201 protein-coding genes and 1 tRNA gene (1 of these 202 cut by a window edge) are annotated in these 230686 nt (G+C 64.9%); 80 read left to right on the top strand and 122 right to left on the bottom strand.

Annotated features, from left to right (window positions below; all coding sequences use genetic code 11):
- A protein-coding gene (gene asd / locus U5760_RS14110; protein WP_322012537.1) for an aspartate-semialdehyde dehydrogenase crosses the window boundary here: on the bottom strand, positions 1-971 show its 5' portion. The gene continues 151 nt to the left of window position 1, outside the view; only the first 971 of its 1122 coding nucleotides appear in the window; its start codon is at positions 969-971; the stop codon falls past the left edge of the window.
- 89 nt (positions 972-1060) lie between these two features.
- On the opposite strand from asd, the gene U5760_RS14105 reads away from it, so the two are divergent.
- The gene (locus U5760_RS14105; RefSeq protein WP_322012536.1) at positions 1061-1225 is read left to right on the top strand and encodes a hypothetical protein; all 165 of its coding nucleotides are present in this window, start codon (positions 1061-1063) and stop codon (positions 1223-1225) included.
- 80 nt (positions 1226-1305) lie between these two features.
- On the opposite strand, the gene leuB is transcribed toward U5760_RS14105, so the two are convergent.
- The 4 genes from leuB to leuC form a co-directional block, all read right to left on the bottom strand.
- Entirely contained in the window at positions 1306-2373 is a 1068-nt protein-coding gene (gene leuB, locus U5760_RS14100; RefSeq protein ID WP_322012535.1) for a 3-isopropylmalate dehydrogenase, read from the bottom strand.
- Positions 2374-2422: 49 nt separating this feature from the next.
- The gene (gene leuD, locus U5760_RS14095; protein WP_322012534.1) at positions 2423-3073 is read right to left on the bottom strand and encodes a 3-isopropylmalate dehydratase small subunit; all 651 of its coding nucleotides are present in this window, start codon (positions 3071-3073) and stop codon (positions 2423-2425) included.
- A 96-nt stretch (positions 3074-3169) separates the two neighbouring features.
- Positions 3170-3310 carry a hypothetical protein gene (locus tag U5760_RS14090; RefSeq protein ID WP_322012533.1) on the bottom strand — a complete coding sequence of 47 codons (141 nt, stop codon included), beginning with the start codon at positions 3308-3310 and terminating at the stop codon, positions 3170-3172.
- Between the two features lie 4 nt (positions 3311-3314).
- Positions 3315-4724 (bottom strand): 3-isopropylmalate dehydratase large subunit, encoded by a 1410-nt coding sequence (leuC, locus tag U5760_RS14085; protein WP_322012532.1) that lies wholly within the window; start codon positions 4722-4724, stop codon positions 3315-3317.
- Positions 4725-5447: 723 nt separating this feature from the next.
- On the opposite strand from leuC, the gene U5760_RS14080 reads away from it, so the two are divergent.
- Positions 5448-6038: an XRE family transcriptional regulator gene (locus U5760_RS14080; RefSeq protein WP_322012531.1), complete on the top strand. Its 591-nt coding sequence runs from the start codon at positions 5448-5450 to the stop codon at positions 6036-6038.
- A gap of 56 nt (positions 6039-6094) precedes the next feature.
- On the opposite strand, the gene U5760_RS14075 is transcribed toward U5760_RS14080, so the two are convergent.
- The 17 genes from U5760_RS14075 to U5760_RS13995 all read right to left on the bottom strand — a co-directional run bounded on the left by U5760_RS14075 (position 6095) and on the right by U5760_RS13995 (position 28898).
- Positions 6095-9262, bottom strand: a complete 3168-nt coding sequence (locus U5760_RS14075; RefSeq protein WP_322012530.1) for a multidrug efflux RND transporter permease subunit — start codon at positions 9260-9262, stop codon at positions 6095-6097.
- A gap of 21 nt (positions 9263-9283) precedes the next feature.
- Entirely contained in the window at positions 9284-9841 is a 558-nt protein-coding gene (locus U5760_RS14070; protein WP_322012529.1) for a GNAT family N-acetyltransferase, read from the bottom strand.
- Between the two features lie 5 nt (positions 9842-9846).
- The gene (locus U5760_RS14065) at positions 9847-10374 is read right to left on the bottom strand and encodes a GNAT family N-acetyltransferase (protein ID WP_322012528.1); all 528 of its coding nucleotides are present in this window, start codon (positions 10372-10374) and stop codon (positions 9847-9849) included.
- A 65-nt stretch (positions 10375-10439) separates the two neighbouring features.
- Positions 10440-11819: a TldD/PmbA family protein gene (locus tag U5760_RS14060; protein WP_322012527.1), complete on the bottom strand. Its 1380-nt coding sequence runs from the start codon at positions 11817-11819 to the stop codon at positions 10440-10442.
- Positions 11819-13255, bottom strand: coding sequence for a TldD/PmbA family protein (locus U5760_RS14055; RefSeq protein WP_322012525.1), 1437 nt, complete (start codon positions 13253-13255; stop codon positions 11819-11821). Before U5760_RS14055 ends, U5760_RS14060 begins: the two co-directional genes overlap by 1 nt.
- Positions 13252-14931 (bottom strand): dipeptide ABC transporter ATP-binding protein, encoded by a 1680-nt coding sequence (locus U5760_RS14050; RefSeq protein ID WP_322012523.1) that lies wholly within the window; start codon positions 14929-14931, stop codon positions 13252-13254. The genes U5760_RS14055 and U5760_RS14050 overlap by 4 nt, the downstream gene beginning before the upstream one ends.
- Entirely contained in the window at positions 14931-16046 is a 1116-nt protein-coding gene (locus U5760_RS14045; RefSeq protein WP_322012521.1) for an ABC transporter permease, read from the bottom strand. The genes U5760_RS14050 and U5760_RS14045 overlap by 1 nt, the downstream gene beginning before the upstream one ends.
- Complete coding sequence (locus tag U5760_RS14040) at positions 16000-17052, bottom strand: microcin C ABC transporter permease YejB (RefSeq protein WP_322012519.1); 1053 nt, start codon at positions 17050-17052, stop codon at positions 16000-16002. Before U5760_RS14040 ends, U5760_RS14045 begins: the two co-directional genes overlap by 47 nt.
- A 16-nt stretch (positions 17053-17068) precedes the next feature.
- The gene (locus U5760_RS14035) at positions 17069-18994 is read right to left on the bottom strand and encodes an extracellular solute-binding protein (protein WP_322012518.1); all 1926 of its coding nucleotides are present in this window, start codon (positions 18992-18994) and stop codon (positions 17069-17071) included.
- Positions 18995-19044: 50 nt separating this feature from the next.
- Positions 19045-20904 carry an extracellular solute-binding protein gene (locus U5760_RS14030; RefSeq protein ID WP_322012823.1) on the bottom strand — a complete coding sequence of 620 codons (1860 nt, stop codon included), beginning with the start codon at positions 20902-20904 and terminating at the stop codon, positions 19045-19047.
- A gap of 241 nt (positions 20905-21145) precedes the next feature.
- Complete coding sequence (locus tag U5760_RS14025) at positions 21146-23905, bottom strand: TonB-dependent receptor (protein ID WP_322012516.1); 2760 nt, start codon at positions 23903-23905, stop codon at positions 21146-21148.
- A gap of 413 nt (positions 23906-24318) precedes the next feature.
- The gene (locus tag U5760_RS14020; RefSeq protein ID WP_322012514.1) at positions 24319-24894 is read right to left on the bottom strand and encodes a helix-turn-helix domain-containing protein; all 576 of its coding nucleotides are present in this window, start codon (positions 24892-24894) and stop codon (positions 24319-24321) included.
- 229 nt (positions 24895-25123) lie between these two features.
- Positions 25124-26293: a tetratricopeptide repeat protein gene (locus U5760_RS14015; RefSeq protein WP_415914103.1), complete on the bottom strand. Its 1170-nt coding sequence runs from the start codon at positions 26291-26293 to the stop codon at positions 25124-25126.
- A 49-nt stretch (positions 26294-26342) separates the two neighbouring features.
- Complete coding sequence (locus U5760_RS14010; protein WP_322012511.1) at positions 26343-26771, bottom strand: biopolymer transporter ExbD; 429 nt, start codon at positions 26769-26771, stop codon at positions 26343-26345.
- 9 nt (positions 26772-26780) lie between these two features.
- Positions 26781-27206 carry a biopolymer transporter ExbD gene (locus U5760_RS14005; protein ID WP_322012509.1) on the bottom strand — a complete coding sequence of 142 codons (426 nt, stop codon included), beginning with the start codon at positions 27204-27206 and terminating at the stop codon, positions 26781-26783.
- Positions 27207-27220: 14 nt separating this feature from the next.
- A complete protein-coding gene (locus U5760_RS14000; RefSeq protein ID WP_322012508.1) occupies positions 27221-28132 on the bottom strand; it encodes a MotA/TolQ/ExbB proton channel family protein in 912 nt (303 codons plus the stop codon).
- Positions 28133-28199: 67 nt separating this feature from the next.
- Positions 28200-28898, bottom strand: coding sequence for an energy transducer TonB (locus U5760_RS13995; RefSeq protein ID WP_322012507.1), 699 nt, complete (start codon positions 28896-28898; stop codon positions 28200-28202).
- Between the two features lie 1020 nt (positions 28899-29918).
- Here U5760_RS13995 and U5760_RS13990 point away from each other — a divergent pair.
- From U5760_RS13990 to U5760_RS13975, 4 genes are all read left to right on the top strand, one after another.
- Positions 29919-30824: a MipA/OmpV family protein gene (locus U5760_RS13990; RefSeq protein WP_322012505.1), complete on the top strand. Its 906-nt coding sequence runs from the start codon at positions 29919-29921 to the stop codon at positions 30822-30824.
- Positions 30825-31018: 194 nt separating this feature from the next.
- Positions 31019-32002, top strand: coding sequence for a TerC family protein (locus U5760_RS13985; protein ID WP_322012504.1), 984 nt, complete (start codon positions 31019-31021; stop codon positions 32000-32002).
- Between the two features lie 190 nt (positions 32003-32192).
- Positions 32193-32450, top strand: a complete 258-nt coding sequence (locus tag U5760_RS13980) for a zf-TFIIB domain-containing protein (protein ID WP_322012503.1) — start codon at positions 32193-32195, stop codon at positions 32448-32450.
- 63 nt (positions 32451-32513) lie between these two features.
- On the top strand, positions 32514-32924 hold the full coding sequence (locus U5760_RS13975) for a TerB family tellurite resistance protein (protein ID WP_322012501.1): 411 nt from the start codon (positions 32514-32516) through the stop codon (positions 32922-32924).
- Positions 32925-33011: 87 nt separating this feature from the next.
- Here U5760_RS13975 and U5760_RS13970 read toward each other — a convergent pair whose 3' ends face one another.
- The 4 genes from U5760_RS13970 to U5760_RS13955 form a co-directional block, all read right to left on the bottom strand.
- Positions 33012-33668 carry a response regulator transcription factor gene (locus tag U5760_RS13970; protein ID WP_322012499.1) on the bottom strand — a complete coding sequence of 219 codons (657 nt, stop codon included), beginning with the start codon at positions 33666-33668 and terminating at the stop codon, positions 33012-33014.
- A 38-nt stretch (positions 33669-33706) separates the two neighbouring features.
- A complete protein-coding gene (locus U5760_RS13965) occupies positions 33707-35020 on the bottom strand; it encodes a HAMP domain-containing sensor histidine kinase (RefSeq protein WP_322012497.1) in 1314 nt (437 codons plus the stop codon).
- Between the two features lie 103 nt (positions 35021-35123).
- Positions 35124-35588 (bottom strand): hypothetical protein, encoded by a 465-nt coding sequence (locus U5760_RS13960; RefSeq protein WP_322012495.1) that lies wholly within the window; start codon positions 35586-35588, stop codon positions 35124-35126.
- A gap of 126 nt (positions 35589-35714) precedes the next feature.
- The gene (locus U5760_RS13955; protein WP_322012493.1) at positions 35715-36563 is read right to left on the bottom strand and encodes an alpha/beta hydrolase; all 849 of its coding nucleotides are present in this window, start codon (positions 36561-36563) and stop codon (positions 35715-35717) included.
- Positions 36564-36748: 185 nt separating this feature from the next.
- On the opposite strand from U5760_RS13955, the gene U5760_RS13950 reads away from it, so the two are divergent.
- Positions 36749-37213, top strand: a complete 465-nt coding sequence (locus tag U5760_RS13950) for a VOC family protein (protein ID WP_322012492.1) — start codon at positions 36749-36751, stop codon at positions 37211-37213.
- A 112-nt stretch (positions 37214-37325) separates the two neighbouring features.
- Here U5760_RS13950 and gltA read toward each other — a convergent pair whose 3' ends face one another.
- The 7 genes from gltA to U5760_RS13915 form a co-directional block, all read right to left on the bottom strand.
- Positions 37326-38627 carry a citrate synthase gene (gltA, locus tag U5760_RS13945; protein WP_322012490.1) on the bottom strand — a complete coding sequence of 434 codons (1302 nt, stop codon included), beginning with the start codon at positions 38625-38627 and terminating at the stop codon, positions 37326-37328.
- 104 nt (positions 38628-38731) lie between these two features.
- The gene (locus U5760_RS13940) at positions 38732-38998 is read right to left on the bottom strand and encodes a succinate dehydrogenase assembly factor 2 (RefSeq protein WP_042338036.1); all 267 of its coding nucleotides are present in this window, start codon (positions 38996-38998) and stop codon (positions 38732-38734) included.
- Between the two features lie 28 nt (positions 38999-39026).
- Entirely contained in the window at positions 39027-39728 is a 702-nt protein-coding gene (locus tag U5760_RS13935; RefSeq protein ID WP_028227097.1) for a succinate dehydrogenase iron-sulfur subunit, read from the bottom strand.
- A 28-nt stretch (positions 39729-39756) separates the two neighbouring features.
- A complete protein-coding gene (sdhA, locus tag U5760_RS13930; RefSeq protein ID WP_322012486.1) occupies positions 39757-41532 on the bottom strand; it encodes a succinate dehydrogenase flavoprotein subunit in 1776 nt (591 codons plus the stop codon).
- 4 nt (positions 41533-41536) lie between these two features.
- Positions 41537-41905, bottom strand: a complete 369-nt coding sequence (sdhD, locus tag U5760_RS13925) for a succinate dehydrogenase, hydrophobic membrane anchor protein (protein WP_028227095.1) — start codon at positions 41903-41905, stop codon at positions 41537-41539.
- 3 nt (positions 41906-41908) lie between these two features.
- Positions 41909-42325, bottom strand: a complete 417-nt coding sequence (gene sdhC / locus U5760_RS13920; RefSeq protein ID WP_322012485.1) for a succinate dehydrogenase, cytochrome b556 subunit — start codon at positions 42323-42325, stop codon at positions 41909-41911.
- Positions 42326-42493: 168 nt separating this feature from the next.
- Positions 42494-43285 carry a GntR family transcriptional regulator gene (locus U5760_RS13915; RefSeq protein ID WP_322012483.1) on the bottom strand — a complete coding sequence of 264 codons (792 nt, stop codon included), beginning with the start codon at positions 43283-43285 and terminating at the stop codon, positions 42494-42496.
- 590 nt (positions 43286-43875) lie between these two features.
- Here U5760_RS13915 and U5760_RS13910 point away from each other — a divergent pair.
- From U5760_RS13910 to acnA, 5 genes are all read left to right on the top strand, one after another.
- Entirely contained in the window at positions 43876-44859 is a 984-nt protein-coding gene (locus U5760_RS13910; RefSeq protein ID WP_322012481.1) for a malate dehydrogenase, read from the top strand.
- A gap of 253 nt (positions 44860-45112) precedes the next feature.
- Positions 45113-46153, top strand: a complete 1041-nt coding sequence (locus U5760_RS13905; protein WP_322012480.1) for an HpcH/HpaI aldolase/citrate lyase family protein — start codon at positions 45113-45115, stop codon at positions 46151-46153.
- A 109-nt stretch (positions 46154-46262) separates the two neighbouring features.
- Positions 46263-46811, top strand: a complete 549-nt coding sequence (locus U5760_RS13900) for a hypothetical protein (RefSeq protein ID WP_322012478.1) — start codon at positions 46263-46265, stop codon at positions 46809-46811.
- 42 nt (positions 46812-46853) lie between these two features.
- A complete protein-coding gene (locus tag U5760_RS13895) occupies positions 46854-48305 on the top strand; it encodes a bifunctional 2-methylcitrate dehydratase/aconitate hydratase (RefSeq protein ID WP_322012476.1) in 1452 nt (483 codons plus the stop codon).
- 113 nt (positions 48306-48418) lie between these two features.
- Complete coding sequence (acnA, locus tag U5760_RS13890; protein ID WP_322012475.1) at positions 48419-51136, top strand: aconitate hydratase AcnA; 2718 nt, start codon at positions 48419-48421, stop codon at positions 51134-51136.
- A gap of 352 nt (positions 51137-51488) precedes the next feature.
- Here acnA and U5760_RS13880 read toward each other — a convergent pair whose 3' ends face one another.
- Entirely contained in the window at positions 51489-52103 is a 615-nt protein-coding gene (locus U5760_RS13880; RefSeq protein ID WP_322012473.1) for a response regulator transcription factor, read from the bottom strand.
- A 214-nt stretch (positions 52104-52317) separates the two neighbouring features.
- Between U5760_RS13880 and U5760_RS13875 the strand changes: the two genes are divergently transcribed.
- The 6 genes from U5760_RS13875 (at position 52318) to U5760_RS13850 (ending at position 59246) form a co-directional block, all read left to right on the top strand.
- Positions 52318-53052, top strand: coding sequence for a TetR/AcrR family transcriptional regulator (locus U5760_RS13875; protein ID WP_322012472.1), 735 nt, complete (start codon positions 52318-52320; stop codon positions 53050-53052).
- The gene (locus U5760_RS13870; RefSeq protein ID WP_322012471.1) at positions 53049-54005 is read left to right on the top strand and encodes an HlyD family secretion protein; all 957 of its coding nucleotides are present in this window, start codon (positions 53049-53051) and stop codon (positions 54003-54005) included. The genes U5760_RS13875 and U5760_RS13870 overlap by 4 nt, the downstream gene beginning before the upstream one ends.
- Positions 54002-54988 (top strand): ABC transporter ATP-binding protein, encoded by a 987-nt coding sequence (locus U5760_RS13865; RefSeq protein ID WP_322012469.1) that lies wholly within the window; start codon positions 54002-54004, stop codon positions 54986-54988. The genes U5760_RS13870 and U5760_RS13865 overlap by 4 nt, the downstream gene beginning before the upstream one ends.
- Positions 54985-56127 carry an ABC transporter permease gene (locus U5760_RS13860; protein ID WP_415914101.1) on the top strand — a complete coding sequence of 381 codons (1143 nt, stop codon included), beginning with the start codon at positions 54985-54987 and terminating at the stop codon, positions 56125-56127. The genes U5760_RS13865 and U5760_RS13860 overlap by 4 nt, the downstream gene beginning before the upstream one ends.
- A gap of 11 nt (positions 56128-56138) precedes the next feature.
- Entirely contained in the window at positions 56139-57635 is a 1497-nt protein-coding gene (locus U5760_RS13855; protein ID WP_322012467.1) for an efflux transporter outer membrane subunit, read from the top strand.
- A gap of 135 nt (positions 57636-57770) precedes the next feature.
- Positions 57771-59246 carry an amidase gene (locus U5760_RS13850; protein WP_322012466.1) on the top strand — a complete coding sequence of 492 codons (1476 nt, stop codon included), beginning with the start codon at positions 57771-57773 and terminating at the stop codon, positions 59244-59246.
- Between the two features lie 39 nt (positions 59247-59285).
- Here the strand turns inward: U5760_RS13850 and U5760_RS13845 are convergent, their stop codons facing one another.
- Together U5760_RS13845 and U5760_RS13840 are read right to left on the bottom strand one after the other, a co-directional pair.
- Complete coding sequence (locus U5760_RS13845) at positions 59286-63110, bottom strand: DUF748 domain-containing protein (RefSeq protein ID WP_322012464.1); 3825 nt, start codon at positions 63108-63110, stop codon at positions 59286-59288.
- Between the two features lie 183 nt (positions 63111-63293).
- Entirely contained in the window at positions 63294-64754 is a 1461-nt protein-coding gene (locus U5760_RS13840) for a DUF1254 domain-containing protein (protein ID WP_322012463.1), read from the bottom strand.
- Between the two features lie 325 nt (positions 64755-65079).
- Here U5760_RS13840 and U5760_RS13835 point away from each other — a divergent pair, with 325 nt between their 5' ends.
- From U5760_RS13835 to U5760_RS13825, 3 genes are all read left to right on the top strand, one after another.
- A complete protein-coding gene (locus U5760_RS13835) occupies positions 65080-67605 on the top strand; it encodes a heavy metal translocating P-type ATPase (RefSeq protein ID WP_322012461.1) in 2526 nt (841 codons plus the stop codon).
- A gap of 144 nt (positions 67606-67749) precedes the next feature.
- Positions 67750-69765 (top strand): Cache 3/Cache 2 fusion domain-containing protein, encoded by a 2016-nt coding sequence (locus U5760_RS13830; RefSeq protein WP_322012460.1) that lies wholly within the window; start codon positions 67750-67752, stop codon positions 69763-69765.
- A 345-nt stretch (positions 69766-70110) separates the two neighbouring features.
- A complete protein-coding gene (locus U5760_RS13825; protein WP_322012459.1) occupies positions 70111-70602 on the top strand; it encodes a hypothetical protein in 492 nt (163 codons plus the stop codon).
- Positions 70603-71162: 560 nt separating this feature from the next.
- Here the strand turns inward: U5760_RS13825 and U5760_RS13820 are convergent.
- Complete coding sequence (locus U5760_RS13820) at positions 71163-73742, bottom strand: penicillin-binding protein 1A (RefSeq protein WP_322012457.1); 2580 nt, start codon at positions 73740-73742, stop codon at positions 71163-71165.
- Positions 73743-74080: 338 nt separating this feature from the next.
- Between U5760_RS13820 and U5760_RS13815 the strand changes: the two genes are divergently transcribed.
- Positions 74081-75229, top strand: a complete 1149-nt coding sequence (locus tag U5760_RS13815; protein WP_322012820.1) for a porin — start codon at positions 74081-74083, stop codon at positions 75227-75229.
- Positions 75230-75281: 52 nt separating this feature from the next.
- Here the strand turns inward: U5760_RS13815 and U5760_RS13810 are convergent, their stop codons facing one another.
- From U5760_RS13810 to U5760_RS13790, 5 genes are all read right to left on the bottom strand, one after another.
- A complete protein-coding gene (locus U5760_RS13810) occupies positions 75282-75581 on the bottom strand; it encodes a hypothetical protein (protein ID WP_322012455.1) in 300 nt (99 codons plus the stop codon).
- 105 nt (positions 75582-75686) lie between these two features.
- Positions 75687-76301: a flavin reductase family protein gene (locus U5760_RS13805; RefSeq protein WP_322012454.1), complete on the bottom strand. Its 615-nt coding sequence runs from the start codon at positions 76299-76301 to the stop codon at positions 75687-75689.
- Between the two features lie 352 nt (positions 76302-76653).
- The gene (locus U5760_RS13800; RefSeq protein ID WP_322012452.1) at positions 76654-76809 is read right to left on the bottom strand and encodes a hypothetical protein; all 156 of its coding nucleotides are present in this window, start codon (positions 76807-76809) and stop codon (positions 76654-76656) included.
- Positions 76810-76996: 187 nt separating this feature from the next.
- Positions 76997-77974, bottom strand: a complete 978-nt coding sequence (locus tag U5760_RS13795; RefSeq protein WP_322012451.1) for a hypothetical protein — start codon at positions 77972-77974, stop codon at positions 76997-76999.
- Positions 77975-78119: 145 nt separating this feature from the next.
- Positions 78120-78806, bottom strand: a complete 687-nt coding sequence (locus U5760_RS13790) for an MgtC/SapB family protein (protein ID WP_322012450.1) — start codon at positions 78804-78806, stop codon at positions 78120-78122.
- A 180-nt stretch (positions 78807-78986) separates the two neighbouring features.
- Here U5760_RS13790 and U5760_RS13785 point away from each other — a divergent pair, with 180 nt between their 5' ends.
- The gene (locus tag U5760_RS13785) at positions 78987-80096 is read left to right on the top strand and encodes an AGE family epimerase/isomerase (protein ID WP_322012449.1); all 1110 of its coding nucleotides are present in this window, start codon (positions 78987-78989) and stop codon (positions 80094-80096) included.
- A 34-nt stretch (positions 80097-80130) separates the two neighbouring features.
- Here the strand turns inward: U5760_RS13785 and U5760_RS13780 are convergent, their stop codons facing one another.
- Positions 80131-81753 carry a methyl-accepting chemotaxis protein gene (locus tag U5760_RS13780; protein ID WP_322012819.1) on the bottom strand — a complete coding sequence of 541 codons (1623 nt, stop codon included), beginning with the start codon at positions 81751-81753 and terminating at the stop codon, positions 80131-80133.
- 283 nt (positions 81754-82036) lie between these two features.
- Between U5760_RS13780 and U5760_RS13775 the strand changes: the two genes are divergently transcribed.
- Positions 82037-82480: a PaaI family thioesterase gene (locus U5760_RS13775; RefSeq protein WP_322012447.1), complete on the top strand. Its 444-nt coding sequence runs from the start codon at positions 82037-82039 to the stop codon at positions 82478-82480.
- 134 nt (positions 82481-82614) lie between these two features.
- Here the strand turns inward: U5760_RS13775 and U5760_RS13770 are convergent, their stop codons facing one another.
- The 9 genes from U5760_RS13770 to U5760_RS13730 all read right to left on the bottom strand — a co-directional run bounded on the left by U5760_RS13770 (position 82615) and on the right by U5760_RS13730 (position 91761).
- The gene (locus U5760_RS13770; protein ID WP_322012446.1) at positions 82615-83463 is read right to left on the bottom strand and encodes an ureidoglycolate lyase; all 849 of its coding nucleotides are present in this window, start codon (positions 83461-83463) and stop codon (positions 82615-82617) included.
- A 51-nt stretch (positions 83464-83514) separates the two neighbouring features.
- Complete coding sequence (locus U5760_RS13765; protein WP_322012445.1) at positions 83515-84258, bottom strand: SDR family oxidoreductase; 744 nt, start codon at positions 84256-84258, stop codon at positions 83515-83517.
- Positions 84259-84355: 97 nt separating this feature from the next.
- A complete protein-coding gene (locus tag U5760_RS13760) occupies positions 84356-85255 on the bottom strand; it encodes an amidohydrolase family protein (RefSeq protein ID WP_322012444.1) in 900 nt (299 codons plus the stop codon).
- A 1-nt stretch (position 85256) separates the two neighbouring features.
- Entirely contained in the window at positions 85257-86297 is a 1041-nt protein-coding gene (locus U5760_RS13755; protein ID WP_322012443.1) for an aldo/keto reductase, read from the bottom strand.
- A 55-nt stretch (positions 86298-86352) separates the two neighbouring features.
- Positions 86353-87651, bottom strand: coding sequence for a UxaA family hydrolase (locus U5760_RS13750; RefSeq protein ID WP_322012442.1), 1299 nt, complete (start codon positions 87649-87651; stop codon positions 86353-86355).
- 48 nt (positions 87652-87699) lie between these two features.
- Positions 87700-88026, bottom strand: coding sequence for a UxaA family hydrolase (locus U5760_RS13745; RefSeq protein ID WP_322012441.1), 327 nt, complete (start codon positions 88024-88026; stop codon positions 87700-87702).
- Positions 88027-88047: 21 nt separating this feature from the next.
- On the bottom strand, positions 88048-89106 hold the full coding sequence (locus U5760_RS13740; RefSeq protein WP_322012440.1) for an ABC transporter permease: 1059 nt from the start codon (positions 89104-89106) through the stop codon (positions 88048-88050).
- Complete coding sequence (locus U5760_RS13735; RefSeq protein ID WP_322012818.1) at positions 89096-90619, bottom strand: sugar ABC transporter ATP-binding protein; 1524 nt, start codon at positions 90617-90619, stop codon at positions 89096-89098. The genes U5760_RS13740 and U5760_RS13735 overlap by 11 nt, the downstream gene beginning before the upstream one ends.
- Positions 90620-90651: 32 nt before the next feature.
- Positions 90652-91761, bottom strand: a complete 1110-nt coding sequence (locus U5760_RS13730; RefSeq protein ID WP_322012439.1) for a sugar ABC transporter substrate-binding protein — start codon at positions 91759-91761, stop codon at positions 90652-90654.
- A 199-nt stretch (positions 91762-91960) separates the two neighbouring features.
- On the opposite strand from U5760_RS13730, the gene U5760_RS13725 reads away from it, so the two are divergent.
- Both U5760_RS13725 and U5760_RS13720 read left to right on the top strand, forming a co-directional pair.
- On the top strand, positions 91961-92788 hold the full coding sequence (locus U5760_RS13725; RefSeq protein WP_322012438.1) for an IclR family transcriptional regulator: 828 nt from the start codon (positions 91961-91963) through the stop codon (positions 92786-92788).
- Positions 92789-92975: 187 nt separating this feature from the next.
- Positions 92976-93518 carry a hypothetical protein gene (locus tag U5760_RS13720; RefSeq protein WP_322012437.1) on the top strand — a complete coding sequence of 181 codons (543 nt, stop codon included), beginning with the start codon at positions 92976-92978 and terminating at the stop codon, positions 93516-93518.
- Positions 93519-93578: 60 nt separating this feature from the next.
- Here U5760_RS13720 and U5760_RS13715 read toward each other — a convergent pair whose 3' ends face one another.
- Entirely contained in the window at positions 93579-95951 is a 2373-nt protein-coding gene (locus U5760_RS13715; protein ID WP_322012436.1) for a GNAT family N-acetyltransferase, read from the bottom strand.
- Between the two features lie 81 nt (positions 95952-96032).
- Here U5760_RS13715 and U5760_RS13710 point away from each other — a divergent pair, with 81 nt between their 5' ends.
- The gene (locus U5760_RS13710; RefSeq protein ID WP_322012434.1) at positions 96033-97229 is read left to right on the top strand and encodes a phospholipase D family protein; all 1197 of its coding nucleotides are present in this window, start codon (positions 96033-96035) and stop codon (positions 97227-97229) included.
- A gap of 33 nt (positions 97230-97262) precedes the next feature.
- Here the strand turns inward: U5760_RS13710 and U5760_RS13705 are convergent, their stop codons facing one another.
- The 3 genes from U5760_RS13705 to U5760_RS13695 all read right to left on the bottom strand — a co-directional run bounded on the left by U5760_RS13705 (position 97263) and on the right by U5760_RS13695 (position 99989).
- Positions 97263-98864 carry a peptide chain release factor 3 gene (locus tag U5760_RS13705; protein ID WP_322012432.1) on the bottom strand — a complete coding sequence of 534 codons (1602 nt, stop codon included), beginning with the start codon at positions 98862-98864 and terminating at the stop codon, positions 97263-97265.
- Positions 98865-99368: 504 nt separating this feature from the next.
- On the bottom strand, positions 99369-99659 hold the full coding sequence (locus tag U5760_RS13700) for an H-NS histone family protein (RefSeq protein WP_322012431.1): 291 nt from the start codon (positions 99657-99659) through the stop codon (positions 99369-99371).
- 102 nt (positions 99660-99761) lie between these two features.
- A complete protein-coding gene (locus U5760_RS13695) occupies positions 99762-99989 on the bottom strand; it encodes a hypothetical protein (RefSeq protein ID WP_322012430.1) in 228 nt (75 codons plus the stop codon).
- 544 nt (positions 99990-100533) lie between these two features.
- Between U5760_RS13695 and U5760_RS13690 the strand changes: the two genes are divergently transcribed.
- A complete protein-coding gene (locus U5760_RS13690) occupies positions 100534-101532 on the top strand; it encodes a helix-turn-helix transcriptional regulator (protein WP_322012429.1) in 999 nt (332 codons plus the stop codon).
- Positions 101533-101580: 48 nt separating this feature from the next.
- On the opposite strand, the gene U5760_RS13685 is transcribed toward U5760_RS13690, so the two are convergent.
- Positions 101581-101862 carry a hypothetical protein gene (locus U5760_RS13685; protein WP_322012428.1) on the bottom strand — a complete coding sequence of 94 codons (282 nt, stop codon included), beginning with the start codon at positions 101860-101862 and terminating at the stop codon, positions 101581-101583.
- 150 nt (positions 101863-102012) lie between these two features.
- Positions 102013-102624: a BON domain-containing protein gene (locus tag U5760_RS13680; protein WP_322012427.1), complete on the bottom strand. Its 612-nt coding sequence runs from the start codon at positions 102622-102624 to the stop codon at positions 102013-102015.
- 150 nt (positions 102625-102774) lie between these two features.
- Between U5760_RS13680 and U5760_RS13675 the strand changes: the two genes are divergently transcribed.
- Complete coding sequence (locus U5760_RS13675) at positions 102775-104175, top strand: GntP family permease (protein ID WP_322012426.1); 1401 nt, start codon at positions 102775-102777, stop codon at positions 104173-104175.
- Positions 104176-104315: 140 nt separating this feature from the next.
- Here U5760_RS13675 and U5760_RS13670 read toward each other — a convergent pair whose 3' ends face one another.
- Positions 104316-105218 carry a LysR family transcriptional regulator gene (locus U5760_RS13670; protein WP_322012425.1) on the bottom strand — a complete coding sequence of 301 codons (903 nt, stop codon included), beginning with the start codon at positions 105216-105218 and terminating at the stop codon, positions 104316-104318.
- Positions 105219-105291: 73 nt separating this feature from the next.
- Positions 105292-106086, bottom strand: coding sequence for a crotonase/enoyl-CoA hydratase family protein (locus U5760_RS13665; protein ID WP_322012423.1), 795 nt, complete (start codon positions 106084-106086; stop codon positions 105292-105294).
- A 155-nt stretch (positions 106087-106241) separates the two neighbouring features.
- On the opposite strand from U5760_RS13665, the gene U5760_RS13660 reads away from it, so the two are divergent.
- From U5760_RS13660 to U5760_RS13610, 11 genes are all read left to right on the top strand, one after another.
- On the top strand, positions 106242-107465 hold the full coding sequence (locus U5760_RS13660) for a CaiB/BaiF CoA-transferase family protein (protein ID WP_322012421.1): 1224 nt from the start codon (positions 106242-106244) through the stop codon (positions 107463-107465).
- A 46-nt stretch (positions 107466-107511) separates the two neighbouring features.
- Positions 107512-107979, top strand: a complete 468-nt coding sequence (locus U5760_RS13655; RefSeq protein ID WP_322012817.1) for a MaoC family dehydratase — start codon at positions 107512-107514, stop codon at positions 107977-107979.
- Between the two features lie 21 nt (positions 107980-108000).
- Positions 108001-108798: an enoyl-CoA hydratase/isomerase family protein gene (locus tag U5760_RS13650; protein ID WP_322012419.1), complete on the top strand. Its 798-nt coding sequence runs from the start codon at positions 108001-108003 to the stop codon at positions 108796-108798.
- Positions 108795-109199 (top strand): Zn-ribbon domain-containing OB-fold protein, encoded by a 405-nt coding sequence (locus U5760_RS13645; RefSeq protein WP_322012417.1) that lies wholly within the window; start codon positions 108795-108797, stop codon positions 109197-109199. Before U5760_RS13650 ends, U5760_RS13645 begins: the two co-directional genes overlap by 4 nt.
- On the top strand, positions 109196-110353 hold the full coding sequence (locus U5760_RS13640) for a thiolase (RefSeq protein ID WP_322012416.1): 1158 nt from the start codon (positions 109196-109198) through the stop codon (positions 110351-110353). The genes U5760_RS13645 and U5760_RS13640 overlap by 4 nt, the downstream gene beginning before the upstream one ends.
- A 17-nt stretch (positions 110354-110370) precedes the next feature.
- The gene (locus U5760_RS13635) at positions 110371-111147 is read left to right on the top strand and encodes an SDR family NAD(P)-dependent oxidoreductase (protein ID WP_322012815.1); all 777 of its coding nucleotides are present in this window, start codon (positions 110371-110373) and stop codon (positions 111145-111147) included.
- A gap of 2 nt (positions 111148-111149) precedes the next feature.
- Positions 111150-112307, top strand: coding sequence for an acyl-CoA dehydrogenase family protein (locus tag U5760_RS13630; RefSeq protein ID WP_322012415.1), 1158 nt, complete (start codon positions 111150-111152; stop codon positions 112305-112307).
- 24 nt (positions 112308-112331) lie between these two features.
- Positions 112332-113330 carry an acyl-CoA dehydrogenase family protein gene (locus tag U5760_RS13625; RefSeq protein ID WP_322012414.1) on the top strand — a complete coding sequence of 333 codons (999 nt, stop codon included), beginning with the start codon at positions 112332-112334 and terminating at the stop codon, positions 113328-113330.
- A gap of 681 nt (positions 113331-114011) precedes the next feature.
- A complete protein-coding gene (locus U5760_RS13620) occupies positions 114012-114710 on the top strand; it encodes a CerR family C-terminal domain-containing protein (RefSeq protein ID WP_322012412.1) in 699 nt (232 codons plus the stop codon).
- Between the two features lie 132 nt (positions 114711-114842).
- On the top strand, positions 114843-116165 hold the full coding sequence (locus tag U5760_RS13615) for an oxygenase MpaB family protein (protein ID WP_322012410.1): 1323 nt from the start codon (positions 114843-114845) through the stop codon (positions 116163-116165).
- A gap of 635 nt (positions 116166-116800) precedes the next feature.
- Positions 116801-117457 carry a GntR family transcriptional regulator gene (locus U5760_RS13610; protein ID WP_322012408.1) on the top strand — a complete coding sequence of 219 codons (657 nt, stop codon included), beginning with the start codon at positions 116801-116803 and terminating at the stop codon, positions 117455-117457.
- A 131-nt stretch (positions 117458-117588) separates the two neighbouring features.
- Here U5760_RS13610 and U5760_RS13605 read toward each other — a convergent pair whose 3' ends face one another.
- The 8 genes from U5760_RS13605 to U5760_RS13570 form a co-directional block, all read right to left on the bottom strand.
- On the bottom strand, positions 117589-118881 hold the full coding sequence (locus U5760_RS13605) for an aromatic ring-hydroxylating dioxygenase subunit alpha (RefSeq protein ID WP_322012406.1): 1293 nt from the start codon (positions 118879-118881) through the stop codon (positions 117589-117591).
- A gap of 21 nt (positions 118882-118902) precedes the next feature.
- On the bottom strand, positions 118903-119898 hold the full coding sequence (locus U5760_RS13600; protein ID WP_322012404.1) for a protocatechuate 3,4-dioxygenase: 996 nt from the start codon (positions 119896-119898) through the stop codon (positions 118903-118905).
- A gap of 35 nt (positions 119899-119933) precedes the next feature.
- Positions 119934-120917 (bottom strand): amidohydrolase family protein, encoded by a 984-nt coding sequence (locus U5760_RS13595; protein WP_322012403.1) that lies wholly within the window; start codon positions 120915-120917, stop codon positions 119934-119936.
- A gap of 50 nt (positions 120918-120967) precedes the next feature.
- On the bottom strand, positions 120968-121642 hold the full coding sequence (locus tag U5760_RS13590) for a 4-hydroxy-4-methyl-2-oxoglutarate aldolase (RefSeq protein ID WP_322012401.1): 675 nt from the start codon (positions 121640-121642) through the stop codon (positions 120968-120970).
- Positions 121639-122298 carry an RraA family protein gene (locus U5760_RS13585; protein WP_322012399.1) on the bottom strand — a complete coding sequence of 220 codons (660 nt, stop codon included), beginning with the start codon at positions 122296-122298 and terminating at the stop codon, positions 121639-121641. Before U5760_RS13585 ends, U5760_RS13590 begins: the two co-directional genes overlap by 4 nt.
- Before the next feature lie 32 nt (positions 122299-122330).
- Positions 122331-122990, bottom strand: coding sequence for an RraA family protein (locus U5760_RS13580; protein ID WP_322012398.1), 660 nt, complete (start codon positions 122988-122990; stop codon positions 122331-122333).
- Positions 122991-122992: 2 nt separating this feature from the next.
- Positions 122993-123304 carry a RidA family protein gene (locus U5760_RS13575; RefSeq protein ID WP_322012811.1) on the bottom strand — a complete coding sequence of 104 codons (312 nt, stop codon included), beginning with the start codon at positions 123302-123304 and terminating at the stop codon, positions 122993-122995.
- 314 nt (positions 123305-123618) lie between these two features.
- The gene (locus tag U5760_RS13570) at positions 123619-124617 is read right to left on the bottom strand and encodes a PDR/VanB family oxidoreductase (RefSeq protein WP_322012396.1); all 999 of its coding nucleotides are present in this window, start codon (positions 124615-124617) and stop codon (positions 123619-123621) included.
- A 390-nt stretch (positions 124618-125007) separates the two neighbouring features.
- Here U5760_RS13570 and U5760_RS13565 point away from each other — a divergent pair, with 390 nt between their 5' ends.
- The 3 genes from U5760_RS13565 to U5760_RS13555 all read left to right on the top strand — a co-directional run bounded on the left by U5760_RS13565 (position 125008) and on the right by U5760_RS13555 (position 128024).
- Positions 125008-126384: an MFS transporter gene (locus U5760_RS13565; protein WP_322012395.1), complete on the top strand. Its 1377-nt coding sequence runs from the start codon at positions 125008-125010 to the stop codon at positions 126382-126384.
- Positions 126385-126569: 185 nt separating this feature from the next.
- Positions 126570-127652, top strand: coding sequence for a porin (locus tag U5760_RS13560; protein ID WP_322012393.1), 1083 nt, complete (start codon positions 126570-126572; stop codon positions 127650-127652).
- A 42-nt stretch (positions 127653-127694) separates the two neighbouring features.
- On the top strand, positions 127695-128024 hold the full coding sequence (locus U5760_RS13555) for a DUF4148 domain-containing protein (protein WP_322012392.1): 330 nt from the start codon (positions 127695-127697) through the stop codon (positions 128022-128024).
- A 513-nt stretch (positions 128025-128537) separates the two neighbouring features.
- Here U5760_RS13555 and U5760_RS13550 read toward each other — a convergent pair.
- Complete coding sequence (locus U5760_RS13550; RefSeq protein WP_322012391.1) at positions 128538-129542, bottom strand: methyltransferase; 1005 nt, start codon at positions 129540-129542, stop codon at positions 128538-128540.
- 395 nt (positions 129543-129937) lie between these two features.
- Between U5760_RS13550 and U5760_RS13545 the strand changes: the two genes are divergently transcribed.
- Both U5760_RS13545 and U5760_RS13540 read left to right on the top strand, forming a co-directional pair.
- On the top strand, positions 129938-130798 hold the full coding sequence (locus U5760_RS13545; protein WP_322012389.1) for a LysR family transcriptional regulator: 861 nt from the start codon (positions 129938-129940) through the stop codon (positions 130796-130798).
- 276 nt (positions 130799-131074) lie between these two features.
- On the top strand, positions 131075-131467 hold the full coding sequence (locus tag U5760_RS13540; RefSeq protein WP_322012388.1) for a hypothetical protein: 393 nt from the start codon (positions 131075-131077) through the stop codon (positions 131465-131467).
- Positions 131468-131625: 158 nt separating this feature from the next.
- Here U5760_RS13540 and U5760_RS13535 read toward each other — a convergent pair whose 3' ends face one another.
- Positions 131626-133128 carry a carbohydrate porin gene (locus U5760_RS13535; RefSeq protein WP_322012387.1) on the bottom strand — a complete coding sequence of 501 codons (1503 nt, stop codon included), beginning with the start codon at positions 133126-133128 and terminating at the stop codon, positions 131626-131628.
- A gap of 105 nt (positions 133129-133233) precedes the next feature.
- Positions 133234-133593, bottom strand: a complete 360-nt coding sequence (locus U5760_RS13530; protein WP_322012386.1) for a hypothetical protein — start codon at positions 133591-133593, stop codon at positions 133234-133236.
- Positions 133594-134727: 1134 nt separating this feature from the next.
- Between U5760_RS13530 and U5760_RS13525 the strand changes: the two genes are divergently transcribed.
- The 4 genes from U5760_RS13525 (at position 134728) to U5760_RS13510 (ending at position 138064) form a co-directional block, all read left to right on the top strand.
- Entirely contained in the window at positions 134728-134871 is a 144-nt protein-coding gene (locus tag U5760_RS13525; protein WP_322012385.1) for a hypothetical protein, read from the top strand.
- Positions 134872-134998: 127 nt separating this feature from the next.
- Entirely contained in the window at positions 134999-136666 is a 1668-nt protein-coding gene (locus U5760_RS13520) for an NRAMP family divalent metal transporter (RefSeq protein ID WP_322012384.1), read from the top strand.
- Between the two features lie 136 nt (positions 136667-136802).
- Positions 136803-136879: transfer RNA gene (locus U5760_RS13515), tRNA-Val, on the top strand.
- Between the two features lie 225 nt (positions 136880-137104).
- Positions 137105-138064 carry a TauD/TfdA family dioxygenase gene (locus U5760_RS13510; RefSeq protein ID WP_322012383.1) on the top strand — a complete coding sequence of 320 codons (960 nt, stop codon included), beginning with the start codon at positions 137105-137107 and terminating at the stop codon, positions 138062-138064.
- A gap of 43 nt (positions 138065-138107) precedes the next feature.
- On the opposite strand, the gene U5760_RS13505 is transcribed toward U5760_RS13510, so the two are convergent.
- The 5 genes from U5760_RS13505 to U5760_RS13485 form a co-directional block, all read right to left on the bottom strand.
- Entirely contained in the window at positions 138108-139031 is a 924-nt protein-coding gene (locus tag U5760_RS13505; RefSeq protein ID WP_322012381.1) for an NAD(P)-dependent oxidoreductase, read from the bottom strand.
- A 17-nt stretch (positions 139032-139048) separates the two neighbouring features.
- On the bottom strand, positions 139049-140344 hold the full coding sequence (locus U5760_RS13500) for an MFS transporter (protein WP_322012380.1): 1296 nt from the start codon (positions 140342-140344) through the stop codon (positions 139049-139051).
- A gap of 115 nt (positions 140345-140459) precedes the next feature.
- The gene (locus U5760_RS13495) at positions 140460-142043 is read right to left on the bottom strand and encodes an aldehyde dehydrogenase (NADP(+)) (protein WP_322012378.1); all 1584 of its coding nucleotides are present in this window, start codon (positions 142041-142043) and stop codon (positions 140460-140462) included.
- Positions 142044-142973 carry a dihydrodipicolinate synthase family protein gene (locus U5760_RS13490; RefSeq protein WP_322012377.1) on the bottom strand — a complete coding sequence of 310 codons (930 nt, stop codon included), beginning with the start codon at positions 142971-142973 and terminating at the stop codon, positions 142044-142046.
- 122 nt (positions 142974-143095) lie between these two features.
- A complete protein-coding gene (locus tag U5760_RS13485; RefSeq protein ID WP_322012375.1) occupies positions 143096-144673 on the bottom strand; it encodes an altronate dehydratase family protein in 1578 nt (525 codons plus the stop codon).
- A 133-nt stretch (positions 144674-144806) separates the two neighbouring features.
- Here U5760_RS13485 and U5760_RS13480 point away from each other — a divergent pair, with 133 nt between their 5' ends.
- On the top strand, positions 144807-145742 hold the full coding sequence (locus U5760_RS13480) for a LysR family transcriptional regulator (protein WP_322012373.1): 936 nt from the start codon (positions 144807-144809) through the stop codon (positions 145740-145742).
- Between the two features lie 34 nt (positions 145743-145776).
- Here the strand turns inward: U5760_RS13480 and U5760_RS13475 are convergent, their stop codons facing one another.
- From U5760_RS13475 to U5760_RS13450, 6 genes are all read right to left on the bottom strand, one after another.
- Positions 145777-147372 (bottom strand): acyl-CoA synthetase, encoded by a 1596-nt coding sequence (locus U5760_RS13475; protein WP_322012371.1) that lies wholly within the window; start codon positions 147370-147372, stop codon positions 145777-145779.
- A 46-nt stretch (positions 147373-147418) separates the two neighbouring features.
- A complete protein-coding gene (locus U5760_RS13470) occupies positions 147419-148591 on the bottom strand; it encodes an acetyl-CoA acetyltransferase (RefSeq protein WP_322012369.1) in 1173 nt (390 codons plus the stop codon).
- Between the two features lie 69 nt (positions 148592-148660).
- Positions 148661-149464, bottom strand: coding sequence for an SDR family NAD(P)-dependent oxidoreductase (locus U5760_RS13465; protein ID WP_322012368.1), 804 nt, complete (start codon positions 149462-149464; stop codon positions 148661-148663).
- Between the two features lie 20 nt (positions 149465-149484).
- Entirely contained in the window at positions 149485-151320 is a 1836-nt protein-coding gene (locus tag U5760_RS13460; RefSeq protein WP_322012810.1) for a TRAP transporter large permease subunit, read from the bottom strand.
- Between the two features lie 87 nt (positions 151321-151407).
- Entirely contained in the window at positions 151408-152427 is a 1020-nt protein-coding gene (locus U5760_RS13455) for a TRAP transporter substrate-binding protein (RefSeq protein ID WP_322012367.1), read from the bottom strand.
- A gap of 119 nt (positions 152428-152546) precedes the next feature.
- A complete protein-coding gene (locus U5760_RS13450) occupies positions 152547-153683 on the bottom strand; it encodes a sigma-54 interaction domain-containing protein (RefSeq protein WP_322012365.1) in 1137 nt (378 codons plus the stop codon).
- A gap of 177 nt (positions 153684-153860) precedes the next feature.
- Between U5760_RS13450 and U5760_RS13445 the strand changes: the two genes are divergently transcribed.
- Genes U5760_RS13445 through U5760_RS13430 form a run of 4 tightly spaced genes read left to right on the top strand, consistent with a single transcriptional unit; the run spans position 153861 to position 155995 of the window.
- Positions 153861-154760: a LysR family transcriptional regulator gene (locus U5760_RS13445; protein WP_322012364.1), complete on the top strand. Its 900-nt coding sequence runs from the start codon at positions 153861-153863 to the stop codon at positions 154758-154760.
- Between the two features lie 28 nt (positions 154761-154788).
- Positions 154789-154914, top strand: coding sequence for a hypothetical protein (locus U5760_RS13440; protein ID WP_322012363.1), 126 nt, complete (start codon positions 154789-154791; stop codon positions 154912-154914).
- A gap of 41 nt (positions 154915-154955) precedes the next feature.
- A complete protein-coding gene (locus U5760_RS13435) occupies positions 154956-155558 on the top strand; it encodes a hypothetical protein (protein WP_322012362.1) in 603 nt (200 codons plus the stop codon).
- On the top strand, positions 155555-155995 hold the full coding sequence (locus U5760_RS13430) for a PPC domain-containing DNA-binding protein (protein WP_322012361.1): 441 nt from the start codon (positions 155555-155557) through the stop codon (positions 155993-155995). Before U5760_RS13435 ends, U5760_RS13430 begins: the two co-directional genes overlap by 4 nt.
- Before the next feature lie 79 nt (positions 155996-156074).
- On the opposite strand, the gene U5760_RS13425 is transcribed toward U5760_RS13430, so the two are convergent.
- The 10 genes from U5760_RS13425 to U5760_RS13380 form a co-directional block, all read right to left on the bottom strand.
- The gene (locus tag U5760_RS13425) at positions 156075-156971 is read right to left on the bottom strand and encodes a glutamate/aspartate ABC transporter substrate-binding protein (RefSeq protein WP_322012360.1); all 897 of its coding nucleotides are present in this window, start codon (positions 156969-156971) and stop codon (positions 156075-156077) included.
- A 43-nt stretch (positions 156972-157014) separates the two neighbouring features.
- Complete coding sequence (locus U5760_RS13420) at positions 157015-158262, bottom strand: D-amino acid dehydrogenase (RefSeq protein ID WP_322012358.1); 1248 nt, start codon at positions 158260-158262, stop codon at positions 157015-157017.
- A 138-nt stretch (positions 158263-158400) separates the two neighbouring features.
- Positions 158401-159987, bottom strand: coding sequence for a methyl-accepting chemotaxis protein (locus tag U5760_RS13415; protein WP_322012357.1), 1587 nt, complete (start codon positions 159985-159987; stop codon positions 158401-158403).
- Positions 159988-160212: 225 nt separating this feature from the next.
- A complete protein-coding gene (locus U5760_RS13410; protein WP_322012355.1) occupies positions 160213-160800 on the bottom strand; it encodes a YSC84-related protein in 588 nt (195 codons plus the stop codon).
- 84 nt (positions 160801-160884) lie between these two features.
- A complete protein-coding gene (locus U5760_RS13405; RefSeq protein WP_322012354.1) occupies positions 160885-161823 on the bottom strand; it encodes a DUF2950 domain-containing protein in 939 nt (312 codons plus the stop codon).
- 20 nt (positions 161824-161843) lie between these two features.
- The gene (locus U5760_RS13400; RefSeq protein ID WP_415914100.1) at positions 161844-163367 is read right to left on the bottom strand and encodes a DUF3300 domain-containing protein; all 1524 of its coding nucleotides are present in this window, start codon (positions 163365-163367) and stop codon (positions 161844-161846) included.
- Between the two features lie 129 nt (positions 163368-163496).
- Positions 163497-164843 carry a TAXI family TRAP transporter solute-binding subunit gene (locus U5760_RS13395; RefSeq protein WP_322012352.1) on the bottom strand — a complete coding sequence of 449 codons (1347 nt, stop codon included), beginning with the start codon at positions 164841-164843 and terminating at the stop codon, positions 163497-163499.
- Positions 164844-164975: 132 nt separating this feature from the next.
- Entirely contained in the window at positions 164976-165407 is a 432-nt protein-coding gene (locus U5760_RS13390; protein WP_322012350.1) for a MarR family winged helix-turn-helix transcriptional regulator, read from the bottom strand.
- A gap of 43 nt (positions 165408-165450) precedes the next feature.
- Positions 165451-166635: a thiolase family protein gene (locus tag U5760_RS13385; RefSeq protein ID WP_322012349.1), complete on the bottom strand. Its 1185-nt coding sequence runs from the start codon at positions 166633-166635 to the stop codon at positions 165451-165453.
- Positions 166636-166803: 168 nt separating this feature from the next.
- Complete coding sequence (locus U5760_RS13380; RefSeq protein ID WP_322012348.1) at positions 166804-167340, bottom strand: carboxymuconolactone decarboxylase family protein; 537 nt, start codon at positions 167338-167340, stop codon at positions 166804-166806.
- 147 nt (positions 167341-167487) lie between these two features.
- Between U5760_RS13380 and U5760_RS13375 the strand changes: the two genes are divergently transcribed.
- The gene (locus tag U5760_RS13375; RefSeq protein WP_322012346.1) at positions 167488-168420 is read left to right on the top strand and encodes an AraC family transcriptional regulator; all 933 of its coding nucleotides are present in this window, start codon (positions 167488-167490) and stop codon (positions 168418-168420) included.
- 46 nt (positions 168421-168466) lie between these two features.
- On the opposite strand, the gene U5760_RS13370 is transcribed toward U5760_RS13375, so the two are convergent.
- The 7 genes from U5760_RS13370 to U5760_RS13340 form a co-directional block, all read right to left on the bottom strand.
- The gene (locus U5760_RS13370; protein ID WP_415914102.1) at positions 168467-169885 is read right to left on the bottom strand and encodes an efflux transporter outer membrane subunit; all 1419 of its coding nucleotides are present in this window, start codon (positions 169883-169885) and stop codon (positions 168467-168469) included.
- Positions 169886-169948: 63 nt separating this feature from the next.
- Positions 169949-171484: a DHA2 family efflux MFS transporter permease subunit gene (locus tag U5760_RS13365; RefSeq protein ID WP_322012808.1), complete on the bottom strand. Its 1536-nt coding sequence runs from the start codon at positions 171482-171484 to the stop codon at positions 169949-169951.
- A gap of 119 nt (positions 171485-171603) precedes the next feature.
- Entirely contained in the window at positions 171604-172710 is a 1107-nt protein-coding gene (locus U5760_RS13360; protein ID WP_322012343.1) for an HlyD family secretion protein, read from the bottom strand.
- 94 nt (positions 172711-172804) lie between these two features.
- Positions 172805-173269: a MarR family winged helix-turn-helix transcriptional regulator gene (locus tag U5760_RS13355; RefSeq protein WP_322012342.1), complete on the bottom strand. Its 465-nt coding sequence runs from the start codon at positions 173267-173269 to the stop codon at positions 172805-172807.
- Positions 173270-173359: 90 nt separating this feature from the next.
- Positions 173360-174310: a LysR family transcriptional regulator gene (locus U5760_RS13350; protein WP_322012340.1), complete on the bottom strand. Its 951-nt coding sequence runs from the start codon at positions 174308-174310 to the stop codon at positions 173360-173362.
- A 76-nt stretch (positions 174311-174386) separates the two neighbouring features.
- Positions 174387-174713: an ArsR family transcriptional regulator gene (locus U5760_RS13345; RefSeq protein WP_322012339.1), complete on the bottom strand. Its 327-nt coding sequence runs from the start codon at positions 174711-174713 to the stop codon at positions 174387-174389.
- 11 nt (positions 174714-174724) lie between these two features.
- Positions 174725-176197, bottom strand: coding sequence for a PLP-dependent aminotransferase family protein (locus U5760_RS13340; protein ID WP_322012338.1), 1473 nt, complete (start codon positions 176195-176197; stop codon positions 174725-174727).
- A 188-nt stretch (positions 176198-176385) separates the two neighbouring features.
- Here U5760_RS13340 and U5760_RS13335 point away from each other — a divergent pair, with 188 nt between their 5' ends.
- Positions 176386-178737 (top strand): FdhF/YdeP family oxidoreductase, encoded by a 2352-nt coding sequence (locus tag U5760_RS13335; RefSeq protein ID WP_322012337.1) that lies wholly within the window; start codon positions 176386-176388, stop codon positions 178735-178737.
- 9 nt (positions 178738-178746) lie between these two features.
- Here U5760_RS13335 and U5760_RS13330 read toward each other — a convergent pair whose 3' ends face one another.
- The 6 genes from U5760_RS13330 to U5760_RS13305 all read right to left on the bottom strand — a co-directional run bounded on the left by U5760_RS13330 (position 178747) and on the right by U5760_RS13305 (position 185009).
- On the bottom strand, positions 178747-179703 hold the full coding sequence (locus tag U5760_RS13330) for an aminoglycoside phosphotransferase family protein (protein ID WP_322012336.1): 957 nt from the start codon (positions 179701-179703) through the stop codon (positions 178747-178749).
- A 182-nt stretch (positions 179704-179885) separates the two neighbouring features.
- Positions 179886-180251 carry a response regulator gene (locus U5760_RS13325; RefSeq protein ID WP_322012334.1) on the bottom strand — a complete coding sequence of 122 codons (366 nt, stop codon included), beginning with the start codon at positions 180249-180251 and terminating at the stop codon, positions 179886-179888.
- 40 nt (positions 180252-180291) lie between these two features.
- Positions 180292-181278: a chemotaxis protein CheX gene (locus tag U5760_RS13320; protein ID WP_322012333.1), complete on the bottom strand. Its 987-nt coding sequence runs from the start codon at positions 181276-181278 to the stop codon at positions 180292-180294.
- Positions 181279-181341: 63 nt separating this feature from the next.
- Complete coding sequence (locus U5760_RS13315; protein ID WP_322012331.1) at positions 181342-181875, bottom strand: hypothetical protein; 534 nt, start codon at positions 181873-181875, stop codon at positions 181342-181344.
- Entirely contained in the window at positions 181872-182618 is a 747-nt protein-coding gene (locus U5760_RS13310) for a methyl-accepting chemotaxis protein (protein ID WP_322012330.1), read from the bottom strand. Before U5760_RS13310 ends, U5760_RS13315 begins: the two co-directional genes overlap by 4 nt.
- Positions 182619-182636: 18 nt before the next feature.
- Positions 182637-185009 carry a HAMP domain-containing protein gene (locus tag U5760_RS13305; RefSeq protein ID WP_322012328.1) on the bottom strand — a complete coding sequence of 791 codons (2373 nt, stop codon included), beginning with the start codon at positions 185007-185009 and terminating at the stop codon, positions 182637-182639.
- A 266-nt stretch (positions 185010-185275) separates the two neighbouring features.
- On the opposite strand from U5760_RS13305, the gene U5760_RS13300 reads away from it, so the two are divergent.
- Positions 185276-186082: an AraC family transcriptional regulator gene (locus U5760_RS13300; protein WP_322012326.1), complete on the top strand. Its 807-nt coding sequence runs from the start codon at positions 185276-185278 to the stop codon at positions 186080-186082.
- Positions 186083-186098: 16 nt separating this feature from the next.
- On the opposite strand, the gene U5760_RS13295 is transcribed toward U5760_RS13300, so the two are convergent.
- Positions 186099-186686 carry a LysE family translocator gene (locus tag U5760_RS13295; RefSeq protein ID WP_322012325.1) on the bottom strand — a complete coding sequence of 196 codons (588 nt, stop codon included), beginning with the start codon at positions 186684-186686 and terminating at the stop codon, positions 186099-186101.
- Between the two features lie 201 nt (positions 186687-186887).
- Here U5760_RS13295 and cobF point away from each other — a divergent pair, with 201 nt between their 5' ends.
- A complete protein-coding gene (gene cobF / locus U5760_RS13290; protein WP_322012324.1) occupies positions 186888-187670 on the top strand; it encodes a precorrin-6A synthase (deacetylating) in 783 nt (260 codons plus the stop codon).
- A gap of 36 nt (positions 187671-187706) precedes the next feature.
- On the opposite strand, the gene U5760_RS13285 is transcribed toward cobF, so the two are convergent.
- From U5760_RS13285 to U5760_RS13275, 3 genes are all read right to left on the bottom strand, one after another.
- Positions 187707-188438, bottom strand: a complete 732-nt coding sequence (locus U5760_RS13285; protein WP_322012323.1) for a PepSY-associated TM helix domain-containing protein — start codon at positions 188436-188438, stop codon at positions 187707-187709.
- Entirely contained in the window at positions 188435-189118 is a 684-nt protein-coding gene (locus U5760_RS13280; protein WP_322012321.1) for a Fe2+-dependent dioxygenase, read from the bottom strand. Before U5760_RS13280 ends, U5760_RS13285 begins: the two co-directional genes overlap by 4 nt.
- A gap of 130 nt (positions 189119-189248) precedes the next feature.
- A complete protein-coding gene (locus tag U5760_RS13275) occupies positions 189249-191465 on the bottom strand; it encodes a TonB-dependent siderophore receptor (RefSeq protein WP_322012320.1) in 2217 nt (738 codons plus the stop codon).
- Between the two features lie 614 nt (positions 191466-192079).
- On the opposite strand from U5760_RS13275, the gene U5760_RS13270 reads away from it, so the two are divergent.
- From U5760_RS13270 to U5760_RS13245, 6 genes are all read left to right on the top strand, one after another.
- Positions 192080-193192 carry a porin gene (locus U5760_RS13270; protein WP_322012318.1) on the top strand — a complete coding sequence of 371 codons (1113 nt, stop codon included), beginning with the start codon at positions 192080-192082 and terminating at the stop codon, positions 193190-193192.
- Positions 193193-193548: 356 nt separating this feature from the next.
- On the top strand, positions 193549-195183 hold the full coding sequence (locus U5760_RS13265) for a methyl-accepting chemotaxis protein (protein ID WP_322012317.1): 1635 nt from the start codon (positions 193549-193551) through the stop codon (positions 195181-195183).
- Between the two features lie 491 nt (positions 195184-195674).
- Positions 195675-195920 (top strand): hypothetical protein, encoded by a 246-nt coding sequence (locus U5760_RS13260; RefSeq protein WP_028209887.1) that lies wholly within the window; start codon positions 195675-195677, stop codon positions 195918-195920.
- Positions 195921-196313: 393 nt separating this feature from the next.
- A complete protein-coding gene (locus U5760_RS13255) occupies positions 196314-197303 on the top strand; it encodes a DedA family protein/thiosulfate sulfurtransferase GlpE (protein WP_322012316.1) in 990 nt (329 codons plus the stop codon).
- 189 nt (positions 197304-197492) lie between these two features.
- Complete coding sequence (locus U5760_RS13250) at positions 197493-199214, top strand: FAD-dependent oxidoreductase (protein WP_322012314.1); 1722 nt, start codon at positions 197493-197495, stop codon at positions 199212-199214.
- A complete protein-coding gene (locus tag U5760_RS13245) occupies positions 199207-200478 on the top strand; it encodes a winged helix-turn-helix domain-containing protein (protein ID WP_322012313.1) in 1272 nt (423 codons plus the stop codon). The genes U5760_RS13250 and U5760_RS13245 overlap by 8 nt, the downstream gene beginning before the upstream one ends.
- Before the next feature lie 52 nt (positions 200479-200530).
- Here the strand turns inward: U5760_RS13245 and U5760_RS13240 are convergent, their stop codons facing one another.
- Positions 200531-200806, bottom strand: coding sequence for a hypothetical protein (locus tag U5760_RS13240; protein WP_322012311.1), 276 nt, complete (start codon positions 200804-200806; stop codon positions 200531-200533).
- Positions 200807-201396: 590 nt separating this feature from the next.
- On the opposite strand from U5760_RS13240, the gene U5760_RS13235 reads away from it, so the two are divergent.
- A complete protein-coding gene (locus U5760_RS13235) occupies positions 201397-202206 on the top strand; it encodes a class I SAM-dependent methyltransferase (RefSeq protein ID WP_322012310.1) in 810 nt (269 codons plus the stop codon).
- Positions 202207-202314: 108 nt separating this feature from the next.
- Positions 202315-202629, top strand: coding sequence for a thioredoxin family protein (locus U5760_RS13230; protein ID WP_322012309.1), 315 nt, complete (start codon positions 202315-202317; stop codon positions 202627-202629).
- 82 nt (positions 202630-202711) lie between these two features.
- Here U5760_RS13230 and hpaR read toward each other — a convergent pair whose 3' ends face one another.
- Positions 202712-203107: a homoprotocatechuate degradation operon regulator HpaR gene (gene hpaR, locus U5760_RS13225; RefSeq protein ID WP_322012807.1), complete on the bottom strand. Its 396-nt coding sequence runs from the start codon at positions 203105-203107 to the stop codon at positions 202712-202714.
- 195 nt (positions 203108-203302) lie between these two features.
- On the opposite strand from hpaR, the gene U5760_RS13220 reads away from it, so the two are divergent.
- The 7 genes from U5760_RS13220 to hpaI are packed head-to-tail and all read left to right on the top strand — an operon-like array spanning position 203303 to position 209220.
- Complete coding sequence (locus tag U5760_RS13220) at positions 203303-204082, top strand: fumarylacetoacetate hydrolase family protein (protein WP_322012308.1); 780 nt, start codon at positions 203303-203305, stop codon at positions 204080-204082.
- A complete protein-coding gene (locus U5760_RS13215) occupies positions 204079-204846 on the top strand; it encodes a fumarylacetoacetate hydrolase family protein (RefSeq protein WP_322012307.1) in 768 nt (255 codons plus the stop codon). The genes U5760_RS13220 and U5760_RS13215 overlap by 4 nt, the downstream gene beginning before the upstream one ends.
- Positions 204847-204853: 7 nt before the next feature.
- The gene (hpaE, locus tag U5760_RS13210; RefSeq protein ID WP_322012306.1) at positions 204854-206311 is read left to right on the top strand and encodes a 5-carboxymethyl-2-hydroxymuconate semialdehyde dehydrogenase; all 1458 of its coding nucleotides are present in this window, start codon (positions 204854-204856) and stop codon (positions 206309-206311) included.
- Positions 206311-207174 (top strand): 3,4-dihydroxyphenylacetate 2,3-dioxygenase, encoded by an 864-nt coding sequence (gene hpaD, locus U5760_RS13205; RefSeq protein ID WP_322012806.1) that lies wholly within the window; start codon positions 206311-206313, stop codon positions 207172-207174. Before hpaE ends, hpaD begins: the two co-directional genes overlap by 1 nt.
- An 18-nt stretch (positions 207175-207192) precedes the next feature.
- Positions 207193-207594 carry a 5-carboxymethyl-2-hydroxymuconate Delta-isomerase gene (locus tag U5760_RS13200; RefSeq protein WP_322012305.1) on the top strand — a complete coding sequence of 134 codons (402 nt, stop codon included), beginning with the start codon at positions 207193-207195 and terminating at the stop codon, positions 207592-207594.
- Between the two features lie 26 nt (positions 207595-207620).
- Positions 207621-208424 (top strand): 2-oxo-hept-4-ene-1,7-dioate hydratase, encoded by an 804-nt coding sequence (gene hpaH, locus U5760_RS13195; protein ID WP_322012304.1) that lies wholly within the window; start codon positions 207621-207623, stop codon positions 208422-208424.
- Positions 208425-208443: 19 nt separating this feature from the next.
- The gene (hpaI, locus tag U5760_RS13190) at positions 208444-209220 is read left to right on the top strand and encodes a 4-hydroxy-2-oxoheptanedioate aldolase (protein ID WP_322012303.1); all 777 of its coding nucleotides are present in this window, start codon (positions 208444-208446) and stop codon (positions 209218-209220) included.
- Between the two features lie 36 nt (positions 209221-209256).
- Here the strand turns inward: hpaI and U5760_RS13185 are convergent, their stop codons facing one another.
- Positions 209257-209700 (bottom strand): MarR family winged helix-turn-helix transcriptional regulator, encoded by a 444-nt coding sequence (locus U5760_RS13185; protein WP_322012301.1) that lies wholly within the window; start codon positions 209698-209700, stop codon positions 209257-209259.
- A gap of 181 nt (positions 209701-209881) precedes the next feature.
- Here U5760_RS13185 and U5760_RS13180 point away from each other — a divergent pair, with 181 nt between their 5' ends.
- Entirely contained in the window at positions 209882-210652 is a 771-nt protein-coding gene (locus tag U5760_RS13180; RefSeq protein ID WP_322012300.1) for a class II aldolase/adducin family protein, read from the top strand.
- Between the two features lie 3 nt (positions 210653-210655).
- Positions 210656-211663 carry a 2-dehydropantoate 2-reductase gene (locus tag U5760_RS13175; protein WP_322012299.1) on the top strand — a complete coding sequence of 336 codons (1008 nt, stop codon included), beginning with the start codon at positions 210656-210658 and terminating at the stop codon, positions 211661-211663.
- Positions 211664-211705: 42 nt separating this feature from the next.
- Here the strand turns inward: U5760_RS13175 and U5760_RS13170 are convergent, their stop codons facing one another.
- Complete coding sequence (locus tag U5760_RS13170; RefSeq protein ID WP_322012298.1) at positions 211706-212995, bottom strand: MFS transporter; 1290 nt, start codon at positions 212993-212995, stop codon at positions 211706-211708.
- 548 nt (positions 212996-213543) lie between these two features.
- Between U5760_RS13170 and U5760_RS13160 the strand changes: the two genes are divergently transcribed.
- Entirely contained in the window at positions 213544-216207 is a 2664-nt protein-coding gene (locus U5760_RS13160; RefSeq protein ID WP_322012296.1) for a mechanosensitive ion channel family protein, read from the top strand.
- 317 nt (positions 216208-216524) lie between these two features.
- Here the strand turns inward: U5760_RS13160 and U5760_RS13155 are convergent, their stop codons facing one another.
- The 5 genes from U5760_RS13155 to U5760_RS13135 all read right to left on the bottom strand — a co-directional run bounded on the left by U5760_RS13155 (position 216525) and on the right by U5760_RS13135 (position 221737).
- Positions 216525-217865: a nitrate/sulfonate/bicarbonate ABC transporter ATP-binding protein gene (locus U5760_RS13155; protein WP_322012295.1), complete on the bottom strand. Its 1341-nt coding sequence runs from the start codon at positions 217863-217865 to the stop codon at positions 216525-216527.
- A gap of 12 nt (positions 217866-217877) precedes the next feature.
- Positions 217878-219629 (bottom strand): ABC transporter permease subunit, encoded by a 1752-nt coding sequence (locus tag U5760_RS13150; protein ID WP_322012293.1) that lies wholly within the window; start codon positions 219627-219629, stop codon positions 217878-217880.
- 157 nt (positions 219630-219786) lie between these two features.
- Positions 219787-219966 (bottom strand): hypothetical protein, encoded by a 180-nt coding sequence (locus U5760_RS13145; protein WP_322012292.1) that lies wholly within the window; start codon positions 219964-219966, stop codon positions 219787-219789.
- A 713-nt stretch (positions 219967-220679) separates the two neighbouring features.
- On the bottom strand, positions 220680-221144 hold the full coding sequence (locus U5760_RS13140) for a hypothetical protein (protein WP_322012291.1): 465 nt from the start codon (positions 221142-221144) through the stop codon (positions 220680-220682).
- 131 nt (positions 221145-221275) lie between these two features.
- Entirely contained in the window at positions 221276-221737 is a 462-nt protein-coding gene (locus U5760_RS13135) for a zinc-finger-containing protein (protein ID WP_322012290.1), read from the bottom strand.
- A gap of 349 nt (positions 221738-222086) precedes the next feature.
- On the opposite strand from U5760_RS13135, the gene U5760_RS13130 reads away from it, so the two are divergent.
- Both U5760_RS13130 and U5760_RS13125 read left to right on the top strand, forming a co-directional pair.
- On the top strand, positions 222087-222530 hold the full coding sequence (locus U5760_RS13130; RefSeq protein ID WP_322012288.1) for a hypothetical protein: 444 nt from the start codon (positions 222087-222089) through the stop codon (positions 222528-222530).
- Positions 222531-222657: 127 nt separating this feature from the next.
- Positions 222658-223983: a DUF2325 domain-containing protein gene (locus tag U5760_RS13125; protein ID WP_322012287.1), complete on the top strand. Its 1326-nt coding sequence runs from the start codon at positions 222658-222660 to the stop codon at positions 223981-223983.
- Positions 223984-224021: 38 nt separating this feature from the next.
- On the opposite strand, the gene U5760_RS13120 is transcribed toward U5760_RS13125, so the two are convergent.
- Genes U5760_RS13120 through U5760_RS13110 form a run of 3 tightly spaced genes read right to left on the bottom strand, consistent with a single transcriptional unit; the run spans position 224022 to position 225606 of the window.
- Positions 224022-224477, bottom strand: coding sequence for a winged helix-turn-helix domain-containing protein (locus tag U5760_RS13120; protein WP_415914099.1), 456 nt, complete (start codon positions 224475-224477; stop codon positions 224022-224024).
- A 51-nt stretch (positions 224478-224528) separates the two neighbouring features.
- A complete protein-coding gene (locus tag U5760_RS13115; protein WP_322012285.1) occupies positions 224529-225152 on the bottom strand; it encodes a nitrogen fixation protein NifQ in 624 nt (207 codons plus the stop codon).
- 25 nt (positions 225153-225177) lie between these two features.
- The gene (locus U5760_RS13110; RefSeq protein ID WP_322012284.1) at positions 225178-225606 is read right to left on the bottom strand and encodes a TOBE domain-containing protein; all 429 of its coding nucleotides are present in this window, start codon (positions 225604-225606) and stop codon (positions 225178-225180) included.
- 196 nt (positions 225607-225802) lie between these two features.
- Between U5760_RS13110 and U5760_RS13105 the strand changes: the two genes are divergently transcribed.
- Together U5760_RS13105 and U5760_RS13100 are read left to right on the top strand one after the other, a co-directional pair.
- Complete coding sequence (locus U5760_RS13105) at positions 225803-226687, top strand: extracellular solute-binding protein (RefSeq protein WP_322012283.1); 885 nt, start codon at positions 225803-225805, stop codon at positions 226685-226687.
- Positions 226688-226705: 18 nt separating this feature from the next.
- Entirely contained in the window at positions 226706-228541 is a 1836-nt protein-coding gene (locus U5760_RS13100) for an ATP-binding cassette domain-containing protein (RefSeq protein ID WP_322012282.1), read from the top strand.
- A gap of 371 nt (positions 228542-228912) precedes the next feature.
- On the opposite strand, the gene U5760_RS13095 is transcribed toward U5760_RS13100, so the two are convergent.
- Positions 228913-229932, bottom strand: a complete 1020-nt coding sequence (locus U5760_RS13095; RefSeq protein ID WP_322012280.1) for a hypothetical protein — start codon at positions 229930-229932, stop codon at positions 228913-228915.
- Between the last annotated feature and the right edge of the window lie 754 nt (positions 229933-230686).

Here is a 230686-nt window from a genome sequence, read left to right as displayed (position 1 = left end):
TTAGCGGGCGACAGTTCGTGCATCGACACTTCGCGCTGGTTCGGCACCACCTTCACCCAGTCGTTGGCCGAAGCGAGGATGCCGTCGATCTCGTCGAGCGGCACGTCCTTCTTGAGCTTGATCGTGAGCGCCTGCGAATGGCAGCGCATCGCGCCGATGCGCACGCACAGGCCGTCGACCGGGATCGAGCCCGGCTGGCCCATGGCCGGCTTGCCGAGAATCTTGTTGGTTTCGGCGCCGCCCTTCCACTCTTCCTTCGACATGCCGTTGCCGAGATCCTTGTCGATCCACGGAATCAGCGAGCCCGCGAGCGGCACGCCGAAGTGCTGCGTCGGCATGGCTTCGCCGTTCATGGCGGCGAGCACCTTGCGGTCGATGTCGAGGATCGCGGACGAAGGATTGGCCAGATCGTCCTGCACCGCGCCGTTGAGCGTGCCCATCTGCGCGAGCAGTTCGCGCATGTTCTGCGCGCCGGCGCCCGAAGCGGCCTGATAGGTCATGGCCGTCATCCAGTCCACGAGGTTCTCGCGGAAGAGGCCGCCAAGCGCCATCAGCATCAGGCTCACCGTGCAGTTGCCGCCGATGAAGTCCTTCTGGCCCTTGACCAGCGCGTCCTTGATGACGTCCAGGTTGACCGGGTCGAGGATGATGACCGCATCGTCCTTCATGCGCAGCGCCGAAGCCGCGTCGATCCAGTAACCCTTCCAGCCTGCCGCGCGCAGCTTCGGATACACGTCGTTCGTGTAGTCGCCGCCCTGGCAGGTGATGATGATGTCGCACTTCTTGAGCTCGTCGACGCTGTTGGCGTCCTTGAGCCGGGTCTCGTTTTTGGCGAACGACGGCGCCGCGCCGCCTGCGTTGCTGGTGCTGAAAAACACCGGCTCGATCAGGTCGAAATCACGTTCTTCCTGCATGCGCTGCATCAGCACGCTGCCGACCATGCCGCGCCAACCTACGAGACCTACGTTCATGACTTACCCTTGAAATGGACACTTCCCCGCTTCACTCGCCCGGCGTGGCCGCGCGGGGAAGATGAGCGGGCACGACGAGCGATCAACGAATGGTGATCGTTTTGGTAATGGCTTTCGTCGTAATGGCGAGCGAAATCGCACGGGCCGTGCCGTGGAGTTTCGAAATAAAGGTGATCTGGGGGATCGTCGCCATCGGAACAATATACACGAAAACCGCTAATTCGCGCGGGGGAACCCGCAATCTGCGCTATTGACGACGCCTGTGCCGCACAACGCAGAAGCCATGCAAAGAAAAAAGGGCAGGCTCGAAAGCATGCCCTTTCCCGCTTCCTGATTACAGCGCCGCCAGCACCGCGTCGCCCATCGCCACCGTGCCCACCTGCTGGCCACCCGGCGTGAGGATGTCGCCCGTGCGGTAGCCCTGTTCGAGCACCTTCTTCACCGCGCGCTCGATGCGATCGGCCTGCTCGGCGCGATTGAGCGAATAGCGCAGCATCATTGCGGCCGAAAGGATCGTGGCGAGCGGATTCGCAATGCCCTTGCCGGCGATGTCCGGCGCCGAGCCGTGCGAAGGCTCGTACAAGCCCTTGTTGTGCTTGTCGAGCGAGGCCGAGGGCAGCATGCCGATCGAGCCCGTGAGCATGGCCGCTTCGTCCGAGAGAATGTCGCCGAACATGTTGCCCGTCACCACCACGTCGAACGCCTTCGGGGCCTTCACGAGCTGCATGGCCGCGTTATCGACGTACATGTGCGAGAGTTCGACGTCCGGATACTCCTTCGAAACATCGATCATGATGTCGCGCCAGAACTGCGACGTCTCCAGCACGTTGGCCTTGTCCACCGACGTGAGCTTCTTCTGGCGCTTCTGCGCCGCCTGGAAGGCCACATGGGCGATGCGGCGCACTTCGGGCTCCGCGTAGCGCATCGTGTCGAAGCCTTCGCGCGCGCCCTTGAAGAGGCCGTCCGGCGCTTCGCGCACGCCGCGCGGCTGGCCGAAGTAGATGTCGCCGTTCAGTTCGCGCACGATCAGGATGTCGAGGCCCGACACGATTTCGGGCTTGAGCGACGACGCCCCCGTCAGCTGCGGATAGCAGATCGCCGGACGGAAGTTCGCGAACAGCTCCAGATGCTTGCGCAGGCCGAGAATGGCCTGCTCGGGCCGCAGCGCGCGTTCGAGCGAGTCGTACTTCCAGTCGCCCACGGCGCCGAACAGGATCGCATCGGCCGACTTCGCCAGCGCGAGCGTGGCTTCGGGCAGCGGATGGCCGCTCGCCTCGTAGCCCGCGCCGCCCACGGGCGCCTCTTCCATCTCGAACTTTTCGCCCAGTGCGTTCAGCACCTTCACGGCTTCTTTCACGATCTCGGGACCGATGCCGTCGCCCGGCAGCACTGCAATCTTCATCCTGGGATTCCTCGCTTTGTTTCGTTGTACGTTGGATTCGGGCAAACGCTCAGAGCACGCGGTTGTTCAGCCACGGCTGACGCGCGAGCCGCTCGGCTTCGTACTGGCGGATCTTGTCGGCGTGACGCAGCGTGAGGCCGATGTCGTCGAAGCCGTTCAAGAGGCAGTAGCGGCGGAACGCGGCCACTTCGAACGGATATTCGGCGCTGCCGTCGGTCGTGCGCACGACCTGCTTGTCGAGATCGACGGTCAGCTGGAAGCCGTTGAACGCATACGTTTCGTTGAACAGATGATCCACCTGCTGCTCGGTGAGCACGATCGGCAAGAGGCCGTTCTTGAAGCAGTTGTTGTAGAAGATGTCGGCGAAGCTCGGCGCGATGATCGCGCGAAAGCCGTACTGCTGGAGCGCCCACGGCGCATGCTCGCGCGAGCTGCCGCAACCGAAGTTCTTGCGCGCGAGCAGGATCGAGGCGCCCTGATAGCGCGGCTGGTTCAGCACGAAGTCCGGGTTGAGCGGACGCTTCGAGTTGTCCTGGCCGGGTTCGCCGTGGTCGAGGTAGCGCCATTCGTCGAAGGCGTTCGGGCCGAAGCCGGTACGCTTGATCGACTTGAGAAACTGCTTCGGGATGATCGCGTCCGTATCGACGTTCTCGCGATCGAGCGGCGCCACGACGCCGGTATGTACGATGAATTTATCCATGGTCCGTGATCCTGAAGGATGCAGGGCGAGCCGGGCGCGCGAACGCCGCCCGGCCACACGCAATACAGCGACAACGCAACGAGACAGCGGGCGCGCTTACAGCGCGTGCTGCACGGAGCGCGCGGAGTCGCTGATGTCCTGGCCGAAACCGGCCACCGTGTTGCAGCCCGTTAGCGCGAGCAGCGCGCCGGCCAGCGAGAAGAGCGCCACACGACGCCAGAAAATCGTTACCTTCATACTCTTATCCCAGCTTGCGAATATCGACGAAATGACCTTCGATGGCCGCCGCCGCGGCCATGGCCGGGCTCACGAGGTGGGTGCGGCCACCCGCGCCCTGACGGCCTTCGAAGTTACGGTTCGAGGTGGAGGCGCAACGCTCGCCCGGCTCCAGCCGGTCGGCGTTCATCGCGAGACACATCGAGCAGCCGGGCTCGCGCCACTCGAAGCCCGCGTCGGTGAATACCTTGTCGAGCCCTTCGCGCTCGGCCTGCGCCTTCACGAGGCCCGAGCCCGGCACCACCATCGCGAGACGAATGTTCGACGCCACGCGACGGCCGAGCTTCTTCACGACGTAGGCGGCGGCGCGAATGTCCTCGATGCGCGCGTTCGTGCACGAACCGATGAAGATCTTGTCCGGCTTGATGGACTCGATCGGCATGTTCGGTTCGAGCGCCATGTATTGCAGCGCGCGTTCCATCGCATCGCGCTTGACCGGATCCTTTTCGCGCTCGGGATCGGGCACGCGGCCGTCGATCGACGTGACCATTTCCGGCGAGGTGCCCCACGTGACCTGCGGCACGATTTCGGCGGCATTCAGTTCGACCACGCGGTCGAAGTGCGCGTCTTCGTCGGAACGGAAGGTCTTCCAGTAGGCCACGGCCTGATCCCACTCCGCGCCCTGCGGCGAGAACGGGCGGTTCTTCAGGTACTCGACGGTCGTGTCGTCCACGGCGACCATGCCGGCGCGCGCGCCGGCTTCGATCGCCATGTTGCACACGGTCATGCGGCCTTCCATCGTGAGCGCGCGAATGGTCGAGCCGCCGAATTCCATGGCGTAGCCCGTGCCGCCCGCCGTACCGATCTTGCCGATGATGGCGAGCACGATGTCCTTCGCGGTGCAGCCGCGCGGCAACGGCCCTTCCACCTTCACGAGCAGGTTCTTGCTCTTTTTCTGCAGGAGCGTTTGCGTGGCGAGCACGTGCTCGACTTCCGAGGTGCCGATGCCGTGCGCGAGCGCGCCGAACGCGCCGTGCGTGGACGTATGCGAATCGCCGCACACGATGGTCATGCCCGGCAGCGTGGCGCCCTGCTCCGGACCGACGATGTGGACGATGCCCTGGCGCTGGTCGGCCATCTTGAACTGCGTGATGCCGAAGGCATCGCAGTTCGCGTCGAGCGTATCCACCTGCAGCTTCGAAACCGGATCGGCGATGCCGTGGCTGCGGTCGGTGGTGGGCACGTTATGGTCGGAGACCGCCAGGTTCGCACTGAGGCGCCAGACCGGGCGCTCGTGCAGCTTCAGGCCCTCGAAGGCCTGGGGGCTGGTGACTTCGTGCAGCAGTTGACGGTCGATGTAGAGGAGCGTCGTACCGTCTTCTTCCGTGTGGACCACATGGGAGTCCCACAGTTTGTCGTAGAGCGTCTTTGCCATGATATGCGGGGAATGAGTGACTGCCGGGCATTACGGTGTTCGCCGATTATGCCACGCGAGACCCGTCCCATGCAGAGCCCCGCAGAAAAAATCCATAAAAAACAGTGAGTTGGGTGGTAGTGGCAATACCTGTATCGGCGTTACCCGGCAGCGGGCGAGGCGGTGGCGAAAGCGCCGGCAACGCTTCCAGGAAGGTGCGCGAAGTATTTCACCTGGCTTGCGCGGGCCCGCGCGAGTCAGTCAGACTATTGAAACAAAGCAAGGTACGTTAAGCGAAACGTTTGCCACCGGTGAACAATCGGTAATCTTCAGGAATGGTGCGGATCCCGCAAACCCGGCGGCCTCCATTACGCTTCTATTACGCCCGGGAGCAGGTATTTACCGGTTATTTTTTAGACACGCAATTAATGCTATGCTCGCATCGTGCATGACTACGAGCCATGCACCACGCACGGCAGGTCAACGGGCCAAAACCCCCGACCAGCCGCGGTCAGATCCCCTCGTTCGCACACCCACATGGCGAGAACTAGAATTAAACTTTGGGGACTCCCTGCCATTTAAAATCGTAATCGGCTGATTTTCCGCCACATACCGGGAATTGCGTACTATCTGGTATCCGGGGATATAGCGGCCAGAAATTCGAATGGAACGCGCCATAACCACGCCATTCAGGCGGCGACGTTTCCGGCTCCCAGCGCATCTATCAGACAATTACGTTCCGTCATGGTTTCGAAAGCCGTCGAATCACAAAGCGTCGTTTCACAGAACGTCGTCTCCGTGGGCAGCAAAATCCGCGGGCTGCGTCAGCGGCAGGGCCGCACCCTCGACGACATCGCCACGGCGGCGCAGTTGTCCAAACCGTTTCTTTCGCAGGTGGAGCGCGATCTCGCGAGCCCCTCGATCACCTCGCTCGTGAGCATCGCCAAGGCGCTCGGCGTGCCAGTCAGCTATTTCGTGGATACACCCACCGAAGCCGGCTGCGTGTGCCGCGGTCAGGATCTCAAGTTCTTTGGCTTCGCCGACTCGACCGATCTCTACGCGCGCCTCACCAATCCCTCGGGCGGCCGCCAACTCGAAGCGATCCTCGTGCGCATGCCGCCCGGCGACGATCGTCCGAGCGAAGTCACCACCCATGCGGGCGAGGAATTCCTGCACGTTCTTTCGGGAGAGGTGACGCTCACGCTCGAAGGCAAGTCGTTCGTGCTCGGCGTGGGAGATAGTGCGCACTACGAATCGACGGTGCCGCACGCCTGGACCAATACGTCCGGCCAGGAAACCGTGCTCGTGTGGGTCGGCACGCCGCGCCTCTTCTAGGCGGGCGTCGGGCGTCGTGTCCGGCGCGGGATGCCCCGCGCCGTCCTCCTGCGCGCTCAGCGCAATTCCGTCTCGTTGTCTTCGATCGTTTCCGAAACGTGCGCCTCGCGGCCGCGCGGCGCCATGTCGTCAGCGCGCTTGCCGCGCACGCGTGACGCCACCGCGTAATAGAGCACCGGCGTAAACACGAGACCGAGCACCGTAGCGGCAATCACGCCGCCGAACACGCCCGTGCCGATCGAATGCCGGCTCTCCGCGCCGCCGCCCTGCGAGAGCACGAGCGGCAGCACGCCCAGCAGGAACGCCGCCGAGGTCATCACGATGGGCCGCAGACGCTCGGCGCTCGCCCCCACCACGGCCGCGCCGAGCGGGATGCCGCGCAGGCGGCGCGCGTTCGCGGCCTGCACGATCAGGATCGCGTTCTTCGCTGCGAGGCCGATCACGGTCACCATGCCCACCTTGAAATAGATGTCGTTGGGCAGCCCGCGCAGCAGCATCGCCGAGACCGCGCCGATCGCGCCGAGCGGTACGACCAGCAGCACCGAAAACGGCGTGATCCAGCTTTCGTAGAGCGCCGCCAGCACCATGAACACCGCGAGCAGCGAGAGACCGATAAGGAGCGGCGTCTGCCGCGCGGCTTCGGCTTCTTCGAACGCCGTGTCGGTCCATTCGCCCGAAACATCCACGGGCAGCGCGAGAGCGAGCCGCTCGATCTCCGCCATCGCCTCACCCGAACTATGACCGGACGCGGCGCGCCCCGTCACGTCGAGCGACGGATAGCCGTTGTAGCGGCTCAGAATCACGGGGCCGAGCGTCCAGCGCGTGGAGGCAATGGACGACATCGCCACCGTGCCGCCCGCCGTGTTCTGCACCGGCAGGTCGAGCAACTGGTTATAGTCCATGCGCGTGGGCGCGTCGGCTTCCACGATCACGCGGCGCATGCGTCCACCCGCCGGAAAGTCGTTCACGTAGTTCGAGCCGAACGTGCTGCCAAGCACGTCGGCAATATGATCGAACGGCACGCCGTACGCATAGGCCTTGCTGCGGTCGACGTCGAGCTCCACGCGCGGCGCGTCGGGCAGGTCTTCCGAGTGCACATTGGTCAATACGTGGCTCTTGCCCGCCAGATCGATCAGTTGATCGCGCGCGGCCTTGAGGCCATCCATGCCCACGCCGCCGCGGTCTTCGAGCCGGTACGTGAAGCCCTCCGAGTGCCCGATGCCAGGCACGGGCGGCGGCAGCTCCGCATCCACGTCGCCGTCGAGTATCGAGCCGAACTGGTCGTTGAGCGAATCGCGCAGCGTCTCGGCGTCTTCGCTGCGCTGGCTCCACGGTTTCAGCTCCACGAACGCCATGGCCACGTTCTGCCCGCTGCCCGAAAAGCTCCAGCCCACCACGCTCGTCACGTTGCCGACGGCCGGCTCCTTGCGCAGGATTGCCTCCACGCGCTTCACCACTTCGAACGTGCGCGCCTGGGTGGACCCGGCAGGCAGCTGGATCATCACCTGAAGCTGGCCTTCGTCTTCGGTCGGCAGGAAGCCTTGCGGCAATTTCCAGTAGAGCAGCGCGAGCCCTGCGCACAGCAGGGCATAGATCACGAGAATGCGCGGCGCCCGGCGCAGCATCGCCGCAACGAACGCGCGATAGCCGCGCGACGCGCGCGCGGCGTGACCCGCCACGCCGGCCATCGCGCCGGCCGGTTTCGCGCCATGCCGCATATGCTTCGGCATCCTCAGCAGATTCGCGCACAGTGCCGGCGTGAGCGAGAGGGCCATGAACGACGACACGAGCATCGAGGCGATCATCGCCACGGCGAACTGCCGGTAGATGCCGCCCACGTTCCCGGTAAAGAACAACATCGGCACGAACACGGCGGTCAGCACCGCCGTCACGCCGACAATGGCGCCGCCGATGCGCTTCATGGCCACGCGCGTGGCCTCGCGCGGCGGCAGGCCGCGTTCGTGCATCACGCGGTGCACGCTCTCCACCACCACGATCGCGTCGTCCACGAGTATGCCGATGGCGAGCACGAGCCCGAACATCGTGAACACGTTGATGGACATCCCGCCCGCGTACAACGCGACGAACGCACCCATCAGCGTGACGGGTATCACGACGGTCGGCACGAGCGTCGAGCGCAGATCGCGCAGGAACAGCCACATCACGGCGAACACCAGCACCACGGCTTCGAGCAGCGTGATGACGACTTCGCGGATCGCCACGCGCACGAAGTAGGCCGTATCGAAAGGCACTTCGATGGCGATGCCCGAGGGCAGATGCTTCGAGAGTTCGGCGAGGCGCGCGCGGATCGCGTTCGAGGTTTCGAGCGCATTGCCGCGCGGTCCGAGCTGAATGCCCACGGTGGCCGCCGGGCGGCCGTTCAGGCGCGAATAGAACGAATAGTCGTCGCGTCCGATCTCCACGCGCGCGATGTCGCGCAACCGCACGAGCGAGCCGTCCGTCTTCGCCTTCAGCACGATCTGCCCGAATTCCTCGGGCGTCTCCAGTTGCCCCTTCACGGCCACGGACTCGGTGGTCTGCTGGCCGTTCACGAATGGCGCATTGCCAAGCGTGCCCGCCGTGACCGGCGAGTTCTGCGCCGCGATGGCCGTGTTCACGTCGGCGGCCGTGAAGCCGTACTCGCGCAGCTTGATCGGATCGAGCCAGATGCGCATGGCCTCGTCGGCATCCCAGAGCTCGGCCGAACCCACGCCTGGCGCGCGCTTCAGGTCGCGCATGATGTAGCGGTTCAGATAGTCGCTCAGTTGCGCGGAGTCGCGCGTGCCGTCGGTGGACGTGAGCGCCACGAGCATCAGGAACGTATCGGCCGACTTCTCCACGTCGATGCCCTGCTGCACGACGGATTGCGGCAGACGCGCCTCCACCTGCTTGAGGCGGTTCTGCACGTCCACGAGCGCGATATCGGGATTCGTGTCCGGCGTGAACGTGACGTCGATTTCGAGGTTGCCGAGCGCGTCGCTGGTGGTCTCGTAGTAGAGCAGGCCTTCGGCACCGTCGAGGCTCTCCTCGATAATGCTCGCGACGTTGTTGTCGACCTCTTCCGCCGAAGCGCCCGGAAACTCCGTGGCAATCACGATGCGCGGCGGCGAGAGCCGCGGATACTGCGCAACCGGCAACATCGGAATGGCCAGCATGCCCGCCACCACCACGGCGAGCGCGACCACCCACGCAAAAACCGGTCTGTTGATGAAGAAAAAGGGCACGCGCGCGTCCGTCGGGTCAGGTTATGAGGATGAAGGTTCGGCGAAAGGCGGCGCGTCGGCGTAGCGCGCCATGTACAGCGTGTCGGCGAGTGCGCCGTTGCGGATCGAGCCTCCGCGCGCGCGGCCTTCCTCGACGAAGCCAAACTTGCGATAGAGCGCGATAGCGGGCGCGTTGTCGGCGAACACCTCGAGTTCGAGCCGGCGCAGGCCGAGCGAGCCATCCGCGTACTCGACGAGCGCGCCCATCAGCGCGCTGCCCACGCCGCGGCCCTGGAATGCGTCGTGAACGCAAATGCCGAGCCCTGCGCAATGCGAGCGCCGCGGCTGGCCGACCAGGAGGCTCGCATGGCCAACCACGCGGCTTTCGTACTCGGCGCAGATCACGATAGAGCCCTGCGAGCGGCCGTCGAACCACGCGCGCAGCGATTCGGGCGTGCGATAGCCGGTCGAAAGCGTGCCGAACCGCCCCCCTGGCATGTTCATGATTTCAGCCATGGCCTCGAAATCGGCCGGCTCGCTCGTGCGCACGCGAAGGGCGCCTGCCGGCAGGCGCTCGGGCGATGAGGTCGGGTCGTACATGGCGGTCACTCCGTGGCGAACGGCAAAGGGGCGATGAGGCGGGCCATCACGAACGAATCGACGAGCACACCTTCGCGCAACACCGAACCGCGAAAGTGCGCTTCGACTTCGAAGCCGCATTGGCGGTAGAGCGCGATCGCCGCTTCGTTATCCGTAAAGACGTGCAGTTCGAGGCGGCGCAGGCCGAGCCAGTTGTCGGCCAGATCGAGCACCTCGGTCATGAGGCGTTTGCCGATGCCGCGGCGCTGCCATGCGTCGTGCACGCTGATGGCGATCTGGCCCACGTGCGAGCGCCGCATTTTCTGCGGATACAGCCCGACCTGGCCGACCAGCGTTTCGCCTGCCCACGCGCCGATGGACACGGCGGGCGCCGCCAGTTTCTCAAGCGACTGGCGCGTCTCCGCAAGCGTCCTGTATGGGGTGTGCACATGCCCGCGCAGCACGGACGGGCCCTGCTGCAGCGCATGAAAAGCTTCGGCATCGCCCGGGCGCATGGCCCGCACGACGAGGCCCTCGGGTATCCTCGACTGCATCGTTCTTTTCCTTGTTGTTCGCGCCGTCGCGGGCCGGCCGGCAGGCCGTGAGGTGGGAGAACGCCTTAAAGCGTCAGTTCGAACTCCCTGACGAGCACGCCCGGCAGTTTCATGCCGCCCGTTGCGCGCTCGCCCCACGAGCTGTCGGAGAGGAGCAGTTCGGGCTGCGCGCCCACACGCTCCAGCTTCTCGCCCAGGAGGCTATACAGACTATCGTCGAAACGCATCGCGTCGACCGGCGCCACGATGCGTCCCTCTTCCACCCAGAACGTCGCGAAACGCGTCATGCCGGTCAGGCGGCAACTCATGCGGTCCGAGTAATTCACGTACCAGAGGTTGCCGACATAGAGACCCGTGCCGAGCGCCGCGAGCACATCCGCTTCGGCCAGATCGCCGCCCGCCATGGCGAGCGACGAAGGCGCCTCGTTCGCCGGCGCACCGTTGGGTGCAAGGCCGTACTCGCGCGCAGTGCGTGCGTTCGTCAGTTGCCCGGCGCTGCGCCCCTCGCGTAGCAGCGGCACGCTCTCGCGAAGATAGCCATCCTCATTGAATGCGGAAGCGATGCCGAGGTCGAGATCTTCCGTCAGTGTCACGCGCGGGTCAAGCGCCACCTCGCCGGCGTGCAGCCGGTACAGCGAACTCAGCGACGCGGCCTGCGCGCGGGCGGAAAAACCACTCCACGCGACCACGCCCAACAGGTCTTCGAGCGCAGCCGGCGCAAGCCATGCACGATAGCGGCCCGGGCCGAGCGCACGCGGCGCGAGCGCGAGCACCGGCAGTCGCGCTGCGGCTTCCTGCACCTTGCGGGCGAAAACGGCGTCGTCCCAGTTGTCGCCGGCGTAGGTGGTCTTGATCGCGCGGCCGCTCGGGTGATAGAGCGACCAGCTGAAGTTGAAACTCTCCACTTCGTACCAGCCGCGGCTGCCGCTCGTGGAGGCAAAGCCGCGCGCGAGCATGCCGCCCGCGTAGAAGCCCACGAAATCGAGCCCGTGTGCACACTCGGCCACCACATGCACGAGCGCATGCGGATCGCGCAGACGGCCCGTGCGGCGCGTGGAGCGCTGCCACGAGGTGGTGTCGTAAAGCAGGTGCGGATCGTCGGGCGCGTCGCGCAGGCCCGCGCGCAGCGTTTCCAGCGTCGCGCCTACGTGGCGCAGATCCTGGTCGGCGTCGCCGCAAATGTCGAGCGTGGAATAGGCCTGGCGCGCGCCGTCGATGAGGCGCAGCGTGAGGCGGCCCTGCGACACCTGGCCCGTCTGGCGCACCTTGCCGCCGTTGAAGCGAATAAAGTCCGACTGTTCGCCCGCAAACGACGTGAGCGCCGTTTCGCCCGGCTGCACCAGGCGGTCGATCGCGCCGGCGAGCGTCGTGAAATGGGTATGCCAGTCAACCCGCCAGTCGCCCCGCGCCGGCGCCTGAGCGCGTGTGAAGAGAGCGTCGTTCATCAGGCGCCTCCGAATACGTCGACGTTGCTGAATACGCACGCAGGCGAGGCGTGCCCCACGCGAATGATCTGCGCCGGTTCGCCCTTGCCGCACATGGGCGTGCCGAATACCTCGCGCGTGCCCGCGTCGCCCACGGCGGAGAGACTGCGCCAGAAGCTCGCGGAAATGCCGCGATAGTTAGGACGCTTGACGACCTGCGTGAGCTTGCCGTTTTCGATCAGCCGGCCATACTCGCAGCCGAACTGGAACTTGTTGCGATGGTCGTCGATCGACCAGGACGTATTCGTGGACATCAGGATGCCGTGCTCGATATTGGCGATCATCGCGTCGAGCGTCTGGCTGCCCGGTTCGACATTGAGGTTCGCCATGCGGTCGATGGGCGGACGGTTCCAGTTCGAGGCACGCGAATTCGCCACGCCGGCCAGGCCCGCGCGCTGCTGCGAAAGCGCCCCGCCCAGCGGCCGTTCCAGCACGCCATCGCGGATCAGGTATTGCTTCGTGGCCTCGCTGCCGTCGTCGTCCCAGGCATAGGTGGCGGCCTCTTCGCGCAGCGTGGGATCGAACGTCACGTTCAGCAGTTCGGAGCCGTACTGGTAGCTGCCGAACATCTCCGGCTTCACGAAGCTCCAGCCCGCGAAATTGCGTTCGTCGCCGAGGATGCGGTCCAGTTCGAGCGGATGGCCGATCGACTCGTGGATCTGCAGCATCATCTGGTCCGGCATCAGCAACAGGTCGCGCTTGCCCGAGGGGCAGTTGGGCGCGGCGAGCAGTTGCAGCGCTTCGTCGGCCACGCGCGCACCCGAGCCTTCGAAACCATAGCGCGCGAGAATTTCGAGGCCGCCCTGCGCGAGCGTGCCGTAGTTGCCGCCCAGCGTGCGCACCTGCGTGTCGCCGTTGGCGTGCGCCGCCACGCTCAGCTGCGGCATCAGGAAGCGAAAGCGCTGCTCGATGCGCACGCCGTCGCTCGTCAGGTAAAGCTGATCCGCCTGCGCGATGTGCATGCTGGCCACGCGCTCCACGATGCGCTCGTCGAGCTTCGCCGCCGCGCATTCGTGCGAGAGGCGTTCGAGCCATTCGCGGCGAGCGAGGAGCGGCGCATCGGCGTTCGGCGACGCATAGCGGCCGCTGCCCGATGGCCGTGCGATCTGGCGATGGTCGATCAGCGAGTAGGCCGCGCTCGCCTGCGCGCGCGCGGTGGCAATGTCGAGCGCGCGCTGCAGCCCCGCGGCGCTGAGGTCGGCCGTGGCCGCATAGCCCGCGCCGGCGCCGGCCCATGCGGTCAGCATCGCGCCGCGCTCGTGCACGGTGCGCAGCGGCTGCACGACGTCGTTGCGCACTTCGTGGTCGTCGATCTGTTCGTCCACCACGCGCAGCGACCAGAAGTCGGCACCGCTCCTGAGCGCCTGCGCGGCGCTTGCCCAGCGCTCGTCGATCATGCGAATTTCTCCTTGTCGATCGCAACTGGCGCTTTAGCGTCTACTGCGGCGCCATGCAGAGCCAGTTCGGCCGGCCCCTGCATCATCGAGGAAGCCAGCAGCGCCTGCGTATAGGGATGTGTAGGCGCTTGCAGCACGTCGAGCGTATCGCCCTGCTCGACGATGCGGCCCGCCTTCATCACGATCACGCGATGAGCCATGGCGCGCATCACGGCCAGGTCGTGCGTGATGAACAGATAGCTCAGCTTGTACTTCTTCTGCAGGTTCGTGAGCAATGCGAGAACCTGCTTCTGGATCGAGACGTCCAGCGCGCTCGTGGGTTCGTCGAGCACCATCAGTTCGGGCTCTACCGCGAGCGCACGCGCAATGGCGATACGCTGACGCTGGCCGCCCGAGAACTCGTGCGGATAGCGCAGCATCGACTCGGCCGGCAGCCCCACTTCTTCGAGCAGCGAGCCGATACGCGCCCGGCGCGCCGCCGCGTCGATCTCCGGCCGGTGCACCACGAGACCCTCGCCGATGATCTGCTCCACCGTCATGCGCGGCGAGAGCGAGCCGAACGGATCCTGGAACACCACCTGCATGCGCGAATACAGATCGCGCCGCGACTTCGGATTGCGCAGCGTGGAAAGCGGCAAGCCGTCGATCAGGATCTCGCCCTGTGCCGGCCGGTTCAGGCCGAGCACGGTGAACGCCAGCGTCGATTTGCCCGAGCCGGATTCGCCCACGATCCCGAGCGTCTCGCCCCGGCGCAGGCTCAGATCCGCTTCGTGCACGGCGCGGAACTTCGTGCCGCCGAAAAGCGAGCGCCAGCCCTTGCCCGCAGTGTGATAGTCCACCGCCACGCCCTTCACGTCCAGGATGCGGCGCGCGTCCGGCTCGACCGGATCCACCGCGCGCTTCGGCTCGCTGTCGAGCAGGCGCTGCGTGTAGGGATGCTGCGGGCTCGAGAACAGCGCTTCCGTGGTGTTGGTTTCCACGAGCACGCCCTTTTCCATCACCGCCACGCGCTGCGCAAAACGGCGCACGAGATTCAGGTCGTGCGTAATCAGCAGCACGGCCATGCCGCGATCGGCGGCTTCCTGCTCCTGCAGCTCGATCAGCAGATCGACGATCTGCTGGCGCACCGTCACGTCGAGCGCTGTCGTGGGCTCGTCGGCGAGCAGAAGACGCGGACGGCACGCGAGCGCCATCGCGATCATCGCGCGCTGGCGCTGGCCGCCCGAAAGCTGGTGCGGGAAGCTGTCGATACGCCGCTCCGGCTCGGGAATGCCCGTGCGCCGCAACAGTTCGATGCCGCGCGCCCGCGCTTCGTTGGGCCGCAGGCCCTCGTGCAGGCGCAGGCTTTCGGCGATCTGCTTGCCGATCGTGTAGAGCGGATTCAGGGCCGTCATCGGCTCCTGAAACACCATGGCGATGTCGGCACCGCGAATGCCGCGCATCTGCTGCTCGGTTTTCTGCAGCAGGTCTTCGCCGTCGAACAGCATGCGGCCCGAGAGCTTCGCGTGTTCGACGAGACGGAGAATGGAGAGCGCCGTCACGCTCTTGCCCGAGCCCGATTCGCCGACGAGCGCGACGCGCTCGCCGCGCTGCATCGAAAGACTCAGTTCCTGGACCGCCACCTTTTCGCCGAAGCGAACCGAGAAGCGGTCGATTTCCAGCAACGTGCTGCTCATTACTTGCCCCCTCCGAATGCCGAGCCCTTAGAGCGCGTGTCGAGCGCGTTGCGCAGCGCGTCGCCCATGAAGGTCAGCAGCAGCAGCGTAATGACGAGCGCCGCAAATGCCGAAATCGAAATCCACCATGCGTCGAGATTGTTCTTGCCCTCCTGCAGCAGCTCGCCGAGACTCGGCGTCGGCGGCGGCACGCCAAGCCCCAGGAAGTCGAGGCTCGTGAGCGAGAGAATCGCCGCGCTCATGCGGAACGGCAGGAAGGTGATCACCGGTGTCAGGCTATTGGGCAGGATGTGCCGCCACATGATCTGCCAGTTCGAGAGCCCCATCGTGCGCGCGGCCTTCACGTAATCGAGCGAACGGTTGCGCAGGAACTCGGCGCGCACGTAATCGGACAGCACGAGCCAGCCGAACATCGAAAGCAGGATGAAGAGCAGCCACAAGGTGGGCTCGAAGATCGAGGCGAAAATGATGAGCAGATACAGATCGGGCATGGAGGACCAGATCTCGATCAGCCGCTGCCCGATCAGGTCGGTGCGCCCGCCGTAGAAGCCCTGTATCGCTCCGGTGAGCACGCCCACCAGCACGCCGGAGACCGTCAGCGCCATCGCCATCAGCACCGAAAGCCGGAAGCCGTACAGCAGCCGGGAGAGCACGTCGCGCCCGAACTGGTCCGTGCCGAGCCAGTTGCTGGCCGACGGCGGCGCCGGGAAGGGCTGCGTCGCGAAGTAGTCGATCGTGTCGTAATGGAAGTGGTTCGGCGGGTAGATCGCAAAGTTGCTGCCCGCCGAAAGCCGCTCGCGGATATACGGATCGAGATAGTTCGTCTTCGCCGGGAAATCGCCCCCGAAGAGCGTTTCTGGGTACTCCTTCACGATCGGGAAGTAGTAGTGGCCGTCGTACCGCACCAGCAGCGGACGATCGTTGGCCAGCACTTCGCCGAGCAGGCTCACGACGAACAGCCCGGTGAAGATGATGAGGCTCCAGTAGCCGAGCCGCTGCGCCTTGAAGCGCAGCCACGTACGACGCCAGGGAGAGACCGAGGCCACCGGTGTCGTGGCCGCCGACGCCTCAGTGGTCCAGGCGGTTGAATTGGATGCGGGGGTCGACGAGGACATAGCAGACGTCAGCGATGAGTTTGGTGATAAGGCCGATCAGCGTGAACAGGAACAGCGATCCGAGCACGACGGGGTAATCGCGGCGGATCACCGAGTCGTAGGAAAGCTGACCCATGCCATCCAGCGAGAACAACGTTTCGATCAGCAGGTTGCCGTTCAGGAACGCGCCGACGAAGGCGGCGGGCAGGCCCGTCAGGAGCGGAATCGCGGCGTTGCGCAGCACGTGCTTCCACAGCACGTCGCGCTCGGGCGCGCCCTTCGCACGCGCGGTGAGCACGTACTGGCGGCCAATCTCTTCGAGAAAGGTGTTCTTGGTGAGAATCGTGACGATGGCGAAGTTGCCGACCACCGAAGCCGTCACCGGCAGCACGATGTGCCAGAGGTAATCCAGCACCTTGCCGATCGTGCTCAGGTCGTCGAAGTTATCGGACGTGAGGCCGCGCATCGGAAAGAGCTGCCAGAAGGTGCCGCCGCCGAACAGCATCAGCAGCAGCACGCCCAGCACGAAGCCCGGTATCGCGTAGCCCACCAGCACGAGGGCACTCGTGACGGTATCGAAGCGCGACCCGTTGCGCACCGCTTTGGCGATGCCTAGCGGCACCGCTATGACGTAGGTGAGCAACACCGTCCACAAGCCCAGCGTGATGGAGACGGGCAGCTTGGAGCGGATCACGTTCCAGACGCTGTCGTGCTGGTAGTACGACTGGCCGAGATCGAACGTGGCGTAGTTCTTGAGCATCAGGAAGTAACGCGTGAGCGGCGGCTTGTCGAAGCCGAACTGCTTCTTGATCTGCTCGATCTGCTGCGGGTCCACGCCCTGGCTGCCGTGATAGCCGCCGCCCCCGCTGCCGGTCTCGCCGCCGCGGCTCGCGCCGTGGCGCAACTGCGTCACCATCTGCTCCACCGGGCCGCCCGGCACGAACTGCGTGACGACGAAAGTCAGCGTGACGACGCCGATCAGTGTCGGCACCATCAGCATCAATCGTCTGAGTATGTAAGCGAACATGGGTGATCCTCGATGCTCAATGTGATGCGGAACTGGCTGCCGCGGCATTCGCGGCCTGTTGCTGGGGCGACTTCACATACCAGTAGTCGATGATCCAGTCCTCGTACTGGTAGGACATCGGCACGGTTTGCGGATGGCCCAGCGTCGTCTTGTAGCCGATGCGTGCGTTGGGCAGGTAGTACTCGGGCACGACCAGGTACTCGTTGATCAGCACGCGGTCGAGCGCATGCGTGGCCGTTTCCAGGTCGTCGAGCGTATTGGCCTTGAGCACGTCCTGAATCAGACCGTCCACGGCCTTCGACTTGATACCCGGATAGTTCTCCGAACCGACCTGATCCGCCGCCGCGCTGCCGAAGCGGCGCAGCAGTTCAGCGCCCGGAATCGTGACCGGCGAGTAGATATAGGTGGTCATGTCGTACTGGAAGTTGTCGAGACGCTTCTCGTAGAGCGCGCTGTCCACCTCGCGGAAGCTCGTCTGGATGCCCAGCAGCGAAAGCGCCTGCAGATACGGCAGACAGAGGCGGTCCATGCCCGGCTGATCGTCGAGAATCTCCACCGTGAACGGCGTGCCGTTCGCGTCGCGCAGCGCGCCGTCGCGGTAATGCCAGCCGGCCTGCGCGAGCAGGTCGCGCGCTTCGCGCAGGTTGGCGCGCAGCGAATTCGGCGGCACCGTGCTGGGCTGCTGGATCATCGGCCCGAACACGGCAGCCGGCAGATCCTTGCGATACGGTTCGAGCAAGGCCAGCTCCTTGTCGCTCGGCATGCCGGTTGCCTTGAACGGGCTCGCGTCGAAGTAGCTGTTCGTGCGCCGATACTGACCGTACAGCAGCATCCGGTTCATCCAGTCGTAGTCGAACCCGAGCGTGAGCGCCTTGCGCACGCGCGGATCCTGGAACTTGGGCTCGCGCAGATTGAAGAACAGGCCCTGCATCTGCGCGGGACCGTCCGGGAAAGCGGCCTTCGCCAGCATGCCGTTGCGGAAATTCTTGCCCACGTACTTGCGCGCCCACAGCATCGAATAGTATTCCATGCGGGCATCGACGTCGCCGGCCTTGAAGGCTTCCAGCGCCGTGTAATGATCCGTGTAAAGCTTGAATTCCACTTCGTTGAAGCGGAACATGCCGCGCCGCGAAGGCAGATTCGCCGCCCAGTAGTTCGGGTTGCGGCGGTAGGTCATCTGCTTGTCGTTCTTGCGCTGCTCGATCAGGTACGGGCCGCTCGCGATCGGCGGCACGTTCGAGATCTGGTCGAACGGCGGACGCGTGCCGTCGGCGCGCATGCCCCACTTCGGCGAGAACACCGGCAGGTCGCCGGCGATCAGCGGCGCGTCGCGTTCCTTGCGGCTGAAGTCGAAGCGGATCGTGAGACGGTCGACCACCGTCGCGGTCTTGATCACCGAGAACTGCGTGTTGAAGAGCGGCGAGGCCTGCGGACTTGCAAGCGTATCGAAGGAGTACTTGACATCGGCGGCCGTGATCGGGTCGCCGTTCGAGAAGCGTGCGGCCGGGTTGATATGGAACGTCGCCGAGCTCAGGTCGGGCGCCACTTCCACGTCGTCGGCAATCAGCGGGTATTCCGAAGCCAGTTCGTCCCAGCTGCGCTGCATCAGCGTGTCGAACATCAGGTTCTGGATGTCCGGTGCCGGCGCACCGCGCACGAGGAACGGATTGAGCGAGTCGTAGCTCTGCAGCTCGTTGTAGTTTTCGAAGTTCAGCTTGCCGACATCCGGCGCGTCCGGATTCGCGTAATCGAAATGCGTGAAATTGTCCGGATACTTCGGCTGGTCGTATTGGGCAATCGAGGGCCGCGCTTCCACCGGCGAAGCCAGTGCGCCGAACAGGCAGAACGCCGCCGCCGCAACGGCGGGAATAATGGCCGCCACGCGCAACTGCTGCCCCATTTCGCGGGCTGCGGGCACGAGGGACGGCAAGCGTCGCTTCATCAGATTCCTCATCGTTTCCTGTTTCTTCACTGAGCCGCTCGTTGTGCCGCTCATTGCGCCACACCCGCCGTTCGTGCGGCCGCGTCGGTCTGCACGCCCGCGGCACCGTGTGCGCGTGCGTCGTACCAGTAATCGATCAGCCAGTCCACGTCCTGGTAGGACGTGGGCACCACAGCCGGATGGCTGTAGCCGGTCTTGTAGCCCACACGCGTATTGGGCGCATAGTACTCCGGCACCATGTAGTACGAGTTGATCAGCACACGGTCGAGCGCGCGCGTGGCCGCTTCCAGATCGTCGAGCGTGCCCGCCTTGAGCACGTCCTGGATCAACCCGTCCACCGCCTTGGACTTGATGCCCGGATAGTTCTCCGAACCAACCTGCGACGCCGCCGCACTGCCGAAGCGGCGCACCAGTTCGGCGCCCGGAATGGTCACGGGCGGATAGAGATAGGTCGTCAGGTCGTAGTCGAAGTTGTCGATACGCTTCTGATAGAGCGCCGCATCGATCTCGCGGAACGTCGTGTGAATGCCGATCAGGTTGAGCGCCGACATATAAGGCAGATAGAGGCGATCCATGCCCGGCTCGTCGTCGAGAATCTCGACCGACATGGGCGTGCCGTTCGCGTCGCGCAGCGCGCCGTCGCGGTAGTGCCAGCCCGCCTGCTCCAGCAGATCGCGCGCTTCGCGCAGATTGGCGCGCAGCGAATTCGGCGGCAGCGTGGTGGGCTGCTGGATCATTGGCCCGAACACCGCAGCCGGCACGTCGGCGCGGTACGGTTCGAGCAGCGCCAGCTCCTTCGCGCTCGGCATGCCGGTCGCCGCAAAGGGACTCGCGTCGAAGTAGCTCTCGTTACGCCGGTACTGACCGTAGAACATCATGCGGTTCATCCAGTCGTAGTCGAACGCGAGTCCGAGGGCGCGGCGCACGCGCGGGTCCTGGAACATCGGCTTGCGCATGTTGATGACGAGCCCCTGCATCTGCGCCGGGCCATCGGGGAATTCGCCCTTCTTCAGCATGCCGTTGCGGAAGTTCTTGCCCACGTACTTGCGCGCCCACTGTGTCGCGCTGTATTCCACGTTCAGATCCACGTCGCCCGCCTTGAAGGCTTCGAGCGTGGTGTAGATATCGGCGTAAAGCAGGAACGTGATGCGGCTGAAGCGGAACATGCCGCGCCGCGAAGGCAGATTCGCCGCCCAGTAGTTCGGGTTGCGGCGGTAAATGATTTCCTTGTCGTTCTTGCGTTGCTCGATCAGGTATGGGCCGCTTGCGATGGGCGGCACATCGGAGATCTGGTCGAACGACGGACGCGTGCCGTCGGCGCGCATGCCCCACTTCGGCGAGAACACCGGCAGGTCGCCCGCAATCAGCGGTGCGTCGCGTTCGTTGCGATTGAAGTCGAAGCGCACCGTCATGCGATCGATCACCGTCGCGCTCTTCAACACCGAGAACTGCGAGTTGAACATCGGCGACGCCTGCTGGCTCTTCAGGATATCGAACGAATACTTGACGTCGGCGGCCGTGACGGGGTCGCCGTTCGAAAAGCGCGCAGCCGGATTGATATGGAAGGTCGCCGAACTCAGGTCGGGCGCCACTTCGACATCGTCGGCAATCAGCGGGTATTCGGAAGCCAGCTCGTCCCAGCTGCGCTGCATGAGCGTGTCGAACATCAGGTTCTGAATGTCCGGTGCCGGCGCGCCGCGCAGCAGAAAGGGATTGAGCGAGTCGTAGCTTTGCAGCTGGTTGTAGTTCGGAAACGTGAGGGTGCCGGTATTCGGCGCATCCGGATCCGCGTAGTCGAAATGCGTGAAGCCGGTCGGGTATTTGGGCTGGTCGTACTGGGCGATCGCCGGCGCCGCGTGGGCCGGCAGTGCAAGCGTCACGAGCGCCGCCACACCGGCGGCCATGCGCATGACCGCACGCCATTGCGCAATTACTTCAGCAAGCGCCTGTGAAGGCTGGAGCATCACTTGTAGCTTCATCGCTCTAACTCGGTGACGAGGCTTGTGGCCAAGGCACTTTTCTTCCCATCCAGTCGAAATACCGAACCGTCTGAATACGTCTTGAAGAAAATCCGTGGTTAAAAAAACCGCTCCGTCTTTCGGGACGAAAGGCCGGAGCGGTCTCGTTCATCAGGCTTTAAGCATCAAGCGATCAGAACTTGTAGGTAGCACCAGCTTGAAGGTAGCGCCCCATGTACGTGTACAGCGACTGGTCGTAGCCGGTCTGGTCGATCTGGCCGGTCCAGATCGGATCGTACGGCGGCGCCTTGTTAAAGATGTTGTTGATGCCGCCGTAGAGCGTCCAGTGCTTGAAGCCGGTGTAGGCGACGTTCAGGTTGAACACGCTATACGAAGCCGTCGAGTAGGCCAGACCCAATGCGTTGGAGTACGGGCCGGTGTACTGCCATTCCAGATCCGCATTCCACTTGTTGTGGTAGTTCCACGACAGATCCGTGTTGCCCTTCCAGCGCGGGAACGAACCGCCGAACGGCTGTGCCAGCGTCAGATCGTTACCGGCGCCGTCAACCGTCGAAGCAAGACCGCCGATGCCGTTCATCTTGAAGTGCCACACGTACGCCCAGTCGGCCGTGAACTTGAACGTACCGATACTCGTCGGCAGCGATTGCGCGAACGTCGCTTCGAAGCCGTCGGTGTCGAACGAGCCCAGGTTCTCGTACTGGTTGACCATGTACGCGATCGAGCCGTCCGCGTTGAGCACCGTGGCCGACGGGTCGAGCTGCGTGCCGATCGCGTTGTCGACGTGAATCTTGTACCAGTCGAAGCCGATGTCGGTCGTACGTGCCGGCGAAAGCTCGAAGCCGATGTTGTAGTTCTTCGTGCGCTCCGGCTCCAGATTCGGATTGCCCTTCGTGATGACGTTTTCGTCCTGGCCGTTCGGTCCGATCGGCATGATGCCGATATTCGACGAATTCGTATTCTCGAGGAATTCCGGTGCGCGGAAGCCGCGGCTATACGAAGCGTACGTCGTCAGCTGCTGGACCGGCTGGAAGCGCAGAGCGAAGCGCGGCGAGAACGCACCGCCGAAGTCGCTGTAGTGGTCATAGCGGCCCGACTGACTGAAGGTCAGCATCTTGCTGATCAGCGGAATGTCGACCTGGTAGTACACGGCCGCCACGTTACGCTCGCCGGACACTTCCTGCAGGTTCGGGTTGAAGGTCGTACCGTTGAGGTAGTTGCCGCCTTCCTCGATCAGCTCGCTCTCATGCAGGAACTGCGCACCGAGACCCGCGCCAACGTCGCCGGTCGGGAGGTGGAACAGGTTCGGCGTCGACAGCGTAGCGTCCAGCGCGTCGAGCTTCGAAATACCGAGGTTATCCGCGGTGGTCAGGACACCCTGCATCGCGGCCGGCGTCGCCGACGGATTCACGTAGTTGAGCGTGCCGTTATTCAGCGCGGCTTGCAGGGCGGCCGGGTTGATAATGCTGCCGTACGTGTTGCTCACCGTGCTCATGGAATGCGTGTAACCGACATTCCAGTCGAAGTCACGGCCGTAATCCGAGAACGTACCCTTCACGCCCGTCGCGGCACGCCAGAAGTTCGCGTCGGTGGTCGAGCTGTACGTGGTCGGCAAGAAACCGAACAGTTCCTGGTTGATACCCGTCGTGTTGTACGGATTGTTGCCGGGCACCGTGAACGTAACGGGGCTCACCGTCTTCGTAGCCGGGTTGTAACTCAGGCCGTTGTTGATGACGACGGGACCATCGTTGACCGTGGTCGTGTTGTTGCTTTCCCAGATGTCGGCGTATGCCTGGGTCTGGTCATTGATCTTGAAGTCGGCGTGGACCTTGGCGTTCAGGCGCTCGGTCATCGGCTCGATCGACACGTCTTCAGCCACGTTCTTCAGACACACGTTGCCGCCGGTGATCGCACCGTTGCTCTGCTGCGAGGCGATGATGCTGTTGCCGTACGGGACGGGGCTCGCACAGCCGAAGGGCGTGGCGACGCCCGTGGCCGGATTCAGCAGATAAGACGGCTGCTGGTTGCTGCCGCCAAAGGGCTTGTTGCTGAAGTCCTGATTCTCTGTCGTGTCGCGATCGGCCAGCGTGTAGCCGTTCGACTTGTAGTAGCTCGCCGTTGCGGTGACGTTAAAGCCATCCGACGTCAGGTTACCGAAGCCGCCGAGAATGCCGAACTTGGTCGTGCCCGCGCCGCCCTGGGTGGCACCGCCGTAGCTGCCATCGAGCTGCAGGCCCTGGAAGTTATGCTTCGTGATGATGTTGACCACGCCGCCGATTGCGTCCGAGCCGTACTGCGACACGGCGCCGGTCTTCACGACTTCGATGCGGTCGACGATGTTCAGCGGGAGGGTATTCAGGTCGAAGAACTGGTCGCTACCGTTGACCGCGAATGCGAACGGCGCGACACGTTGCCCGTCGACGAGCACCAGCGTGTACTTTTCGCTCAGGCCGCGCAGCGCGATGCCCGAACCGCCTGCGGCGAAGCTATCCGACGTCGACTCACCCCAGCTATTCGCCGAGTTGGCGGAGATCTGGCGCATGTAGTCGGATACGTCTTTCGCACCCGAGTCCTGAATCTGCTTCGAATTAATGACCTGAACCTGGTTGAACCCGGTCTTGTCAGCTTGACGGATCAGCGAACCCGTCACCTGGAACGCCTGCAGCTTCTTGACGTTCTTGTCGCCCGTCGCGGCGGCCGTGCCGGCATTCGCATTGCCGGTCGTGCTCGCAGCGGCACCCGTACCGCCCGTCGTGCCCGCCGCGCCCGTATCGGCCTGCGCCGTGGTGATCGCCGCAGGCGCCGCCGGTGCCGCCGCGCCGCCATTGGCGGCCGGCTGGCTTTGCGCGAACGCCGGTGCGGCTATGGCCGCGGACAAGGCTACTTCAGCCCAGATTATTCTTCGAATGGCTAGCGCCAGTACCCTTTGTTTCACTTTTTCCCCTTCTCACTCGTCAGTCACGCCCACTTCGGTTTATGCGAAGCAAGGTCTCGTGAACCCCGCTGCCAGATTTGACGACGCTGTCGCGCCGCGCCCTTTTTGCTGAGGTGGATCTGCCTCCGGCCGACCCATGCGCTGCGGAACGTCTTTCGTCCGTGCAACATCGACGACACGGTGCATCACACAAACATCTATTCGAATCGGACTACTAATTCACTGCACATTCTTACAGCCGGATTGCATCATCCCTCGAACCGACGTTTGCTTATACGTCTCCCGGACAGCCCCTGTTGAGCCTCGACTGCGCCTTTACGACCTTCCGCCCGGAATGCCTTACCTTACATTTTTATTTCGCACTACTGAACTACATCGCCCGGCACCTGCCCCCGGACCGTCCCCTGTACCGCTCAAAACAGCTTTGGCGTGCCGACCCAGACGAACACGCTTTCCTCGTCGGCCGTATTGACCCATTCGTGGGGCACCGACGATTCGTAGTGGGCTGTGTCACCCGCCTGCAACACGAATGTCGTACCTTCCAGCTTGAGCTGCACCTCGCCGCTCATGACGTACATGAACTCTTCCACGGCGGAAGTCGCGACTTCCGATGCCGCCTCGCCCGCGGGCATCCGTACGAGATGCGCCTCGAGCAGCCGGTTCGCCCCCGAGTTGGTGAGCCGGCCAAACTGGTTGGCCGATCCGGCGAAGCCAAAAAATTTCAGGTTCTCGCTCCGGGACACGGCCTGCGCTTTGTCCTGGTTTTCGACGAAGTACTGCACGGTGACGCCGAGCGCCCTGGCGATCCCCGAAAGCGTCGCGATCGAAGGGGTGGCGTGTCCCCGCTCCACCTGGGAAAGAAACGGCTTCGAAATCCCCGCCATCGTGGCCGTTTCCTGCAGAGTGCGCCGCAGCCGCTGGCGCAGCGCCCGAATCCTGCTTCCAATCGTTGCTGCTACAACTGCCTTGTTATCGAGTGGCGAAACCATAGCAAGCCAGAAACCACGCGTCAAAATTAGTTTGATGTTGCCAAATTGTTTTCCTCAAAGAAGACACACTGTTCCTCGCTTTCGCGCACCGGAACCCAATGTCTCTTGACGGAAATCCTGGGACCGGTTATTCGCACCCAGTCGATTTGGACTCCTTACTCTAGATTGTGGTCTACCACCCTGCCTCCGAAAGCGGCGGGCGGCCATGACTGGCGCCCGCGGCCTGGACTTACGACTTCGATGCCACCAGAATCCACAACTGGGCGAGATCCGCGCTGCCGTCGGTGCCCTTCACTGCCTTGAATGCCTGAACCGCGCGCGCCTTCTGTCCGGCGAAGTAGTACGCCTCGCCCAAACGCAGCTGTGCGAGATCCGGGTGAGCCAGACCGCCCTTCGCGATGAGCGCTTCCATGGTCGCGATGCCGTCCTTGGCCTGCCCCGCGAACACCTGGTTGAAGGCAGCGTCGAACGGTGCAATCGTGTTGCCGTTCTGGTCCGTGGTCGACTGCGCGCGCTTGTCTGCGAGCGCCTGGAGACGTTTCTCGCGATCGCTCTGCGCGTCGTGGCCCAGCACGCCCGAGGAGAAGCCCTGGTCGATCACCTGCTTGCCTTCGGCCGTCGAGCCGGCGACGATCGCAAGCTGCGTCATCTCCATGTAGTCGTCGGCGCTGGTCAGCGAACCGGTTGCGCGGCGCAGACGGTAGGTGTCCACGTCGAGCGCGCCGAGATAGCCCGGCTTGCTGCGAATCGAGTGCAGCAGGTCGTCCCAGTACGACTGCTTCGGGTGATACGCCACCAGCTTTTCGAGCGCGCCGCGATACGCAGTCTGATCGTTCGCGTGCTGCGCACAGGTGCCGAGCAACTGAAGCTGCGCTTCGTCCGGCGCGCGGCCGGCACGCACCTGCGAATCGACGCTGGCGTTCAGAAGACGCGTGGCGCTCGCATAGTCGCCCGACAGGTAGTACGACTCGACCAGCAGCGTCGCCATCTGCGAGTCCGTGCCGCCCGCCTTCTGATAGCGCTGCGCCACGCGGATCGCCTGGGCGTAATTCTTCTGCTGGAAGTAGATGCCGGCCAGCGCGGCCGTGGTCTGCTGTTCGTCGGCGCCCTTGAGCTGGCCGCTCGAGAGCAGGGACTCATAAGCCTGAGCCGCCACGCCGTTGTCGCCCGCCGCCATGGCCGCGGCACCGCGCATTTCCTCGACCATGTAGGTTTCGTACGGCGTCTTGTTCGGCACGGCCGCTGCCTGCGCGATCTTCGCGAGCGCGCCCTGGTAGTTGTGCGCGCGATACAGCGTCTGCGCGTCGTTCAGCGGCTTGGCCACGTCTGGACGCAGCGCGTCCGCCGCGTGTGCCGCCACGGGCAGCACGGCCAATGCCGAGAACCCGCTCACGGCCAGCGCGAGCGCGGCTTTCTTCAAACGATCAGGAAGGCTCACTCTCATTTCCTCACTGCATGTACTGCTCGTTGCCGATCAGACCGATCTTGGTTGCCCCTTCGCGCTGCGCGGCCGCCATCACCGCGGCCACGTCCTTGTAGGGCGCGAGCCGGTTCGGGCGCAGGTGAATCTCCGCCTGGTCCGGCTCGGCCGCGACCTGCGCGAACTTCTGTTCCAGCGTCGCGGTGTCCGGCACGACCGTACCGTTCCAGGTGGTGGTGCCGTCGAAGTCGATATCGATCTGCACCACCTCAGGCTGCACAGCCGGCGGCGGCGGATTGCCCACCGGCAGGTTCATCTTGACCGCGTGCATCTGGATCGGAATGGTGATGATCAGCATGATCAGCAGCACCAGCATCACGTCGATGAGCGGCGTGGTGTTGATGTCCACCATCACTTCCGGTTCGCTGCTCTTGCCGCCCGATACGTTCATCCCCATAACCGCCCCTTAACCGCCGCGCGCCGGCGGCTCCGTAATGAATGACACCTTCGCGATACCCGCGCGCTCGCAGTCCGTGATCACGCGGCCGATGGCCTCGTAACGCGTCTCCTGGTCGCCGCGGATATGCACTTCCGGCTGCGGCGACTGGACACCTGCTGCTTTCAGACGCTCCAGCAGCGTCGCTGCGTCGACATGCTTCTCGTACCAGAAGAAGTCGCCATCGCGGTTCACCGCGATCTCGATGCTCTTCGGCTGCGTCTGCAGCGGCATCACCGCCTGCTTCGGCAACTCCAGCGGCACCGTGTGCGTCACTACGGGAATCGTGATCAGGAAGATGATCAGCAACACCAGCATCACATCGACGAGCGGCGTGGTGTTGATGGACGAGATGACCTCGTCCTCGTCGCCTTCGCCTCCAACGCTCATGGCCATGGCGTGCCCCTTCTTCAGTCGGCCAGTGCGGCCGAGCGTGCGGTACTGCGAACCGTGCGCTTGCCGCCTGCCAGCACGACGGCGTGGAGTTGCGCGCCGAACGAACGCACGCGCTCCATCACGGCCTTGTTACGGCGCACGAGGAAGTTGTAGCCGAGCACGGCCGGCACGGCCACACCCAGACCGATGGCGGTCATGATGAGCGCTTCGCCCACCGGACCCGCGACCTTGTCGATCGAAGCCTGGCCGGCAATGCCGATGGCGGTCAGCGCGTGATAGATACCCCAGACCGTGCCGAACAGGCCGACGAACGGTGCGGTCGAGCCGACCGTGCCGAGGAACGCGAGGCCGTCTTGCAGGCGGTTCGACACGCTGGTGATCGAGCGGTCGACTTGTGCGTCGATCCACGTGTTGCGGTCCACGGCTTCGAGCAGTGCGTCGTCGTGATGTGCGCCGGCCTCGATCGCGGTTTCGGCGATGAAGCGGAACGGCGACGTCTCTTCGAGTTGCTTCGCGCCTTCGGCGAGCGTCGGCGCGCTCCAGATCTGCTCATCGGCGATCTTCGCGCGGCGGTTCGCACGGAACTGCTCGAAGAACTTCGTGATCATGATGTACCAGCTGCCCATCGACATGACGGCGAGCAGGCCCAGCACGAAGCGCGCGACGAAGTCGCCGTTCTTCCAGAGGGCGCCGAGGCCGTAGGGGTTCGTGACCGTTTCCGACGTGGCCGGTGCCGGCGGCGGCGCGGGCTGGTCGGCCGACGCTGCGGGCGCGGGGGCCGCAACTGCCGCAGTGGCAGGCGCCGAGGCGGCGGCGGTGGCGTCGCTAGCCTGCGCGTTGGCAAGCTGCGGTGCGACGAAAGTATCGACCGTGGCTACGGCGATCAACATGCTGGCCGCCAGTGCGGCGTAGGAACGCTTCTTCATGCCTGCTCCAATCCGTTGAACTACTAAAAACGTGAGTAATGACATCCGTGAGGTGAGACCCGCGTGCTCAGTTCAGCGTGAACGAGAACGGAACCTGCACACGCACCGGCTGACCCTGCGAAATGCAATTGAACTTCTTGACCGCGTTGAACGCCGCAGCGTCGAGGCTGTTGTCGTCGGCCGACTTGGCCACGCGCTCGTTCGTGATATGGCCTTGCGGGTCCACCACGAATTCGATGAGCACATCGCCCGTCACGTTGTTTTCCTGCGCATCCTTCGGATACGCGATCGAGCCGCGGATATCGTCGGAATTCGGACACACCACGCCGACTTCATGGCTGAGCGGCTTGGCTGCCGGCGCGGGCGGTGCGGGCGGAGCCGTCACGGGTGCGCTGACAACGGGCGCGGCCTGGTGCGTGATGGTCTGCTGGGGCGGCGCCTGTACCGGCACTTCCGGCGGCGGCACGAACGGCGGCGGCGGCGGCGCGAACTTCGGCGGCGGCAGCTGGACGACCGGCAGCGGCGGCGGAGGCGGCGGCTTCACCGGCTCGATGATCTTCGTTTCGATGGGATGCTGGATGACCTGCACGACCTTGTTCGCGAGGCCGTTGACCAGCGCATAGATGAGCACGACGTGCAGGACGATGACTGCCGCGATGCCGCCATAACGGCGAACGGGATTCTGCTGCTTGCGTCCGAATTCGCGCGGACGGCCGGGTACGCGCGGCCCACCGGACCCGGCTGGTACATCCACTTGCACTTTCATCACCACCTTCGCTCCCTTGGGCGCCGCGCGCCCTTTGCTTGACCGCAGCGAACCATTCGATGCATGGCGGTTCAGTTCCACGACCCCGCCAGACCACACTTTCAATCGGACTACGAAACGGATACGAAAGAGCTGCCGCGAAAATCCCGTTGACTTCTCAACCTTTTTCGACGCAGCTTGTTCACATCGTTCATATACTAAGTAGTACTAACCCTAAGTCATTAGGGTTTACACGAATTCAGCGATCTTCCGCTCCGTATCGCCCACCAAAACACCGTCTGTCACAATGCTCACATACGGGCGTGTTTCAGTTTCGTTTCAGCGACCGGAACGATAGCAAGACAAAAACCGACTTAGCAAACTTTTTTTGATGGGAGAATACGGTGTTTAGAGAGATAGCTCTAAATATCCGCCAACCCACGCCCCAAGGGGGTTCCAGACATGCACCAAAATGGTGTTATTGATGCACCGCCAAATAAAATTACAATTAACTAACTAAAATATTTCTAAATCCATTCTGTTTCGCTCTTAACAGCGCATTTGAAATCGCGGAGCCGGCGGGTGTCTTTTGCCAGTTCGCGGGTATTTAATCGCGCCGCCGCAAACCGGCTTTTTCACCTCGACATTCATTTAATTAGATTCGCCATCCTTATCTTTTAAGGGGCCTCCCCCTGATCAAAAAACGATCGAAAATCTCCTCCTGACAGGCGGAATTTTCGGCATTCTTCGTCCGCCGAGCGCGCTTGAACCCGTCTCCTGCGCAACGATCCCGTCCTTGGACGGGGACCTGCACACTGCCCGGCATGGCATCCGCGCATTCGTTATATTGGACCGGCGAACCGCGAGTCCGGCGCCCCCGCCGCCGCTCGCGAAGCGGCGCGGCAGCCGGGCCCGGGCATAGCGCTTGCTGAGCCAGCACCGCACTGCCGCATCGGCCAGCGCCAGCGTCCCACGATGCCGTGCAGCGCTGCCGCAAAGCCAGTCCGCGGCGTCCAAACATACCTTGCACCTGGAGGCGTCATGACGTTAGCACCCCGTCGCGCGCGGGCCACAGGCATTCGACGCAAGCGGGCATTCGCGGGCCTGCCGCTAAGGCTTGCCATCGCAGCGGGCGCCCTTTCCGCCCTTTGCACAGCCCCGCATGTCGAGGCGCAAACGCCTTCGCCGCTCGGCGAATGGCAGTATTCGGCGGGCATTCCGCTTGAAAAGATGTACGAGACCGATCGTCCCGACTGGGAGATGCGCCTCGGTGTGGGCTCGACCTTCGAGCCGCGCTACGACGGCTCCGACCGCTATCACATGCTGGCCGGCCCGAGCCTCGACATCCGCTACAAGGATCTGCTGTTCGGCTCCACGGGCGAAGGCTTCGGCGTCAACGTGCTGCAGGGGCCGAACTGGCGCGTAAGCGTCGCCGCGGCCTACGACCTCGGGCGGCGCGGCCATGACGACCCGTCGCGCCTGAACGGACTCGGCAACATCAATCCGGCACCCGAAATGAAGATCGCCGGCGAGTATGTCGTTTCGAAAGACTTTCCGCTCGTGCTCCGCTCCGCCTTCACGCGCAGCTTCGGCGGCTCGAATGGCTGGGTGGCGGATCTCGGCGCCTATATGCCGTTGCCGGGCAGCAGCCAGCACTTCTACTGGTTCGCCGGCCCCTCGGTCACCTTCGCCGATTCGAACTACATGCAAAGCTGGTTCGGCGTGACGCCCTTGCAGGCGGCCGCCTCGGGCTACCGGCAATACAATGCGAGCGCGGGTCTCAAATCCGCCGGCTTCGGCATCACGATGGTCTATTTCGTCAACAAGCACTGGTTCGTGAGCGCGGACGGCGCGCTCAAGCGCCTGCTCGGCAGCGCCGCACGCAGCCCGATCGTCCAGACGAAGACCGGCGGCGTGTGCGATATTTCGATCAACTACCAGTTCTAGTGCTGCGCGAACGCAGCGGCGCGCCCGAAGCCCCGCGCCCGGCCGCCGCTCGTCAGCCCCCTCATCCTCGCCTCATTTTCCGCTGCTAACCTGAGCGTATGGACCGAAGGTCCATACCGCCGGTATAGCCGCAACACGGCACAAAGCCGAACGCGCGCGACCGCATTCCACCTCGATTTCAAGGACCCGCGATCATGCTCCCGTCGTTCCTCACCGCCAGCTTCCTCGGCCAGCCCACCTGGCTCTGGGCCGCCTTCATCGCGGTGGTGATCGCACTCCTCGTGCTCGATCTCGGCGTCCTGCATCGCGACGACCGCGAGATCGGCATTCGCGAAAGCCTCTGGCTTTCGCTCGGCTACATCGCGATGGGCGTGCTGTTCGGCGGCTTCATCTGGTGGCAGATCGGCGCCGAGCCGGCCACCGAATACATCACCGGCTATCTGATCGAAAAGTCGCTCTCGCTCGACAACGTCTTCGTCATCGCATCCATCTTCGGCGCGCTCGCCGTGCCGCGCGAGTTCCAGCATCGCGTGCTGTTCTGGGGCATCGTCGGCGTGCTGGTGCTGCGCGCGATCATGGTGGGCCTCGGCGCGGCGCTCGTTGCGCAGTTCGACTGGATCCTCTATGTGTTCGGCGTGTTCCTCGCGCTCACCGGCGTGAAGATGCTGTTCGGCGCGAAGGAAACGCACGACGTGGAGGGCAGCGCACTCCTGCGGGTGCTGCGCCGCGTGCTCCCCGTCACGCCCGGAATCGAAGGCGGCGCGTTCGTCGTGCGCCGCCCGCATCCGGTCACCGGCAAGCTCAAGCTCTGGGCCACGCCGCTTCTTGTTGCACTACTGATGATCGAGTTCGCCGACCTGATCTTCGCCGTCGATTCGATACCGGCCATCTTCTCAATCACGACCGATCCGTTCATCGTCTATACGAGCAACATCTTCGCCGTGCTCGGCCTGCGTGCGCTCTTCTTCGCGCTGGCTGCGATGGCACACCGCTTCTATTACCTCAAGCATGCGCTCGCGCTCGTGCTGGTGTTCATCGGCGCGAAAATCTTCCTGCATGGCTTCGTGGGCAAGATTCCGGCGGGTCTGAGCCTCGGCATCACGTCCGCGCTGCTCGCGGGCGGCGTGATCGTCTCGCTCGTCAAGACGCGCCCCGCAGCAGCCGCGCGCACCTCCTGAACCCCTCAGCCCCGGTGCGGCCGAACTTTTTTCGGCCGCACCCCTCTTCCTCATTCTTCGCTCATTCTGCGCCCGTACGATGGTTTCCATCGAGACAGCGCCCCCTCCCCGAGGCAACCCACCCTCGGAACAAGCTGGACGAGCCGGCGGCGCCTCCTCGATGAATTGTTCACTCATTACGGAGCGCATCATGAAATGCCCGCACTGCCATGACGTCACCCTCACCATCGCGGATCGTCAAGGCGTCGAAATCGACTATTGCCCGCAATGCCGGGGTGTCTGGCTCGACCGCGGCGAACTCGACAGGCTGATCGAACGCGCCGGCCGCCAGGGCCGCGCCGACGACTACTACGGCACGCAAGGCGGCGGTTCGCCGCGGCACCCGTACGACCGGCACGACTCGCACCAGCGCCGCCGCAAGTCGTGGCTGGGCGAACTGTTCGACTAACCGGCAAGGCACCGCACACCTGCCCCCGCAACACCTGCTCAATCGTTACGAGGACTCCTGATCATGCGTACCTACTCCTGCAACAGCCCCCAGGCCGCCGGCCGGATCGTCGCCATCGCGCTGCTCGCCGACGGCCATCTGAGCAGCGACGAGCTGACCACACTCCATCGCGCGCGCATCGCAGACCGCCTGGGGCTCGCGCCCGGCGAATTCGGCGTGATCCTGCAAGGCCTCTGCGAAGACCTGCTCATGAATTCGCATCTGAACTGGAGCGACGCATGCAAGGTCGATTCCGACGTCATGCAGCAGGTGATGCGCGAGCTGGAAGACCCGGTGCTGCGCGCGGAGGTGCTGAATCTGTGCTACGTGGCGATCTATGCGGACCGCCACGTGACCGAGACGGAGACCGCGCTGCTCGGCTCGCTCACGAAAGCGTGGCAAACGCACCCGTGGCAGCGCCTGCTCGCTTCGTAACGCTGCCCGAACGTCGAGGCAACCCGTAGCGCTGCACGCCGGCCACGATGCCGGCGTGCAGCGCAGCGTGCGAATGTGTCGTCGCGGTCACACGCACACGGCCCAGCCGAGCCCGCGCACATTGCGGATCACGGCGTTGCCGAACTTGCGCCGCACGCTGTAGATCACGGCATCGACGGCATTGCTTTCCACTTCCTCGCCCCAGCCGTAGAGCCGTTCTTCGAGCTGTTGCCGCGAGAGAATCGCACCGGGCCGCTCGAGCAGCGCCAGCATCAGCGCATACTCGCGCGCGGAAAGATCGTCGGATTGCCCGTCGAAGGTGAGACGGCGCGCGTTGGTGTCGAGCGTCACGCGCCCGCCGCCGATCGCCGCCTTTGCAGAACCCGACTTGCGCCGCACCACGGCGCGGATGCGCGCGAGCAGCTCCTTGCTCTCGAACGGCTTCACGAGGTAATCGTCCGCGCCGAGGTCGAGACCTTCCACGCGCGTATCGACATCGTCCTGTGCGGTAATGATGAGCACCGGCGTGACGTCGTTCGACTCGCGCAAGCCGCGCAATACATCGAGGCCGCTCATGTCCGAGAGGCCGAGGTCGAGCAGGATCGCCGTATAGGAGCCGTCGCGTATGGCCGTGCGGCCGCTCTCGCCCGTGCGCACCCAGTCGACGCTATACGAGGCGTCCTTGAGCGCGCGCATCAGCGCGGGCCCGATCAGCAGATCGTCTTCGATCAGCAAAATCCGCATCGTATGTCCTCTCTCCTTCGTTCGTCCGTCGCGCGCGGCTAGCGCGGCAGTTCGATGCGCGCGACGATGCCTGAGGGGCCGTCCGTGCGGTTGGCGAGCGTAACGTTTCCGCGGTAGCTCTCGGCCAACGCCTGCGCGATCGCAAGCCCCAGCCCGCTGCCTTCCACGTCGTTCGCCCCCGCGCGGAAGAAGCGGTCGAACACGCGCGGCAGGTCCGCTTCGGCAATGCCGGGGCCGTTGTCGAGCACCTCGATCACGGTCTTCCCCGGATCGCTGCGCACCGACACATCGACCTGCGTGCCTTCACCGCCGTAGCGGATTGCGTTGTCGACGAGATTGCGCACGAGCACGCGCATGTCCGCCTCGGTCGCGCGCACGCTCGCGTCGTCGAGCCGCTCGACGCCCAGATCGACGCCACGTGCGAACGCGAGCGGCAGCAGGTCCGCCACGACATCGCCCACCACCCGCGGCAACGATACATCGACCAGCACCCGCTGTGCGCTGCCGATTTCCGCGCGCGCAAGGCCGAGGAGCTGCGAGACAAGCGAGCCGGTACGCGCGATGCCGCGCTTGAGTTCTGCGAAACGTTCGGCGTACTGATCGGGCGGGGCATCGCGCAGGTTGTCGATCTGCAGCTGCATCGCGGAGATCGGCGAGCGCAGTTCGTGTGCGGCATCGGCAATGAACTTGCGCTCGGCGTTCACGAGCACCGAAAGGCGCTCGATCATGCGGTTGACCGAATCGAGGAAAGGCCGCAGCTCGACCGGAGCGCGAGCGATGTCGAGCGGCTGGAGATTGTGCAAGTCGACGCGTGCCGCGCGCCGCCCCATGCGCTCGAGCGGACGCAGCGAAACGCGCACCGTGATCGCAATGGTGAACACCAGCAGCGGCAGGAGCGCGAACACCGGCAAGAGGCTCCAGAACGCCACGCGTATGGCGTTGCGGTTGCGCACGCTGCGCGATTCGGCTACCTGAATGAATTCGTCGCCGGCGACAAGGCCGAAGACGTCCCACGACTCGCCATCGTATTCGATGGTCGCGAAGCCGGCCGGCCCGCGCGGCAGCGCGACGCTGCGGTTGCTCGTGCGCGTGGGCGCGGCGCCGTCGCCGGCGGACCAGATCTGCACCACGAGGTCGTCGGAGAGCCGGCGCCTGGCGTCGCGGGCCGAGGCGGGATGCGGCACGCCCGTCTGCACGTGCGCCGCAGCATCGCGCAGGCTCGCGTTGAATTCCGTCGCGAGGCTGCGCACCACGAGAAACGTCCCGAGCGAGCCGAGCAGACCGACCAGGATCGCAAGCGCGCCCAGCGCAATGCTGAGCCTGCGGTGCAGGGAGTTCGCGGCGAAGAACATGGAGGGAATCTCGTGAAACGGAACGGAATGCGCCGCCGGGCGGCAAATCGCGTTCCATCATATCGGATTCCCCTGCGCATTCTCTTGCCAGGTCCACCTCGTTTCAGCGGTGATGGCCACCCCCGCCCCACATCATGCCGCTATGAAAGCCGCTATGAAAGCCTCCATGCGTGCCCGAGACCGGCCGCATGCCCGGGTGCCCATAGTAGACGCGATGTATCGGATAGAAATGGTGGAAGCGATCGACGAAAACAAACGACACACCTACGATCGCCGTCGGCCACCAGCCGTACCATGGGCCGTAGTAGTCGGCCGGCGCCAGCACGGGATAAAGCAGCGTGCCGTCGCCGCCCTGCTGGATCTGCCAGGTGCCGTCGGGCTGCGGACAGGCCAGCCCGCTGATCTGCTGCGGCGAGCCGTCGATATCGACGGTCCCGGTTACGTTGCGGCAGGCCGATGCATCCGTTGCGTCCTGTGCCGCCGCGGTCGCCGGCGCAAGCGCCAGATACGCGGAGGAACCCACTGCCAGTACGCCGCACGCGATGCGGGAATTCAAAAGTTTGCGCATGATGCCACCCCTCACGATGGTGTCATCTGCAAAACGACCGGAGCCCTCGCGCTATTCCCTCGCCGGGGCTCCCGCGAAAGACGCCCTCATTACAAGGTGTTTCTTTCGCTGCACGGCTCACGCGCATCAGCCGTGCAGCCCCTCGACGAAGGCCCGAATGTCCTCGTTCACGCGCGCGGCGAAGTTGAAGTACATCCCGTGCGTGCCGCCTTCGTACACCTTCAGCAGCGCATGCCGCAGTGCAGCAGCGGTCGGCCGCCCGGTCACCTCGAGCGGGGCGGACGCGTCGCAATCGCCGTGCAGGATCAGCGCAGGGACGTCGATGGCTGCCAGTTCGCGGCGCAGGTCGGTGGAAGTCTGCACGCGGCACAGTTCGACCGCGCCGGGGAACGACGCGCGCAGCATCATGTCGGCGGTCCACTGGATCGCGGCAGCGGACGTGCCAGGGCTGAAATAGCCCTCTGCGCGGCGCGCAATCCAATCCGGGAACGAGACCCGCATCTCCTCTAGCGAGGCCGCGAAAAGGCTCGCATCGACGCCGGTGGGGTTATCGGCAGTCTTGAGCAGGTAAGGCGTGGCGGCGGGCGAGAGCAGCACGATGCCGGCCACGCGCCGCGCGCCGTGGCGGCTCAGGTAGCGCACCACCTCGCCGCTCGCGAACGAGTGGGCGACCAGCGTCACGCCGGAGAGGTCGAGCGCGTCGAGCACGGCCTCCAGGTCGTCGGCAAGCGTGTCGTAGTCGTAGCCGCGCCCCGGATCGGTCGAGCGGCCGTGGCCGCGCCGGTCGTAGGCGATACAGCGCATGCCGGCCTCCACGAGCGGGACGGTCTGGTAGTCCCACATGCCCGCATCGAGCGTCCAGCCCGCGAGGAACACGAGCGGTCTGCCTTGTCCCCAGTCGCGGTAGAAGAGTGCCGTATCGGCGTCGATGCGGATCGTGCCGGGCTGGCGCGGCAGGCGTTCGGGATGGGTCATGACGGGGCTCCTTCACTGAGTGGCTGGGTGAGTGAGGCCATGGTCGGCGAACGCGTGCAGCGGGTCGATTACCTCGGAGGTAAGCGCTACGGGGCCATGAGCGGGGCCGGACCGGCGCAAAGCGTGCCTTGCATGACGGTGCTAGATTCGGCTCACCGATGTCCATCCTCTGTGGAGGTACCCCCATGACCACCGCGTGGAAGCAGCCCACCTTCGCCTCGGCCATCTACTACCGCGACCCGCTGGCCGCGCTCGACTGGCTGGAAAAGGCGTTCGGCTTCAAGCGGCAGTTCGTCGTCTACGGGCCCGAAGGCAAGCTCGCGCATTCGGAAATGCGCCTCGAAGGCGGCCTCGTGATGATCTGCGGCAGTTGGCCCGGCATGCCCTACACGAGCCCGGCCGACGTCGAGGGCAAAAACACCCAGTCGGTGCACGTGCAGTTGCAAAGCGGCATCGACGAGCACTGCCGGCACGCGCTCGCAGCCGGCGCCAGGGTCGTGCGCGAGATCGCCGACCAGTTCTACGGCGACCGCGTGTACGTGGTGAGCGACCCGGAAGGCCACGTCTGGAGCTTCGGCCAGACCGTGCGCGAGGTGACGCGCGAGGAAGCGGAACAGGCGAGCGGATTCAGGATCGACGGCTGGATCTGAACCGGCAATAGAAAACGCCCCGGGGGCGAACCCGCCGGGGCGTCTGGATCCATCTGGATCCATCAAGAGGCACACGGCGCGCCCGCGAGGCGCGCTGCATGCCGCAAACGGCTTAGCGTTGCGAAATCGGCTTCGCTTCGCGCGGCGTTTCGCCAATGAAGAGCTGACGCGGACGGCCGATCTTCTGCTCGGGGTCAGCAATCATTTCGTTCCACTGCGCGATCCAGCCCACCGTGCGCGCCATCGCGAAGATGCAGGTGAACATCGACGTCGGGATGCCCAGCGCGCGCTGCACGATGCCCGAGTAGAAGTCCACGTTCGGGTACAGCTTGCGCGACACGAAGTATTCGTCTTCCAGCGCGATCTTTTCGAGCGCCATGGCGAGCTTGAACAGCGGATCGTCGTGCAGGCCCAGTTCCTCGAGCACTTCGTGGCACGTTTCGCGCATCAGCTTCGCGCGCGGATCGTAGTTCTTGTACACGCGGTGGCCGAAACCCATCAGCTTCACGCCCGAATTCTTGTCCTTCACCTTCTTGATGAACTCGGGGATGTTGTCCACCGAGCCGATCTCTTCGAGCATGTTCAGCGCGGCTTCGTTCGCACCGCCGTGCGCCGGGCCCCACAGACACGCGATACCGGCCGCGATACACGCGAACGGGTTCGCGCCCGACGAGCCTGCGAGACGCACCGTCGAAGTCGAAGCGTTCTGCTCGTGGTCGGCGTGCAGGATCAGGATGCGGTCGAGCGCGCGCACCAGCACGTCGTTGACCTTGTACTCTTCGCACGGGTTCGAGAACATCATGTGCATGAAGTTCGCGCTGTACGAGAGTTCGTTACGCGGATACACGAACGGCTGGCCGATCGAGTACTTGTACGCCATGGCGACCAGCGTCGGCAGCTTCGCGATCATGCGGATTGCCGAGATGTCGCGGTGACGCGGGTTATTGATGTCGAGCGAGTCGTGGTAGAACGCCGAGAGTGCGCCGACCGCGGCCACGAGGATCGCCATCGGGTGCGCGTCGCGGCGGAAGCCGCGGAAGAAGAAGTGCATCTGCTCGTGAACCATCGTGTGCTGCGTGACGGTCTTCACGAACTCGTCCTTCTCGGCCTGGTTCGGCAGCTCGCCCTTCAGGAGCAGGAAACAGGTTTCGAGGAAGTCGGCGTTCTGCGCGAGGTTGTCGATCGGGTAGCCGCGGTAGAGCAGTTCGCCCTTGTCCCCGTCGATGTACGTGATCGCCGAGTTGCACGCCGCCGTCGACATGAAGCCCGGGTCGTACGTGAACTTGCCGGTCTGGCCGTACAGTTTGCGGATGTCGATCACGTCCGGGCCCATGGTGCCCTTGTAGATCGGCAGTTCGACGCTCGGCGAATTGTCGCTGAACGATAGCGTGGCTTTTACATCAGACGGGGTCATAGCACATCCTCAATCGAAGATAAATACGGGATTCGATAGTTTGCACGTCGGGCGCGGCACAAGCAGGTATCACATGGACATCACTGCACGGACATCACTGCGCCTTATACGTTGCGAAGCAGTTCCAGCACCCGCTTCACGTCCGGGTCGGCAAGTTCGCCTTCTGGTTCCTTGCGTGCGAGAAGCAAGTCCATCAGGTCGTTATCGCTCAGCTCGAGCAGGCGCGTGAGGGCACCCACATCGGCGTCGCTGAGGTCATGCTCGTAGCGGTCGAAAAAACGCTCGAAAATCAGGTCGTTTTCGAGCAGACCGCGCCGCGCGCGCCAGCGAAGGCGCGCGCGGCGAAGGGGATCAGACTGGTGCGATTCCATTTCAACCAATTTCAACCGATGCGCCGCGTCAAACCGCGCGGCGGACCATCAGTTCCTTGATCTTGCCGATCGCCTTCGTCGGGTTCAGGCCCTTCGGGCAAACGTCGACGCAGTTCATGATCGTGTGGCAACGGAACAGGCGGTACGGGTCTTCCAGATTGTCCAGACGCTCGCCAGTGGCTTCGTCGCGGCTGTCCGCGATGAAGCGGTAGGCCTGCAGGAGACCTGCCGGGCCGACGAACTTGTCCGGGTTCCACCAGAAGCTCGGGCACGACGTCGAGCAGCTCGCACACAGAATACACTCGTACACGCCGTCGAGCTCGTCGCGCTGTTCGGGCGACTGCAGACGCTCCTTCTCGGGCGGCGGCGTGTCGTTGATCAGGTACGGCTTGATCGAGTGATACTGGTTGAAGAAGTGCGTCATGTCGACGATCAGGTCGCGCACGACGGGCAGGCCCGGCAGCGGACGCAGCACGATCTTCTGCGGCAGCTCGTTCAGGTTCGTGAGACACGCCAGACCGTTCTTGCCGTTGATGTTCATGGCGTCCGAGCCGCACACGCCTTCGCGGCACGAACGGCGGAACGACAGCGTCTCGTCCAGTTCCTTGAGCTTCAGCAGCGCGTCGAGCAGCATGCGCTCGTGCGTGATTTCCAGCTCGTACGACTGCATGCGCGGCGCCGCGTCCTTGTCCGGATCGTAGCGGTAGACTTCAAAAATTCGTTTGGCCATTTCCGATTCCTCTTGACTGGCTTGTGCCTTAGAACGTACGCGCCTTGGGCGGCACCGATTCGACGGTCAGCGGTTGCATGTGAACCGGCTTGTATTCGAGTCGGTTGTCGTCGCTGTACCAGAGCGTGTGACGCAGCCAGTTTTCGTCGTCGCGATGTTCGTAGTCGCTCTGCGCGTGCGCGCCGCGGCTTTCCTTGCGGGCTTCGGCCGAAACCATCGTTGCACGCGCAACTTCGACCAGGTTCGCCACTTCGAGCGCTTCCACGCGCGCCGTGTTGAACACCTTCGACTTGTCCTTCAGGTGGATGTGCTTCGCACGCTCCGCCACTTGCGCGATTTCCTGCACGCCTTCGGCCAGCAGGGCCGAGGTACGGAACACGCCTGCGTGCTTCTGCATCGTGCCGCGGATATCGTTCGCCACGCTCTGCGCGTACTCGCCCGAGCTCGAGCTGTCGAGCGCGGCGAGACGGGCCAGCGAGAAGTCGCCCGCGTCGGCCGGCAGCGGCTTGTGATCGCGCTGCTCCTTCACGTGCTTGACGATGTGGTTGCCGGCCGCACGGCCGAACACCACGAGGTCGAGCAGCGAGTTCGTGCCGAGGCGGTTCGCGCCGTGCACCGAGACGCACGAGCATTCGCCCACGGCGTAGAAGCCGTTGATCGGATCTTCGTGGCCCTTCGACGTGCCCACGACCTGGCCGTGGATGTTCGTCGGGATGCCGCCCATCTGGTAGTGGATGGTCGGCACGACCGGGATCGGCTCCTTGATGCAGTCCACGTTCGCGAACTTGAGCGCGATTTCGCGGATCGACGGCAGACGCTTCATGATCGTCTCGGCGCCGATGTGCGAGAGGTCGAGCAGCACGTGGTCCTTGTGCGGACCCACGCCACGGCCTTCCTTGATTTCCTGGTCCATCGAACGCGAGACGAAGTCGCGCGGTGCGAGGTCCTTCAGCGTCGGTGCATAGCGCTCCATGAAGCGCTCGCCGTCGGCGTTGCGCAGAATGCCGCCTTCGCCGCGCACGCCTTCGGTGATCAGCACGCCCGCGCCGGCCACGCCGGTCGGGTGGAACTGCCAGAACTCCATGTCCTGCAGCGCGATGCCCGCACGGGCCGCCATGCCGAGGCCGTCACCGGTGTTGATGAACGCGTTGGTCGATGCCGCGAAGATCCGGCCCGCGCCGCCCGTGGCGAACAGCGTGGTCTTGCCTTCGAGGATGTAGACGTCGCCCGTTTCCATTTCGAGCGCGGTCACGCCCAGCACGTCGCCTTCGGCGTCGCGGATCAGGTCCAGCGCCATCCATTCGACGAAGAACGTGGTCTTCGCCGCGACGTTCTGCTGATACAGCGTGTGCAGCAGCGCGTGGCCGGTACGGTCGGCCGCCGCGCACGCGCGCTGGACGGGCTTCTCGCCGTAGTTGGCCGTGTGGCCGCCGAACGGACGCTGATAGATCGTGCCGTCGGCATTGCGGTCGAACGGCATGCCCATGTGTTCGAGCTCGTACACGGCGTTCGGCGCTTCGCGGCACATGAACTCGATCGCGTCCTGGTCGCCGAGCCAGTCGGAACCCTTGATCGTGTCGTAGAAGTGGTAGTGCCAGTTGTCTTCGCTCATGTTGCCGAGCGATGCGCCGATGCCGCCTTGCGCCGCCACCGTGTGCGAACGCGTCGGGAACACTTTCGAGAGCACGCAGACCGAGAGACCCGCGCGGGCGAGTTGCAGCGAAGCGCGCATCCCCGAGCCGCCCGCACCGACGATAACCACGTCGAACTTGCGACGCGGCAGACCATTCTTGATTGCAGCCATTCTTTTACACTCTCCAGAGAATCTGAGCGGCGTAGCCGAGGCTGCCCAGCAGCCATGCGATCGTCAGCACGTCCAGCGTGATACGCAGGCCGACCGGCTTGATGTAGTCCATCCAGATGTCACGCACGCCGATCCAGGCGTGATAGAACAGCGCGACCAGCGTGACGAAGGTGGCGAGCTTCATCCATTGCGCGGCGAAGATCGACGCCCAGCCGTCGTACGAAAAATCGTGCGCGCCGAAGAACAGCACGAGCAGGACGATCGTGTAGACCGCCATGATGACCGCGGTGGCACGTTGCGCGATCCAGTCGCGCAGGCCGTAGTGAGCGCCGACGACGAGGCGCTTCGGACCAATTCCGTTTTTGGCAGACATGTTTTAGAACGCTCCGAAGAGTTTCGCCGCGAAGGCGATCGTGAGGACCGAGGAGACGATCACGACAACGAGGGAAGTCGACTTGCCCTGCTGCTTGCCGGCCAGACCATGGTTGAAGTCCATGAACAGGTGGCGCACGCCAGCGCAGAAGTGGAAGAGGAACGCCCATCCGAGGACCAGCACGATGAGCTTGACGATGATGTTGGAGAGGAAAGCCTGGAAGACCTGGAAGCTGAGTTCCGACGTGAGGCTCTGGTCAAAGAGGTACAACAGGAAAGGCAGGAAGATGAATAGCAGCGCACCGCTCACACGGTGGCCGATCGACACGCGGCCTGCTAGCGGCAGGCGGTATGCGAACAATATCTGCCCAATCCCGATGTTCCGGTATTCCGGCCTCGGTTTTTTTGCGGCTTCAGCCATGCTAGACCCCTACTATGTAGAAACACTAATATGCAATTTTACCGCCTTTTCATATCGCGCTGCAGCGAAATCCGCGTCTGGCGGCCGCGTTTGCGCGCGCAATGAAGGCGCTCGGGGGACGGGGGCTGCACCGCTTTGCCTCTACGTGCATGGGCGCGCCACCCCGCTTCAACTCAAGTCATTCTGATAGTAATACCCGGTTGTGACATACCATCCGCGGCGCACTTCGACCGGCCGGTCTCCATAGGTATAGGACACGCGATCGACCGAAAGCAATGGAAAACCGGCCGGCACGTTGAGCAGGTCGGCCACGGCCGGATCCGCCGCCACCGCGCGGATCTTTTCCGTCGCGCGGATCATGCGCGTGCCGAACTCGGCCTCGAACATGGCGTAGAGCGGCCCTTTGTACTCGGCGAGGCGCTCCGTGGTCAGGCCGCGGAACACGGCGCCGGGCAGCCAGATTTCGTCGAGCACGGTGGCCTCGCCGTCGAACTGCAGGAGGCGGCGGATCAGCACCACCGGGTCGGACGGCTTCAGGTCCAGCTGCCGCGCAATGTCGGCCGAGGCACGCAGGCGCCGGCACTCGAGCAGCTTGCTGACGTGGGGGTGTTCGGCACCGTCATCTGCCAGCAATCTAAGAAAGCGAAACTGGGCACGTTCTTCATTGTGCGTTGCAACGAACGTGCCCTTGCCCTGGCGGCGCACCAGCAGGTTGTCCGCGGCGAGTTCGTCGATCGCCTTGCGCACGGTCCCCTGGCTCACCTTGTAGCGGCCGGCCAGTTCGACTTCGCTGGGAATGATCTCGCCGGGCTTCCATTCGCCGGACTCGAGGCTCTGCGTAATGAGCCCCTTGATCTGCTGATAGAGCGGGCTGAAAGTGGGCGACGCGGCCGGCGCGGATGCGGCCGCGCCGCTCTCGGGAGCGGGGGGATTCGCGTTGCTGGCCGGGTTCGCACTCATGGCGCGCATTTCAACATAAAGCGCCCCTGCGAGTCCAGCATTTCTCCCGCAACAGATATGTCTTATATAAGACATAAGATACGGTTGACTTTGACCCTTCCGGCTCCTACACTCCCGTTCGAGCAAGGGTTTGCGGGCGGGTTTCGCGCATGGAATTGCGCTGACCGCCGGCAGTGTTCGCCCCGGGCGCCACGCGCCAAAGGCCACCTTCGCATCACGTTGTTCCCTCACCGCAGTAGACGCAGTAGAGGTTTCGATCCGCCTTCTCGTCGCGCGCCCGGCGCACGGCTTCGTGGACCAGCCGAAAGCGAGCTGTTGCAGGAGTCGGCACACCTGATGCGTGCTGCGCGAGGCGTCCCCGCCCTCCCGAGGGCATCCCCGCATTCGCGGTCCCGTCCCTCCCCTCGCTCGAGTCGCAGCACAGGTTACCGGCCTGGCGGCCAGAACCCGCTGCGCGCCCTTCGGCCTCCTCTTCAGGCAGCCGGACGCGCCGCGAAATGACGCCAGCCTGTTTCACCAACGCTTCGCGTAACGCGCATATAGAATGGCGTTTTACCCTGGCGTCTAACGCATCTTCCTGGAGATTTTCAATGGCTAAGCCCGCAAAGCGCGTTGCCGTCACCGGCGCCGCAGGTCAGATCGCTTACTCCCTGCTGTTCCGCATTGCGAACGGCGACCTGCTCGGCAAGGATCAGCCCGTCATTCTGCAACTGCTCGACCTGCCGCAAGCGCAAGCCGCCGTCAAAGGCGTCGTGATGGAACTGGACGACTGCGCGTTCCCGCTGCTCGCGGGCGTAGTCATCACCGACGACCCCAAGGTTGCGTTCAAGGATGCCGACGTCGCCCTGCTGGTCGGTGCCCGTCCGCGCTCGAAGGGCATGGAGCGCAAGGACCTGCTCTCGGCCAACGCCGAAATCTTCACGGTTCAGGGCAAGGCCCTGAACGACGTCGCGAGCCGCGACGTGAAGGTGCTCGTGGTCGGCAACCCGGCCAACACGAACGCCTACATCGCCATGAAGTCGGCCCCGGATCTGCCGAAGAAGAACTTCACGGCCATGCTGCGTCTGGACCACAACCGCGCGCTCTCGCAACTGGCCGCCAGGTCGGGCAAGCCGGTCGCTTCGATCGAGAAGCTCGCCGTGTGGGGCAACCACTCGCCGACGATGTACCCCGACTACCGTTTCGCCACGGTCGACGGCCAGTCGCTCAACGCGCTGATCAACGACGACGAATGGAACCGCAACACCTTCATCCCGACCGTCGGCAAGCGCGGCGCGGCGATCATCGAAGCGCGCGGCCTCTCGTCGGCGGCATCGGCGGCCAACGCCGCCATCGACCACGTGCGCGACTGGGTCCTCGGCACGAACGGCAAGTGGGTCACGATGGGCATCCCGTCGGACGGCTCGTACGGCATCCCTGAAGACATCGTCTACGGCGTGCCGGTGACCTGCGAAAACGGCGAGTACAAGCGTGTGGAAGGCCTCGAAATCGACGCGTTCTCGCGCGAGAAGATGGACGGCACGCTGAACGAACTGCTCGAAGAGCGCGAAGGCGTCGCTCACCTGCTCAAGTAAGTCCGGGCAGGAAACCGGGAGCCGCGCAGGCAATCTTCCTCGCGGGTTCCGGTTTTTCTCGCGCCAGCGGCCTCAAGGCGGCTCGCGCGAGAAAAAAGCGTGCAGGTGCGCGCATACGGCGGCCAGGTTTGTCACGAAACCGCCTTATGTACCGCACCTGATCCGGACGCGCCTTGGCCGCCGCATCTTTGCCGGCCGCGCAGGACGCATCCGAATCAGGTCCACCTCCCCAACTCGACCCCTGACGCCGACAATGCGCGCCCTCACCCCCGCCGAAGTGTTGTTTGACGGCGAAGCGCCGCCCCCTCTGTTGCCCGCGTGCGACCACTACGCCGGCAGCGAGAAGCTGATGTTGAAGTCGCTCGCGCTGCAGCAGCAGCTCGGGCCGGTCTTCGACATCACGCTCGATTGCGAGGACGGCGCCCAGGTGGGCCGCGAAGCGGAGCACGCCGAACTCGTGGCGTCGCTCCTCGGCAGCGAGCACGACCGCTACGGCCGCGTCGGCGTGCGTATCCACGATTTCCATCACCCGCACTGGCGCGACGACGTGCGCCTGATCCTGCGCGCCGCGAAGCGCGCGCCGGCGTTCGTCACGCTGCCCAAGATCCGCGCCGTGGGTGACGCCGCCGAAATGGTCGCCTTCATCGAGGCCACGCGCGTGGAAATGGGCATCGACAAGCCGATTCCCGCCCAGTTGCTGGTCGAAACGCACGGCGCGCTCGCGCGCGTGTTCGATCTCGCGGCGCTGCGCGGCGTGGAATCGCTCAGCTTCGGCCTGATGGACTTCGTGTCCGCGCACGACGGCGCGATTCCCGATACGGCCATGCGCTCGCCCGGCCAGTTCGATCATCCGCTCGTGCGCCGCGCGAAGCTGGAGATCGCCGCGGCGTGCCACGCTTTTGGCAAAGTGCCCTCCCACAATGTCAGCACCGAAGTGCGCGACATGAGCGTGGTCGCGAGCGACGCGGCCCGCGCGCGCAACGAATTCGGCTACACGCGCATGTGGAGCATCCATCCGGCCCAGGTCCCCGTCATCGTCGCCGCATTCGCGCCGCGCGCCGAGGAAATCGCGCTGGCCGCCGACATCCTGCTCGCCGCGCAAAACGCGCAGTGGGGACCGACGCGCCAGGGCGACACGCTGCACGACCGCGCAAGCTACCGCTACTACTGGTCCGTGCTGCGCCGCGCCCGGGCCACGGGCCGCGCGATACCCGCCGAAGCCGCGCCGTTGTTCGCGCGAGGCGAGTTTGCATCACGCGAGCCCGCAGAAATTGAAGTCCATGTCCATAAATAGGTGAAAATAGCGTCCGCTGCGCGCTTTCGGGGCGCACGCAGTGCTCGCAGGCGGCCGCATAGCGGCCGCGCACTGATCAACCGAATTTGAGAGATAAAGGTCTGACTCCATGAAGAAATTGCTGATCGCCGCCGTCGTTGGCGCACTGTCCACGTCGATGATGCTGGCCGCGACCGACGCCGCCGCCCAGGCATCGTCCGCTCCGGCGACTGCCAAGAAGTCCACCGCGACGCCGAAGAAGCCGGCCCCGAAGCATCGCATCATCAAGCGCAAGCCCAATCCGGCCAAGGAAGCCAAGGTCGATCCGATCCCGGACGGCTCGGAGCACTGGACCTGCGCCGAAGGCATGGCGTTCGACCTGAAGGGCGACATGGCGCGTGACCAGATCGTCACGGTTCACTGGGCGAACAAGAATTACAACCTGCCGCGCCAGGTCACGACGACCGGCGCCGACCGCTTCCACGACGCCGCCACGGGTCTCGACCTCGTCGTGATCCCGACGAAGGCGATGCTGTTCTCGGATAAGGACAGCTCGCGCCTCGCCGACGAGTGCAAGACTGTTGCAATGCAGCAAGGCGCCCTCGCACCGACCCAGGCGAACGCGCTGAACCCGGCGAACCGCGCCCCCGACGCCGCCAGCGGCGCCAACGGCCAGTAAGCCAACGCCGGCACTTACAGGTTGCCTCCCCGGAAGGCCTCGATGTCCGCTCCGATCTCCCATGTCCGGCCACAGCCGGATCAGGTCCTCGTCGATATCGTCGACTACGTCCTGAACGAGTCTGTTTCCAGCGCGCTCGCGCTGGAAACGGCGCGTTATTGCCTGATCGACACGCTGGGCTGCGGGCTCGAAGCGCTTTCCTACCCTGCCTGCACCAAACTGCTGGGACCGATCGTGCCGGGCACGATCGTCCCGCACGGTGCGAAGGTGCCGGGCACGCCGTACCAGCTCGATCCGGTTCAGGCCGCGTTCAACATCGGCGCGATGATCCGCTGGCTCGACTTCAACGACACCTGGCTCGCCGCCGAATGGGGCCACCCGTCGGACAATCTGGGCGGCATTCTCGCGACCGCCGACTGGCTCTCGCGCACGGCCGTCGCCAACGGCAAGCCGCCGCTCACCATGCAGAGCGTGCTCGCCGGCATGGTGAAGGCCCACGAGATCCAGGGTTGCATTGCGCTGGAAAACTCGTTCAACAAGGTCGGTCTCGACCATGTGCTGCTCGTGAAGCTCGCTTCGACCGCCGTGGTTGGCCAACTGATCGGGCTCACGCGCGACGAGCTCATCAACGCCGTCTCGCTCGCGATGGTCGATGGCCAGGCGCTGCGCACCTACCGCCACGCGCCCAATACGGGCTCGCGCAAGTCGTGGGCCGCCGGCGACGCCACCTCGCGCGCCGTGCGCCTCGCGCTGATCGCGAAAACGGGCGAAATGGGCTACCCCTCGGCGCTCACGGCGAAGACCTGGGGCTTCTACGACGTCTCGTTCAAGGGACAGCCGTTCCGCTTCCAGCGCCCCTACGGCACGTACGTGATGGAAAACGTGCTGTTCAAGATTGCGTTTCCCGCCGAATTCCACGCGCAGACCGCAGCCGAAGCGGCGATGACGCTGCACGGCCGGCTCGCGCAGCAAGGCAAAACGGCGGAAGACATCGGGCGGATCACCATCCGCACGCACGAAGCGGCGATCCGCATCATCGACAAGACCGGGCCGCTCGCGAACCCGGCCGACCGCGACCACTGCATCCAGTACATGGTGGCCGTGCCGCTCCTCTTCGGGCGCCTCACGGCCGCCGACTACGAGGACGAGGTGGCGCGCGACCCGCGCATCGACGCGCTGCGCGCGAAGACGGTCTGTGTCGAAGACCCGCAGTTCACGAAGGATTACCACGATCCCGCCAGGCGTTCGATCGCGAATGCGCTGACCGTCGAATTCAACGACGGCACGACGCTCGACGAAGTCGTGGTGGAGTACCCGATCGGCCACCGGCGGCGCCGCGAAGAAGGCATCCCGCTGCTGCTCGGGAAGTTCCGCACCAACCTCGCGCGCCGCTTCTGCGCGAAGCAGCAGCAGGCGATTCTCGATGTCTCGCTCGACGCCGCGCGGCTTGCCGCCCTGCCCGTCAACGAATACGTCGATCTGTATGTAACCTGAGCGTGAACCGGGCAGCCGGGCCACGGACAGGCGAGCATCAGTCAGTAACCGAAGCAAACGCGCAGCAAACCTGTAGTAAGCGTAATTTCCGCGATTAAACGAAGGAAAACACCATGGCCCACAATCTCCACAAAACGCTAAAGGATTTCGACAGCGGTTCCGGCAAAGGCAAGTTCTACTCGCTGCCGCACCTCGGCAAGCAGCTCGGCGTGAAGATCAATCGCCTGCCGGTCTCGATCCGTATCGTGCTCGAGTCCGTGCTGCGTAACTACGACGGCAAGAAGATCGCGGAAGAGCACATCGAGCAACTCGCGAACTGGAAGCCGAGCGCCGCCCGCGTCGACGAAATCCCGTTCGTCGTCGCGCGCGTCGTGCTGCAGGACTTCACGGGCGTGCCCCTCCTCGCCGACATCGCTGCCATGCGCGGCGTCGCGAAGGAAGTCGGCAAGGATCCGAAGGTCATCGAGCCGCTCGTGCCGGTGGATCTCGTCGTCGACCACTCGGTGCAGATCGACTACTTCCGCCAGAAAGACGCGCTCGATCTGAACATGAAGCTGGAATTCCAGCGCAATAACGAGCGCTACCAGTTCATGAAGTGGGGCATGCAGGCGTTCGACACGTTCAAGGTCGTGCCGCCGGGCATCGGCATCGTCCACCAAGTGAACCTCGAATACCTGGCGCGCGGCGTGCACAAGAAGACCGAAGGCAGCGACACGGTGTACTACCCCGACACGCTCGTCGGCACCGACTCGCACACCACGATGATCAACGGCATCGGCGTGGTGGGCTGGGGCGTGGGCGGCATCGAGGCGGAAGCGGGCATGCTCGGCCAGCCGGTGTACTTCCTCACGCCGGACGTCGTGGGCGTGGAGCTCAAGGGCAAGCTGCGCGAGGGCTGCACGGCCACCGACCTCGTGCTGACCATCACCGAAATGCTGCGCAAGGAGAAGGTCGTCGGCAAGTTCGTCGAGTTCTTCGGCGAAGGCACGGCCTCGCTGTCGCTGCCGGACCGCGCGACCATCGGCAACATGGCGCCGGAATACGGCGCGACCATGGGCTTCTTCCCGGTCGACGAAAAGACCATCGACTACTTCAAGGGCACGGGCCGCACCGAAGCCGAAATCTCGGCATTCGAGAACTACTTCAAGGCGCAGGAGCTCTTCGGCATTCCGAAGGCCGGCGAAATCGACTACACGAAGACGCTCACGCTCGATCTCGCCACGGTCGCGCCGTCGCTGGCCGGTCCGAAGCGCCCGCAGGACCGCATCGAAATCGGCAACGTGAAGTCGACCTTCACCGACCTGTTCTCGAAGCCGGTCGCGGAAAACGGCTTCAACAAGAAGGCCGCCGACCTCACGGCCGAATACGCCGTGACCGACAAGGTCAAGCTGCACAACGGCGACGTGCTGATCGCCGCCATCACGTCGTGCACGAACACGTCGAACCCGAGCGTGCTGCTGGCTGCCGGCCTGCTGGCGAAGAAGGCCGTGGAAGCCGGTCTCACGGTCGCTCCGCACATCAAGACCTCGCTCGCCCCGGGCTCGCGCATCGTCACGGAATACCTGACGAAGACGGGTCTGCTGCCGTACCTCTCGAAGCTCGGCTTCGAACTCGCGGCCTACGGCTGCACGACCTGTATCGGCAACGCCGGCGACCTCACGCCGGAACTGAACGAGTCGATCACGAAGAACGACGTCGTGGCGGCCGCCGTGCTCTCGGGCAACCGTAACTTCGAAGCGCGCATTCACCCGAACATCCGTGCGAACTTCCTGGCTTCGCCGCCGCTGGTGGTCGCCTACGCGATCGCGGGCAACATCACGCGCGACCTGATGACCGAGCCGGTGGGCAAGGGCAAGGGCGGCCGCGACATCTACCTGGGCGACATCTGGCCGACCAGCGAAGAAGTCAACGCGCTGCTCAAGTTCGCGCTCGACGCGGACGTCTACCAGAAGAACTACAGCCAGCTCACGAAGAAGGGCGACCTGTGGAGCAAGATCGAAGGCGAAGAAGGCCAGGTCTATGACTGGCCGAAGTCGACCTACATCGCGGAGCCGCCGTTCTTCGGCAAGGACTTCTCGATGACGCCGGCTTCGTCGATCACCCCGGTGACGGGCGCGCGCGCGCTCGGCATCTTCGGCGATTCGGTGACGACCGACCACATCAGCCCGGCGGGCTCGATCAAGGAAGACTCGCCGGCAGGCAAGTGGCTGAAGGCGAACGGCGTGCAGAAGGCCGACTTCAACAGCTACGGCTCGCGCCGCGGCAACCACGACGTCATGATGCGCGGCACCTTCGCCAACGTGCGCATCAAAAACCTGATGATCCCGGCGAAAGCCGACGGTACGCGCGTGGAAGGCGGCCTGACGATTCACCAGCCGAGCGGCGAACAGCTCTCGATCTACGACGCAGCGATGAAGTACATCGACGCCGGCACGCCGACCGTGGTGTTCGCAGGCGAAGAGTACGGCACGGGCTCGTCGCGCGACTGGGCCGCGAAGGGCACGCAGCTTCTGGGCGTGAAGGCCGTGGTCGCACGCAGCTTCGAGCGCATCCACCGCTCGAACCTCGTGGGCATGGGCGTGCTGCCGCTGCAGTTCAAGGGCTCGGACAGCGTGCAGTCGCTCGGCATCACGGGTGAAGAGACGTTCGACGTCGAAGGCCTCGGCGACGACTTCAAGCCGCAGCAGGAAGTGACGCTCGTGATCCATCGCAAGGACGGCAAGTCGCAGCGCGTGCCGGTTCTGCTTCGTATCGACACGCCGATCGAAGTGGACTACTACAAGCACGGCGGCATTCTGCCGTTCGTGCTGCGCTCGCTGCTGGCTGCTTAAACGCTTTGCAGGTGCTGCATCCGGCAACGGATGCAGTCACACTTGGAAGCCCGACGAAAGTCGGGCTTTTTTTTCGACTGTGTTTTCGTCAGCGTTTTTATCTGTCCGCGAGCCGCGCGGAGGAAGCGGCATCACGCGACAGCATCCGGCGAAAGTGCGGGTGGGCGAGCACGATCCCACCTTCGACGCAGCCTTGACGGCCGACACGTGGCTGCGGCGGTATCGCTTTGCAAGAGTCGAAGTCCTGCAGAACGCAGGACACGACCCGATGAACGAAACCCCGCTCGCCCTGGTGAAGTCCATCGAATCTTTCTGCTCGAGGTCGCTGCCGACGCGAACTTAGCGCCTCTGGCTAGTCGAGCAGCTTGTTGAGCGTCGCGAATTCGATCAGCGCCGCGAGCGAGGACACGCCCAGCTTGTCGAGCACGCGAGTCTTGTAGGTGCTGATCGTCTTGTCCGAGAGCCCGAGGCGCGCCGCAATGGTCTTGTTGCTCAAGCCGCGCGCGAGATGCTGAAGCACTTCCACCTCGCGCGGCGAGAGGCCGTTGAGCGCCACGTCCCGGCTGCCGCCGCAACTGCCGGCCGGAAAGCAGTCGTAACCCATCAGCACGGCCGTCACCACACCGCACAGGTCCTCCACGCCGCGGCTCTTGCTCACATAGGCATTCGCGCCAGCGAGACGCGTGTGATTCGCCATCATCTGCTCGGGTTTCGCGGAAAGCACCAGCACCCGGGTTCCCGGCTGGTGGGTGCAAATGCCGCGAATGACGGACAGGCCGTCGAGCTTCGGCAGTTCCAGGTCGAGAATCACGAGGTCCGGTTGCAGCGACAGCGCCATATGCAGACCCTCCTCGCCGTCACGGCTCTCGCCAACCAGTTCGTATTCCGTGTGCAGGACGTTGGCGAGCATCTTGAGCACGATGGGGTGGTCGTCGATGACGACAATCCGCTTCTTTGTCTGATCCATTTTTCCGGAAATGGTGAGCGTGAAAGCCTTGGGGGCCAAAGACTCACAGCGTGGCCGACATAGGAGCGGTTTTGTATAGGAAATGTCTGAATAGAAGGGAAAAAATCCCATTGCGCATAGCCAATGAGGTAAATCTGCAAAGCGGCACCCTGCGCGAGATCACCCCTCGTCGTCGGCCTTTGAATTTAACTAACGCGTGAATTAGACTGAGACGATGAATCCACGCGCCGCCACCGCCAGCCAGGCTCCTGCGTCGCCCACGCGCGAGCAGCCCCGGCCGCGCGGCAGGCGGCGCGCTTCGGCCGACCTCGCCGTGCGCGAGCGGCTGCTGGCCTGCGCTACCCAGCTTTTCGCCCAACAGGGCATCGCCGCCACGACCATGGCTCAGATCGCGGCGGCAGCGGGCGTGACATCGGCAATGGTTCACTACTACTTCACCAACCGCGAAAAGCTGCTGGACGCCGTCGTGGAAGAGCGCATCGCGCGGGCGATCGAGTTCGTCTGGGCCGGCGTGCCCGAGCGCGGCCCTCAGGATGCGCGCACGCTGGCGCAGGACCTCGTTGACCGGCTTTTCGACGTCACGGCGCGCGAACCCTGGCTGCCGGCGCTCTGGCTGCGCGAAATCGTCAACGAAGGGGGGCTGCTGCGCGAGCGGGTGCTTGCGCGCGTGCCCGTTGCGCGCTTGCAGGAGTTCGCGCTGCGCATCGGCGAAGCGCAACGCGACGGCAGCGTCAATCCCGCGCTCGAAGCACCGCTGCTGTTCGTCTCGATCATCGCCCTCGTCATGCTGCCGCTTGCCACCGCGAAGGTCTGGCAGACGAGGCGAGGGTTGCCCAGGATCGAACGCGAAGCCCTGCACCGGCACGTCACCGCATTGCTTGCCGCGGCCCTGCAGGTGCCGGCCACGCCACCCACGCCAGCCGCCAGACGCAGGAGGACCCGGCAATGAGCCGTCTGACGATCTGCGGCCCGCTCATCGCGGCCGCCCTCGCCGCCACTGCCTGCTCGCGCCACGAAGCGCCCGTGTGGCAAGGCTATGTCGAAGGCGAATACGTCTATCTCTCGTCCTCGCAGTCGGGCACGCTGACCCGGCTCGACGTCCAGCGCGGCCAGAACATCGGCGCGTCGGCGCCGGTGTTCGCGCTCGAAGCCGTCGACGAAACCGCCGCGCTCGACGAGGCGCGCCATCAACTCGCGGCCGCGCAGGCACAGCTTGCCGACCTGCAGACCGGCAAGCGTCCGCCCGAAGTGCGCGTGAGCGAGGCCCAGCTCGCACAAGCCATCGCCAATGCGCACAAGGCCGCGCTCCAGCTCACGCGCGACGAGGCGCAGTTCCGCGCGGGCGGCATCGCCCGCGCCCAGCTCGACGATTCGCGCGAGGACGCAGCCTCGACAGCCGCGCAGGTCCGCGAGCTGGAGAATCAGGTCACCGTTGCCAACCTGCCCGGACGCAAGGCCCAGGTCGCGGCCCAGGCGGCCCAGGTGGAAGCCGCGCAGGCGGCACTCGCGCAGGCGCAATGGAAGCTCGACCAGAAACGCGTGAGCGCGCCGCAGGCCGGCCTCGTGTACGACACGCTCTACCGCGTGGGCGAATGGGTGCAGGCCGGCAGCCCCGTCGTGCAGATGCTGCCGCCGCAGAACGTGAAGGTGCGCTTCTTCGTGCCGGAAACCGTGGTCGGCTCGCTGGCGCCCGGCCGCCGCATCAGCCTGCACTGCGACGGCTGCGCCGCCGACATTCCGGCTGCCGTCACCTGGGTGTCGAACGCCGCCGAATACACGCCGCCCGTGATCTACAGCGACGAAAACCGCCAGAAGCTGGTCTTCATGATCGAGGCCCACGCTTCGCCCCAGGATGCGGTCAAGCTGCACCCCGGCCAGCCCGTGGAGGTGCGGCTCCAATGAGCGCGCACGACGCCCGCGAAGACACCGGCGCAGGCGCTGCGCAAGCGGCGCCGCCGGACTACGCCATCGACGTCCACAAGCTCAACAAGCATTTCGGCAGCAAGCACGTGGTCAACGATGTCTCGCTGCGCGTGGCGCGCGGCGAGATCTTCGGTTTTCTCGGGCCCAACGGCAGCGGCAAGACCACGTCGATCCGGCTGATGTGCGGGCTCCTCACGCCCGATTCGGGCTCGGGCACCTGCCTCGGCTACGACATCGTGCGCGAGAGCGCGCAGATCAAGCGGCGCGTGGGCTACATGACGCAGCGGTTCTCGTACTGGGAGGACCTCACGATCCGCGAGAATCTCGACTTCGTCGCGCGCATCTATCAGATGCCGAACCGCCGCGAGGCCGTGGACAACGCGCTCGAATCGCTCGGTCTCGCGAGCCGCGCGAGCCAGCTCACCGGCGCGCTCTCGGGCGGCTGGAAGCAGCGTCTCGCGCTCGCCGCGTGCATGCTGCACGAGCCGCAACTGCTGCTGCTCGACGAACCCACCGCCGGCGTCGATCCCACCGCGCGCCGCGACTTCTGGGAGGAACTGCACCGGCTCGCGGCGCGCGGCATCTCGGTGCTCGTGAGCACGCACTACATGGACGAAGCGGAGCGCTGCCACAAGCTCGCGTACATCGCCTACGGCAAGCTGCTCGCGCAGGGCACCGCCGCCGAAGTGATCGCCTCGCAGAATCTCGACACCTGGGCCATTCACGGCGAACAGCTTTCGGCGCTGTCGACCGAACTGCGCAAGACGCCCGGCGTCGATCAGACGGTGGTGTTCGGCTCCGCGCTGCACGCGAGCGGGCGCGACCATGCGGCGCTGGCCGCCGCCATCCAGCAGGCCGTCGAAGGCCGGCCGCTGCGCGCAGAGCGCATCGACACAAGTCTCGAAGACGTCTTCATCTATCTGATGGGCAGCGTGAAGGACAACTACGGAGTCGCGTCGTGAAGCTGCACTTCGGGTTCTCGCTCGCGCGCTGGTGGAGCGTCGTGCTCAAGGAGTTTCTGCAATTGCGGCGCGACCGTATCACGTTCGCGATGATCGTGGGCCTGCCCATCGTCCAGCTCACGCTGTTCGGCTATGCCATCAACACCGATCCCAAGCATCTGCCCACCGCCATCGTGATCGGCGAAGACAGCGTCTTCTCGCGCAGTTTCGTGGCCGGCATGAAGAACTCCGCCTATTTCGACGTCGTCGAAACGCTGCCCGACGAAGCCGCCGCGCGTCACGCGCTGGCGCGCGGCACCGTGCAGTTCGTGCTGAGCATTCCCGTGGACTTCTCGCGGCGCCTGCTGCGCGGCGAGAAACCCTCGCTGCTGCTGGAAGCCGACGCCACCGACCCCACCGCCATTGCCAGCGCGCTCGCCGCGCTGCCGGGCCTCGTCGGCCCCGTGGCCGCGAAGGATCTCACCGGGTCGCTCGCGCACCTGAACGGCGGGGCCGCTGCGTTCGACGTGCAGGTCCACCGCCTCTACAACCCCGAAGGCATCACGCAGTACAACGTCGTGCCGGGCCTCATGGGCGTGATCCTCACGATGACGATGGTGATGATGACGGGCCTCGCCATCACCCGCGAGCGCGAGCGCGGCACCATGGAAAACCTGCTCGCTACGCCCGTGCTGCCCGTCGAGGTCATGACCGGCAAGATCGTGCCGTATATCGCCATCGGCCTGATCCAGGCCACCATCATCGTGCTCGCGGCGCGCTTCGTGTTCCACGTGCCGTTCGCGGGCAGCCTTGTCGCGTTGTATCTCTCTGCACTCCTGTTCATTGCGGCGAATCTCACGGTCGGCATCACCATCTCGTCGCTCGCGCAGAACCAGTTGCAGGCCATGCAGCTCACCGTGTTCTACTTCCTGCCGAGCCTGCTGCTCTCGGGCTTCATGTTCCCGTTCGGCGGCATGCCGCGCTGGGCGCAATTCATCGGCAACCTGCTGCCGCTCACCTATTTCAACCGGCTCGTGCGCGGCGTCCTGCTCAAGGGCAACGGCTGGGTCGACCTGTGGCCCTCCGTCTGGCCGCTCGGCATCTTCACCGTGATCGTGATGGGCGTGGCCGTGCGCTTCTACCGGCGCACACTCGACTGAGGGCCCAGGCGATGAAACCTCATGTCCTCGTGACCGCCACGTGCGCGCTGATCCTCGCAGGCTGCACGCTGGGCCCCGACTTCCACGCACCCGCGGCACCCGATGCCGCGTCCTGGACCCGCGAGGGCATGCCGGCCGCCACGGCCCCAGCAAGTGCCACAAGCAACAACACAAGCAATGGCACAAGCGGCACACAGACGTTCGCCACCGTGCCGAACGTACCCGATGCGTGGTGGAAACAGTTCGGCAGTCCGGCGCTCGATCAACTCGTCGATGCCGCGCTCGCGGCAAGCCCGACGCTCGATTCCGCGCGCGCGAAGCTGATCGAGGCACGCGAGAATTACAACGCGCAGGCCGGCGCAACGCGCTTTCCGCACGTCGATGCCAGCCTCTCCGCCACGCGCGAGAAAATCGACCTCGCCTCGTTCGGCATTACCGCCGTGCCCAATCCCGGGCCGTTCACGCTCTACGACGCGTCCATCAGCGTCTCCTACGTCTTCGATCTGTTCGGCGCGAACCGCAGGGCGCTCGAAGCCACGCTCGCCCAGGTGGACTATCAGGCCTACGAACTCGCCGCCGCACGGCTCTCGGTGGCGGGCAACGTGGTGGCGTCGGCGGTGCGGCGCGCGTCGCTGCGCCGGCAGATCGAGATCACGCAGCAGTTGATCGACGCGCAATCGCGCCAGCTCGCGATCATGGAGGCGCGCCTCGCCGCGGGCGGCGTGGCCGATATCGACGTGCGCAGCCAGCGCACGCTGCTCGCCCAGACGCGAGCGACGCTGCCGCCGCTCGAAACGCAGCTCGCGCAAACCGATCATCAGCTTGCGGTGCTGCTGGGCGTCGCGCCCGCCAGCACGCAGTTCGACGCGCAACGGAACGCCCTCACGCTCGACGCACTGCGTCTGCCCGACACCGTCTCGCTCACGCTGCCTTCCACACTCGCGCGCGCCCGCCCCGACATTCGCGCGGCCGAAGCGGTGCTGCATCAGGCGAGCGCGAACGTGGGCGTCGCCACTGCGAATCTGTATCCGCAGATCACGCTTTCGGCCGGCATCGGGTCCGAACGCACGCGCGTGGAGGACGTGGTGAACGGACTGAACATCTGGAATTTCGGCCTCGGGCTCACGCAACCGGTCTTTCACGGTGGGGAACTGCGCGCGAAGAAGCGCGCCTCCGAAGCCGCCTGGGACGCCGCCTTCGCCGACTACCGACAGACCGTGCTGCAAGCGCTGCAGCAGGTGGCCGATACGCTGCGCGCGCTGGAAAACGACGCGCTCGAACTGCAATCGCGCAATATCGCCCATCGCGAGGCCGAGGCGAGCGCCACGGTCGCGCTTGCGCGCTACGAGGCGGGCGGCGTGAGCGAGTTCAGCCTCATCGATACGCAGCGCCAGGCGCTCCAGACCTCGCTCGACCGCACGCTAGCCGAAGCGAACCGCCTCGCGGATACAGCCGCGCTCTACCAGGCGCTGGGCGGCGCCGCATTGCCGCCGCAGACGGCACAGTAAGGCCGCCGCAGCCATGGAAAACCCCGCGGCAACCGGATGTGCCTGAGACAACCGTTCGTTTCCTTTCGCCTCGCGCGCGCGTGCGCGACAATGGACCCTCCCATCTTCATCCGTCCCCTTCCCAAAGAGCTGCGTATGAACCAGGCATTGCCGACTCCCGCCCCGCTGTCGCCCCACGATATCGTGATGGCCGACGCACTCGAACTCTCCCAGTGGATCCGCCTTCGCAAGGTGTCGTGCCGCGAGGTGATGAGCGCGTTCCTCGACCACATCGCACGCGTGAACACGCCCGCCAACGCCATCGTCTCGCTGCGCGAGCGCGATGCGCTGCTGCGCGAAGCCGGCGAACGCGATGCGGAACTCGCGCGCGGCGAATACCGGGGCTGGCTGCACGGCATCCCGCAGGCGCCGAAGGACCTCACGGCCACGGCGGGCCTCGCCACCACGCAGGGCTCGCCGCTTTTCCGCGACGAAGTACCGAAAGCCGACAGCCTCATGGCCGCACGCGTGCGCGCGCAAGGCGCGATCTTCATCGGCAAGACCAACACGCCGGAGTTCGGCCTCGGCTCCCATACCTACAACACGGTGTTCGGCACGACGCTCAATGCCTACGATCCCACGCGCAGCGCGGGCGGCAGCAGCGGCGGCACGGCCGTAGCGCTCGCCCTGCGCATGCTGCCCGTGGCGGACGGCAGCGACATGATGGGGTCGCTGCGCAACCCGGCGGGATGGAACAACGTGTTCGGTTTCCGTCCGTCGCAAGGGCGCGTGCCCTCGGTGCCGGCGCCCGAGCTCTTCTATCACCAGCTCGGCTATGCAGGGCCGATGGGCCGCAGCGTGGCCGACATGGCCATGCTGCTCTCCGTGCAGGCCGGCTACGATCCGCGCGCGCCGCTCTCGATCGCGCAGGACCCGGCGATATTCGCCGGCCCGCTCGCGCGCGATTTCGGCGGTACGCGCATCGGCTGGCTGGGCAACTACGACGGCTATCTGCCGATGGAAGACGGCGTGCTCGCGCTGTGCGAAACGGCGCTCAAGGATTTCGAAGCGATCGGCTGCCACGTGGAGGCGACGCGCCCCGACTTTCGCCTGGAGAACCTCTGGCAGTCGTGGGTCACGCTGCGCCACTTCTCCTGCGCGGGCACGCTGGGCGCGCTCTACCGCGATCCTGCGAAGCGCGCGCTGCTCAAGCCCGAAGCCGTGTGGGAAGTGGAAGTCGGCCTGCGCCTTTCGGGCGAGGACGTGTGGAACGCCTCGGTGCTGCGCAGCCAGTGGTACAACGCGCTGCTCGCGCTCTTCGAGCACTACGACTATCTCGTGCTGCCGAGCGGGCAGATTTTCCCGTTCGATGCGCGCGAGCACTGGCCGAAGTCCATCGCGGGCAAGACCCTGGACACTTATCACCGCTGGATGGAAGTGGTGATCGGCGCGAGCCTCGCGGGGCTGCCCGTGGTCAGCGTGCCGGCCGGTTTCAACGCGCAGGGCCTGCCGATGGGCATGCAGGTGATCGGCAAGCCGCTCGCGGACTTCTCCGTGCTGCAGCTTGCCCATGCCTACGATCAGGCCACGCGGTGGGTCAAGCGGCGCCTGCCGCCCGCGCTGGCCGCTTGATCGCACCGATGCCGGCGATGCCGCCGATATCTCCGCGGGCTACTTGAGCCCGAAATCGACCCGCGTGGTCGCGCCCTTGTCGTCGATGCCCTTCGCATCGAGCTTCGGCGCCACCACGAACACGCGGCTCGGATCGACCTTGCCCTGGAAGTACTGCTGCACCGCCTGGGCGCGCTGCTGCGCGAGGTCGCGCAGGCTCGCGTCGGTGATCGGCGCGTGCTCCGCGAGCGCCTGTTTCATGTCGTCGTCGGGCAGCGTCTTCGTGAGGCCGATCATGTTGCGCGGCTTCTTGAAGTCGGCCGATTTATAGGCCTGCGTGAGGTACTTGTCGTACTCCTTGTCGTCCACCTTCACCTGCGAGGTGTCCACGCTCTCGCCGTTGCCCACCGTGTCCTTCACCTTCTGCGCGCGCACGAGGTGATCCACGTACTGCTCGCGCAGCGCGGGCGTATCCACGGCCGGATCCACGCGGCCGATCAGGTCGATCTTGATCGAGGGCTTGTCGTCCAGCGCCTTCGCAATGGTGTCGAGCTTCTTCTCGTCCGCGTCGGTGAGCGTGGCGGTGCCCGGTGCGAACTCCACGTAGCCCAGCTCCTCGCCCCCGCCGCCGAACGCATTCGCGAGCAGCGAGAACGGCGCCGTCACGGCCTTCGCGATGAGATTGAGCACCGCCTTCCAGATCAGGCCGCCCAGGCTGAACTCGGGATTCGAGAGCGAGCCCGACACCGGAATGTTCACGTCGATCTCGCCTTTGCGGTTCTTGAGCAGCGAGATCGCGAGGCGCACCGGCAGCTTCGTCGCCGTGTCGTTGTCCACGTGATCGCCGAAGGTGAGCTGGTCGATGAAGATGTGGTTGTTCGCGCTGAGCTGGTCGTTGGCGAGCTGGTAGTGCAGATCGACGTTGAGCTTGCCCTTCGTGATCGGATAGCCCGCGTACTTCGTGGAATACGGCGTGAGATTCGTGAGCTCGATGCCGTGCGCCGAAGCGGTGAGGTCGAGCGAGGGCTTTTCGATGAGCGGATTCACCGTGCCCTTGATCGAGATCGGGCCGTTGCCCGACAGGTTCGCCGAAACGTCCACCGGCGCGGGCGTGGTCGATTGCGTGCCGAACGCGCCCACCGTCCCCTGGATCTGCACGAGGTCGGCCGTGTAGTTCGGCCTGATGAAGTTGTCGGTGTAGTTCACGCGGCCGCCCTGTAGCACGAGCTGGCCGAAGTGCAGCCGCACCGGGCTCTTCGGCGGCTGCGCGGCCGTGACCGTGGCAGGCGTCGATGCGGGCGCCGGCGCCGAGGCGGTTTGCGTCGCCGGTGCCGGCGCGGGTGCCGCAGGCGCGGCTGCCTCGCTCGCCGCCTGCGGCGAAAGCGGCACCGGCTCGCGCCCGCCGCGCGCCTCGGCGCTGGTATCGCGCGTGAGCGACTGGGCCTCGCCCGTCTGGTGCGCCACCACGTCCTTGAGGTTCAGCTTGCCCTGCGCGTCGAGCAGCACGCGCCCGTAGAAGCCGGCGAAGGTCACGCGGCTCGCGTCCACGTCGGTGCCGTGCGCCTCGTCGTAACTCGCGCGCAGGTTCGAGAGCGCGAGCGAGCGCCAGCCCGCGAACGGGTCGGAGGTGGCCTTGTCGAGCATGCGCACGTCCACCACCGCTGCGTCGCCGCGGTAGTTCGCCTTCAGCGCCTTGCCCTGTTCGAGCGCCAATTGACCCTTCATGTTGAGCAGCGCGCTCGCGATCACCGCATTCAGCTGGTTGCCGAAATACGGCTCGAAGGCAGCGGCGTCGAGCCGGTTCGCGTCGATCTTCAGCGTTGCCTTCAGCGGCGTCGGGTTCACGTCGCCGTTGAGCGCGAGCGTGCCCTTGCGGTTGAGCGTCGCCTTCAGGTCGATGGGCAGCGCGTGGCCCAGGTCGTCGCTGATCTGCTGGACCTTCAGGTCGAGCGGCGCGATGGCGAGCTTCACGGGGCGCGGCGTGCTGCTGTCGGTGAAGTTGACCGTGCCGCCGTTCACGTTGAACGCGTCGATCTTGTAGTGCCAGGCCGGCCCTTGCTGAACCGACTTCTGCGCCGCGTGTATGGCCGTGCGCTCATGCGCGGCCTCATGCGTGCCCGCGAGCTGCATGAGGTCGATGCTGCCGTCCTTGCGGCGCTCGGCGCTCACGGCGAGGCCCGTGAGATCGACCGATGCGATCTGCGCGGTGCGCGCCGTGAGGTCGATCTGGTTCACCTTGACCGCGCCCTGCGCGAGCGTGACGACCGGCGCCTTCGCGCCGCGCGCCGCCACCTTGAGCGTGTCGAGGTTCAGCGTGGTCGCGCCGACCTGCACCGCGGCCGGCGACTTGCTCCAGTCGGCGGCGAGCTGCGCGTCGAGACCCAGCTTGCCGTCCACGATCTGCGCGGCGGTGAGGTTGTCGATATACGGCTGCAGCGGCACGAGCGCCACGTCCTGGAGCTGGACCTTTGCATCGGCGGTCTTCGCGACCATGCCGAACGAGCCCGATGCCTTGACCGTGCCGCCGCCGTTCGCGGTCATGCCAAAGGTGTATTGGGCCGGCGATTTCGCGGTGGTCGAGAAGTTTGCCAGCGTCGTGTCGATGTCGCCGAGCACGAGGTCCACGGGGCGCGACGGCGTTTCGTCGTGCACGTGCACGGTGCCACCGTTGATCGCGAACTGGCGGATCGAGAGGTCGAGCGGCGCGGGCTTCGTTTCGGCCGCAGCCTGCGCTGCGCCGGAGGCGGCGGGTGGCGCCGCCGCACCGCTCGCGGCATTCGTGGCGTTCGCGGCGTTCTGATTCCCCGTTGCCGGCTGCTGCGTGCCCGCCAGCTTCTCGACGCTCAGCACGCCGCTCTTGTCGCGTGCCACCCAGACGTTGGGCGCGTCGAGCCGGATCTCGTCGAAGTGGTAGGCATTGCTGAACGGCTCGAGCGAGGCCGCCGCCACGTGCAGGCTGCGCGCGCCGAAGAGCGGCGCGTTGGCCGCATCGGCGGTGTCGATGTCGTTCAGGTCCGCGGTGCCCGACACGCGCAGCTCGGGCTTGTCGTCCGACATCACGAAGTCGAGCTTCAGATCCGTCGAGAGCTTGCCGCTCTTCACCTGCACCGGCAGCTTCGTGGGCGCGTAGGTCAGGAGGCGCGGCACGTCGAGCGCGTCGAGCTTGAGCGCCACTTCGGATTCGCGCGAGGCCGCGAACGGCTTGGTCTTGCCGTCGATGGCGAGCGTGCTCGTGCCGTCGATGCGCGCCCGCAGCAGCGGCTGAACGAAGATGTCGGTCTTCGAAGGCAGCGTGGCGATGAACGGGATGCCGAGCGTCCAGCGATCGATCACGTGCTTTTCGTTGAGCAGACGATCGTCGAACGTGATCTGCCCGTTCTCGACGCGGATGTTCGAGATCGAGAACGGCGTGGGCTTGCTGCCGGGCTGCGAGGGCTTCGAAAACTTCTCGATGAGATCGGTGAAGTTGAAGCGCTGCGCGTCGAGCCGCACGATGGTGATGCGCGGCGAATCGAGCCGCACTTCATCGACGACGGGCGCGAAGCGGAAGATCGACGACCACGAAGGCTTGACGACGAGGCGCTCGACGTCGAAGAAGTCGCCGTTGCCGCCGCGCTCGCCGATATGCACGCGGTCGGCTTCGAGCCGCAGCGTGTACGGGTTGAGTCCGATGCGGCCGATCGTGACGGGACGGTCGAGCTGCTTGCTCAGTTGCTGGGCGGCGAAATACCGGATGAGAGGCGGCGCGGCAAAGAAGCCGAGCAGCCCGAACACGACGAGGAAGATCAGCACGCCGGTCAGGATGTGCCGGGTGCGGGGTGCGCGCGCCACGGCGCGAACCGATTGCAGGGAAGAAGTCAGCGACGTTTTGTTAAGGCTTGCCATGCTCACCAGCAAGTGACGCGGCGACTGCCAGCCGCGGGTAGTGGGACTGGGATGACGGTCGTCGTTCCCGACAGCGGGAAGTATAGGCCCGATGGCCGGGAGCACGGCAGTAAAACGCCGCCGGACGAGAGCCGGCGGCGGAAGAGCTCGGCGATAAACCGGCGGCGCAGGCGCGCCGCCCCGCTACTGCCGCTCGACCGCCGGCGGCTGCCAGCTGCCGTCCACGGCGGCCTGCTTCGGCGCATAGAGCCGCAGCACGAGGCGGAAGTCGCCCTGCGGCGCCGGCACCCAGTTCGTGCCGCCGCGCGGACGGTCGGCCGACACGTGCACGTCGAGCGAGCCGTCGCGATTGCGGCGCGCGCCGTTGCGGTCGCCGAACGCCACGCGCACAGGGCCGCTGTCGTCGAGCGCGCCGTCGCTCGTATAAGCCGTGATCGACCAGAAGCCACGCACCGGCGGCAGTTGCTTCGCCGCGAAGTGGATCACGTAGCGGTTCGCGCCGTTGAGCGCGTGGCCGTCGCTGTCCTGCGTCACGCGGGCGCGCACTTCGTCGGAAGACGTTGCGAGGCCGGGTTGCGTATAGGCCGTGTATGCGCGCAGCGCATAGTCGGGGCCGTAGTTGCCCGCATCGTCGCCCACCCAGAGCCAGCCGTTGCCGGCAAGCAGGTTCGAGGGCGGCGCAGCCACCCGCGCACGGCCGTCGGCGTAGCCGGCCGCAATCCCGTCCGTCGCGTTGGCGGGAAGCTCCACGGCGTCGCCGGGATGCACGCCGATATCGGCGAGGATCTTGAGCGCGTGGGGATCGTCGGGCACGGGCGGGTTGTCTTCCAGCGCCTGCGAGAGCCGGCCGAAGAAGCCGTTCGCGTCGAGCGCGGCCACCTTCTGGGCGGGCGTGCCGGGCGCGACCGGATCGCCGCTCTGGCTCGCACCCGCCGAAGACGCGTCGCTGCCGTGGCCGCCACGGTCGTCCCAGGCCGAAAGCGCCGCGATGCGAATCCCGCGCTGGAGCTTGCGCACGGCCGCAAGATCGCCGCCGTGCGTTTCGATGCGCGCGAGGAACCAGACATAGCGCGTGGACACGTCCACGCGCTGCACGTGCGCAGGCAGGGTGCCCTTCCACCCGGCGGGCACGAACGCAATCGTTTGCGCCTTGACGCCGGTCGTGCGCCCGGCGGCCTTCGCAGCGGGCTTGGTCCCCGTATCGGCGCCGGGCTGCGCGCTCGTGGACCAGACCACGTTCGTCCACATGTCAAGCGCGCGCGCGTCCAGATAGCGGCCGTGCGAATCGGGCAGGCTCACAAGCACGGGTTCGCTGGACAGATCGAGCCAGCCGGACGAGCCGAGCGTGTCGAGGTTGGGCTCGGACGGGCTGGACGCGCCCACGGGCGGCAGCGACTGCGCATTGCGCAACGTATTGGGTTGCGACTGGCCGGGCGCGCTGCCGGTGGCGGCTTCGCGCGAAACGTCCATCAGGACGAGCGGAAAGCCGAACACATAGGAATCGGACACCTCGTCCTTGACCCACCCCGAGCCGGCGCTTTTCGGCGCAGCGCCCGGCGGGGACGCGCAGGCGGCAAGAAAAGCGAGGCCGGCAAGCGCAAGGCCGGTGCGGTAATGCGGGTATTCTCGACGTTTTTTTGTCATTTGTTAGATCTTGTAGGCAAAGCGGGCGGTCCAGAAAGTGACGTCGCGACCGGCGCCCGACGCTGTGCGTGGCCCCCCCGGGCCGTGGAATTCGCGCTGCGTGCTGACAATGCCGGCGGATCGTATCGTATCGCTCACGCCATGGCATGAAAAGCGGTATGAACGGAATTCTGTGTTACTTGGACAGGCCAGTGTATAGCGTGCAGCCATCAGGGACCGATCTGTAACCCAATGGAGCCGTTGCTCCAGAATATCGCCCTTGACCTTCCCATCATGGGAACGTAGATACTGCCTCACGTCGAATCCGTTTTACGTGCGGGCCAACATGAACGAACCCCTTCTTGAAGAACAAAGCGACACCCGTGTCGCCGAATTCGAAATCCACGGCATGACCTGCGCCGCCTGTGCGACGCGCGTCGAAAAAGCGCTCGCCCGGGTGCCGGGCGTCGCGCGCGCGAGCGTCAACCTGGCTACAGAAAAGGCCACCGTCGAGACGGGCGGCGACGTCGCGCCCGAAGCGCTCGTCGGCGCCGTCGAAAAGGCCGGTTACGAAGCCGTGCCCGTGGCCACGGAAACCGCGGCGTTCGCCATTGGCGGCATGACCTGCGCGTCGTGCGCGAATCGCGTCGAGAAAGCCCTCGCGCGCGTGCCCGGTGTAGCCGGCGCCACGGTCAATCTCGCCACCGAGCAGGCCACGGTCAACCTGCGCGCGCCGCTCACGGGCGACCTCGCCGACCAGATCGTGGCAGCCGTGACGAAGGCGGGCTACGAAGCCACGCCGCTCGTAGAAGACGAAGCATCGGGCCCAGCCCTCGATAGCATCGCTTCAGGCGGCGATGCGACCGCGCCCGCAGCCGCCGACCGGCCATCCAGCCGCGAGGCAGCCGCCACCCGCGCCGCGCGCCGCGAATGGCACGCCGTGCTGATCTCGGCGGCACTCACGGCCCCCCTCGTGCTGCCGATGCTCGGCCACGCCGCCGGCATCCACTGGATGCTGCCCGCCGTCGCGCAGCTCGCGCTCGCGTCGGTAGTCCAGTTCGTCTTCGGCGCGCGCTTCTACCGCGCCGCCTGGAAAGCCGTCCGGGCCGGCGCCGGCAACATGGACCTGCTCGTCGCGCTGGGCACCTCGGCGGCCTGGGGCGTGAGCGTCTACGTAATGCTCGCGCATCCCGGCGACGTCGCGCATCTGTACTTCGAAGCCTCGGCGGTCGTCATCACGCTCGTGCGCTTCGGCAAATGGCTCGAAGCGCGCGCGAAGCGCCAGACCACCGACGCCATCCGCGCCCTCAACGCCTTGCGCCCCGATCGCGCGCGCATCCGCGAGCACGGCGCGGAGCGCGAGGTGCCGCTTTCGGCCGTGCGCGTGGCGAGCATCGTGGTCGTGCGGCCGGGCGAGCGCCTGCCGGTGGACGGCGTGGTGCTCGAAGGCCGCAGCCATATCGACGAATCGCTGATCACGGGCGAAAGCCTGCCCGTGCCGAAAGAGCCCGGCGATCCTGTCACCGCCGGCTCGATCAACGGCGAAGGCGCCCTCGCCGTGCGCACCACGGCCATCGGCGCGGAGACCACGCTCGCGCGCATCATTCGCCTCGTCGAGAGCGCGCAGGCCGAAAAGGCGCCGATCCAGCGCCTCGTGGACCGCGTGAGCGCCGTCTTCGTGCCGGCCATCCTCGTGATCGCGGCCATCACGCTCGGCGGCTGGCTGCTGGCGGGCGCGCCTGCCGAAACGGCCATTCTCAACGCCGTGGCCGTGCTCGTGATCGCCTGCCCATGCGCGCTCGGCCTCGCCACTCCGGCCGCCATCATGGCGGGCACGGGCGCCGCCGCGCGCCAGGGCGTGCTCATCAAGGATGCCGAAGCACTGGAAACCGCGCACAACGTGAGCGTGGTGGCCTTCGACAAGACCGGCACGCTCACGCTCGGCAAGCCCTCGCTCACGGCATTCGAGACCGCGGACGGCATCGCGCGCGCCGAAGCCCTGGCGCTCGCCGCCGCCGTGCAGCAGCACAGCGACCATCCGCTCGCGAAGGCAGTGATCGAGGCGTTCGCAGCCGGGGCCAACGGCACGCCGGTGCCCGCCGCCGCGCATGCGCGCGCTGTGCCGGGACGCGGCGTGGAGGCGGAAGTGAACGGCCGGCGCTACGCCATCGGCAGCGGCCGCTGGCTCGACGAACTCGCGCTCGAGGTGCCGCCCGGGCTGGCGGCGCGCGCCCAGGCGCTGGAGCAGGCCGGCAACACGGTCTCGTGGCTCACCGCCGCGCCGCATGGAGCCGCGCCCGAAACCGTGCTCGCGCTGCTCGCCTTCGGCGACACGCTCAAGCCCACCGCACGCGCCGCCATCGACCGCCTGAAGGCAATGGGCATCCGCAGCGTGCTCGTGACCGGCGACAACGCCGGCAGCGCGGCGGCGGTCGCGGCGCAGCTCGGTATCGACGAAGTTCACGCACAAGTGCTCCCCGACGACAAGGCCGCGACGATCCGCGACCTCAAGATCCGCACGGGCGGCATCGTGGCGATGGCGGGCGACGGCATCAACGACGCCCCCGCGCTCGCCGCCGCCGACATTGGCATCGCCATGGCCACCGGCACCGACGTCGCGATGCACGCCGCCGGCATCACGCTCATGCGCGGCGACCCGCTGCTCGTCGCGGCCGCCATCGACATCTCGCGGCGCACGTGGCGCAAGATCCAGCAGAACCTGTTCTGGGCGTTTTTCTACAACCTGATCGGGATTCCGCTCGCGGCCTTCGGCCTGCTCAACCCCATGCTCGCGGGCGCCGCCATGGCGTTCTCCAGCGTGAGCGTGGTCACGAACGCCCTGCTGCTGCGCACCTGGCGCGGCTCGCGCTGAGGCGGCGGCGCCTCGGCGCCGCACGCCCTCGTCTTCGCTTTTCCCTGCGATTCGCTCAAGGAATGCATCCGCGCGCCGTAAAAACCGGATGCCAGCGCTTCCCGGCGCCGGTTCCCCGTTTCATTTTCATTCGGAACCGATCCCATGATCCCATCCCTCCCGCGCCGCACCAGTGTCGGCGTGCGCCTCGCGCTCGTTTCCTGCGTGCTCGTCGCCGCTATCTTCACCGTCTTCACATGGGCGCTGACCCGCGCCGCCGCCGGCCAGGTGAGCGATCAGGTGCGTGCGCGCATCGTCGAGAAAGACCGCTCGGTGGCATCGGCCATCGCGCTCATCGACGGCGCGCTCGACGCCGAAGTGGACCGTTCGATGACACTCTTCGCGAGCTTCCTGCCAGGCGGCTGGTCGCTCGACGAAACCCAGAAAGCGGACGTGGCCGGCTACGCCGCGCCGCTCGTCAAGGCCGGCGACCACGTGCTCGACCTCGACTTCTCGATCCCCGACCAGTTCCTCGAACGCAGCGGCGCCATTGCCACCGTGTTCGCGCGCAGCGGCGACGACTTCGTGCGCGTCACCACCTCGCTCAAGAAGCAGGACGGCTCGCGCGCCATCGGCACGCTGCTCGACCGCAAGGGCCCCGCCTACGCGCCGATCCTCGCGGGACGCAGCTACACGGGGCTCGCCGGCCTGTTCGGCAAGCAGTACATCACGCAGTACCGGCCGATCAGCGACGCGAGCGGCCGCGTGATCGGCGCGCTCTTCGTGGGGGTGGACGCCGGCGCGCAGATCGCCGCGATCAAGGCCGAAATCGCGAAGCTCAAGATCGGCGACACCGGCTACTACTTCGTGCTCGACGCCTCGAACGGGCCGTCGCGCGGCACCTTCCTCGTGCACCCGGGCGCCGCCGGCCAGCACTACGACGACGCCAGCGGCCCCTGGTCGCGCATGCTCTCCGAGCGCGAGGGCACGCTCGAATACAGTTCGGCCGACGCCACGCTCGGGGAGCGCGACGCGCGCACGAAGCTCGTCTCGTTCATGAGCGTGCCGCAATGGCAATGGCTCGTGGGCGGCGTGGCGCCGCGCGACGAAATCATGGCCGACGTGCACGCCACGCGTAACCGCTTTGCCGCAATTGGCTTCGTGCTGGTCGCGGCGTTCGCGCTGCTGTCGATCCTGGCCGCGCGCCGGCTCGTGAGCCGGCCGCTCGACGCCGCCGCGCAGGCGGCCGGACGGCTCGCGGCGGGCGACCTCAGCGTGCGCATCGGCCACGCGGGCACGCCGGCGCGGCACGGCGCGAGCGGCAGCCTGGGCTCGCCGGACGCCGGGGGCAACGACGAAATCGGCCGGCTCACGCACGCCATCGACGGCATCGGCGTGGGCCTCGCGAAAATTGTGGGCGAGGTGCGCGGCGCCTCGGCGCAGATGCGCGACGACACCTCGCGCATCGCCGCGGGCAGCGGCGAGATCTCGGCGCGCATTGCGAGCCAGGCGAGCAGCCTCGAAGAAACGGCGGCGAGCATGGAGCAGCTCACCTCGACGGTCCAGCAGAACGCCGACCACGCCATGCGCGCGAACACCGTGGTCACCGGCGCAGCCGATGCCGCGCTAGACGGCGGCCGCGCCGTGGAGCGCGTCGTGCAGACCATGAACGACATCAGCCAGGCATCGCGAAAGATCACCGACATCACCGGCGTGATCGAAGGCATTGCGTTTCAGACCAACATCCTCGCGCTCAACGCGGCCGTCGAAGCGGCGCGCGCGGGCGAGCACGGCCGGGGCTTTGCGGTGGTGGCGAGCGAAGTGCGCGCGCTCGCGCAGCGCAGCGCTTCCGCTGTGAAGGAGATCGAAGCGCTGATCGCGGAATCGGCAGCGACCGTCGAGACCGGCTACCGCATCGCCGGCGATGCGAGCGCCACCATGCGGACCATCGTCGCGCGCGTGGAGGAGGTGCGCTCGATCATCGGCGAGATCAGCGTGGCCTCGCGCGAGCAGTCGGGCGGCATCGAACAGGTGAATCTGGCGGTTGCGCAGATCGGCTCGGCAACGCAGCAGAACGCCACGCTGGTGGGCGAAGCCGAGCGCGCCGCGGCGGCGCTCCACGAGCAGGCCGCGGCACTGGCGGAACTCGTGGCCGTGTTCAAGGTGAACGGCGGCGCGTGAAGTGAGGCGCCCCATCCGGCCGGGAATGCGGATCGTGCCTCTCCTGCGACCGCGCCTCAACATGGCTTTGGCATCAACGACCTGGCTTCGATATCCCAAGGTTACCCACAAGCCTCTCAACACAATCTGTGAATAATTCTTCGGCGATACGCGCATGCGCTCCCCGCCCCTGCGCGGCTCGACATTCAGTGCGTTTCCCCTCCTGGAGCGGCCAGTGGGGTCGCCCCTTTTCTCTCGATGCCAAACTATTGTCCGAGCGCAAGTTTTGACAATCAATTACAGTTCGACGGCACAAACTTCGATAGCGTACGGCCTGCCCAAATTCCTTGCGTACGTCGAAGCCCTATGAGCCAGCAAACCGTTATCGCTACAGGCCATGCCCAATGCACCATCCAGGCGATGCCCTGGCAATCGCGCGCGCCCGTGCCGACCACGGAGGGAATCGAAGCCATTCATCGCCGGACACTTGAGGAAGCCGCCAGCCTCAAGCAAACGATCGCTCGTCTGGAGACCGAAATTGCGCAGGCGCGGATCGCCCGGCAGACAGCGACCGTCAAGGCCCAGCGGCTTGGCGAATTGATGGCGGAACTGAGCGGAATGAAGGGCACGCCGGGCTCCGTCGAGCAATCCCGGGCCACCGCTATACCGGCTGACGCCGAGCCCGCCGGTGCGCCGCTCAAGCCGACCCGCAAGGGATACTGGATTGCGGGCATTGTCGTCGCGATCCTGGCGGCGGGCGCGCTGCTGGCGTCCCAGACGCTGAACGGAAACGACTGGCAGGGATTCTTCGGCCATGCCGCCGCCAGCATCCACTCGGGGTTCGTTTCGTCGCGTTGACCAGCGCTCGCCCGCCACGGCTTTGGCGCCGCGGCGCGCTCCGGCATGCCTGTTGTGCATCGCCTCTGGCGCTTTCCTTGTGCGTCAAACACTTAGGTTCGATGTCCCAAGGTTACCCACAAGCCTCTCAACAAAAACTGGGGATAAGACAGCCGCGCGTTGCCTGCTCGCTGCCGCTTGCGATGCTTCAGGACGACTTGCTTTTGGCGTCAAGGACTTAGCTTCGCTGTCCCAAGGTTGCCCACACCCCTGTCCACGAAATCTGGGGATAAGCCCGCCCCGTGTTGCCCAATCGTTGCGGCATCCGATGCATCAGGACGACTTGCTTTTCGCGTCAAGGACTTAGCTTCGCTGTCCCAAAGTTGCCCACAAGGCTTTCCACGAAAAGTGGGGATAACTATGAAATCCGAACGGGCCGACGTTTGGCACACCGCATCGCCCCGCACGCGGCCACATTGCTGAGCAGTGCCGCAGAAGTATCAAGGATCCCTTCGCAGTGCGATAACGACGAGGCGACTCGGCGGCGCGCCCCTGCTCCCCGCAGAACGCGCGCCGCCGCCTCATTGCCCTTGCGGCTGCACGGGCGGCGTGTACTGAGCGCCCGGGCCGCTCTGCTCGGGGCCGCTGTCGTCGGGCGTGGGCGTCGGCGCGAGCGCGGGCTCCTGAGCCGGGAACGGCGACGTGGCAGCAGGCTCGCTAGCCGGGCCGAGGATCGGCGGCACGCCCAGTTCGCGCGGTTGCGAAGCCGCCAGAGGCGCCGATGCCTGCGATGCCGCCGAAACCCCCGAACCCGCCGTCGCAGCGGAGGCCCCAGACGCCACCGCTTCGGAAGCCAGCTTCGGCACCACGCGCGGTGCGGGCGCGCGCCGGACCGGTGCGGCCGGCGTCTCGACCTTTTGCGTTCCGAACAGCGTCTCGATCCATGCGCGCAGCTTCTCGCGGAAGGTCTCGAACGCGCCCGGCGTCACCTCGGTATCGAAGCGCGCGCGCGGATCCACAATGCGTGCGCGCAGCGCGCGCTGGAAGAAGTCGCCGACGATCGGCAACGCGCTGCGCGCGCCCTGCCCCCAGTAGTCGTCGAGCGTCACGCGGCCGTCGTCGAAGCCGACCCATGCGCCCGCAACGAGTTGCGGATCCATGAGAATGAACCAGCCATCCGTATTGCCCTGCGTGGTGCCGGTCTTGCCGGCCACGTCGGCGCGAATGCCGAAGCGCGTGCGGATGCTCGAACCCGTGCCGCGATTCACCACGTCGCGCATCACGTCGATCAGGGTGCGGTCGGCGGACTCGGAAAGCGCGCGCTCGGGCGAAGCGCTCGGGAACTCCGCGAGCACGTCGCCCTTGCTGTCCTCGATGCGCGTGACCATGCGCGGCTCCAGGTACTCGCCGTCGTTGGCGATCGTGCTGTACGCCGACACCATTTCCTTGAGCGTCACCGGGCTCGTGCCGAGCGCGAGCGACGGCACCGGGTCGAGCTCGCTGTCGCGCACGCCCATCGAACGCGCGAGACGCGCCACCTTGTCCGGGCCCACCTGCTCCATCAACTGCGCGGTAATGCGGTTGCGCGAGTAGGCAATCGCGTCGCGCAGCGTCATCGGCTTGTTGCTGGGCGGCACGTCGTCGTCCGGGCGCCAGATTTCGCCGCCCGCCAGCGGGATTTCCACCGGCTGATCGATAAACGTGTCGGTCGGCTTCGCGCCCGCGGCAAAGGCCGCGCCGTACACGAAGGGCTTGAACGTCGAGCCCGGCTGGCGCCGCGCCTGCTGGACGTGGTCGTAAGGCTCGTCCGCGAAGTCGCGGCTGCCCACCCACGCCTTGATCTGCCCGTTGCGCGGGTCGATGGCGAGAAAGCCCGCCTGCACTTCGGTCTTGTCCTTGCACAGCGCGCGCATGAAGGTGCGGTCCGAGGCAAGCTGCTTGAGCGCATCCTCGTCGTTCGCGCCGGCGTCGCGCACGCTCTTGTAGTCCGGCGTTTCGCGCATGAAGGTGCGGAAGAGATCGTTGGCCGGCGTGCAGCCCTTGCCGTTCCAGGCGCCGTTCGCGATGGCCTGCAACTGGTTCGCATGCTGCGCGAGCGCGGCGGTCGCCATGGCCTGCAGGCGCGAATCGATCGTAGTGCGAACGATCAGGCCATCCGAGTAGATGTTGTAGTCGTTGCGGTCCGCCCACGCGATCAGCCACTTGCGCAACTGCTGCGCAAAATGCGGGGCCGGGCCGGGCGGCTCGGTCTGGCGCGCGAAGTCGAGTCGCAGCGGCTTTTTCGAGAGCACCGCGTACTGCGCGGGCGCGAGCTTGCCGTACTTCACCATCTGCGAGAGCACGGTATTGCGCCGCGCGAGCGCGCGCTCCGGATTGATCACGGGGTTGTAGTAGGCGTTGCCCTTGAGCATGCCCGTGAGCGTGGCGCTTTGCAGCACGTCGAGCTGATCCGCCGATACGCCGAAGTAGGTGCGCGCCGCCATCTCGATGCCATACGCGTTGTAGAGGAACGGCACCGTATTCAGATAGGTTTCGAGAATCTGCTGCTTGCTGTAGACGGACTCGATCTTGAACGCCGTGATCGCCTCCTTCAGCTTGCGCGTGAGCGTGGGCGCGCGGCCGATCTCGTCGGGATAGAGATTGCGCGCGAGTTGCTGCGTGATGGTCGAGCCGCCCTGGCGGTCGCCCGAAAAGGTGTGCAGCGCGGCGCCCGCGGTGCGCTTGAAGTCGATGCCGTGATGCTCGTAGAAGCGGTGATCCTCGGTCGAAATGAGCGCATCGACCATGTGCGGCGAGACCTCGTTGAGCGGCACCCAATCGCGGTTCGAGGGCTTGAACTCGGCGAGCAGCTTGCCGTCCGCGGAGAGGATCTGCGCGGGTTCGTCCACGCGCGCCTTGCGGATGTCGCCAATGCCCGGCGTGAACGGGATCAGCACCAGCACATAGAGCACGAAGAGCGCCGGCACGGCCGCAATGCCATAGAGCACGCCGCGCCGCGTCGGATGCCGCAGATGATGAAGCGCCTTCGCGGCGAGCGGGGCAAGCCTCGCACACGCGGCCGCGAAGAAAGGCTGGAGACGGTGGAAACGGGCCACGCCTGCCTGGAAGCCGGGCTTCAGGCAGGCGGACCATTTGGCGAACTGATCGCGGACGAACGACACGTAACGCTTCACGCGGACAAAAGATGGGCTGGAAAAGCGTGCATCGTATCAAAAATCGCCCTCTGCTCCGGTACTTGCCCGCGCGCCGCGATTAATCTGCGCTCCGCAATAAATGCCGCTGCAACATCATGCGTGGCGCGCTCGAACGGCCGATCCCGCCGTCGAATATGACGCCGCGATGAAATGGTTCTTCCAGATTCAGGAAGGATCCTGTCCAGCCAGCCCGGCTTTTCCGGCAGCACTTAATTCTTACACTCCTGACGCTGTTTTCAACCGCTACGGCATCACTCAGGAGTCCATTCGTGAAGAACAAGAATTCGCCCGCTACCGGGCCGGTCATGACGACCGTTACGGCCTTTGCAGCCCTCGCCACGTTTGCACCGGCCGCTCACGCGCAAAGCTCGGTTACGCTCTACGGCCTGATCGACGCCGGCATCTCGTACACCAACAACGTGGCGAGCGGCAAATCGGGCGGCGCGCTCTGGCAGGCGACGAGCGGCGAGGTCAACGGCAGCCGTTTCGGCCTGCGCGGCAGCGAGGACCTGGGCGGCGGCCTGCATGCGATCTTCGTGCTGGAGAACGGCTTCAACGTGCAGAACGGCAAGCTCGGTCAGGACAGCCGACTGTTCGGCCGCCAGGCCTATGCCGGCCTCGCGCAGGACTCACTCGGCTCGCTCACGCTCGGCCGCCAGTACGACGATCTCGTCGATTTCGTCTCGCCGCTCTCGGCCACGGCCGGCACTTTCGGCGACACCGGCTTCGCGCATCCGTTCGACAACGACAACCTCAATCACTCGCTGCGCATCAACAACGCAGTCAAGTACACGAGCAATACCTATAGCGGCCTGAAGTTCGGCGCCATGTACGCGTTCTCGAACCAGAGCGACTTCGGCACGAACCGCGCATACAGCTTCGGTGCGAGCTACAACACGGGCCCGCTCGCCCTGGCGGCCGGCTATCTGCAACTGAACAACACGCAAGGCGCGAACTCAGGCAGCCCGGGCGCGGTCGATCTCGCGGAATCGACGGCCAACGGCAAGGGCGGCTTCGCGCTGGGCGCCGATCGCCTGCGCTCGTTCGGCGGCGGCCTGAACTACACGTTCGGCCCGGCCACGGCAGGCTTCGTGTTCACACGCAGCGAATACGCGGGATCGACGGCCTTCGGCTCGCAGGGCGGCGACGTGAGCTTCGACAACTACGAAGTGAACGGCAAGTACCAGCTCACGCCGGCCTGGATTCTCGGCCTCGCGTACACGTACACGGACGGCCACGTCGATCAGAGCACGACCTACGGCGCCGATCCGAAGTGGCAGCAGGTGAACGTGCAGGCGGTCTACCGGCTCTCGAAGCGCACCGACCTCTATGCCGAAGCGATGTACCAGCACGCAAGCGGCCACAACTACGTGGCGTTCATCAACACGGCGGGCGGCGCTTCGACGACGGCCAATCAGGTCGTGAGCACCGTGGGCATGCGCGCGCGGTTCTAGGAAGCGGCGGTTGGCGTGGCGCGGAAAGCCCCGGCGGGCCTCGCGCGCCGCGTCAGACAACGAGCGAAAGGACGATCGCGCACCACACCGCGCACGCGCCGCACAAAAAGGTGCGGCGCGCGACGAGCATGCGCGACTCGTCGCCGGGCGTGCTCATGGGCGAGGTGGCGAGAAACGGCACGCAGCCGAGGCACGCGAATCCGGCCAGCGCGATCACCACGACGATGCGCTCGCCGAAGCGCCAGGGCGAGGGCTCGTGCAGCCCCCAGTAGCCGAGAAAGAGCATGCCCATCGAAAACATCGTCGCGGCGGCCGAACTGAGCGCCACCACCGATCCCGTTGGAAATTGCATGTGCGTCTTCTCCCGATGCGCCTCGCGCGAAGTCGGGCCATTATCGGCGCAGGGCGGCGCGCGAGGCAACCTCGCGCGGCGGACACTGCAAGGCCGCGGTGCGACTTACGCCGTCGGCCGGAACATCTGGAACATCTCGCCGATCTGCGCGTAGTCGGCACGATAGCCCGCGCGCATGATGGGCTGCGCGGCGTGCGTATCGAACAGGCCGTCCTTGAGAAACTCCTCGCGAATATGCACGCCCACCACCTGGCCGAGCGCGAGCCAGTTGTCCATCGGCGTGCCGTCGAGCGTGGCAAGCCGCACCACCTGCAACAGACGGCATTCGAGCGCGGCCGGCGATTCGCCCACGTGCGGCACGTTCACGTTGCGGCCCGGCGCCGGCGTGAGCCCGGCGAGCGCGAATTCGTCGACCTCGGCGGCAACGGGCGCCGAGGTGCGGTTCATCTGCTGCGCGAGCGGCTTCGAGGCGAGATTCCAGACGAATTCGCCGGTCGCCTCGATGTTGGCAATGCTGTCCTTGCGGCCCTCGCTGCAGAAACCAATGATCGGCGGGAAAGTCGCGAACGCGCCGAAAAAGCTATAGGGCGCGAGATTCAGGCAGCCGTCGGCGGCCCGGGTGGAAACCCAGCCGATCAGGCGCGGTGCGACGATCGCCTTGAAGGGATCGTGCGGCAGACCGTGGCCGGCGGCGGGATCGTAGAAGTAAGTGCTCGGCATGACGAAACTTTGCGTGGGCAAGCTGCGGGAATGGGGTAGCACTATGACACGGCTGCCGGCGCTTTGCCGAGGTAGCCGCAGAGTGGGATTTGTCCACAGATTTTGTTGAGAGGGCTGTGGACAAGCTGCGCACATCCCACCCAGGGCGCTGATGCACAACGCCTTTTTACCGCGCCCGTCGATTTGTGCAGCACGAGGGCCAGCCCTATCGCGCCGGGTCTGCGAACCGCGAAGCCCCAAACGCAACAAGGCCGGCTCCCGTTGGGGAGCCGGCCTTGTCTCTGGCTGGCGTATCCGGCGCAGCGCGGCGGGCGGCGCAGAGGCCGCCGCGCGCTACTCGCGCAGGTGCGGCTTACTCGCGCGGCAGGCCGAACGGCATGTAGTGCGAGCGGCGAACGCGTTCCGCTTCGCGGTGGCGTGCACGGTACGAGTACTCTGCATCCATCGGCAGATACGGCGAGGCGAAGAGATCGCTCGCCTTTTGAATCAGTGCAAGGATAAAGCTCATGGCGACTCCCGGTTAGTTGGACGATAAGGGTTTTCCCTAGGACAAGAGCATTATAGGGTTTTCCCTAGATCGTGACTAGTGCGGCGCAGCAAAAAAGCTGCGGCACCCCGTCGCACCGGGATCAATGTCAATGATGCGTTGCAACAAAACAACGCATCGCCGATTTCAATACGGGGACAAAACGGACTCAGCGGCCCCGGGTTTGACTGGCAGGCCGCGCGTGATGGGCGCGCGGAACGGCATGCTGGGTCCGATGCGGCGGCGCTTCGCGAACGGCAGGGACCGGCGCAGCGGGCGCAGGCGCCGACGCGGCCACCGGCGGTGCCGCCAGACGCGCCAGCGCGCCGGCAAGCGCCGCCTGCTGGTCCTGCATCATCTGCGCGAGATGCTGTTGCTGGGCGCTCGTCTCCGACGCGAGACGCACCAGTGCGACCGTCTGGGCGACGCCGGCCGCTACTGTCACCACGAGCGCTCCCGCCGCCGCCGCGAGGGTCCACTTCATGCGACGCGACAGTTCGGCCGCCGCCCGGCCCTGATCCGCGATCCTGCCGTGCAGCGCGTCCACGGCCTGGGCAAGCGCCTTCGTGCGGGTGTCTTCCGGCGCGGGAGGCACTGCTGGCGCGATGCGCGACCCGGTGTCGGCAATTTCAGGCGGGGCGCTCGCGCCGTCATCCGGTTTTACGTCGTCGGTCGCCGCGCTTTCCGGCTCTCGCAGCGCGGGTTCTTCCAATGCCGCCGCTACCGCTGCCGCCCTCGTCCGCGTGCTACGACGCGGCGCGGCCGCCACTGGCGCCAGCGCCGGCTGAACTGCCGATTCGACCTCGGCGCCCGGCGCAGCCTCGGCACGCTCCACCACCGGTTGTTGAACTCCGCTCAGCTCTTCCTGACCCGAATGGACATCGGGCGTTCGCATCGATGGCGCGGGCCTGTGGGTGGGATCGTCGCCGAACAGGTCGAAGGTGCTCTCGTCGCGCGGCGGCTCGGCCGGTTGCGCAACCGGCGATGCGACCCGCGCAGGAGTGTTCCCGGTATCGGCGGGAAGAGCGGAAGCGGGGGAAACCCGTCGCTTCGGCGGCACACCGCGCGCGGCACGCGCGGCGTTGGGGGAGGTGGGATCTGCGTTGTCTGCGATATCAGCCATAAGGATCGAGGCGTCCTGCGCCACGCGGGGCGGGTCCAGCCACGGCGCGGCGTCTTCGTGCGATGGATTCGAGTCTGCATTGTCGCATGGGGGTGTCCGATTACCGGGCCGAACACCGGCCAGTTTCGGGTCGAATTCGACGCTAATGCGCCACGCATGCGTGCGTGCCTCAACCCGGCGCGCCTTCCTCGCGAAACTCCTTCACGGCCGGCAGTTGCCGCAGCGCCGCGCAGATCGCCTCGTACTCCATCGAGGAAACCCGGCCGAGCGTAATCATCACGACGTCGAGTTCGGGCGAGTCGTCGCTCTGCTGGACGACGAACTGCTTCACGCGCGGGCTCGACGCGCCGAGCGCATCGTGCAGCGAATGGAACGTGAGCGCGCCGCGATCGACGATCAGCGAGATCTGCCGGCGCTGCCGGAACGTGATGAAGCGGCGCTCCAGCGGCTTGATGCCCGCGAGGATGATGAGAATGATGATGGTCGCCGCAATGGCTGCCGTATACAGACCACCGCCCACGGCGAGGCCGATGGCCGCTACCGACCACAAGCTCGCGGCCGTCGTGAGGCCGCGCACGATCTCGCCGCGCAGAAGAATCGAGCCGGCGCCGAGGAAGCCGATGCCCGAGACGACCTGCGCGGCCATCCGCGACGGGTCGAGTACGACGTGGTCGTTCGAGAGCACGTCGGCAAAGCCGAACGCCGAAACGATCATGATGAGCGTCGAGCCCACGCACACGAGCATGTGGGTGCGCAGGCCGGCAGCCCACGAGAGCCGTTCGCGCTCGAAACCAATGACGCTGCCGAGGGCGGCGGCCAGCACGAGCCGCGAGATGAGTTCGATATTGGTGATCATTGGGGGTGACACTCCTTTTTTGGTACGGATGGCTTCTGCCCATTCAGAGCCGTCCTGTCGATATCCGCAAAGGCATGCGCCGGTCCCGGCCGAGCCCGATCCGGGCACTATCCTGCGCGGGTGCCGCGCCTCCTCCAGGTTGGCGGTGCGGCGTACAATCGCCGTCTTCGCCTACTTTCGATGCCGCCCGGCGCGGCGCGCTCCATCATGCCAGCACCCGCCAGCGCAGGACTGCGCGACCACTTCGACCGCATCGTACTGCCGCTGTGGCGCGGACCCGGCTTCAACGCCGCGCTGCGCCTGCCCTACGAGGCCGTGGAAGCCAGCGGCGCCGCGCCCCTGCCGGCCGTCCGCTATCGTGCGATGGCCTGCGCCCGCCAGTTGTTCGTCTTCTCCCAGGCCGGCGACGCGGAGCATGCCCACACGCTGTTCGAAACGCTGCGGCACTACTTTCAGGACAACGTGCGCGGCGGATGGTTCTTCAGCGTCGATCCGCAAGGGGCGCCGCTCGACACCACCAAGGACCTCTATACCCACGCTTTCGTCGTGTTCGCGTGCTCGGTTTATGGCGCGCGTTTCGGCGTGAGCACGGCGCTGGACCTCGCGCGCAGCACCTCGGCGCTGATCGTCGATCGCTTCGCCGCCGGTGACGGGCTCTTCAACGCGGCGCTGGATGCCTCGTTCACCCAGGTAACGGGCACGCCCATCCAGAATCCGCTGATGCATCTCATCGAAGCCTGGCTCGCCGCCCGCGAGGCAACCGGCGACGCCGCCTTCGATAGCGCGATCACGAGGCTCGTCGAAGCGATCTCGCGGACCTTCCTGCACGCGCCCACGGGCTGCATCGCCGAACTGCCCATCGGCGCGGCGGACAACCGGCTGGAGCCGGGGCATCAGTTCGAGTGGTTCTGGCTGGTGTCGTGCGCCGCGGGACGGCTGGGCGCATCGGGGCTAGACGAGGCGCTTGCGCGCGCCTTCCCGTTCGCCGTGCGCCACGGGGTGGATCCGGCGAGCGGCGCCGTGGCGGCGGCGCTCGACGAAACAGGACGGGTGATCGACGCGACCCAGCGCATCTGGGCGCAAACGGAGTACCTGCGCGCGATCGCGACGCACGGCGACGCCGCAGTGGGCGCCACGCTGCCGGGCCAGATCGAGCGATTTGCGGCGCGCTTCTTGACGCCGCAGGGATGGGTGGAGTGCCGCAGCGCGGCGGGCGAAGTCGCGCGTGCGGACATGCCGTCCACCACGCCTTATCACCTGCTCACGGCCTATACCGCGCTGCCGCTCTGACCGACCGTCAAAGAGAGGCGCCCGCGGCCGGAAATCAGCCCAGCGCCATCTGCGCGTGGGGCTCGCTGCGCAGATCCGGGCCCGAAGCCAGCGCGCGCCCTTCGGCCAGCACGGCCGGCGAGATCTCGAAGGCCGCCACCGCATTGGCCAGTTGCCGCGTCTGCTCGTGCAGCGACGAAGCGGCGGCGGCCGCCTCTTCCACGAGCGCCGCATTCTGCTGGGTCATCTGGTCCATCTGGGTAACAGCCTGATTGACCTGCTCGATGCCCGAACTCTGTTCGAGCGACGACGCGCTGATGCCCGCCATCATCTGCGTGGCGCGCGAGATCGAAGTCGAGACCTCCTCCATCGCCTCGCCCGCCCGGGCAACCAGTTCGGAGCCGCCGCGGATCTGCGCCACCGACTCGCTGATGAGCGTCTTGATCTCCTTGGCCGACTGCGCGCTGCGCTGCGCGAGCCCGCGCACCTCGCCCGCCACCACTGCGAAACCGCGGCCCTGCTCGCCCGCGCGCGCCGCTTCCACGGCCGCATTGAGCGCGAGGATATTGGTCTGGAAAGCGATGCCGTCGATCACGCCGATGATCTCGGCGATCTTGTCCGAGCTGTCCGCAATGCCCTGCATGCGCTCGACCACCTCGTTCACGACGGAAGTGCCGCGCGCCGTGGCGTTGAGCGCCGCGTCGGCCAGCGTGCTCGCCTCGCGGGCGTTGTCGGCCGTGTTGCGCACGGTGCCCGTGAGCTCTTCCATGCTCGCGGCCGTTTCCTCGAGCGACGCGGCCTGCGATTCCGTGCGGGCCGACAGATCGGCGTTGCCGGTCGCGATCTCGTTCGCGCCCACGTGGATCAAGCTCGCCGTCTCGCGCACCGTGTGCACCGTGCGCGCGAGGCTCGCCTGCATCGTCGCGAGGCCGCTGAAGAGCCGGCCGATCTCGTTGTCGCCGCGTGCAATCACGCGTTCGTCGAGGCGCCCGCGCGCGATGCGGTCGAAATGGCGGCCGGCTTCTTCGAGCGGCGCCACCACGCCGCGCCGCAGCCCGACGTACACGCCCGCCACGAGCGCGATCAAGCCGACCAGGATCGCAAGGCCGACCGCACGAAAGAGCGCCATGCGCGAGTCGATCGAATCGAGCGAATCGCGGCTCGCCGCCGCGCTGTATTGCGCGAAGCTGTGCAGCTCGGCCAGGTAGGCGTCCTGGTAGGACTGCGTGGGCTGGTCGAGGAAGGCCTGGATGTTGTTTGCGTCGAGATCCTGGGCCAGTTCGCCCAGCGCCTTGCGAAACACCTGGTAGCGCTGCGCGAGCGCTTCGACGTGCGCGCGGTCGTCCTGGTCCACGGGCGGCACGTCCACCAGCGCCCCGAACGAGCGGTCCGCCTCGGCCAGCTGCTCGCGCGCGTGATCGACGATATCGGCAGGCTCGGTGCCGCCGCGCACCATGCGCGTGCCGGCGCGCGAGAGGTTGATGCGCGCGTCCATCAAATGCTGGGTGGTTTCGTTGGCAGCGTTGGCCTGGCGCAGCGCCACGCGGGAGAGGTCGTCCACGTCGTCGTGGGTGCGCGTGAGCGCCCAGAAACCGAGCCCTTCCGTCACGAGCTGCAGCACACAGAACGCAACGAGCACACACAACAGGCCGGAAGCGACCTTGATCTTGCTGAACATCTTGAACACCTGGGATTGGGTGGCTGGGGAAAGTGCGGCGCGCAGCATGGGGTCGCTCGCGCCCAATCTGCGTTTACGGCCGCGCAAACGTTGATTTGAGCCTCAAACCATGAAAAAACTGCCCAAAATGCACCACGCATGAAGTCTCGAAATAATGCGCGCCGGATTCCACGCATTTTTCGCAACAATTTAGATCGCGGTCCCGCGATTCCCCTTGCGCCCCCGCGACCCGCTTCCTAGAGTGGTTAGGAAACCATGCGGGCTGGCCCCGGGGAACCCAACGATGACTGATCTCGTAGATCGCGCGCGCGGTGCTCTCCACGCGCAGCCGTTCAGCGTGCTGCTCGGCACGGAACTGATGCACGTCGGCGCCGGCGAGCTGACGCTGAGGCTGCCGGTTCGCGACGAACTGCGCCAGCAGCATGGCTTCGTGCACGGCGGCGTGATCAGCTACCTCGCCGACAACGCGCTGACCTTCGCCGGCGCGCTGGCCCTCGGGCCGCGCGTGGTGACGGGCGAATACAAGATCAACTATCTGAGGCCGGCGCTCAACGGCACGCTCATGGCGCGCGCGAAGGTCGTGCATGCGGGACGCCATCAGGCGACCTGCCAGTGCAGCGTGTTCGTGATGGAGGACGGCGACGAGCGCCTCGTGGCGATCGCGCAGGGGACGGTGAGCCGTCTTGGGGAACCGTCCGGACGCGGGGAGCCGGATCCGGCCGATTGAATCCGATTGAATCCGATTGAATCCGATTGAATCCGACTGAATCCGATTGAACGCGATGGAAGCGAGAGGATGCGGGGCGCGCGGCCCCGCAGTCGAAGCAACGAAACGTCTGCTGAAAACCCCGTCTCTATGCCTTACTCGGCGGCGCGCGTCTTCTGCGCCTGCTCGCCCATCCCCTGGATACCGAGGCGCACCGTCTGCCCGGCCTTCAGGAACACCGGCGTGGGCTTGATGCCCATACCCACGCCCGGCGGCGTGCCGGTGGAAATCACGTCGCCCGGTTGCAGGCTCATGCACTGCGAAAGATACGAAACGAGCTTCGCCACCGGGAAGATCATCGTGCGCGTATTGCCGTTCTGATAGCGGTGGCCATCCACTTCGAGCCAAAGGTCGAGGTTCTGCGGATCGGGCACCTCGTCGCGCGTGACGAGCCACGGACCGGTCGGGCCGAAGGTGTCGAAGCCCTTGCCCTTGTCCCACTGGCCGGCGCGCTCGATCTGCCATTCGCGCTCCGAAACGTCGTTGACGACGCAATAACCGGCCACATAGTCGAGCGCGTGCGCCTCGTCCACGTATTTCGCGTGCTTGCCGATCACCACGCCCAGTTCCACTTCCCAGTCGGTCTTCTTCGAGCCGCGCGGAATCTCGATGTCGTCGTTCGGGCCGACGATCGCGCTCGTCCACTTGTTGAACACCACCGGCTCGGGCGGCACGGGCATGCCGGATTCGGCGGCGTGGTCGGCATAGTTCAGGCCGATGCACACCATCTTGCCGATATGGCCCACGCATGCGCCGAGGCGCGGATTGCCCTCGACGACCGGCAGCGTTTCCGGATCGATCGAGCGCAGTTGCGCGAGGCCCGCGTCGGAGAGCACGTCGCCGGCAATGTCGGCCACCGCGCCCGACAGCGAGCGGATACGGCCTTCGGCGTCGAGCAGGCCCGGTTTTTCATGGCCTTTCGGCCCATAGCGAAGCAGTTTCATCGTCTCAGTTTCCTCTGGATCATGGCTGTCGATACCGGGAGCGCCCTGCGCTCAAAGCGCCCAGCCTCCGTCGATCACATGGGCCTGGCCGGTCGTGAACGACGACTCGTCCGAGGCGAGATACAGCGCGAGCGCGGCGATCTCTTCCGGCTTGCCGACGCGCCCCATCGGCTGGCGCGCGACGAACGCCGCGCGCGCCGCATCGACCGTGGTGCCCTGCGCGCCCGCCTGGGTGGCGATGCGATTTTCGAGCGAGGGCGAGGCCACTGTGCCCGGGCAGATCGCGTTGCAACGAATGCCGCGCGTCACGAAGTCGGCGGCGACCGACTTCGTCAACCCTATCACAGCCGCCTTCGACGCGCTGTAGGCACAGCGGTTGGGCACGCCCTTCACGCTCGACGCCGCCGACGACATGTTGATGATCGAGCCGCGGCCCGCGTCGAGCATGGCCGGCAGGAAGGCGCGAATCATGCGGTACATGGCCTTCACGTTCAGGTCGAACGCGAAGTCCCAGTCCTCCTCGCTCGCGTCGAGCACCGAACCCGCGTGCACGAAACCCGCGCAGTTGAACAGCACGTCGATGGCGCCCAGTTCGCGCGCGAGCGCTTCGATCGCCTGGGGGTCGAGCACGTCGAGACGGCGCGCCTCCACCGGCAGCGCCGCAAGCGCGTCGGGGCGGATATCGGTGGCGATCACGCGCGCGCCTTCGCGTGCGAACAATTCCGCGGTCGCGAGACCGATGCCTTGCCCTGCCGCGGTAATCAAAGCCGTCTTGCCGGCCAGTCGTTGTGCCATCTGCCACTCCAGTTGGATGCGCGGCGCTCGCCTCGCGTGCGTTGCGTGCATCGCAGGCAGGTTGCCGCTTTCAGGGATGAAGATTCGTGCTGCGATTTCATGCCGGTTTCGTGCGCCGACCTCGCAGGCGATAGAACGCCGCCGCATTCGCGCCGAACACCGCCGCGCGCTCCGTTGCACTCAAACCTTCGAGCAAGCGCGTCGCGCAGGCGTGCCAGCCCTCGTAGTCGCCATTGAGACCGAGCACCGGCCAGTCGCTGCCCCACATGAGCCGTTGCGGGCCGAACGTGGCCAGCAGATGCGCGACATACGGTTCGAGCGTCGCGTCGTTCCAATGCGGCGCGGCTTCGGTGGCGAGGCCCGAGAGCTTGCAGAATACGTGCGGAAAGCGCGCTAGCCGGACGATGGCCTCGGTCCATGCGGATGAGATCGCGGTGTCGTCGCGGGTGTCGTCGCGGCTGTCGTCACTTATCGGCGGTTTGGCGCCGTGATCGACCACCACGCGCAAGCCCGGATGCCGCGCGATAAACGTTTCGAGCGCAGGTGCGTGGCGCGTGAAAATCAGCGCATCGAATGCGAGATCGTGGGCGATCAGCGCTTCGACGGCGCGCGCCGTATCGGCTTTCGCGATCCAGTCGTCGTCGGGCAGGTCTTGCAGCATGGGCCGCACGCCGAGGAATTTCGGCTCGCGCGCGAGTGCGGCGATCGTGTCCGGCGCCAGCGGATCGTCGAGCGGCACCCAGCCCACCACGCCCGCGATCGAGTCGTCTGTGCGCGCAAGGCCCAGCAGATAGCGCGTTTCTTCCAGCGTCGGCGCAGCCTGCACGACCACCGTGCGCGTCACGCCGCAACGCGTGCGCAGCGGCGCGAGATCCTCCGGGCCGAACGTGCGATAGAGCGTGGGAAGCGCCGGCGTGAGCCATCCATAGTCGCCGCGCGAGGGATCCCAGTAATGCTGGTGGGCGTCGATCTGCGCGGAGTCGGCAGGGGTCGTCATGTCAGGCAGCCGGCAGCGGCGCGCGCGGATCGACGAGGCCTTCGTCGCGCAGCGCGAGCCACAGATCGGCGGGAATGGGCCGCGCGAACGACGCTGCGTTCTCGCGCACCTCGGCCGCACTGCGCGCGCCGTTGAGCACGGTCGCAACAGCCGGATGCGCATACGGAAACTGCAGCGCAGCCGCAGCGAGCGGCACGCCGAAGCTGTGACACACCGCGTCGAGCCGCGCCACGCGATCGATCACGTCGGGCGGCGCATCGCCGTAGTTGAATTTGCGCTCGCCGCTCAGGCCCTGCGCGAGTATGCCCGAATTGAACGCGCCGCCCAGCAGGATGCTCACGCCGCGCTCGAGACACGCGGGCAGCAGATCGTCCAGCGGCGCCTGTTCGAGCAGCGTATAGCGGCCCGCGAGCAGCGCGCAGTCGATCTGGAACTCGCGCATCGCATCGAGTATCACCTCGCGCTCGTTCACGCCGAAACCCACGGCCTTCACCGTGCCCGCCGCACGCAATTCGTCGAGCGCCCGGAAGCCGCCGCCTTCGGTGAGCTGCTGCCAGTAATGCGGATGCCGCTCGCCATGCGTATAGCGGCCAATGTCGTGCACGAGCAGGATGTCGATATCGACGATGCCCATGCGCTGCTGGCTGTCCTCGAACGAACGCAGAATGCCGCCGTAGGTGTAGTCGTAAATCGCTTCGAAGGGCAACGGGTCCTGCCAGCCTTCGCTGCCGTCATAAACGTGGGTGCGCGGCACGAAGCGGCGCCCCACCTTGGTCGAAAGCACGTATTCGCTGCGCGGATACCGCCGCAGCGCCGCGCCCAGCCGATGCTCGGCCTTGGTGTGGCCGTAGTGCGGCGCGGTGTCGAAGAAGCGGATGCCGGCTTGCCACGCGGCATCGACGGTCGCCTGCGCCTCTTCCTCGGTGAGATCGCGGTAGAGGCCGCCCAGCGGCGCCGTGCCGAGGCTCAGCGCGCTGGCTTCGAGCGCGCTGCGCCCGATGCGCCGCTTCGTCCCCACCTGCGGATGCCATTCCTGCGCCATGCCTCGTGCCTCCCGAAAGAGCAATAGTGAAAGATTACGCCAGGCGTTGCGCCCGTCAATGCGGGGCAATCTCGACCACCCGCGCGCGCGCGCCCGCAGGCAGGCACGCCGGGCCGACCGGCTCGAACGTCTTGTAGGTGAGGATGAATTCCTGGTGCCCGAGCGCCTCAGACTTCGAGTGCGCGCCCGCCGCCACCGCGAGCGTCGTGTCGAACACCTCGCGGCCCACTTCGTCGAGCGTCGCGCGGCTTTCGAGGATGCGTCCCGCATCGATGTCCATGTCGCCGGCGAGATTGCGGTACGTGAGCGGATTCGCGCACACCTTGATGACGGGCGCAAGCGCCGAGCCCACCACCGATCCGCGCCCCGTGGTGAAGAGGATCACGTGCGCGCCGCAGGCGATCAGCTCGGCGATTTCGGCGTTGTCGCTGATGTTGGGAAAGCCGAAGCGCGGCTCGCCGTCCGGCACCACGTCGAGCAGATAAAGGCCACCCGTGGGCGGCACGTCGCCGGGCTTCACGATGCCGACGATGGGCGATGCACCGCTCTTCGCATACGCGCCCAGCGACTTTTCTTCCTGCGTGGTGAGGCCGCCATCGGCATTGCCCACGGCGAACGAGCCGTGGCCGAGTATCGAGTAGTAGCGCGCGGCCTTCGCCACGCACGCCACGATAGCGTCGCCCAGTTCGGGCCGCGCGGCCCGGTTCTTCATGTGGTATTCGCAGCCCACGAGCTCGCCGGTTTCTTCGAAGATGCAGCTTGCGCCCGCTTCGATCAGATGGTCGAATGCGCGTCCCACCGCGGGATTCGCCGTGATGCCGCTGGTGCCGTCCGAGCCGCCGCAGATCGTCCCCACCACGAGTTCGTCGAGCCCCATGGGCACTTTCTTCTGCGCGGCGAGCGTCTGGCGCGCTTCGCGCACCCAGTCCACGCCGTATTGAATCGTGCTGCGCGTGCCGCCCTTTTCCTGAATCGTCAGGACTTCTACTGGTCTGCCGCTTGCGCGCACCTGCTCCGCCAGATAGTGCTTGTTCATGCTCTCGCAGCCCAGCGAGACGAACAGCACCGCGCCCACGTTCGGATGCGTGGTGAGCCGCTGCACCATCTTCTCGGCGTAACTGTTGGGATAGCAGCCTGGAAAGCCGATCAGATGCACGGGCGGTTCGCGTGAGTCGTCCAACGGCGCGTCGCCGTCGAATGCATCGAGCGGCGCGCGAAACTGCGCGACGATCTCGCGCGCCACGTGATGCGCGCATTCGACGAGATAGGCCACCGCAACCACGTTGCGGATGCCTTTGCGGCCATCGCTGCGCAGCCAGCCTTCGAGATGCGGAGTGACTTCGGTGTCGGTCATGACGGAATGTCCTGCGGGCGGCCGTGCCGCTTTTCTTTGACGCACGAATCAGTGGGATACGAATGCGTGGCCCGCATCGTGCGTATAGGTGGGCAGATAGTCGCTTTCGAGGTTATGCGTATGCAGATGCTCGCCGCGCGCCACGGGCCCGGTCACATGGCCGATGGAGGCGCCATAGCGCAGCACCTTTTCGTCCTGCGCGAGCGCACGCCGCGCGACCTTGTGGCCCAGTTCGATCGTCTTCGCGAGCGTCACGCGCTCCCCTTCGATTTCGACCGTGGCGCCCGCTTCGAGACGCGCCGCCGCGATCAGGCAATTGTCCTCGGGGGCGAGCAGGATGAGGCGTGCATCGGTAGGCTGTGAGCCGCTCTTCACATTCGTTCTCCGCGTTGCCGGTCAGTTCTGCGCTTCGCCGCCCGCCAGCCGCGCCACCATCAGCGAGCCGAGGATGATCGCGCCATAAATCGCCTGAACCCAGAACGAGGGCACCTGGGCGAGCGTGAGCAGGTTCTGCACCACGCCGAGCAGCAGCACGCCCAGCAGCGCGCCGAGCATGGTCCCCTTGCCGCCGTCGAGCGAGATGCCGCCGATCACGGCCGCCGCGAACACGGTGAAGATCATGCCGTTGCCCTGATTCGCGTTGATGGCGCCCACGTAGCCCGTGACGATGAGGCCGCCCGCCGCCGCGAGGATGCTGCCCAGCACGAACACGCCCCACGTGATGCGCTCGACGCGGATACCCGCGGCACGCGCCGCATCCAGATTGCCGCCGATCGCATAGAGCGCGCGGCCCACGCGGTGATAGCGCAGCATGAACGCGGCCACCGCGAAAGCGGCCGCGGCGAGCCACACCGAAAGCGGCAGCCCGAGCACGATGGTAGTGGCGAGCGCGAAGAACGAAGGCGGCATGTCGAACAGCGTGCCGCCCTTGGTCGCGCCCACCAGCATGCCGCGCAGCACGATCAGCATGGCGAGCGTGACGATGAACGCGTTCAGGCGCAGCCGCACGACCAGAAAGCCGTTGATGAAGCCGATCAGCGCGCCCACCAGGAGGATCGCGAGGATCCCCACGAAGGCGGGCCATTCGAGCCCGAAGCCTGCCGAAGCGGCCGGCATGACGAGCATGGCTCCGACTGCGGGCGCGATACCCACGGTCGATTCGAGCGAAAGGTCGAACTTGCCGGTCAGCACGATGAGCGATTCGGCGAGCACGACGAGCGCGAGCGCCGCCGACGCGCCGAGCACGCTGATGAGATTGGCCCGGGTCAGAAAGCTCGGGCTGACGAAGCCGCCGATCACCACCAGCAGCAGCAACGCCGGCAACAGCGCGAAATCGCGCAGGCGCGCCAGCTCGATACGCGGCTTCGCGCGCTTCTTTGCGGACGCGACGGCCCCGGCCTCGCCCGCCGAGGCGGCGAACGTGGGCGACGCGGGCGTCGAAACACTAGGCTTCATGAAGACTGACTCCTTCGATCGATGCAATCAATTCGTGGTCCTGCCAACCGGCCGGAAACCCGGCGACGATTTCGCCGCGAAACATCACGAGCACGCGGTCGCAGGTGCGCAGGTCGTCGAGTTCGCTCGACACCACCAGCACCGCTTTCCCTTCGTCGCGCACGCGATCGACGACCGAGAGCAGCGCTTCCTTGGACTTCACGTCCACGCCCGCGGTGGGGTCGATCAGCACGAGCACGTCCGGATCGCTCGCGAGCGCGCGCGCCATCACCACCTTCTGCTGATTGCCGCCCGAGAGCCCGGAAACCACGTGCTCGGGCCCTTGCGCCACGATGCCGAGCGTCTCGATCGCCCGCTGCCCCACGGCGCGCTTCTTCGCCGGCGGCGCGATGCCGAAGCGGCCGAGCAGGCCCGCGATGGTCATCGAAGCGTTTTCGGCAATCGATTGCGTGAGCACGAGGCCCTCGTGGTGCCGGTCCTTCGGCACGCAGGCCACGCCGTGCGCCAGCGCCGCGGGCACGTCGCCGGGCTTGAGCGCCGCGCCCTTCACGCGAATCTCGCCCGCTTGCTGCGCGGCGAGCCCCGCAATCGCTTCGCCCACGCCGGTGCGCCCACTGCTCGTCGCACCGGTCAGGCCCACCACTTCGCCGCACTTCACCGCAAACGACACGTCTCGGTAATCGCGACCCGCAATGCCGATCACTTCCAGCGCGACCTGCACGTCCTCCGCGAGCGGCGCGCGGTTGACCGCATCGGCCACATTGAGGCCGCCGCGCTCGCCCGTCATCGCTTCGATCAGGCGCTCGCGCGGCAACTCGGCCACCGGCGCGCTGACGATATGCCGCGCATCGCGCAGCACCGTCACGGCCTGGCAGATCTCGTACACCTCCTGCAGATGGTGCGAGATAAAGAGGAAAGTCACGCCGTCGCGCTGCAACTCGTCGATACGGCGAAAGAGCCGCTTGATCTCCTCGCCGTCGAGCTGCGCCGTGGGTTCGTCGAGGATGATGAAGCGTGCGCCGTACGAAAGCGCCCGCGCGATCTCCACGAGTTGCCGCGCCTCCACGCTGAGGTCGCCCGCGCGCGCGTCCTCGCGCACGTCGATGCGCCAGTGGTCGAGCAACGCACGCGCATCGCGCCGCATGGCCCGCCAGTCGATCGCACCGCGTTTCAGCGGCTGACGGTTGATGAAGAGGTTCTCGGCAACCGTGAGCTCGCGGATGATCGTCGAATGCTGATAGACGCAGGCCACACGCTCGCGCCACGCATCGCGATCCGCGAGCGCGGGTGCGTTCTCGCCGGCAAAACGCACCACGCCCTCGTCGGGTTTGCGCAGCCCCGTGAGAATGGAAACGAGCGTCGACTTGCCGGCGCCGTTGCGGCCCACCAGCGCATGCGACTCGCCCGGCATCACGCGCAGGCTCACGCCGGCCAGCGCCGCCGTCGAGCCGTAGCGCTTCGTCACGCCCGTCGCCTCGACGACGGGCACCGCACCGCCCGTTTGCGCATTCATCGTGTCGCTCGCCTCAACGCTCGCTTGAACGCTCATTTGACCGTGTTACCCCACAGGTTCTTGTCGTCCACGTTCTGCTTCGTCACGAGCGGCGCCGGCAGTTGGTCTTCGAGCACGCCCGATTGCAGCTGGACGATCGTGCTGTCGTGATCGGTCTTGCCCGGCTTGAAGGTCTTGCCCGCGAGCGCGGCCTGAATGTAGTAAAGGCCGTACTTCGCGTAGAGATCGGCGGGCTGCGAAATCGTGGCGTCGATTTCGCCCTTGCGAATCGCTTCGTATTCCTGCGGAATACCGTCATTCGAAACGATCACGATATGCTTCGGATCGCCCGCCGGGAACAGCAACTGCTTGCGGCGCAGGGTCTGGAGCGTCGGCGAGAGATAAACGCCGCCTGCCTGCATGTAGATCGCCTTCACGTCCGGGTTCGCGGTGAGCAGGCTGTCCAGCGCGCTCGCCGCCACGTCGCCCTTCCAGGCGGCCGGAATCTCGAGCAGCGAGAGATTGGGGTACTGCTTGAGGCACGCGCGGAACGCTTCCGAGCGGTCGCGCCCGTTCACCGAAGCCAGATCGCCCATGATCTGCACGACCTTACCCGACTTCACGTGCTGGCCGATGTACTCGCAGGCCTTCGCGCCATAGGCGTGATTGTCGGCGCGCACCACCATCGCGACCTTGCCCTGGGTCGGCGCCACGTCCACGGCCACCACCTGGACGTCCTTCTGCGCAGCGTTGACGAGCGCACGGCTGATCGCGGCCGAATCGATCGGACCGACCACGATGCCCTTCGCGCCCAGATTCACCATGTTGTTCATGTCGGTGATCTGTTGCGCGGGATCGTTGTTCGAATTGACGGGCGCGAGGATGTCGATGCCCATCTGCTTCGCGTACACCGTCAGGTAGTTGTTGTACGACTGCCAGAACGGCGAGGTGAGGAGCGGCAGGCCAAGACCGACCTTGCCCTCCCCGGCGGCGTGGGCGGGACCGAAGGCGGCCGAAGCGGCCAGCGCCGCGCCGCAGGCCGCGGCGATGCGCAGTGCCCTCGCGGCGCGCGTGAGCGCATGAGCCCGGCGGGATTCAACGGAACGGCGCATCAGGCTGCGAGTGAAACGGCGGGCCTTCACGGGCCCGAATGCGAACACCATGTCTGTCTCCTATTTCTGTCGTTGTGAATCCGGCCTGGCTGTGACATATCTATTCACCAGTGAACGTATTATTCATATACGAATGCCAAGAGGTCAAGAAATGTGCAGTGCAGCAAGACCCCGTGCTTTCCCTGGGGACTCTCCTGCGCAGCACGCGCAGACCCGGATAATCCAATGAGGACAACATGAAGAGGGCCGGATGGTGACCCAGCTGAAGAACCCGGAACCGGACGACAGGGAAGACAGGGACGAGAAAGACGACGGCGACCGCTATCGCGCGCCTGCGCTCGACAAAGGTCTCGACATCCTCGAACTGCTCGCGGAGCAGCGCGGCGGCCTCACACGCGCGGAGATCACCAAGGCGCTCGGGCGCAATGCGAGCGAGATCTACCGGATGCTGGAGCGGCTGGTGGCACGCCAGTACGTGATGCGCTCCGAGGCCGGCGACCGCTATGCGCTGAGCCTGAAGCTCTTTGCGCTGGCGCACCGCCATCCGCCCACGGAACGCCTGATCGTGCAGGCGCTGCCGCTCATGCAGCGCTTCGCCACCGAGGCCGAGCAGTCGTGCCACCTCGCCATGTACGACCGCGGCAACCTGCTCGTGATCGCGCAGGTGGACGGCCCCGGCACGTGGGGCATCGCCGTGCGGCTCGGTTCGCGCGTCGGGCTCGTGGATACGAGTTCGGGCCGCACGATTCTCGCGTGGCAGACGCTGGAGCAGCGCGAGCACATGCTCGCGGAGCACACGAAGGTGAAGGGCGAAGTGACGATCGACCACGCGGCGCTCGAAACAGCCTGCGAGCAGATCCGCGAGGCCGGATTCTCGCGCAAGGACAGTCAGCAGATCTTCGGCGTGACCGACGTGACTTTTCCGGTCCTCGGACCTTCGGGCCAGGCCATTGCGGCGCTCACCTGCCCGTTCCTCAAGCGGATCGACGAGTACGTAGCGCCTTCGCTGGAGGAAGCGACCCAGATGCTGCACGCGACCGTGCAGGCCTTGTCGATGATGCGCGAGGAAGAAGCGTAAAACGTCGCGGCCCTGCCGCGAGCAGGGCCCGCGCGAGATGTGACATCCGCGGCAAACCGGTTAGAATGGCGGCCCTCTGTCGGCCGGCGCGGGCATTCGTGCGCTCGCTCCGGCTCTATGCGAACTCCGGCTCAACTTCTCAACAATCGGTCCGACGCGGCATGCGGCGGCCGTCCGATCACATCCCATGGCGAAACTTCTGACCGATCAAGAATTCCAGCGCTTTTCCGAACTTCAGCAGAAGCAGGCAAGCTTCACGATCACGGCCGAAGAGGCCGATGAACTACGCGAAATCGTCGCGCGCGCGCAAAAGAAGCGCGACGACCGCGCCGATGCGATGCAAACCGTCGAAACGGCCATCGCCCAGTTCGAGATCACGCCCGACGAATTGTTCTCGCCGGAGCAGATCGCCGAAGCCGCGCGCAACTATGGCCTGATTCCGGCCACGAAAAAGGAGCGGGTGCTGCCGCCCTCGCTGACGTTCAACGGCAAGACTCACCAGTGGACCCGCGCGCTGCCCGAAGAGATTCGCGCGCCGCTCTTCGAAGCCTTCCAGGGCGGTCAGTCGGTCAAGACCTTCATCGCCACGCCGAAGGACGCCGCGCGCTGCGCCGCGACCATCGCGCGGCTCGAAAAGGAAACCGGCGCACAGTATGCGCAGGCGTGGCTCGAAGAACTCTCGCTCACGCGCGGCCAGGTGGACGACGCCGTCGCGAAGCTCGCGGCCTGACGCAGGGCGTCGCGCCGCTTTTTCATTGCTTCTTCGTCGCTGTTTCGTCAATTCTTCGTTTCAGTCCAGCGCCATCCGGAAACCGACCACACCCGGATCTTCGGTTGGCGTGACCGTGAAGCCGCAGGCGCGCGCGAGGCCGATCATCGGCGCATTCTCGCGCAGCGCCTCGCCCAGCAGCCAGTGCGTGCCGCGCGAGCGCGCGTAGGCAATGATGCGCTGGAGCAATAGGCGCCCCAGCCCCTTCCCCTTCAGGTTCGACATCACCGCCACCGCGAACTCGGCCGTCTCGTTGTCCGGATCCGCCACGGCGCGCGCCACGCCCAGCGTGCGGGGATTGCCGTGCTCGTCGGTCACCGTCGCGATGAGCGCCATCTCGCGGTCGTAATCGACCTGGGTCATGCGCGCGAGCTGCGAGTGATCGAAGCTGTGCACCGCCGAAAAGAACCGCAGACGCAGATCGTCCGGTGTCATCGATTCGATGAACGCGCGGTGCTGCGCCTCATCCTCGGGGCGGATCGGGCGCACGGTCAGGCGCTCGCCGTACCAGTCCAGCGTTTCCTCCAGGCGGCGCGGATACGGCATGATCGCGAAGCGGCTGCGCTTGTCCGCGAGCGTGAGGCGCGGCGACGCGAGCAGCGTTTGACCGGGCAGCACGCGCAGCGTCACATGCATGCCGACGATCTCGCGCACGTCGCAGACGATCTGCGAAAGCGCGATCAGCACCGCGAGCGCGGGCGCGGGATCCACGCGCGGCGCGTAGGGCGACTGCGTGACGATGTCGCGCGCGAGCATGGGATTGAGCGGCGGCAGCCCGTACACGCGCATGGGCGGCGCAATGCCGTCGGGCGAGGGGGCGACGAAGTAGAAGACCGGGCCGAAGTTCTCGTCGTCGCGGAATTCCACCGTCACTTCGACCACGGGCGGCATGCCCTCGCCCCCGACGGCAGGCGGCGTCCACGTTCGCAAGCCGAAGAGGTCCAGCAGTTGCGCCGCCGCCTCGCCCTCCAGCACGTTCTGCCCCGCCGCCAGCGCCGCGCGCGCCTGCCCCTGCGCGGCCTCGATCGCGTCCGCCTGCTGCGCGGGCGTGCCCTCGGGCGTCTGCATCAACAGCTCGCGGCCCAGCCGGTAATCGACGAGACGCGCGAACGCGCGCGCCAGACGCCGCGGCGTGGTGTGCACGGGAATGCCGTGTGCGTGCAGCGCGTCGCGCGTCGCGTTGCTCACGCCGCCGAAGAAGCACGCCAGCATGCCGCGATACGCCACACGCTGATTCTCGATGAGCGTGCGCGCCACGGCTTCCACCGGCGCGCTGTGCGTGGGCGCGTGCACGACGAAGACGGTTCCCGTCTTCGGATGCGGCCCGAGCGCCTGCAGCGCGAGCGCGAAGTGTTCGGGTTTCGCCGTTTCGCCCAGCACGAGCGGATTGCCTGCGCGCACGTTCGGCAGCGCTTTCTGGATCGCCGCGCGCGCTTCGTCGGTCCACGCCGCGAGCGCGTCGCCCGCTTCGTTGAAATCGTCGCGCGCGAGTGTCGCCACGCCGCGGTCGCTCGTGATGAGCGTGGCCGTGTCGCTCGCCGCCACGCGCCCCACGCCGAGCGTTTCGATTTCGTCGAGCAGGTCGTCGAGCGTATCCACGCGCACCATCCCCGCGCGACGGAATGCGGCCGTGTAGAGCGCGTCTGCGGGATCGTCGCGGCCGCTGCGCAGCGCGAGCACCGGCTTGTTGCGCGCCGCCGCGCGCGCGGCCGACATGAACTTGCGCGCCGCGCGCACGGTGTCGAGTTCCAGCAGGATCGCGCGCGTGGTGGGGTCGCTCGCGAGATAGTCGAGCACGTCGCCCGCGTCGACATCCGCTTCGTCGCCCAAGGCGATCACGTGCGAGAAGCCCAGACCGCGTGCGCCGGCCCAGCGCAGCACCGCGTTGGTGAGCGCGTTCGACTGCGAGACCCACGCCACGCCGCCCGGCCGCGCGACCGACGAAGCGGCGCCCAGTTGCGCATTGAGCGCCGGCGTGAGCACGCCCACGCTGCCCGGCCCGACGAGACGCAGCAGATGCGGGCGCGCGGCGGCGAGCGCATGCCGCAGGTCGGCGCGGGCTTCGTCGTCGCGCGCTTCGCCAATCAGGATCGCCGCGCGCGTGCCCATGCCGCCGAGGCGATGCACGAGCGCGGGCCAGGTGGCGGGCCGCGTGCAGATCACCGCCACCGTGGGGGCCTCGGGCAGATCGCCCGCGTCCGCCAGCACCGGGCGCCCGTCGAAGCCCTCGGGCTCGCCCGCGTGGTGCGGATTGATCGCCCAGAGCGGCCCGGCGAAGCCGCCCTCTATCACGCGCCGCCACACCATTTCGCCGATACTGCCTTCGCGCCGCGAGGCGCCGATCACGGCGACCGATTTCGGCTGGAAGATTGCGTCGAGATTGCGGACTGTCACGCTCGCTCCTGACTGGTGGGATGGAAGCGGCGACGATGCCGCTACGGTACGGCGTCAGGATAGGCCAAGCGGAGAAAGGGTGTGTGGATTTCGCTCAAGGCGTTGCGATGCGGGCAGGCGCGCCTGGCCGACGTTACTATTCGTGGCGAGACCGCTTCCCAAACGGCGCCCGCACCTGCCCGATGCCGGCGCCGCTCTTTCAATCAACCCATTGACCACTCAATGAAGATCCTCACCGGCAAAGAGATTCAACAAGGCATTCTGGATACGAAGCCCACCAAAGTCGCCGTCGCCTATGTGGGCGAAGACTGGCGAAGCTTTCTGGCCGATCCGCTCCCGTCTGAGATCATTCTTTCGCCGACACTGGGCAGCAATCCCTGGGCCATTGAAGAAATCGCCAAAGCCTTGAAGAGCTGGGACAAGGTTCATTTCCTGCGCGAACTGCACGCGAAGATCTATCTGGCCGATTCCCAGGCGGTAGTGGGCAGCAGCAATCTGACAAAGAACGGCTTATCGGGCGAGGCAACCGGCCTCAAGGAAGCCTGCGTGCTCATCGAGGAGCACGAATGCAAAGCCGTTTGCGACCTTCACGAGTATTACGAATCGCTGAGGAAAGATGCCTGCAAGCAGTTTGCGACGACGGGAGAGAAGATCGAGGCCGTCGCGAGGTTGAAGGAAAGCTGGAAGCTGGCCCGGTCGGAAGGCCTGTTTTCAGGTGACGGCAAACTGCGGAGTCTGCTCGACTTCGATCCGGCCGATGAGGATCTCTTCCATATCGTCTGGTACACCGGCGACGATGGGATCGAATTCGACGAAGCGAATCTGGAAAACGAAGAATCCACGCTCAAGTCCGGCGATATTCGAAAGGACGGCCACTGGATGAATTTCCTCCATGGCGATGCCGACCACATCAAGCCGGGACAATGGATGCTGGCGTGGAAGGAAAAATACGAAACCGGCCTGCCCGCGGGCCGACCCTATCCTTACTGGATCTACGTGCATCACGTCATCCCCGAAAGCGTGAGCGGCAATGGGCCGTATACGACACTGGCTTTGCAGCATCCCCGTAAAAGACCGGGTACCCAGGTGCCTTTCGCTATCGGGAAGCGGGAAGCCGCTGCCATACGCAAGGTGCTGGCACTAGACGAATTTGCACTGCTGCGGGGGCCTGTCAAGGAAGACAACTGGTCGATCACACAGAGCATTGCACTCTGGAAAAACTTTCTTCTGGCCATCAAACGCGAAGTGGCAGCCACGAGCGTCGCCCGCTCGAAATAGCTGCCACTTGTTCAGTACGAAGCCTGAAAACGCCTACATCGCCTTGCGAAACGGCGCCCCCGAATGTTCGCGCAACTCGTTGAACACGATCTTCGGCCAGGCCTTCTGCGCGACCTCGATTTCGGAAACGTGCGACGCGAGATACGTGGGCGCATTCGACGCGTCGTAAGCCATGCGGGCCGCGTAAGCGTCGGTGAAGCGGCGCAGTTCATTGGGATCGTCGCACGTGACCCAGCGCGAGAGGCGATAGCGCGCGGGCATGATGCGCACATCGACCTTGTATTCGGCCGAAAGGCGGTGCGACACCACTTCGAACTGCAGTTGGCCCACCGCGCCGAGGATCGTCGAGCCGCCATGCAGCGGGCGGAACACCTGGATCGCGCCTTCTTCGCCAAGCTGCTTGAGCGCTTCGCCCAGCTGCTTCGCGCGCATGGGGTCCACCACTTCGATGGTCTGGAAGATTTCCGGCGCGAAGAACGGCAGGCCCGTGAACTGCAGGTCCTCGCCTTCGGTAAGCGTGTCGCCGAGGCTCAACGTACCATGATTAGGAATGCCGATGATATCGCCAGGATACGCCTCGGCCACGGTCTCGCGGCGCTGCGAGAGGAAGCTCACCACGTTGTTGGCGCGGAAGGTCTTGTTGTTGCGCGTGACCTTCAGCTGCATGCCGCGCTCGAAGCGGCCCGAGCACACGCGGATGAACGCCACGCGGTCGCGGTGCGCGAGGTCCATGTTGGCCTGCACCTTGAACACCACGCCCGTGAACTTCGGCTCCTCCGGCGAGACCGGGCGCTGCACCGTCATGCGAGGCGACGGCGGCGGCGCGAGATCGACGAGCGCGTCGAGAATTTCCTTCACACCGAAGTTGTTGATCGCCGAGCCGAACAGCACCGGCGACTGCTCGCCGGCCAGGAACGCATCGCGGTCGAACTCGGGCGTCGCGCCCGTAATCAGCTCAACTTCTTCCTTCGTGCGCTTCCAGTGATAGCCGAAGCGCGCTTCGCCATCTGCATCGCTAATGTTCTGCAGCGTTTCCACTGCGCCGCCGAGCGATTGCTCGCCCGCGCGGAACACGCGCACCTGGTCGCGCTGGATGTCGTAGACGCCCTGAAACTCCTTGCCCATGCCGATGGGCCAGGTGAACGGCACCGCGGCCACGCCGAGATGCTGTTCGATTTCGTCGAGCAGGTCGAGCGGCTCGCGCACTTCGCGGTCGAGCTTGTTGATGAACGTGAGGATCGGCGTCTTGCGGCTGCGGCAGACTTCGAGCAGCTTGAGCGTTTGCGCTTCCACACCGTTCGCACCGTCGATCACCATCACCGCGGCATCGACCGCCGTGAGCACGCGGTAGGTATCTTCCGAGAAGTCCTCGTGGCCCGGGGTGTCGAGCAGATTGATCACGGCGTCGCCGTACTCGAACTGCATGACCGAGCTCGCGACCGAAATGCCGCGCTGCTTTTCGATCTCCATCCAGTCGGAGGTCGCGAAGCGGCCGCTCTTCTTGCCCTTCACGGTACCGGCGATCTGGATCGCGCCCGAGAACAGCAGCAGCTTTTCGGTCAGCGTGGTCTTGCCCGCGTCCGGGTGAGAAATGACCGCGAAGGTGCGGCGGCGTTTGAGTTCGGCAACTGACATCGGGTTGGGTATCACAGAGGGAATTCGGGCAACCGGGCCGGAAAGGTCCTCGGGTTGCGGCAAGGGCGGCGACGTGGGCGGCCGCCCGGGCCCGGGATCCGGATCACACCGGCGCCGGCGCATGGGCGCGGGAGCACGCGGCGTCGCGGCAAATCGCACGACCGGTCCGGAATTCAGGGGCAACGCCGGTATAAAACGGCGTCGGGGACGAATGATACACGGCATTGCAGCACGCGACGAAAAGTTCGATACGCGCGTATGGATAGCGTGGCTACATGCCTTGCGCAGCGGGGCTGTGCGAGCGCGTGCCGTACCGCAGCGGTGAGTCTTTACGGGAGGGGAAATCGACGGGAAACGCCATGTCAGACGAATGGCGTGGCGGCGTGCAAGGGCCGGAGGGCAAATCTGGCGGGGAGCGCATGCCCACCGGATGCGGGCGCGGCGTAGCTTAGCGCACGCCGCGCCGGGTGAGCTTTTACGGGACTACCGGAAACCGCGTCGCGCTTATTCCTGAATCAGGAAGCGGTCGCGGTTCTTGCCCGCCAGCCAGGCCGGTGCGCGGCCACGGCCGCTCCACGTTTCGCCCGTCTTCGGATTCTGGTAGCGGGCCGGAAGCGGCTTCTTCTTCGGCGCGCCGCCGCGAGTGGAGAAGCCGAGTTCTTCCGCCGTAATTTCATACTCGGCAATTTTCGCCTTGATGTCGGCAATAGCCTGCGCAACTTCTTTTTCGCGAGCCGCAGCAACGTCCTTGTGCAGCTTTTCCAGTTGTGCGGTCAATTGTTTGTAGCTCGGCATAAAAGATCTTCTCCAGTTCAGTCAACACGCTATTGTGACTGCTCTGGGACCAAAGAGTGCCGGATTGCAATTTTTTTTTACGAAATATGCCCGATGTTTGCGCTATCTCCCCGCCTGGCCGCGCAAACTTTCCCGAGCGCGATCCTCGAGTGCGCTAAGCGCTTCGTTCAACCGTCGTACGCGCTGTGCCTGCGCGGGCACCAGATTCGCATTCGATACCCTGTTGAGACGGCCACGCCAATAAGAAAGCGGAATGCGATCCTCACCGGAAATTCTCGCAATCACATGCTCAAGATGCTCAATATCCTTTTCGAGTTGATGGTGATTCACTGTTACCCCCGGTAAAAACGATCTTATTCAAAACGCGCCAGCCTGTATTTCTGTGCAATTTTTTCTTTATCGCCGGATCCCGAATATCTCCTTCATTTCCCGTATGTCGTTTGTCGATGAATAGCCGCGCAAGCGACAAGTGGATTCATCACCGCATCAAGAATAAAGTTCGAGCCGCCTGGCTTCCGTTGCCTGCCGTACAGAAGCCCTGCGGCGCCTGCGTCACCCTGAAGGCACAATAGCGGCGAACCGGACGAAGATTAACGGCGGTTAAAACGCCTGTATATTCCTCAATTGTGGAAAAAATATGCGCCGTGCATTTTTCGGCAAACGGGCGGTGTAAGCCTCGAGCAATGAGAACGCAGTGGAATCGAACGAATCACAATATGACGGCTTGCTGCATGCCATTTACGAAGCGATCGATCATTCCGAGGCGTGGAGGGATTTTTGCGGACTACTGCAGAATTCCACCGGCGCAGCGGCAGTCCATATTTGCGCATTCGATCGTCAACGCAATCTCTATTCTTACGGCTCGGGGTTTCGAATGGCGCAGATCGAGCCGCTGGAATGGCTCCGGCCGATCTATTACGACGATCCGCGCCTCGAATGGCTGCGATCGTTTCCGCGTGCCCGATGGTTGCATTTCAGCGACACCGAAGGCGCCGCAGCCGCCGAGGGGCAGCCCGTATTCGAGCCGCAGGCGCTCGCCGCCGGACATCGTCATGTATCGGTCTGCAAACTGATCGACAACGCTACGCTGACCATCCTGCTGGCCTGCCGTCGCGATGCGGAGCAAGGTCCTCTGCCCGCCGGCGCGCGCGCACTGCTCGAGCGCCTCGTTGCCCACCTTGCACGCGTGGCGAGCCTGCAGGCGCAGCGCTACGCACTGAACGCGTCCACGCTCGCGCATCGGGCCGCGCCGCCCGCGATGCTCGTCAACGCAAACGGCGAAGTCCTGCACAGCAACGAGCCGGCGCTACGGTTGCTGCGCGCGACCTCGCTCGTGCGCGTGCGTGCGCGCCGGCTGGCGCTCGGGGCACCGCATCAGGCACGGTTGCTGGAGGACATTGCGGTGAGCGAGGCGCGGCTGCGGGCCCGCACGAGCGGCGCGCGGGCGGCAGCGGCCCGGTTCCGCGCGATCCGCATCGTCGCGCAAGAAGCGGACGAACACGAAGACACGTTCACCGTGGCGAGCGGTCCCGAAGTGCTCTATGCGTTCTATAACGTGCTCACGCCCGGCGAAACGCTGCCCGACGATCTGCGCGCCATTGCGGCGCTCACGTTCTACCACCCTCGCTCGGCGCCGCCCGTGGACGAACAGGTGCTGGCCGCCACCTTCGACCTGACGCCTGCCGAATGCCGCATCGCCCATCTGCTCGCCATCGGCCTCACGCAGAAGGAAATCGCCGCGCGCGTGGGCGTTCAGCACGACACGGTGCGCAAGCAGATGCAGTCGGTATTCCAGAAGACAGCAACGCGCCGCCAGCCCGATCTGCTGCGCCTCCTGCTGCATTTGCCGGCGCGGCGCACCGAAGGCGGCTAGCCGGGCGCCGGCAAGCCGGTGAAGAGGCCGTTGCCCAGGCCGTTGCCGTTACTGCCTGGCCTGGCAGGCGAAGACGAGGTTGTAATTGGTGCCGTCCGTCGACGTATTGACGGTGTCGTACGCGCCGCCGCAGCGCGCGCGGGCCTGCTGCGCGCACGAGTCGCGGTCGCCCGCGGCCGAACATTGCACCTGGACGGTCGGACGGCCATCGGAGAGGAACAGCGGCGGACTGCTGCTGCACGCGGAGAGCGCCGCGAGCAACGTGCAGGCACCCGCCGCGAGGGGCAACCTGCGAAGAACGGACAACAACGACGAACCAGGACGTGTCATGGCATACCCCGACGGGTTTTCTAGTTTTTCGACGATGCGATTGTGCCATGCCGCGCGGACGCTGCGCGGCATGGCTAGCGCGCTGCACCGCTTCGAGCCGCTTTGTAGCCACTTCGTAGCACTTTGTAGCGCCTTGACCCGCAGTTGCGCTCAATCGGGCCGGGCGAGCGTCTTGTAAGGCAGCGTCCCGTGCGGGTCCGAAGTCACGCGCACGAACACCTGCTCGACATCGGGAATCGCGGCGAGGCGCCGCTCGAGTGCGTCGCGGTCGAACGCTGCGCCCACACAACCCTCCGCATAGACAAAGCGCCGTTGCACCGTGATCCAGACACTCGTGCCGGCAAGCATCGATTCGCCCTGCAACTGCTGCCGGATCGCGGCGGCAATGTCCGCATCGTAGAGATACGAGTTCGGCTTCGTGCACTTGTGGGCCAGCCAGCAGGTCGTGCCGCGCTCGACGCGATAGTGCGCGTCGTCTTCGGCCTCGGCCTGGGTCATGAGCGGACCGAGCGGCAGCGGGCAGGCGCTCACCGCGTCCGAGAGAGCGAAGAACGGATCGTTGTACCAGTTCTTGCGGGGTGCGGCGGTAGCGTCGGAGGCAGACTGAGCCTGGACCTGGGTTTGTCCCTGCGCGGACAGTGCAAGGTCAAGGAAAGCAAAGGCCATGAGGGCGACGAGGGCGCGACCTACGGCAAGCGCGGCGCCGCCCGCCCTGCGCCTGAGTTCGCCTAACGCAGTCCACGTAGTCCCGAATCGGATCATCCCAACCTCCTTTGCGCGCCGTTCACGCCGCGCGCTCATGCACCAGGATAGGTCCAGACCGCGCGAAGGGCAAACCCCCGATGTTTCTGTAGAATCGCCGCAGCGCACCATCGTTGCGCCGCACCACAACTACATTCGCTGGAGACTCAATTGTCGTTCGTTATCGTCCTTGCCGCCCTGGCGTTTCTCATGCTCGCCGCGTATCGCGGCTACAGCGTGATCCTGTTCGCCCCCGTCGCCGCGCTCGCCGCGGTGCTGCTCACCGATCCGGCCGCCGTCGCGCCGGTCTTCTCCGGCATCTTCATGGAGAAGATGGTGGGCTTCGTGAAGCTCTACTTCCCGGTCTTTCTGCTGGGCGCCGTGTTCGGCAAGGTGATCGAGCTCTCCGGCTTCTCGGAGGCGATCGTGGCCGCCGCAATCCGCTATATCGGCCGCTCGCGCGCCAACGCGGTGATCGTCGCCGTGTGTGCCCTGCTCACTTATGGCGGCGTGTCGCTCTTCGTCGTGGTGTTCGCGGTTTATCCGTTCGCCGCCGAACTCTATCGCCAGAGCAACATTCCGAAGCGGCTGATGCCCGGTGCCATCGCGCTCGGCGCGTTCTCGTTCACGATGGACTCGCTGCCCGGCACTCCACAGATCCAGAACATCATCCCCACCACGTTCTTCAAGACGACGGCATGGGCCGCGCCCGCGCTCGGCACGATCGGCTCGCTCTTCATCATCGTGGTCGGTCTTTCGTACCTCGAATGGCGCCGCCGCAGCGCCATGGCAAAGGGCGAAGGCTATGGCACCTCGCTCGTGAACGAACCGGAGCGCGTGGAAACGGCGAACCTGCCGCATCCGCTGCTCGCGATCGCGCCGCTCGTGCTGGTGGGCGTGGCGAACTTCTTCCTCACGAAATTCATCCCGCAGTGGTACGGCGACAGCTTCACCGTCGCGCCCGACGTGCTGCCCGGCATTCACGCGCCCGTTACCACCACTGTCAAGCAGGTCGTGGCGATCTGGTCCGTCGAAGGCGCGCTGCTGCTCGGTATCGTGCTCGTGGTCCTGACGGCTTTCGGCCGCGTGAAGTCGCGTTTTGCAACCGGCACGAAGACGGCCGTGGCCGGCGCGCTGCTCGCCTCGATGAACACGGCATCGGAGTATGGCTTCGGCGGCGTGATCGCCGCGCTGCCGGGCTTCATCGTGGTCGGCGATGCGCTCAAGAGCATCCCGAACCCGCTCGTCAATGCCGCCGTTTCGGTGAGCTCGCTCGCGGGCATCACGGGGTCGGCCTCGGGCGGCATGAGCATCGCGCTCGCCGCCATGTCAGACGTCTTCATCAAGAGCGCGCAGGCGGCGCACATTCCGCTCGAAGTGCTGCACCGTGTGGTCGCGATGGCGAGCGGCGGCATGGACACGCTGCCGCACAACGGCGCCGTGATTACGCTGCTTGCGGTGACGGGTCTCACGCACCGCGAGTCGTATCGCGACATCTTCGCCGTCACGATCATCAAGACGCTGGCGGTGTTCTTCGTGATCGCGGTTTATTACACGACCGGGATTGTTTGATGGGGTAGTCCCCATCGCAGCATCCCCATCGCAGCGAGTGCCGACACAGCAGAATTCGACATTCTGGCCCCTCAGCGACGTCGTTAGCGGCAACATCGCCGAATTGAGACAGGCAGGAGGCGTGACAATACTCGATACAGTCACGCCACCGATTTGAATGAGCGCACGGCAACTTCGGAAAAGCGTTCGGCCGCCGGATTGGACACTTCGGGTTGCACCAATGCGAGCCCGATCTCAGCTGCCGGTGATAGGTCAACGATGGGCCTATACACCACGCGCTGGCCAACAGCGTTTTGCATAACCGAAGGCACCAATGCGACGCCCAAGCCGCTTTCCACTAGCGAAAGCACCGTCTGTACTTGAGTCGCCTCCTGCGTTATCCGGGGTAGGAAACCCGCATGCTGGCAAGCGAGCATCGCCATCGCCTGAAGACCGGAGGCATCTTCACGCGTGTAGAGCACGAAGGACTCTCCCGCAAGGTCAGCCAGATGCAACTCCGGTTTGCGTGTCAGTGCATTACCTGGCGGCAGGGCCGCAATGAAGGGTTCAGCCATCAGCGGTATGAGACGCGCCTGTGTCGGCGTCAACAACGGCGTTCGCACCAGCCCGATATCGAGTTCACCGGAATCGATGAACTCGACAATGCGAATCGAGGTCGCTTCCTTGAGTACAAGCTCCACGCAAGGATACTCAGCACGAAAGAGTCTCACGACTCTTTGCAGAACGCCGTGCGTCGTCGAGCCTACGAAACCAACGCGCAGTGCTCCGCCGGTGCCTGCCTCGGCTGCGCGGGCCGCAGCCAGCAGCTGCCCATTGTGAAACAGCAGTCTGCGCGCCTCTGCCAGCACTGCCTTACCGCCGGACGTTAGCGAAACACCGCCTGCGCCCCCTCGTTCAAACAGACGAATCCCGAGATCCGCCTCCAATTTCTGGATTGACACCGAGAGCGGTGGCTGAGCCATATGTAATCGTTCGGCGGCACGACGGAAATTCAACGTCTCCGCCAAAACGATAAATTGGCGCACACGGCGCAAGTCCAGCATGGGGCCACCGGATGGCTCCTCCTCGTGCGCCTGGAACGCGGATGTGTCGTATGTCGATGTCATGCCGCCCACCTCAGTCCAGAAAGCGCGGCGTACGCTTTTCAAGAAAGGCGTCAACGGCCTCCGCATGTTCGGCGGTCTTGTGGGCTAACGCCTGAAACGCTGCCGACATCTCCAGGAGCGTGTCCAGACGCGTATGCATGCCCTCACGCATGAGCTTTTTGGTCATGCGCATGGCTTGCGGCGGATGCACTGCGATGCGCGCAGCCAGTCCTCGTGCGGTATCCATCAATTGCTCGTGCGGAACGACTCGAGATACAAGCCCCCACTCCAGGGCGCGATCGGCATCGATCAGATCCGCAGTGAAGGTGAGTTCGGCAGCGCGCGCCAATCCGATGACTTTCGGCAGCAACCACGCGCCGCCGTCACCGGGAATGATCCCCAGCTTGACAAAACTCTCGGCAAACCTTGCCTTCTCAGAGGCAATCCTCAGGTCGCACATGCAAGCCAGGTCGAGACCTGCGCCGATGGCCGGACCATTAACCGCAGCGATAACCGGCACCTCGAGATTGAACAGCGCAAGCGGCAAGCGCTGAATGCCGCCGCGATAGTCCTCGCGAATACGCGCAGGCGCCACTTCCGGAGCAGCTTGCTCTTGCATGACCCGGATATCCCCACCAGCCGAAAACGCCGGGTCAGCACCAGTGAGAATTACCGCACGCACGCTCGCGTCGGCCTGAATTCGCGCTATCGCATTCAGGAACTCGTCCACTGCCGTATTACCCGTCAGCGGATTGCGCCGCCGTGCATCGTTCATCGTCAGTGTGACTATATGGTCCCGCTGTTCATACGAAAGGAAGTCGTTCATATCCGTCATTTGCCTGCAAGACAGGGGATGCAAAGAGTAACGTACATGCGCACTGATACTCAAACAGTATCGGATTTCTTAAAACTAATATTGGACGTAAGCGACCATAGGCTCATAAGCTGCGCGACAGAACGACTAAAGGAGATCACGCAGTCATGAATACGACCCTTGGGCATCTTAGGGTGCTGGACCTGACCCGTATCCTCGCCGGTCCGTGGGCTACACAAAACCTCGCAGACATGGGGGCAGAGGTCATCAAGGTCGAGCGACCTGGAACAGGAGATGACACGCGTGCCTGGGGCCCCCCTTTTCTGAAGAACGAATCAGGTTGCGAGACAACTGACTCCTCTTACTTTCTCGCGGCAAACCGGGGGAAAAAGTCTATTACCGTAGACCTCGCGCACCCCGAAGGACAAGCGTTGATCCGTGAGTTGGCCAGGACGGCCGACGTCATAGTAGAGAACTACAAGGTCGGTACGCTAGCGCGATATGGTCTCGACTACAGCAGCCTTAAAGCGCTGAACCCTCGCCTTGTCTACTGCTCCATCACCGGCTTCGGGCAAAGCGGCCCCTACGCCGCGCTGCCTGGCTACGACTTCGTGTTCCAGGGCATGGGGGGGCTCATGAGCATCACCGGCCAGCGGGAAGGTTCCCCCGGCGACGAGCCGATGAAAGTAGGTGTTGCTATCAGCGACCTACTCACTGGCATGTATGCCACGACGGCGATTCTGGCAGCGCTGGAGCACAGGAACCTGAGCGGACAAGGGCAGTACGTTGATATGTCGTTGCTCGATTGTGTTGTCGCGCTCAGCTCGTATCAGGCGATTAACTACTTCCTGTCCGGCAATATCCCCCGGCGAATGGGCAATGCTCATTCGAACATGGTTCCCTATCAAGTGTTCCGTTGCAAGGAAGGCGACGTGATTGTGGCCGTGGGTAACGACAGCCAATACCGAGCTTTCTGCAAGGTGATTGGTCGCGAGGATCTCGCGGCAGACGAGCGGTACGCCACACCAGGCCAGCGCAACCGCAACCGTGACTCGCTGATCAGCCAGATCGCACCCACCATGCTCACGCGCACGATGAGTGATTGGATAGAGTTGATGGAAGCAGCCAACGTCCCATGCGGTCCCATCTACAACCTACAGCAGGTTTTCGAGGATCCGCAGATCCAGCATCGCAATATGCAATTGTCTCTGCCGCATAGCGCCGGCGTGCAAGCACCCACAGTAGCAAATCCGATCCGCTTTTCAGAGACACCACTGCAGTACACCCGGTCGGCCCCATTGTTGGGAGAACACACAGAGGCCGTATTGACGGAAGCGCTAAACCTTACAGCCGAAAAGATTGAGAATCTTCGCAGAAAGGGAGTGATTTGAGCAACAGATGCCCGTTATTTCCGATTTCAATAATTTTTCGTGCCCCATGCTTACGAAAAAAGAATTCAATTCAATTGATGCGCTGAAGGCCTATGTCGGTGAGCCCGCGATCACAGCCGCGCCGATCCGCGTCGACCAGGCGACGATCGATACGTTCGCGGAAATCACACGTGATCGGCAATGGATCCATGTCGACACGGAACGTGCAGCCTCCGAGTCGCCGTTCGGGACCACCATCGCACATGGCCTGTTGACCCTATCGCTCATCACCGCCTGGTACAACCAGATTTTTGAGTTTCCAGGCCGGAAAATCTCACTGAACTATGGTTTCGACAAAGTTCGCTTTATCTCGCCTGTCCCAAGCGGCTCGGCCCTCATCGGGAGTTTCCAGCTCGCACGCGTCGATGAACTGCGGGAGGACGAAGTGCGTTGCATGTGGCAGGTCACGGTGCACGCCGATGGCACCGAACGTCCGGTGATGGTAGCCGAATGGCTTATGCAAATGCGCTACTGAGTCTCACACTCGGAGAGAACCATGTCTGTCCTCGATCTGTCCCGCGATAATTCCACGGCCATTCTGACCATGAACCGGCCTGCCGCGCGCAACGCGCTCGATCTCGAAATGCGATCGGCGTTCGCCGAACTACTGCCATTAATTCGCGACGATGCGTCGGTTCGCGCAGTAGTGCTCACCGGATCCGCGGGACATTTCTGTGCGGGTGGCGATATTCGCACCATCGGCATCTCCCAGGACAACACCGACGTATTCGAGGGCCGCACCCGCATTCTGGCCATGCATCGCTGGTTCGACGAGCTTGTTGACCTGGAGAAACCCGTCATCGCTGCAGTGGACGGTGTAGCGTACGGTGCCGGCCTATCGATCGCACTCGCTGCAGACTTCGTTCTGGCCTCCCCTCAGGCGACCTTCTGCGCCGTATTCGCACGCATCGGATATACGCCTGACCTCGGCGGTATGTACCTGCTCCCACGCGCTGTGGGCCTCGCTCGCGCCAAGGAGCTCGCCTTTTCAGCGCGCGTGGTCAACGCGCATGAAGCACTGGCGCTAGGCATTGCCCAGCACGTGGTCGAGGAAGGCACTGTGCTCAACGCCGCGCTCGAACTTGCCGCGCGCTTCGAGCACGCGCCAATGGGCGCGCTGGGCATCGTCAAATCAGTGATGAACCGTGCCTTCGAATCCGATCGCGGAACCATCTACAGGCAGGAGGCCATGGCACAGGCAATTTGCCGGGAGAGCGCCTTCCACAAAGAAGCGACTCGTCGCTTTCTCGACAAGCAACCGCCGCTGTTTCAGTGGCCTCAGGAAAAGCCATGACAGATGCCGCCGCTCATCTTGAGGGTCTACGCCCCCAGCAGGAATATTTCGCTTACCTGACTAGTGGCCGCTTCATGATTCAACGTTCGCGCAGCAACGGCGAGTACGTGTTCTATCCCCGAGTCGCTGCGCCGCGCACGGGCGCCTGCGATCTGGAATGGGTCGAGGCAAGCGGTCGCGGTACGGTGTATGCCACCACCGTGGTTCACACGCGGCCCCCTGCGGAACTGTACAACGTATGCCTCATTCAACTCGAAGAGGGGCCGCGCATGATGAGTCGCGTAGAAAATATCGATCCGCGCATCGTGACCGTAGGCATGCCTGTGCAAGCTCGCATTTCGCACGATGACGACGGGCAGCCGCTGGTGGTGTTCGACCCAGTAACGAGGGAAGCGAAATGACCCAAGAACGGTTTCCCCGGGGCAAAGCCGCCATCGTCTCCTCGGCCACCTACGGTATAGGCGAGGCACCGGGGTACTCCTCGCTCGAGCTCGCCGCGACGGCCAGCTTGCGCGCGCTGCAGGCTATAGGCCTGACCGCTGCCGATGTGGACGGTCTCTTTATCGGTCTGCCAGACGATTACCTTTCGGGCCTGAGCCTTACTGAGTACCTGGGCATCGCGCCGCGCCTGACGGACAACAATCGCACCGGTGGCTCGGCGTTCCTTACGCATGCCATCCACGCCGCCCTGGCGCTGGAAGCCGGGCTGTGCGACGTTGCGCTGATCGCCTATGGCAGCAATCAGCGGACTGCAGCGGGCAAACTGGTCAGCTCGCTACGTCCCTCGCCTTATGAAGGTCCGTACAAACTGCCGCGCCCGGTAGGCGCCTATGCGCTGGCTGCATCGCGCTATATCGCACAGTATGGGCTCCAGCGCGAGCAGCTCGGCGCGGTTGCCGTGGCCGCGCGTCAATGGGCACAAAAGAACCCTGATGCCTTCATGCGCGATCCGCTCACCCTGGAGGCTTACCTTCAGGCTCGCATGGTGGCAGACCCGCTATCGGTTCGCGACTGCTGCCTCGTCACGGATGGTGCCGCCGCTGTCGTAATGGTCCGCGCAGATCGAGCAAAGGATCTCACTGTGCGACCGGCATATCTGCTCGGCGGAGCAGCCGCGACGTGGCACAAGGACATCACCAGCATGCCCGACCTCACCGTAACGGCCGCTTCGCTAAGCGGCCCAAGAGCGATGGCGCATGCGGGCGTGAAGCCGGCTGACATCGATGTCGTCGAGCTGTACGACGCCTTCACAATCAACACCATCTTGTTCCTCGAAGATCTGGGCTTTTGCAAGAAGGGGGAAGGCGGCGCCTTCGTCGAAAACGGGCGAATCGCGCCGGGTGGCGAGTTGCCGGTCAACACCAATGGTGGTGGCCTTTCGTGTGTACACCCGGGCATGTATGGCCTGTTCACCATGGTCGAAGCGGCACAACAACTTGCCGGCACAGCCGGAGAACGCCAGATCGCCAACGCAAAACTCGCACTTGCCCACGGCAACGGCGGCGAATTGTCGAGTCAGGCAACGCTCGTGCTGGGTACAGAAGAAACACTATGATGACGGAGAACACGAAGATGCAGGATACGGCTTTCTCACTCGCGGACAAGCGGGTCATTGTGACGGGCGCAGGTCAAGGCATTGGCCGCGCAATCGCGACGGCCATCGTACAGTTGGGCGGAAAGGTCGTCGCAGTCGATCTCAATGCCGAGAGCCTGGAAGCACTTCAGGATGAATTGGGTACCGGGAGATGTGCGGTACTGGCTGGCAGCGTGTCTGACCCGGCGGTAGCCGGACGGGCGGTGGAAATCGGCGTCGCTGCGTTCGGTGGCGTCAACGGCCTCGTGAACAATGCCGGCGTCACCCGTACCGCGATGATCGAAAAGATGTCGCTGGACGCCTGGCAACAGGTAATCGATGTTCACCTTTCCGGCTCCTTCTATTTCCTCCAGTCGCTAGGCCGTCATCTGCTCGAGCGAACGAAAGCCGGCGAAAAGGTCTCAGGCTCGATTGTCAATATCTCTTCGGACGCAGGGCGTCGCGGCACCATCGGCCAGATCAACTACGGCGCCGCCAAGGCCGGCGTGCTGGGCTTGACGATGTGCGCAGCCCGCGAATGGGCCAAATACGACATTCGCGTCAACACGATTGGATTCGGCGTGGTCGAGACGCCCATGACAGAGACTATACGAGGCGAAAAGTTTCGCGACACTTACCTGCAACAGATCCCATTGGGCCGCTGGGGTGAAGCGGAAGAAGTCGCGCGCCCCGTGTGTTTTCTGCTTTCAGATGCAGCCGCCTACGTGACCGGCCAACACCTGTCAGTCAACGGTGGTTATACGATCGGACTGTGAGCATGAACGTGTTTCTGGACCGATTTGTACCCGCGCCGCTGCCCACCGCAGCCGAAGCATTTCGCGCGGACGTGCGCCAGTTCCTCTCGACCGAAATGCCCACGTTGCCCGCCGACCGACGCGCGCGCTCCTGGATGGGTTTCGACGCCGGGTTCAGCCGAAAGCTGGCGGCGCGCGGCTGGGTGGGCGTGACGCTTCCGGGTGCCTGGGGTGGCGCCGAAATGGATGCCTTCTCGCGCTTCGTTCTGGTGGAAGAACTACTCACGGCAGGTGCGCCGGTGTCGGCGCATTGGATCGCCGACCGCCAGAGTGGACCGCTCATCAACAAGTTCGGCACCGATGCACAGCGCGCATTCTATCTGCCTCGTATCTGCAGAGGTGAAGCGTTTTTCTGCATTGGCATGAGTGAACCGAATGCGGGCTCTGACCTGGCGAGCGTCGGCACACGTGCCACTCAGCGTCCGGATGGCGGCTGGACACTCGCCGGTCGCAAGATCTGGACTACCAACGCCCAGCATTGCCACTTCATGATCGCGCTGGTACGTACCTCCGGGACACCGGCGGACCGGCAGCAGGGACTGTCGCAGTTCATCGTCGACCTCTCTCTCCCCGGTGTCACGGTGCGGCCGATCACCGATCTGGCCGGTGATGCGCACTTCTCCGAAGTCTTCCTGGACGACGTACCTCTCTCCGATGACGCGTTGATCGGGCAGGAAGGCAGCGGCTGGATGCAGGTGAACGCAGAACTGGCCTTCGAGCGAAGCGGACCCGAGCGCATCTATTCGAGCATCGTATTGCTGGATCGCTGGATTGACACATTGCGTACGCGCGCAGGCTCCTCTCACACCGCGACGGTTGGCCGCTTTGCCACCCACCTCGCCGCGCTGCGCGAGCTCTCGCTGTCTGTCACTGCACGCCTTGCGGCTGGCGAAAGCCCGATTGTCGAGGCTGCCCTCGTCAAGGATCTCGGTACCACTTTCGAACAGGAAATCCCCGCCGTTATCGAGGCGGCTCTTGGCATGAACCCTGACGAGTCAGTGGATGCCGAACTGCTGCGCACCTGCGCGTACGTAAGTCAGATCTGCCCAACGTATTCGCTGCGAGGCGGAACACGCGAAATTCTGCGTGGCATGATCGCTCGCGGGCTCGGCCTGCGTTGACTGGAACTTAACGGCGTTCTCACCATGTTTACCGAAGCATTTGAAGACATTCTGCGCGACTGCTGCTCGCCAGTCACTGTACGCGCAATCGAAGCCGGAGGCGCACATACGCCGCTTTGGGACACGATAACGGAATCCGGGTTTCTTGAAGTCATGGCCACAGAAGAGGCCGGCGGCGCAGGTCTGGATCTGGCTGGCGTCCTACCGATCCTGTGCATGCTCGGCCTGCACGCCGTGCCGCTACCCGTCGGCCAGGCCATCGCACTACGCACCCTGCTTCCCGCAGGCGTCGCACCACCTAAAGGTCTACCGACCTTTGCCCCCGCATTGCTGCGCGAAGGCAACGGTGACCTCGTAACGCCGCGCGTGCCGTTCGGCGCGATCGCAGACCACGTGTTGGCAGAGCTTGATGGCACGCTATTGCTGCTTGACGCACACGCGGCACAAAGCGAACCGATAGGCATCCATGGAGACACCACAGCAAACCTCCGCTGGTCGGCTTCTCACATTGAGAATAGCGTGCAACCAATACACGGCAGCGCACCGGAAGGGAGCTTGCGCGCATGGGGTGCCGCGTTACACGCGGCTCTGCTGGTCGGCGCGCTGGCGCGTAGCTTCGACCTCACCCTGCAATATGCCAACGATCGCACGCAGTTCGGCAAGTCCATAGGCAAATTTCAGGTAATACAGCATCAACTGGCAGTGATGGCCGAACACGTAGCCGCATCCCGCATCGCCACGGCCAACGCCTTCGCCGCAGGACGCACCGTGCCTGCCCTCCTCCCCGCAGGCATCGCCAAAGCGCGCGCGAGCGAAGCCGTCATCACTGTCGCTACGGTTGCGCATGCCGTACACGGAGCCATCGGCGTCACGGAGGAATACGATCTACAGTTAAACACCCGCCGCCTTCACGCGTGGCGTATCGCTCACGGCTCGGAGGCGCACTGGCACGAAGTCATCGGGCAAGCGCTGCTGGCTGCAAGGAGTTCGACAATCAGTCATTTCGTACGTGAATTGCGGTGAATCGTTAGACTCAGGAAAGCCCGAACCATGCAACCCAAAGGCATCCGAATGCAGAATTCGCACAGTGGGATCCCGATCCCGGCGCAATCATGTTCCAAGGCCAATCACAATGAGTGCAATAATGGAAACGCTGCCTGATCGCACCCAGTCGCTCGTCTGAATAGTGCCCTCGAAAGACGCACGTTTAAGCTATTGCTCTAGAAGGTGTTAAAAACTCTGTGTCGGAACTGAGATCGTGCTGGGATGAAAAAGCGCAGGCCATCCCAACGGATGTGTCGGAAGAAGAGTGCTAATTTGCTGCTTCATGCCCGAGCTTGATGAACAAAGACGCACCGCAGCCGCGCATGAACCACGCGAGATGTTTAACGCGCTGCGCTGGATCGTGCGCGTGAGTGCACCGCGGCATTTTTCCCCAATGACTTTTCAACGTGGGAACGGGTCTATTGGTAAGCGCAAAGCTGAAGCGAGTGTGGGCCTCGCGCGGGTTACGACGGCAACGAACGCAAACACGGCAGAAATTTCCACATTGCAATCAATACCTTAGAACAGTTACTTTCTGACTTTAAACTGCAGGGCGGCGAACAGCTATCGCTAGCGATCGACTGCCACACGGTGGCGCTTCCGGTTTGGGCAGATTCTATCGTGTGCGTCCCGGTAGCAAGTCAGGTTATGAGATCCTCGATGAAAGCAATGATAGACAGCACCACCAGTTACAGCGGGGGAAAAGCACCGAGTTCTCCAAAGGGGCAGCAAGTGCGCGAACGCATCCTCGCGGCGGCCCTGGCTGCGTTTGGGGAAAAGGGCTTCCTTGCAACGACGACTCGGGAGATATCCCTCGCCGCCCAAGTTACCCTGCCGGCACTTCAGTACTACTTTGGCAACAAAGAAGGACTATATCGTGCTTGCTCGGAAATGGTAACGGAGGCGTACAGAGGCCATATGTCGGAACTGGGAACGGCAGCTCGGGAAGCATTGGCATCTAACGCACCCGCGAGAGAAATTCGCCAGCATCTGTTTGTCCTAACAGCAGCTCTCGCAGAATTTCTCATCGACTCGAATCAAGCCAACAACTGGGCACTATTCGTTGCCCGGGAGATGAGCGATCCGGGAGGAGCTTTCGATATTCTGTTCAAACGTCTGTGGCAACCAGGTTTGCTGCTAACAGCGGATCTGGTGGCACGTGTTCGCGGACAAGAATCGCGCTCGGTTGACTCGATCATTGAGGCGCTAATGCTCGTCTCAGGCCTAATGGTCTTCCGTTCAGGCAGGGCACTTACGTCGCGTATGTTCGACGGTGAATTGTCTGACGAAGAAGTCCTCCAAAAGGTCAAAGCGACACTGAAGCGCCAGATTACAGCGATGAAGCCCCCAAAAGAGTAGCTACCCACGACCCAAGCGAACATCGGGCTGGCATCTGCGTGCTTGCCCAAAAATATATCAAGTGATAGACTTTTTTCTATCGATTGATATATTCCAGTCAACCCAATGCGATTGATCGCCCGGAGGACCCACATGTCATACGCAAGCGAGCAGCCCAGAGCCAAAGTCGTCGCTCAGGCAATACAGAATTCGGCGATGTATGGAAACGTCGACTTCGAAGTTACCCCTGAGCGGTTCGTAGCTGACATCAACATCGAAAGCGCGGTTCGCGAAGAATTGTTGTATTTGCGTCCCTCCGTCCTTTCGGACAACGAATTGATGGAGCGAATAAAAGCATATACGATGCTAGGTGATGTTGTCGCAGACGCCTACGTCGCGCTTCTTCCTCAATTCGGGATGCGCAAGTTAATGGCAATGGTTGAGCTGGCTTGCGAACGCGGCGTCGAAGCCGTCGAGGGAGCACCACCCGAGCTGGCTTCCTTCATCGGATCCATGGAGCGCACACCCTCGTGGGTAGACATGAATCTTGTTGCAGAAGGCGCACGATTAGAGCGGAATGTCTCTGCGAACCTCGCCCCGTTCACAGTGCGAGGTGCATTCCTGGCGACGTTCATGAACAAATACGCGGCACTACCCATGGCACTCACCGGAACCCTGAGCCATGAGGCCGCCGCGCGGCGCGTGCGCGAAACCGCAACCTTCTTCACAACCAGTGTATTACCCGGTGCCCTTGATAGATATGGCCCCGGGTTTCGAGCTGCCGCACTGGTACGTTTGATGCATTCCGTGGTCCGCTTCAATGTCCTGCGCACTGGGCAGTGGGACGTTTCCACATATGGAATCCCAATTCCTCAGGTTGACCAGATGCCCGCCGGGCTCATCGGTGCAACCCTGCTGTCACTACGCGTTGTACGAGCCGGCCGAAAAACGTTTACGCGTAGTGAGCGCGCCCGCGTGGAGCTCAGCCGCTATCGCTGCTTCCTTCTTGGGCTGCCTGAAGATCTTCTTTCTACGACTCCTGAAGGCATCCTTAGAATGATGACCGCCCGTAGCGGCACACTCCGCAAAGCCTATGACGACGCTACGTGTGGCGAACTCGTTCGAGCAACGATGGCCGCCTATCTGCCAACGAAGAACGATCTGGGTCACCGCATACACGACCGCTTCGAGCGAAGCTTCGCCAAAGTCTTCTTTGTGAAGAATTTCATGCAGGGAGATATCCAGAAGGCGAGCGCAATCGGTGTTGTGCTAACCCGACAAGACCGATTCCGTGCACTAGCGGTACTGTCGGTCGTGGCAACCCGGATGGTGTTTTACTCATTGACTGCGAAGCTGCCGCTAGCCGGGAAGTTGGCTGACCGCGCCCTGGTTAAGCGGTTAAAGCGATTGTTGAAGGAGTACGGCCACGCTGCGTACACCTCTGATGGAGCAGCCTACCGATCTGCTACACACTAGGCCACCAAGGTCATAGTGTGACGAATCGCGCTCACCTGCTCCCGAGCCACATCAATGAAGGCTTGCACACTTTACGCATCGGGCAGCACGCAACTTGTGAACGCGCAACGGACTTGTCGCCGTTTATTCTGATATGCACAAATCTGCTCGTGCGATTTGTCATCCCGGGACGAACGGTTGTCTCTGCTGGGGGATGAAGCGCGAACGCCATCAACAACGATACCTTTCGCACTTCAGTGTGGCGAACCCTAGCCATGTGGCGAACCAATGCTCGCATCTCTCGCCGCTTTACGCTGTGCCAGGCGACTGCACTCGCGTCCCGGTTTTTTTCAGGTAGCTCGAAGATGGGTGGCCGTCTCGCACCATAACCCGGATCAACGTGCCCACGCACGGGCAAACGTTCAATCAACCTTTGCCCGCAACGGGTAATCACACCCACCGCTGCAATACGCACACTCAAGCTCCATCGCGATGCGTAACCGATCGCGCAACCATCACGCAGTACAACGTCCCACTTCACCATCGACCAATCAATCCCTCTCCAGATTTAATTCTAGATTGAAGGCAATTTTGTACATTGCCACCCTATGGGGTATGATTCGCTATCGTCCAGCAGGACCCAACTTTTTATCGGCATGAGCGCAGAAGCGACTGTTGAGCGTTCCAAAGGATCTGGCACCTCCAATGCGGCCAAGCGGGCGCTGGAGTTTTTGCGCTTCCAGATCATCTCCGGCGAGCTTTCGCCTGGAGAACAGATTCGTCAGCAGGAAACCGCTGAGCAACTCGGAATCAGCCGGGTTCCGTTACGCGAGGCATTGGGCGTACTCGCAGACCTGGGAATGGTCGATCACAAGCCAAACCAGGGCTTTTTCGTTATCAAACGCTCCTCACATGAGGTCACACAGATCAGTCGCATGCTGCAACTGCTGGAGACCGAACTCATGACCACGCTTGAGCGCCCCGATGCGACCACGGTTCTCGCCTTGCAACAGCTTCATGAAGAAATGACAGCACTGGTCGACGATGTTGACTGGACGCCTTTTCTTTTGAAGAATCGCGAGTTCCACTTCCGGATCTTTGAGTTGTCGTCGGAGCGACTCATCTTCAGCGAGGTTCAGCGCCTCTGGCTGCTTGCCGATCCCTATATCGCGCTCAAGCTTGCAAGCGCAGACTCGCGCCGTCAAACGCTGAAGGAACATGCAGCGATATTGACTGCCCTTCGCCGTGGAGATATGAAAGCGGCGACAGGCGCGCTGGACGATCATCGCAAGTCGTCAGGTACTCGCCGTTAGTCGCCTGGCTTGAGGGCAATCCACTTGCCGCCTCAAAACTCCAAATAGAAACGCGCTCGAAAGAGCGCGTCGAATACGTCCTTGCACCTCGATACAGCCTGCTGATAGTTACGACAGGCGGGTGCCGACTATTAGCGGCGGCCGCCGGCGGTGAGCCCCGCAAACTCCGCCATTTCAATCCCCATAGCCTCGGAAAATGCTTGCTTGACCGACTCTGGCTGGCCGGCCTGGAAGATATACGTGGTAAACATCAACCGCTTGCGCGGGTCCTTCAGGATGTCCTCCGTAGTGTAGCCCGCAGTGACACTCTCTCTATCAGCGGTGGGTAGTTCTACCTTCACGTTCGCGGCCGGATCCTGAATCACCCCCTTCAACGCCCCGCCTGTCTCGAGCACATCGAGCTCTTCTAAAAGGCGCCGCCGAAACATCGCAATGCCCTTATCGCTGGCCGCAAGATTCTCGGAGGTTCGGTCGGCGATTGTGCCTTGCCCGACCCATGCGAGAAAGTCCTGATTCATTACATGCGTATTGATCCAGTTACCCTCTGCGTCCTTGACAGGTCCATACCATGTCGGAACGGATGTCTGCAGATAAGGCTCTCTTTCTCGCGGGACACGTGTAAACTTCCACGTAACACTTAGCGTATTTTCATCGTCAATCGGTACGCGCCATTCAAAGTGCTCGCCGAGATAGAATCCATTCGGCCAAAGACAGACACGACCGACAGTCCACATCGGGTCAGTTTCGGTGGTGTTTTCCTTGATGCGCTTGTAGACGAATCCGTAGTCGAATTCATCAAACTCCAGCTTCAGGTGGGTGGGACCATAGCTGGAATCCCCTCCGCGCAAGCGCTGCCCCCAGTTTTCGTGCATCCATTCGAAGTGCACGGGGTCGATGGAGTTCTCCTGACATTGCAGCCAGTTGCATGGCACTTCAGAGATCACGACCTGCGCAAAGCCATTCGGCCAGGAGAACGGCTCCCAATCAGGCAATTGCGGTGCGGGCTGTGGGCCAAGATAGGCCCAGATCATGCCAGCCTTGGTCTCCACCGGATAGGCCTTCGTCTTGATACGAGCCTTCGTATTCGCTTGCGGCAGCGCGACATCCTCGAAAGGTTGCTCAACACACTGACCAGTTTCGTCGAAGCGCCAGCCGTGGTAACTGCACCGCAGACCGCACTGCTCGACCATACCATGTGCGAGGTCGGCTCGCCTGTGCGGACAGCGACGATCGACAAGGCCGAACTGACCGCTGAGATCTTTGTAGAGGACGAGGTCTTCGCCCATCAAACGCACCGGCTTGATACTCAGGGAGTCAAACTCAGATACCCCCGCGATAGGCATCCAGTACCGGCGAAGCAATTCGCCCATGGGAGTACCCGAGCCGACTTCGGTAAGCAGACGATTTTTTTCCGCTGAAAGCATATTATTCTCCGTTCTTCAGGACTACTCACGCCATACCGCGAACGCCGCACCTACTCCAGTTCCAGCGGGTGTCCGGTAAAGTGGCTGGTATTCCACCCACGCCAGCGACAACTTTTCTACGGCACCAGCGGTAAGCACCCAATTGAGAATTTCTGATGAGCCGGAATTCAATGCGCCACGCCCGATGGAGCGCAGAGCGGTATGATCACCGCTCTTCAGGGCAGAGATAACACAACGGTCCAGTTCTTCATCCACGACGAAGTGACTCAGCCCTCCCGAAGCGATGATTGCAACACGCAAATCGTCCGGATGACGAGCCAGCGCCTGTTCAACAGCCCTACCGATGTCATGACAGCGCGCCGCTGTTGGCACGTTTGGCGGATAGTAGGTGTTGAGAAGCACGGGTAGCACCGGGATCGATTTTCCCCTGAACAGACGCTGAATGATGAAGCCGAACGCGTGCCCAAAGCCGGCATCACTCGGCTTTTCAACACTTGCGACAGATGTAACGTCGACGCCACCGTCCACGAGTTGGCCAACAAGATGCAGTCCAAGATCGGATGCGGCAGGAACGCGATGGACCTCGTCCATCAGATAGCCTTCCCCCATGGTGCGCACCCATTCAGGAGCCTCTTTGACGCCGTACTTGTCCATCGTGACGATCTCACGCCCGTGGAACACCGCGAACGCCGGCTGGTTGGCCGGCCCGAAGAGTTCTGCCTGGTCATCTCCTACAATCACGACTACGTCTGGATTCGCGGCCTCCAGTTCGTCCGCGAGTTGATCGAGCGACGCTTCGCATATGTGCGCCTTACGCACCAGCTCATCAGCCGTCACAATCTCCGCATACTTCGGCCCGACCTCCGCCAGCAGTTCATCGTAGCTGAGCCAACGACCATCAGACAGGTTGAGTCGCTTGTTCGCATAGTCAGCCTGCGCGCGATGAACCCATTGCTCGCTGTCGAGTGTCAGCAGCGGCGTATGTGACGCGCCGAGGCCGAGAACAATTCTTGCCATAACTATTCCCCAAAATTGGAACGTCTGAGAGGCCCTCAGTCCTTGCGAAAGCGAGAATACAGACGTGTGCAATTGCATTCGAACACGTTGTGCCGATCTTCTTCCGTCAGGAAATCGATGTTCTCAATAACCGGCTTGAGGTCATCGAAGTCCAGGCCCGTTTCGGGATCTCGTGCGCTCCCGGTACCGGGTTTCTCGGTCGCAAAGAGCACGCGGTCAGCGCCGACGGTCTTGAACAGCAGTTCGAGTGCGAGCTTGTCGTACGTGGTCGTATCGAAATGCAGCTGACGCAGTTGCTCATCGAACGATTTGCCCGCACGGACAGCCCACGCCCTGAAACGCCCCATGTGGTAAGGGATTGCACCACCGCCATGCGGCACGATCAACTTCAGGTTCGGAAATCGCTCGAAAACGCGCGACGAGAGCAAGGAAGTGATAGCGATGCTTTCTTCGTTAATGAACTTCAACGTATAACTCTCGCGCGGCTGGCAGCTACCCGCGGAATGAATCAGCGCGGGAATATCAAGTTCGCAAAGTACCTCGTAAAGCGGGTACCAGAACTCGTCCCCAAGTCCGGGCGGCGGAGCTCCATCCCCCTCGGTGGGATCCGGGTTGAGCAGGCACCCAATGAAGCCCTGTTCCTTGACACGGAATTTCAGTTCGTCGAGACAGTTGACTGGTGAGCTGTCACGATATTGCGGTAGACCTGCAACGGCTCGAAAACGCGCAGGAAACATTTCAACAGTCCGGTGCACGAGATCGTTCATGTGCGCCGTCCAAAGTGCACTCACCTTCGCCGGCTTAACGGAATGCATCTGCATGTAAGGCCGCGGCGAAAGAAACTGGATGTCCGTTCCGACGCTGTCCATGATCTTGATGATCGCCTCGCCGCTTGCGCGAACCGATTCGTCGGAGAGCTGTGGACGGGTGGCAGGGTTCGCGCGACTGGCAATCAGCTCAGCCATGTACCGATAGCTTTCTGTCGGAATAACGACGTGTGCATGAGAATCTATAATCATTTGGAATCCTATTTGATATTGATATTCTACCGATACTGGGCAAGTTAAATCTAGAAGTCGTAGATTTCCAGCGTGCGCTCGCCGGACTCGATACGCTTGATGACAGCAGCTTCCTTAATTTCCCGGGTCAGGGCTGCCGAAACAATTTCAGGCGCATCCTGGCGGGGAAGAGCGACAACGCCGTCACCATCGCCGACAACCAGATCGCCCGCATTGACCACGAGGTCGTCGAACAACACCGGGAAGTTGATCCAGCCGCGCGCATCGTGGTCCTTCCCGGTTCCCCGGATGCAAAGTCCACGAGAAAAGACGGGAAATCCGATACGCTCGAGCAGCGCACCGTCGCGTACGCAACCGTCAATAACGAGACCGCCAATCCTGCGTGTCTGCGCCGCCGTGGACATAATTTCGCCCCAGTAGCCAAAATCAAACTGGCCACTTACATGTACGACGAGAATGTCACCAGGCTGCGCGACGTATAGCGCGCGGTGGAGCCACAGGTTGTCTCCACCCGGGGAATGCACCGTGATGGCGGGGCCGCAAAGGTTAAACGCGGGACTCACCCCTTTGATACCAGACGGCATGACACCAATGCGACCACCAGCTTCGTGCAAGGTAGCCGTTGGCAGCTTACGGGCCGCTTCAACAACGGACGGCGCGACGCGCTCAATCGCTACCTGAATTGTCGGCAAATCGAATTCGCCCGTGGCAGATTGTGCGCTCATCCGTTTGCTTCCGGCGTCTGCAGTTGATGGTAACGATGCTGCTCGCGCGCTTCGCGAAGACTCTTCCCCGAGCGGGCCGCTTCGCGGATAGCCTCCTCTGCCACATGGATCTTTTCCGCAGCGTCCAGCACCGCTTGCTCCTGTGCTCCAGGAATCACCACAACCCCGTCCGCGTCACCACACACGATATCACCAGGGCACACGCGAACGTCTCCGATGTTCACCGGAATACCGGTCGCCTCGACCTGTACGCGATCCTTTCCGGTACGCATCCAGCTTCCCTTGCTATACACCGGATAGTTCAGTCGCAGGCAAAGCGCCACGTCGCGATTGATACCATCAATAACCGTCCCCGCAATTCCATTTCGACTTGCGACTTCGGTCAGTATGTCACCCCACACGGTCGCGTTATCACGACCACCATTGTCAAGCACAACTACTGAACCAGAAGGCACGTCGTCGATATAGTCTCCTACCGTGCCAGCCGGATGGCCAGCGGGGCCATACAGCAATGTCCAGGCCCGGCCAGCCATACGAAATGCAGGCGAGCATGGTTTGACGGCATAACACTGCCCGTTCAGACCGAGCTTGTCGAGGGCATCGCTGAGTGTTGCGGTGTCCAGTCGTGAAGCACGCGTAACGTTCTCATCCGTCATTAAATTCTCCTGATAAAGCTTTGAGTTTGGCATTAGTTGAGCATGTGTTCGTAGTCGGCACCCATGACTTGACTCACGGCCGTGCCCGCGAGAATGGCCTTGGCCATGGCGGCTTCGCGTCCAGCGATGTATTCGGCTGCCTTGAGTACGCGCTCGATGTCTTCGGCGGCAATGAAGACAACGCCGCCAGCGTCAGCAATCACGTAGTCACCGGTTCGCACGGTCGCCTCGCCAACCCCAATGGTCTCGTTCACTGCTATTTCGGCAACGCGTCCTCGTGCTGTGCGTGCAGTCAAACCACGGGCGAAAACCGGGAAGTCGTAGTTACGCGCTTCATCGATATCTCGAACGAGGCCCTCTGAGATGACACCAGCGATGCCTTTCGTCTTCGCAGCTAACGACAATATTCCTCCCCAGCTACCTGCATCGATGCCGGTGCGTTGCTCGACGACGATGATTTCTCCCGGCTTCGCGAACTCGATGGCTCGCGTACCGAGATGGACGGGAGGGCCCGATTGAGCGGGCACGTCAGAGGTTGCAAGCAAGCGGTACGTCACCACTGTACCGGCAACTCGCTCAGTACCTGCGTATTGCGCAAGTCCCCCGACGTGCCCGGATAGGCCAAGCTTGTCCATCGCATCAGACACTGCGCAAACATCAAGCCGGCGCAAACGACGCACGAGATCACTCATACTCAAACTCCTTGCACAACAGCAACGACCTCAATTTGAAGCAGCAGCTTTCCTGGAAGATTCTGGACTAGCGTGTGGCGTGCAGGACGGTCGGCGGGATCTGGAAAGCACTTGATCCATTCCGCGTTCAATGCTTCACGTACTGAGTTATCCCGAACAAATACCGTGACATGTACAACGTCTTCCAGCTTCGCGTCACCATTCGCAAGCAGCGCGCGCAGATTTTCGAAAACGAACCGGGCTTGGCCTGCCGCATCGTCGGGAACGTCTCCCGTCTGCGGATCCTGCCCAAAAAGCCCAGACGAAAAGATCATGTTGCCGACGCGCGCACCCAAGGGTATGGGCGCTGCGCCGTGACTAAGTCCTTGTACCTCGATTGATCGCGGTCGACGTGGAAGCATGAGATCTCCTGTGGAATAGATCCGAATATCGAAGGATGCCCGGTGGACGACGTGTTGATGCTTTGGCGGCATGTCACTGACCTAACTCGCCTTAGTCCACCGCATTCTCATTGCATTCTATTGTGAATTCAAAAATGGAGTCAAACAAGGGAAAACCCCATGCATCTTCTGGAAGCAAGCACCTGGGGAATCTATGGGATCAGGCAGCTTGGTCGCGTTGGATCTGATTACAAATCGAGATGAAGGCTGTCTCCGAGGCACCCAGACACGCAAATCATCATCCGGTCACCCTTCTCGGCCTCGGCGCTACTAAGTACACAATCTCGATGCGCGGGTCGGCCATCGACAACCCTCGTCTCGCACGCCCCGCAAATACCGGTGCGACAGGAATACTCCGGCGTGTGGCCTGCGGCCTCCAGCGCCTCGAGAATAGACTGCCCCGGTGTTACGGTTACGGACCCGCCACTACGCGCGAGGTGAACCGTGAATGTCCCGGTTTTGGCATTTGTCGGCTTGGCAGACGGAGTTTCTGGTGGCGCTGAAAAACGCTCAAAATGAACGTTTTCCTGTGGGCAGAGTTGCGTAGCGCGCTGGAACTCATCCAGCAGGGATCCCGGACCGCAACAGTAAAAATGAGTATCTGGAGAGGTATTTCGGACCACCTCATCCAGGTTCAGAAGCCCTCCACCTACGGTGCCACTAAAGACAAACTCCACGGAGCCCGAGTGACGCAGAGACAATAGCGGTTCCGCGAATGCCGCTCGGGCCGGTGTGCGAACACAGTAGTAGAGCTTCCATGGCCGCCGTTGCATATCGAGCTGCCGTGCCATCGCGAGCAGGGGCGTGATGCCAATACCACCAGCGATCAGGACGGACTCGTGACTCTGATCCGTCAATGCGAAGTGATTTCTCGGGGCGCTTATGCGCAAGCGGTCTCCGACGCGGACCCGTTCGTGCAGGGCGCGTGAGCCCCCTCTTCCGGCCGAATTCAATCCAACACCAATTACGTACCGATGCCTTTCGACCGGGTCATTGCACAGCGAGTACTGACGAATTGCTTTCAAAGCCTCTTCCGCAAGTTCATCGGAAGGAACAAAAACATCGACGTGCGCACCCGGTGCGAACTGCGGTAACTGACCACCGTCTACGGGGCGCAGATCAAATGAAACGACGTCAAGCGCCTCCGCGCGGCGTTCATGAACGTAAACCGTAATGCTCTCCCGCATCTACTGCTCCTCTTGCCTCTAAATTGTGACGTTGCGCTATCGCTCGTGCCCACCGCCGGGCTTCGCTGCGCATCCAAAATTTGCATTCAATTTTGAATACAATAAATCAGCATCGTTCTTTCAGCAAGTGGTAAGGGCGCCCGCTGGGAGGGAGGGCGGTCGATGTCTTCCGGCCCTTACCATCGTGACAAGACACGTCTGTAAGGGAATTCACTATGTTGTTATTCAAGATTGAATTCAGAAGAATATGCCAAACAGAATACGCGACACGATGCTGCAAGAGAAGCAAGAACAAACTATCGGGCGCGACGGTACAGCACCGCGCGCCTCATCGATGTAAGGCGAATAGATTGATCAATCAGTTACGCAACATCACGTGGAGGTGTACGTATGCAGTCGCAGCAAGCGGAGCAGGCATTGCCGTTCGATCTGTCGGGGTATATTGAGGAGAGAAAGGTCGGTCTGTTTCATTTCCGACTGGTCGTCATGTCGTTCGTGATCGCACTCGCGGACGGCTTTGACCTCGCCTTGGTGGGTCTTATCGCACCCTCACTCATCAAGGATTTTGGCGTCGCACCCGCTTCGCTGGGAATCCTGTTCAGTGCAGGCCTGGCTGGCATGGTGCTTGGTGCACTGCTCTTCGCATTCATAGGCGACCGTTTCGGTCGGAAGGCGGGCGTGATCGGCGGTTGCTTCATCTTCGGTTTTTTCACGCTCTTGTCGACGTGGAGCAACAGCCTTGAGACGCTGATCATTCTCCGATTCCTGACCGGACTAGGACTTGCTGGCATTGTGCCCAACCTTGTCTCGCTCAATGCCGAGTACTTGCCACGCAACGTTCGAAGTCTGTTCATAGGCATCGTGCTCGTCGGCATTCCGGTAGGAGGAGCAGTGGCCGCCTGGTCCAGTGCGATCCTGCTGCCGCAATACGGTTGGCGCAGCCTCTTTCTGGCCGGTGGAGCAGCAGCCGTGATAGTGGCGCTATCGCTTGTGCTGCTGATGCCAGAATCGGTGAAATTTCTCGGCCTTCGTGCAAAACATCATGACCGTCTACGAGCGCTAGTCAAAAAGATTTACGGTCTTGAACATCTGGCAACAGAAAGTATGGAGCAAGCTAAACCGGCGGCTCCGAAAGTAGGGTTGTCGCCCCGCGCCCTGCTCGCCCCCGGATATGCAAACGTCACACTGCTCCTTTGGCTGCTGTGCTTTCTCAACTATGGGGTCGTGTATTTTCTTTTTAGCTGGGTCCCAACGGTCTTTCGGGCACAAGGATTTACCGTACAGCAAACTGGTGCTCTGCTTTCGATCATGCCCATAGGGGGGATCATCGGCAGCCTGGCCGTTAGCGCTCTCATGGAGCGCTGGGGCATGCTTCTCGTCGGCGCACTGATGCTTCTAGCGATCCCCGTTTCGTGGGTATTCGGATCACCGCATATTAGCTTTGCTAGCGCTGTTGTCTTTGGCATCCTCGGTGGCATTTGCATCATTGGTTGCCAAACCGGATTGATCGTCGCGTCAGGCCTCGTGTATCCAACTTCGATCCGGGCGAAGGGTGCTGGATGGGCTGCGGGGATCGGTCGCGTTGGGTCTGTTCTCGGTCCCTTGTTTGGCAGCTTGCTGTTGAAGTTCTATCCCCTTCCTCACCTCCTCATCGCCCCTGTTGTCCCAATGAGCATCTGCCTGGTCGCTACACTGCTATTGACGGCGCTACTGTTTCGGAGGTTTGGCAATTTCCGCGTGGGAGAAGTTGAACCGAGCATAACCTGAGAGCAGACAGAGAAGGCACCGAAGATTTTCACATCAGCATTGTGCCCGGACCACGATGTATAGATCCTGAACCAGGCATTGTAGTTACTCAAAAATCACGACCAATTGACCCACATATTCTTACTTTCCACAACCTGACGTTTTCATTTTAAATAAGTAGTATTACTAAATAAAATTGGAGGAGCATGAAAGCGAAGAAATTGGCACTGGTGGCGCTGTTGGCCACGGTTTCTGGATATGCCGGGGCCCAGAGCAGCGTCACACTATACGGACTTCTGGACACCGGCCTGGCATACGTCAGCAACGTCGGTGGCGGACACAGGTTCTCTACAATCGACGGCGCACATGCCCCGGATCTTTACGGCATTCGAGGCGTCGAGGATCTTGGCGGTGGACTAAGCACGATCTTTGACCTAGAGGGGCAATTCACCATCAGTAACGGCCAGGTGCTCATTCCCGGTGAGTTGTTCAGCTGGAAGTCAATGGTTGGCCTGAAGTCGAATGACTTGGGCACATTGACGTTGGGCCATCAGCCAACGTTCATGTTCGATGTGATGGCCCCCTTTACGACAGCCTACCAAGCCGGGAGCATGCTTTCCCTGCATCAGGGCAACCTCGACGAGCTGGCCTCACTGTATCCGGCAAACAATACTGTTAAATACGCCAGCCCCTCGTACCATGGAGCATCTTTTGGTGCCCAGTTCATATTTGGGGGCCAGCCGGGTAACTTCGCGATTGGCCGGGGCTATTCATTCTTTATGCGTTACGAAAACGGGCCGTTTTCAATCGGCGGGGTCTATGCAAATGAGAATGACAGGCTCCTGGACGGCACACCGTTCATCGGGTTGAAAACCATTCTGGGGACTCCTCTTCCCGGAGAAGTTGTTGCCAACAATATCGAGAACTGGGGCGTGGGCACGTCCTACACATGGGGGCAATGGGCCTTGCACGCTGCCTTCACGCAATCTCGCGTCACGCTCATGACAGGCAGTGGAAACGCCAACACGGTCGACGCCGGCGTTACCTGGCATCCCGTTCCGTTCGACCAACTGGGTGTTGGCACCGCCATTGAGAACTTCTCAGGCGGTCACTGGAACACATATAGCGTCGTCAATTCGTACTTCGTCTCCAAGCGTACGAGCCTGTATCAGCAGGTCGTGTACCAACACGCGTCCGGCAGCGGAGCGGTTGCGTCACTGGGTGGCATTGGACCGTCGTCAGGCGCCAGCCAGCTGTGCGTCAATTTTGGAATTACACACGCCTTCTAGAAATCGAGTTCATCAAGGTTACCTCATACTGCGAGCACCAACATGAATCAGCAAAACAACATCAAGCTCTACGCCCTGCTCTTTATTGCCTGCCTTGTAACCAATGGGCACCCAATACTAGCTAACGCACAATCCAGTGCCCCGGCAGCAGTAAGCTCGGCGAGCGGTACATCCATGACTCGAGCCGAAAGGCGGGCCCAACACAAAGCAGAGCGAAAAGCCGCGAGAGACCAAAATCGAGCCGAAATAAAAACCATGACGCAAGGTGGCTACCGGCCAGGGCTGGACATTGCCAACTATCCGCAAAACGCACAACAAGCTGCGAAGACCGCAGCAAGCGCGCCCGCATCCGTAGGCGCCCCGCAGCACTAGTAAAGCAAGCGGCCGAAGATCCCGTCTTGACACACAAAGTCTGGCTCGAATTTCTTCTCGCAGAGGCTTCGCTTCACCTGTAATCAGCCGGCAACCCAGCATGAAATTGAGCAGAACCGGGCCCACGGCCGGCGTGGACCCGACAGCCCGCTTGCAAGTGCACCGCTCGATGTCGTGACGCCGTCGAACAAAGCGACTGCTGTAGAGCCTATCAAGGCGGGGCGTACATCGATTCAAGTTCGGTGTCGAATCTAGACGGGTGAGCGGCGCAAGTCACGATGACAGCCGCAATGGTAAAACGACGCCGCTGTGACAATCGTTAGGCAAGGCGTCTTTCAGGAAGAGAGCTGCGGGCAACGTCCTACCTGGCCTGTCGCTGCTCTGCGATAGTGCCAACCAGGCCGCCCGCGCCAAGCACCCTTCGTAGGTCGACGTCAGTCGACATATTTGTCTTCGACCAATAACGGCACGATATTGCTCCTTCGGCCCAAGCCCGAATGCGTTATCACGAGCTCATTCGGCAAGTCTTGCAATCAGAATCTTTACTGGCGCCGCGGTAGGAATCACCTGCTCCAGCTCGAATCCGGCAGCCAACAGCAAAGACCTATATTCCCGCTCGGTCCGCTCGCGACCTTCCAACATAGCCAGCATTTGCAGATCTAGCCATTTCGCCATATCGAAGACAGGCTCCTCTGAGACCACACTTTCGACCACCACAAGGCGTGTAGCCGGGTTGAAGGACTTGCACACGCATTTTAGAATCGCCAACGCCGCTTCATCGCTCCAATCGTGAATTATCCAGCGGAGCAAGTAAGCATCCCCACCTTGAGGTACAGACTCGAAGAAGTCACCTGACTGGATTTGAAAGCGCTCGCCCGGGATGGCGTTTGAGGTTACATGCGGTTGATCAAAGAGAATACCCTTAACGGACGGAAAGGCCTCCAGGATTGATCTCAACTGTGTTCCTATACCCCCGCCAACATCAACGATAGTCCGGAATTGGCTCCAGTCAAACGCTTCGGTAATAGCGGATGTCATTGTTTCGGAGACGGAACGCATAAAGTCATCGAAGAGCCGCCCCGCGACAGGATTACGCTTCCCGTACTCCCAAAAATTACAGCCATGCACTTTGTCAAAAGCTGGAGTCCCGGTCTGAATTGCGTATTCGAACTTACTCCAGCCTTCAAACTGGCCATTGCCTGCGGATAAGGCAGACAAGATCAAGGAGCGCTGCGAGCCCGGCAACCCTTCTCGCAGACTTTCGCTTGCTTCGGAATTACAGAACAGGCCTTCCGTTTGCTGAGAGAACACACCGATGCTTTCAAGAGATCGAAGGAGGCGATGCAACGCAGACGCACTTGTTTTCGTGCGCGCCGCTAATTCTTGTACGTCCATTGCCCGCTCAGCCAGGATATCTGCGACGCCGAGTTCGACCGCTATCGCGAGAGCGCGCGACTGCCAGAAGCCAACAACCAGGGAGAACATTTGTTGTTGTGGCGAGACCTTTAGAGCATCCATTTTAGAGACCTATATTCGAGAAGGGGCTTTTCGAAGTAAGCTAATTTTTTGAAAGACCGGTCAGCGCGCAGCACGGGCAGCTGGAGGTTCACCACAGCAGTTCCAGCATCGTCGAGCTGCAATTACCGGCAACGCTCGTGGGTGCGCTACGTACGAGTTCTACTGCCTCGTAACTCTCTTTTACGGACAGCGCCGCACAACGCCACCGACAAAATCGCTGGCTACCGTTGTGAAATTACGCATACCCCTGCTACGGATGAAAGTAAACGACGGCGTGTGGCGCTGTTCCATAGCCCTGCGTCGACGGACACTTTAACTTCTCAGCAGAATTGGATAAATTAGCTAGTACTGGAATGACTTCAAAGCGTGACTTGATAATGGACAGGATAGCGAGTATGGAGGTGTTCGTCCGTGTCGTCGAACTGGGCGGATTCACGGCGGCGGCCGAGGCGAGCGATATCTCCGCGACCATGGTCAGCAACCACGTGCGGGCACTAGAAAAACGGCTGGGCGCGCGCTTGCTGAACCGCACGACGCGGCGTCAGAGCCTCACCGAAATTGGCTCAGCGTATTACGCTCAATGCATCGACATTCTGGCCCGGATCGAAGCGGCGGATAGCGAGGCGCATAACATGCGTGCGCGGCCAACCGGAAGGCTTCGGATCAGCGCGCCAGTTACGCTCGGATCGCATATTCTCGTCCCCGTACTAGCCGATTACCTACGTGAATTTCCGGACGTAAGCATCGAACTGCAGCTCAACGATCGCATCGTCGATCTGGTAGAAGACGCTTTCGACGCGGCCTTCCGTTTTGGCCGAATGCGAGGCAGTGGACTCGTGGTCCGCCCGCTGCGGGATCTGACTCGTGTTATATGTGCGGCGCCGGCCTATCTCGACGCACACGGTACGCCGGTCGAGCCACGCAAACTGCAGGGGCACAATTGCCTGGCGTTTCACCATGTCATCCCGGAACTTGAATGGCGCTTCGACGGACCGCAGTTGCAGAACATCGAGGTCTCGGGGCAATTGACCATCAACAACGGGCCGGCCCTGCTACAGGCGGCGCTTAACGGTATCGGCATCGTCATGCTGCCGGATTATCTCGTGGACGAGCACCTTCGCGCGGGTAGACTCACACGTATCCTGCCCGATTACGACTTTCCTCGTGCTCCGCTGCAACTGGTCTATCTACCTGACCGTCACATGACTCCGAAGCTCAGGAGCTTCGTCGATTTCATGGCTGTCCGGCTGGGCTGAGACCGGCATCCCGCGTTTTGAACATTTCGCGTAGATAGCTGTGTTGCGTCTTAGTTGCGCCCCAATCCGGCAGAAAACTCCCAGCGTGCTCTTGCGATGTACAAGTAGTTTTTTACATCACCTGCACGACAATAGAGAGTAGCAAAAAATAGCGCCGCGATCGAAGCCTTGTCTCATGCGACGTCCAAGGAATTAAGGGTAGATAGAACAGGGATCTGCGGAAAAATATTGGCGTCGGGTACGATCATGCTTTCCCCCACGTCACTGGATGGCCACATGCACCCTGTCAAGCTGACACCCGAAGAACAAGCAGTTCTGGCTCCCGTACAAGCGCTGTTAGAAGGTATTCGCCAACGCGATCATAAACTCATGCTCGCGCAGGTAATGCCCGAAGGCGGTGCCACTATCGTTCGCGAAGGCCGCATTCTTCACTACTCTCTGCGTGAACTGTTCGAACGCCCCTTTCCATCGGGTGTCGTCGAAGAACAGATTTACGACCCGTCCATACGCATCGATCATGACATAGCCCTGGTATGGGCACCCTACAAGGTCTTTATCGACGGAAAACTTCACCACTGGGGCACCAACGTGATAACGCTTCTGCAGCAATCCGACGGTCGCTGGCTCGTAGCCGGGCACGTGGACAACAGTCGCACGTCGGGCGATTAAAGCCACGCACGGTATCAGCGCTGGTAAGTGTGCGACGACTACAGCCAAGTCCGTAACCAAACCTGGCTCGGTAGCCACCCAAATATCAAATGTCAACGTTGCTGGAGCCAGCAGCGAGCCGCCCGCACACTTCCCGCGCAGGCGGCTCGCCGCCTCCTTCAAAACGCCACCGTCGTCCTCAGCCCCACGATAGCCTCGTCGCCGACACGCTGCGACGGATTCTCCGGATTCGGAATACCGCCCGCTGGACGGAACGCATACTGGAAGTCCGCCTGAATCTGCCACCACGGTGCGACCTGATATTGGTAAGTCGCTTCGAGTATCGTTTCCGCGCTGCGCGACGGATAACCGGGCGTGGCGTTCGCCTGAGCGCTCGCGAGATCCTGCGCATGCGAGCCGATATGCGCATAACCCACCGCCAGCCCGACCACGTCGTTGTCGCGGCCCTTGAACGGCGCCTTCAGCGTCACCCCTGCATTCACACCCAGATCGACGAGATTGCGGTCGCCCGGTGCGCCCATCACGCGCGCGAACACGCCCACCGACTGCGGGCTGTCCTCACTCGGGCGCCAGACCATCTGGTCCGCAACGGCGTAGATGCTGTAATCGCCGCTGTGCGAGGCCGGAACGCCCGTGCTGGCCGGATTGGCAAGGGAGAGTCCGTTGTTGTCGTAGCCCGTATCGGCGAAGCGGTTGCTGTTGTACCAGAAGCCCAGCTTGTAAGTACCTTGGAGTCCTGAAGGTTTCGGATCGTTCGGATTGGAAGACGGCTGGTTGATCGCGTACTGCACTTCGCCAATCACGAGCGCGCCGTTATGCAGATTGAAATTCGTGCCGCTCGCATTGAGCTTTTGCGGATCGCCCGTGCCCGGTGCGGGGTTGCCGTCGAACACGCCGCCCAGCACCGTGATCGCATCGGTGGGAGTGGCGCGCACGCGCACACCGAGCGACGAAAGCGGGTAGGCCGGGCCACCGCCTGGCAGATCGACCGAGGGCAGCACCGACCAGCCGAACGTGGCGTTCATGAACGTATTCGCGTACTGGCTGACCATGAACTCCTGGTCGAGACTCTGCTGACCGACCTTTACATCCACCTTGCCGCCGAGCAGCGACTGCTGGTACCACAACTCCCACAGACGCGTGCCCGCATCGGCCTCGACGCCAGTCGCAAGCTGCAAGGTCTGCAGATTCCGCTCGCTCAGATTGGTGCCGTGAATCTGCAGGCCCGACACGTTGAAGATGCCGCCCGGCAGGCCAAACACCTTCTGCGTATCGAGACCGAAGCCGAACTGCGTCACCCCGTCGTAGGCGCCGCCGCGATGCGTGCCGCCCGACAGGTTGTTCATGTATTCGCTTGTTTCCTGCAGGCCGAAGGTCACACCGTAGTTGCCCATCCAGGAGCGCAGGCCGCCCATGTCGCCGAGCAGGTTCGAACGATCCCATAGCCCGGTGGAGGCAGCGGCGGCCTGATTCGGCTGCGAAGCATCGGCACCGCCCGCAGCGGGCGGTTGCTGTGCCGACGAATCGGCTGCGGCCGGAGCAGAAGGCGCTTCGCCAGACGATTGCGCGAAAGCCTCAGCGGCAGTGACGAAGGCGAGCAGGACGGCGAGCGAGAGCGGCGTGCTGCTCGTGAGCACGCGAGTTTTCAGATTCTTCTTCATGACGGTTCGAGTAATGAAGTTATCGTGGGGATGAATCTGCGTGCCTCTACATATGACACGCAGCGAGTTGCAAAAACGTGACGGCAACCTAATGGCTGTCGCGAACTAAGCGAACCACCAGGAGAGCGGCAACGCACTGTCCATGTCGTCGGCAGCAGGACTCGCGGCAATCAGCAGCGCCAGCACGACGCCGGCCACCGTGAGCGCGAGAATGGCGTAACCGCATGGCGTGAGCGGACGGCCCGTCCACGCCACGCGCAGGGCGGCGCGCACGGCCAGCGCGGCAACGCGCGTAGCGTGACGAAACGCGAAGGTACGGACCCGCCGCGCGAGCGGCCCGCTCTGGCCCCGCGCAGCAGCGCCGGCAGCAGGTGCCGCGATCAGCGCATGCAGGCGTGCGACATAACCCAGGGCACGTGCATGCGGGGCGCCGCGGCAGGCAACGGCAAAAGATTTGAAGAACATGACTCACCCCCGTCCAGCCCGAACGCATCGGGCGACGAATGAATACGTGACGGCCCCTCGCAAGCGACGTTGCGAAAGACAGTCGAAACAGAGGGAGCGTGCTACGGGCGGACAGGCTTCGTGCCTGTCGCGGGAGGAGCGCGCTAACCCGGCTTATAGCGAGTTAGCGGCGAAAGGAGCGGCCCTCGAGTGGGAACTCAGGCGGCCTCTTGCGGCTATCTCGCGTGCATGGCGCCGGCGCAGGCCGGCATCGAACTTCCACTACTAGAGCATGTGTCCACGAGGGACTCCTTTCTTTGAGACGGGCGCATTGTATTCGCCACTTCCACAAAACTGCAAGTAAAAAAACGCATCAATGAAATCGCAGTGCGAAGTATCTGGCGATATCCGGCAATCGGCCCGATTGCCGACTAAAAGGTGCGCGCCATGCAACAGCCGAAGAGGCCGTAGTAAATGCATCCGGTTCGCATTTCTCTCACTCGTCATGCTTTCCTGCCGGTTTCAATGTCGGGCTCGTGAAAGACTAAATCCTGCCGTCGCGGGGTGTAATGCCGCCGTAAAAAAATACCTTGGCTCTGCTTAGGGAAACGTGTTGACTTGCGCCAACTCCGTCACTAGAATCCGCCCATCTTCACAACCGGGGCCCACGCCGTGGACTCTTGCAGTAGTCGATCTTCGAACTGTTTCCCTGCCTGACCGGCCAGACGCCCGCGCCCTTCTTTACGCCGCCGTCCCGCCATCAGGCAGACGGTGCGCGCCGTAGTTTCATCCCCGTGCACCTTTTGAATTAGCGCCATCGGCGCTGTGTCCGTTCGCGCATGCTTTTCGCGTGCTGCACGGACACGGCACTTTCCCGATGGCACCGCGCCGCGAGCGACCCCTCGCGGCAGCGTTCGCTCGCGCCTGCTTTTTCCTTCCGGAAACAGGCGCGTGGACCCACGCGCGCGTTGCCAACGCGCTTTGCCGGAAAAGGAGCCGCCATGCCCGACAGTGACAGTCATCCCTTATGCCGCTTACCTCACATTGACCTGAGGAAAGCAGGCGAACGGCTGCCGCGCCCCTGATGCACGGGTGATCCGTCTTCGCCGGCTTTCCGCGTTTTGACGCGTCGCCCCAGGCGCACGGAGCACTCACATGCAATTCGGACTCCTTCTTTCCAATCTGCCGCAAGTCGAAGTCTCGCGCAGCCACTACACCGCCTTCCTTTCGCTCGAGCCGTGCCCGGCCGCGATTCGCCTGCGCGCATTCTGGCAACGCCTGAAAGCACTCGCTTCCTGAAACCCGCACGCTCTTTCCGCCATACGCAAGCGCGACCGTCGCAAGACGGCTCACACACTTACGTATGGTGGCCTGGCTCGTGCGCTTTGAACCTTTTAATCCCATCCAAAAACAGGGGATTCATAACATGTCCACGCCAACGAACTACTCGCGAGGTCCCGTCGCGCTCGAGCGCAGCGCCGTGCTCGACGAAGCGCATCTCGGCGACATCAAGGGCGCGCTCGGCACGATCGCGCACCACGACACCGCCCCACGCACCAACTGGTGGGCCCGCTTTCGCACGCTGCTCGCGATCCTCGGCCCCGGCCTCATCGTGATGGTCGGCGACAACGACGCCGGCGCATTCGGCACCTACACGCAGGCCGGCCAGAACTACGGGACGACCCTGCTGTGGACCATGCTGCTGCTCGTGCCCGTGCTGTTCGTGAACCAGGAAATGGTGCTGCGTCTGGGCGCCGTAACGGGCGTCGGCCACGCGCGCCTCATCTTCGAACGCTTCGGCAAGTTCTGGGGCGCCTTCAGCGTCATCGATCTGTTCCTGCTCAATGCCCTCACCATCGTGACCGAGTTCATCGGCATCACCTTCGTGCTGGACTTCTTCGGCGTGTCCAAGGTCGCTGGCGTATGCATTGCCGCGGCGCTCACCATGGCGGCGGTCAGCACCGGAAACTTCCGGCGCTTCGAGCGTTTCGCCGTGGTGCTGTGTCTCCTGAGTCTCCTGCTCGTGCCCGTGCTGGTGGCCATCCACCCGCCCGTGAGCCAGATGACGCGCGACTTCTTCATCCCCAACTGGCCCGCGAACTCGAAGCTCTCCGATGTGATGCTGCTCGTGATCGGCATCGTCGGCACGACCGTGGCGCCGTGGCAGTTGTTCTTCCAGCAAAGCTATGTGGTCGACAAGCGCATCACGCCGCGCTTCATGAAGTACGAGAAGGCGGACCTCTGGATCGGCATCGCATTCGTGCTGATCGGCGCCATCGCCATGATCGCGTTCTGCGCCCAGCTTTTCGCCGGCAAGCCCGAGTTCGGCAACTTCACGGACGCGGGCGGCGTGATCGCCGGCCTCGAAAAGTACGCCGGCCATACGTCGGCCGTGCTGTTCGCCGTCGCCCTCTTCGACGCGGCCATCATCGGCGCGGCTGCTGTTTCGCTCTCCACGGCCTACGCCATCGGCGACGTGTTCAAGATCCGCCACTCGCTGCATCGCAGCGTGAACGACGCCAGGGGCTTTTATGCGGTGTATTTCGGCATCGTCGCGCTCGCGGCGGCTATCGTGCTGATTCCGGGCAGCCCGCTCGGCCTGCTCACGGAAGCCGTGCAAACGCTCGCCGGCGTGCTCCTGCCGAGCGCCACCGTGTTCCTGCTGCTCCTGTGCAATGACAAGGCTGTACTCGGTCCGTGGGTCAACTCGAAGAAGCTCAACTTCTTCACCGGTGCCGTGATCTGGGTGCTCGTGATGCTCTCGATCGTCCTCACGGCTTCCGTGATGTACCCGGACATGACGGGCGAAACGATCATCGAGATCCTCGCGGGCGGCACGGTGTTCGCCGTGCTCGGCTACGCCGTGACGGTGGCCGCGCGTAAAGCGCGTCGCCAGCGCGGCAACGAAGGTGACGCGACGCAAACCTGGCAGGAAGGCGCTCGCGACACGTGGCGCATGCCCCCGCTCGACGAACTGCCTCCGCCGAACCTCACGCTCAGCAAGCGCGTATGGATGGGTGTGCTGCGCGGCTATCTGCTGATTGCGGTTGCGCTCGTTGTGGTGAAGGTCGTGCAGATGACCCTGCTGAAATAAGCGGAAGTCAGCGGAAATCACGCAAAGCCAGCACGTGACCCGGCCCGTCGCAGCGTTCATGCAGCGCTCATGAAACGGGCCGGTACGAAAAGTGCTTGCAAGGGTCTACGAGTGTCTCTATAATTCGCGCCTCAACAGGCTCGTAGCTCAGCTGGTTAGAGCACCACCTTGACATGGTGGGGGTCGTTGGTTCGAGTCCAATCGAGCCTACCAACGAATCGCGCAGTACCCTTGCAGCACCCTCGGCAATGACGCAGTCCCTTCGCGGGGAATGCGTCATTTTCGTTTGGGCAGCGCTTTTTCTGCCGCAGCGCCTATGCACGCGTGCTGCTATCCATAGCGCGCGACAGCGCGCAAAGCTTCCCATAAATCGTCAGTTCTACCCACGGCGCAAGCCTGCTGGAATGGCCGTTCCCTGTCCAGCCGAGGAGACCTGCGATGTCCGACGTTCAAACGAATCACGCTGCCGCTGCCCAAGCATTCGCCCACGCGACGCTGCAAACCGGTGCGGACGCGAGCACGCTCGATCTGCGTCCCGTTGCGGGCCGCATTGGCGCACGCATCGACGGCGTACACCTGACCGGCGATATCGACCAGGCCACCTTCGACGCCATCCACGCCGCGCTGCTGCGCCACAAGGTGCTGTTTTTCCGCGGCCAGCAGCATCTGGACGATGCCGCTCAGGAGGCATTCGCACGGCGCTTCGGCGAAACGGTCGCGCACCCCACCGTGCCTTCCGTGGAAGGCGGCAAGCTGCTCGAACTCGATTCGCAGCACGGCGCGCGCGCAAACTCGTGGCACACGGACGTGACCTTCGTCGACGCCTATCCGAAGGTATCGATCCTGCGCGCCGTCGTGGTGCCGCCCTACGGCGGCGACACGGTCTGGGCCAACACGGCCACCGCCTATCAAAACCTGCCGGAGCCGTTGCGCGCACTCGCCGATACGCTCTGGGCGCTGCACACGAACGCATACGACTACGCCTCCTCGCACGTCAACGCGGACAGCTCACAGCTCAAGCGCTACCGCGAGGTCTTCACCTCCACCGTCTACGAGACCGAGCATCCCGTCGTGCGCGTGCATCCCGAAACGGGCGAACGCACACTCGTGCTCGGACATTTCGTACAGCGTATCAAGGGACTGTCGACGCAGGATTCGGCGCACTTGCTGCAGAGCTTCCACGAGCACGTCACGCGACTGGAAAACACCGTGCGCTGGAGCTGGCAGGCGGGCGACGTGGCGATCTGGGACAACCGCGCCACGCAGCACTACGCGATCAACGACTACGGCGATGCGCGCCGTATCGTGCGGCGGGCCACGGTGCGCGGCGAAGTGCCGGTTGGCATCGACGGTCGCCGCAGCGCGGTGGTACAGGGACAGGGGACGACGCTGCAATAGCCGGGCTGCGCCGGGCCGTTGCCCGGCGCCTGTCCCGCGCGCTTCACCCGGCGCGCACGCGCACGCCGTTCAGTTCGCCCACGACGTCGAACAGATGCGGCACATACTCGTCGCCGTGACCAAGGTTGGTTGCGAGCAGATAGAGCTGGCGCGCGGCCTCGGCCACGATGGCCGTCGACGAATATTCGCCGGCAAGCCGCGCATACGCGCGCATATCCTTGAGCGCGTTGCGCAGCGCGAACTGCTGGCCGCTGTCGTCGCCCTCCAGCACATAGGGGACGATGCGGTCGAACGTGCGGCTGTGGCCGCCGCTCAACCGGCACAGGGCCGCGAATTCGCGCAGATTCACGCCGGCCTTCGCCGCCGTGCCGAACGCCTCCGCAAGCACCGCGGCATTCGCCTGCGCGATGAAGTTGTGAATCAGCTTCGCGCGATAACCCGAACCGTGGCCGCCCAGATGGTGGATCGTCTCCGCGTACGTTTCGAAGAGCGGCCGCACGGTCTCCACCCACTCGGCTTCGCCCCCCACCAGCACGTTCAGGCGCCCTTCGCGCGCTTCCTTCGGCGTGCGGTTCACCGGCGCATCGAGAAATTGCGCACCGCATGCGGCAAGCGCCGTCTGCGCTTCCTGGGCGAATTCGGGATCGGCCGTGGTCGCGTCGATGACGATGAGACCGGGATGCGCGCCCGCCAGCAGGCCGTGCTCGCGCGTCAACACGTCGCGCACCTGCGGTGTGCCGGTCACGCTGATGAGCACCACGTCCACGTTGCGCGCGAGCTCCTCGGCCGTCGCGGCCTCGCGGGCCCCCTGCGCGACGAGGGCTTCCACATTCGCGCGGTTGCGATGCGCGAGCACCGTCAGGGCAAAACCGCGCCTGAGCATGTTGTGGGCCATCGCTTCGCCCATCAGCCCAAGGCCGATCATACCGACACGCCGGATACGCTCTGGGATGGGATTCGAGTTCATACGTCCTCCTTGCGATCTCACACCGGCAGCTTCTTCTGGTAGTCGATCAGCAACGCACACAGCATCTGGAATGCGGCTACCGCAACGAAGAACATCAACGCCAGAAAATACGAGCCGGTGCGCTGCACGATAAAGCCGATAAAAATCGGCACGAAGATGCCCGCGATATTGCCGACGAAATTCATGATGCCGCACAGCGAGCCGGCTCGGCTGCGCGTGGCGAGCATGGCCGGCGTGGCCCAGTTGCAGCCGCCGCACCAGCGCACGAAGAACACCGCCACGCACAACAACAGTACGACCACGAACGCCGAGCCCGCATACGCCACCACGCACATGGACGCGGCCACCGCGGCGGCGCCGATCACCATCATCGTCCGGTACACCACGTTCGCGCCGGCACCGGCCATCTTCCAGCGGTCGGCAATCCAGCCGCCGCAAATCTCGCCGATGAAGCCCATGAGGAAAATCACGAAGGTCGCGTTGCCCATCGACTTGAGGTCGAACCCGTGCGCCTTGTAAAGATAGGTGGGCAACCAGGTCATCAGGCCGTAGAAGATCAGGTTCGTGCAGGTGTGGCTCATGCACATGCCCCACACCGAGCGGTAGCGGAAGAAACTAAGCAGCGACGTGCCGGCTGCGGCCTTCGGTTCCGCATGATCTTCCACCGAAAGGGCCTCTTCGATGTACGCCACCTCGGCCGCGTTGATACGCGGATGCTCGCGCGGCGTATTGCGGATGTACCACCACGCCCAGATACCGCACAGGATCGTGCCGATACCCGCAACCGCGAAGGCCGCGCGCCACGAGCCCAGCCAGCCCATCAGCAAGGCCGTGACGATGGCGCCGACGCCCGAGCCGAGCGCCGATCCCCCGTCGATCAGCGCCGCGCCGCGCGTGCGCTCATTCTTCGTGAGCCACATGGCGTTGAGCTTGCCGCCCGCCGGATAAATCGGCGCTTCGCTGACGCCTAGACCGAAGCGCGTGAGCAGCAGCGTAAACCAGCCGGTGCTCACTGCCGCGATGCCCTGAAAGAAGCCCCAGCCTATCGTTGCGGCCGCAATCACCACGCGTGGCTTGAGGCGGTCGGCGAGTATGCCGGAGGGCACCTGCATGAACAGATAGGTCCAGAAGAAGGCACTCAGGATGAGCCCCTGCTTCTCGGGCGTCAGTTGAAACTCCTGCGCGATGGTGGGCATGGCGACCGAGAGTGCGGCACGGTCGATATAGTTCAGCGATACGAGCATCAGCAGCAACAGAAAGATCTTCCATCGCGTGCTGGACATGCGAACGGCTTCTACGTGCGTGGCTTCCATTTAGCCTGTCTCCATGGTGGTCCGGCGAGTGCACCCGCCTTTGTTGTTCTCGCGCACCGCGGGGCGCGTGCCTTCCCCGCGGCTTCGTTGAGTGGTCTCGTCGTGCGATACGCGATCAGGGAATGCACTGAAGCTTGCCGTCCACGAGGCGGTTCAGGCCCAGCGGATTGGCCGCCTGCAGCGCGGCCGGCAACAACCCATCGGGCAGGTCCTGATAGCAGACGGGGCGCAGGAAGCGCGCAATCGCAAGACTGCCGACGGAGGTCGTGCGCCCGTCGGAAGTAGCGGGATACGGACCGCCGTGCACCATCGCATGTGCGACTTCCACGCCGGTGCCGAAGCCGTTCGCCAGCACGCGTCCGGCGCGCCGCTCGAATGCCGGCAGGAACGCGCGCGCGGCGTCATAGTCCGCTTCGTCGATGTACAGCGATATAGTAAGTTGTCCTTCTAGTTTCTCGACGATGGCATGCATCGCTTCGAAGTCCGGGCAGCGTACGACGAGTGCCGACGCACCGAACACTTCGTCGTGCAAGCCGGGGTTGGCGCTAAACGCCGCGGCCGTGGTCGAAAACAACGCGGCCCGGCCGCGGTTCGCGCCTTCGACCGCGAGGCCGCGCGCAAGCGTCGCGACATCGACTTGCGCGGCCATGCGCTCGACGCCAGCCTCGTACGCGGCGTGAATGCCGGGCGTGAGCATCGGCGCTGCCGCAATGCCGGCAAGCGCACCCGATGCCGCCGCGATGAAGCGGTCCAGCTCCGGACCGTCGATGGCGAGGAGAAGCCCAGGATTCGTGCAGAACTGCCCGGCGCCCAGCGTGAGCGACGCCGCGAACGCCGCACCGATCGATTCGGCGCGCGCCTTCAGGGCCGCGGGAAACAGCAGGACTGGATTGATGCTGCTCATCTCGGCATAGACCGGAATCGGCTCCGGGCGCGCCGCCGCGAGATGCATCAGCGCGACGCCGCCACGGCGCGAACCCGTAAACCCCACCGCCTTGATGCGCGCATCTTTCACGAGCGCCTGGCCGATCTCGATGCCCGCGTCGAAGAGCAGCGAAAACGTGCCTTCGGGCAAGCCGGAATCGGCCACGGCCTGCTTCACCACAGCGCCCACCAGCGCACTCGTGCCGGGATGCGCCGGATGCGCTTTCACGATCACAGGACAGCCCGCCGCGAGCGCGGAAGCCGTGTCGCCGCCCGCGACGGAAAACGCCAGCGGAAAATTGCTTGCACCGAACACCACAACCGGACCCAGCGCGATATTGCGCAGGCGCAGGTCGACGCGCGGCAACGGCTTGCGCTCGGGCTGCGCCGGATCGATGCGCACGCCCAGCCAGTCGCCGTCGCGCACCACCTGGGCAAACATCCGCAGTTGGCCGACCGTGCGGCCGCGCTCGCCTTCGAGCCGCGCACGGGGCAACCCCGTCTCGGCCATGCAGCGCTCGATCAGCGTGTCGCCCAGGTCGAGAATGTTCTGCGCAATCGCTTCGAGAAACCGCGCGCGCACGTCGAGCGAGGTCTCGCGGTACAAGTCGAATGCTTGGGCAGCAAGCCCGCAGGCCGCATCCACATCCGCCAGCGTGGCGCCGCCAAACGCCGGTTCCAGCGCTACGCCGCTTGCCGCATCGACGGCGCGCAGCGTGCCGTTCGTGCCAGGCACGTTGCGCTGCCCGATGATCGAATCGGTAAGGATCTGCATTTAACGCCCCCAGTGCAGCACGAGCGGATCGAGGCGCCGCGCCACGCGCAGCAGCCCATCGCGAGTGGCCGGATGAACCGGCGCGAGCGGCCGGCGCAGTGCCGCGGAACGGATCACGCCGCCTTCCTTCATCAATTCCTTGCAAGCCGCGAGACCGCACTGCCGGTTCTCGTAGTTGATGAGCGGCAGCCACGCCTGATAAAGCTGGGCAGCGCGTTCGGCGTCGCCCGTCACCCAGGCGTCGAGGATCTTGCGGATACCGTCGGGATAGCCGCCGCCTGTCATCGCGCCCGTCGCACCCGCTTCGAGGTCGGGCATCAGCGTGATCGCCTCCTCGCCGTCCCACGGGCCTACCACGGCGTCGCCGCCCAGTTCGATCAACTCGCGCAGCTTCGCCGCGGCCTGCGCCGTCTCGATCTTGAAGTACGACACGTGCTCGATCTCGCGCGCCATCTTCGCGAGACACGCGGCGGAGAGCGGCGTGCCGGCCACCGGCGCGTCCTGGATCATGATGGGAATGTCGATCGCGTCCGAGACTTCCTGGAAGAACTCGAACACCGCGCGCTCGCCCACGCGAATGGTCGCGCCGTGATACGGCGGCATGATCATGACCATCGCCGCGCCGGCGTCCTGTGCGGCGCGACTGCGCGCAGCGCACACGAGCGAGCTGAAATGCGTGGTGGTCACGATCACCGGCACGCGGCCCGCAACGTGGGCGAGCACGGCATGCATGAGCGTTTCGCGCTCGGCATCGGACAGTGCGAACTGCTCGGAAAAATTCGCGAGGATACACAGGCCATGGGAGCCCGCATCGATCATGAAATCGACGCAGCGCTTCTGGCCTTCCAGATCGAGTTGCCCGGCGTCGTCGAAGATGGTCGGTACGACGGGGAACACGCCCTTATACGGGGTTTTCAGCAGATTCGTCATGATAGGTTCGTTCGTAGTTGGCGCGTATGGCATGTCCGCATATACTTCGCATTCCTCAATCATTGCCATTCTCGCTCGCGGACTCGGGCGACACGCGGGCCACCCGCAATGCAGCGCCGCAATCAGGTGATCGCGCCGATCTGCCAGGGCACGAATTCGTTCTGCCCATAGCCGTGGATCTCGCTACGCGAGCGCCGGCCGGACGCCACCTCCAGCATGAGCTGGAACAGCTCGGCGCCAGTCTCTTCGATCGACTTCCGGCCCGCGAGTATCGGCCCGCAGTTCAGGTCCATGTCGTCCTGCTGGCGCTGCCACAGCGCCTCGTTGGTCGCGATCTTGAGCGAGGGCGTCGGCGCACAGCCATACGCGGAACCGCGCCCCGTCGTGAAGCAGATCAGATTCGCGCCGCCCGCCACCTGGCCCGTTGCCGAAATCGGGTCGTAGCCCGGCGTATCCATGAAGACGAGGCCCTTCGCTTCCACCGGCTGCGCGTATTCGTAGACATCGACGAGATTCGTATGCCCCGCCTTCGCGATCCCACCCAGCGACTTTTCGAGCACGGTCGTGAGACCGCCTGCCTTGTTGCCCGCCGAAGGATTGTTGTCCATCGAGGCATGGTTGCGCGCGCAATAGTCTTCCCACCAGCGAATGCGCGCGACCAGCTTTTCGGCTACCTCGGGACTCTGCGCGCGGCGCGTGAGCAGGTGCTCGGCACCGTAGATTTCTGGGGTTTCGGAGAGAATCGCCGTGCCGCCGTTCGCCACCAGCAGATCCACGGCTGCGCCCAGCGCGGGATTGGCGGAGATGCCCGAGTAGCCGTCCGAGCCGCCGCATTGCAGGCCCACGACAAGATGCGAAACCGGCACCGGCTCGCGCCGCACGTCGTTCGCCTGCGCGAGCAGGCCCTCGACCAGCTCGATGCCGCGCGCGATGGATTTGACCGTGCCGCCCGTCTCCTGAATGTTGTACGTATTCAGGCGCCCCGACGCGACCATCTCGTCGAGATGCTGCTTTTCCACGAGCCGCGCGATCTGGTTGGTCTCGCAACCAAGGCCAATGACGAGCACCGCCGCGAAGTTCGGATGGATCGCGTAGCCACCCAGCGTGCGCTGCAGGAGCGCGAGCGATTCGCCCTCGGAATCGACCGCGCAGCCCACGCCGTGCGTGAGCGCCACCACGCCGTCCACGTTCGGGTAGGCGGCCAGCGCTTCAGGATGAATGTCGCGGCGGAAATGGTCGGCAATCGCGCGGGCGACCGTTGCCGAGCAGTTGACCGAAGTGAGAATGCCGATGTAGTTGCGCGTGGCCACGCGTCCATCCGCGCGCACGATGCCGTCGAACGTGGCGCTCGCGCTCGCCTCGGCGTAGCGGGTGGGCTTCGCGTCGGCGCAGAATGCGTAGTCGCGCTGAAACTCGCCCATCGCGATGTTGTGCGTATGCACATGTTCGCCCGCTGCAATCGGCCGGCTCGCGAAGCCGATGATCTGGCCGTAGCGGCGCACCGGCTGGCCCGGCTCGATGGCGCGCACCGCCACCTTGTGGCCGGGAGGAATGAGGCCCGCCACCGTCACGCCTTCGCCGGGTAGCGCCGTGCCGCCTACGAGCTGCGAACGGGCGATGACCACGTCGTCGGCACGATGGAGCCGGATCACGGGTGAGGCGGAAATGAGGGTTTCCGTCGGGTCGCTAAGGGTTGCCATTGTGTATCCCAGGAAGGCGCGATCCCCCGGAGGGACGGGGCGCCAGGACTTGTCTCCAGCCGTGACTATACGGGGCGACTTTCACGGCTGTATATTGAGAATTTTCCATCTTGTGATCGCTTTTTCGACTTAGATGAAAACCCTGGATACCCTGCTCGCCAGACTGAGAATCCGCCAGTTGCAGCTCCTCATCGCGCTCGACGAGCACAAGTCGCTGCACAAGGCCGCCGGTGCAATGTCGATGACGCAATCGGCCGCAAGCAAGATGCTGCACGAGCTGGAGTCGATTCTCGACGCACCGCTTTTCGAGCGTTCGAAGAACGGCATGATCCCGAACCAGTTCGGCCATTGCGTGATCCGCTACGCGCGGCTCATGGCGACGGACCTGAGCGCGTTGTGCGACGACATTTCGGAGATCCGCAGCGGGCGCGGCGGCCGGCTCGCCATCGGCGCGATCATGGGGGCGATTCCGGAAGTGGTGGTGCCGGTGCTCGACGAACTCCACGCAAGCCAGCGCAATCTCTCGATCGAGGTGATCGAGGACACCAGCGCGAAGATGCTGCTCCAGCTCGACGAAGGGCATCTCGACCTCGTGATCGGACGCGCCGCCGTGAGCAACCAGCCTGCGAAATACCACTATCAGAAGATCGGCGACGAGCCGCTTTCCGTGGTGGTGGGCCACGCGCACCCGCCGTTGCCCGAGAAACTGGAACTGCGCGACCTCACCGGCCACCGCTGGGTGGTGTATCCGACGCAAATGCCGCTGCGCGCGCTGGTGGAGCGCGAGATGGATCTGGCGGGGCTCGCGCTGCCCACCAACCCCATTTCCACCGCCTCCACGTTCGTGACGATTACCCTGCTGATGCAGGACTCCGGGCTCGTCTCGGTGCTGCCCACCGATATCGCGAGCCTGTGCGTGCGGCACGGCATGCTGCGGATCCTGCCGATCGCGCTGCGCTCGCAGTCGCAAAGCTTCGGGATCGTCACGCGTAAGGGCGGCGCGCTTTCGCCGCCTGCGGAGCAGTTCATCGAAATGCTGAAAGCGCGCGTGAACGGCGCGACGGCTTGATAAGGGCGGCTCGAACCTCAAGCCGCCCCTGGGCTCACACTTTCTCCGCGACGCCGGCACACATCGCTTCCCACTCCTCCAGCAGCCGCGCCCGCACGTCCTTCTTCGTGATCTTCCCGTAAGCCGACTTGGGCAGCGCGTCCCAGAACACGAAATGGCGCGGGCATTTGTAGCGCGCGAGCCGGCCGTCGAGATGAGTCAGCAGCGCATCCGGCGTCGCCTCGCAACCCTCGCGCAGCACCACGACCGCCACGCCCTGCTCGCCCCACTTGGAATCGGGCATGCCCAGCACCGCTACCTCGTGCACCGCGTCGTGCAGCAGCAGCGCCTCCTCCACCTCGCGCGGGTACACGTTCGAACCGCCCGAGATATACATGTCCGAAGAGCGCCCGGTGATGTAGAGAAAGCCCTCGCGGTCCAGATGGCCGAGGTCGCCGGTATGGAACCAGCCGTGCCTGAACGCCTTCGCATTCGCTTCGGGATTGTTGTCGTAGCCGCTCATCACGGCAGGGCCTCGCACGCAGATTTCTCCCGTTTCGAACGGTTCGAGCCGCTTGCCCGCGTCGTCGAGTATGGCGATCTCGATGCCCGTGCGCGCATAGCCGCAGGTGCCGGGCCGGCTGCCCGGCGCGTCGTCGTCGATCTCGTGCAGATGCGGCGGCAGCACCGTGATGTTGCCGGTCACTTCGCCCAGGCCGTAATACTGGACGAGCACGCGGCCCAGCTTGCGCAGCGCGTGTTTCTGATCGGCGCGGTACATGGGTGCGCCCGCATAGATCACGTACTTGAGCGAGCGATGGTCGTAGCGGTCCACGGCCTCGTGTTCCGTGAGCATCTTCACGATGGTCGGCACCGTGAAGAGATTGTCGACGCGATGCTGCTCCACCAGTTGCCACACTTCTTCGGGATCGAGCTTGTCTCCCGAAGGCAGGATGCTGGCCGCGCCGCGCGCCGTGTTGACGAGCGCGTGGATGCCCGCGCCATGCGAGAGCGGCGCGACCACGAGCGAGCGCGAGCGCACGTCGAGCCCCGGCATGAGATCGGCGAGGTGATTGGTGACGACGAACGCCATCTGGCCGTGCGTGAGCGTGCCCGCCTTCGGGTGCCCCGTCGTGCCGGACGTGTAGAAGAACCATAGCGGATCGTCGCGCTCGACTTCCTCGGCTTCGAAGCGGCCCGAAGATTGCGTTGCGAGCGACTCGTAGGCAAGCTCTCCGCTGCGCGGCTCGCCCAGCGCAATCACGCATTCGAGCGCGGGCGAGGCGGCACGCACAGCGTCGACGTAATGCGCGAAGCCGTGGTCGTACAGCATCACGCGTGCGCCGCTCGCCTGCCCCAGATATGCGGCCTCGGGCGGCGCAATGCGATAGTTCGTGGGCACCCAGACCGCGCCGAGCTTGAACGCCACCCAGGCGCTCTCGAACAAAGGCAGATTGTTCCGCGAGTGCACGAGAATGCGGTCGCCCTTGCGTACGCCTTGCGCGCGCAACGCGGCGCAGACCGCATCGACGCGCCGGTTGATGGCCGACCAGGTCCAGCTAGCCTCGCGCGTGATGAATCCGGGCTCGTTCGCGTAGCGCTGCGCGACCTGGGTCAGCAGGTCGCCCAGATTCATGACATTCTTCAGCATGGTCTTACCTCGGTTTCATCGGTTCGGATAGCGAAACGCCGGGTCATCAAAGCTTTCGCTCCATGATGCTCAGATAGTTCGTCACCGCTGCGCCGCCCATGTTGAACACGCCCGCAAGGCTCGCGTTGCGGATCTGCATGTCGCCGGCTTCGCCCGCCAGTTGCATCGCGGCCATGACGTGCATGGAAACCCCCGTGGCGCCGATGGGATGCCCCTTCGACTTCAGGCCACCGGACGGATTGACCGGCAAGCGCCCATCGCGCGTGGTCACGCCTTCGAGTATCGCGTGCGCCCCCTCTCCGGGTTGCGTCAGGCCCATCGCTTCGTATTCCAGCAGTTCCGCAATCGTGAAGCAATCGTGTGTTTCCACGAGCGAAAGATCGTCGAGCGTCACGCGCGCTTGCTCCAGACCTCGCTGCCAGGCGCGACGTGCACCTGAAAATTCCGTGCGGTCGCGCCGCGAAAGCGGCAGAAAATCGCTCACCTGCACGCTCGCCCGGAAGCCAATGCCGCGGCGCGCGCCGGGCACGCTGTCTTCGGCGGCAATCACGAGCGCGGCGGCGCCATCGGAGATCAGCGAACAGTCGGTGCGCTTGAGCGGTCCGGCGACGAACGGATTCTTCTCCGAAGGCGTGCGGCAAAAGTCGAAGCCGAAATCGCGCCGCATATGCGCGTACGGATTCGCCAAGCCGTTCCGATGATTCTTCGCGGCGATGGCCGCGAGCGCGTCCGACTGGTCGCCGTAGCGCTCGAAATAGGCCTGCGCGATGGTGCCGAAAATCCCCGCGAAGCCGCCCGGCACGCCCGCTTCCTCCTTCGCATACGAGCACTTCTGCAACACGTCGCCCACTTCGGCCGTGGGCAGGCCGTTCATCTTCTCCACGCCGATCACGAGCGCCACCTTCGTGCGCCCCGCGCGCACGGCATCGAGCGCCGAATAGACCGCGGCCGATCCCGTCGCGCACGCATTCTCGCAGCGCACGGTAGCGGCATAGCGCAGCTCGGGAATCGCGTTGAACACGAGCGCGGAAGGGAAGTCCTGGTACACGAAGCCGCCGTTGAACATGCCCACGTGGACCGAATCGACCTGCGCGGCGTCCACGCCGGCGTGGTCGAGCGCCTTGCGTGCGGCATCGGCGATCATGTCCTCGGGCTCCAGCGCGTCGAACTTGCCGAACGGCAGATGACTCCAGCCAATGATGAGAGGGTCTGCTTTCATGAATCTTTCCTTTCAATCAGGATAACTTAATGATGTGATGTCGAATCGGAAATCGCTCGATGCGATGCCTCAGATGTCGAGCACGCCCGCAGCCACGAAGCCGCCATCCACGGCAAGCGTCTGGCCGGTCACATAGGACGCGTCCTCGGAGGCGAGAAACGCCACCGCGCCCGCGATCTCGTCCGGCGTGCCGTAGCGGCGCATCGGCACCGAGCGCAGATAGTTGTCGCGCGCCACGCTCGAATGCAGCGCCGCCACCATCGGCGTTTCGATCGGTCCCGGCGCAATGGCGTTCGCGGTAATGCCGCGCTCGGCCAGTTCGATCGCCATCTGGCGCGTGAGACCGATCACGGCGGCTTTCGAAGTCCCGTACGCCGTGCGCCCGGCGCTCGCACGAATGCCGGCCACCGAGGCGATGTTAATCACCCGGCCCCAGCGGCGCGGAATCATGTGCTGCACGGCGTGCTGCGCCAGCAGCATCGGCCCCGTCAAGTTCACGTCCATGACGGCGCCCCAATGGTCGAGCGGATAACTCTCGAACGGAAAGGTCTTGGCAATGCCCGCGTTGTTGACGAGCACGTCGCAGCGATCGAAGCGCGTGCCGATCTGCTCGACGAGCGCCTCGATCGACGCCTTGTTGCCCACGTCGAGCGCCATCGCCACGGCCTCGTGCCCTGCCTCGCAGGCTTCGCGCGCGGTGGCGGCGGCCGCTTCGACATTGAGATCGGCGACGACGACCGTAAAGCCGTCGTCCGCGAGACGCCGGGCAATGGCGGCGCCGATGCCCATCGCGCCGCCGGTGACGAGCGCGACGCGTCCGCGCGCGCTCGTGGCGCGGCGAGCGGCTGTTTCGGAAACGGTGATATCTAGCATGTGTGACTCCGGAATGCGGATCAGAAGTTAGCAGTACTGGAAAGAAAGCCGGTGGAAATCCATGGCACGAACGTCACCACGACGAGCGCGACGAGTAGCGCAAGCAGATAGCGCCATACGCGGCGGCCCACACCGTCGGGGGAGACCTTGCCGATCGCGCAGGCCGCATAGAAGCCCACGCCGAACGGCGGCGCGAAGAGGCCCATGCCCATCGCGAGGATCACGACCATTGCGTAGTGCACGTCGTTGATATGCAGCTCATGCGCGGCAGGAAAAAGCAGCGGGCCGAAGAGCACGATGGCCGGAATGCCTTCGAGCACGCTGCCGAGTATCGCGAAGCAGACGATGGTCACGAGCAGGAAACCCGTCTTGCCGCCCGGCACGCTCTGCATCATGTCCACCAGTTGGCCCGAAAAGCCCGAACGCGTGAGCGCCCACGCCATCGACGTGGCGAGACCGATGATGAGCAGGATCGCCCCGGAAAGCGCGGCGGCATCCACCAGCATGCGATAGAGACGGCGCAGCGGTACGGGCCGTCCCATCGCGCGCGCAGCCAGCGCGAACAGCAGCGTGTAGGCCACGCCGAGCGTGGAAACTTCCGTAGCGGTGGCCACGCCTTCCACCACGGCCACGCGGATCAGCACCGGCAGCACCAGCGCGGGCAACGCTACCACGAAGGTCCGTGCGATACGGGCAAGCGGTGCGCGCTGCACGCTGACCGCGGGTTCGCGGCGCGCGCGCAGCCAACACACGGCGGCGATCAGCAGCGTCGCGACCACGGCGGGCATGAGGCCGCCCACGAAGAGCGCGCTGATCGATACGCCGCACACGGCCCCGATGGTAATCAGCACGAGGCTGGGCGGAATGGTTTCACTCATCGCGCCGGACGCGGCGAGGAGTGCCGCGAGTTCTTCGGGATTGGAACCGCGCTTGCGCATTTCGGGAAAAAGCGCCGGTGCGACGGCCGCCATGTCGGCGGCTTTCGAACCCGAGATGCCGGAGACCAGAAAGATCGCGCCGAGCAGCACGAACTGCAGGCCACCGCGCACGTGGCCAAGCAGCGCGCACATGAAATCGACCAGCGAGCGCGCCAGACCGCTCATTTCGAGCAGCGCGCCCAGCAGCACGAATACCGGCACGGCGAGCAGCACGAGATTGGCCATGCCCTCGTCCATGCGGCTCACCACGATGCCGAGCGGCGCATGCGTGACGAGCACGAGATAGCTGACCGTGGCGATGCCGAACGCGAAGGCGATGGGCGTGCCCACCACGATCGCGGCCGCCACGAGTGCGACGAAGAACACGAGCAGATTCAGATTGCCCATCGCCAGCAGCGCAGGGGCGGCCACCCAGAGCGCGGCAGCGACGGCCCCGACCGTCACGATGGCGGCAACGCGCGCCCTGGCACCCGGCAGCGCGAGCATGCGCGCGACAGCCACGCAGAACATCAGCGCCGCGCCCACCGGCAGCGCCAGCGCGCGCCAACCGTCGGGCATGTCGAGTGCGGGCGTCGAGATATCCATCTGCCCGCTCGCGTGCTGCGCCGCCGGCACCACGATCATGGCGACGAACACGCACACCACGAGCGACGCGACGCTTTGCGCCCACGCCTGCCACGCGGGCGACCAGCGCTTGACCACGGCGGTCATCTTCATGTGCTCGCCGCGCAGCAAGGCCAGCACGGCGCCGAGCATCGCGAGCCAGCTAAAGAGCGCGGAAGCCAGTTCGTCGGACCAGACGAGCGGCGCGTCGAGCGCGTAGCGCCAGATCACGCCGCACAACAGAATCGCGACTTCGGCCACGAGCAGCGCCACCGCGGCGAATTCGATCAGCCGGATCGCGGCACGCGCCGCCATGCGGGCATGACGCGCGCCGGTCAGGCCGGTTTGCGGCGAGCCGTCCTGCGCGCCGGGTTGCGGGAGAGTTTGCGTAGTCTGCATGATTCACCCCAGCTTGCCGGAATACTTTTCCAGCAGCGCCCACGCCTGCGGGCCGAACTTCTTCTGCCAGTCCGCATAGAAGCCCGAAGCCTGCAACTGCTTGCGGAACCCGCTCTGATCCACCTCGTTGAACTTCAGCCCCGCGCTTTCGAGCTTCGCGCGCAGGTTCTGGTCCATCTGGACCACGTCCTGGCGCTGCTTCATCCCGGCATCGTTCACGGCATTGCGCACCACGGTCTGCAGGTCGGGCGGCAGGCGCGCAAACGAATCCTTGTTGCCGAGGAACCAGAAGCCGTCCCACATGTGATTCGTAAGCGAGCAGAACTTCTGCACTTCGTAGAGCTTGCCCGTGTAGATGATCGAGAGCGGGTTCTCCTGCCCTTCCACCACGTGCGTCTGCAAGGCCGAATACACCTCGGCGAAATTCACGCTCGCGGGCGAAGCGCCGAAGTCCTTGAACATCGAGGTCCATAGCGGGCTGGGCGGCACGCGCAGCTTCACCCCCTGCAGATCCCTGGGCTGCGCCACCGGCTTCGCGGCCATCGTGATCTGCCGGAAGCCGCCGTTCCAGATCTTGTCGAACGCAAAGATCGAAGTGGCGCCGATCTGCTGGCGCACGTGCGCGCCCAGGTCGCCGTCGAGCGCCGCCCAGACGTTGTCGTAGTCCTTGAACGCGAAGCCCATGCCGCTGATCTGCGCAGCCGGAATGAACGTGCCGAGAATCAGCGGCGAAAGCGTGAAGAAGTCCACCGCGCCGGAACGCAACTGCGAGAGCGTGTCGGTATCGCTGCCCAGCTGGTTGTTCGGGAAGACCTGGATCTCCACGCGGCCCTTCGATTCCGCGAGCACGCGCGCCGCCATCTCCTTCGCACGCACGTTCATGGGATGGGCGGCGGGCAGGTTGTTCGCGTAGCGCAACGTGAACTCGGCCGCGCGCGCGGGCGGCGACACCATCGAAAGCGCCGGTGCGGCGGCGGCAAGCGTGAGGGCCTGCAGGAACGAACGTCGGGTGATGTGCTGCATGATTGTCTCCTGAACAGCCGGTGTGCCGGCTTTATGTGAACATCGACGAACACTGCTTGAAGGTGCGAGAGCGACTCGGACGGCCATGCTCCGGTGCGCGGGCTTGCGGGAAAAACGCGTCAGGCGGGTTGGGCGTGACCTCGCGGTTTCCAGTCGGCGTCAACCGCTTCGGGCAGCGTCTGCCGAGCTTCGCTTTCGATCAGCGCGGCGCCTGCGTCGCGTATGTGAGGAATGCCGAGCATTTTGAGCTGCCGGTAGAGCGTCGAGCGGCAAATGCCCAGATCGCGCGCCGCAACCGAGAGATTCCAGCGCGTGCGGGCCAGAACGTGTAGCACGCGCTCGCGCTGCGCACCGCGGCGCGTGCGCGGGTCGATGCTATCCACGGGCGGCGCGTCGACCCTATGCGGTGCCGCCGGCGCGGCGTGGGAGACAGGTTTTTGCGCCCGCATCTGCAGGAGTTCCTGCGGGAGATCGCCCGCTTCGATCCGCGCATCGCGTGCAACCGCGCAGGCATAACGTAGCGCGGCGCGTAACTGGCGCACGTTGCCTGGCCACGCGCAGGCGAGCAGCTTTTCCCATGCCGCGGGCGCGATCGTCACCTCTCGCCCCGCCTCCTCCCGTGCAATGCGCTCGGTGAGCAAGCGCAGATCGCTGCGCTCGCGCAGCGGCGGCAGATGCAGCACGCCCACGGCAATGCGGTAGTAGAGATCGGCGCGGAAAAGACCCGCTTCCACGAGGGCTTCGAGACGTTGATGCGTCGCGCAGATCAGCTGGAAGTCGAGTGCGACGGACGCGGTGGCGCCTAGCGGCGTGATCTCGCGCTCCGAGAGTGCGCGTAAAAGACGCGCCTGCTGCGCAGCGGGCATGTCGCCGATCTCGTCGAGAAAAAGCGTGCCGCCGTGGGCCTGCGCCAGCTTGCCTTTCATGCCGCCCGGCAACGCGCCGGAAAACGCGCCGCGGACGTAGCCGAACAATTCGCTCTCGATGAGCGTTTCGGGAATCGAGGCGCAGTTGAGCGCCACGAGGGGGGCGGTACGGCGCTCGCCATATGCGTGCAACGCGCGGGCGAGCAACTCCTTGCCGGTGCCGGTCTCGCCAAGAATCAGCACGGGTAAACCGCGATCGATAAAGCGCTTGCCGCGGGCCATGACCTCGCGCATTGCGCTGTCCCTCTCTGCCTGCTCGTCCGGGTCGTGGCGCGGGTCGTTCCCGCGAGGCCAGACGTGGACGTGGTGGGCTGCTTTGTGGGCGCTCACGAATGTCTCCGTTCTCTGGAACGGCGGCCTCAGCCGCCTGCTGTCGGTCTTCGCATGCCAGTCCGTTGTGGCTTGTGGCGCTCGCGGGCTGCGTTGCTGTGACGGTGAGATTAGTGCGCGCGATTAATATTTTCCAATACAATAATCGTCACGCTGTAATACCCATGAGGTATCAGTATGGAACTGAGGCATTTGCACTACTTCGCGGTCCTCGGCGAAACCCTGCATTTCGGACGCGCCGCCGAGCGGCTGCATATCTCGCAGCCGCCGCTCTCGCGGCAGATCGCGCTGCTCGAAGAGGAACTGGGGGTGGTGCTGCTCGACCGCACGCGGCGCAGCGTCAAGCTTTCCGCAGCCGGCGAGCGATTTCTTCAGGATGCCAAAGAAATACTGGCCTCGGTCGAACGGGCCAAGCGCAACGCGCTCACGGCCAGTCTCGGCCATAACGGCTCGCTTTCTGTGGGCTTCATGTTCGCGGCGGCCTATAGCGTGGTGCCGCCCATCACGCGTGCCTATACGTCGGCGTTTCCGGGCGTGGACGTGCACCTCACCGAATCGATCCCGCGCCTCCTGATGCAGGACATCCGCGAAAGCCATACCGACGTGGCGATCATGTATCCGCCCAGCGATCTGGACGGCCTGGAAACCCGCACCGTGTTCAGCGAACCGCTCGTGGTGGCGCTGCCCGCCGGGCACCCGCTCGCGCGCGGCAGCGGCGCGCTCGACGCCGCGCAGTTGCGCAACGAGTCGTTTCTCATTTCGCCGCGCGTGGCCGCCCCCTACATCTACGATTCGATCGTCACGCACTGCCGGCGCTGCGGCTTCACGCCGAAGATCCGCCTCGAAACCAACTATCAGCAGACCATCGTCAACCTCGTCGGCCAGGGCATCGGCGTGGCGCTCGTGCATCGTTCGATGAAAACGGCGCGGCCGCTCAACGTCAAATTCCGCGCGCTCGCGAGTCCGCCGTTCGTCGACGTGAACGTGACATGGAACCGGCTCAACCACAATCCCTGCATCCAGACCTTCGTCACACTGGCGGAGCAACTGGGCGCCGAATTGAAGCCGGGCGTCTGACACGGAACGCGACACCTGGCGCATGAGCGTGCAACACATGCGACAGGTGTCGCATCGGGCACGCGAGGAGCTGCGCGGCATCCATCGCGGCGCGAAGCGCATGGGCTATGCGATGCGCGGCCCCCACGCGCTGCCTGGCATCGTCTTTGCATGAAGGCCTGCGCCCTACCCGGGCACAGCCAGGAGAATCCACTCATGCTTCAAACGATGTCCTCGCCGGAAGGCTACGCGGCACGAGCGCAAGGCCTGCGCCGGCATTCGGTCACCTCGTCATCGGGCACGCCCCCCGTCATGCATCCGGGCCGGGCCGAATCGCCGCGCGTCCTTGCCGCCGAGACGCAACAACACACACGCGAAATCAGCGTCGCGCTGCCCGCCGGTGCGCGCGTGGGCGCGACGCTGCGCGCCCTGCTCGACACGTGGCACGTCCAGGCGGCCTGCGGCCGGATCGTGAGCGGAACGTGTGCGCAGATCCAGTATCACGTGATGGCGCGCGCAACCCAAGGCCTGCGCCCCTATGTTTATGGACCGCCTATCGTCTGCGAAGGCGAGAACACGCTGATCGGCGCCGCCGTCACGATCGGGCGCCGCGAGGACGGCACGCGCATCCTGCACTGCCACGGCGGCTTCGTCGATGCGCAGGGGCGGCAGCACGGCGGCCACCTGATTCTCGACGAAACGCGGGTCGCGGGCGATGGCCTGCATCTGCGCCTGTGCCTGATCGACGGCGTCGATCTCGTCGTATCGCCCGACGCCGAAACCACCTTCGATCTGCTCCAACCGGCCCGCCGCTCATGAACGCATCCGCTCCCGTCGTCATCGAATCCGGCCGCTATGGCCGCCTCGTGGTCGCCCGGCTCAAACCCGGCGAAGACCTCGTGGAAGCGCTCGAAGCACTGTGTGCCGGGCATGCGATCGCGCGCGCCGCGGTGCGCAGCGTGGTGGGCAGTCTCGTGGAAGCGCAGCTTGCGCGTGGGCACGGCAGTGCGGTGCAATCGTTCGTGGTACCGGGCCCAGGTGTGGAAATTCTCACGGTATCGGGCGAGGTCTGGGCCAACGCCGGCGCAGAAACTGGAGTCGCGCGCACGTCGCTCAACGGCATCGTCGCGGATACGCAGGGGCAGATGTACGCGGGCCGCTTCGTTCGCGGCGGCAACCGCTCGTTCATCACCATCGAGGTGACGCTGCAGGAATGGATCGTCGAAACGCGCTGCGAGGAAACAGCCGGCGTCTAGCGAGGATCGAAACACCCACGCGGCGCGATCGCTCAAACGCGCATCGCCGCCCGCGTGGTCTCGCCCCGGCGAGCGCCCTTTAGTCGAGTGCCTTGTCGTTCGGATGCGCGAACAGCTCCTTCATCTCGGGCGAGAGCGGATACTCGAGATTCATGCCGTTCGGCGGGATAGGTTGCGTGAACCACTTCGCGTAGAGCTTCGCCATCTCGCCCGAGGTCTGCATCTTCGAAACCGTTTCGTCGACGAGCTGCTTGAACTGCGGATCGTCGCGACGCAGCATGCACGCATAGTTCTCCGAAACAGGCGGCGTGCCGGTCACGATATAGTCTTGCGGATCCTTCGCCTTCGCGCGTTCGCCATACAGCAGCGGCTCGTCCATCACGAACGCCACCGCGCGCCCCGTCGTCACGTTCAGGAACGATTCGGCGTGGTCCTTCGCGCTGATGATCGTCATGTTCATGTGCTTTTCTTCGTTCATCTTGCGCAGGAGGCGCTCGTCGGACGTACCCGCCGTCGTGGCGACCGTCTTGCCCGCGAGGTCCGGGAAGTCCTTGATGCCCGAGTCCTTGCGCGTGATGAAGCGAATGCCGTAGAGGAAGATGCTGTCCGAGAACGCCGCCTGATTCTCGCGCTCGAAGGTGTTCGTGGTCGAGCCGCACTCGAAATCGATGGTGCCGTTCTGCACGAGCGGAATGCGGTTCTGCGAGGTGATCGGAATGGTCTTCACCTTGAGGTTCGTCACGCCCGTTTTCGCCTTCACGGCGTCGACGATCTTCAGCGCGATCTCCTGCGAGTAGCCGATCACGTTCTGGTTCTGGTCGTAGTACGAGAACGGAATCGACGATTCGCGCGTGCCCAGCACGATCACGCCGTTGTCGTGAACCTTCTTGAGCGTGCCCGTCAATTCGTCCGCGTGCGCCGCCCCCAGCGACATCCCCGCCAGCAACAGCGCGCCGGCCAGCTTCGTTGTGCTCATCGTGCTTTCTCCCGACTGGATTAAAGGTGAAACGGATTTCCCGTCAACGGTCCGGCGCGAACGCGCCGGCGTCGATGGGCAGTTCGCGATCCGCCAGCAGGTCTGCGAGCAGCTTTGCGCTGCCGCACGCCAGCGTGAAACCGAGCGCGCCGTGGCCGGTGTTGAGCCACAGGTTGCGGTAATGCGTGGAGCCGATCAAGGGCTTGCTGTCCGGCGTGGCCGGGCGCATGCCGGTCCACGTTTGCAGTGCTCCGTAATCGCCCGCTTCCGGGAAGGTCTCGCGCGCCTGGCGTGCGAGCAGGGCAATGCGCGCTTCGTCGGCGTGCGCGCTCATGCCCGCGATATCCACCATGCCCGCGATGCGCAGCCGCTCGCCCAGCGGCGCATAGACGACCTTGTGATGCGCGTCCGTGACCGAAACGCGCGGCGCACCCGGTGCGCTCGCGGCCGGCAGCGTGAGGCTATAACCCTTGAGCGGATAGACCGGCACGTTCACGCCGAACGAGGCGAGCAGCGCCGCACTCTGGAAGCCGAGGCAGACCACATAGGCATCCGCCTCGATCTCCCCCGCCGAAGTTTCGACGGCCAGCACCTCGCGCCCCTTCGTGCGCAACCCCAGGAATTCGGTGCCGAGCTGCATCGCCACGCCGTCGCGCGCGGCCGCTCGCGCGAGGCCGCGCGTGAACAGGTCGCAGTCCGCGGCTTCTTCGCCCGGCGTGTGGATGCCGCCCGCAATCTGCCCGCCGATATGCGCGAGCGCCGGCTCCAGCGCCACGCACGCGGCGCCGTCCAGCGCGTGCTGCACGCAGCCCAGATCCGCCTGATACGCAGCCTGCGTCCGCGCGCCAGCCAAGCCCTCGGCATCGCGATAGACCACGAGCTTGCCGTTGCGCAGATAGTCGAAGCCGAAGGTTTCCTCGTCGACGATCTCGTGCATGAGGCGCTGGCTCAGGAAACCCAGGCCCAGCAATTCCGCCGTGGTGGCGCGGCTTTGCGGGCGCGTGCAGGCCCGCAGAAACTGCAGGCACCAGCGCCACTGGCGCAGGTCCAGACGCGGCTCGAAGCGCAGCGCGGCATCGCGCGCGAACAGCCACTTCGGCAGCTTGGGCAGCACCGAAGGATCGGCAAGCGGCGCGACGTAGCTATAGCTGAGCTGTCCGCCGTTGGCGTGGCTGGTCTCCTGCGCCACGTTCTCGTGACGCTCGACGAGCGTCACCTGATGTCCCTCTCGGGCGAGGTAATAAGCGGTCGTCACGCCGATTACCCCACCGCCCAGCACACAAATTCGCATAGCCCCGTCGATCTCTCGCGGCCGCCCGGCGGCGACCCAGTGCGGCTAGTCTCTCCGGGCAAAATCAGGAACTCAAATGCGAATTGTCGAGGGGGTATAACCTGAGGTTAAGCAGGGCAGCGGCGCGGATCAGGCCGATCAGGCCGGTGCGGCAAGCGCCATCGCACCCGTGCCCGCTTCGTTCGTGCGGAACACGGCCACCGCCTCGCGCAGCACCTGGGCCTGCGATTCGAGCGACTGCGCCGAAGCCGCCACTTCTTCCACGAGCGCCGCGTTGCGCTGCGTGACCTCGTCGATCTGCGCGATCGCGCGGTTGACCTGCTCGATGCCGTCGCTCTGTTCGAGCGTCGCGGCCTCGATCTCGCGCATGATGTGATTCACGCGCGCCACGGCGTCGCGCGCCGCGTCCATGGTGTTGCGCGCATCTTCCACGAGCCGCGCGCCCGAGGTCACGGTCGCCACCGAGGCCGAGATCAGATCCTTGATCTCCTTGGCCGCCGTGCCCGAGCGCTGCGCGAGGCTGCGCACCTCGCTCGCCACCACCGCAAAGCCGCGCCCCTGCTCGCCCGCACGCGCCGCTTCCACGGCCGCGTTGAGCGCGAGAATGTTGGTCTGGAACGCGATCCCTTCGATGATGCCGGTGATTTCCTCGACCTTGTGCGACGAGGCGGAGATCTCGGTCATCGTCGCGTTCACGCGCGCCACCACGTCGGCGCCGTGCGAGACGGTTTCGAGCGCGCCCTGGGCAAGACCGCTCGCCTCTTTCGCGCTCGCGGTGTTCTGACGCACCGCGCCGGAGAGTTCTTCGAGGCTCGCCGCCGTCTCTTCCAGTGCCGCGGCCTGTTGCGAGGTGCGGCTCGACAGGTCGGCGTTGCCCGCCGAAATCTGGTTGGCGCCGAGCGAAATCTCCTCGGTGCCGCCGCGCACGCGCGACACGGTGCCGGTCAGGCCGTCGCGCATCTGCACGAGCGCGCCCAGCAACTGGCCCATTTCGTTTTTCGAGCGCACGCGCACGTCCACGCTGAGGTCGCCTGCCGCAATGCGCTGGAAGTGACGAATCGCCTGGTTCACCGGCTTGATGACCGCCGCCGAAAGGCCCGCGCGCGCGATCAGCCCAAGCACCACGCCCACGAGCGCGATCACGCCGAACACGATCAGCGAGAGCTTGAAGCGCAGCGCGGCCGTATCCGCATCCTGCTGGCCGCGCGCAATGTGCCAGTCCTCCAGTGCCCCGATCGCCTTCGAGTAGTCGGCGTAGTAGCGGTCGGCGGTTTCGCCCTGGATCGTGCGGAAGGTGTTGAAGTCGTTATCGACGAGTGCCTTGTACTCCGGCTCCAGCGCCTGGTCGACGAGCGCGGTGCGCGCGCTCGCCACCGCCTGCGCGAGACGCGTCTGCTCGGCATCGGCGAAGGGGCCGGCACTGTAGTTGTGGAACTGCTGGTTCGATTCGGTCAGCACGCGCTGCGCGTGGTCGAGCATGCCGTCGGTCGCCTTGCCCACGCTGAAGCGGGTTTCGTAGCCGCCCAGTTCGAGACGCACCTGCAGCAGCATCTCCGAACTGCTCTTGAGTTCGGAGAGAGCGCGCGCGCCCGCGCGGATGTCCGTGAGGCTGTCGTTCGTGAGCTTGAGCGCGCCATAGGACACGCCGATCACGATCAGCAGGAACACGATGAATGCGCCGATAACGAAGGTGAGACCACCGCGGATGGAAATGTTCTTTAGCATTGGATAGCCCGTAGCATGGTGTGCCGGCCGGCGTTCGAAGGCGCGGCCACTCTGGCGTATCGGCACGCCAGACGCACGGCTGCATAGGGGATATCCATGATGCGCGCGGGCGAACCCTCGCCCGCCGCTGTAAAAGCCCGGCGGCTACCCAGATGGTGGGAAAAACCGGGCTGCGCGCCCGGTTTTTCGCAGATTGAAAGCCCGCGATGAAAGCCCGCGAAGCCGCTAGATATTGAGGCGCGAAACCTTCGTGCCCGCGAGCGAGATGTCGCCCATGAGACCCGCGTTGGTCATGACGAAGACCTCCACAGGTGCGGTGGCCGTGGTCGTGTCGACTGCACCGTTCGCGCCCACCTTCACGAGCGCCACCGAGGCGTCGGCCCCTGCCGACCAGCCGTCCGAGCTGCGGAAGCGATCGAGTGCGTCCTGGGTCATGAAGCAGAAGATGATGGCCTTCGACTGCGCCCCGGCCTGCAGGCCGAACGACCCCGAAACGGTGCTGTAATAGCCCACCGACGCCCCGCCCACGCGCAGCGCGCCTTCGCCGTACTGTGCACCCACGATGAAGCCCGCCTGCAGCACCGACGGGAACACGAGCACGCCGCGCGACTTGGCGACGAGTTCATGCGAACCCGGTACGGTCGAGTAAAGCTTGCTCATGGTGCCGTCCACGCTCGCGTCGATGGACTGGCGCTTCGAAGCGTTGCTTGCCGGCGTCGAGGACGAGCCCGGCGTGGTAGTGCAGCCCGCGAGCGCAAAGCCCCCGGTGGCGAGGGCTGCGCCTGCCGTGAGGATGAAGTGTCGTCGTTGCATCGTTATCTCCACACGAAAGAAAAGAGCGGAAACGAGAGCAGCAAGCCACGTGCCCGCCCCTGGCATGGTATGCCAGACGCCCCCTCAGGGGGCGGTAGGTTGCCAGGACGAATCCGGGTCGAACGCCCGGGTCGCCGCGGCCGCGCGCGCGCTGTCCGGTCCCAGGTTCTTCTGGAACAGCCTGCCGTCCTGATCGACGATGAAGCTCATCACGCCGGTCTTGCCATACTCCACCGGCCAGGCAATCAGTGCAAAACCGCCGGCAAGTTGCCCGTTCTCGACATAGTTGCGCGCGCCGCCATCCGCGTGCGGCCCCTGCGCCGTGAGAATGCGGAAGTGGTAGCCGTGGTAGCCCTCCTTCGGCGTGACTTTGGCATCGTGCGGCATGGTCGCGGCGAGCGGTCCGAGCGGGCTCTCGGCCTCGCCGGGCTCGACCGGCCAGTAGAGCCCGTCGTGCGTGCCCGGCGTGCTCACGAAGCGCTGCGCGTAGTGCTGCATCTGCGCGCGGTAGTCGTTCTGCGCATCGACATAGGCGAGCGAGGTCAGCATGGCCGCGCGTTCGTTGCGGCCAATGCGGCGAACGAGAATCTCGCCGGCGCCCGCGCGCGGATCGAAGCTCCAGCCGCGCGGCCCTTCGACGAGCGGAATGGGCAGCGTCCAGCCGCTGTCGCCCACCTGCAGATGCGCGCTCGCCTTGCCCGCCACGGGCTGGTCGTCCTGCACGATCTGATGGCCCTTCGACCAGGCGCCGAGGAAGTCGTAAATGTCGTCTTCGCCGATATTCTGCGTCGGGATGAATTGCTGGAAGTTGGCGCCCATCACATGCTTCATCGCCTCGCGGTCGCCGGTGGCGAGCGCGTTTTCGAACGCCTCCGCCGCGGCATCGGGCGTGGGATAAACAGCCTGCGCGTGCGCGGCGCCAACGCCCAGCGCGAACGCGAGTGCAACAGCAAAACGAAGCGGGCTCGCCGTGGAGCGGCGAAGCGCGGGCTGCGGCAGGCGGCGTGCTTGAATGCGGATCATCGCTAGACTCCTTTAAGGGTTCAACGTCGGCCCAGGTGGCGTTCTCCGCCGCCACCGCCGCCCAGCCGGCCGCCACCTCCACCGCCCCCGCGTTGCGGCGCGCCGCCGCCGCCGCCGCCGCCGCCGCCGCCGCGATTCTGGAATGCGGCGCGGCTTTGCTGGCCGCGCTGCATGTCGGCACGCGCGCCGCTGCCGTCGCCGGCGCCGCGCAGCGCGTTGTCGCGATTGGCACTTTGCGCGCGGTTGCCGAGGTCGCTCGGGCGGTTCGCGTTTTGCGCACGGTTGCCGAGGTCGCTCGGGCGATTCGCGTTCTGTGCGCGGCTGCCGGTGTCGCTCGGGCGATTCGCGTTCTGTGCACGGTTGCCGGTGTCGCTCGGGCGGTTCGCATTTTGCGCGCGGCTGCCTGGGCTGTTTGCACCATTGGCACCATTGGCGTTCGGTCCGCGGTTGTTCAGGCCGCCCGCGTTCTGGCCGCGGTTCTCGTTCTGCCCGCGGTTGTTGAGCGCATTGCCGCCGTTCCCGCCAGGCCGGTTGCCGCCGTTCTGGATTCCCTGCAGCCGCTCGTTCGCGTTGCCGCCCATGTTCTGGCCGGTGCGGTTCTGCATCGTTTGCATGGCCTGCTGGCGCGACTGGTCGTAACCGCGGTACTGGTTGCGCTGGCCGTTGAAATTGCCCGCGTTCCCATTCGGTCCGCGGCGCTGCACATTCTGGTTGCGGTTCCAGTTCGCCGTGGCGTTGTTCGTGTTGATGCGGTTGTTGACGTTGATGTTGTTGTAACGGTTGACGTTGATGTTCACGTCATGCGAGCCCCAGTTGAAGCCGCCCCACAGCGAATTGGCCACCGCAATGCCCGCGCCGAAAGCGAGGCCGCTCACGAAACCCGTGGCGATCGCATAGCCCGGAGGCGGCGGTATGTACACGGGCGGATAGGCCGGATAGGGCCACGCGCCGTAGACCACCGTGGGGTTGTAGGTCGGCACATACACCACCTGCGGATTGGCCGGTTCGATCACGATGGTGCTCGGCGCCGCACTGGACGCCTGCTGAACCACCACCGTCTGCTGCTCGTTCGACTTCAGGTTGCCGGCCTTCTGCGCCTGGACGCGCAGCCGCTGCACCGAATCCATCACGTCGTTGGGCTGGGAAAGGAAGGCGTTGCCGATCTGCTGAACCCATTCGGGCTTCGAGGCCATGGTGGCGAGCACCTGCGGAAATGCCACGAGCGACTGCACGCTCGGGTCCCACGGCTGCGATGCGACGGCGTTCACTGCCGCATCGCCCTGCAGGTTCGGATTGGCCTTCGACCAGGCCGCCGCGGCATCCACGTCCTGCGGGAACGTAGCGGCCATCAGCACCTGCGAGAGCAGGGCGTCGGGATACAGCGCAATGGGCGCCGTAAGCGCATCGAGTTGCTGGCTGGACAGGGTTGCCGCGTTCTGCGCCTGCGCGGCAGTCGGGCCCACGGGTCCGACGAAGAGCGGCGCGCCCGCAAGGGCGGCGCAGATGAGCCAGACATGGCGCTGGCTGACACCGGACGATTTCACGTTACGGTCCTCCCGGTTGCTGAAAGTGTGTGCCTGGTTGCCCTAAACAGATCCAACCTTCGTCTATATCACGGAATGCATCAATCGATACGGCCGCTTCGCGTTGCAAAACAATCCGGCGCGCATTCCTCACTGCGTCATCGGTTCATTGGCATTGAGCTGCCCGCGCACGAAACCGATGTGCTCGCGCAGCACATAAAACGCATCGGCATACGCAAGCGGCATGTGCAGCGTATTCAAGGAGCGTTCGATTTCGTCGAGGTCCTCGACGAGCTGGCGCCGCTCCTTTTCGCTCGTATGCTTGAGCGCGTCGCGCTCGATGGCAATGAGCGCGCCATAGTAGCGGTAAATGCGCGAACGCACGCGCCAGCTGTACAGCGCCGGTATCGTGCGCAACGCGGGGATCACGAGCACCGCGAGCGGCAGGAGCAGCACGATCAGCCGGTCGGCCACGCTCGCGAGCCAGAACGGCAGCGAGCGGTAGAGGAAACTCTTGCCCGAGCGGTAGTAGCGCGTGGCGTCCTCGCTGATGCGAAAGTCGTGCATCTCGGTGTTGGGGAATTCGCCCGCGCGTTGCAGCAGGCCGGGCGCGCCGTTCACTTCGGTCGCGGCTTCGATCAGCAGGTCGGAGATGGCCGGATGCAAGGTATCGCGCGCGACGATCTCCACCGTCGGCCCGACGAGGTGGATCGTCTCCGGCGGCAGGCGCCGGCTCAGGTCCAGCACGCCCGGCGGCAATTCGATGTCCTCCAGATACGGAAAAAGCCGCGTGTAGGCCGTGGATTCGTCGAGGCTCATCACCGAGATGCCCGGGATCGCCAGCAACCGCAGCATGAGCGCGCGCGTGGTGGAGTCGCCGCTCAGCATCGCGGCATCGGCGTTGCCGGAAACGAGTTGCGTGGCGGCCTGCAGGCCGTCGAGCGGCAGGAGCGTGGTGTCGCCGCCCGGGTCGATGCCGTTGGCATGGAGCAGGTTGAGCGAAAGGAGCCGCGTGCCGCTGCCCTCGCGCCCAATGGCGATGCGCTTGCCTTCCAGTTGCGAGAGCTGCGAAAGGCCCGTGCCGCGGTAGAAGACCACCATCGGCAGGTAAGCCACGCTGCCGAGCGACATGAGCGAGCCGACGTCCTTGCCGTCGACCACGCCGCCCTGCACGAAGCCCACGTCCACGTGCTGTTTCGGATCGAGCAGGCGCTGCAGGTTCTGCACCGAGCCATCCGATTCGATCACGTTGAGCTTGACGCCGTTGCGCGCGAGGATCGTGCGGTAGGCCTCGGCCATGGCCATGAACGCGCTGTCGCGCGGCCCGGCGCTGATCGTGATGGCGCGCGGCGGCGAGGGATTGACGAGCCACACGACGAGCGCCACCACGAGAGCGCAGAAGAGCGCCACGGGTACTGACGTGAGCGCGAGGTCGCGCCAGGCGGAATGCGCGTGGTCGCGCAGGATGTGCGGCGGCGGCGGTCGATGTCGTTTCATGAGAACCCGGCGGTGGGTGCCCCAACTCGCCCCTACCGCGGCCCTACCTCGCGTCAGACTCCGGGAAACGTCATGATGCCATTTTCGCGCCAGATCGTAATGCTGACTGCACGCACCTTGCCGGCGTGCCGGTCAGGCGGCCGCTTTCGTCAGCGCAAAGAGTTCGGCGCGCAGCGCCTTCGCGCGATCGCGCTTGAGGTGCTGCTCGAATTCGGCCTGGGCCTGTTGCCAGAGCGCATGCGCTTTCTCGTAGCGGCGCTGGCCGCTTGCCGAGAGTCGATACACCAGCACGCGCGTATCGTAGTCGGATGCCGTCGCGAGCACGAGCGCGTCGCGCTGCAGCGGCTTGAGTGCCCGCACCAGCGTGGTGCGGTCCATCACGAGGTCGTTCGACAGTTCGGCGGCCGTCGCGTCGGGGCGGCCCGCGAGACGCGAAAGGATCGTGAACTGCGCGGCCGTGACGCCCGCCTGCGAGAGGTGCCGCTCATAGAGCTGCGTGACGAAGCGCGCGGCCTGCCGCAGCGCAAAACAGTTGCATTCCTCGCGAGTCACCCGCTTCGTCATTACCGTTCACCTCTTCAGATTGGCGCCACAGAGCGCCTCTTCATCATACGTTCTCGAGCGCGAGGGCGATACCCTGGCCGCCGCCGATGCACAGCGTGACCACGCCGCGGCGTGTGCCGTCGCGCCGCATCGACCAGGCAAGACGCGTGGTCAGAATCGCCCCGGTCGCGCCGATGGGATGCCCGTGCGCGATCGCCCCGCCCTCGACGTTCACGATGTCCTCGGGAATGCCGAGTTGCTTGATGACCGCGAGCGGCACGGCCGCGAACGCCTCGTTGATCTCGAAGCGCTCGACGTCCGCAAGCGACCAGCCCGCGCGCGCGAGCGCAAGCTTCACCGCCGGCACCGGCCCGAGCCCGAAGAGGCCAGGCTCGACCGCCGCCACGCCCCACGCGGCAAGCCGCACCATGGGCACGATGCCCTGCGCTTCGGCGAATGCGCGATCGGCCACCAGCATGGCCGACGCCGCGCTGTTCAGGCCCGGCGCGTTGCCGGCCGTGATCGTGCCGTCGGGACGAAACGCGGGACGCAGCTTCGCGAGCACTTCGGCCGTCGTATCGGGACGCGGCGCTTCGTCGGTATCGAACACCTCGGCGCCCTTCTTGCCCTTCACCTCCACGCCGACGATCTCCTCCCTGAAGCGCCCTGCCGCCTGCGCCGCCGTGAAGCGCTGCTGCGAGCGCGCGGCAAAGCGGTCCTGCGCTTCGCGCGTGAGCTCGGCCTTCGCAACGAGGTCTTCGGTATGCCAGCCCGAGTGCTCGCCCGAGAACGCATCCACGAGGCCGTCGCGCAGCATGCTGTCGTGAATCTCCGCGTTGCCCATGCGATAGCCCCAGCGGCCGCCGTCCAGCAGATACGGCGCGCGGTCCATGTTTTCCATGCCGCCCGCGAGCGCCACGTCGGCCAGACCCAGCAGCACTTCCTGCGCGGCGCTCACCACGGCCTGCGCGCCCGATCCGCACACGCGGTTCACCGTGAGCGCGGGCACCGAAACCGGCACGCCGCCGCCCAGTTCCGCCTGGCGCGCCGGGTTCATCTTGTTGCCCGCCTGGATCACGTTGCCCATCACGACCGAGCCGAGCGCCCCCGGATCGAGCTTCGCGCGCGCGAGCGTTTCGCGCACGACCGCCGCGCCCAATGCCGTAGCCGGCACGCCTTTCAGCGCGCCGTTGAATCCACCGATTGCCGTGCGTACCGGCTCGCACAAAACGATCTCGCGAGTGCTCATCTTCGATCCTCCATCAAACATGGACTGCGTGCGCCGATTCATTGTATGTATGCATATGCACATATTCCAATGCTTTCGTCGAGGCAAACTTCGTTCGCAGTGGCACGTTTTATGTCACGGCCTCACCACACGGTCACTGCGTCGACGCACACAGGTTGGCAAAAGCGCTCACGCCACGGCCGGGAAATCCAGCGTCGTGTCGTTCACGCGGTTCACGAGATTCGTGAACGTGATCGTCGCCACCGTGAGCGCGATCTCGATGATCTGGCGCTCCGTATAGCCGGCTTCGCGAATCGCGTTCACCTCGTTCTCGGGCAAGGTGCCGTGCGTGGTCACGAGCACGCGCACGAAATGCACCAGCGCATCGCGCTTCGCGTCGCCGGTGGCGGCGCCCGCGCGAATCTGCTTCATGGCTTGCGGTGCGAGACCGGCGAACTTGCCGATCATCGTATGGGCCGCCACACAGTAATCGCAGCCTGCCACTTCGCTCACGGCCAGCTTCACGGTTTCGATGTCCGGCTTCGAGAGCGCGCCGCCGGCGATCACGGCGTCGAGTTCGAGCGCCATGCGCAGGGCTTCGGGGCTGTGCGTGCCGACCGTGGCATACAGGTTCGGCACCTTGCCGGCGGCCTTGCGGATCTTCGCGAAGAGTTCGGCGGCGGCACCGGTGGCAGCTTCAGGCTGGATAGCGGTAAAACGGGACATGATCGACTCCTTGCTGTGAGGGGGTTTGCATCGCCATCGGCGATGGCATGAAGCGAGTCTAGTCGTGCATGCCAGTCTTTTTAATGCCAGAATGACGCGAATTCATGCTCGATCGTCTCACTACTTTCGTCTCCCAAGGCTACCGTCATGGACCTGCTCAGCCGCCTGCTTGCGCTCATGCCCGTCACCGGACGCCTCGACGTGCGCTGCCATTTCGGCGCGCCCTGGCGCATCGAACAGCCGCCGGCGCAGGCGCGCGAGATCTGGTATCACGTGCTGCTGAGCGGCGAAGCCGTGCTCGAAGATGCCCACGGCGCGCCCATTGCAATGCGCGCTGGCGACATCGCCCTCTTTCCCGCCGGCGGGGCGCACATCCTGCACGACGGCAGCGGCGAGACCGCCGCCGCCCCGCAGCGGCAGACGCAAAACGGCCTGACCGTGGAGACGAACCAGGGCGCAGGCGCGAGCGCCGATCTCCTGTGCGGCCGCTTCCTGCTGCCCGCCGTTCCGCAGCGCCTGTTGCGCGAGAACCTGCCCGCGCGGCTCGTCGTGCGTAGCGCGCAGGCGTCCGGCGCGGCACCCGAACGGCTCGTGCAGTTGATCGCGCTCATGCGCGACGAGGCATTCGAAGCGGCGGCCGGCAGCGAATCGCTCGTGAACCATCTTTCGGGCGCGCTCTTCGCGCTCACGCTGCGTTATGCGAGCGCGGCCGAAACGCCGCCGCGCGGCCTGCTCGCGCTGGCCCAGCGCCCGCGCCTGCAACCGGCCATCGACGCGATGTTCGAACAACCCGGCAAGGCCTGGACCCTGCCCGAACTCGCCGGGCTCTGCCATATGTCGCGCGCCACCTTTGCGCGTCACTTCGACGAAGCCTTCGGCCGCTCGGCTGCGGACGTGCTCACCGAAATCCGCATGACGCTCGCGGGCCGCATGCTCGCGCAGGGCAGCCAGCCCGTAGCCGATATCGGCGAAGCGGTGGGCTATCAGTCCGATGCCGCCTTCCAGCGCGTGTTCAAGCGCCATGTCGGCATGACGCCGGCGCAGTGGCGCTCGGCGGCATTGGACGAGGCCCACGCCTAGCGCGTGGCCCGTATTGCGGCCGCCGCGCGGGTCCTGCCCTGCGGTTTCAGCCGCGCGGCGCATCGCCGGTCTTTGCAATCACATCGCCGCTCTGGCTCCAGCCGCCGCCCAGCGAGCGGTACAGCGCCACCGCGGCGAGCGCGTGCTCGCGCTGCGCCTGGTTGAGCAGGTCCGTATCGGTGAGGTAGGTCTGCTGTGCCGTGAGCACGTCGAGGAAGTCGGTCGCACCGCCCTTGTAAAGCTGGTTCGCGAGCGTGAGCGCCTGCGAAGACGCCGCGACGGCGCGGGTCAACTGCTGCGTTTCACCCGCCGTGCTCACGAGGTCGGTACGGCTGTCCTCCACTTCGCGCAGCGCCTGCAACATCGTCTGCTGCAAATTGAGCTGCGATTCGCGCATGCGGCTCTCGCTCTGGTCGATGTCGGCGGTAATGCGGCCCGCGTTGAAGATCGGGCTCGTCGCGCCCAGCGCCGCGCCGAACAGGTTGTCGGTCAGCGTCGGCAAGCCGAGATACGACGCCGCCAGCACGCCGTCCGTGAGGTTCAGCGAGAACTTCGGATAGCGCTCCGCGCGCGCCACGCCTACCTCGGCGGCACGCTGTTCGACTGTCGCATAGGCCGCGAGCACGTCGGGGCGGCGCAGCAGCGCTTCCGAGGGCAGCAGTTGCGGCGCGCTCGCCGGGGCGCCCGGAATGGGCGCCGGTGTCGCGAGCGCCAGTTGTGCGACCGACTCCGGCGTGCGGCCCGTATAAACCGCGATCAGGTTCAACTGATGCTCGATGCTCGCCTGCGCGCGCGGAATGCGCGCCTGGAGTTCGCTCAGCTGGGTCTGTGCGCGGGTCACGTCGAGCTGCGTGGAAAGGCCGTATTTCAGGCGGTCCTGCGTGAGCGCCAGCGCGCGCTGCCGGATCGATACGTTATCCTGAATAATCTTCAGTTCCGCCTGCGCCCAGCGCAGATCCACATAGGCCGAAGCCGTGTCGGCCGCGAGCGCGAGCCGCACCGCGTCGAGCGCATGCTGCTGCCCCACGAGGTTCGACTGGGCCGCCAGCAGATCGAGCCGCTCGCCGCCGAACACGTCGGGCGCCCAGGAGAGCGCGAGACCCGCGCCCGCCTCTTTCACATAACCGAGAGGCGGCGGCACGTTCTCGCGCTGGTACGCGGCCTGCGCCGTGAAATCGAGTTGCGGCAGCAGCACGGCGTGCTTTTGCGTGGTGATCGACTGCGCCTGCTTCACGCGTTCCGCCGCGGCCTGAAGATCCAGGTTGCCGTGCAACACGGTGTCGAGCAACGCGTTCAACGTCGGGTCGCCGAACTGCGCCCACCACGTTTGCGCATCCACCGCGCCTGGCGGGGTATCGATGCGCCACGCTTCGGGCGCCGTTGCGTGAACCGTGGCCGGCAGGTCCGCGTGCGTGGCGGGCTGCACCGCGCAGGCCGCGAGCACGGCGCTCGCGAGCGAAGCCATGAGCGTGCGCGCAACGCGCAGCGGCAAGATGTTCGAGGAAGATTGCATGATGACCTCCGGGGCTCAGTGAGCGTCGGGCGGCGGCGCGCCCATCGTGATCGGCTTCGAGAAAATCACGCTCGCAATCGCAACCACGAAGCACAGGGAGAGAACGAAAAACGTGTCGGAAAACGTGAGCACGAGGGCCTCGCGCAGCACCAGCGCATGCAGATGCGCGAGCCCGGCCGCGCCGGCGTCGAGCGCGTCGCCCGCCACCGACGACCAGTACGCGGTCTGCCCCGCCAGCAGCGCCTCCACCTGCGGCTGCCCGTGCGTGACGCTCTCGTTCAGGCGCAGATAGTGGAAGTTGAGACGGTCGTTGAGCATGGTCGCGCTCACGGCAATGCCGATCGCGCCGCCCAGGTTGCGCATCAGGTTGAAGAGGCCGCTGGCCGACTTGAGCCGCGAGGGCGGCAGCGAGCCGAGCGACATCGTCACGATGGGCGGCACCGCGAACTGCTGGCCGATGCCGCGCAGCGCCTGCGGCAGCAGGAACTGCTGCCAGCCCCAGTCGTGCGTGAGCGGCACGTACAGATAGCAGCCGAGCCCGAACATGACGAGGCCGAACACCATCAGCGCGCGCATGCTGAAGTAGCGCGTGGCGAACGCATACACGCCCAGCGCGAGCAACTGGAACACGCCCACCGAAAGCAGCGAGAGACCGATCTGCAGCGAGCTGAAACCGCGCACTTCGGCAAGAAAGAGCGGCGTGAGGAACACCGACACGAAAATGCCGATACCGGTCACGAAAGAGAGCAGGCTGCCGATGCCGAAGTTGCGCACCGCGAGCGCGCGCAGATCGACGATGGGGTCTTTCGCTGTCAGCGCGTGAACGATGAAGAGAAAACCGCAGATCGCGGAGACCCAGGTGCAGGCCACGATCACGTGGTCGCCGAACCAGTTCTTGCGCGGTCCTTCTTCGAGCACGTATTCGAGGCAGCCGAGAAATCCCGACATCAGCGCAATGCCCAGATAATCGCCGCGCCTGAAGAGCGAGAGATCGGGCTCGTCCACGTGCACGTAGCGCGGCACCAGCACGGCCACGGCAATGCCCGGCACGAGGTTCAGATAGAAGAGCCAATGCCACGACCATTGATCCGTGATCCACCCGCCGATCACCGGGCCGATGGTCGGCGCGAGCGAGGCGAGCGCGCCGATCGTCGTGGACGCCACGAGGCGCTGCTTGCCCGGAAACAGCACGAAGGCGGTGGTGAAGACAGTGGGAATCATCGCGGCGCCGAGCGCCCCTTGCAGGCCGCGAAAGAGGATCATCGAATTGATGTCCCAGGCGAGACCGCACAGCATGCTGGTAATCGTGAAGCCCACGGCCGAACCGACGAAGAGCCAGCGCGTGGAAAACACCTTCGAGAGCCAGCCCGACATGGGAATCACGATGATTTCTGCAATCAGGTAAGCCGTCTGCACCCACGAAAGCTCGTCCTGGCTCGCGGAAAGACCGCCGCCGATGTCGCGCAGCGACGAGGCGACGATCTGGATGTCGAGCGTCGCCATGAAAAAACCGATGCACATCAGCGCGAAGGCGAATGCGCGCTGCGCCATGGGCTGAAGATGCGGTTCGAGCGGCTTTGGCGCGGGGGGCGCGGCCTGCGCGGCCGGCGGCGCGAGCGGCAATTCCAGCGTGGCCTCGGTCTGGGGGGCGTTCATGTCGCTCACCCTTTTCAGTGCGCCGACGCCGTCTGCACGGTGTCGCCGAGATGCACCTTCACGGTGGCGGAGAGGCCCGGGCGCAGCACGCCTTCGCTGCCCTTCGGCACATCGAGGCGAATCCGCACCGGCACGCGCTGCACGATCTTCGTGAAATTGCCCGTGGCGTTTTCGGGCGGCAGCACGCTGAAGGTCGCGCCCGTGGCGGGCGCGAGGCTCTCCACGTGGCCATGCAGCGTGCCGCTCGCCGCGTCGAGCTCGACTTCGGCTCGATCGCCCGCGTGCATCTTCTTCAACTGGTCTTCCTTGAAGTTCGCGTCCACCCACAGGTCGGAGGCCGGCACCACGGTCAGCAGCGGCGCGCCCACGTTCGCGAGCATGCCCACGCGCGCCGTGCGGTTGCCGATATAACCGTCCACGGGCGAGCGGATCGTCGTGTATTCGACGTTCAGCGCCGCGAGCCGCTGGTTCGCCTCGGCAGTGGCTACACGGGCCTGCGCGTCGTTGATCTGCGCGGCCAGCACGTCCAGCTGGCGCTGCGCGGCCTGCACGGCCGCCCCGCTGCTCGCCACCGAGGCCTGCGCCTTCTGGTAGTCGGCATCGGCGCGCTCCACGAGCTGGTTCGAGACGGCGTCGTCCTTCACCAGTGCGCGGTAGCGGGTCTGATCCTGGGCGCTGCGCGTGAGCTCGGCGTTCGAGGCACGCACTTCGGCCTGGTTCTGGTTGATGACGGCCGCCTGCAGCGTCTCGCGCGCCTTGAGTTCGGCAACGGCGGCGCGCGCGCTGTCCACTTCGGCGTTGGCCTGCGCGAGCTTCGCATCGTAGTCGCGCGCGTCGAGGCGGATCAGCACCTGATTCGCGTGCACATACTGGTTGTCCTGCACGAGGATCTCGCTCACGAAGCCGCTCACGCGCGGCGCCATCACCGTGACGTTGCCGCCCACGTAGGCGTCGTCGGTGGTCTGCTCGAAGCGCAGCACCAGCAGCCAGTAGCCGGCTGCCAGCGCGAGCACCAGCACGACGGCGCCGACCGCCAGCGCCATCCATGGCAGCCTGCGCGGCTGGGCGCGGCCGGCGGCCGGCGCCCCCTGGCCTGAGACGGGAGTGGAAGGACTCGACATGTCGCTCACCTGTGTATATGCACTATTTAGGATAAGAAATAACGTTGTTGCAGCACTCATGCAGCCGGGCGGTACTCTGCCTTACCGGCCCCGCTCAGACCGCGCGCGTGACGCGAAAGAGCTCGCGCCGCAGCCACGCTGCCCGTTGCGGGCCGAAGCGGCGCTCGAACTCGTCCTGCGCCGCCCGCCAATACACGCCCGCCACGCCAAGACGCGCGTGGCCGCCCGGTGTCAGCGTCAACTGGCGGCGGCGGGGGATCCCGGCGTCGGCCACGAGGCCGCTGCGCAGCAGCGGCCGCAGCGCGCGCACGAGCGTCGTGCGCTCCATCACCAGCGCCCGGGCCAGTTCCGCCATCGTCAGGCTCGGCCCGCGTCCCAGCATGCCGAGTATGCTGAACTGCGTCGGCGTAAGCCCGGCGGCGGAAAGATGCCGCTCGTAAAGCTGCGACAAATGCCGGGCGGCCTGGCGAACGGCAAAGCAGTCGTCATGCTCGGGAAGCTGCTTGCCCGATTGCTGGAGTTGAGCGGATGGGGCGGATGGAACGGGTTGACTGTGCATACGCACAGATTAGCGGGCACCCCGGTCCGCTACAAGCGTCAGTCACGGCATCAGATTATGAACGCCGCGACAATAATGCCGCTCAAACCTTCATTGCGCTTTCACCTTGATGCTCCTGACAGGCTCCGGCTGCGCCGGCTCCTGCCCCACGTCTTCGTAAAACGCCGTGGCGTGGTCGATAAAGGCGCGCACCTTCGCGGGCAACAGCGTGCGCGTGGTGTAGGCGAGGCGAATCTCGATGGATGCGTTGACGATTTCGTAGTCTTCGAGCAAGACCACGAGCTTGCCCGCCGCCAGTTCCGCCGTCACGAGCGACGTAGGCAGGATGCCGATGCCGAAGCCCTCCAGCACCATCTCGCGGTTGAATACGGGATTGTTCGAAGCCACCTCGTGCCGCAGCACCACGCTCACTTCTTCGTTGCCCTTGCGGAACGTCAATTCCGGCTTGCGCAGCGAGGGCGGCATCGTCACGAAGGAGTGGTGCGCGAGATCCTCGGGGCGCAGAGGCAGCGGGTTCGCCGCGACCCAGGCCGGCGTCGTCACGAGCGCGAGCGGGATGCGTTCGAGCAGACGCGTCACGGTGGTGTCGTTGTTGAGCATGAACGGCAGCACGAGGCCCAGGTCGAAGCCGTCCGCCACCAGATCGACGGGGCGCTCCGTGAGCATCACGTCGAGGCTCACTTTCGGATGCGCGCGCTTGAAGCTCGAAATGAGCGGCACGAGACGGTTCACGGTGGCCGTGGTGTGGGCCACGAGCCGCAGCACGCCGCTCGCCTCGCGCGTCTGCACGGAGGCGTCGGCTTCGAGCGTGTCGAGGTCGTCGAGGACGCGGCAGCAGCCGTCGTAGAAGCGCTCGGCGGCTTCGGTCAGCGAAACGGCGCGCGTGGTGCGGTGAAAGAGCCGGCTGCCGAGGCGCTTTTCGAGCCGCGCGATCGTGCGCGAGACGACCGGTGTGGTGACGCCGTGCATGTCCGCTGCGCGCGTGAAGCTGCGCGCCTCGACCACGGAGCGGAAGATCCGCAAGCTATCAACATAGTCCATGGAATGTTGTCGTAATGATCGATGGAGTGCCGCTAGCTTAGCGCCTGCGGGGCAACCTGTCCTCGGGCAAGACTTTTCACGGTTCGCCGTCTTCGGGCGTGCCCTCGCCGAACACCTCGGCACACAGCGCCCGCCCCGCTTCGGAAAGGCTCGCCGAGCCCGTGCCGTCGTCCGCCAGCGTCATCACCACGAGCGCCCCGTCCACCAGCGCCGTCAATTGTCTGCGCAATCCGCTCATGGGCACGCCGGCCTGTTTCGAAAGCTTCGCAAGCGACCATGCCCGCCCCGGCGTCTCGCGCTCCGCGCGCCAGAGCTGCTCCAGCACGGCCACGAGAACCGGGTCGATGCCTTCGCCGCTTTCGTCGTTGGCGTCGTTAGGGTCGTTGTCGTCATCTCGGGTCATCTTCTCTCTCCTCAGGCCATCTGCGCGACCAGATCGCCGAGCGTCTTGAGCGCCGCCTCGGTCTGCGCCGTCCAGGGGTAGCTGTAGTTCAGGCGGATGTAATGGTGGAAGTCGTTGCGCATCGAAAACATGTAGCCGGGCCCGATCGTGATGCCGCGCGCGAGCGCCGCCTGATAAAGCCGCATCGAATCGACGCTTTCCGGCAGTTCCACCCACAGCACATAACCGCCCTGCGGGTCGGACGTGCGCGTGCCGGCCGGAAAGAAGCGCTGCACCGCCGCCCGCATGAGCCGCGCCTGCTGCCGGTAGAAGCGGCGCACGCGGCGCAGGTGGCGATCGTAGCCATCATGGCGCAGATAGTCGGCGAGCGCGACCTGGGGCACCGAGGGCGTCGTCAGCGTATTGAGGAACTTGAGCTTTTCGACCTGCGCGCGATAGCGGCCCGGCATGGCCCAGCCGATGCGATACGACGCCGAAAGGCTCTTCGAAAACGAGGCGCAGTGCAGCACCAGCCCGCGCGTGTCGAAATGCTTGAGCGAAGTGGGCCGGGTCTGCCCGAAGTAAAGCTCCTGGTAGACGTCGTTTTCGATCACCGGCATCTCGTGCGCCGCAGCCAGCGCCACGAGTTGTTGCTTGCGCTCGTCGGGCATGCAGAAGCCCAGCGGATTCTGGAAGTTCGGCATCACCATGCAGGCCGCTACCTTCTGGCGCTTGAGCACGCGTTCGAGCGCTTCGAGGTCGAGGCCGGTCTCGGGGTGCGTGCTCACTTCGATCGCGCGCATGCCAAGGCGCTCGATGGCGTGCAGCATCGCATAGTAGGTGGGCGATTCGACGGCCACCGTGTCGCCCGGCTTCGCCACGGCCTGCAGGCTCAGGTTGATGGCCTCGGTCGCGCCCACTGTCACGACGATCTCCTCGGGATCGACCGGCATGCCGTTTTCGGCGTAGCGGCGCGCGATCTGGCGGATCAGTTCGGGATTGCCGGGCGGCAGGTCGTCGATCAGGTTCCAGCTCGCGTGGCGGCGCGCGATGGCGTTCGCGTACTGGTTGATGCGTCGCCAGGGGTACAGCGACGGATCCGGATAGGGCGAACCCAGCGGCACTGCATCCTGCGCGCCGATGGTGCGCAGCGTCGAGAGCACGAGGCGGCTCACGTCGACCGGTGCAGCCGCGGGCGGTACAGGACGGCTCGGGCGGCGCTTCGTCGCGGCACCGCTCGCGCCATTGGCCGGCCCCGTTGCCGTCGCGTTGGCCGCGCCGCCGGCGGGCGCGCGCATCGCTTCGCGCACGAAGAAACCCGACTGCGGCCGCGACTCGATCACGCCGCGGCTCTCCAGCAGGGCATAGGCATGCAGCACCGTCTTGATGCTCACGCCGTGCTGCTCGCTCGCGCGCCGCACGGAGGGAATGCGTTCGCCGGCCGCAAACACGCCGCGGCGCACGGCGGCTTCGATATCGTCGGCAAGGCGTTCGTAGCGGGTCATGAGAGGCAAAGGTGGCACGTACTACAACAGGCAGTGGAAGGCAGCGGAAACTCGACCCTCGCAGTCTATGACAAATTGTCGCAACTGTATCCCTCCCCTTTCCGTTTTTCTGTGATCTCCGGTGCGACAGGAACACAGTAGGCTTTCAGTCATCGGGCAGTCCGCCCAGCACTCCTGCATCCTGCCTCATGAAGAAGCCGTCCGCCCGTATCGAGCCGTACCATCATCCCGCCGCCGGCTGGGGTGCCCTCAAGCAGGTTGCGATCAACCTCATCAAGGAAAAGGTGCCGGGCGGCGACTACCGCATGCTGCTCAAGCAGAACCAGCCCAACGGCTTCGACTGCCCGGGCTGCGCGTGGCCCGACCGCGAGCACGCCTCCACGTTCGAGTTCTGCGAGAACGGCGTGAAGGCCGTGGCCGCCGAAGCCACCGGCAAGCGCGTGACGCCGGCCTTCTTCGAAGCGCACACCGTCACCGAACTGATGGCCCAGTCCGACTACGAGCTGGAGCAGCACGGACGCCTCACCGATCCGCTCGTCTACGACGCCGCGCGCGACCGCTACGTGCCCATCGCCTGGGACAACGCGTTCAAGCTGATTGCAAAGCACCTCAAGGCCCTGGACGACCCGAACCGCGCCGCGTTCTACACCTCGGGCCGCGCGAGCAACGAGGCCGCGTTCCTCTACCAGCTGTTCGTGCGCATGTACGGCACGAACAACTTCCCCGACTGCTCGAACATGTGTCACGAGGCCACGAGCCGCGGCTTGCCGGGGACGGTGGGGATCGGCAAGGGCACGGTCACGCTCGACGACTTCGAGCATGCCGATACGCTCCTCATCTTCGGCCAGAATCCCGCCACCAACCACCCGCGCATGCTGGGCGAGCTGCGCGAATGCGCAAAACGCGGCGCGACCATCGTCTCGATCAACCCGCTCAAGGAGCGCGGCCTCGAGCGCTTCGCGAGCCCGCAGCACACGCTCGACATGCTCTCGCCGGCGGGCGTGAAGATCAGTTCGGTGTTCATCCGCCCGCGCATCGGCGGCGACTTCGCGCTCATCAAGGGCGTGGCCAAACGCGTGATCGAACTCGACGACGCGGCCTGCGCCGCCGGCACCGAACGCATCCTCGACGTGGATTTCATCGCGGAGCACACGGTGGGCTTCGACGCCTTCGCAGCCGACCTGCGCAGCGAATCGTGGGACACGATCGTGGCCGAAGCCGGCGTGCCGATGGAGGAAGTGCTCAAGCTCGCCACCATCTACGTGCAGGGGCGCGCCGTGATCTCGACGTGGGGCATGGGCCTCACGCAGCACAAGAACTCGGTGCCCACCATCCAGCTGCTCTCGAACCTCATGATGATGCGCGGGAACATCGGCCGGCGCGGCGCGGGACTGTGCCCGGTGCGCGGCCACTCGAACGTGCAGGGCGACCGCACGGTGGGCATCGAGGAAAAGCCCACCCAGGCGTTCCTCGACCGCCTCGGCAAAGCCTATGACTTCGAACCGCCGCGCGAGCATGGCTACGACGTGGTGGAAACGATCCACGCGATGCTCGAAGGCCGCGTGAAGGTGTTCATCGGCCTCGGCGGCAACTTCTCGATTGCGACACCCGATACGCCGCGCACGTGGGACGCCATGCGCGCGTGCGAGCTCACCGTGCACGTGACCACCAAGCTCAACCGCAGCCATCTGATTCACGGCCGCGACGCACTGATCCTGCCCACGCTCGGGCGCACCGAAATCGATCTGCAAAACGGCGTGTCGCAAGGCGTGAGCGTGGAAGACTCGATGAGCATGGTGCATATTTCGTACGGCATGAATCGGCCCGCTTCGCCGAACCTGCTTTCCGAAATCGCCATCGTCGCACGCATGGCGCAGGCGACGCTCGGCAGCGACAAGGTGGACTGGCTCGACCTCGCGAGCGACTACGCGAAGATCCGCGACGGTATCGAGAAAGTGTTCGACGGCTTCGAGAACTACAACGAGCGGCTGAAAACGCCGGGCGGCTTCCACCTGGGCGTGGCCTCGCGCGACCGCGTGTGGAAAACGCCGAGCGGCAAGGCGCAGTTCGTCGCGCACCCCATCGCGCTCGACACGCCCATCCACCGGGCGCGCGCCATGCACGGCAAGCGCCTCATGACGCTCATGACCACGCGCTCGCACGATCAGTACAACACAACGATCTACGGCCTCGACGACCGCTATCGCGGCGTGTTCGGCCAGCGCCGCGTGCTGTTCGCGAACCGCGAAGACCTCGCGATGCTGGGTTTCGAGCCGGGCCAGCACGTGGATATCACGAGCGTCTGGGACGACGGCGTGACGCGGAACGTGGAAGACTTCCTGCTGGTGGAATACGACATTCCGCGCGGGTGCCTGGGCGCGTATTACCCGGAGACCAATCCGCTGGTGCCGCTTTCCTCGATCGCCGACGGCGCGGGCACGCCCACATCGAAGTCGATTCCGGTGCTGTTGAGCCCGGTGAAGTCGGGTGCACAGCCGGGCGCCAACGCTGTTTTGAGCGACGAAGTTATCGCCGCTTGAGTCCCGGGCTCACACCCGCTCCCCGATGCCCAGCAATTGATCGAGGACCGGCGTGAGCCAGCGGATGCGCGCCTCGTTGCGCTGCTCGACGGCCTGCGAGAGAAAGCCGATGACCCACAGCGAGGTATAGAAAGCCGTTGCGCGCATGCGCTCGCCCTGCGGCGCCCAGCAGCGCAGCAGCGCCTCGGCATAGGGACGGCCGCGCTCGCCGACTTCGGTGTCGATATGCGCGAGCGTGGAGCCGAGCACGAGCAAGGGGTCGCCGTAGCACACCGAATCGAAATCGATGAGGCCGCTCAGCTCGCCGCCCTCAACGAGCACGTTCTTGATCGTCAGGTCGTCGAGAAAGCAGACCGGGCGCAGCGTGGCGAAATACTCTTCCAGCGAGACGCGCACGAGGCCGAGGCGCGCGCGAAAGCGGTCGAGCGGCGTGGCATCCGTGCGCGCGAGCGTGGCGATATGCATCGAGGCCGGCGCGGGTGCGCCGAACACGTCCGTCCAGCGCGCCTGGGGCGCGCGGCCGCCAATCGCAGCCCAGCCGAAGCCGCCGCCCGGCGCGACGGGCAGGCGCGTCGCAACCCGACACTGGAATGCAACGACCGTTTCGGCAATTCGTTCGGCCTGCCTGGCATCGAGCGTCTGGAACGCATAGAAGAGGTCGCGGCCGGGCAGCCAGTCAAGCACCACGAAGTCGCCACCCGTGGGCATCGCGCCCTGCGCAAGCACCGTCTGCACCGGCAAGCCCAGGCCGCGCAGCACGTCCAGATTCGAACGGGTGTGCAAAAACGATTGCGCTTCGGGGCTGACACGCACGGCCAGCGAACGGCCGTCGGGCATGCGCGCGCGGTACACGGCGTTGCCGCTGTGCGTGAAGACCTGACGCTCCAGCTTCAGCGGCTGCTCGCCCAGCGCATCTGCCATGCACTGCGCGAGCGCCGCGTCGTCGTTGCCGCCCTGCTCGACCATTCCCCCACCCGCTTCGCCCCGTTAGCGGCGGATTACAACAGGGCGGTTCCGGTGCGACAACGGCAGGATTGTTGGGCAATATTTCTGGCGTAACGGCGCGTGCCGTGTGAGCGGCCTACGCCGTGACGGCTGTCATCGAACGTAAACGCCAGAAATATTTTGAGACGGCAATGGGGCCAGCTTTAGCCCGCCAGCTTACGAAACGTTTCCAGCACCGCATCGCCCTTGAAGGGCTTCACGATCCAGCCGCGCACGCCCGCCGCCTTGCCGCGCTCCTTCATGGCGGGGCTGCTTTCCGTCGTCAGCATCACCACGTTGACCGCCGTGTTCGACAGTTCGCTGCGGATCTTTTCGACCATCGTGAGGCCGTCCATGTTCGGCATGTTCACGTCGCTCACCACGAGCTTCACGCCCGGGTTCGCGCGCAGCTTCGCGAGGCCGTCCTTGCCGTCCACTGCCGTGTCCACCTCCAGCCCGTTCTTGCGCAGAAAGCCTGCCACTTCGTCGCGCACCGTGCTCGAATCGTCCACCACCAGAATCTTTGCCATGTTGCCCCTCTCCTTCGCGCCCCATGCGGCGCGTCTTTGATCAAAATAGTTCGAGTTCGCCGCTCGCCTGTTCGGCAACAGCCGCAGCGGCGGCCAGCGCAGCCGTCTCGTTGAATCCCTCGCGCGACCAGCCGAGGCTGAACACGAAACGCTGGTCGATCACCACCTCGCGGTCCGTCTTCGGGCACGTGAGCCGGTACTTGATGCACAGCTGCGGATTGTCCGAGCCGAACGACAGATAACGCCGCCGATGATTGATGAGCAGCGGCACCTGCACCTGCGCCCGGCCCCAGCCCGCTTCGTCCGCCGCGCGAGCGTTGCCCAGATAGCGGTTGCGGAACGCACCCCACACGAGATTCGTGAGCTCGGCGAGCACGCCGTTCACGTCGCGGAAGTCGCTGGCCTCGTCGCGGCCCGCGCGCGGCGGCAGCAGCTCGATCAGCGGCATCTCCTCGGTCTGCATGAGGAGCCAGCCGCGGCACCACGCGGTCTCGATCGGAATCAGCGTGAGCACTTCACCGAAGATGATGCGGTCGCGCACGATGCTCGGCGCGTCCCAGTTCACGTCCAGATCGGGAAAGAGCCCGCGCAGGCGCCCGAACGTCATGTCGGTGATGCCGTCCACGAGCGGATCCGGATAGTCGTGCGAGAACACGTGTGCGTCGAGTGCATCGAGCAGCGTCTGCGGATCGCTCTCGAGCCAGCTCGCGCGCGGCAAGCGGCGCAGCGGTTCGGGCAAGCCGTCGCTGCTTTCGTGCGATGCGCGCCGCAGCACGATGGGCAGCTCGGGACGCTCCGCTTCGAGCGCGACGGCCACGGCCGCCGCGGCTTCGTGCGAGCCGCCGAAGTCCTCGCCCAGCAGCACGCCGCCCAGATCGTAGTGCGTCTTCAGCGCCGCCGAAAGCGACTCGCGCCGCACCGGCACGCACTCGCAATGCTGCGCGGCCTCGATCTGTGCAATCGCCCCGGCGCGCGCCGCGTCGGTTTCCAGCAGCAACAGCTTGCTGACCGGCTTGTTCGCGTTCATGGTTGCCTTCCCAGCTTTCGCCTGCCTGATTTCACATCCGCACGCACCGAAACCCCGATGCGCTCAAAACAATTCGAGTTCGCCCGCGCTGTCGTGCGCCTCGACCTCGGCGACGCTCGCCACGAAGTCGAGCGCCGTCTGCGAGCAGACGCACAGCGTCGCGCCCAGTTGCACGTTGTGGTCGAGCGTGAGCGCGTAGGTGCAAACGTAGTCCGGTTTCAGTTCGCGCAGATAGGGCAGGCATTCGCTGCTGAGCGCATAGGGCGTCGACATGCCCAGATCCGGGAAGTGCTCCACGAGCTGCTGGTTCATCGCCCCGCAACAGAGGTTGCCGAATTCCATGAAGCTTTCGGTGAGCGTGCCCTGCGAGTCGCCCACGTAGTAGCGGCGGGTGGCTTCGTCGTCTTCGAAATGCAGTAGCAACAGCAGGCGGAACTGCATCGACGAGATCGTTAGCACGACTACGTGCGCGCCCTGCGCGGCTTCGGCCGCACGCGGACTGATCTCGCAGCTGTGCTGCGCATCCGTCACGAGGCGCGAGCGCGCCGCCGCGAAAAAGATCCGCTCGATGCTGTCCTTTGCGTGCGCACCGATCATGCCTCGGCCCCGGCGCGCGTTTCTTCCAGATGGGTTTGCAGCTGGTTCGAAAGCGACTCCACGCTGGCGAGCGAGGCGGCAATCATCTTGCCGCCCGCCTGGATGTCCTGGAAGGTCGCGGCGGTGATGAGGTCGTTGCGGTTCAGGCTGTCGCGGTAGCTCTTCGAGAGATCCTGCGAACGCGTGGCGAGGGCGCGCACTTCGCCCGCGACGATCGAGAAGCCGCGCCCCGCTGCGCCCGCGCGCGCCGCTTCGATCGAAGCGTTGAGCGAGACGATCAGCACGTGGCTCACGATCGAGGAGAGCTCCTGGTTCTTCCGGTGCATGTCCTGGTTCTGCGCCATCAACGAGGTCATCTGCTCGTGCCAGCGCTCGAAGGTCGCCGACATGAGCCGCAGCCGCGTCGCCTCGCCCGCAATGCGCGAGGCGCGCTGCAGGGCGTCTTCGCTGCGCACGCGCTCCTCGCCCAGCGCAGCTTCGAGCGCATCCGCGAGCGACCGGCGTTGCGCGAGCTCGGCGCGCAGCGTCTCGATCTGCGCCTGAAGCGCTTCGCTTTCGTGCCCGACGGCGGCCACGCGTTCGTCCGCGTTCGCCTCGGCCTGAGCGAGCGCGGCGCCGTGCGCGGCGAGCTGCGTTTCGGACGCGCGGCGCGAGCGCGCCCGCAGCCGCGCGTACAACACCATCGCGACCAGCACTGCGAGCGCGGCGCCCAGCGCGCCGCCCAACAAGATCGGCAAAACCACTTCAACCCCCGTCATGCGCTAGCCAGCCAGCGCTTCTTCGTGTGCGGCGCGATCCGCGCCCTTGCCGCTTGCCGTTGCGTTCACCGCCCAGTCACGCGGCAGATAAACGAGGGTCTCGAAGTGGCGATAATCGGCGCCGTTACGATCGTCCGTAAAGCGCAGTTCGATGCGGCCGCCTTCGTGTTCGAGGAACGCGCGCACGGCATCCATGCCCACGCCGCGTCCCGACACTTCGGTCACGTGCTGCGCGGTCGAGAAGCCGGCGCGGAAGATGAAACTGGCGATGGTGTCGTCGCTCGCCGCTTCGCCCTCGCCGAGCCAGCCGCGCTCCACGGCAATGCTGCGGATGCGCCCGAGCGCGAGGCCGCGGCCGTCGTCGGCGAGCGTCACCTTGAACGCGCCGTCTTCCATTTTCGCCGCGATGGCAATATGGCCCGCTTCGTCCTTGCCCTGCGCGCGGCGCTGGGCCGGCATTTCGATGCCGTGGTCGAGCGAGTTGCGCAGCAGATGCGTGAACACGTCCTTCACGGTGGGCGCCGCGTCGCTCACGAGACGGTAGCCGTGGTCCTCGATGTGCACGACGGGCGCCACCTTGCCGAGTTCGCCGGCCAGCGACGGCAGCGAGTCCAGCAGGCCCGCCAGCGCGTCGCCCAGCGACTCGGTGCCGATGCGCGCCAGCAATCCGCGCACGGTGTTGCGCATGGCGCGCAGCGAGCCGAGGTCGTCGTCGCGCGCGGCATCGATGGCGCGCAGGCTCGCTTCGATCTGCTCGCGCGTCACGCTCACGCGGCCATCGCTCGCGGCCACGCGCGTGCCGCGCCCGAGGCTCTCCGAGTTGATGGTCGCGTAATGTTCGAGCGACGCCTTCACGCGTTCGAGATCCTGAATCAGCGACTGCTGATCCCATTCGTGGTCCGGGTCTTCGCGGCGCAGCGCGTCGTAGCGCTGCTCGACTTCGTGCACCACGCCCGTGAGGTGCTGCAGGCTATACGTGCGCGCATTGCCTTTCACGGTGTGCATGTTGCGGAACAGCGCGGCCACGGCGTCCATGTCGGCGCAGTCGTGCTGGCGAATGATGCGTTCGTTTTCGTGGATGAAGCCCTTCGAGCTTTCCACGAAGTGATGGAACTTCTCTTCGCTCACCGCGAGAATTTCGCCGATCATCTGCAGGCGGCGCTTTTGCTCGCCCGCTTCCGCCGCGAGTTCGCGCAGCTCGGTCACGTCGCGCACGCATAGCATGAGGCGCACCACCACGTCGTTTTCGTCGGTGATCGCGGACCAGCTCAGGTCGAGCACCTTCTGGCGGCCGTCCGGCATCGCGCGCGTGATCTCGTTGACGAGCAGATGCTGATTGAACGCGAAGTTCAGGCTGTCTTCGCCCAGGCACGCATCCACGGCGGCTTCGATCTGCGCAATCGTATCGGCGTCGAGCGTGGTGTGCGTGAAGACGAGGTCCATGAGCGGGCGGCCCGCGATCTCGTTCGTTTCGAAGATCGCTTCCAGGTACGCCGAGTACTCGTTGTGGACAGTCGAGCCTTCGACCACCGTGAGAATGCCCTGCTGCATGTTCTGCAGCATGGCCTGAATGTCGTCGGTCTTGCGCTTGAGCTGCGCGGAGCTCAACTGGATCTTCTCGATCATGCCGTTGAACGCGACGATCGAGTGGCCGATCTCGTCCATGCGGCCCACCGGCACGCGGCGCGTGAAGTCCTGGCTCGAAGCGATCTCGCTCATCATCGCCTGCATGCTGGAGAGCGGACGCGTGATCTGGCGATAGAGCAGGAGGCCGATCAGCGTGAGCAGCACGACGGCGCCGCCCGTCACGCCGGCGATCGCGCTCGTGGTAGTGTCGAGCGTGTCGTTCAGGGCCTTGATCGCGTCGTCCTTCTGGCGGTTCTTCTCGACGCGCAGCGTCGTGACGATACCCTCCAGTTCGTCGCGGTACTGCGCGACGTTGGCGAAGAGATACGCCTGGGCCAGTTCGTTCTTGCCCGCGGCCTTCATCTTCGCGGTGTCGTCGATCGCGGAGAAGTAGTTCGCGATGCTTTCGTCGGCCTGCGCAACGAGACCTTCCTGCGCGTGGCTCGCGGCAGCCTTGCGCTGCACGTCGAGCGCGGCGCGCAGCGCGGCTTCCCGGGTCTTCAGGTCGTCCTGCGCCTGCGAGACCATGTTCGCGTCGGGCGCGTACACGAGCGTCATCGTGGCGAGCTGCACGTCCTTCACGAGGGCCACGAGATCGGAGGAAGCCAGCGCGCTCGGCACGACGCCCTGTGTGACCTGGCGTACGTCGGCGGCACTGCGGCGTGTCTGGTAGACCGCGTAGCCGCCGATGGCGGACAACGCGACGAACATCAGAACGATGAGTAGCGTGATGCGGTGACGAATAGTCATGTCGAAATCCCCGGGCCATCGCAGCGCCGGCCGCACTATCGTTGTGCGACTCGTGACGCATAAGCCAAATATTCGAGCGTGGGATTATCGCGGCGCGTATGTGACGCTGTTGTGAATCTTCACAGGAATACCTGCTCGCATGAAGATCGACGCCACCGTGGCCGCCCGCGCAAGATTGCACCTTGCGATAAGATGAAATTCTGCCTTTCATCTGGGGAGAATTCGTGCCCTCATCTTCACAACCCGCATCGCGATCCGCCGACACCGTGCCCCAATTCTGGCGCGATGGCGCGTTGCCGTTCGTCGAAGTGCGCGCGATTGCCGACGGCCGCAAGGTGCGTTACGGCGCGCACGCGCACAGCACGTTTTCCATCGGCGCAATCACGGGCGGCCGCAGCACCTGTCTGAACGGGCGCTCGCTCGAACACGTGGGCGCGGGCGCCGTGGTCGTCATCAATCCGGATGTGGTGCACGCATGCAACCCGGCGAAGAACACGCCGTGGTCCTACCGCATGTTCTATGTGGAGGTGGACTGGCTCGCACGGCTTCAGCAGGAGCTCGGCTTCAGCCCGAACCAGGGCTTTCGCGCGTTCGAGCAGACCTTGAGCCTGCGCCCCGATCTGTTCGCGGGACTCAACCGGCTTTACACGCTGCTCACCGACGAACACGAAGACACGTTGCACAAGGAAAGCGCCGTGACGGCCTATTTCTCGATGCTGCAACAGACGTTGAACCCGGCGCCCGCCACGGGGCGCGAGCCGAACCATCGGCTCGCACGCGCCGCCGAATACATCGACGGCAATTACACGCGCGCGCTCAAGCTCGAAGACATCTGCGCGGCGGCGGATCTCTCGCCTTCGTATCTGATCCGCGCATTCCGGCAGCAGTACGGCATGACCCCGCACGCGTATGTGGTGAACCGGCGCATCGAGTTCAGCCGCGCACAGTTGCGGCGCGGCCGCGCGATTGCCGAAGTCGCCGCCGATGCGGGTTTCGCCGATCAGGCTCACCTGCAACGGGCATTCCGCCAGTTCGTCGCCGCCACGCCGGGGCAGTATCGCGGCAACGCATGAGCTTGCCCGGCCAGGTTCAGCTCACCAGCAAGTAGAGGGCGCTGAGCGCCAGCAGCGCGGCCATGCTGCGGTTCACGAGCCGCACGCGGGCGCGCTCGCGCAACGCCTGGCGCAGCGTGGCGCCCGCCCACGCCCAGCACGCGATCGACAGATAGCAGATCACGAAGTAGATCGCGGCAAACTGCCAGATCACCGCTTTCTCGCCCGAGGCCGCATAGGCGCCCATGCCCGCCACCGATGCGAGCCACGCTTTCGGGTTGAGCCACTGCATGGTCGCGCCCATCATCAGCGAAGGACCGCGCGCGTCGGGATCGGCTTCGACGCTGCCGTCGTCGGCGGCAAGACGCCACGCGACATAAAGCAGGAAAACCACCCCCGTCCAGCGTATCGCGCGCGTGAGCCACGGCCACGCGACGAGCAACTCGCGCATGCCCAGCCCGATCAGCAACAAGAGCAGCACGAAGCCCACCGTCGCGCCGGTCACATGGCGCAGGCTCGTACGCAGGCCATAGCGCGCACCCGCACCCAGCGCGACGACATTGACAGGTCCAGGGGTGATCGACATGGCCAGCGCGAAGGCGGCCATGGAAAGCGTCATGCTCACGTTCATCCTCGTTACGCCCGGCGGGCGATGAATCATGGGAAGGAGCGTAAGCGGCACAAGCCCGCGCGTATTGAAGGAAATTACCCTCGCGGAACGCGCGCCGTGCCCGGCAAGGCCAATCCCGAAGACGGCGCACGCTCGAAGTCGCGCTATCATTCCGACGACCTGCTGGCCAGGGGCCAGTGAACGGAACGCACCACCATGAACCCCAAACGCATACTCGTGATCGGCATCGGTGCCGGCGACCCCGACTATCTGACCGTGCAGGCCATCAACGCCCTCAACGAAGCCGACGTGTTCTTCGTGATGGACAAGGGTCCGGCCAAGGAAAAACTGGTGGCGCTGCGCAAGGAAATCTGCGCGCGCTTCATCAAGGACGCGAACTACCGCATCGTCGAAGCGACGAGCCCCGAACGGCGCCGCGACGGCATCGACTACCGCGCGGCGGTGGAAGAGCTGAACAGCGAGAAGCAGCGCGTGTTCGAGCGGCTCATCGACGAAGAACTCGCGCAGGGTCAGTGCGGCGCGTTTCTCGTCTGGGGCGACCCCGCGCTTTACGACAGCACGATCCGCATTCTCGACGCAATACTGGCCGACGGCCGGCTCGCGTTCGATTTCGAGGTGATTCCCGGCATCAGCAGCGTGCAGGCGCTGACCGCGAAGCATCGCGTGCCGCTGAACTTCATCGGCCGGCCGGTCGAAATCACGACGGGCCGGCGTCTCAAGGAAGGTTTTCCGCAGGACGCGGACAGCGTGGTAGTGATGCTCGACGCGCAGAACACCTATCGCGATCTCGCGGGCGAGGACCTCGACATCTACTGGGGCGCCTATGTCGGCACGCCCGACGAGATCCTCGTGTCCGGGCGCCTGAGCGAAGTGAAGGACGAGATCGCGCGCGTGCGCGCCGAAGCGCGCGACGCGAACGGCTGGATCATGGATACCTATTTGTTGCGCCGGCGCGGCGTGAAGGATCAGGAAGACTGACTGCCGCGCCGGGGCGGCTGCGTGAGAGCTCGCCGGTCAGGCAAGCCCCGCGCACACGGCCACGATGATCGAGCCGATCACGAGCACGGCGCCCACGGTCTTGCGCTTGTTGAGCTCGGTCCACAGCAGCACGCCGGTCAGCGAAAGCAGGATCAGCGCGCCTGCGAAGGTGTCGATGAAGAGCACCCAGCCGATGCTCATGCCCACGCCCTTGTGCAGGTTCGTGAGGGTCGCGAGCAGCGAGTTGTTGTTGCGCTTGAGCGTGACGAAGTCGTTGCCGTCCCAGTATTCGACCGAAACGCTCTCGTTGGGCGACGAAAACATCAGTTGCCAGTGCTCGGGCTGAACCGTCTGGCGGTCGCCCCAGGCCACCGGATGCTCGGGTTCCTTCTGCACGCGGCCCATGCGGGCGGGCAGCTTCAGGTCCGGTTGCGACTGGAGCCACTTCGCGAGCTCGCGCGGCGTGTCGGGCGCGGGGTCGGGCAGCTTGAGCTGCATCGTCGAGACCTGCGGCGCGCCCGGCGAAATGCGCAGCGGTTCGCCGCGATGGTTGAGCACGAAGCCCGTCACGCCGAACAGCAACCCGATCGCCGCGCCCCATAGTCCTACCCAGCCATGCACCTTGCGCAGCCACTTGATGAAGGTGGCGCGGCGCGAACGCTTCGCGCGGTCCTCGCGCGCGGCGGCATCGAGGGGCGAGAGGACCGGTTGCGGCGCCGCGGCGGGGCGGTATGCCGCGTCGATCCCGGCAGTCTCGGGAAAACTCACGTTTCACTCCAGATACGCAAAAGATTGTGATAGCAACCAACGAGGCTGCGCCGCGCCTGCGGGTCGGCATCGCTCGCGTTCAGACGCTGGATGGCGGTGTCCATGTCGAAGAGCAGCGCGCGCTGCGTGTCGCTGCGCACGAGGCTCTGCACCCAGAAGAAGCTCGCCACGCGCGCGCCGCGCGTCACCGGCGTGACCTGGTGCAGGCTCGTGGCCGGATAGACGATCATGTCGCCGGCCGGCAGCTTGACCTGCTGCACGCCGTAGCTGTCCTCGATCACGAGTTCGCCGCCGTCGTACTCGTCGGGTGCGGAAAGAAATAGCGTGACCGAAACGTCCGTGCGCAGCTTCACGCCGTTGGGCAGCACGCGCACCGCGCCGTCCACGTGACTGCCGAAGGTCATGCCGCCCTCGTAGCGGTTGAAGAGCGGCGGGTACACCTGATTGGGCAGCGCGGCGCTGATGAAGAGCGGATTGCGCTCGATCGCGGCCAGTATCACGTCGCCGAGTTCGCGCGCGATGGGCGTGTGCTCGGCAATCTGCTGATTGCGCTTCACAGGCGCGCCCGAGTATCCGGCCGTCGCGCGGCCGTCCACCCAGGCGTCGCCGGCCTGGTCGAGCCGCTCGCGCAGGCTGCGCACCTGCTCGGGCGTCAGTACGTTCGGTATGTGCACTAGCATCGTGTTTCCTTTCCTTGCGCCGGGCTTGACCGGTTCGGGCGGTTCGCGCCGTTCGCGCAAAAGCGCGCATTGTGCGCGCTTTTCGTGACACTGCATGACACGGCAAAAATAGTCGAACGGCGCGCCGCGATCAGAGCCGGTAGTCGAACGTCGCGAGGAACGTGCGCCCGATGCCCGGCACCGAACGTCCGCCATCCGACTGGATCAGCGCGTCGTAGTAGAACTTGTTCGTCAGGTTCAGCAGATTCAGCCGCACGTCCCACTTCTTCTGCTCGTACTCGGCCATCGCGTCCCAGCGGGTATAGCCGCCCACCGAAACATAGTTCGTATTGGCCGCGTAGCGGGCCGACATGTAGGTCGGGCCGCCGCCCACCTCCCAGTGCGGCGCGAACGCGTAGGTCGTCCACAGCGTGAAGGTGTTGCGCGGCGTGTTCGCGAGCGTGTTGCCCTGGGTGCCGTCCAGCGCCTGAAGCACCACGCCGTCCATATACGTGTAGCCGCCGAACACTTGCCACTTGTCGGTGATGTGCCCCGTCACGCCGGCCTGGAAGCCGCGCACGCGCACGTCGCCTTCCAGCAGGTATTCGCCGCTGGACGTCTGCGTGCGCGCGTTGTCCATCTCCTGCTGGAAGAGCGCGGAGGTGACCGAAAGATTGCCGCCCAACAGGTCCCACTTGCTGCCCACTTCATACGATTTCGTATGCTCGGGTGCGAGGTCCTGCGTGTTGTTCGTGAGCGTGAGCGCCTCGAGCGACGGGTCGAACGACGTGCCGTACGAGAAGTAATACGACTGCCAGTCGGTAGGCTGATAGATCACCCCCGCACGCACGCTCGTGAACGTGTTGGTCTGGGCCGCATAGGCCGGCAAGCTGACCGTGTTCGCGATGTGTGCCTGAAAGCGGTCCCAGCGCACGCCGCCGATCAGCTTCCAGTGCTCGCCCAGTGACATCGTCTCGTTCATGTACGCCGCCAGCGACGTCGCGCCCGACTCCGCATGGTTGCCCACCGTCTGCGTGACGTTCGAAGGCGTGGGGATATACACCGGATCGAGCAGCGAGAGAATCGGCAGGTTGTTGCGCGTATAGGCCTGATTCGTGTAGCTGTCGTGGCCCACTTCGAAGCCGGCGATCAGGTCGTGCTTCACGAAGCCCGTGTCGAACTTGTACTCGGCCATCGTGTCGTTGTAGACCGAGTGATTCTCGATCACGCGGTCGTGGCTCGCGAGCTTGACGTAGAGATCGGTGAGCGGCAGCGTGGTGTAGTTGCCGTTCTTGAGCGCCGGGCTCGTGGCGAGCGGTCCGGTCAGCACGGCGCCCGCCGCGGTCTCTCGCGCATCGGTGAGCGAGTGCGAGAACTCCGTCTGGTTGCTGATCTTGAACTGATCGTTGAACTTGTGATCGACGCGCGCCGTGACGGTCTGGATGTCCTGGATCGTGCGATCGTCGGTAAGGCCGTAGTACGTGCTCTTCGAAGGCGCGAACGCATGACCGTTGATCGACTGCACGCCGTAGTCGGGCATGTCGTCGTTGTGCTGGATCAGCGCGGACAGCGTGACCTCGGTCGGCGTGCCGATGCCGAAGCGCAGCTCGGGCGCGATGCCGTAGTCCTTGTTCTTCATCTCGTCGCGCGTCGAGCCGAGCGACTGGCCGAACGCATTCAGGCGGAACGCCGCCGTGTCGCCGAGCGGATGGTTCAGGTCGACGCTCGTGCGGTAGTGGTCGTCGGTGCCGACCGTGGTCGAGACTTCGGCGGAGGGCGTGAGGTTCGCCTTCTTCGTCACCTGGTTGACGACGCCACCCGTGGAGCCGCGGCCGAACAGCATCGACGAAGGGCCGTAAAGCACTTCGATGGCGTCGAGATCGAAGGTGTCGCGGTAGTACTGGTTGCGGTCGCGAAAACCGTCCAGATAGATGTCGTTCTGCGCCGTGAAGCCGCGCAGGTTGATGTTGTTGCCGATCTGGCCGCCTTCGGCGCCGCCGATCGTGATGCCGGGCGCGTTGCGCAAGGCGTCCTGGAACGAGGTCGCGCCTTGCGACTCCATCACCGCCTTGTTGATGACCGTGACCGCCTGCGGAATATCGCGCAGCGCCGTGGGCGTCTTCGCACCGACCGTCGAGCGTTCCGCCTGGAAGTCCTGAGGGGCCGCCTGGCTCGAAACGGAGATGGCGGGGAGCGTCGAGCCTTCGGCCGGGCCAGAGGCCGCCGCGCCGGAAGCCGTTGCGGGAGCGGCGGCTTGAGCGGCCTGGGCAGTCTGGCTAGCGGGCGCGCTCTGCGCGAGCGCGGGGGAAGCAAAAGGCACGGCAAAAGCCAGCGCGAGCGCACTCGCGAGCGGCGTCCTGTTCAACATGGGAGTCCCTGTCCGACGGAAAACCCGGGCGAAGGGGCATGCGCGGTGACGCATGCGGCCCGGGTGCGATGGCTGGCTGGCCGCCCTTCTTCAAACTGGCAAGGACACGACGCTAGGCTGGCTGTTGTTATGGAATGAACCGGTTTATGCGATTCAAATGAGAATCGATATCATTCCATATGTTTCTGTTTATTTCAATCGTAGGGAGATCGACAGCAACGCTTCAAATTGTTTCCGAAAATTACATCGTTATTAATATAAATGTAATTTGATGAAGCCTTTGTGTAAGGCATTGAAAGCTTCACGATCCCCATGCCCAACGGATGAAACAGGCTCCGGATCAAGGAGTGAAACGCATCGTGCAGACAGAATTCGTCATGCCGCCGCGCCAGCACCGGAAGTGAACGAATCGTGAATATCAACACTCACCTGGTTCGCATTACTTATTATTTATCATGAGGTAGCGGCAATTCGAATGGCCCGCTGCGCAGCGATCGGCTGCGATTTCCGAACCGCTTCTATAATGGCTCCGCCGGTTGTCGTAAGCGATGCATCGCCCGGCTGTCGTTCGTTGTGGCTTCCATGATAGTTGCGCTTCCTGCGAAGGTCCTCTCATGAAACTACGCGACACCACCCTTGCCACGCTCATCGCCGTCACGCCCATCGTGCCCATTACGGCGCTCGCACAAAGCAGCGTGACGCTCTATGGCCGGCTCGACGGCGGCATCGAATACCTGAATCACGTCTCCACTGCCTCCGGTACCGCCACGCGCTGGAGCGCCGAAGGCGGCGACTGGGGCACCAGCATGCTCGGCCTGCGCGGCACGGAAGATCTGGGCGGCGGTCTCAGTTCGCTGTTCGACCTCGAAACCGCGCTGCAAATCATGAACGGTACGACGGGCGGCGGCCTGCTCTTCTCGCGGCGCGCCTATGTCGGCCTCAAGGACAGCACCTGGGGCCAGTTGCAGGCAGGCCGCAACCTCTTCATCGACAGCGACGGCGTGTGGGAATTCGATCCGCTCGTGCAACAGGCAGTCTCATCGGCCTCGCTCGTGCGCGGCCGCAACTGGCAGCAAACCAACAACAACGTCGAATATCACAGCCCCGTGATACACGGCCTGGACGTGCAGGGGCAATATGCGTTCGGCAACCAGACGAGCTTCAACGAAGGCGCATCGGGCCAGTTCGGACGCTCCAACGGCATCATGCTGAGCTACCACTCGCCCGCCTTTGACCTGCGCGGCATCTACGACGAACTGCGCGACCAGTACGGGCGCTTCAGCAACATCTTCACGGCGTCGCGCGAATACTTCGCGGGTGCGAACATTCGCGTGGAGAAGTTCAAGATCCAGGCCGCCTACACGCACTACTCGGCGCCCGATACGCCTACGGGTCTCGCCGATAGCGCCGACCACTACTGGCTGGGCGCGACCTGGCAGCCCGATGCGCGCTGGGCCGTGACCGGCGCGGGCTTCTATATTCACGTGGGCGACGGCGCGGGCGACGCAACCCACGACCCCGGCGGCCACGCCATGCTTTATGTGCTCGGCACGACCTACAACCTGAGCGCGCGCACCTTCCTCTATGGAACGGTAGCGTATGTGCGCAACGGCGGCGCCTCGGACTTCTCGGTGTTCGCGACGCCGCGCGGCGCCGATCCTTCCACAAGCCCGCTGGCCGGCGAATCGCAGACCGGTGCCTACATCGGCATGATGCATAACTTCTGAAAGCGGGTTCGAGATTGACGCGCAAAGATATTGCTTCGGTATCCTTTTTATTATCGGGCACTCCGTTCCACGACAATGCGAACGAAAAAGGCTCGACGCTATCCAGTCCGCATACGAAGCAATGAGTCGACCGAACGCACCCGGCTTGTCCACAGGTTTGGTGGGCAACCCTGTGCATATCTCGTCGAGACTCGCGCCTGGTCCTTGAACCGAAAGGGAAATTTCCGCGCGCCGCGGATTCGGGCCCCCTCTGCATAGCCGCGGACTCCAAAGACCCTAAAGAAGGTATGGAGATATGCCGTTAATACCGCTCAGTGATGTTAGGCCGCATCAGCGGCCCGCCAGCAAGGAATCCCATGCGCAACAACCTGCCTGTCACGCAGCACGAATACGACTACCCTGCCTCGCAGATGCTCGTCTCGGCCACCGACCTGAAAGGCCGCATCCAGTACTGCAACCCGGCGTTCGTCGCCGTTTCCGGCTACACCCGCGAAGAGCTGACCGGTCAGCCGCACAACATCATCCGTCACCCGGACATGCCCGCCGACGCCTTTGCGGACATGTGGAACACCATCCGCGACGGCCGCCCGTGGACAGCACTCGTGAAGAACCGCCGCAAGAACGGCGACCACTACTGGGTGCGCGCGAACGTCACGCCGGTGTCCGAACTGGGTTCGGTCGTGGGTTATCTGAGCGTGCGTGTGAAGCCTTCGCGCGAAGAGGTACGGGCGGCCGAAGCGCTCTATGAAAAGATGCGCGAAGGCACGTTGCGCGGCGCGCGTCTGCGGCGCGGCGCGATCGTGCGCACCGGGCTCGCCGGCGCCTTGCAGGCGCTCCTGCGCGTGCCGATCGCCACGCGCATCGCGCTCGGTTATGGCGGCGTGCCCGCCGTGCTCGCGCTCGCCGGGGTCGCGGCATGGCAGGGGCTGCCGCCGCTGCCGTTCTGGGCGGCGTTCGGTGTGGCGAGCGTGTGCAGCGTCGCGGCCTGGTGGCTGACCACGCGTCACCTCGGCGCGCCGCTCGACCAGATGGCCGCCGCCTCCACGCGCATGGCCGCGGGCGACCTCACCGCCACGCTGAACATCACCACGAGCGACGATCTGGGCGACGTGCTGCAGGCCCTGAACCAGTTGCAGGCGAATCTCACGGCGATCGTCTCCGACGTGCGCTCGCAGATCGACGGCATGCTCGACGCCGCGCGCGAGATCTCGAGCGGCAACGTCGACCTCTCGCGCCGCACCGAGCTCCAGGCGGCCTCGCTCGAAGAGACCGCCGCGACCATGGATCAGCTCACCACCACGGTTCAAGCCAACGCCGAAGCGAGCGCCCGCGCGCTCGATCTCGCGCGCGAAGCCCAGGCCGCTGCCGCCGAGGGCGGCTCGATCGCCGGCCAGGTGGAGCACACGATGTCGGGCATCACCGAAGCGTCGCGGCGCATCAGCGACATCGTCGGCGTGATCGACGGCATTGCGTTCCAGACCAACATTCTCGCGCTGAACGCCGCCGTCGAAGCCGCACGCGCGGGCGAAGCCGGCCGCTCGTTCGCCGTGGTCGCGGGCGAAGTGCGCATGCTCGCCCAGCGCTGCGCGGCATCGGCGAAGGAAATCAAGCAGGTGGTCGACGCGAGCGTGAGCGAGATCGGCAAGGGCACGCAACTGGTGGAGCGCACCACGGCGCAGATGCACGCGATCGACGCGGCCGTGAGCCGCGTGTCGTCGATCATCGTCGAGGTCGCGAACGCGAGCGGCGAGCAGGCCGAAGGCATTCGTCAGGTGAACCAGGCCGTGGCCCACCTCGACAGCGCCACCCAGCAGAACGCGGCGCTCGTCGAACAGGCGGCCGCCACGGCGCAGCGCCTCGCCGACCAGGCCGACGTGCTCGACGAAGCCGTGCGCCTTTTCACCATCGCGGGTGCACAAACCTCGCGGCGCAACCCCGCGCGGGCTACCCGGACGAGCGCGGCACTCGAGCTGGAAGCGGAAACCGTCTAGGCGCAGATCCGCAGCGGGCCCCGCCGCTCAACGGGGCCCGATTGGTCTGAAAGATCGGCGTAAGTCCCATCTCGACACCTGACGCACCCGCCTGCACCATAGTGAGCGTCAGCAGTTCGCACGCGAGTCTGCTGACCCGAGTAACAACGGCGTTTCATCGGCTCGCCCGGCCATGTCGGACGAGCCGTATTTTTTTCCGGCCGGAAACGGCTGGTAAGGTGAGGGAATCCGGGAGCCGGACCGTACCCGCCAAGGCGCCGCCGCTGGTGGATTGCGTCACACGCATGACAACCGGCCACTGCGCGCCTGCACCGTTGCAGGGCACGCAAAAGTACGTGTGGTGGTTGCGAGTCGCGTTACACTGGCTGGCCGGGGCCTGTCGGAAAGGAGCAGGCAGCCGCGCAGTGTGCGCCCGCGCGCACTCGCGAGAGGACGCCGTGCCGCCGACCCCGTACAATGGCTCGACCACCCTATGCACGAGGACGACATCAATGCGCACGACCGGGTCTTCCGGAACCATGACCCTGCTCACCGAGCATGACGACGCGACCGGGCGCGAGCTGCGTTCGCTACGGCTCGAATCGGCGGCCGACGGCAAGAGCCTGCTGCTGATCGAAGTGGACGAGCGCAAGCCTGGCATACACCGCGAAGTGCGTTATGAAATCACGCCGGCGGAACTGATCGCGGCGATCCGCGCGCAAGGCGCCGAGCTGCCCGGAGAGTCGCACACGCGATAAGTCCGCGGTAAGTCCGCACTAAGCCCGCACTAAGCCGATGGTCGGCGACGCCCGGTTGGGCCGGGCGTCTGCACGCACCAACCGGTTGCCCATGTCACGGACGTAACGGGCATACCGCTTTTTTTCGAGTGATCTCCCCGCAAGACATGCCGCATTGCGCAAGCGCCGCGGCCCGTCGCGCACGAGCGCCCCGGCACCTCGCCGCGCTCCGCAGCTCTGTGTATTTCCCGCTTTTCCCGCCGCCCGCGCGCGGCGCTCGGGCGTTCGCCGGAGCCAACGCCCGAGCGTCTGAAGACGCATGGCGCGCGTCGCTTGCACGCCTTCGAAATGCGTCCATAATCGTTACGTTACTCTTCCATTTTCCGCCCCCCACATGGCGACGGAAGTAAGCCGATGCTACATGACCTCATCGAGCAGTACGGGCCTGCTCTCGTGTTCGCAAACGTGCTCGCCGGATCGCTAGGCCTGCCCGTGCCCGCCATGCCTGCCCTCGTGCTGTTCGGCGCGATGGCGGCCATGCATCCCGGTTCGATCGGCCAGCAGGTCGCGCCGGTGCTCGTGCTCGCCGTGTTCGCCACGCTGATCGGCGACAGCGTCTGGTTCCTCGCGGGGCGGCTCTACGGCGGCAACACGCTCAAGACGCTCTGCAAGCTTTCGCTCTCGCGCGACACCTGCGTGAAGAAAACCGAACGCTTCTTCGGGCGCTGGGGCGTGCGCGTGCTGGCCGTCGCGAAGTTCATTCCGGGCCTCTCGATCGTTTCCGTGCCGATGGCCGGCGCGATGGGCACGCCGTACCGCCAGTTCCTCGGCTTCGACGGGATCGGCGCCGCGCTGTGGTCCAGCACGGGCCTGCTGATCGGCGTGCTGTTCGCGCCGCAGATCGACATGATGCTGGCCGGCGCGAGCCACCTCGGGCGCATGGCCGCCGTGGTGATCGTGGTGCTGCTCGCGCTCTACACGCTCTATCGCTGGCAGCGCCGCCGCCAGCTCATCAAGAAGCTGGCCAACGCGCGCATCACCGTGGACGACCTCTATCGCGCGATGAGCGGCAAGCCGCCGCCCGTGGTGTTCGACATCCGTTCGGAGGAAAAGCGCAAGCTCGATCCGTACATCATTCCCGGGGCGATCTTCGCCGACGAGCGCAAGCTCGACGAGATTCTCTCGAAATTTCCCCTCGAGCAGAAGCTCGTGATCTACTGCTCGTGCCCCAATGAAATCTCCGCGGCCTGGATGGCGAAACAGCTCGCGGAAGCCGGCTACCACGACGTCGTGCCGCTCCTCGGCGGCATCGACGCCTGGCGCGATTCGGGCCATCCGCTCGAGTCGCTGATCTCCGCCGCCTGCGAGCCGATCGCGGTGCAAATCACGCCGAAGGCGATTTAACCGGGCGCCGCCGGGCCGCGCATCGCATGCCTGGTTCGCATGCTCCGCGGCAGCGGTCCGGCGCCTGTTCATCGCCGCGGCACGGCCTTGCTGCCGCGCTGTCGCCGCCGAATTTCCGCCATGAGTCTGCATGAATCCGCATCGAGGCCCGGCGCTGTCCGGCGCCGGATGCACAAGGAGAACCGCTAGATGGGCACCATCAACGAAGCCGAGGTTCATCACGCCGATACGCAGCCGCAGCCGGCCGAAGCGCCGTTCTCGATGCTCGCCACGCGGCGCCACCAGATGTTCCCCGTGCTGACCGACGACGAGATCGACCGCCTGCGCCGCTTCGGCGAAGTGCGCCAGTGGGCGCCGGGCGACTGGCTCTTCCGCACGGGCGAAACCGGCCCGGGCATGTTCGTTCTGCTCGACGGATCGGTGAAGGTTTATCAGCGCGACGGGCTCGGGCGCGAAAAGCACGTCAACGAGCACCATCGCGGTTCGTTCCTCGCCGAGGTCGGCCAGCTTTCGGGCGGCCCGGCTTTGGTCGACGGCGTAGCGCTCGAACCGGTCGTCGCCCTCCTGATTCCGCCGGAGCGGCTGCGCGCGGCCATCATCGCCGAAGCGGAACTGGGCGAGAAGATCGTGCGCGCGCTGATCCTGCGCCGCGTCGCGCTGATTGAAAAGGGCGCCGGCGGCCCGATTCTCGTCGGCAAGCACGACGATCCCGCCCTCGTCCTGCTGCAAGGGTTTCTCTCGCGCAACGGGCACCCGTACAGCGTGCTCGACGAACGCGACGCGTGCATGCTCGGCGTGATCGAGCGCTATGCCGCGCGCGTCGAAGACCTGCCGCTCGTGATCTGTCCGGACGGCTCGGTGCTGCGCCGCCCCACCGCGCCCGAACTCGCCACCTGCCTCGGGCTTTTGCCCGAACTCGACGGCAACCGCGTTTATGACGTCGCCGTGGTCGGCGCCGGTCCCGCGGGGCTCGCCACCGCCGTGTATGCAGCCTCCGAAGGGCTTTCGGTGATCGTGCTCGATGCGCGCGCGCCGGGTGGCCAGGCGGGCGCGAGCTCGCGCATCGAAAACTATCTCGGCTTTCCCACCGGCATCTCGGGCCAGGCGCTCGCGGGCCGTGCGTTCGTGCAGGCGCAGAAGTTCGGCGCGCACGTGGCGATACCGGTGAAGGTGCACAAGCTGCACTGCGACGAGCGGCCGCTGCGGCTCGAAACGTGCAGCGGCAATGTGCTGGCGCAAACCGTGGTGATCGCGAGCGGCGCCGTGTACCGGCGCCCCGCCATCGACGGGCTGGACCGCTACGAAGGGCACGGCGTCTACTACTGGGCCTCGCCGGTCGAAGCGAAGCTCTGCAAGCACGAGAACGTGGTGCTCGTGGGCGGCGGCAACTCGGCGGGCCAGGCCATCGTCTATCTTTCGTCGCACGCGCGCCAGATCGATGTGCTCATTCGCAAGCCGGGCTTCGAATCGACCATGTCGCGCTATCTGATCGACCGCATCGCTTCGCTGCCGAACGTGAATGTGCATCCGGGGAGCGAAATCGGCGCGCTCGGCCAGGACGATACGGGGCTCGCCGCGATCCTGCTCAAGTCGCCGTGCCTGACGGGCATGGACCGCTTCGACGCGCGCCATCTGTTCCTCTTCACGGGCGCCAACCCTAATACCGCCTGGCTGCACGCCTGTGGGGTGGCGCTCGATCCGCACGGCTTCGTGATCACCGGCGACGGCGATTCGTCATGCAGCCTCGCGACCTCGGTGGAAGGCGTATACGCGATCGGCGATGCGCGCGCGGGCTCGACCAAGCGCGTCGCGGCGGCGGTCGGCGAAGGCGCGGCCGTGGTCGCGCAGATCCACCAGTTGCTCGCGCAACTACCGGTGCAGGTGGCCATGGCGGCAGGCGCCCATGCGTGAGGACGCGGCGCTCGACGCCGCCGCCGAAACGCCCTCCGCCAGCGCAAGCCCGCTTGCCGTGCTGCCGCTCGCGGCGGCACGCACGATCCACCTCGCGGCCCAGGGACTGCTCGCGCCGCCGCGGCGCAAGGCAACGAAAGCCGATGTGCTCGATGCGGTCCGCCGCATGGCGCAGCTTCAGATCGACACGATCCACGTGGTCGCGCGCAGCCCGTATCTCGTGCTGTTCAGCCGCATCGGCGCTTACGAGCCGCAATGGCTCGACGCGCATCTCGCCGAAGGGCAACTCTTCGAATACTGGTCGCACGAGGCCTGCTTCGTGCCGATCGAAGACTACGGGCTGCTGCGCCATCGCATGCTCGACCCTTCGGGCATGGGCTGGAAGTACGCGGCCGAATGGCATGCGAAGTACCGGCGCGAGATCGACGCGCTGCTCGCGCGCATCCGCGCGAACGGCCCGGTGCGTTCCGCCGATTTTGCGCGTGCCGAAGGCGAGAAAGGCGGCGGCTGGTGGGACTGGAAGCCGGAGAAGCGTCACCTGGAAGTGCTGTTCGCCACAGGCAGGCTCATGGTCTCCGAGCGGCGCAACTTCCAGCGCGTCTACGACGTGGCCGAACGCGTGCTGCCGCACTGGAACGACGCGCGCGACCTGCCGCCGCGCACGGACGCGGAGCGCACGCTGCTCCTGCGAACCTGCCGGGCGCTGGGCGTGATCCGCGCGGACTGGGCCGCCGACTACTACCGTCTGCCGCGCCGCCCGTATGGCGACGCGCTGCATGCGCTCGCCGACGAAGGCGAACTGTTGCCGGTACGCGTGGAGGGCTGGAAGCACGACGCGTTCGTGCATCGCGAGTTCGCACCGCTACTCGACGAAGCGGCGAACGGCAAACTCTCATCGACGGTCACGACGCTGCTCTCGCCGTTCGATCCGGTGATCTGGGACCGCAAGCGCGCGACGGCGCTGTTCGACTTCGACTATGTGATCGAGTGCTATCTGCCCGCCGCGAAGCGCAAGTACGGTTACTTCGTACTGCCGATATTGAGCCGCGGGCGTCTGGTGGGCCGGATCGATGCAAAGGCGCATCGAGCGCAGCAGGTCTTCGAGGTGAAGGCGCTGCATCTGGAATCGGGAGTGCGGGTGAGCGGACGCCTTGTCAGCGATCTGCGCCGCGCGCTGCAGCGTTGCGCGGAGTGGCACGGCACGCCGGAACTGCGCATCGGCACCGCACCGGACGGATTGGCGCAGGCGTTGCTGGCCGGGTGAGACTGCAAGGCGGCGACGCGTGGGAGCGTCGCCGCCGTTGGTGTTCGCGCGCCTAGCGCTCCAGCTTGACGCGCAGTTCGCGCGCCGCTTCCAGCAGACCCTGGTAGCCGGAGCGCGCATGCTCGGGCAGATCCGGGTCGCCCACGAGCGCGCCCAGCGTTTCCACGAGACTATAGACGAGGCCTCTTGCTGCGCCTGCCGCGATGCTGCCCGACTTCACGCCTTCGTCGACGTGCGTGAGCGCCGCGTTCAGATGCTCCAGGTCGGGTTGCGCCGGAGCGCCGCCCGGCGACTGGGCGTCCTGCTTCTGTGTGTCGTCGCTCGCCATGATGAAACGTTTCTCCTCGGTGACAAGTAATCGAAAGGATCCCGCAGTTCTTTTATATACCCATCGCAGGCGGGCGTCCATCGTGCCTGCACGGGACTCACGGCAGGCTCCCGAATCTTCTCACCTTTGCGCAGCCGGCGTGGCGGTGTGCCGCACACGGTTGATGTCTGCACGCGCGCCCATGCGAGAAAAGAGCCTTGAAAACAAGGTGGGATTGCGAAAGAACATGAACCGGATAGCGCGCTGCCCACGCTGCCGTGAGTCGCACGAACCTCGCCTGCTTCACCTCCCGCAAAATCTCACCTCACACGGCGAACCGTTGTTTCGGTTAGCCTGGCAAGCGCGTAGCGCGCATCCGTGCATTTCACCAATATGTCATTTCACCCCTTGTTTTTAGGTCTCTTTCATCGATATCCGGTTTGACCCAACCTCCACCCTTTACACAAAGGTGCGTATTCCTGACTCTCCAGGCTCACTCCCGAAAAAGCTCACCTCTTGCGCAAGGACCGTCTTGACGCCGTCGTGCGTGCTCTCCAGACTGTGCGAGTTGCGCGCTCCCCGACACTCCCTCTCTGCCCGCCGACCCCACCATGAGCTCGATCACGCCTTTCGTCCCCGACCGCTTCCGCCACGCCGCCCCGCACTATCTGCTCGGCCGTCCCGCCTACTCGCCCGCGCTGATTCGCCGCGTGGCGCAGCACGCCGGACTCGACGGCACGCAGCGCCTGCTCGACCTCGGCTGCGGGCCGGGGCAGCTCTCGCTCGCATTCGCAAGCTGGGTCGCGCAGGCGCTCGCCATCGATCCCGAACCGGCCATGCTCGGCGTCGCGTCCGAACTCGGCGCGGGCATGGCGCCCAACATCGAGTACCGGCAAGGCAGTTCGTACGATCTCGACGCCACGCTCGGCACGTTTCATCTCGCAGTCATCGGGCGCGCGTTTCACTGGATGGATCGCGCCGATACGCTCGTGCGCCTCGACACCCTGCTGGCGCCCCGGGGCGCCGTCGCGCTCTTCGGCACCCAGCACCTGGACGACCCGCTGCGTCCGTGGGCTGCGCAATACCGCACGCTGCTCGACCAGTACGCGAACGAAGATCCCGCGCGCGCTCAACGCAAATCGGCGGAATGGGAAAACCACGCGGACGTGCTCGCACGCTCCGCGTTTGCGGCGCTCGAACGCATTTCGGTGATCGAGTACCGGCGCGTGAGCGCCGAGCAGTTGAAGGCGCGCCCGCTCTCGATGTCGAGCCTGTCGCGCGAACGTCTGGGCGAGCGGCTGGACACGCTGCTCGCGGGCATCGACGCCCTCGTGGCCGAGCATTCGAGCGACGGCTGGCTGATCGAGCGCATCGAATCCACGGCTTTGCTGGCCACACGCGCGCCGGGTTCGCCCGATTGACCGGGTTCATCCGGCCTTCGTGACGCCCTGAAGTGACGCCCTGAAGACAACCGCGCATTGCGGTATCGTATGAAGCTGTCACGGAGTCAACCCACGAGGGAAGCCACGATGAGCTATGCCACGAACGCCCCCGCGCGCAAAGAAGTCGATGCCATGACCGGCCCGGCCGTGCTGGAATTCGGCACGAACTGGTGCGGCTATTGCCAGGGTGCGCAGCCGCTGATCGGTGCCGCGTTCGCCCAGCATCCCGAAGTGCGTCATCTGAAAGTGGAAGACGGCCCGGGCCGTGCGCTTGGCCGCTCGTTCCGCGTGAAGCTTTGGCCCACGCTGATCTTCCTGCGCGACGGTGTGGAAGTGGCGCGCATCGTGCGCCCTACCAAGGCCTTTGAACTCGACGATGCATTCGCCGCGCTCGAGCGGTAACTCCGGCGCTCAGGTTCGCCCGTTGCTCCCGTAAGCTCTCACCTTCGCGCGCTGTCCGGCGGCGCCTTTTGTATCGGTGCGGCTACTCCAGCCCTGCGAGCAGATCGTCTATCGCGCGATACACGCGCTCCACCACGTCCCGCCCCACTTCCTCTTCGAGCGCCGCATAACGCGCTTCGAGCTCCTTCGAAATCGCTTTCACGAGGTGATGGCTTTTCTTCGTCAGCGAGACGAGCACGCGCCGCTGGTCCTCGGCAAAACGTTCCTTCGTCACGAGACCCAGCGATTCCATGCGCGCCAGCACGCCGGCCATGCTCGGGCTCGAAATCGTGCACAGATCGGAAATCTGCCGCGGCTCCAGCGGCCCGCTTTCGTTGAGCGCGCGAATCACGCGCCATTGCTGCTCCGTGAGGCCGTGCGCGGTAATGAGCGGGCGAAAACGCTCCATCATTTTTTCGCGGGCGCGCAGGAGCAGCATCGGCAGGTTGCGGTGCGCCACGCGGATGGAAGACGGCGAAGTATCGGACATGATGGTCTGGGTTCAGGCGGGCGATTTCTGCGAGCGATGGCTCCCAGGGGAAACCCGCGAATCCCGTATCGACGGGTTGACGACGGATCATAGCAAGCGCAACATCGCTAACATATTAGTATTTTCGTGGAAGCGAAGCGAGCCATGTTTTCAGTAGCCGATCATCTGCTTCATAGGGAAGGCGAAGCACTGCCGCGCGACGTGAGCGCCGGCGCCGTACGGGCGCTGCTTGCCGGCGGGGCGCGGTGCCGCGCGCCGGTGAGCGGCGCGGTCTACGGCACGCTGCTCAACGACCGTGCCGCGCTCGCAGCGCTGGGCGACGCCGTGAATGCGCCGCCGTACAAGGCACCGCCGCGCGCGCCCATTCTCTATCTCAAGCCGCGCAACACGCTCGCCGGACATGGCGCACGCGTCGCGGTGCCGGGCGAGGAAGGCGTGCAGGTGGGCGCATCGCTTGGCATCGTGATCGGGCGAACGGCTGCGCGCATTGACGCCCGCGAAGCGTTCGATTACATCGCGGGCTATACGCTCGTCGCCGATCTGAGCGTGCCGCATGCAAGCGTCTATCGGCCATCGGTGCGCTTTCGCGCGCGCGACAACTTCTGCGTGATCGGTCCCGCCATCGTCGCGCGCGCTCACGTCGCCCATCCCGACGATCTGGCGATTACCGTGCAGCTTGCGGGCAAAGCGCCGTTCACCGCCAGCACCGCCACCAACGTGCGCGGCGTCGCGCAACTGCTCGAAGACGTGACCGACTTCATGACGCTCCAGGCCGGCGACATCATCACGCTGGGCGTGCCGCACGATGCGCCCATAGCAAAAGCCGGCGCGCGCGCCACGCTCGCCATCGGCGACTGGGCGCCACTCGCCATCGACTTCGTCGCGCCGGAAGCGGCGGCACACACACAGGGAGCCGAGGCATGATGCGCGGTCGCGTGGCCTATGCAGGCGCCATTCACGAAGCGACGCCCGAAGGCGATCGCGTGCGGCTCGCCGACGGCCGCGTGCGCGACGAGCACGAACTCGTGTGGCTCGCACCCTTCGAGCCCGGCACGATCTTCGCGCTCGGTCTGAACTATGCCGAACACGCAAAGGAGTTGGCGTTCTCGAAACAGGAGGAGCCGCTCGTCTTCCTCAAGGGGCCGGGCAGCGTGATCGGCCATCGCGGCGTCACGCGCCGTCCCGACGATGTCACCTTCATGCACTACGAGTGCGAGCTTGCCGTGGTGATCGGCCACACCGCGCAACAGGTGCAGCGCGCGGACGCCATGCAGCACGTGGCCGGCTACACGATCGCGAACGACTACGCGATCCGCGACTACCTGGAAAACTACTACCGCCCGAACCTGCGCGTGAAGAACCGCGACGGCGGCACGGTGCTCGGCCCCTGGTTCGTCGATGCGGCCGACATTGCCGACGTCAACGCGCTGGAGCTGCGCACCTTCGTGAACGGCGAGCTCAGGCAGCGCGGCAGTACGCGCGATCTGGTGACGGGCATCGCCGAACTGATCGAATATCTCAGCAGCTTCATGACGCTCGCCCCCGGCGACGTCATCCTGACCGGCACGCCGGAAGGCGTCGTCAACGTGAACGCGGGCGACGAAGTGGTCTGCGAAATCGACGGCCTGGGCCGTCTTGTCAACAGAATCGCGTCCGACGCCGAATTCGGCCGCGCCACGCCAAGGTAAGAGAACCATGCGAGTCGAACATCTGATCAATGGCGCGGCGCACGCCAGCCGCGACTACTTCGAAACCGTGAATCCCGCGACCCAGGAAGTCCTGGCCGAAGTCGCGCGCGGCGGCGCGGCGGAAATCGACCTCGCGGTGCGCGCGGCCAAAGACGCGTTCCCCGCCTGGGCCGCGAAACCCGCCGCGGAACGCGCGAAGGCCGTGCGCAAGCTGGGCGAACTGATCGCGAAGAACGTGCCCGAAATCGCGCAGACAGAAACGAAGGACACGGGCCAGACCATTTCGCAAACGGGCAAGCAACTGGTGCCACGCGCCGCCGACAACTTCAGCTACTTCGCCGAAGTCTGCACCGCCGTGGACGGCCACACCTATCCCACCAGCACGCATCTGAACTACACGCTGTTTCATCCGGTCGGCGTATGCGCGCTGATCTCGCCCTGGAACGTGCCGTTCATGACGGCCACGTGGAAGGTCGCGCCGTGCCTCGCATTCGGCAACACGGCCGTGCTCAAGATGAGCGAACTCTCGCCGCTCACGGCTGCGATGCTCGGCCAGCTCGCGCTCGAAGTGGGCATCCCGGCCGGCGTGCTGAACGTCGTGCATGGCTACGGCAAGGAAACCGGCGAACCGCTCGTCGCGCATCCGGACGTGCGTGCGGTGTCCTTCACCGGTTCGACCGCCACCGGCAACCGTATCGTGCAGACGGCGGGCCTGAAGAAGTTCTCGATGGAGCTGGGCGGCAAGTCGCCGTTCGTGATTTTCGACGACGCCGATTTCGAGCGCGCGCTCGACGCCGCCGTCTTCATGATCTTCTCGAACAACGGCGAGCGCTGCACCGCGGGCTCGCGCATACTCGTGCAGCGTTCGATCTATGCGAAGTTCGCCGAGCGCTTCGTCGAGCGTGCGAAACGCATTACCGTGGGCGATCCGCTCGACGAGAAGACCCTGGTGGGTCCGATGATCAGCCAGGGACATCTCGCGAAGGTACGCAGCTATATCGAGCTGGGGCCGAAAGAAGGGGCGACGCTCGCGTGCGGCGGCCTCGATGCGCCCGCGCTGCCCGACGCCATGAAGAAGGGCAACTTCGTGCAGCCCACCGTGTTCGTGGACGTGGACAACCGCATGCGCATCGCACAGGAAGAGATCTTCGGGCCGGTGGCCTGCCTGATCCCGTTCGACGACGAAGCCGAAGCGATTCACCTCGCCAACGACGTCGCCTACGGCCTGTCCAGTTACGTGTGGACCGAAAACACGGGCCGCGCGCTGCGCGTGGCGGCCGCCATCGAAGCGGGCATGTGCTTCGTGAACAGCCAGAACGTGCGCGACCTGCGCCAGCCCTTCGGCGGCACGAAGGCGTCGGGGGTGGGACGCGAGGGCGGGACCTGGAGCTACGAAGTCTTTCTCGAGCCGAAGAACGTGTGCGTTTCGATGGGCTCGCACCCCATTCCGCACTGGGGCGCATGATGGGCAAACTCGCGCTGGCCGCCAAGGTGACGCACGTGCCGTCGCTGTATCTGTCCGAACTCGACGGGCCGCACAAGGGCTGCCGCCAGGCCGCCATCGACGGGCATCACGAGATCGGCCGCCGCTGCCGCGAACTCGGTGTCGATACGATCGTCGTGTTCGACGTGCACTGGCTCGTCAACAGCGAATATCACATCAACTGCGCGCCGCATTTCGAAGGCGTCTATACGAGCAACGAGCTGCCGCATTTCATCAAGAACATGCGCTACGCCTACCCCGGCAACGTCGAGCTAGGCCATCTGATCGCCGACGTCGCCAACGAAATGGGCGTGAAAAGCCGCGCGCATAGCGAGACCACGCTCGACCTCGAATACGGCACGCTCGTACCCATGCGCTACATGAACGGCGACCAGCACTTCCGCTGCGTTTCGGTGGCCGGCTGGTGCATGTGGCACGACCTCGCCACGAGCGCGCGCTTCGGCCTTGCCGTGCGGCGCGCAATCGAAACGCGCTACGACGGCACGGTCGCGATCCTCGCGAGCGGCTCGCTCAGCCATCACTTCGCGAACAACGGCACGGCCGAACAGTTCATGCACAAGGTCTGGGACCCCTTCCTCGAAGAAACGGACCGCCATGTGGTCTCGCTCTGGGAACGCGGCGACTGGAAAACCTTCTGCGACATGCTGCCGATGTACAACGAGAAGTGCTGGGGCGAGGGCGGCATGCACGACACCGCCATGCTGCTGGGCGCACTCGGCTGGGACCGCTACGAAGGCCGCGCCGAAATCGTCACGCCTTACTTCGGCAGTTCCGGCACCGGGCAGATCAATGCGATCCTGCCGGTCACGCCGCTACCCGTCTGAACCGCGGAGCACGCCATCATGCCGCATCTCACCCTCGAATACAGCGCCAATCTCGCCGACGAAACCAGTCTGGGCGAACTGTGCGCCACGCTGGCGCAGGTCCTCGACGCGCAACGCGACGAAGCCGGCGCACGCGTTTATCCGCGCGGCGGCATCCGCACGCGCGCGCTGCGTTGCGAGCAGTACTTCGTTGCGGACGGCGATCCGCAGAACGCCTTCGTGCACGGTTGCCTGAAGATCGGCGCGGGCCGCTCGCCCGAGGTGCGCCGGGCAACGGGCAATGCGCTCTTCGAAGCCATCAAGCTGCACTTCGCGCAGGCGTTTGCCACGCGCGGCCTCGCGCTTTCGCTGGAGATCGTCGAATTCAGCGAGGAAGGCGCCTGGAAGCACAACAACCTGCATGCCCGCCTGAAAACCTGAATCCTCGCTCGCACCGGACTTTCGACATGCTAGACCAGCAGACTATCCGCGAACTGGCCGCCCAGCTCGACGAAGCGCAACGCAAGCGCACGCAGCTGCGCCACTTCTCGCGCGCACACCCCGAGATGACGATCGACGACGGCTACGCCATCCAGCGCGAGTGGGTCAAGCTCAAGCTCGCCGCGGGACATGCCATCAAGGGCCGCAAGATCGGCCTCACCTCGCGCGCCATGCAGCGTGCCTCGCAGATCGACGAGCCCGACTATGCGCCGCTCCTCGACAGCATGTTCATCGAAGCCGGCAGCGAGATCCGCGCGGACCGCTTCATCGCGCCGCGTGTGGAGGTGGAACTGGCCTTCGTATTGAGCCGTCCGCTGCAAGGCCCCGGTGTGACGCTGTTCGACGTGCTCGACGCGACCGCCTACGTCACGCCCGCCATCGAGATCATCGATGCGCGCATCGAGCAGTTCGACCGCGAAACGAAGGCGCCGCGCAAGGTGTTCGACACCATCGCCGATTTCGCCGCGAACGCAGGCGTCGTGCTGGGCGGGCGCCCGGTGAAGCCGCTCGACGTCGATCTGCGCTGGGTAGGTGCACTGCTCTACAAGAACGGCGCGGTGGAAGAAAGCGGGCTGGCCGCCGCCGTGCTCAACCATCCGGCTACGGGCGTGGTGTGGCTCGCCAACAAGATCGGCCGCCACGACGAAAGGCTCGAAGCCGGAGACGTGATTCTGAGCGGCTCGTTCACGGCGCCCATTCCGGCGCGCGCGGGCGACACGTTCCATGTCGATTACGGTCCGCTCGGCGGGATCGGTTTCAGCTTCGTCTAACTTCCGGCTCGTTACGCTCATGACCGCACCCGCCAATCCATTCAAGCGCGCGCTCGCACAAGGACAGACGCAGATCGGCCTGTGGGCCGCGCTCGCCGATTCGTACGTCACCGAACTGCTGGCCGGCACGGGTTTCGACTGGCTGCTGATCGACGGCGAGCACGCGCCCAACGATCTGCGCAGCACGCTCGCCCAACTGCAGGCCGTTGCGCCCTACCCCACGCATCCGATCGTGCGGCCCGTGCGCAACGACAGCGCGCTCATCAAGCAGCTACTCGACATCGGCGTGCAAACGCTGCTCGTGCCGATGATCGAGAACGCCGGGGAAGCGCGCGCTGCCGTAGCCGCCACGCGTTACCCGCCGCAAGGCATACGCGGTGTGGGCAGCGCGCTCGCGCGCGCGTCGCGCTGGAATGGCGCGCCGGATTATCTTCACAGCGCCGCCGACGAACTGTGCGTGCTGGTCCAGGTGGAAACGGTAAGCGCGCTTGGCCAGCTCGACGAGATTGCTGCGGTGGAGGGTGTGAACGGCGTCTTCTTCGGGCCGGCCGACCTCAGCGCTTCGATGGGCCTGCTCGGGCAGCCAGGCGCGCCGGCCGTCCGCGAGGCGATTTGCAACGGTATTCGCACCGTGCGCGCGCGCGGTCTGGGCGCCGGGGTGCTGGCCGTCGATCCCGTCGTCGCCGCGGGCTATCTCGAAGCGGGAGCGACGTTCGTCGCGGTAGGCAGCGATGTGGCGTTGCTCGCGCGAAGCGCGAGCGAGCTTGCGGCGCGCTATCGCCCGCGCGCGGCATGAACAGCGCCTGAGCAGCGCCGGGTCGGCGGACTCGCGTTAGTCCGCCTCGCCGCATTGCTCGACGAGCTTTGCGAGCACCGAGCCGAGCACCTCGCGCTCGTGCTCGCTGAGGAAGGAAAGAAATTCGTCGTTGGCCGCCTTCGAAATTGCCGTGGCACGGCGCCACGTGCTGCGGCCCTTCGTCGTGAGCACAACGAGCACGCCGCGCGCATCCGCCTCGTTGGACGTCTTGGCAAGCAGTCCCTTGCGTTCCAGCACATCGGTCGCGCGGCTCGCCTGGCTGCGGTCCAGGTTCGACGCACGGCCAAGATCCGAGACCGAAATCGGTCCGAACGCACCCACGCTGATCAACAGCCGCGCCTCGGTGAGCGTCAGCGAAAGCGACGCCGCGAACGCTTCGGTGAGCGCACGGTCGGTGTGCTTCTTCAGCACGTGCAGCCTGTAGGTGAACAGCTCTTCGATCCCGTTCTTCACCGTCATGATTCGTCTCGTGTCTTTCCGTACCGGCGCCGCGCGCGGCAACGTTCGTTAGCATACCACCGGCACGCACCGCATCCTGCAGCCGTTTCGCGCCGGCTTCGCCCCAAATTTGATGCTTGCACACGCATTTATTCGGAGATAACATCGGCCCCATGACAGCCTGAAATGGAAGGAGACGACCATGAGCATGACGCAAGGCGCGCCGCGCCCCGAGTGGTGCGACGAACAGGAATGGGCCGCGCGCGTGAAGCTCGCGGCGGTGTATCGCGTGTTCCACCTGCTGGGCTGGACCGAGCTGATCTTCAACCACATCACGTTGCGCGTGCCCGGGCCGCACAAGCATTTCCTCATCAATCCGTTCGGCCTGACGTATGACGAAATCAAGGCGTCGAATCTCGTCAAGATCGATCTCGACGGCCGCATCCTGAGCCCGGGCGACTACCCGATCAATCCGGCCGGCTTCGTGATCCACAGCGCGATCCACGCGAACGTGGACGACGCGCACTGCGTGATGCACACGCACACCACGGCGGGGCTCGCGGTCGCGTGCATGGAAGGCGGGCTGTCGTACACCAACTTCTATTCGGCGCAGCTGCACGACATGGTCGCGTATCATGACTTCGAAGGCATCACGGTGCACGACGACGAGAAGTCGCGCATCCTGAAGTCGATGGGCGAGAAGCGGCTGCTCATCCTGCGCAATCATGGCCTGCTCGCGCACGGCATGAGCCTCGCGCATGCGTTCGCGCTGCTGTGGACACTCAATCGCGCCTGCGAAGTTCAGGTGATCACCGACTCGCTGCGCGGCAACCCCATTCCGGTCGATGCCGCCATCGCGGCGCGCGCCACGCGCGACGCGCTGCAATTCTCGCCCGAACATGGCGCGGGCGAGAACGTACTCGCGGCGCTCATCCGCCGGGTCGAGCGGCTCGATCCCTCGTACAAGGAGTAAGCGTTGGCTACCTCGAATTCCGGCATCACCCTCGTCGGCGCAGGCGCGATTGGCGGACTGATCGCAGCGCGGCTGGCGCGTGCGGGCGAAAGCGTCAACGTGCTCGCGCGCGGCGCGCAACTCAAAGCGATCCGCCGCGACGGGCTCACGGTCGTCGAAGGCGAGACGCGCTACACGGTACGCGTGAACGCCACCGACGATGCCGCTGCCCTCGGTGCGCAAAACCTCGTTCTCGTCTGCCTGAAAGGGCAGGCGCTCGTGCAGGCGGCCGCAACGCTCGCGCCCCTCGTCGGGCCGCACACGCACATCGTTTCCGCGATGAACGGCGTGCCCTGGTGGTTCCTCAACGCCTTCGGCGGCGCTTACGCCAATGGCCGGCTCGAAGCGGTCGATCCGGGCGGGGTGGTATCGGCCGCGCTGCCGCCCGCGCAAGCGTCGGGCTGCGTGGTGCATCTGTCTTCGTCGATCGCGGCGCCCGGCGTGATCCGCAAAGGCAACGGCAATCTGCTGATCGTCGGCGCTTCGGCGCCGCACCTGGCTGCCCAGGCGGAAGAAACGCGCGCGCTGCTTGCGCGTGCGGGCTTCGAGGTCGTTGCGCCCGCGTCGATCCAGGGCGAAATCTGGGCCAAGCTGTGGGGCAACATGACGATGAACCCCATCAGCGCGCTCACGCGTTCGACCGCCGACGTGATCCTCGACGATCCGCTCACCGAGAGCCTCGTGGCCGCAGTGATGCGGGAGGCGCGCGCGATCGGCGAGGCCATCGGCATCACGCTTGCGATGACGGTGGAGGAGCGCAGCGCCATTACGCGCAAACTCGGCGCGTTCAAGACCTCGATGCTTCAGGACGTGGAAGCCGGGCGCTCGCTCGAAGTCGACGCCCTGCTGGGCGCGCCTTATGAACTGGCGCAGCGCGCCGGCGTGGCCGCGCCGTCGCTCGGTATGCTGTACGGGCTGGCGCGGCAACTCGATGCGAACCTCGAAGCAATGCGACGGAGTCCGAAGCAATAGCGCGGGCAGCGTGACCTGCACGCTACCCCTTCGTGGCGCCGTTCAATCCTCGAGCGGCTTGCCGGTCAGATCTCGAATGAACGGCAGCGCGAGACACGATACCGCGACGCAACCCATCACGTACCACGCAGGCGCCAGCAGATTGCCGGTGACCTTGACCAGCCACGTGGCGACGGTTTGCGCAAATCCGCCGAACAACGCCACGCCCACCCCATAGACGATGGCCATGCCCGTGGCCCGCACCGCGCGCGGAAACATCTCGGGCAGCACGGTAATCGAAGGCGCCGCCTGCAGTGCCAGCAGCACGCTCAATCCGCCGACCGTCACAAGCAGGCGCCCGGCATCGGGCTCGCTCGTGAGCCACAGAAACGCGGGATAGATCAGCAGCACGACCAGCAGGCGCGGCCAGAAGATCAGCACGCGGCGGCTCAGCCGGTCGGAGAGCCAGCCCGCCACCGGCGCCACGATAATGGTCACCACACCCGAAACCAGCCCGGCCGCCAGCGCCGTCGGCGCAGGCACCTTCAGCTCGTGGATCGCATAGGTCGGCATATAGAACGTGACCACGTAAGCCGTCACCGTCGAGCCGATGGTGAGCAGCGTGCCGAGCGCCGCACGGTCCCAGTGATCGCGCAGCACCGTCACCACCGGCGGGCGCGCTGCGCTCGCCTGCACAGGCACCTCTTCTTCGAGACGCCGCCGGATCCACATGCCGATCGGCGCAATCGCGAGGCCCATCAGGAACGGCACGCGCCAGCCCCAGGCCAGCAGCGTCGCGGGCGAGAGGAAGGTCGTGAGCAGCGCCGCCGTCAAGGCACCCAGCGACACGCCCATGCCCTGGCTCGCAAACTGCCAGCTGCCGAGAAGGCCGCGATTGGCCGGCGTACCCGCCTCGATCAGGAGCGTCGTGGAAGCGCCCACTTCTCCGCCCGCGGAAAAGCCCTGCAGGAGGCGAGCGAACACGATCAGCACTGGTGCCGCCACACCGATCTGCGCATAGGTGGGCGCAAGTCCGATCAGCATGCAGCCCATCGCCATCATGAAGATGGTGAGCGTCATCGCGGGCTTGCGGCCCGCACGGTCGGCATAGGCGCCGATCACGACGCCGCCGAGCGGCCGCATCACGAAACCCACGCCGAAAGTCGCCACCGATGCGAGCAGTTGTCCGTAGCTCGACATGGTGGGAAAGAACAGCTTGCCGATAGTCAGCGCGAAGAAGCTGTAGACCGTGAAGTCGAAATACTCGAGCGCGTTACCCACCGTGGCGGCGACGATCAACTGAGTGCGGCTCAGCTTGTGCTTGCGCACGCCGGCCACGCTGACGCTATTCATGGACGCTCCTCGGGTGAGCCGCTCCGGCCCCGGATGAATGTGGCGTCAACGGTAGCACCCGCATACCTCGACGCGCCACTGATCAAAACCCGTGGCGGCGACCTCTACGGCCTTTCGGCGCGCGGCCCTACCGAGCACATCCGCCAACATCGGAACGCGCATGCCGCCGCGCTCACGGAAGCGAAGCAGCGCATACTCGCGACGTGGCGCGAGAACGGCGCCGGTTAAGCGACACAAGCTGAGCGGCACAAGCGGGACGACGCTGGGCGAGTGCCCGCACCAGCGCCCCTGTGTTCAAAGTGAGTGCATACTTACACGCTCCCCGCCCAGGGACGGACACCCCACGGCGTCTGCCCCGGCTACGGCACAAAATTTGCGAAAGCGTGTCGAATGACCGTCCCGGGCGGGCGGCACCGCCGCCGGCCGCCCAGCACTCTTTTGACGCAATCGACGCCCAACTCCGTTTCCCCATGCAAAGGATCTCCCGCCTCTCCGCTTTGCGTGCCCTGTGCACCCTCCTTCTCGCCGCGCTAGCCTGCTCGCCCTGGATGAGCGCCGCCCGGGCCGCGACCGCCCCCGCCAGCGCCGCGTCCGCCGCCAGTTCCGTCAATCCCGCCGCCCCGGTCGTCCTGACGCCCGCCCAGGCGCACGCCGCACTGCAGGTGCTCGACGACCCGGCCCAGCGCGGCCGCGTGGAAGACACGCTGCGCGCCATTGCCGCGGCCGGCGCACTGGCCACGCCCGCATCGACGCCTGCCGCCAGCGCGCCCGCCTCCGCGACGACCGCGGCAAGCCCCGCGCAATCGGCCTCCGCCGCGCTCGGCGAAGCGCTGCGCTCGAACGGCCTCGTGCTGCAAATCGCGAAGCATGCCGCCCACGGCGCGCAAATCCTGGGCGGCCGACTGCTTCACGCGCGCACGGCGCTATTCGACATCGGCTCGGCGCGCGTGTGGTGGACCGAGCGCCTGTCAACCGGGCAGGGTCACGCCCTGCTGCTCGACCTGCTGCGCGTGCTGCTGCTCACGCTCGCCCCTGCTTTGCTCGTCGATGCCCTGGTCCGCCGCCTGATCGCGCGACCGCATCGCGCCATCGTCGCGCACGCCAAAGCGGCGGCGGCCAATCCGGCGTCTGCCGCAACGGCACCGGCGCCGCGCGAACCCACGGCACCCGCCGGGCGCGCAAACGATGCCGACCGAGCCGGGCAGGAAGACGCCATGCGTGTCGCCGCCGGCATGGAGCCCGCCGATCCCGAGGCCATCGAGGACGCCACCCCGAACACCGGCAGCACGCGTGCCCAGGCCGAAGCCGACGCCACGGCGCGCGCCGCCATCGCCACCATCGCCGCCGCACCGGACACCACGCCCCCGCCCCCCCAGCCGGGCGGCCGCACCGCGCACCACTGGAAGCGCCTGCAACGCCTGCCTGCGGCGCTGCTGCTCGCCTCGCTCGAACTGCTGCCGGTGCTCGCGTTCGGCCTGTGTGCCGCGGGCGTGCTGTCGCTGTTCGGCCCGGGCGATGCCGATCCGGCGGCGGCCGTCGGCGAGCTCGTGGATACCTACGTGATCTGCCGCATCGTCATCGCCGTGGGCGCACTGCTCTTCGCCCCCGACGCCGAGGCCCTGCGCCTCATCCCGTTCTCCGACACCTCCGCCGCGTTCGCGCAACGCTGGACCGTGCGCATCGTCGCGATCGGCGGCGTGGGCGGCCTGCTGAACGCCGCGGTGCCGCTCGGCATGACCGAAGACGCTCACCTCGCGCTCGTCAAGGTCGTCACGCTGATCGGCCACCTCGCGCTCGCCGTCATGATCCTGCAGTGCCGCCGGCCGGTGGCCGCCGCGATCCGCCGCTCGGCGCCGAAGAACGGCTCGCTCGCCTATCTCGCACATTGGTTCGCCGACATCTGGGCCGGCGTGGGCGTGTTCGTCGTGATGGCGCTGTGGCTCGTATGGGCGCTCGACCTGCGCGGCGGCTATCGCGAACTGATGCGCGCGGGCGCCGTCTCGCTTGTCGTGATGCTGCTCGCGCGCGTGGTCGCCATCGTCGCGATGGGCGCGCTCGGCCGCGTGTTCGATCCGCTCGGCAACCGCGACAGCATGACCGTCGCGCAACGCCGCGCATATCGCTACTACCCGATCCTGCGGCGGCTCGCGCTGGCCCTCATCGGGATCGTCACCTTCGACGTGCTGCTGCACGTCTGGGGCCTGCACCCGGGCCGTCTGCTCGTCAATGCGCCGATCGGCCGCCTGCTCGGCTCCGCCATCGTGACGATCCTCGTGGCGATCGTCGTCGCCATCGTGATCTGGGAGGCCGCCAACGGCGCGGCCGAGCGGCGCCTGCAAGCGTGGACCGACGCGGGCGACTACGTGCGCGCCGCCCGGCTGCGCACGCTGCTGCCGATGTTCCGCACCACACTGCTCGTCGCGATCCTCGTGATCGTCGGGCTCACCGCGCTGTCGCAGCTCGGCGTGAACACGGCCCCGCTCATCGCGGGCGCGAGCATCTTCGGCGTGGCGCTCGGCTTCGGCTCGCAAAAGCTCGTGCAGGACTTCATCACCGGCATCTTCCTGCTGACCGAAAACGCCATGCAGGTGGGCGACTGGGTGACGGTGGCGGGCGTTTCGGGCACGGTCGAATTCCTCTCGATCCGCACGGTGCGCCTGCGCGGCGGCGACGGCTCGCTCTACACCGTGCCGTTCAGCTCGGTGACCACCGTCAACAATACGAATCGCGGCATCGGCAATGCGGCCGTGAAGGTGCTGATCGCGCGCGGCGCCGACCTGCAGCGCGCCATCGACACGCTGAAGGAAATCGGCGCCGAACTGCGCAACGAAGACGCCTACAAGGAAGGGATTCTGAGCGACTTCGCCTACTGGGGCGTGGACCAGGTGGACGGATCGAGCGTGACGCTCGTGGGCCAGATCCAGTGCAAGGACTCGGCGCGCTGGGGCGTGCAGCGCGAGTTCAACCGGCGCGTGCTGCTGCGTTTCACGGAGCTCGGCATCGAGCTCGCGAACCCGCAGCGCAACTTCCTCGTCGGGATGCCGGACGGTACCGATGTCGAAGGGCGCCAGGCCGGAAAGTCCGGCGACGCCGAAGCCGACGCAGACGACGAGGCGGATTCCACACCGCGCCGCGCGACGACGCAGCCGGAGCGGCAACCGCGCAACGGATCGTCGGGCGATGGACGCAGCGCGGGGCGCAAGCCGTCGTGATTCGCAGTGGGAGCGCACCGGTTTGCTGTCGAGCCGGTGCGCAGGGAGCGAGCGCCGAACTCACCCTCCCCACTCCCGAAAACCCTCACCTCACGCCACGCCTGAGCGCGGCCCACAACCGCAGACCTGCCGGACTTCCCAGTCCAATCAATGACCTACGTGCGGCTTCGCGGTGCATCGCACAAGACGGCCTGCGCCTCCCGAAGAAGCTCACCCTTGCCGCGACAGGATCCTGAAGCCCGCACGCGCCCAAAATAAAAAAGGCGCCCGCACGGACGCCTTCGAAAACGACACGGGCCGCCAGGCCCGTTTTTCCCTCACGCCTCGACGTCTTCGAGGCTGAAGATTTCCGACTGGTCGTTATACGAGAAGATCTCGCCGTAACGGCCCCAGTCGATCACCGTATCGAGCGTTTCTTCGGCCGCAACGTCGGAGAGGAAATCCTCCAGTTCCTGCTCGAAGCGCACGCGCGGCGCGCGGTGGCCCGGGCGCTCGCCCAGCACCTTCTTGATCCGCGCCGCCAGCGGCACGTTGCGCAGCAAGTGTTCGGCGAACATCATCTTGCGCGCCTGGGTGCCGAACTCGGCAAATACGCGTGCCGGCGGCGTGAGCAGCAGGTCGCCGTCGCGCACGTCCGCGAAGCCGAGCAGTTGCAGCATTTCGGCGATCGGGAACAGGTCGTCCACTTCCAGGTGCAGCGTGCGCGCGATTTCCGGCATGTCGGCGCGGCCATGGTACGGCGCCATCGCGAGCGTCTCGATCAGGCCGGCCATGATGTTGGTCGACACGTTCGGCAGACGGCTGCCCACTTCCAGCTTGCCCTGCTGCGTGGCTTCGGTGGCCTCGCGCGCGGTCATCTTCGCGTAGATCTCGTCGACCAGCTTGCGGAACAGCGGATCGAGACGATTGCGCGGATGCTTGAACGGCACCTTGATTTCCGCCACGATGCGCCCCGGATTCGACGAGAGCACGAGAATGCGGTCGCACATGAACACCGCTTCCTCGATGTTGTGCGTGACGATCAGCATCGACTTGATAGGCATGCGGCCTTGCGTCCACAGGTCGAGCAGGTCGGTGCGCAGCGTTTCGGCGGTCAGCACGTCGAGCGCCGAGAACGGCTCGTCCATCAGCAGCAGCGAAGGATCGACCACGAGCGCGCGCGCAAAACCCACGCGCTGGCGCATGCCGCCCGAAAGCTCGCGCGGATAGGCGTTTTCGAAGCCGTCCAGACCGATCAGGTCGATGGCCGCCAGCGCGCGCTCGCGGCGCTCGCGCGCGCCCACGCCCTGCGCTTCGAGCCCGGCTTCCACGTTTTGCAGCACCGTGAGCCACGGAAAAAGCGCGAAGGTCTGGAACACCATCGAAACGCCTTCGGCCGGCCCCGTGAGCGGCTTGCCGAGCCAGTCCACTTCGCCGCTGCTCGCTTCGATGAGGCCCGAGATGATGCGCAGGAGCGTCGATTTGCCCGAGCCCGAACGGCCCAGCAGCCCGACGATCTCGCCTTCGCGCAGCGAGAGGTTCACGTCTTCGAGCACGAGGCGCTCGTCGTTGGTCTTCGCGAAGCCACGCGAGACGTTGCGCACGGAGAGGACCTCCGCGCCGGCAGTGGGACGCGTCGGCGCGATCAGGTCGGGGGATACGATTTTAGGATTCAACATGGCGTTCTACTCTCAATCGAGGCGCAGCTTGGACTCGGCATAGGCGTACAGCGGACGCCACAACGTGCGGTTGAACAGCGTGACGAACAGGGACATCACCGCGATGCCCAGAATGATCTTCGGGAAGTCGCCGGCTGCCGTGGTCTGCGCGATATAGGCGCCCAGACCGTGCGCTTCCACTTTCGTGTCGCCCCACTGCACGAGTTCGGAGACGATGCTCGCGTTCCATGCGCCGCCCGAAGCCGTAATCGCGCCTGTGATGTAGTACGGGAAGATGCCCGGCAGCATGATCTGGCGCCACCACTGCCAGCCGCGAATGCGGAAGTTCGTCGCGGCTTCCTTGTAGTCGTTCGGATAAGCGCTCGCGCCCGCGATCACGTTGAAGAGGATGTACCACTGCGTGCCGAGCACGATGAGCGGCGAGAGCCAGATATCCGGGTTCAGGTGGAACCGCACGATCACCACGACGAACACCGGGAACAGCAGGTTCGCCGGGAACGCGGCGAGGAACTGCGCGAGCGGCTGGATCTTTTCAGCGAGCGCGGGGCGCAGGCCGATCAGCACGCCGATCGGCACCCAGATCACCGAGGCGATCGCGATCAGCAAGATCACGCGAATCAGCGTGATGAGGCCGAGCACCAGCACGTGGCCCACTTCGTCGAGCGTGACGCCCGTACGCACATAGGCCACCACGCGCCACACCACGTACACGGTCAGCGCGATCACGAGAACGCTCCAGATGACATCGCCGACGACCGTTGCCTTGCTGCGCTTCGTGCTGACCACGGGCATGGCCTTCGGCAGCTGCACGCGGACAGGAATACGCGCGAGCGCGGCGAGCACCATGCCCATCGGCACGAGCAGGCGGTGAATCAGGCGCGTGCGGCGCACGAGATCGAGCAGCCACGACTCCGGCGCGTTGCCCGAGCTCGTGTTTTCCATGCGGAACTTGTCGGCCCACGCAACGAGCGGACGGAACAGCAACTGGTCATAGGCGATGATCACGACGGTCATCGCGAGAATCACCCAGCCTACCGCGCCGAGGTTCTTCTCGGTGATCGCCTGGGCCAGATACGCGCCGATGCCCGGCAGCGTGATCGTGTTGTTGCCCACCGTGATCGCTTCGGAGGCGACCACGAAGAACCAGCCGCCCGACATCGACATCATCATGTTCCAGATGAGGCCCGGCATCGAGAACGGCACATCGAGCTTCCAGAAACGCTGCCATGCCGTGAGGTGAAAGCCCTTCGACACCTCGTCCAGATCGCGCGGCACTGTGCGCAGCGACTGGTAGAAGCTGAAGGTCATGTTCCAGGCCTGGCTCGTGAAAATCGCGAAGATCGCGGCCAGTTCGGCGCCCAGCACGCGGCCCGGGAACAGCGCGAGGAAAAACGTGACCGTAAACGAGATGTAGCCCAGCACCGGCACCGACTGCAGGATGTCCAGAATCGGCACCAGCACCTTCTCGGCGCGGCGGCTCTTCGCGGCCAGCGTGCCGTAGACGAGCGTGAAGACGAGCGACGCCACCATCGCCGCGAGCATGCGCAGCGTGGTGCGCATGGCGTACTCGGGCAGCATGCGCGGATCGAGCGAGATGACCTGGGTCTTGAGCGTGGACATCGGCGCGAGCGTCTGATGGAAGCCGATGAAGGCCATCGCGATCAGGCAGATGATGAGCGGAAACGCGACGAAGTCCCAGCGATTGGGCAGCACGCGCCACGCCGAAGCGTTGGCCGTGCGGTTCAGATTGAAGCCGAATTCCATCACTGGCCTCCCGTGCCGGTTGCACGCAGGACGCTGCATGCGCACGCGGCGCTGCTAGTCGTTCGCATAAAGCGGTTGAACTGGATCATGTTGAAACACTGAAACAACAGGGTGGTGCGCAAAACCCGGCCCGCGCGACGCGCGCCGGGCCTTCTGATCAGACCCGGAACATGCGTGCCCGCAGGTTGTGCCAGCGCGCGGCGAGCGCGGACCGGCGGCAGGACGGCGCGGCCAGCGCACGCTGGCGTGCGGCGAGCGCGTCGGGATGAACCGGGTGTTGCGGGTATTGCGAGTGTTGCGTTTGCGGCAGATGCGGCAAGAGAAGGCCGAAGTTCATGCTGGATCTCCTCGCGTCGATGAGGACGCGGTTGCGAGGAAGGCCAGCAGACCGAAGCGCGCAGCGCTTTAGCTCACGTCTGCCCGCCTTCCTCAGGGAAGCTCGAAAGGAAGCGGCATAACGGACAACTGTCACTGTCGGACATCGGAACTCCTTATTACCTGGCGGCGCGCGAACGACGCCTGTCACGGCCCTTCGCCGCGCACGAAGGCGCAACGAACGAACCGTGCCGCGAACCTCGAGGGCCCACGGCGCGATATCAGCCACATATCAGCCAGACGCGGCGCGCATGAGCGCGAGCAGCGCCTGGATGACGCTAACAAGGATGCACGAGATTTTTACTGCTGGACGCGCACCATCTGCCTGCTGGCAAGACGGCGGCTAAAGAAAGGGAGCGCGGACGTCCTGCCGGTCAGGCAGAGAAACTACTCGAAGATCGACAACTGCTACTGTCCAAGGCGTCAGCCCCTTTTGTTAAGACGGGCGAATTTTAGTCACGCTGCACACTGGAAGTCAACACGATTTGCGCGCCGCGTCAAATCCCGTGCCAGTGTCGCAACAGTCAGGCCGCAGCGCCGCCCAGCGGCCAAAACACGGAACGGGGACGGATGATTTCGATCCGTTTTCAACCTGCCGACAGAGGGCGCACACGGCATGCCCGCTGCATGTCCGGCCTCTTCTCAGCACGACTGGCCTCTACTTGCTACCCACCATCACGCCAGCTTGCGCATGGCCGCCGGCTCGACCATCCCGGCCGCACCCATGCGATCGAGCCGCTCGCTCGCTTCCGTGAGCACCCACAGCGGCGCGCGCTGCAACTGCTCGTCATATACCGTCACGATGGCTGCCAGCGCGTCGAAGGCCGCGCCTTCCAGCCGCCAGCCGTCGCCCGTGCGGCCCCGTTCGTAGCACGCGAGCAGCGCCGCATCGGCTTCGCATACCTGCGCCTGCGTGAGCGTGCCGTAGCCGGCGTCGGCCATCGACGTGGAGAGCACGTGCGCATGCAGCAGCGCCTGGGCGTCGCGGTCGCTGCCGCCGGCGCGCAGCGATGCGAGCGCCAGATGCACCTGGAGCGCGAGCTCGTTGGCGCTCGCACGCGGAATCGGCAACAGCATCGCCTTGTTGCGGCGAGCCCGGGCTGCCTGCGCCTGGCGCGGAAAGGGAATGGTCCTGGCCATAAAGGACTAACTAGATAGACAAAAGAAACTGGTCTCGTGCAATAACGGCAACTCGCGCCGAAGGTTGAGCAATGCCCGCTCGCACGAATGTAACCAAGAGTGACAGGCGCGCCGGGGGACGGATCGGCCGCTCAGTCCTGCGCCGGAGGCTGGCCCGGCCCGCGCCTTGTCGCCATGAACGCCTCGACATGGCGGATGGCCTGCTCGCATTGCTCGAGCGTCAGATGATGGAGGGAGGGGTTGGGCAGTTCGAAGCCGAGCGCTTCGGCGAGCCAGCGCATGGCGCGGCCGCGCGCCTCGAAAGCGTTCACGCCGTCACGCCGGACCTTGGCAGCGACGAGCGGATCGAGCGCGTCGTGCAGGCGGCTCTTCGCGTCGCGCAGCGCGGCATTGGCAAGGCGCCCGAGCGGCACGTTGCGCGTGCTGCGCGCCGGCACCCCGATCCAGGCCTCGCAGGCCGTGCAGACCCAGAGCGGGCCGTGGTCGTCGCGATAGGGATAGGCTTCTTCGCCGTAGCGCGCGAGCAGCGCCTTGGCGCCGCAGTAGTCGCACAGCGGTTGCGGCAGCGCCTTGACGGGCCTGCCTACGCGCATCGGGGGCTCCTGCGGCCGGAGAGAAAGGATTGCATGGCGAACTATTCGGGCAAGGAATGAATGAGAACCAGCGGCAGACGACAACGTCTGCCGCTCTATCAGCGCAAGCATACCGGGAAACGCCCTGACAACGACCCACCCATCCCCGGCATATCGATGTATTCTCTCGAATATATCGAGTGGCTGACTTCCGCCGAAGCAGCCCGCGTTTTACTCTGGATGGAGGTGCAGGTTGGCAAGCCCCCCGCGCCCGAACCCTCGTCGGCCGAACGCTCAGGCGCAGCCGGCGGACGGGGTTCCGGCCCACATCATGGCCCTGCGGCCGGCGTCCGGTCATGAGCGCGCGGAATTGATCCGCGACGTGATCGACGCTTTCCGGCGCCTGCGCGAAAGCCTGTATCGGCTGAACTGCCTGCTGGCGCCCGAGGCCGACTGCGCGGCGGCCGGCACGTCGCTGCTGCCGCTCCTCGCGGGGCTCGCGCCGCATGCCGGAAGCGCCGGCGCCGGGCGGCTGCGCGAGCGCAAACACGCGCTCCGCGACACGCGGCGGCTCGACAAGACGCGCGACGCCCTTTTCTCCGATACGTTCTGCCGCGATACCGATGCCATGCGGCAGACCATCGCCGAGCTGGAGCGGCTGGACGCCCTCTACGTGAAGTGGGGCGTCGAGCACGTCCTCGCGCGCCACGAGCCGGCGCCGGCCAGGGTGTCTTCCCTCAAGGGCACGCGGAGCTCGCGCGCCGCGGCGCGCCCGAAAGCGCAGCCGCTCGCCCCCCATATCGAGGCCGCCTGAAGAAGAGACTTCCTGTCCCAGGACACGCCCCAGCCCTCGTTATATTCCATGATATATTGCGACGACACCATGCCCGGCCTGCCCGCGCCGTGCGCCGCTCCGAGTTAAACCGGATCAGAGGTCATCCATGCACGCACCGCCGTTTCGCCTCGCCCGCACTCAGGGTCTCGCGCGGCCGGAAGAGGGCTCGCCGCTGCGCGCCGCCGCCGGCTGCTGCGGACCGAGTCAGACCGACCTAAACCGCGCACACCGGCGCACGCGCCTTGCAGAACTCGACCACCATCTGCATTGCTCGATCATCGGCACGTGCCTGAGCACGCACGAGCTACGCAAGCTCGTGCCGAAATTCACGTCGCTCGACGCGCAGCGCGCCACCGATCTCGAGATCCATCACGCGGCCGTCGAACTCGCCATCGAGGGCGGCGCAGGCAGCAAGGCGCTGCAAAAGGCACTCGATACGCGCTATGCGGGCGCGTTGCGGCGCTTTTCGGCCGCACGCGACAGCGAAGCCGTGCTCGCGCTCTGGAACGAATCGCTCGCGAGCGGCGATATTCCGCCCGCGTACTGGGCGCTCATGAGCCATCCCGAGGCGACGATGGCCGTGCGGCAAGACGCCTTCGGCGAGCTGCACATGCTTTCGCACCTGGTGGGCGCCGCCAACCGCGCGGACCTGCGCCGGCTCGTCGCGCTCGAAGCGGACAATGCCGCGCTGCAGGCGAAAACCGAGCGCCAGCAGGCGCGTCTTGCCGAAATGAGCCGCGAGCGCGATGCGGCACGCAACGCGCTGACCGAACTGCGCGCCCGCGCGGCCACACGCACCGACCGCGACGACGACGGACCGCGCGAAGCGCAGATGGCCTCGCTGCGCGAATCGCTGGCCGCCCGCGACGCGCGCCTCGCGCTGGAGACGAGCCGCCGCGAAGCCGCCGAACTGCGCGCGGCCGCCGACGAAACCGCGCTGCGCACCCTGCGCACGCAACTCGACGATGCGCTCGTGCTGATCGACACGCTGCGTGCGGAAGCACGCGCGCTGGAACAGGCCGCGCAACCGGGCGACGAAGACGGCCCCTCGCGCACGCTGCCGCGCGATGCACTGAAGGGCCAACGGATCGTCTACGTGGGCGGCCGGCCGGGCTCGCATCAGGCGGCGCGGCGCTGGGTGGAATCGGCGGGCGGGGAGCTGACCGTGCACGACGGCGGCATCGAGGACCGCAAGGGTCTGCTCGCCACGGCGCTCGCGGGCGCGAGCCTCGCGGTCTTCCCGGTGGATTGCGTCGATCACGACTCGATGAACATGCTCAAGCGCGTATGCGAGCGGCATGGGGTGACTTACCATCCGCTGCGCACGGCGAGCCTCGCGAGTTTCGCCGAACTGATGATGCGGCTCTATGTCGATGCGGCGCCGCCGCTCGCGGCCGTGCCTGTTTCGCGCTTCTGCCTGCGCCACGGCTGAAACACAGCGGAAACACGGCAACGACGCCGTGAGTGGTCCTATGCCTGGCGCTTCACGAGGTCGATCAGCGCTTCGATCTCGGGCGCGCAGGCCGCGGCCGCGCGCGCCTCGATGCCGCGATAGAGCCGGATGATTTCCTCGCCAACCGGCGTAAGCGTGCTGCCGCCGCCGCTCTGGCCGCCATGCTCGGAGACGGTGGCCGGCGACTTGAGCGCGCGATTGAGCTCGTCCATCAAGAGCCAGGCGCGGCGATAGGACATGTTCAGGCTGCGCGCGGCCGCCGAAATCGAGCCGCAATCGCGCACCGCCTCCAGCAGCGAAACCTTGCCGGGACCCAGCGCGATCGTGTCTTCCTGCAGGATGCGCATGCGAAAGCGCACTTCGGGAGCGCCCGGCGCCCTTGCGGTTCTGGCCGGCTCCGCCGGCTTGCCGCTTTCGGGCAACGCCTCGGCTGGCGTCTTTTTCGACGCGCGATCGTTTGGGGGTGGGGTCATGCGCGCAAGCATACACGATGCGCTTCGCGCGCCGTAGCCCTCGCAACGAGGCTAGCGTTGGGGTGGCGCATGCAACGTCGGCGGAAAGCAAAAGCCGAAGTCCTCGCAACCCGGGCAGCCCGGCGCCGGCCCGGGCGTCGCGCCCGTCGCCAGGGCGAATTCGCGTGCGAGCAGCTTCTTCCAGCGCAGTCCTTCGACATTGCGCGCGACCAGCGCAGGAAAGTAACGTTCGAGCATGGCTGTGACGTCGTCGCGGCCGGAGAGGCCGAGATCGCGCCACAGATGATCGGGGCGCAGGCAGGCGTTCGCGACGATGGCCGCGAGAGCGCGTGCGTCTTCGCCATCCACGTCGCGTGCCGCATGGGCGACCAGGAACTCGCGCATCGAGACGGCGTAGGCCGCGTGCATCTCGTCGACTAGCGCTATCGCCAGCAACGGCGATGCGAATCCCGCCTCCGCCGCGAAATGACGCTGTGCCAGGTCCGCCAGCTGCCCGGCCGTCAGCCCGAGCAGCGCGAGTTCGCCGCGCACTTCGCGCGCCGCCACGAGCCGGGCGAAGAGCCGCGCGTCGAATGCTTGCGGCGCCGGCGCGTTGCCCAGCAGTTCAGCGCTGCGTAGCGCGGCCTGCCGGTCGAAGTCGGGCGAGCCGGGCGGCGGGGCTGACGTTGCGCTCATGAGCGTGGAACAACGAAAGGAGACCTCAGGCGTCCACGCCCACGATCACGCTCGATGCCTTGAACAGCGCGGTGGCCGCCTTGCCCGCCGCGAGCCCCAGGCGATCGACGCTCTCGTTGGTGACGATCGCCGCGATCTGCGCGTCGCCTGGCGCGGCAATCACGACCTCCGCATTCACGGCGCCCTTCGTGACCGCCGCCACGGTGCCCGCCACGACGTTGCGCGTGGACACCTTGCTGGCGTCGCCATCGACCATGACGATCACCGACGATGCCTTCACCAGCGCGAACGCGGGCTTGCCCGCCGCGAGACCGAGCGACGCGGCGCTGCCATGCGTGATGATCGCGACGATCTCGAGGCCGCCATCGGCGCGCAGCGTGACTTCGTCGTTGACGGCGCCGGCCTTGACCGCAGTGATCTGACCGGAGAAATGATTACGGGCGCTGGTACGCATGAGCGTCTCCCTGATAGGCACAGTGCGACGCGCGGCATCGCGCGAACGCATCCTGGATTGAACGGAAAAGCCCAGTGTACAAGCGCGAATCCGTCACGCACAAACGTTATGATCGAAATTCGCGGGCCACAAGCGTGCCGTAATTTGCAAGTCCAGCGTAATATATCGACCTTTATAACGGTACGGGGAAGCCAACATGGTCCGCAAGCTGATTGCCTCAGTCGTCGTGCTCGCCGGTGCGCTCGGCGCGAGTGCGAACGCCGTCGCAGACGACAACGACGTCAACGTGCTCTACGCCGGTTCGCTCGTGAACCTCATGGAAAAGAGCGTGGGTCCCGCGTTCGAAAAGGAAACGGGCCTGCATTTCAAGGGTTACGCCGCCGGCTCCAACAAGATCGCCAACGAGATCAAGGGCAAGCTGCGCCGCGGCGACGTGTTCATCAGCGCGAGCCCGAAGGTCAACACGAGCCTGATGGGCGAGGAAAACGGCAACTACGTTTCGTGGTACGTGAATTTCGCGGAATCGCCGCTCTTGATCGGCTATAGCCCGAAGAGCCGCTTCGCCGCCGACTTCAAGACGAAGAAGTGGAACGACGTGCTGCAGGAGCCGGGCCTGCGCCTCGGCCGCACCGACCCGAAGCTCGACCCCAAGGGCGCCTTCACCGTCGAACTCATGACGAAGGCCGCGCAGGCTTACAACCAGCCGGATCTGGTCGAGAAAACGCTCGGCGCGCCGGAAAATCCCGAGCAGGTTTTGCCTGAGGAAACGCTGGTCGGCCGTCTGCAGTCCGGCCAGCTCGACGCCGGCTTCTTCTACTCGACCGAAACGTCCGACCTGAAGATCCCGTCGATCCATCCCGCGCCCGAACTGAAGATCAAGGCGAACTACACGCTCACGATCCTCAACAACGCGCCCAACAGCGCCGGCGCCGCGCGCTTCGTCAACTTCCTGCTGAGCGCCGAAGGCCGCAAGCTGCTCGCCGAGCATGGCGTCGACGTGACGAAACCCACCGTGCAGGGCACCACCACGGCCATCCCGCCGTCGGTGCAGGCCGTGATCGACGCCGCGCAACAACAGTAATCGAAGGCCGACGCGATCGTGAAGCAGCCCGCTGCGCGCCCGCTTCTGTGGCTCGGCGCGCTGCTCGCCGTTTATCTGTGCGCGCCGTTCGTCGCGAGCATCCCGCAGATCGGCCAGGCCGACTGGGCCGGTGTGGACTGGTCCACGACCTGGTCGGCCGTGGGCGTGTCGGCCGCGAGCGCGAGCGTCGCGGCGCTCGTCATCCTCGTGCTGGGCGTGCCGCTCGGCTACTGGCTCGCGCGTTCGCGCTCGCGGTCTGTGGCGCTGCTCGGTTTCGTCGTGCAACTGCCGCTCGCGCTGCCGCCGCTCACGAGCGGCGTGCTGCTGCTCTTTCTGGTCGGCCCCTATAGCGGCATCGGCCAGTTGTTCGGCGGCACGCTCACCGACTCGTTCGCGGGCATCGTGCTCGCCGAGACCTTCGTGGCCGCCCCGTTTCTGATCGTCGCCGCGCGCTCCGCCTTCGCGGCCGTCGATCCCGTGTACGACGACGTCGCGGCCACGCTAGGCCATCGCGCCGAAAGCCGTTTTTTTCGCGTGACGCTGCCCATTGCGTGGCCCGCGATCCGCGCCGGGCTCGCGCTCGCCTGGCTGCGCGCGTTCGGCGAATTCGGCGCGACGGTGATGGTCGCGTATCACCCGTACTCACTGCCGGTCTATACCTACGTGGTGTTCGGCGGCCAGGGGCTGCCCGCGATGATGCCGCTCCTGTTGCCCACGCTCGCCATCGCGATCGTCTGCGCCGTGCTCTCGGTCTATAGCCGCGGCGCGCGCTCCGCACTCGCCACGCCAGTCGACAACGGCGACGAACCCGCCAGCTTCACGCCCGCAGCGGCCGCAGGCGCGATGGCCAATCTACGTCTCGCGTTCGACGTACAGCGGCGGCTTGGTGCCTTCAGCCTGGACGTGTCGTGGCGCCCGTCCACGCGGCGCCTCGCCATCATCGGACCGTCGGGCTCGGGCAAGTCGCTCGCGCTGCGCATCATCGCCGGGCTCGAGCCCAACGATGCAGGATCCGTCATGCTGGGCGGCGCCGATCTCGGCTCGCTGCCGCCCGAGCGGCGGCAGATCGGCTACATGCCGCAGGACTACGGCCTCTTCCCGCACATGACGGTCGCGCAGCAACTGGCGTTTCCGGTGGGCGCGGACGCCGCCAGCGCGCGCTACTGGCTCGCGCATCTCGGCCTGGATACGCTCACGGGCCGCCTGCCGCGCGAACTCTCGTTCGGCCAGCGCCAGCGCGTGGCGCTCGCGCGCGCGCTCACGCGGCACAGCCAGCTGCTGCTCTTCGACGAACCGTTTGCCGCACTCGACACGCCGCGCCGCCGCAAGCTGCAGCAATCGCTGCGCGCGTTGCAGCGCGAGATCGACGCGGTCACGGTGATCGTCACGCACGACCCCGACGAAGCCGCCCTGCTCGCCGACGAAGTGATCGTGATCGAACAGGGCCGCGTGCTCCAGGCCGGTCCCGTGGACGAGGTCTTCGACCGCCCTGCCACGCCGCGCGTGGCCGAGCTGCTCGGCCTGCACAACGTGGGCGAAGGCATCGTACGCGCGGGCGGCGAAATCGAAACCTCGAAGGGTCTGCGCCTGCCTTGCAACGGCGCAACGCTCGCCACGGGTACGCGGGTGATGTGGCGAGTCTCGCCGCGCGCGCTGCGCGCGACGCCCGAGGGTGCCTGGACCGGTACGCTGGCAGGGCATGCGCTGCGTCACGGCGACCGCTATGTCACGATCGCGATCGGCGGGGAATCGTTCGATATCGCTGCCGAAGACGCGCCGCGCACGACGCAAGGCGGGGAGCGCTTCGCGATCGAGCGCGACGGCGTGACGGTGTGGCCGGCGACGGGCTCCTGAAAAGACTCACCTTACGCACGATGTGGGTCGTAAAACACGGCTGGCGTGCAGGCAAAGAGTGCTGACGTCCCCCCGTTTTCGATAGCCGCGCATCAGCCGGCACGGCTTGCGAGGGCCGCTCCCGAAAAGGCTCACCTAGGGCGCGCAATAGGTTCCAGCGCAACGAATCGCACCCGTATGCCGTCTCGCCAGCAAGATTCCCTTCGTCGAACCTGGGACTGCCAGGAAATTTTCCTGCGATCGACTGCGGATATCGCGCGCTGATTCTCTGCTGTCGAATACTCGAGCTATCGCATGACGTGCGGTGTCCAGAGCATCTTCGCTCACCACTCCCGAAAACGCTCACCTTCCGACCTGAAACGACGCGAACGTCAAATCACGAAGCTGCACCTTTCATCGAAAAAACCTGGCAACGGCACGAGATCGGTCCGCGCAAAACGCACCAGCGAGAAGGCCCGCTCGCCCAGTGGACTGGCCGGCAGGCGAGCGAGCGGAAACACGATTGCGGAGCCGGACGGGGCCGCCGCGGCGTCGATCACCACGTTCATGGGGTTCAGGCAGACGTGCTTCATTTCCACATGCGTGTGCTGCTCCGGATGGCCAAGCACGTCGCAGATCACTTGAAGCTCGCGGGCCAGCGCGTCGGTCTTCAAGCCCAGCGCACCGAGCGCGTGCGCATTCTCGTCGATCGCGGCCTGCAACGCGATGACCTCCGTGACGCCATCCATCTCGCGCTCGCCTAACATCTTGTGCGTGCCAGCGCCCTGGCGCTTGAGCAGTTGCAGCCGCGTCTTCAGGAGTGCGCGCTCCTCGACCAGCGCATCGCGGCGCGACTCGTCGGCGCCGATCTGCGCGAGCCCTTCCAGCGCAATCTGCTCGACCACACGCTCCACGATCTGCTCGCGCAAATCGCTCTCCGTTTCGCCGCACACGCGCACCTGATGATCGTCGAAACTGAGGGTCGTGCGCGCGACATCGGCATGCACCGTATCGCCCACCTGCTCCACACCGAACGTGCAGCGCTCGGCCATCGCCATGCTCATCACCGCATAGGTCTCGTGTGCAAGCGGATGTGCGTCGAACCAGGCATGCAGTTCCGCCGAACGGCTCAGAATGCGGGCAACCTCGTCCGGCGCCGCGAAAAACGCATGGATATACGGGTCGCCCAACCAGTTCGCGGCGCTCGCCTCGTGCGGCGGCGGCAAGCTGCGCACCACGCCGCTCACATAGTCGATCGAGCGGGCGAGCGCAGGCGTCACGCGCTCACGAAAGCCCTCTGCCAGCTTCAGCGACGGGCTCAGCACGAGCAGGCGCTCGGTCAGCTTGCGAATCTGCGGCGTGACGGGGTGCGCCTTCGCGCGCGGGCGCCATAACCGGTGGAGTAGGCCCATGTCAGGACTCCGTTGGGAACCGTGCCTGCTGCATTGCAGCACGAAGCACTATAGCGCGAATTGCTGAACGGGCAGCGGCAAGCCCCATCTCCCGAAAACGCTCACCTTTCTTTGCACGTGCAAAGGAGCAACGGTGTGCAGCCGCTTCAGAAATGGCTAACCGTCATGGCATAAACGGGGAAAATTGCACGGAGGTGAAGCGGTGTGTCCCGCAGACACTCACCTTCCAAATGTGAATCATGCGCAGTAAGGAAACGAATCCTGATCGGGACCGTCGTGAATTGGCCAGCGTGCATACGCATAGCCCGCTCCTGAAAGTTCTCACTTTGTTGACCAGATTAAGTGGCTTGCCCGACCGTCAAAATCGCGCCTATCGACAGCTTCTCAAACCAAGCCAGAAGCGGGCAAACCTATCCGGTAACGATTGGTTTTCAATCAAGAGGATCAAACCTGCTGCCAACGAGGCAACTTAAGCTGTGTGGACCTCGAAAGTAGAACCAGGTGATGAAACCACACATCGAACCACGCAGCGGTGGAAATCGGGACACAGGATGGAATGCATCTGGATGAGGCAGTCGGACAGCCGACGGACTTGATGCGTTACCCCGCAAACGAGGCGATACGGCTCGCTGCTATCCTCGAACGACTTGGACCGCGATTTCGGACGGGCCTGGCTGTGAAGCTTCAATAGGTTGTTTTCCGAATCGGGAAGCCTGGCCACCAGTGCGGGCGGCGAGGATCAGGAATGTCAGTA

Origin of the sequence: Paraburkholderia sp. J12, from assembly GCF_905220215.1 — a bacterium.
Taxonomy (GTDB): Bacteria; Pseudomonadota; Gammaproteobacteria; order Burkholderiales; family Burkholderiaceae; genus Paraburkholderia.
The sequence above is the reverse complement of the archived record's forward strand: the minus strand, read 5'-3'. Positions and strand labels throughout refer to the sequence as shown.

Coding starts and splice junctions, on each gene's coding strand:
- U5760_RS13555 (WP_322012392.1), top strand. CDS start 127,695: ATGAATCAGCAAAACAACATCAAGCTCTACGCCCTGCTCTTTATTGCC.
- U5760_RS14060 (WP_322012527.1), bottom strand. CDS start 11,819: ATGAACGACGCTCTCTTCACACGCGCTCAGGCGCCGGCGCGGGGCGAC.
- U5760_RS13570 (WP_322012396.1), bottom strand. CDS start 124,617: ATGCGGGAGAGCATTACGGTTTACGTTCATGAACGCCGCGCGGAGGCG.
- U5760_RS13280 (WP_322012321.1), bottom strand. CDS start 189,118: ATGCTAGTGCACATACCGAACGTACTGACGCCCGAGCAGGTGCGCAGC.
- U5760_RS13590 (WP_322012401.1), bottom strand. CDS start 121,642: ATGAGCGCACAATCTGCCACGGGCGAATTCGATTTGCCGACAATTCAG.
- U5760_RS13770 (WP_322012446.1), bottom strand. CDS start 83,463: ATGAAACTGCTTCGCTATGGGCCGAAAGGCCATGAAAAACCGGGCCTG.
- cobF (WP_322012324.1), top strand. CDS start 186,888: ATGAACCCCAAACGCATACTCGTGATCGGCATCGGTGCCGGCGACCCC.
- U5760_RS13140 (WP_322012291.1), bottom strand. CDS start 221,144: ATGGCCAGGACCATTCCCTTTCCGCGCCAGGCGCAGGCAGCCCGGGCT.
- U5760_RS14055 (WP_322012525.1), bottom strand. CDS start 13,255: ATGATCGACGAGCGCTGGGCAAGCGCCGCGCAGGCGCTCAGGAGCGGT.
- U5760_RS13875 (WP_322012472.1), top strand. CDS start 52,318: ATGAATCCACGCGCCGCCACCGCCAGCCAGGCTCCTGCGTCGCCCACG.
- U5760_RS13260 (WP_028209887.1), top strand. CDS start 195,675: ATGCGCACGACCGGGTCTTCCGGAACCATGACCCTGCTCACCGAGCAT.
- U5760_RS13125 (WP_322012287.1), top strand. CDS start 222,658: ATGCACGCACCGCCGTTTCGCCTCGCCCGCACTCAGGGTCTCGCGCGG.
- U5760_RS13350 (WP_322012340.1), bottom strand. CDS start 174,310: ATGGACTATGTTGATAGCTTGCGGATCTTCCGCTCCGTGGTCGAGGCG.
- U5760_RS13615 (WP_322012410.1), top strand. CDS start 114,843: ATGTCATACGCAAGCGAGCAGCCCAGAGCCAAAGTCGTCGCTCAGGCA.
- U5760_RS14000 (WP_322012508.1), bottom strand. CDS start 28,132: ATGAAGAAGCGTTCCTACGCCGCACTGGCGGCCAGCATGTTGATCGCC.
- U5760_RS13950 (WP_322012492.1), top strand. CDS start 36,749: ATGACCACCGCGTGGAAGCAGCCCACCTTCGCCTCGGCCATCTACTAC.
- U5760_RS13635 (WP_322012815.1), top strand. CDS start 110,371: ATGCAGGATACGGCTTTCTCACTCGCGGACAAGCGGGTCATTGTGACG.
- U5760_RS13750 (WP_322012442.1), bottom strand. CDS start 87,651: ATGACCGACACCGAAGTCACTCCGCATCTCGAAGGCTGGCTGCGCAGC.
- U5760_RS13880 (WP_322012473.1), bottom strand. CDS start 52,103: ATGGATCAGACAAAGAAGCGGATTGTCGTCATCGACGACCACCCCATC.
- U5760_RS13630 (WP_322012415.1), top strand. CDS start 111,150: ATGAACGTGTTTCTGGACCGATTTGTACCCGCGCCGCTGCCCACCGCA.
- U5760_RS13740 (WP_322012440.1), bottom strand. CDS start 89,106: ATGAAGCCTAGTGTTTCGACGCCCGCGTCGCCCACGTTCGCCGCCTCG.
- U5760_RS13220 (WP_322012308.1), top strand. CDS start 203,303: ATGTTTTCAGTAGCCGATCATCTGCTTCATAGGGAAGGCGAAGCACTG.
- U5760_RS13805 (WP_322012454.1), bottom strand. CDS start 76,301: ATGCCGAGCACTTACTTCTACGATCCCGCCGCCGGCCACGGTCTGCCG.
- U5760_RS13215 (WP_322012307.1), top strand. CDS start 204,079: ATGATGCGCGGTCGCGTGGCCTATGCAGGCGCCATTCACGAAGCGACG.
- U5760_RS14005 (WP_322012509.1), bottom strand. CDS start 27,206: ATGGCCATGAGCGTTGGAGGCGAAGGCGACGAGGACGAGGTCATCTCG.
- U5760_RS13810 (WP_322012455.1), bottom strand. CDS start 75,581: ATGCAATTTCCAACGGGATCGGTGGTGGCGCTCAGTTCGGCCGCCGCG.
- U5760_RS14020 (WP_322012514.1), bottom strand. CDS start 24,894: ATGGTTTCGCCACTCGATAACAAGGCAGTTGTAGCAGCAACGATTGGA.
- U5760_RS13505 (WP_322012381.1), bottom strand. CDS start 139,031: ATGAACTCGAATCCCATCCCAGAGCGTATCCGGCGTGTCGGTATGATC.
- U5760_RS13660 (WP_322012421.1), top strand. CDS start 106,242: ATGAATACGACCCTTGGGCATCTTAGGGTGCTGGACCTGACCCGTATC.
- acnA (WP_322012475.1), top strand. CDS start 48,419: ATGGCCCACAATCTCCACAAAACGCTAAAGGATTTCGACAGCGGTTCC.
- U5760_RS13180 (WP_322012300.1), top strand. CDS start 209,882: ATGAGCATGACGCAAGGCGCGCCGCGCCCCGAGTGGTGCGACGAACAG.
- U5760_RS13325 (WP_322012334.1), bottom strand. CDS start 180,251: ATGGCAAAGATTCTGGTGGTGGACGATTCGAGCACGGTGCGCGACGAA.
- U5760_RS13995 (WP_322012507.1), bottom strand. CDS start 28,898: ATGAAAGTGCAAGTGGATGTACCAGCCGGGTCCGGTGGGCCGCGCGTA.
- U5760_RS13915 (WP_322012483.1), bottom strand. CDS start 43,285: ATGAGTGCGAACCCGGCCAGCAACGCGAATCCCCCCGCTCCCGAGAGC.
- U5760_RS13735 (WP_322012818.1), bottom strand. CDS start 90,619: ATGAATGCGCAAACGGGCGGTGCGGTGCCCGTCGTCGAGGCGACGGGC.
- U5760_RS14070 (WP_322012529.1), bottom strand. CDS start 9,841: ATGTACGACCCGACCTCATCGCCCGAGCGCCTGCCGGCAGGCGCCCTT.
- U5760_RS13965 (WP_322012497.1), bottom strand. CDS start 35,020: ATGTTCTTCGCCGCGAACTCCCTGCACCGCAGGCTCAGCATTGCGCTG.
- U5760_RS13785 (WP_322012449.1), top strand. CDS start 78,987: ATGCCGCCCGGCGCGGCGCGCTCCATCATGCCAGCACCCGCCAGCGCA.
- U5760_RS13800 (WP_322012452.1), bottom strand. CDS start 76,809: ATGAGCTTTATCCTTGCACTGATTCAAAAGGCGAGCGATCTCTTCGCC.
- U5760_RS13985 (WP_322012504.1), top strand. CDS start 31,019: ATGCTCCCGTCGTTCCTCACCGCCAGCTTCCTCGGCCAGCCCACCTGG.
- U5760_RS13435 (WP_322012362.1), top strand. CDS start 154,956: ATGCTTCAAACGATGTCCTCGCCGGAAGGCTACGCGGCACGAGCGCAA.
- U5760_RS13425 (WP_322012360.1), bottom strand. CDS start 156,971: ATGAGCACAACGAAGCTGGCCGGCGCGCTGTTGCTGGCGGGGATGTCG.
- U5760_RS13540 (WP_322012388.1), top strand. CDS start 131,075: ATGCACCCTGTCAAGCTGACACCCGAAGAACAAGCAGTTCTGGCTCCC.
- U5760_RS13655 (WP_322012817.1), top strand. CDS start 107,512: ATGCTTACGAAAAAAGAATTCAATTCAATTGATGCGCTGAAGGCCTAT.
- U5760_RS13430 (WP_322012361.1), top strand. CDS start 155,555: ATGAACGCATCCGCTCCCGTCGTCATCGAATCCGGCCGCTATGGCCGC.
- U5760_RS13650 (WP_322012419.1), top strand. CDS start 108,001: ATGTCTGTCCTCGATCTGTCCCGCGATAATTCCACGGCCATTCTGACC.
- sdhC (WP_322012485.1), bottom strand. CDS start 42,325: ATGGCTGAAGCCGCAAAAAAACCGAGGCCGGAATACCGGAACATCGGG.
- U5760_RS13230 (WP_322012309.1), top strand. CDS start 202,315: ATGAGCTATGCCACGAACGCCCCCGCGCGCAAAGAAGTCGATGCCATG.
- hpaH (WP_322012304.1), top strand. CDS start 207,621: ATGCTAGACCAGCAGACTATCCGCGAACTGGCCGCCCAGCTCGACGAA.
- U5760_RS13955 (WP_322012493.1), bottom strand. CDS start 36,563: ATGACCCATCCCGAACGCCTGCCGCGCCAGCCCGGCACGATCCGCATC.
- U5760_RS13320 (WP_322012333.1), bottom strand. CDS start 181,278: ATGAACGCGAACAAGCCGGTCAGCAAGCTGTTGCTGCTGGAAACCGAC.
- U5760_RS13620 (WP_322012412.1), top strand. CDS start 114,012: ATGAAAGCAATGATAGACAGCACCACCAGTTACAGCGGGGGAAAAGCA.
- U5760_RS13490 (WP_322012377.1), bottom strand. CDS start 142,973: ATGACGAATCTGCTGAAAACCCCGTATAAGGGCGTGTTCCCCGTCGTA.
- U5760_RS13720 (WP_322012437.1), top strand. CDS start 92,976: ATGGCGAAACTTCTGACCGATCAAGAATTCCAGCGCTTTTCCGAACTT.
- U5760_RS13680 (WP_322012427.1), bottom strand. CDS start 102,624: ATGATCCGATTCGGGACTACGTGGACTGCGTTAGGCGAACTCAGGCGC.
- hpaI (WP_322012303.1), top strand. CDS start 208,444: ATGACCGCACCCGCCAATCCATTCAAGCGCGCGCTCGCACAAGGACAG.
- U5760_RS13910 (WP_322012481.1), top strand. CDS start 43,876: ATGGCTAAGCCCGCAAAGCGCGTTGCCGTCACCGGCGCCGCAGGTCAG.
- U5760_RS13550 (WP_322012391.1), bottom strand. CDS start 129,542: ATGGATGCTCTAAAGGTCTCGCCACAACAACAAATGTTCTCCCTGGTT.
- U5760_RS13580 (WP_322012398.1), bottom strand. CDS start 122,990: ATGAGTGATCTCGTGCGTCGTTTGCGCCGGCTTGATGTTTGCGCAGTG.
- U5760_RS13405 (WP_322012354.1), bottom strand. CDS start 161,823: ATGATCCGCATTCAAGCACGCCGCCTGCCGCAGCCCGCGCTTCGCCGC.
- U5760_RS13670 (WP_322012425.1), bottom strand. CDS start 105,218: ATGCTGGACTTGCGCCGTGTGCGCCAATTTATCGTTTTGGCGGAGACG.
- U5760_RS13595 (WP_322012403.1), bottom strand. CDS start 120,917: ATGATTATAGATTCTCATGCACACGTCGTTATTCCGACAGAAAGCTAT.
- U5760_RS13815 (WP_322012820.1), top strand. CDS start 74,081: ATGACGACCGTTACGGCCTTTGCAGCCCTCGCCACGTTTGCACCGGCC.
- U5760_RS13730 (WP_322012439.1), bottom strand. CDS start 91,761: ATGGTGTTCGCATTCGGGCCCGTGAAGGCCCGCCGTTTCACTCGCAGC.
- U5760_RS13315 (WP_322012331.1), bottom strand. CDS start 181,875: ATGATCGGTGCGCACGCAAAGGACAGCATCGAGCGGATCTTTTTCGCG.
- U5760_RS14030 (WP_322012823.1), bottom strand. CDS start 20,904: ATGCGCATGGCCGCCGGTGTGGCGGCGCTCGTGACGCTTGCACTGCCG.
- U5760_RS13895 (WP_322012476.1), top strand. CDS start 46,854: ATGTCCGCTCCGATCTCCCATGTCCGGCCACAGCCGGATCAGGTCCTC.
- U5760_RS13460 (WP_322012810.1), bottom strand. CDS start 151,320: ATGGCGGCGCGTGCCGCGATCCGGCTGATCGAATTCGCCGCGGTGGCG.
- U5760_RS13690 (WP_322012429.1), top strand. CDS start 100,534: ATGGCGCAGATCGAGCCGCTGGAATGGCTCCGGCCGATCTATTACGAC.
- U5760_RS13685 (WP_322012428.1), bottom strand. CDS start 101,862: ATGACACGTCCTGGTTCGTCGTTGTTGTCCGTTCTTCGCAGGTTGCCC.
- U5760_RS13560 (WP_322012393.1), top strand. CDS start 126,570: ATGAAAGCGAAGAAATTGGCACTGGTGGCGCTGTTGGCCACGGTTTCT.
- U5760_RS13980 (WP_322012503.1), top strand. CDS start 32,193: ATGAAATGCCCGCACTGCCATGACGTCACCCTCACCATCGCGGATCGT.
- U5760_RS13835 (WP_322012461.1), top strand. CDS start 65,080: ATGAACGAACCCCTTCTTGAAGAACAAAGCGACACCCGTGTCGCCGAA.
- U5760_RS13265 (WP_322012317.1), top strand. CDS start 193,549: ATGCGCAACAACCTGCCTGTCACGCAGCACGAATACGACTACCCTGCC.
- U5760_RS13575 (WP_322012811.1), bottom strand. CDS start 123,304: ATGATCTTTTCGTCTGGGCTTTTTGGGCAGGATCCGCAGACGGGAGAC.
- hpaE (WP_322012306.1), top strand. CDS start 204,854: ATGCGAGTCGAACATCTGATCAATGGCGCGGCGCACGCCAGCCGCGAC.
- U5760_RS13380 (WP_322012348.1), bottom strand. CDS start 167,340: ATGTCCCGTTTTACCGCTATCCAGCCTGAAGCTGCCACCGGTGCCGCC.
- U5760_RS13395 (WP_322012352.1), bottom strand. CDS start 164,843: ATGAAACGACATCGACCGCCGCCGCCGCACATCCTGCGCGACCACGCG.
- U5760_RS13935 (WP_028227097.1), bottom strand. CDS start 39,728: ATGGCCAAACGAATTTTTGAAGTCTACCGCTACGATCCGGACAAGGAC.
- U5760_RS13145 (WP_322012292.1), bottom strand. CDS start 219,966: ATGAACTTCGGCCTTCTCTTGCCGCATCTGCCGCAAACGCAACACTCG.
- U5760_RS14105 (WP_322012536.1), top strand. CDS start 1,061: ATGGTGATCGTTTTGGTAATGGCTTTCGTCGTAATGGCGAGCGAAATC.
- U5760_RS13245 (WP_322012313.1), top strand. CDS start 199,207: ATGCGTGAGGACGCGGCGCTCGACGCCGCCGCCGAAACGCCCTCCGCC.
- U5760_RS13465 (WP_322012368.1), bottom strand. CDS start 149,464: ATGCTAGATATCACCGTTTCCGAAACAGCCGCTCGCCGCGCCACGAGC.
- U5760_RS13530 (WP_322012386.1), bottom strand. CDS start 133,593: ATGTTCTTCAAATCTTTTGCCGTTGCCTGCCGCGGCGCCCCGCATGCA.
- U5760_RS13335 (WP_322012337.1), top strand. CDS start 176,386: ATGAAGAAGCCGTCCGCCCGTATCGAGCCGTACCATCATCCCGCCGCC.
- U5760_RS13120 (WP_415914099.1), bottom strand. CDS start 224,477: ATGACCCCACCCCCAAACGATCGCGCGTCGAAAAAGACGCCAGCCGAG.
- U5760_RS13645 (WP_322012417.1), top strand. CDS start 108,795: ATGACAGATGCCGCCGCTCATCTTGAGGGTCTACGCCCCCAGCAGGAA.
- U5760_RS13855 (WP_322012467.1), top strand. CDS start 56,139: ATGAAACCTCATGTCCTCGTGACCGCCACGTGCGCGCTGATCCTCGCA.
- U5760_RS13790 (WP_322012450.1), bottom strand. CDS start 78,806: ATGATCACCAATATCGAACTCATCTCGCGGCTCGTGCTGGCCGCCGCC.
- U5760_RS13255 (WP_322012316.1), top strand. CDS start 196,314: ATGCTACATGACCTCATCGAGCAGTACGGGCCTGCTCTCGTGTTCGCA.
- U5760_RS13345 (WP_322012339.1), bottom strand. CDS start 174,713: ATGACCCGAGATGACGACAACGACCCTAACGACGCCAACGACGAAAGC.
- U5760_RS13725 (WP_322012438.1), top strand. CDS start 91,961: ATGGTGACCCAGCTGAAGAACCCGGAACCGGACGACAGGGAAGACAGG.
- U5760_RS13355 (WP_322012342.1), bottom strand. CDS start 173,269: ATGCACAGTCAACCCGTTCCATCCGCCCCATCCGCTCAACTCCAGCAA.
- U5760_RS13905 (WP_322012480.1), top strand. CDS start 45,113: ATGCGCGCCCTCACCCCCGCCGAAGTGTTGTTTGACGGCGAAGCGCCG.
- hpaR (WP_322012807.1), bottom strand. CDS start 203,107: ATGCTGCTCCTGCGCGCCCGCGAAAAAATGATGGAGCGTTTTCGCCCG.
- U5760_RS13865 (WP_322012469.1), top strand. CDS start 54,002: ATGAGCGCGCACGACGCCCGCGAAGACACCGGCGCAGGCGCTGCGCAA.
- U5760_RS14035 (WP_322012518.1), bottom strand. CDS start 18,994: ATGAAGCGACGCTTGCCGTCCCTCGTGCCCGCAGCCCGCGAAATGGGG.
- U5760_RS13765 (WP_322012445.1), bottom strand. CDS start 84,258: ATGGCACAACGACTGGCCGGCAAGACGGCTTTGATTACCGCGGCAGGG.
- U5760_RS13445 (WP_322012364.1), top strand. CDS start 153,861: ATGGAACTGAGGCATTTGCACTACTTCGCGGTCCTCGGCGAAACCCTG.
- U5760_RS13940 (WP_042338036.1), bottom strand. CDS start 38,998: ATGGAATCGCACCAGTCTGATCCCCTTCGCCGCGCGCGCCTTCGCTGG.
- U5760_RS14050 (WP_322012523.1), bottom strand. CDS start 14,931: ATGAGCAGCACGTTGCTGGAAATCGACCGCTTCTCGGTTCGCTTCGGC.
- U5760_RS13960 (WP_322012495.1), bottom strand. CDS start 35,588: ATGCGCAAACTTTTGAATTCCCGCATCGCGTGCGGCGTACTGGCAGTG.
- U5760_RS13600 (WP_322012404.1), bottom strand. CDS start 119,898: ATGGCAAGAATTGTTCTCGGCCTCGGCGCGTCACATACGCCGCTGCTG.
- U5760_RS13830 (WP_322012460.1), top strand. CDS start 67,750: ATGATCCCATCCCTCCCGCGCCGCACCAGTGTCGGCGTGCGCCTCGCG.
- U5760_RS13500 (WP_322012380.1), bottom strand. CDS start 140,344: ATGGAAGCCACGCACGTAGAAGCCGTTCGCATGTCCAGCACGCGATGG.
- U5760_RS13780 (WP_322012819.1), bottom strand. CDS start 81,753: ATGTTCAGCAAGATCAAGGTCGCTTCCGGCCTGTTGTGTGTGCTCGTT.
- U5760_RS13135 (WP_322012290.1), bottom strand. CDS start 221,737: ATGCGCGTAGGCAGGCCCGTCAAGGCGCTGCCGCAACCGCTGTGCGAC.
- hpaD (WP_322012806.1), top strand. CDS start 206,311: ATGGGCAAACTCGCGCTGGCCGCCAAGGTGACGCACGTGCCGTCGCTG.
- U5760_RS13370 (WP_415914102.1), bottom strand. CDS start 169,885: ATGGCTTCGCTCGCGAGCGCCGTGCTCGCGGCCTGCGCGGTGCAGCCC.
- U5760_RS13535 (WP_322012387.1), bottom strand. CDS start 133,128: ATGAAGAAGAATCTGAAAACTCGCGTGCTCACGAGCAGCACGCCGCTC.
- U5760_RS13825 (WP_322012459.1), top strand. CDS start 70,111: ATGAGCCAGCAAACCGTTATCGCTACAGGCCATGCCCAATGCACCATC.
- leuC (WP_322012532.1), bottom strand. CDS start 4,724: ATGGCAAAGACGCTCTACGACAAACTGTGGGACTCCCATGTGGTCCAC.
- U5760_RS13700 (WP_322012431.1), bottom strand. CDS start 99,659: ATGCCGAGCTACAAACAATTGACCGCACAACTGGAAAAGCTGCACAAG.
- U5760_RS13755 (WP_322012443.1), bottom strand. CDS start 86,297: ATGGCGCAGGAATGGCATCCGCAGGTGGGGACGAAGCGGCGCATCGGG.
- sdhA (WP_322012486.1), bottom strand. CDS start 41,532: ATGGCTGCAATCAAGAATGGTCTGCCGCGTCGCAAGTTCGACGTGGTT.
- U5760_RS13420 (WP_322012358.1), bottom strand. CDS start 158,262: ATGCGAATTTGTGTGCTGGGCGGTGGGGTAATCGGCGTGACGACCGCT.
- U5760_RS13385 (WP_322012349.1), bottom strand. CDS start 166,635: ATGAGCACTCGCGAGATCGTTTTGTGCGAGCCGGTACGCACGGCAATC.
- U5760_RS13665 (WP_322012423.1), bottom strand. CDS start 106,086: ATGAACGACTTCCTTTCGTATGAACAGCGGGACCATATAGTCACACTG.
- U5760_RS13275 (WP_322012320.1), bottom strand. CDS start 191,465: ATGTTGAACAGGACGCCGCTCGCGAGTGCGCTCGCGCTGGCTTTTGCC.
- U5760_RS13365 (WP_322012808.1), bottom strand. CDS start 171,484: ATGGCGCAGCGCGCATTCGCCTTCGCGCTGATGTGCATCGGTTTTTTC.
- U5760_RS13305 (WP_322012328.1), bottom strand. CDS start 185,009: ATGACTATTCGTCACCGCATCACGCTACTCATCGTTCTGATGTTCGTC.
- U5760_RS13565 (WP_322012395.1), top strand. CDS start 125,008: ATGCAGTCGCAGCAAGCGGAGCAGGCATTGCCGTTCGATCTGTCGGGG.
- U5760_RS14010 (WP_322012511.1), bottom strand. CDS start 26,771: ATGGGGATGAACGTATCGGGCGGCAAGAGCAGCGAACCGGAAGTGATG.
- U5760_RS13360 (WP_322012343.1), bottom strand. CDS start 172,710: ATGTCGAGTCCTTCCACTCCCGTCTCAGGCCAGGGGGCGCCGGCCGCC.
- U5760_RS13760 (WP_322012444.1), bottom strand. CDS start 85,255: ATGACGACCCCTGCCGACTCCGCGCAGATCGACGCCCACCAGCATTAC.
- leuB (WP_322012535.1), bottom strand. CDS start 2,373: ATGAAGATTGCAGTGCTGCCGGGCGACGGCATCGGTCCCGAGATCGTG.
- U5760_RS13390 (WP_322012350.1), bottom strand. CDS start 165,407: ATGACGAAGCGGGTGACTCGCGAGGAATGCAACTGTTTTGCGCTGCGG.
- U5760_RS13610 (WP_322012408.1), top strand. CDS start 116,801: ATGAGCGCAGAAGCGACTGTTGAGCGTTCCAAAGGATCTGGCACCTCC.
- U5760_RS13340 (WP_322012338.1), bottom strand. CDS start 176,197: ATGACCCGCTACGAACGCCTTGCCGACGATATCGAAGCCGCCGTGCGC.
- U5760_RS13480 (WP_322012373.1), top strand. CDS start 144,807: ATGAAAACCCTGGATACCCTGCTCGCCAGACTGAGAATCCGCCAGTTG.
- U5760_RS13375 (WP_322012346.1), top strand. CDS start 167,488: ATGGACCTGCTCAGCCGCCTGCTTGCGCTCATGCCCGTCACCGGACGC.
- U5760_RS13330 (WP_322012336.1), bottom strand. CDS start 179,703: ATGGTCGAGCAGGGCGGCAACGACGACGCGGCGCTCGCGCAGTGCATG.
- U5760_RS13095 (WP_322012280.1), bottom strand. CDS start 229,932: ATGGGCCTACTCCACCGGTTATGGCGCCCGCGCGCGAAGGCGCACCCC.
- U5760_RS14080 (WP_322012531.1), top strand. CDS start 5,448: ATGGTTTCGAAAGCCGTCGAATCACAAAGCGTCGTTTCACAGAACGTC.
- U5760_RS13200 (WP_322012305.1), top strand. CDS start 207,193: ATGCCGCATCTCACCCTCGAATACAGCGCCAATCTCGCCGACGAAACC.
- U5760_RS13775 (WP_322012447.1), top strand. CDS start 82,037: ATGACTGATCTCGTAGATCGCGCGCGCGGTGCTCTCCACGCGCAGCCG.
- U5760_RS13155 (WP_322012295.1), bottom strand. CDS start 217,865: ATGTTGAATCCTAAAATCGTATCCCCCGACCTGATCGCGCCGACGCGT.
- U5760_RS13185 (WP_322012301.1), bottom strand. CDS start 209,700: ATGACGGTGAAGAACGGGATCGAAGAGCTGTTCACCTACAGGCTGCAC.
- U5760_RS13475 (WP_322012371.1), bottom strand. CDS start 147,372: ATGCTGAAGAATGTCATGAATCTGGGCGACCTGCTGACCCAGGTCGCG.
- U5760_RS13870 (WP_322012471.1), top strand. CDS start 53,049: ATGAGCCGTCTGACGATCTGCGGCCCGCTCATCGCGGCCGCCCTCGCC.
- U5760_RS14045 (WP_322012521.1), bottom strand. CDS start 16,046: ATGTCCTCGTCGACCCCCGCATCCAATTCAACCGCCTGGACCACTGAG.
- U5760_RS14090 (WP_322012533.1), bottom strand. CDS start 3,310: ATGAAGGTAACGATTTTCTGGCGTCGTGTGGCGCTCTTCTCGCTGGCC.
- gltA (WP_322012490.1), bottom strand. CDS start 38,627: ATGACCCCGTCTGATGTAAAAGCCACGCTATCGTTCAGCGACAATTCG.
- U5760_RS13970 (WP_322012499.1), bottom strand. CDS start 33,668: ATGCGGATTTTGCTGATCGAAGACGATCTGCTGATCGGGCCCGCGCTG.
- U5760_RS13850 (WP_322012466.1), top strand. CDS start 57,771: ATGAACCAGGCATTGCCGACTCCCGCCCCGCTGTCGCCCCACGATATC.
- U5760_RS13115 (WP_322012285.1), bottom strand. CDS start 225,152: ATGAGCGCAACGTCAGCCCCGCCGCCCGGCTCGCCCGACTTCGACCGG.
- U5760_RS13170 (WP_322012298.1), bottom strand. CDS start 212,995: ATGAATAGCGTCAGCGTGGCCGGCGTGCGCAAGCACAAGCTGAGCCGC.
- U5760_RS13840 (WP_322012463.1), bottom strand. CDS start 64,754: ATGACAAAAAAACGTCGAGAATACCCGCATTACCGCACCGGCCTTGCG.
- U5760_RS13605 (WP_322012406.1), bottom strand. CDS start 118,881: ATGCTTTCAGCGGAAAAAAATCGTCTGCTTACCGAAGTCGGCTCGGGT.
- U5760_RS13110 (WP_322012284.1), bottom strand. CDS start 225,606: ATGCGTACCAGCGCCCGTAATCATTTCTCCGGTCAGATCACTGCGGTC.
- U5760_RS13900 (WP_322012478.1), top strand. CDS start 46,263: ATGAAGAAATTGCTGATCGCCGCCGTCGTTGGCGCACTGTCCACGTCG.
- U5760_RS13495 (WP_322012378.1), bottom strand. CDS start 142,043: ATGCAGATCCTTACCGATTCGATCATCGGGCAGCGCAACGTGCCTGGC.
- U5760_RS13975 (WP_322012501.1), top strand. CDS start 32,514: ATGCGTACCTACTCCTGCAACAGCCCCCAGGCCGCCGGCCGGATCGTC.
- U5760_RS14040 (WP_322012519.1), bottom strand. CDS start 17,052: ATGTTCGCTTACATACTCAGACGATTGATGCTGATGGTGCCGACACTG.
- U5760_RS13510 (WP_322012383.1), top strand. CDS start 137,105: ATGTCCGACGTTCAAACGAATCACGCTGCCGCTGCCCAAGCATTCGCC.
- U5760_RS13415 (WP_322012357.1), bottom strand. CDS start 159,987: ATGCTAAAGAACATTTCCATCCGCGGTGGTCTCACCTTCGTTATCGGC.
- U5760_RS13520 (WP_322012384.1), top strand. CDS start 134,999: ATGTCCACGCCAACGAACTACTCGCGAGGTCCCGTCGCGCTCGAGCGC.
- U5760_RS13235 (WP_322012310.1), top strand. CDS start 201,397: ATGAGCTCGATCACGCCTTTCGTCCCCGACCGCTTCCGCCACGCCGCC.
- U5760_RS13150 (WP_322012293.1), bottom strand. CDS start 219,629: ATGGAATTCGGCTTCAATCTGAACCGCACGGCCAACGCTTCGGCGTGG.
- U5760_RS13990 (WP_322012505.1), top strand. CDS start 29,919: ATGACGTTAGCACCCCGTCGCGCGCGGGCCACAGGCATTCGACGCAAG.
- U5760_RS13705 (WP_322012432.1), bottom strand. CDS start 98,864: ATGTCAGTTGCCGAACTCAAACGCCGCCGCACCTTCGCGGTCATTTCT.
- U5760_RS13845 (WP_322012464.1), bottom strand. CDS start 63,110: ATGGCAAGCCTTAACAAAACGTCGCTGACTTCTTCCCTGCAATCGGTT.
- U5760_RS13470 (WP_322012369.1), bottom strand. CDS start 148,591: ATGAAAGCAGACCCTCTCATCATTGGCTGGAGTCATCTGCCGTTCGGC.
- U5760_RS13485 (WP_322012375.1), bottom strand. CDS start 144,673: ATGGCAACCCTTAGCGACCCGACGGAAACCCTCATTTCCGCCTCACCC.
- U5760_RS13410 (WP_322012355.1), bottom strand. CDS start 160,800: ATGCAACGACGACACTTCATCCTCACGGCAGGCGCAGCCCTCGCCACC.
- U5760_RS13270 (WP_322012318.1), top strand. CDS start 192,080: ATGAAACTACGCGACACCACCCTTGCCACGCTCATCGCCGTCACGCCC.
- U5760_RS13455 (WP_322012367.1), bottom strand. CDS start 152,427: ATGCAGCACATCACCCGACGTTCGTTCCTGCAGGCCCTCACGCTTGCC.
- U5760_RS13545 (WP_322012389.1), top strand. CDS start 129,938: ATGGAGGTGTTCGTCCGTGTCGTCGAACTGGGCGGATTCACGGCGGCG.
- U5760_RS13160 (WP_322012296.1), top strand. CDS start 213,544: ATGAGCGCCGCCCGGGCCGCGACCGCCCCCGCCAGCGCCGCGTCCGCC.
- U5760_RS13625 (WP_322012414.1), top strand. CDS start 112,332: ATGTTTACCGAAGCATTTGAAGACATTCTGCGCGACTGCTGCTCGCCA.
- sdhD (WP_028227095.1), bottom strand. CDS start 41,905: ATGTCTGCCAAAAACGGAATTGGTCCGAAGCGCCTCGTCGTCGGCGCT.
- U5760_RS13525 (WP_322012385.1), top strand. CDS start 134,728: ATGCAATTCGGACTCCTTCTTTCCAATCTGCCGCAAGTCGAAGTCTCG.
- U5760_RS13585 (WP_322012399.1), bottom strand. CDS start 122,298: ATGACGGATGAGAACGTTACGCGTGCTTCACGACTGGACACCGCAACA.
- U5760_RS13240 (WP_322012311.1), bottom strand. CDS start 200,806: ATGGCGAGCGACGACACACAGAAGCAGGACGCCCAGTCGCCGGGCGGC.
- U5760_RS14065 (WP_322012528.1), bottom strand. CDS start 10,374: ATGCAGTCGAGGATACCCGAGGGCCTCGTCGTGCGGGCCATGCGCCCG.
- U5760_RS13105 (WP_322012283.1), top strand. CDS start 225,803: ATGGTCCGCAAGCTGATTGCCTCAGTCGTCGTGCTCGCCGGTGCGCTC.
- U5760_RS13250 (WP_322012314.1), top strand. CDS start 197,493: ATGGGCACCATCAACGAAGCCGAGGTTCATCACGCCGATACGCAGCCG.
- leuD (WP_322012534.1), bottom strand. CDS start 3,073: ATGGATAAATTCATCGTACATACCGGCGTCGTGGCGCCGCTCGATCGC.
- U5760_RS13640 (WP_322012416.1), top strand. CDS start 109,196: ATGACCCAAGAACGGTTTCCCCGGGGCAAAGCCGCCATCGTCTCCTCG.